At 38.9% G+C, this 230,686-nt stretch carries 203 protein-coding genes, 1 tRNA gene, 1 pseudogene, 2 CRISPR repeat arrays and 4 riboswitches (1 of these 211 cut by a window edge); of the genes and pseudogenes, 57 read left to right on the top strand and 148 right to left on the bottom strand.

Annotation, left to right across the window (positions count from 1 at the left end; all coding sequences use genetic code 11):
• Positions 1-249 precede the first annotated feature (249 nt).
• A complete protein-coding gene (locus tag Q5O24_05505; GenBank protein WKY48774.1) occupies positions 250-1,335 on the top strand; it encodes a diguanylate cyclase in 1,086 nt (361 codons plus the stop codon).
• A 226-nt stretch (positions 1,336-1,561) separates the two neighbouring features.
• Here Q5O24_05505 and Q5O24_05500 read toward each other — a convergent pair whose 3' ends face one another.
• From Q5O24_05500 to Q5O24_05490, 3 genes are all read right to left on the bottom strand, one after another.
• Entirely contained in the window at positions 1,562-2,842 is a 1,281-nt protein-coding gene (locus Q5O24_05500) for an ArsB/NhaD family transporter (protein ID WKY48773.1), read from the bottom strand.
• Between the two features lie 511 nt (positions 2,843-3,353).
• Positions 3,354-4,724, bottom strand: coding sequence for a DUF2252 domain-containing protein (locus Q5O24_05495; GenBank protein WKY48772.1), 1,371 nt, complete (start codon positions 4,722-4,724; stop codon positions 3,354-3,356).
• Positions 4,725-4,779: 55 nt separating this feature from the next.
• On the bottom strand, positions 4,780-5,997 hold the full coding sequence (locus Q5O24_05490) for a GNAT family N-acetyltransferase (protein ID WKY48771.1): 1,218 nt from the start codon (positions 5,995-5,997) through the stop codon (positions 4,780-4,782).
• A 201-nt stretch (positions 5,998-6,198) separates the two neighbouring features.
• Between Q5O24_05490 and Q5O24_05485 the strand changes: the two genes are divergently transcribed.
• Both Q5O24_05485 and Q5O24_05480 read left to right on the top strand, forming a co-directional pair.
• Positions 6,199-6,639 carry an arsenate reductase ArsC gene (locus Q5O24_05485; GenBank protein WKY48770.1) on the top strand — a complete coding sequence of 147 codons (441 nt, stop codon included), beginning with the start codon at positions 6,199-6,201 and terminating at the stop codon, positions 6,637-6,639.
• A 277-nt stretch (positions 6,640-6,916) separates the two neighbouring features.
• On the top strand, positions 6,917-8,830 hold the full coding sequence (locus Q5O24_05480; protein ID WKY48769.1) for an NAD(P)/FAD-dependent oxidoreductase: 1,914 nt from the start codon (positions 6,917-6,919) through the stop codon (positions 8,828-8,830).
• 60 nt (positions 8,831-8,890) lie between these two features.
• Here the strand turns inward: Q5O24_05480 and Q5O24_05475 are convergent, their stop codons facing one another.
• Positions 8,891-10,855, bottom strand: a complete 1,965-nt coding sequence (locus tag Q5O24_05475) for an FAD-dependent oxidoreductase (GenBank protein ID WKY48768.1) — start codon at positions 10,853-10,855, stop codon at positions 8,891-8,893.
• Positions 10,856-11,231: 376 nt separating this feature from the next.
• Entirely contained in the window at positions 11,232-12,593 is a 1,362-nt protein-coding gene (locus Q5O24_05470; protein WKY48767.1) for a cation:proton antiporter, read from the bottom strand.
• Positions 12,594-12,925: 332 nt separating this feature from the next.
• Between Q5O24_05470 and trxA the strand changes: the two genes are divergently transcribed.
• Complete coding sequence (gene trxA / locus Q5O24_05465) at positions 12,926-13,237, top strand: thioredoxin (GenBank protein ID WKY48766.1); 312 nt, start codon at positions 12,926-12,928, stop codon at positions 13,235-13,237.
• A gap of 37 nt (positions 13,238-13,274) precedes the next feature.
• On the opposite strand, the gene Q5O24_05460 is transcribed toward trxA, so the two are convergent.
• The 7 genes from Q5O24_05460 to Q5O24_05430 all read right to left on the bottom strand — a co-directional run bounded on the left by Q5O24_05460 (position 13,275) and on the right by Q5O24_05430 (position 22,298).
• Complete coding sequence (locus Q5O24_05460; protein ID WKY48765.1) at positions 13,275-14,201, bottom strand: GTP-binding protein; 927 nt, start codon at positions 14,199-14,201, stop codon at positions 13,275-13,277.
• Between the two features lie 19 nt (positions 14,202-14,220).
• Positions 14,221-14,712: a prolyl-tRNA synthetase associated domain-containing protein gene (locus Q5O24_05455; GenBank protein WKY48764.1), complete on the bottom strand. Its 492-nt coding sequence runs from the start codon at positions 14,710-14,712 to the stop codon at positions 14,221-14,223.
• 12 nt (positions 14,713-14,724) lie between these two features.
• Entirely contained in the window at positions 14,725-16,542 is a 1,818-nt protein-coding gene (locus Q5O24_05450) for an ASKHA domain-containing protein (protein WKY48763.1), read from the bottom strand.
• Between the two features lie 142 nt (positions 16,543-16,684).
• A complete protein-coding gene (locus Q5O24_05445) occupies positions 16,685-18,034 on the bottom strand; it encodes a uroporphyrinogen decarboxylase family protein (GenBank protein WKY48762.1) in 1,350 nt (449 codons plus the stop codon).
• A 14-nt stretch (positions 18,035-18,048) separates the two neighbouring features.
• Positions 18,049-20,058: a hydantoinase/oxoprolinase family protein gene (locus tag Q5O24_05440; protein ID WKY48761.1), complete on the bottom strand. Its 2,010-nt coding sequence runs from the start codon at positions 20,056-20,058 to the stop codon at positions 18,049-18,051.
• 102 nt (positions 20,059-20,160) lie between these two features.
• Complete coding sequence (locus tag Q5O24_05435; protein WKY48760.1) at positions 20,161-21,630, bottom strand: trimethylamine methyltransferase family protein; 1,470 nt, start codon at positions 21,628-21,630, stop codon at positions 20,161-20,163.
• Positions 21,631-21,659: 29 nt separating this feature from the next.
• Positions 21,660-22,298, bottom strand: coding sequence for a corrinoid protein (locus Q5O24_05430; protein WKY48759.1), 639 nt, complete (start codon positions 22,296-22,298; stop codon positions 21,660-21,662).
• Between the two features lie 454 nt (positions 22,299-22,752).
• On the opposite strand from Q5O24_05430, the gene Q5O24_05425 reads away from it, so the two are divergent.
• Positions 22,753-23,964 (top strand): IS256 family transposase, encoded by a 1,212-nt coding sequence (locus Q5O24_05425; protein ID WKY48758.1) that lies wholly within the window; start codon positions 22,753-22,755, stop codon positions 23,962-23,964.
• Between the two features lie 103 nt (positions 23,965-24,067).
• On the opposite strand, the gene Q5O24_05420 is transcribed toward Q5O24_05425, so the two are convergent.
• From Q5O24_05420 to Q5O24_05405, 4 genes are all read right to left on the bottom strand, one after another.
• The gene (locus Q5O24_05420) at positions 24,068-25,669 is read right to left on the bottom strand and encodes a BCCT family transporter (GenBank protein WKY48757.1); all 1,602 of its coding nucleotides are present in this window, start codon (positions 25,667-25,669) and stop codon (positions 24,068-24,070) included.
• A gap of 44 nt (positions 25,670-25,713) precedes the next feature.
• Positions 25,714-27,180 (bottom strand): trimethylamine methyltransferase family protein, encoded by a 1,467-nt coding sequence (locus Q5O24_05415; GenBank protein ID WKY48756.1) that lies wholly within the window; start codon positions 27,178-27,180, stop codon positions 25,714-25,716.
• Between the two features lie 198 nt (positions 27,181-27,378).
• A complete protein-coding gene (locus tag Q5O24_05410; protein WKY48755.1) occupies positions 27,379-28,848 on the bottom strand; it encodes a trimethylamine methyltransferase family protein in 1,470 nt (489 codons plus the stop codon).
• A gap of 23 nt (positions 28,849-28,871) precedes the next feature.
• A complete protein-coding gene (locus Q5O24_05405) occupies positions 28,872-29,510 on the bottom strand; it encodes a corrinoid protein (GenBank protein ID WKY48754.1) in 639 nt (212 codons plus the stop codon).
• Positions 29,511-30,005: 495 nt separating this feature from the next.
• Between Q5O24_05405 and Q5O24_05400 the strand changes: the two genes are divergently transcribed.
• The 3 genes from Q5O24_05400 (at position 30,006) to Q5O24_05390 (ending at position 32,272) form a co-directional block, all read left to right on the top strand.
• Positions 30,006-30,713, top strand: a complete 708-nt coding sequence (locus Q5O24_05400; protein WKY48753.1) for a helix-turn-helix transcriptional regulator — start codon at positions 30,006-30,008, stop codon at positions 30,711-30,713.
• 87 nt (positions 30,714-30,800) lie between these two features.
• The gene (locus Q5O24_05395; protein WKY48752.1) at positions 30,801-31,499 is read left to right on the top strand and encodes a hypothetical protein; all 699 of its coding nucleotides are present in this window, start codon (positions 30,801-30,803) and stop codon (positions 31,497-31,499) included.
• A 17-nt stretch (positions 31,500-31,516) separates the two neighbouring features.
• Entirely contained in the window at positions 31,517-32,272 is a 756-nt protein-coding gene (locus Q5O24_05390; GenBank protein ID WKY48751.1) for a 4'-phosphopantetheinyl transferase superfamily protein, read from the top strand.
• A 35-nt stretch (positions 32,273-32,307) separates the two neighbouring features.
• Here the strand turns inward: Q5O24_05390 and Q5O24_05385 are convergent, their stop codons facing one another.
• The 21 genes from Q5O24_05385 to Q5O24_05285 all read right to left on the bottom strand — a co-directional run bounded on the left by Q5O24_05385 (position 32,308) and on the right by Q5O24_05285 (position 47,088).
• A complete protein-coding gene (locus tag Q5O24_05385) occupies positions 32,308-33,516 on the bottom strand; it encodes a cation:proton antiporter (GenBank protein WKY48750.1) in 1,209 nt (402 codons plus the stop codon).
• Entirely contained in the window at positions 33,506-33,859 is a 354-nt protein-coding gene (locus Q5O24_05380; protein ID WKY48749.1) for a hypothetical protein, read from the bottom strand. The genes Q5O24_05385 and Q5O24_05380 overlap by 11 nt, the downstream gene beginning before the upstream one ends.
• A 241-nt stretch (positions 33,860-34,100) precedes the next feature.
• Positions 34,101-34,778: a DNA repair protein RadC gene (gene radC / locus Q5O24_05375; protein ID WKY48748.1), complete on the bottom strand. Its 678-nt coding sequence runs from the start codon at positions 34,776-34,778 to the stop codon at positions 34,101-34,103.
• Positions 34,779-34,800: 22 nt separating this feature from the next.
• Positions 34,801-34,944 carry a hypothetical protein gene (locus Q5O24_05370; GenBank protein WKY48747.1) on the bottom strand — a complete coding sequence of 48 codons (144 nt, stop codon included), beginning with the start codon at positions 34,942-34,944 and terminating at the stop codon, positions 34,801-34,803.
• Between the two features lie 15 nt (positions 34,945-34,959).
• Positions 34,960-36,117 carry a uroporphyrinogen decarboxylase family protein gene (locus Q5O24_05365; GenBank protein WKY48746.1) on the bottom strand — a complete coding sequence of 386 codons (1,158 nt, stop codon included), beginning with the start codon at positions 36,115-36,117 and terminating at the stop codon, positions 34,960-34,962.
• A 701-nt stretch (positions 36,118-36,818) separates the two neighbouring features.
• Positions 36,819-38,000 (bottom strand): hypothetical protein, encoded by a 1,182-nt coding sequence (locus Q5O24_05360; protein ID WKY48745.1) that lies wholly within the window; start codon positions 37,998-38,000, stop codon positions 36,819-36,821.
• Between the two features lie 13 nt (positions 38,001-38,013).
• Complete coding sequence (locus Q5O24_05355; protein WKY48744.1) at positions 38,014-38,355, bottom strand: DUF192 domain-containing protein; 342 nt, start codon at positions 38,353-38,355, stop codon at positions 38,014-38,016.
• A gap of 10 nt (positions 38,356-38,365) precedes the next feature.
• Positions 38,366-39,277: a type II secretion system F family protein gene (locus Q5O24_05350; GenBank protein ID WKY48743.1), complete on the bottom strand. Its 912-nt coding sequence runs from the start codon at positions 39,275-39,277 to the stop codon at positions 38,366-38,368.
• 119 nt (positions 39,278-39,396) lie between these two features.
• Positions 39,397-40,323 (bottom strand): type II secretion system F family protein, encoded by a 927-nt coding sequence (locus Q5O24_05345; GenBank protein ID WKY48742.1) that lies wholly within the window; start codon positions 40,321-40,323, stop codon positions 39,397-39,399.
• A gap of 14 nt (positions 40,324-40,337) precedes the next feature.
• On the bottom strand, positions 40,338-41,681 hold the full coding sequence (locus Q5O24_05340; protein ID WKY48741.1) for a CpaF family protein: 1,344 nt from the start codon (positions 41,679-41,681) through the stop codon (positions 40,338-40,340).
• Between the two features lie 74 nt (positions 41,682-41,755).
• Positions 41,756-42,901, bottom strand: coding sequence for an AAA family ATPase (locus Q5O24_05335; protein ID WKY48740.1), 1,146 nt, complete (start codon positions 42,899-42,901; stop codon positions 41,756-41,758).
• 24 nt (positions 42,902-42,925) lie between these two features.
• Positions 42,926-43,591: a Flp pilus assembly protein CpaB gene (gene cpaB / locus Q5O24_05330; GenBank protein ID WKY48739.1), complete on the bottom strand. Its 666-nt coding sequence runs from the start codon at positions 43,589-43,591 to the stop codon at positions 42,926-42,928.
• A 193-nt stretch (positions 43,592-43,784) separates the two neighbouring features.
• The gene (locus Q5O24_05325; GenBank protein ID WKY48738.1) at positions 43,785-44,726 is read right to left on the bottom strand and encodes a pilus assembly protein TadG-related protein; all 942 of its coding nucleotides are present in this window, start codon (positions 44,724-44,726) and stop codon (positions 43,785-43,787) included.
• A 3-nt stretch (positions 44,727-44,729) separates the two neighbouring features.
• Positions 44,730-45,143 (bottom strand): TadE/TadG family type IV pilus assembly protein, encoded by a 414-nt coding sequence (locus Q5O24_05320; protein WKY48737.1) that lies wholly within the window; start codon positions 45,141-45,143, stop codon positions 44,730-44,732.
• Between the two features lie 142 nt (positions 45,144-45,285).
• Positions 45,286-45,453 (bottom strand): Flp family type IVb pilin, encoded by a 168-nt coding sequence (locus tag Q5O24_05315; GenBank protein WKY48736.1) that lies wholly within the window; start codon positions 45,451-45,453, stop codon positions 45,286-45,288.
• Positions 45,454-45,480: 27 nt separating this feature from the next.
• Entirely contained in the window at positions 45,481-45,648 is a 168-nt protein-coding gene (locus tag Q5O24_05310) for a Flp family type IVb pilin (protein WKY48735.1), read from the bottom strand.
• Positions 45,649-45,678: 30 nt separating this feature from the next.
• Entirely contained in the window at positions 45,679-45,846 is a 168-nt protein-coding gene (locus Q5O24_05305; protein WKY48734.1) for a Flp family type IVb pilin, read from the bottom strand.
• A gap of 30 nt (positions 45,847-45,876) precedes the next feature.
• Positions 45,877-46,044 (bottom strand): Flp family type IVb pilin, encoded by a 168-nt coding sequence (locus Q5O24_05300; GenBank protein ID WKY48733.1) that lies wholly within the window; start codon positions 46,042-46,044, stop codon positions 45,877-45,879.
• A gap of 22 nt (positions 46,045-46,066) precedes the next feature.
• Complete coding sequence (locus Q5O24_05295; GenBank protein ID WKY49214.1) at positions 46,067-46,237, bottom strand: Flp family type IVb pilin; 171 nt, start codon at positions 46,235-46,237, stop codon at positions 46,067-46,069.
• Between the two features lie 13 nt (positions 46,238-46,250).
• On the bottom strand, positions 46,251-46,418 hold the full coding sequence (locus Q5O24_05290) for a Flp family type IVb pilin (GenBank protein ID WKY48732.1): 168 nt from the start codon (positions 46,416-46,418) through the stop codon (positions 46,251-46,253).
• Positions 46,419-46,443: 25 nt separating this feature from the next.
• Positions 46,444-47,088, bottom strand: coding sequence for an A24 family peptidase (locus Q5O24_05285; protein WKY48731.1), 645 nt, complete (start codon positions 47,086-47,088; stop codon positions 46,444-46,446).
• 76 nt (positions 47,089-47,164) lie between these two features.
• Positions 47,165-47,246: riboswitch (cyclic di-GMP riboswitch) on the bottom strand.
• 79 nt (positions 47,247-47,325) lie between these two features.
• A riboswitch (cyclic di-GMP riboswitch) is annotated at positions 47,326-47,407 on the bottom strand.
• Positions 47,408-47,772: 365 nt separating this feature from the next.
• Here Q5O24_05285 and Q5O24_05280 point away from each other — a divergent pair.
• The gene (locus Q5O24_05280; protein WKY48730.1) at positions 47,773-48,402 is read left to right on the top strand and encodes a TetR/AcrR family transcriptional regulator; all 630 of its coding nucleotides are present in this window, start codon (positions 47,773-47,775) and stop codon (positions 48,400-48,402) included.
• Complete coding sequence (locus Q5O24_05275; protein WKY48729.1) at positions 48,392-49,321, top strand: alpha/beta hydrolase; 930 nt, start codon at positions 48,392-48,394, stop codon at positions 49,319-49,321. The genes Q5O24_05280 and Q5O24_05275 overlap by 11 nt, the downstream gene beginning before the upstream one ends.
• A 96-nt stretch (positions 49,322-49,417) precedes the next feature.
• On the opposite strand, the gene Q5O24_05270 is transcribed toward Q5O24_05275, so the two are convergent.
• Together Q5O24_05270 and Q5O24_05265 are read right to left on the bottom strand one after the other, a co-directional pair.
• Complete coding sequence (locus Q5O24_05270; protein ID WKY48728.1) at positions 49,418-51,031, bottom strand: hypothetical protein; 1,614 nt, start codon at positions 51,029-51,031, stop codon at positions 49,418-49,420.
• Between the two features lie 35 nt (positions 51,032-51,066).
• Positions 51,067-51,903, bottom strand: coding sequence for a hypothetical protein (locus Q5O24_05265; GenBank protein ID WKY48727.1), 837 nt, complete (start codon positions 51,901-51,903; stop codon positions 51,067-51,069).
• 89 nt (positions 51,904-51,992) lie between these two features.
• Between Q5O24_05265 and Q5O24_05260 the strand changes: the two genes are divergently transcribed.
• From Q5O24_05260 to Q5O24_05230, 7 genes are all read left to right on the top strand, one after another.
• Positions 51,993-52,748 (top strand): hypothetical protein, encoded by a 756-nt coding sequence (locus Q5O24_05260; protein WKY48726.1) that lies wholly within the window; start codon positions 51,993-51,995, stop codon positions 52,746-52,748.
• Positions 52,741-52,929: a hypothetical protein gene (locus Q5O24_05255; GenBank protein WKY48725.1), complete on the top strand. Its 189-nt coding sequence runs from the start codon at positions 52,741-52,743 to the stop codon at positions 52,927-52,929. Before Q5O24_05260 ends, Q5O24_05255 begins: the two co-directional genes overlap by 8 nt.
• 2 nt (positions 52,930-52,931) lie before the next feature.
• A complete protein-coding gene (locus Q5O24_05250; GenBank protein WKY48724.1) occupies positions 52,932-53,543 on the top strand; it encodes an Ig-like domain-containing protein in 612 nt (203 codons plus the stop codon).
• Positions 53,544-54,557 carry an iron ABC transporter permease gene (locus Q5O24_05245; GenBank protein ID WKY48723.1) on the top strand — a complete coding sequence of 338 codons (1,014 nt, stop codon included), beginning with the start codon at positions 53,544-53,546 and terminating at the stop codon, positions 54,555-54,557.
• Complete coding sequence (locus tag Q5O24_05240) at positions 54,557-55,384, top strand: ABC transporter ATP-binding protein (GenBank protein ID WKY48722.1); 828 nt, start codon at positions 54,557-54,559, stop codon at positions 55,382-55,384. The genes Q5O24_05245 and Q5O24_05240 overlap by 1 nt, the downstream gene beginning before the upstream one ends.
• Positions 55,371-56,441 (top strand): ABC transporter substrate-binding protein, encoded by a 1,071-nt coding sequence (locus Q5O24_05235; protein WKY48721.1) that lies wholly within the window; start codon positions 55,371-55,373, stop codon positions 56,439-56,441. The genes Q5O24_05240 and Q5O24_05235 overlap by 14 nt, the downstream gene beginning before the upstream one ends.
• A 131-nt stretch (positions 56,442-56,572) precedes the next feature.
• Complete coding sequence (locus Q5O24_05230) at positions 56,573-57,286, top strand: hypothetical protein (protein WKY48720.1); 714 nt, start codon at positions 56,573-56,575, stop codon at positions 57,284-57,286.
• Between the two features lie 27 nt (positions 57,287-57,313).
• Here Q5O24_05230 and Q5O24_05225 read toward each other — a convergent pair whose 3' ends face one another.
• Complete coding sequence (locus Q5O24_05225; GenBank protein WKY48719.1) at positions 57,314-57,931, bottom strand: NUDIX hydrolase; 618 nt, start codon at positions 57,929-57,931, stop codon at positions 57,314-57,316.
• A 197-nt stretch (positions 57,932-58,128) separates the two neighbouring features.
• Between Q5O24_05225 and Q5O24_05220 the strand changes: the two genes are divergently transcribed.
• Positions 58,129-58,515, top strand: coding sequence for a desulfoferrodoxin family protein (locus Q5O24_05220; GenBank protein WKY48718.1), 387 nt, complete (start codon positions 58,129-58,131; stop codon positions 58,513-58,515).
• Positions 58,516-58,762: 247 nt separating this feature from the next.
• Here Q5O24_05220 and Q5O24_05215 read toward each other — a convergent pair whose 3' ends face one another.
• Positions 58,763-59,497: a GH25 family lysozyme gene (locus Q5O24_05215; GenBank protein WKY48717.1), complete on the bottom strand. Its 735-nt coding sequence runs from the start codon at positions 59,495-59,497 to the stop codon at positions 58,763-58,765.
• Positions 59,498-59,600: 103 nt separating this feature from the next.
• Here Q5O24_05215 and larE point away from each other — a divergent pair, with 103 nt between their 5' ends.
• A complete protein-coding gene (gene larE / locus Q5O24_05210) occupies positions 59,601-60,425 on the top strand; it encodes an ATP-dependent sacrificial sulfur transferase LarE (protein ID WKY48716.1) in 825 nt (274 codons plus the stop codon).
• Here larE and Q5O24_05205 read toward each other — a convergent pair.
• The 3 genes from Q5O24_05205 to Q5O24_05195 form a co-directional block, all read right to left on the bottom strand.
• Positions 60,422-61,540 carry a diaminopropionate ammonia-lyase gene (locus Q5O24_05205; protein WKY48715.1) on the bottom strand — a complete coding sequence of 373 codons (1,119 nt, stop codon included), beginning with the start codon at positions 61,538-61,540 and terminating at the stop codon, positions 60,422-60,424. The genes larE and Q5O24_05205 overlap by 4 nt on opposite strands.
• A gap of 133 nt (positions 61,541-61,673) precedes the next feature.
• On the bottom strand, positions 61,674-62,462 hold the full coding sequence (locus tag Q5O24_05200) for a GIDE domain-containing protein (GenBank protein WKY48714.1): 789 nt from the start codon (positions 62,460-62,462) through the stop codon (positions 61,674-61,676).
• A 6-nt stretch (positions 62,463-62,468) separates the two neighbouring features.
• A complete protein-coding gene (locus Q5O24_05195; GenBank protein WKY48713.1) occupies positions 62,469-63,137 on the bottom strand; it encodes a PspA/IM30 family protein in 669 nt (222 codons plus the stop codon).
• A gap of 227 nt (positions 63,138-63,364) precedes the next feature.
• Here Q5O24_05195 and Q5O24_05190 point away from each other — a divergent pair, with 227 nt between their 5' ends.
• Both Q5O24_05190 and Q5O24_05185 read left to right on the top strand, forming a co-directional pair.
• On the top strand, positions 63,365-63,766 hold the full coding sequence (locus Q5O24_05190; GenBank protein ID WKY48712.1) for a bacteriohemerythrin: 402 nt from the start codon (positions 63,365-63,367) through the stop codon (positions 63,764-63,766).
• Between the two features lie 277 nt (positions 63,767-64,043).
• Complete coding sequence (locus Q5O24_05185; protein WKY48711.1) at positions 64,044-67,202, top strand: ATP-binding protein; 3,159 nt, start codon at positions 64,044-64,046, stop codon at positions 67,200-67,202.
• 49 nt (positions 67,203-67,251) lie between these two features.
• On the opposite strand, the gene Q5O24_05180 is transcribed toward Q5O24_05185, so the two are convergent.
• Both Q5O24_05180 and Q5O24_05175 read right to left on the bottom strand, forming a co-directional pair.
• A complete protein-coding gene (locus Q5O24_05180) occupies positions 67,252-68,184 on the bottom strand; it encodes an SPFH domain-containing protein (GenBank protein WKY48710.1) in 933 nt (310 codons plus the stop codon).
• A 1-nt stretch (position 68,185) separates the two neighbouring features.
• Positions 68,186-68,629 (bottom strand): NfeD family protein, encoded by a 444-nt coding sequence (locus Q5O24_05175; GenBank protein WKY48709.1) that lies wholly within the window; start codon positions 68,627-68,629, stop codon positions 68,186-68,188.
• 180 nt (positions 68,630-68,809) lie between these two features.
• Positions 68,810-68,985, top strand: a riboswitch (cobalamin riboswitch).
• A 294-nt stretch (positions 68,986-69,279) separates the two neighbouring features.
• Here Q5O24_05175 and thiC point away from each other — a divergent pair.
• The 8 genes from thiC to Q5O24_05135 all read left to right on the top strand — a co-directional run bounded on the left by thiC (position 69,280) and on the right by Q5O24_05135 (position 77,771).
• Positions 69,280-70,563: a phosphomethylpyrimidine synthase ThiC gene (gene thiC, locus Q5O24_05170; GenBank protein ID WKY48708.1), complete on the top strand. Its 1,284-nt coding sequence runs from the start codon at positions 69,280-69,282 to the stop codon at positions 70,561-70,563.
• A gap of 1 nt (position 70,564) precedes the next feature.
• Positions 70,565-71,839 (top strand): B12 lower ligand biosynthesis ThiC-like protein BzaB, encoded by a 1,275-nt coding sequence (bzaB, locus tag Q5O24_05165; protein ID WKY48707.1) that lies wholly within the window; start codon positions 70,565-70,567, stop codon positions 71,837-71,839.
• Between the two features lie 11 nt (positions 71,840-71,850).
• Complete coding sequence (gene cobT / locus Q5O24_05160; protein WKY48706.1) at positions 71,851-72,933, top strand: nicotinate-nucleotide--dimethylbenzimidazole phosphoribosyltransferase; 1,083 nt, start codon at positions 71,851-71,853, stop codon at positions 72,931-72,933.
• Complete coding sequence (locus Q5O24_05155) at positions 72,914-73,948, top strand: class I SAM-dependent methyltransferase (GenBank protein WKY48705.1); 1,035 nt, start codon at positions 72,914-72,916, stop codon at positions 73,946-73,948. Before cobT ends, Q5O24_05155 begins: the two co-directional genes overlap by 20 nt.
• Positions 73,949-74,002: 54 nt before the next feature.
• Positions 74,003-75,325, top strand: coding sequence for a B12 lower ligand biosynthesis radical SAM protein BzaD (gene bzaD / locus Q5O24_05150; GenBank protein WKY48704.1), 1,323 nt, complete (start codon positions 74,003-74,005; stop codon positions 75,323-75,325).
• Position 75,326: 1 nt separating this feature from the next.
• Entirely contained in the window at positions 75,327-76,814 is a 1,488-nt protein-coding gene (locus Q5O24_05145) for a radical SAM protein (protein WKY48703.1), read from the top strand.
• A 129-nt stretch (positions 76,815-76,943) separates the two neighbouring features.
• A complete protein-coding gene (gene fsa, locus Q5O24_05140; protein WKY48702.1) occupies positions 76,944-77,591 on the top strand; it encodes a fructose-6-phosphate aldolase in 648 nt (215 codons plus the stop codon).
• A 30-nt stretch (positions 77,592-77,621) separates the two neighbouring features.
• The gene (locus Q5O24_05135; protein ID WKY48701.1) at positions 77,622-77,771 is read left to right on the top strand and encodes a hypothetical protein; all 150 of its coding nucleotides are present in this window, start codon (positions 77,622-77,624) and stop codon (positions 77,769-77,771) included.
• Between the two features lie 81 nt (positions 77,772-77,852).
• Here Q5O24_05135 and Q5O24_05130 read toward each other — a convergent pair whose 3' ends face one another.
• Positions 77,853-78,317, bottom strand: coding sequence for a DUF4825 domain-containing protein (locus tag Q5O24_05130; GenBank protein WKY48700.1), 465 nt, complete (start codon positions 78,315-78,317; stop codon positions 77,853-77,855).
• Between the two features lie 40 nt (positions 78,318-78,357).
• Complete coding sequence (locus Q5O24_05125; GenBank protein ID WKY48699.1) at positions 78,358-78,909, bottom strand: nitroreductase family protein; 552 nt, start codon at positions 78,907-78,909, stop codon at positions 78,358-78,360.
• Positions 78,910-79,128: 219 nt separating this feature from the next.
• On the opposite strand from Q5O24_05125, the gene yaaA reads away from it, so the two are divergent.
• Complete coding sequence (gene yaaA / locus Q5O24_05120; protein ID WKY48698.1) at positions 79,129-79,875, top strand: peroxide stress protein YaaA; 747 nt, start codon at positions 79,129-79,131, stop codon at positions 79,873-79,875.
• 20 nt (positions 79,876-79,895) lie between these two features.
• Here the strand turns inward: yaaA and rffA are convergent, their stop codons facing one another.
• From rffA to Q5O24_05085, 7 genes are all read right to left on the bottom strand, one after another.
• Complete coding sequence (gene rffA, locus Q5O24_05115; GenBank protein WKY48697.1) at positions 79,896-81,035, bottom strand: dTDP-4-amino-4,6-dideoxygalactose transaminase; 1,140 nt, start codon at positions 81,033-81,035, stop codon at positions 79,896-79,898.
• Between the two features lie 19 nt (positions 81,036-81,054).
• Complete coding sequence (locus Q5O24_05110; GenBank protein ID WKY48696.1) at positions 81,055-81,828, bottom strand: ABC transporter ATP-binding protein; 774 nt, start codon at positions 81,826-81,828, stop codon at positions 81,055-81,057.
• An 11-nt stretch (positions 81,829-81,839) separates the two neighbouring features.
• Complete coding sequence (locus tag Q5O24_05105; GenBank protein WKY48695.1) at positions 81,840-82,862, bottom strand: ABC transporter substrate-binding protein; 1,023 nt, start codon at positions 82,860-82,862, stop codon at positions 81,840-81,842.
• Positions 82,863-82,874: 12 nt separating this feature from the next.
• A complete protein-coding gene (locus tag Q5O24_05100; GenBank protein WKY48694.1) occupies positions 82,875-83,654 on the bottom strand; it encodes an ABC transporter permease in 780 nt (259 codons plus the stop codon).
• Positions 83,655-83,717: 63 nt separating this feature from the next.
• A complete protein-coding gene (locus tag Q5O24_05095) occupies positions 83,718-85,415 on the bottom strand; it encodes an FAD-dependent oxidoreductase (GenBank protein WKY48693.1) in 1,698 nt (565 codons plus the stop codon).
• A 90-nt stretch (positions 85,416-85,505) separates the two neighbouring features.
• Complete coding sequence (locus Q5O24_05090; protein WKY48692.1) at positions 85,506-86,759, bottom strand: YeeE/YedE family protein; 1,254 nt, start codon at positions 86,757-86,759, stop codon at positions 85,506-85,508.
• 175 nt (positions 86,760-86,934) lie between these two features.
• On the bottom strand, positions 86,935-87,879 hold the full coding sequence (locus tag Q5O24_05085) for a rhodanese-like domain-containing protein (GenBank protein ID WKY48691.1): 945 nt from the start codon (positions 87,877-87,879) through the stop codon (positions 86,935-86,937).
• Between the two features lie 243 nt (positions 87,880-88,122).
• On the opposite strand from Q5O24_05085, the gene Q5O24_05080 reads away from it, so the two are divergent.
• Entirely contained in the window at positions 88,123-89,712 is a 1,590-nt protein-coding gene (locus Q5O24_05080) for a glycosyltransferase family 39 protein (GenBank protein WKY48690.1), read from the top strand.
• Here Q5O24_05080 and Q5O24_05075 read toward each other — a convergent pair.
• The 5 genes from Q5O24_05075 to Q5O24_05055 are packed head-to-tail and all read right to left on the bottom strand — an operon-like array spanning position 89,690 to position 94,138.
• Positions 89,690-90,406, bottom strand: coding sequence for an ABC transporter ATP-binding protein (locus tag Q5O24_05075; protein WKY48689.1), 717 nt, complete (start codon positions 90,404-90,406; stop codon positions 89,690-89,692). The two genes, Q5O24_05080 and Q5O24_05075, sit on opposite strands and share 23 nt — an antisense overlap.
• Entirely contained in the window at positions 90,403-91,185 is a 783-nt protein-coding gene (locus Q5O24_05070; GenBank protein ID WKY48688.1) for an ABC transporter permease subunit, read from the bottom strand. Before Q5O24_05070 ends, Q5O24_05075 begins: the two co-directional genes overlap by 4 nt.
• On the bottom strand, positions 91,175-92,137 hold the full coding sequence (locus Q5O24_05065; protein WKY48687.1) for an ABC transporter substrate-binding protein: 963 nt from the start codon (positions 92,135-92,137) through the stop codon (positions 91,175-91,177). Before Q5O24_05065 ends, Q5O24_05070 begins: the two co-directional genes overlap by 11 nt.
• A gap of 57 nt (positions 92,138-92,194) precedes the next feature.
• Positions 92,195-93,439, bottom strand: coding sequence for an ATP-grasp domain-containing protein (locus Q5O24_05060; protein ID WKY48686.1), 1,245 nt, complete (start codon positions 93,437-93,439; stop codon positions 92,195-92,197).
• A gap of 24 nt (positions 93,440-93,463) precedes the next feature.
• Positions 93,464-94,138, bottom strand: a complete 675-nt coding sequence (locus Q5O24_05055; protein WKY48685.1) for a glycosyltransferase — start codon at positions 94,136-94,138, stop codon at positions 93,464-93,466.
• Between the two features lie 108 nt (positions 94,139-94,246).
• On the opposite strand from Q5O24_05055, the gene Q5O24_05050 reads away from it, so the two are divergent.
• Positions 94,247-94,459 (top strand): sulfurtransferase TusA family protein, encoded by a 213-nt coding sequence (locus Q5O24_05050; GenBank protein ID WKY48684.1) that lies wholly within the window; start codon positions 94,247-94,249, stop codon positions 94,457-94,459.
• Here the strand turns inward: Q5O24_05050 and Q5O24_05045 are convergent.
• The 5 genes and pseudogenes from Q5O24_05045 to Q5O24_05025 all read right to left on the bottom strand — a co-directional run bounded on the left by Q5O24_05045 (position 94,456) and on the right by Q5O24_05025 (position 102,579).
• The gene (locus Q5O24_05045; protein WKY48683.1) at positions 94,456-95,343 is read right to left on the bottom strand and encodes a LysR family transcriptional regulator; all 888 of its coding nucleotides are present in this window, start codon (positions 95,341-95,343) and stop codon (positions 94,456-94,458) included. The genes Q5O24_05050 and Q5O24_05045 overlap by 4 nt on opposite strands.
• 76 nt (positions 95,344-95,419) lie before the next feature.
• A pseudogene (locus Q5O24_05040) lies at positions 95,420-96,502 on the bottom strand (YeeE/YedE family protein).
• A 247-nt stretch (positions 96,503-96,749) separates the two neighbouring features.
• Complete coding sequence (locus Q5O24_05035) at positions 96,750-99,680, bottom strand: transporter substrate-binding domain-containing protein (protein ID WKY48682.1); 2,931 nt, start codon at positions 99,678-99,680, stop codon at positions 96,750-96,752.
• A gap of 9 nt (positions 99,681-99,689) precedes the next feature.
• Positions 99,690-100,775, bottom strand: coding sequence for a response regulator (locus Q5O24_05030; protein ID WKY48681.1), 1,086 nt, complete (start codon positions 100,773-100,775; stop codon positions 99,690-99,692).
• Between the two features lie 847 nt (positions 100,776-101,622).
• Positions 101,623-102,579 carry an alpha/beta hydrolase gene (locus tag Q5O24_05025; GenBank protein WKY48680.1) on the bottom strand — a complete coding sequence of 319 codons (957 nt, stop codon included), beginning with the start codon at positions 102,577-102,579 and terminating at the stop codon, positions 101,623-101,625.
• A gap of 163 nt (positions 102,580-102,742) precedes the next feature.
• Here Q5O24_05025 and Q5O24_05020 point away from each other — a divergent pair, with 163 nt between their 5' ends.
• Positions 102,743-103,336: an MBL fold metallo-hydrolase gene (locus tag Q5O24_05020; GenBank protein WKY48679.1), complete on the top strand. Its 594-nt coding sequence runs from the start codon at positions 102,743-102,745 to the stop codon at positions 103,334-103,336.
• Between the two features lie 62 nt (positions 103,337-103,398).
• On the opposite strand, the gene Q5O24_05015 is transcribed toward Q5O24_05020, so the two are convergent.
• The 11 genes from Q5O24_05015 to Q5O24_04965 form a co-directional block, all read right to left on the bottom strand.
• A complete protein-coding gene (locus tag Q5O24_05015) occupies positions 103,399-103,761 on the bottom strand; it encodes a VOC family protein (GenBank protein ID WKY48678.1) in 363 nt (120 codons plus the stop codon).
• Positions 103,758-105,029 carry a hemolysin family protein gene (locus Q5O24_05010; GenBank protein WKY48677.1) on the bottom strand — a complete coding sequence of 424 codons (1,272 nt, stop codon included), beginning with the start codon at positions 105,027-105,029 and terminating at the stop codon, positions 103,758-103,760. The genes Q5O24_05015 and Q5O24_05010 overlap by 4 nt, the downstream gene beginning before the upstream one ends.
• Positions 105,030-105,444: 415 nt before the next feature.
• Positions 105,445-106,587 (bottom strand): toxic anion resistance protein, encoded by a 1,143-nt coding sequence (locus Q5O24_05005; protein WKY48676.1) that lies wholly within the window; start codon positions 106,585-106,587, stop codon positions 105,445-105,447.
• A complete protein-coding gene (locus Q5O24_05000; GenBank protein WKY48675.1) occupies positions 106,577-107,827 on the bottom strand; it encodes a 5-bromo-4-chloroindolyl phosphate hydrolysis family protein in 1,251 nt (416 codons plus the stop codon). The genes Q5O24_05005 and Q5O24_05000 overlap by 11 nt, the downstream gene beginning before the upstream one ends.
• Positions 107,828-108,017: 190 nt before the next feature.
• On the bottom strand, positions 108,018-108,749 hold the full coding sequence (locus tag Q5O24_04995) for an ABC transporter ATP-binding protein (protein WKY49213.1): 732 nt from the start codon (positions 108,747-108,749) through the stop codon (positions 108,018-108,020).
• Positions 108,750-109,565 carry a cobalt ECF transporter T component CbiQ gene (cbiQ, locus tag Q5O24_04990; protein WKY48674.1) on the bottom strand — a complete coding sequence of 272 codons (816 nt, stop codon included), beginning with the start codon at positions 109,563-109,565 and terminating at the stop codon, positions 108,750-108,752.
• A 61-nt stretch (positions 109,566-109,626) separates the two neighbouring features.
• Entirely contained in the window at positions 109,627-110,637 is a 1,011-nt protein-coding gene (locus Q5O24_04985) for an energy-coupling factor ABC transporter permease (protein WKY48673.1), read from the bottom strand.
• 164 nt (positions 110,638-110,801) lie between these two features.
• Positions 110,802-112,313 (bottom strand): D-alanyl-D-alanine carboxypeptidase, encoded by a 1,512-nt coding sequence (locus Q5O24_04980; GenBank protein WKY48672.1) that lies wholly within the window; start codon positions 112,311-112,313, stop codon positions 110,802-110,804.
• 22 nt (positions 112,314-112,335) lie between these two features.
• Positions 112,336-115,290: an insulinase family protein gene (locus tag Q5O24_04975; GenBank protein ID WKY48671.1), complete on the bottom strand. Its 2,955-nt coding sequence runs from the start codon at positions 115,288-115,290 to the stop codon at positions 112,336-112,338.
• A 12-nt stretch (positions 115,291-115,302) separates the two neighbouring features.
• Positions 115,303-116,643, bottom strand: a complete 1,341-nt coding sequence (locus Q5O24_04970; GenBank protein WKY48670.1) for a replication-associated recombination protein A — start codon at positions 116,641-116,643, stop codon at positions 115,303-115,305.
• A 6-nt stretch (positions 116,644-116,649) separates the two neighbouring features.
• Entirely contained in the window at positions 116,650-118,671 is a 2,022-nt protein-coding gene (locus Q5O24_04965; GenBank protein ID WKY48669.1) for an N-6 DNA methylase, read from the bottom strand.
• A gap of 302 nt (positions 118,672-118,973) precedes the next feature.
• On the opposite strand from Q5O24_04965, the gene Q5O24_04960 reads away from it, so the two are divergent.
• Positions 118,974-119,279, top strand: a complete 306-nt coding sequence (locus Q5O24_04960; protein WKY48668.1) for a hypothetical protein — start codon at positions 118,974-118,976, stop codon at positions 119,277-119,279.
• Between the two features lie 124 nt (positions 119,280-119,403).
• On the opposite strand, the gene Q5O24_04955 is transcribed toward Q5O24_04960, so the two are convergent.
• Together Q5O24_04955 and Q5O24_04950 are read right to left on the bottom strand one after the other, a co-directional pair.
• Entirely contained in the window at positions 119,404-121,137 is a 1,734-nt protein-coding gene (locus Q5O24_04955) for an Ig domain-containing protein (GenBank protein ID WKY48667.1), read from the bottom strand.
• A 597-nt stretch (positions 121,138-121,734) separates the two neighbouring features.
• Positions 121,735-122,166 carry a C-GCAxxG-C-C family protein gene (locus tag Q5O24_04950; GenBank protein ID WKY48666.1) on the bottom strand — a complete coding sequence of 144 codons (432 nt, stop codon included), beginning with the start codon at positions 122,164-122,166 and terminating at the stop codon, positions 121,735-121,737.
• 212 nt (positions 122,167-122,378) lie between these two features.
• On the opposite strand from Q5O24_04950, the gene Q5O24_04945 reads away from it, so the two are divergent.
• Positions 122,379-123,695 carry an IS1380 family transposase gene (locus Q5O24_04945; protein ID WKY48665.1) on the top strand — a complete coding sequence of 439 codons (1,317 nt, stop codon included), beginning with the start codon at positions 122,379-122,381 and terminating at the stop codon, positions 123,693-123,695.
• Between the two features lie 229 nt (positions 123,696-123,924).
• Here Q5O24_04945 and Q5O24_04940 read toward each other — a convergent pair whose 3' ends face one another.
• Positions 123,925-124,104, bottom strand: a complete 180-nt coding sequence (locus tag Q5O24_04940) for a hypothetical protein (protein ID WKY48664.1) — start codon at positions 124,102-124,104, stop codon at positions 123,925-123,927.
• A gap of 3 nt (positions 124,105-124,107) precedes the next feature.
• Positions 124,108-124,335, bottom strand: coding sequence for a hypothetical protein (locus Q5O24_04935; GenBank protein WKY48663.1), 228 nt, complete (start codon positions 124,333-124,335; stop codon positions 124,108-124,110).
• A 5-nt stretch (positions 124,336-124,340) separates the two neighbouring features.
• Positions 124,341-126,783: direct repeats of the CRISPR family, unit length 31 nt; unit sequence CTTTACATTCCAATATGGTTCGATTATCAAT.
• A gap of 154 nt (positions 126,784-126,937) precedes the next feature.
• Here Q5O24_04935 and Q5O24_04930 point away from each other — a divergent pair.
• The 3 genes from Q5O24_04930 to Q5O24_04920 all read left to right on the top strand — a co-directional run bounded on the left by Q5O24_04930 (position 126,938) and on the right by Q5O24_04920 (position 129,675).
• Positions 126,938-127,474 carry a transposase gene (locus Q5O24_04930; protein ID WKY48662.1) on the top strand — a complete coding sequence of 179 codons (537 nt, stop codon included), beginning with the start codon at positions 126,938-126,940 and terminating at the stop codon, positions 127,472-127,474.
• Between the two features lie 148 nt (positions 127,475-127,622).
• The gene (locus Q5O24_04925) at positions 127,623-128,882 is read left to right on the top strand and encodes a DDE-type integrase/transposase/recombinase (GenBank protein WKY48661.1); all 1,260 of its coding nucleotides are present in this window, start codon (positions 127,623-127,625) and stop codon (positions 128,880-128,882) included.
• Positions 128,875-129,675, top strand: coding sequence for an AAA family ATPase (locus tag Q5O24_04920; GenBank protein ID WKY48660.1), 801 nt, complete (start codon positions 128,875-128,877; stop codon positions 129,673-129,675). The genes Q5O24_04925 and Q5O24_04920 overlap by 8 nt, the downstream gene beginning before the upstream one ends.
• A 174-nt stretch (positions 129,676-129,849) precedes the next feature.
• Positions 129,850-132,777: direct repeats of the CRISPR family, unit length 31 nt; unit sequence CTTTACATTCCAATATGGTTCGATTATCAAT.
• Positions 132,778-132,940: 163 nt separating this feature from the next.
• Here the strand turns inward: Q5O24_04920 and cas2 are convergent.
• From cas2 to Q5O24_04870, 10 genes are all read right to left on the bottom strand, one after another.
• Complete coding sequence (gene cas2 / locus Q5O24_04915) at positions 132,941-133,219, bottom strand: CRISPR-associated endonuclease Cas2 (protein WKY49212.1); 279 nt, start codon at positions 133,217-133,219, stop codon at positions 132,941-132,943.
• Position 133,220: 1 nt separating this feature from the next.
• Positions 133,221-134,213: a type I-B CRISPR-associated endonuclease Cas1b gene (gene cas1b / locus Q5O24_04910; GenBank protein ID WKY48659.1), complete on the bottom strand. Its 993-nt coding sequence runs from the start codon at positions 134,211-134,213 to the stop codon at positions 133,221-133,223.
• Between the two features lie 11 nt (positions 134,214-134,224).
• Entirely contained in the window at positions 134,225-134,710 is a 486-nt protein-coding gene (locus Q5O24_04905) for a CRISPR-associated protein Cas4 (protein ID WKY48658.1), read from the bottom strand.
• Between the two features lie 12 nt (positions 134,711-134,722).
• A complete protein-coding gene (gene cas3, locus Q5O24_04900; GenBank protein ID WKY48657.1) occupies positions 134,723-136,954 on the bottom strand; it encodes a CRISPR-associated helicase Cas3' in 2,232 nt (743 codons plus the stop codon).
• 67 nt (positions 136,955-137,021) lie between these two features.
• Positions 137,022-137,753: a CRISPR-associated protein Cas5 gene (gene cas5, locus Q5O24_04895; protein WKY48656.1), complete on the bottom strand. Its 732-nt coding sequence runs from the start codon at positions 137,751-137,753 to the stop codon at positions 137,022-137,024.
• The gene (cas7i, locus tag Q5O24_04890) at positions 137,722-138,591 is read right to left on the bottom strand and encodes a type I-B CRISPR-associated protein Cas7/Cst2/DevR (GenBank protein WKY48655.1); all 870 of its coding nucleotides are present in this window, start codon (positions 138,589-138,591) and stop codon (positions 137,722-137,724) included. Before cas7i ends, cas5 begins: the two co-directional genes overlap by 32 nt.
• A gap of 5 nt (positions 138,592-138,596) precedes the next feature.
• Positions 138,597-140,294, bottom strand: a complete 1,698-nt coding sequence (cas8a1, locus tag Q5O24_04885) for a type I-B CRISPR-associated protein Cas8b1/Cst1 (GenBank protein ID WKY48654.1) — start codon at positions 140,292-140,294, stop codon at positions 138,597-138,599.
• A 14-nt stretch (positions 140,295-140,308) separates the two neighbouring features.
• Positions 140,309-141,031, bottom strand: a complete 723-nt coding sequence (gene cas6 / locus Q5O24_04880; GenBank protein WKY48653.1) for a CRISPR-associated endoribonuclease Cas6 — start codon at positions 141,029-141,031, stop codon at positions 140,309-140,311.
• Positions 141,032-141,550: 519 nt separating this feature from the next.
• Positions 141,551-142,234 carry an ATP-binding protein gene (locus Q5O24_04875; GenBank protein ID WKY48652.1) on the bottom strand — a complete coding sequence of 228 codons (684 nt, stop codon included), beginning with the start codon at positions 142,232-142,234 and terminating at the stop codon, positions 141,551-141,553.
• Positions 142,235-143,228: 994 nt separating this feature from the next.
• Positions 143,229-144,680: a transposase gene (locus Q5O24_04870; protein WKY49211.1), complete on the bottom strand. Its 1,452-nt coding sequence runs from the start codon at positions 144,678-144,680 to the stop codon at positions 143,229-143,231.
• 166 nt (positions 144,681-144,846) lie between these two features.
• On the opposite strand from Q5O24_04870, the gene Q5O24_04865 reads away from it, so the two are divergent.
• Positions 144,847-145,584 (top strand): hypothetical protein, encoded by a 738-nt coding sequence (locus Q5O24_04865; protein ID WKY48651.1) that lies wholly within the window; start codon positions 144,847-144,849, stop codon positions 145,582-145,584.
• A gap of 198 nt (positions 145,585-145,782) precedes the next feature.
• Here the strand turns inward: Q5O24_04865 and Q5O24_04860 are convergent.
• The 9 genes from Q5O24_04860 to Q5O24_04820 form a co-directional block, all read right to left on the bottom strand.
• Positions 145,783-145,867, bottom strand: a tRNA-Leu gene (locus tag Q5O24_04860).
• Positions 145,868-145,924: 57 nt separating this feature from the next.
• Positions 145,925-146,203: a DUF1294 domain-containing protein gene (locus Q5O24_04855; GenBank protein ID WKY48650.1), complete on the bottom strand. Its 279-nt coding sequence runs from the start codon at positions 146,201-146,203 to the stop codon at positions 145,925-145,927.
• A gap of 114 nt (positions 146,204-146,317) precedes the next feature.
• Positions 146,318-147,562: a serine hydroxymethyltransferase gene (gene glyA, locus Q5O24_04850; protein WKY48649.1), complete on the bottom strand. Its 1,245-nt coding sequence runs from the start codon at positions 147,560-147,562 to the stop codon at positions 146,318-146,320.
• Positions 147,552-147,770 carry a hypothetical protein gene (locus Q5O24_04845; protein WKY48648.1) on the bottom strand — a complete coding sequence of 73 codons (219 nt, stop codon included), beginning with the start codon at positions 147,768-147,770 and terminating at the stop codon, positions 147,552-147,554. Before Q5O24_04845 ends, glyA begins: the two co-directional genes overlap by 11 nt.
• A gap of 158 nt (positions 147,771-147,928) precedes the next feature.
• On the bottom strand, positions 147,929-148,366 hold the full coding sequence (locus tag Q5O24_04840) for an MOSC domain-containing protein (GenBank protein WKY48647.1): 438 nt from the start codon (positions 148,364-148,366) through the stop codon (positions 147,929-147,931).
• Complete coding sequence (gene moaC / locus Q5O24_04835; protein WKY48646.1) at positions 148,363-148,869, bottom strand: cyclic pyranopterin monophosphate synthase MoaC; 507 nt, start codon at positions 148,867-148,869, stop codon at positions 148,363-148,365. Before moaC ends, Q5O24_04840 begins: the two co-directional genes overlap by 4 nt.
• Before the next feature lies 1 nt (position 148,870).
• Positions 148,871-149,830, bottom strand: a complete 960-nt coding sequence (gene moaA / locus Q5O24_04830) for a GTP 3',8-cyclase MoaA (protein ID WKY48645.1) — start codon at positions 149,828-149,830, stop codon at positions 148,871-148,873.
• A gap of 14 nt (positions 149,831-149,844) precedes the next feature.
• Positions 149,845-151,785 carry a molybdopterin biosynthesis protein gene (locus Q5O24_04825; protein WKY48644.1) on the bottom strand — a complete coding sequence of 647 codons (1,941 nt, stop codon included), beginning with the start codon at positions 151,783-151,785 and terminating at the stop codon, positions 149,845-149,847.
• Between the two features lie 13 nt (positions 151,786-151,798).
• Complete coding sequence (locus Q5O24_04820; GenBank protein ID WKY48643.1) at positions 151,799-153,022, bottom strand: molybdopterin molybdotransferase MoeA; 1,224 nt, start codon at positions 153,020-153,022, stop codon at positions 151,799-151,801.
• Between the two features lie 241 nt (positions 153,023-153,263).
• On the opposite strand from Q5O24_04820, the gene Q5O24_04815 reads away from it, so the two are divergent.
• Both Q5O24_04815 and Q5O24_04810 read left to right on the top strand, forming a co-directional pair.
• Positions 153,264-153,938, top strand: coding sequence for a HesA/MoeB/ThiF family protein (locus tag Q5O24_04815; protein ID WKY48642.1), 675 nt, complete (start codon positions 153,264-153,266; stop codon positions 153,936-153,938).
• Positions 153,939-153,947: 9 nt separating this feature from the next.
• Complete coding sequence (locus Q5O24_04810) at positions 153,948-154,454, top strand: MogA/MoaB family molybdenum cofactor biosynthesis protein (GenBank protein ID WKY48641.1); 507 nt, start codon at positions 153,948-153,950, stop codon at positions 154,452-154,454.
• A gap of 58 nt (positions 154,455-154,512) precedes the next feature.
• Here the strand turns inward: Q5O24_04810 and Q5O24_04805 are convergent, their stop codons facing one another.
• Positions 154,513-154,734: a PC4/YdbC family ssDNA-binding protein gene (locus tag Q5O24_04805; protein ID WKY48640.1), complete on the bottom strand. Its 222-nt coding sequence runs from the start codon at positions 154,732-154,734 to the stop codon at positions 154,513-154,515.
• A gap of 9 nt (positions 154,735-154,743) precedes the next feature.
• Entirely contained in the window at positions 154,744-154,998 is a 255-nt protein-coding gene (locus Q5O24_04800; protein WKY48639.1) for a glutaredoxin domain-containing protein, read from the bottom strand.
• 146 nt (positions 154,999-155,144) lie between these two features.
• Between Q5O24_04800 and upp the strand changes: the two genes are divergently transcribed.
• A complete protein-coding gene (upp, locus tag Q5O24_04795) occupies positions 155,145-155,774 on the top strand; it encodes a uracil phosphoribosyltransferase (GenBank protein WKY48638.1) in 630 nt (209 codons plus the stop codon).
• A 246-nt stretch (positions 155,775-156,020) separates the two neighbouring features.
• Here upp and Q5O24_04790 read toward each other — a convergent pair whose 3' ends face one another.
• From Q5O24_04790 to Q5O24_04780, 3 genes are read right to left on the bottom strand one after another with little or no spacing between them, the layout of a single operon-like run.
• A complete protein-coding gene (locus Q5O24_04790) occupies positions 156,021-157,184 on the bottom strand; it encodes a SpoIIE family protein phosphatase (protein ID WKY48637.1) in 1,164 nt (387 codons plus the stop codon).
• Positions 157,184-158,887, bottom strand: a complete 1,704-nt coding sequence (locus Q5O24_04785; protein WKY48636.1) for a [Fe-Fe] hydrogenase large subunit C-terminal domain-containing protein — start codon at positions 158,885-158,887, stop codon at positions 157,184-157,186. The genes Q5O24_04790 and Q5O24_04785 overlap by 1 nt, the downstream gene beginning before the upstream one ends.
• Entirely contained in the window at positions 158,888-159,157 is a 270-nt protein-coding gene (locus Q5O24_04780; GenBank protein ID WKY48635.1) for a (2Fe-2S) ferredoxin domain-containing protein, read from the bottom strand.
• Between the two features lie 185 nt (positions 159,158-159,342).
• Positions 159,343-159,460: riboswitch (molybdenum cofactor riboswitch) on the top strand.
• A 70-nt stretch (positions 159,461-159,530) separates the two neighbouring features.
• On the opposite strand from Q5O24_04780, the gene Q5O24_04775 reads away from it, so the two are divergent.
• From Q5O24_04775 to Q5O24_04760, 4 genes are all read left to right on the top strand, one after another.
• Positions 159,531-160,400: a substrate-binding domain-containing protein gene (locus Q5O24_04775; GenBank protein WKY48634.1), complete on the top strand. Its 870-nt coding sequence runs from the start codon at positions 159,531-159,533 to the stop codon at positions 160,398-160,400.
• A 114-nt stretch (positions 160,401-160,514) separates the two neighbouring features.
• Positions 160,515-161,222 carry an ABC transporter permease gene (locus tag Q5O24_04770; GenBank protein ID WKY48633.1) on the top strand — a complete coding sequence of 236 codons (708 nt, stop codon included), beginning with the start codon at positions 160,515-160,517 and terminating at the stop codon, positions 161,220-161,222.
• On the top strand, positions 161,206-161,910 hold the full coding sequence (locus tag Q5O24_04765) for an ATP-binding cassette domain-containing protein (protein ID WKY48632.1): 705 nt from the start codon (positions 161,206-161,208) through the stop codon (positions 161,908-161,910). The genes Q5O24_04770 and Q5O24_04765 overlap by 17 nt, the downstream gene beginning before the upstream one ends.
• Before the next feature lie 160 nt (positions 161,911-162,070).
• Positions 162,071-163,153, top strand: a complete 1,083-nt coding sequence (locus Q5O24_04760) for an HD-GYP domain-containing protein (protein ID WKY48631.1) — start codon at positions 162,071-162,073, stop codon at positions 163,151-163,153.
• A gap of 34 nt (positions 163,154-163,187) precedes the next feature.
• Here the strand turns inward: Q5O24_04760 and Q5O24_04755 are convergent, their stop codons facing one another.
• From Q5O24_04755 to Q5O24_04710, 10 genes are all read right to left on the bottom strand, one after another.
• Positions 163,188-164,408 carry a chloride channel protein gene (locus Q5O24_04755; GenBank protein ID WKY48630.1) on the bottom strand — a complete coding sequence of 407 codons (1,221 nt, stop codon included), beginning with the start codon at positions 164,406-164,408 and terminating at the stop codon, positions 163,188-163,190.
• A 149-nt stretch (positions 164,409-164,557) separates the two neighbouring features.
• Entirely contained in the window at positions 164,558-166,219 is a 1,662-nt protein-coding gene (gene ilvB, locus Q5O24_04750) for a biosynthetic-type acetolactate synthase large subunit (GenBank protein ID WKY48629.1), read from the bottom strand.
• 84 nt (positions 166,220-166,303) lie between these two features.
• A complete protein-coding gene (gene ilvD / locus Q5O24_04745) occupies positions 166,304-167,968 on the bottom strand; it encodes a dihydroxy-acid dehydratase (protein ID WKY48628.1) in 1,665 nt (554 codons plus the stop codon).
• Positions 167,969-168,006: 38 nt separating this feature from the next.
• Positions 168,007-169,068, bottom strand: coding sequence for a 3-isopropylmalate dehydrogenase (gene leuB, locus Q5O24_04740; protein ID WKY48627.1), 1,062 nt, complete (start codon positions 169,066-169,068; stop codon positions 168,007-168,009).
• 85 nt (positions 169,069-169,153) lie between these two features.
• Complete coding sequence (gene cimA / locus Q5O24_04735) at positions 169,154-170,740, bottom strand: citramalate synthase (protein ID WKY48626.1); 1,587 nt, start codon at positions 170,738-170,740, stop codon at positions 169,154-169,156.
• A 13-nt stretch (positions 170,741-170,753) separates the two neighbouring features.
• The gene (locus Q5O24_04730) at positions 170,754-172,289 is read right to left on the bottom strand and encodes a 2-isopropylmalate synthase (GenBank protein WKY48625.1); all 1,536 of its coding nucleotides are present in this window, start codon (positions 172,287-172,289) and stop codon (positions 170,754-170,756) included.
• Positions 172,290-172,404: 115 nt separating this feature from the next.
• A complete protein-coding gene (gene ilvC, locus Q5O24_04725; protein WKY48624.1) occupies positions 172,405-173,397 on the bottom strand; it encodes a ketol-acid reductoisomerase in 993 nt (330 codons plus the stop codon).
• A gap of 500 nt (positions 173,398-173,897) precedes the next feature.
• Positions 173,898-174,359 carry a tRNA adenosine(34) deaminase TadA gene (tadA, locus tag Q5O24_04720; GenBank protein WKY48623.1) on the bottom strand — a complete coding sequence of 154 codons (462 nt, stop codon included), beginning with the start codon at positions 174,357-174,359 and terminating at the stop codon, positions 173,898-173,900.
• A 23-nt stretch (positions 174,360-174,382) separates the two neighbouring features.
• Positions 174,383-175,594 carry an EAL domain-containing protein gene (locus tag Q5O24_04715; GenBank protein ID WKY48622.1) on the bottom strand — a complete coding sequence of 404 codons (1,212 nt, stop codon included), beginning with the start codon at positions 175,592-175,594 and terminating at the stop codon, positions 174,383-174,385.
• Between the two features lie 201 nt (positions 175,595-175,795).
• Positions 175,796-176,425 (bottom strand): ECF transporter S component, encoded by a 630-nt coding sequence (locus Q5O24_04710; GenBank protein WKY48621.1) that lies wholly within the window; start codon positions 176,423-176,425, stop codon positions 175,796-175,798.
• 147 nt (positions 176,426-176,572) lie between these two features.
• Between Q5O24_04710 and coaBC the strand changes: the two genes are divergently transcribed.
• Genes coaBC through Q5O24_04695 form a run of 3 tightly spaced genes read left to right on the top strand, consistent with a single transcriptional unit; the run spans position 176,573 to position 178,988 of the window.
• Entirely contained in the window at positions 176,573-177,775 is a 1,203-nt protein-coding gene (gene coaBC / locus Q5O24_04705) for a bifunctional phosphopantothenoylcysteine decarboxylase/phosphopantothenate--cysteine ligase CoaBC (GenBank protein WKY48620.1), read from the top strand.
• Positions 177,772-178,539: a threonine/serine exporter family protein gene (locus Q5O24_04700; GenBank protein ID WKY48619.1), complete on the top strand. Its 768-nt coding sequence runs from the start codon at positions 177,772-177,774 to the stop codon at positions 178,537-178,539. Before coaBC ends, Q5O24_04700 begins: the two co-directional genes overlap by 4 nt.
• Positions 178,539-178,988: a threonine/serine exporter family protein gene (locus Q5O24_04695; GenBank protein ID WKY48618.1), complete on the top strand. Its 450-nt coding sequence runs from the start codon at positions 178,539-178,541 to the stop codon at positions 178,986-178,988. Before Q5O24_04700 ends, Q5O24_04695 begins: the two co-directional genes overlap by 1 nt.
• 46 nt (positions 178,989-179,034) lie before the next feature.
• Here the strand turns inward: Q5O24_04695 and Q5O24_04690 are convergent, their stop codons facing one another.
• The 3 genes from Q5O24_04690 to Q5O24_04680 form a co-directional block, all read right to left on the bottom strand.
• On the bottom strand, positions 179,035-179,442 hold the full coding sequence (locus Q5O24_04690; GenBank protein WKY48617.1) for a universal stress protein: 408 nt from the start codon (positions 179,440-179,442) through the stop codon (positions 179,035-179,037).
• Positions 179,443-179,547: 105 nt separating this feature from the next.
• Entirely contained in the window at positions 179,548-180,468 is a 921-nt protein-coding gene (locus Q5O24_04685) for a SufD family Fe-S cluster assembly protein (GenBank protein WKY48616.1), read from the bottom strand.
• Between the two features lie 2 nt (positions 180,469-180,470).
• The gene (locus Q5O24_04680) at positions 180,471-181,199 is read right to left on the bottom strand and encodes an ATP-binding cassette domain-containing protein (GenBank protein WKY48615.1); all 729 of its coding nucleotides are present in this window, start codon (positions 181,197-181,199) and stop codon (positions 180,471-180,473) included.
• Positions 181,200-181,516: 317 nt separating this feature from the next.
• Between Q5O24_04680 and Q5O24_04675 the strand changes: the two genes are divergently transcribed.
• Complete coding sequence (locus tag Q5O24_04675) at positions 181,517-184,243, top strand: methyl-accepting chemotaxis protein (GenBank protein ID WKY48614.1); 2,727 nt, start codon at positions 181,517-181,519, stop codon at positions 184,241-184,243.
• A 96-nt stretch (positions 184,244-184,339) separates the two neighbouring features.
• Here Q5O24_04675 and Q5O24_04670 read toward each other — a convergent pair whose 3' ends face one another.
• A complete protein-coding gene (locus Q5O24_04670) occupies positions 184,340-185,206 on the bottom strand; it encodes a universal stress protein (GenBank protein ID WKY48613.1) in 867 nt (288 codons plus the stop codon).
• Between the two features lie 163 nt (positions 185,207-185,369).
• On the opposite strand from Q5O24_04670, the gene Q5O24_04665 reads away from it, so the two are divergent.
• From Q5O24_04665 to Q5O24_04650, 4 genes are all read left to right on the top strand, one after another.
• The gene (locus Q5O24_04665) at positions 185,370-186,821 is read left to right on the top strand and encodes a transposase (protein ID WKY49210.1); all 1,452 of its coding nucleotides are present in this window, start codon (positions 185,370-185,372) and stop codon (positions 186,819-186,821) included.
• Positions 186,822-187,130: 309 nt separating this feature from the next.
• On the top strand, positions 187,131-188,582 hold the full coding sequence (locus tag Q5O24_04660; GenBank protein WKY49209.1) for a transposase: 1,452 nt from the start codon (positions 187,131-187,133) through the stop codon (positions 188,580-188,582).
• Positions 188,583-188,891: 309 nt separating this feature from the next.
• A complete protein-coding gene (locus Q5O24_04655) occupies positions 188,892-190,343 on the top strand; it encodes a transposase (protein WKY49208.1) in 1,452 nt (483 codons plus the stop codon).
• 366 nt (positions 190,344-190,709) lie between these two features.
• Positions 190,710-192,047: an FAD-dependent oxidoreductase gene (locus tag Q5O24_04650; protein WKY48612.1), complete on the top strand. Its 1,338-nt coding sequence runs from the start codon at positions 190,710-190,712 to the stop codon at positions 192,045-192,047.
• Here Q5O24_04650 and galE read toward each other — a convergent pair.
• Positions 192,044-193,033, bottom strand: a complete 990-nt coding sequence (gene galE / locus Q5O24_04645; protein ID WKY48611.1) for a UDP-glucose 4-epimerase GalE — start codon at positions 193,031-193,033, stop codon at positions 192,044-192,046. The two genes, Q5O24_04650 and galE, sit on opposite strands and share 4 nt — an antisense overlap.
• Before the next feature lie 172 nt (positions 193,034-193,205).
• On the opposite strand from galE, the gene Q5O24_04640 reads away from it, so the two are divergent.
• Positions 193,206-193,892 (top strand): TetR/AcrR family transcriptional regulator, encoded by a 687-nt coding sequence (locus Q5O24_04640; GenBank protein ID WKY48610.1) that lies wholly within the window; start codon positions 193,206-193,208, stop codon positions 193,890-193,892.
• 116 nt (positions 193,893-194,008) lie between these two features.
• On the opposite strand, the gene nifJ is transcribed toward Q5O24_04640, so the two are convergent.
• The 4 genes from nifJ to Q5O24_04620 form a co-directional block, all read right to left on the bottom strand.
• Positions 194,009-197,533 (bottom strand): pyruvate:ferredoxin (flavodoxin) oxidoreductase, encoded by a 3,525-nt coding sequence (gene nifJ / locus Q5O24_04635; protein ID WKY48609.1) that lies wholly within the window; start codon positions 197,531-197,533, stop codon positions 194,009-194,011.
• Positions 197,534-197,707: 174 nt separating this feature from the next.
• Positions 197,708-199,189 (bottom strand): polyphosphate:AMP phosphotransferase, encoded by a 1,482-nt coding sequence (gene pap / locus Q5O24_04630; GenBank protein WKY48608.1) that lies wholly within the window; start codon positions 199,187-199,189, stop codon positions 197,708-197,710.
• A 99-nt stretch (positions 199,190-199,288) separates the two neighbouring features.
• The gene (locus Q5O24_04625; protein ID WKY48607.1) at positions 199,289-200,482 is read right to left on the bottom strand and encodes an isocitrate/isopropylmalate family dehydrogenase; all 1,194 of its coding nucleotides are present in this window, start codon (positions 200,480-200,482) and stop codon (positions 199,289-199,291) included.
• Positions 200,483-200,564: 82 nt separating this feature from the next.
• Complete coding sequence (locus tag Q5O24_04620; protein WKY48606.1) at positions 200,565-201,077, bottom strand: phosphohydrolase; 513 nt, start codon at positions 201,075-201,077, stop codon at positions 200,565-200,567.
• A 259-nt stretch (positions 201,078-201,336) separates the two neighbouring features.
• Between Q5O24_04620 and Q5O24_04615 the strand changes: the two genes are divergently transcribed.
• The gene (locus Q5O24_04615) at positions 201,337-201,798 is read left to right on the top strand and encodes a hypothetical protein (protein WKY48605.1); all 462 of its coding nucleotides are present in this window, start codon (positions 201,337-201,339) and stop codon (positions 201,796-201,798) included.
• Positions 201,799-201,879: 81 nt separating this feature from the next.
• Here the strand turns inward: Q5O24_04615 and putP are convergent, their stop codons facing one another.
• Together putP and Q5O24_04605 are read right to left on the bottom strand one after the other, a co-directional pair.
• Entirely contained in the window at positions 201,880-203,334 is a 1,455-nt protein-coding gene (putP, locus tag Q5O24_04610) for a sodium/proline symporter PutP (GenBank protein WKY48604.1), read from the bottom strand.
• A 124-nt stretch (positions 203,335-203,458) separates the two neighbouring features.
• Complete coding sequence (locus Q5O24_04605; GenBank protein ID WKY48603.1) at positions 203,459-204,799, bottom strand: glucose-6-phosphate isomerase; 1,341 nt, start codon at positions 204,797-204,799, stop codon at positions 203,459-203,461.
• Positions 204,800-205,051: 252 nt separating this feature from the next.
• Here Q5O24_04605 and Q5O24_04600 point away from each other — a divergent pair, with 252 nt between their 5' ends.
• Entirely contained in the window at positions 205,052-206,149 is a 1,098-nt protein-coding gene (locus Q5O24_04600) for a glycerol dehydrogenase (GenBank protein ID WKY48602.1), read from the top strand.
• Positions 206,150-206,187: 38 nt separating this feature from the next.
• On the opposite strand, the gene Q5O24_04595 is transcribed toward Q5O24_04600, so the two are convergent.
• The 23 genes from Q5O24_04595 to fliD form a co-directional block, all read right to left on the bottom strand.
• Complete coding sequence (locus Q5O24_04595; protein ID WKY48601.1) at positions 206,188-207,213, bottom strand: aldo/keto reductase; 1,026 nt, start codon at positions 207,211-207,213, stop codon at positions 206,188-206,190.
• A 301-nt stretch (positions 207,214-207,514) separates the two neighbouring features.
• The gene (gene clpB / locus Q5O24_04590; GenBank protein WKY48600.1) at positions 207,515-210,118 is read right to left on the bottom strand and encodes an ATP-dependent chaperone ClpB; all 2,604 of its coding nucleotides are present in this window, start codon (positions 210,116-210,118) and stop codon (positions 207,515-207,517) included.
• 16 nt (positions 210,119-210,134) lie between these two features.
• The gene (locus Q5O24_04585) at positions 210,135-210,767 is read right to left on the bottom strand and encodes a hypothetical protein (protein ID WKY48599.1); all 633 of its coding nucleotides are present in this window, start codon (positions 210,765-210,767) and stop codon (positions 210,135-210,137) included.
• Positions 210,768-210,978: 211 nt separating this feature from the next.
• Complete coding sequence (locus Q5O24_04580) at positions 210,979-212,949, bottom strand: sodium-translocating pyrophosphatase (GenBank protein ID WKY48598.1); 1,971 nt, start codon at positions 212,947-212,949, stop codon at positions 210,979-210,981.
• A 130-nt stretch (positions 212,950-213,079) separates the two neighbouring features.
• On the bottom strand, positions 213,080-213,316 hold the full coding sequence (gene secG, locus Q5O24_04575; GenBank protein WKY48597.1) for a preprotein translocase subunit SecG: 237 nt from the start codon (positions 213,314-213,316) through the stop codon (positions 213,080-213,082).
• Between the two features lie 112 nt (positions 213,317-213,428).
• On the bottom strand, positions 213,429-214,964 hold the full coding sequence (gene gpmI / locus Q5O24_04570; protein WKY48596.1) for a 2,3-bisphosphoglycerate-independent phosphoglycerate mutase: 1,536 nt from the start codon (positions 214,962-214,964) through the stop codon (positions 213,429-213,431).
• A 27-nt stretch (positions 214,965-214,991) separates the two neighbouring features.
• Positions 214,992-215,729, bottom strand: coding sequence for a triose-phosphate isomerase (tpiA, locus tag Q5O24_04565; protein WKY48595.1), 738 nt, complete (start codon positions 215,727-215,729; stop codon positions 214,992-214,994).
• Positions 215,730-215,738: 9 nt separating this feature from the next.
• Positions 215,739-216,929 carry a phosphoglycerate kinase gene (locus tag Q5O24_04560; protein ID WKY48594.1) on the bottom strand — a complete coding sequence of 397 codons (1,191 nt, stop codon included), beginning with the start codon at positions 216,927-216,929 and terminating at the stop codon, positions 215,739-215,741.
• A 141-nt stretch (positions 216,930-217,070) separates the two neighbouring features.
• The gene (gap, locus tag Q5O24_04555) at positions 217,071-218,075 is read right to left on the bottom strand and encodes a type I glyceraldehyde-3-phosphate dehydrogenase (GenBank protein WKY48593.1); all 1,005 of its coding nucleotides are present in this window, start codon (positions 218,073-218,075) and stop codon (positions 217,071-217,073) included.
• Between the two features lie 23 nt (positions 218,076-218,098).
• Positions 218,099-219,184 carry a sugar-binding domain-containing protein gene (locus Q5O24_04550; GenBank protein WKY48592.1) on the bottom strand — a complete coding sequence of 362 codons (1,086 nt, stop codon included), beginning with the start codon at positions 219,182-219,184 and terminating at the stop codon, positions 218,099-218,101.
• Positions 219,185-219,299: 115 nt separating this feature from the next.
• Positions 219,300-220,700, bottom strand: coding sequence for an RNA polymerase factor sigma-54 (gene rpoN / locus Q5O24_04545; protein WKY48591.1), 1,401 nt, complete (start codon positions 220,698-220,700; stop codon positions 219,300-219,302).
• Positions 220,701-220,956: 256 nt separating this feature from the next.
• Positions 220,957-221,868: a thioredoxin-disulfide reductase gene (gene trxB / locus Q5O24_04540; GenBank protein WKY48590.1), complete on the bottom strand. Its 912-nt coding sequence runs from the start codon at positions 221,866-221,868 to the stop codon at positions 220,957-220,959.
• Positions 221,869-221,986: 118 nt separating this feature from the next.
• Complete coding sequence (locus Q5O24_04535) at positions 221,987-222,436, bottom strand: flagellar export protein FliJ (protein WKY48589.1); 450 nt, start codon at positions 222,434-222,436, stop codon at positions 221,987-221,989.
• A complete protein-coding gene (fliI, locus tag Q5O24_04530; GenBank protein WKY48588.1) occupies positions 222,433-223,737 on the bottom strand; it encodes a flagellar protein export ATPase FliI in 1,305 nt (434 codons plus the stop codon). Before fliI ends, Q5O24_04535 begins: the two co-directional genes overlap by 4 nt.
• Before the next feature lie 11 nt (positions 223,738-223,748).
• On the bottom strand, positions 223,749-224,531 hold the full coding sequence (locus Q5O24_04525; GenBank protein ID WKY48587.1) for a hypothetical protein: 783 nt from the start codon (positions 224,529-224,531) through the stop codon (positions 223,749-223,751).
• Positions 224,524-225,558 (bottom strand): flagellar motor switch protein FliG, encoded by a 1,035-nt coding sequence (fliG, locus tag Q5O24_04520; GenBank protein ID WKY48586.1) that lies wholly within the window; start codon positions 225,556-225,558, stop codon positions 224,524-224,526. The genes Q5O24_04525 and fliG overlap by 8 nt, the downstream gene beginning before the upstream one ends.
• 8 nt (positions 225,559-225,566) lie before the next feature.
• The gene (gene fliF / locus Q5O24_04515) at positions 225,567-227,123 is read right to left on the bottom strand and encodes a flagellar basal-body MS-ring/collar protein FliF (GenBank protein WKY48585.1); all 1,557 of its coding nucleotides are present in this window, start codon (positions 227,121-227,123) and stop codon (positions 225,567-225,569) included.
• An 87-nt stretch (positions 227,124-227,210) separates the two neighbouring features.
• Entirely contained in the window at positions 227,211-227,516 is a 306-nt protein-coding gene (gene fliE / locus Q5O24_04510) for a flagellar hook-basal body complex protein FliE (protein WKY48584.1), read from the bottom strand.
• 14 nt (positions 227,517-227,530) lie between these two features.
• Positions 227,531-227,962, bottom strand: coding sequence for a flagellar basal body rod protein FlgC (flgC, locus tag Q5O24_04505; GenBank protein ID WKY48583.1), 432 nt, complete (start codon positions 227,960-227,962; stop codon positions 227,531-227,533).
• Positions 227,963-227,964: 2 nt separating this feature from the next.
• Positions 227,965-228,366 carry a flagellar basal body rod protein FlgB gene (gene flgB / locus Q5O24_04500; GenBank protein WKY48582.1) on the bottom strand — a complete coding sequence of 134 codons (402 nt, stop codon included), beginning with the start codon at positions 228,364-228,366 and terminating at the stop codon, positions 227,965-227,967.
• A 262-nt stretch (positions 228,367-228,628) separates the two neighbouring features.
• Positions 228,629-229,027 (bottom strand): hypothetical protein, encoded by a 399-nt coding sequence (locus Q5O24_04495; GenBank protein ID WKY48581.1) that lies wholly within the window; start codon positions 229,025-229,027, stop codon positions 228,629-228,631.
• 12 nt (positions 229,028-229,039) lie between these two features.
• Positions 229,040-229,420, bottom strand: a complete 381-nt coding sequence (gene fliS / locus Q5O24_04490) for a flagellar export chaperone FliS (protein WKY48580.1) — start codon at positions 229,418-229,420, stop codon at positions 229,040-229,042.
• A gap of 23 nt (positions 229,421-229,443) precedes the next feature.
• On the bottom strand, positions 229,444-230,686 hold the 3' portion of the coding sequence (fliD, locus tag Q5O24_04485) for a flagellar filament capping protein FliD (protein ID WKY48579.1). The gene runs 608 nt beyond the window's last position; the window shows 1,243 of its 1,851 coding nt (coding positions 609-1,851); its start codon lies off the right edge, out of view — the gene reads right to left on this strand; it ends in the stop codon at positions 229,444-229,446.

Here is a 230,686-nt window from a genome sequence, read left to right as displayed (position 1 = left end):
TCCAGGTGCTGCTGGCTGGATTGAAATACTACTTCCTAATAATCGGACGGACCTGCTTAATGATATTGAAACCCTAATATAAATCTATTTTGGCCTAACAAAAGTGAGCCACGAAGAAATCTGTTTAGAAGCATTCTTCGTGGCCTTTTTCGTTTGAAGTCTAATAGAAATCAGTGTGAGTTTATGTTATGATATATTGTAATAAAATATAAAATCATTCTTTATTTCATGAAAAGAGGAGAATTATGGATGAATGTTTTTTTTAACCTTCCTGAAAATGCCAGAAATGATTTCTATCAGGCAAAATACAATTATTATCGACACTTAAATTTAGGCGTATTAACACTAGCATCATTGTTATATTTCCTGATGGTGTTCTCTGACTGGAAGCTTTCAGGAACGTTTTTATCGCTCAATTTTCTGCTTCGGTTTCTTTTTGTTATCCCTTTATCAGTGGTGTTTGTAACTTATTATAAAACCCGAAATTTTAAAATTATGTCTGTCTTATCTTTTGCGACCATCCATACTCTTATTCTTGGAAATATATTAATTTCATATGTTCAATTTCAACATTCTATTTTAAATGAAGTCTTTCTGATTACCGGATTCGTTTTATTGTTGGCTTCCTTTTCCACTCCGGTATTTTACGCCGTTTTTGCCAACCTCATGTTAGTAGGCGACTTTTTTCTATCAGATTATCTTCTCAACCTTGAAACATCAGCCAGTACACTCTTACTTTTTGTATTGACAATTGTAGTGCTATCTGGACTGACTATTATCTTTGCTCAATTTTATTATCGCCATTATATAACAGAACGAAAATTGGCATTTGCACTCATACATGATCCCTTAACTAAGGTTTTTAATCGTCGAAAACTCGATCAACTAATGGGCAAGTCTCATGATATCTCTTTTATGAGTGATGAAATAGGCGTTTTGGTCATGGATATCGACAATTTTAAAAGTGTTAATGATAATTACGGACATGATAATGGTGATCGAATTCTCCAATTTGTCGCTGACTGCATTCGTAATAGTCTGCGTGGATCAGATTTGGTTATCCGTTGGGGTGGGGAGGAATTTGCAGCCATTCTGTTTGATTGTCCTGCTGACCAGGTTGTTCAGGTTGCTGAACGAATCCGCAATGCTGTTGAGCGTTCAATCAATGGTATCTGCCCTATCACAATTTCAATAGGCACTGCGCTTTATACTGGTGGGGACTGCCTTGATTCACTAAAAAACGCGAATCAAGCGCTTAAAGATGCTAAAGACAACGGCAGAAACCTGGTCGTTCCTTATTCTCCTGAAATAATACAAAATCCTTCCAATCAGTAGCCACAAAATTCTTATCGCCGTATTAATTTGGCTATCAAAATAATTATCAATCAATTCATTACTGCACATGTAAAGTAACTATCAGATAATGTAGCAACAAAATAAGCCCATGAAAAAATACAATAAAACCAGATTGAAATCTAAACTATTTTTCTTCTCACGAATAAAACCGAAAAGAAGTACAAAAAAGCAGCTTCCAAACGCAAAATTAAGAAGCTGCTATTTATCAAATGAGAAAACGCAGTATGATATAAATCATTGCAACAAAGACTGTCATAATCATAAAAGGAAAGGCAACCCGAAAGTAATTTCCAAATGATATTCTATAACCCTGTCCTTCTGCCAGCCCAATCGCAACAACATTTGCACTTGCTCCAATAACTGTTCCATTTCCACCCAAACAAGCTCCAATTGACAATGCCCACCACAGTGGATATACGTCCATTCCCGATAAAATCCCCATATCCGTGATCATCGGTATCATCGTTGCAACAAAAGGAATATTATCAATAAATGCAGATGCGAGAGCAGATACCCATAAAATTGATATTGAAGTACTGAAAATATCACCACCTGTAAGATAAAGAACCTCTTCAGCCAACATTTCAATAACACCCGTCGCTTCTATACCTCCAACTAGAATAAACAGTCCAATAAAAAAGAAGATTGTTTTCCACTCAACTTCAATAAATATTTCTTCCGATGAAATACCAGATAAAAAGATCAAAGCCACAGCTCCAGTCAAGGCAATCGTTGCTGATTCTACATGTATAAATCCGTTAAAAATAAAACCTAATATGACCAGAACAAAAATTACCAGACTCTTTCTCAATAGTACAGGATCATGAATTGCATCCGATTCATCAACTTCCAGGAGTTTTTGCTTAACTGTTTCATCTGCTACTAAAATACGTTTGTATAATAATGAAAACAAAAATGAAGTGACAATCAAAATCGGCAAAGCAATAACAGCGTTGTTAATTAAGAAATCATTAAAAGAAAGATCCATTGCGCTACCAATCATAATATTGGGAGGGTCGCCTATCAAAGTTGCAGTTCCTCCAATATTAGATGAAAAAATCTCAGCAATAATAAAAGGAATCGGATCTAGACGCAGATCTTTAGCGACGCTTAATGTCACTGGTATTATCAGCATGATCGTTGTAACATTGTCTAATAATCCGGATAAAATACCTGTAATCAGCGAAAGCAAAATAATCAGTTTTTGCGGATCAGCCTTGGAAATTTTTAACATTTTGATTGCCAGATACTCAAAAATTCCAGTTCGCCGCATTACCATGACAATCATCATCATTCCAATCAGCAAAGCCAGGGTATCAAAATCAATCGCACCAATCGCATCCTTTTGATTGATAATTTGCAAAAAAATCATCAACATACCGCCTGCCAGCGCGACCAATGTCCGATCCAATTTGTCCATTATAATTAGAACATAAACACCGATAAAAATTGCCAGCGACAGAAAAAAATAAGTTGCTTCTGTCATTTCTACCTCCTAAAAATGAATACTAAATATCTGATCGGCAAACGAGCAATTCCGTCAAAAACTCTATTTGCGTAGTTTTGGCAAAAAAAGGGCGCAAAAACTCCTCGAAGTTTTAGCGCCATTGCTAATTCGAAACCTTTCAAACACCAATAGATGTATTCTATCAAAACCATTAAAGCTTTTCAAGGTAAATAGAATGTAATCGTTTGTAAATTCATAGGAGGAAAAATTTCTGCCTATACTATTATTGAATAAGCAACTCTATGCTAAAAGTTAAAACACTTTATGTTTCTTTTCATTTATTTTTATAACGTTTCATACTTGACAATCTAGCAATCACCCTGTATAATTCAATTATATTTATCTTTTACTTTCTTTTCAATTTCTTTCAGTCCAATCCACTCCTTTAAAATAAAATGAACTGAAAAGAACTTTTTTGTCTCTTGGATCAACATAATAAAAACCCTTTAAAAGCTGCGACACTTTTAAGGGTTTTTATTATTTTAATTGATTATTTTTCCGTTCCAAGTCCTAGAGTATTTACATAAGTCTTATAATCTTCTCGAACTTGATTAGAATAAGCCCGACTCCACTCATAAATTGCATGATCAAACTCGTCACTTTCTCCCATATACCCTTTAATCCAATTTGCATATGGACTTTGGGCATGGGCTCGAGCTAGAACTATTGCGCAGTTTCTGGCATATTCTTTAAATGTGTCCGTATCCAGTTCGTCAAGTTTTACCGTTCCTTTCATATCCCTAAATTGACGTACATAAAAATCAAATCCATCTTTACTGGTAAAATAACCTAAAAATGGATCAGAAACCGCCTGAAGCATCTGTTGATGACTGACCACCCGATATCCATTTCCCAGGCCATGCTCCATCGTTTCAGGAGTCGTGAAATTTTTCTGACAATAGCAGCTAACAGCTGAGTCTGAAGCCTGCTTAATTTGTAATACCAGATGACTTTCGTCTTCACAGGTCAGAACCAGTAAATAGCATCTGGTTCCAATACTCCCAACACCCACAACTCTTCTGGCAATATCGGTTGGAATATGCTGAGATAATAATACCCCAATATCCGGACGCACATTTTTTAAATACTCCTTATAACAACTTTCCACTTTATCCATTAAATCGTTTTTGACCCGTTCAACTATCGGTGGTTTTTCAATGAAAATCCGACGTCCAAACTGGTCTGTTTCAGTCATTTTATTGATTACCTGATCTGAAGTTCTAGTTTTGGCTTTATCGATTATCTTTTCAAAATCTGCTCGCGATGATTTAGAAAAGCTGTCCAAAAACAACACCTCATCACCAATTAAAAAATATCGTTCAAGGGAACTCATTGAAAGCATCAATGACAATCCATTTCGGTAATGCTTGGCCGCTTCGAGACATATTTCCCTGATTCTATTTTCACTCATATCCTGTTCTCGACCAACTAATATAATACTTGTCAGGAAACGTTTTAAATCCCATTCCCATGGACCAGGTGCAGCCTCATCAAAATCATTGAGATCAAAGATCAACCGCCGTTCAGGAGATGCAAAAAAGCCAAAATTCCCAATATGTGCATCACCACAAATAATAGCATGAATGCCTGTCTGAGCCTGTTTTGACAAGTCATGTGCCATCAACAAAGCTGTGCCCCGAAAAAACGAGAAGGGTGATGAAGCCATTTTTTTATGTCGCAAGGGAATGAGTTCCGGAATTCTGATGTTATTCTGGCTCTCAATCATCGCAACCGGATCTCGTTCTACCGCATTGAATACCGACTGGTCCTTAAAACTTATTTTTTCTCTCACCTCCCTGCCACTTTCGATATTCATATTTGATGTTGCAATCTGCTGATTTCTTGTCAATCCATAAATCATAATTCCTCCATAATGCCTTCTAAAATTTTAAAAAATACGTCAATAAAATCTTTTTTTAAATGTAGTCTGAAAAATATACTTTCTCGTTTGGAATAATACGTTCAAGGATAGACACTGTTTTTTTATTGGCCACAATCCTTTCTATCTGAAGGAGATAAGTTGGCCGTTTGTATCCCAATAACATACAAGTTAGAATTCCGATATCAACCTCAACAACATTCTCTGATATCTGATCGAGTATAAGATCCGCTCTCCCCCCGATAAATCTTAATGTGAAGGATCTGTTGTTCCATTGAAGTACTTCATCCTTAATCTGAAAAGTAATGTTTTCATCAATTTCTGGTTCAGTAAATTGATACTCACTGATAAATCCCTGAAAATCAACAATCCTTGCCATTATATATGGCCGAATCGTTTCTTTCATATCGCTGTCTCCAAATAAAAATGAGACGGTATGATTATAGTAATTGCTGCCAACCACTTCCTTTATCATCGATTCATGCGCAGCAATATATCCCCAAAGACCTTTTCTTGCTTCCTGATTTAAATAGACCATTTCTTTAACATGGAACACATCATTCTCGATTAAATAAACCAGATAACCAAGCGCTTGTTCATCTGTACTGTAATAAATCGCCACGGTCACATCTTCAACATCCCAACGCCAGTACTCCTCCCATACCAGTTCATTTCGAACAAGACATCCATGGGTTTGCCTGGCAAATTTATCATGTAAGGCAATCAAGTCTTCGGAGCTTTCGGATACCCTTTTAATACGCCCAGCCACCTCAATATTTTTTGGCAGCTGATGATCCAAAACAGTAAAGGTCATTTTATCGGAGACGACTTCCCACCCTTTATGACGATATAAGGGATGGGAAAAAGGATAAAGAAATGATATATGCTGCTTTCTTTTATACATATTCTCTAGACTCTCCTGCATCAACGCAGACATTAATCCCATACCCATATATTCAGGATAAGTAGCTACTCCAGTAATATATCCCATTTTATATATATTTCCAGTTATATTAACCTCAAGGGGATAAACTGCGATTTGTGCTGCCAGCTTACCTTGTTCAAACCAGCCAAGTACATCTGCTTTCTCAAGAATAGGAAATTTCGAACGTTTAATTTCATTCTGTTTCCATCCAACCTTTTGCAATTGCTCGTCTGTAACCTGAAACGCATATCTTAAAATATCGTTAAACTGCGTCAAATCCATTGCAGATAATTTTCTTAGTTCAAGACTTTCTTTTATTACTTTTTTCATAGCCGTCTCCTGACTTCTGTGAATGGTCTTTTATCTAGAGTAAAAAACAAGATTATTCATTTCATACCCTGTATTTCTAATAAAAATCAATTTTGTTTTATTTCAGCATTCAAAAGATATATTAGATTTAACACAACTTCTCTTTTTTCTAAATACATCTTGTGCTAGTTTTAAAAAAAACGAAAATGCGAGGAACGTTCTATGTTAAAAGTACTATTTGTATGTGTTCATAACTCAGCTAGAAGTCAGATGGCAGAAGCCTTTTTAAAACAAATCGGTGGCAAAGATTTTCTTGCTGAGAGTGCCGGTCTTGAACCTGCTCCCCTAAATCCGATAATGGTAGAAGCAATGTCGGAAATTGGATATGATTTATCAGACAATCAGACTCATTCTGTTTTTGATTATTTCAATGAAGGTCGTCGATACGCGATGGTTGTTAAAGTTTGCGATGAAATAAACGGACAGCGGTGTCCCATCTTTCCACTGACCTTAAAAAATATCAACTGGAATCTGCATGATCCAGAAATCTTTACTGGACCGCACGATGAACGTCTGGAACAAATGAGATCCCTTCGCGACGAAATTAAAGAGTATGTTGAAGCATTTGTATCTGAATATGCTGAACTGGCTGCTTCCATTTAATGGACAGCAGCTCAGAAATAGTTTTTAAACATTCTTTCATTTTTCAATCAAAATGATATGTATTTTCTAAACCTCACAAGACAGAAATCTTTTAGTCCCTCATAACTCATATTTTTCATTGTAATCAGCTAGATTTCACCTGAATTTTTTCAATATAATTTTGTAATATTCAACAAATACTGATACCTTGTTTTTAATATACTGCCATTGTAAACGTTAATAGCCTTTGTTAAACTAAAAAAAAGGCTCATAGCAGCCAGCATAATTGGAGGTATCAATGAACCCAAAATTCGAAAAATTATTTTCACCCATTCAAATTGGTAATATGGTCGTTAAAAATCGTATCGAAACTTCGCCTGCGGCTCCCCGTCTGGCCGATTCAGAAGGCCTGGTCACACCAGAACTAATAGAGTGGTCACGAGAACTAGCCAAAGGCGGAGCCGGCATTGTGACGGTAGGTATTTCCATGGTTACGCCACCTTTTGAACATACTAGTGGTTTTTGTTTAAATATTGGCAGTAACAGCGTGATTCCCGGTCTTGCTGTCCTTGCAGATTCTGTCCACAGATATGGCGCAAAAGCATCAATCGAACTGGCTGGTTTTGCTATGGGTCACGATTTACCTGAAGAAGGAATGTCTCCTATAGATGTAATGACTCATGCTGACATTAAAGGCTGGATTAACCTGTTTACTGATGCTGCAGAACGGGCTTTGAAGGCTGGAATGGATATGATCCTAATCCACGGTGGTCATGGTATATTGGTTAGTAATTTCTTTTCACCACTTTTTAATCATCGAACAGATGAATATGGCGGTAGTCTTGAAAATCGAGCCAGATTTGCCTGTGAATTACTGGATTCAATTAGAGACAGGGTTGGTAATAAGTTAGCAATTGAATTTCGTTTAAGTGCCTCTGAACTGATTCCTGGTGGTGTCGAACTACAAGACACGATTGAATTTATAAAAATCATTCAGGATAAAATTGATCTTGTTCATATCTCTGCCGGTCTTTTGCTGGATGATGAGATGGTCCCCTTTACGACTCAACCTACCTATCTTAAACGCGGTTATAATGCCCATTTTGCCGCAAGTATCAAAGGTGCAGAAGGAATTACCATACCTGTGACTACAGTAGGATCAATTGATATGGATCTGGCTGCTGACATCATAAATAATGATGAAGCCGATATTTGTGCTATGATCCGAACAGTCATTGCCGATCCTGACAGTGTGAATAAAGCCCGATGTGGACTGGAAGAAACGATCCGTCCCTGTATCCGGTGTGTTTTATGCTTAAATCGTACCCACGGCTTTGAACCGCTGCGTATAGCCTGTGCAGTCAACCCCAAAGCCGGTCGGGAGCTGGAACTGAACACAGTTGATACATTTTGTCAGCAAAAAAAAGTTGTAATTGTTGGCGGTGGGCCTGCAGGCCTGGAAGCAGCCCGTAGAGCAGCTGATTCCGGTCATCAGGTGGTAGTATTCGAAAAAAGTGATCAGTTGGGTGGTGTTTTACGACTTGCCACTACTCCCGATTTTAAGGCTGATCTAAAAAAATATCTGGAATGGACAGTTCGGATGACCAGCCGACATCCTAATATTACTCTTAAAATGGCTACTGAAGCAACTCCTGAAAAGGTTCTTGCCGAAAATCCGGATGCTCTGATTGTTGCCGTCGGTGCTGAATCAAATATCCCTCCTATTCCAGGACTCGATGGCTCAAATATTCTCTGGGCTGGAGATGTAGAAAGTGGGTTAGAGGAAACAGGAAATGAAGTAATTGTTGCTGGTGGCGGCTTGACTGGATGCGAAACAGCCCTTTCTCTTCTTCGCAAAGGAAAAAAAGTAACTATCGTGGAAATGGTTAGTGAAACAGAAATGCTTAAATCCTCCCCTATCCCGATGACAGCACTACTGAAATTACTTAAAAAAGAAGGTGCCCTAATTCTATCTAATCATAAACTCATTAAGGCATTGGACCAAAAATTGATCGTTGAATCAAAAGGTTCAGAAAAAACGCTATCTTATGACACACTGGTCCTTTCACTGGGTGTTAAACCAAAACTGCTGGAAGTCTCAAAATTCTCCAATCTAATCGACAATGTCTTTTTAATCGGCGATTGCACATCTTCTAAAGGTACCTTATATACTGCGACAACTGGCGGCTATAATGCTGCTCTCGATTTATAAGCACAAAAGGTGAAAAGCCGACAAATTTTCTTTGTCGGCTTTTCATTTCTTTTTAGTTTACTAAATTCTACCAATATTTCTGACTGTCATAAATGCTTCCGTATTGGCACTGGTAATATCCCTTGGCGCAATACAATCCCCTACCATATAAAATTCAGGAGCTGAAAAATTAAGTGCCAGTGCGTCATCCCGGCGCGGTTTCTGTCCCACCGCATAGATTACAGTATCAGCCGCATATTCTCTGATTTCATCGCCAATTTTAACGGTGACTGCTTCATCACCTATTTCCTCAACACAGGCGTTATAATGAATTCGCAAGTCTCTTTTTTCTATCTCGACTTTTAAACCAAGCATATGAAGAAAATTGCCGCCATCATTAATATGATCCGTTGCTTCTATTATATCGACTTCTTTCCCACTGGCAATCAGATGAAGACCCAGTTCAACACCAACTAATCCAGCGCCAATAATCAATACCTTTTCCCCGATTTCTGAAATGGACTGATAGGCATCCTGAGCACAAAGCACATGGCTTTTTTCAATGCCCTTAATTCCCGGTTTTACTGGTTCAGCGCCTAAAGCCCCTATTGTAACATCAACATCCAAATCATTAATATACTCAGGCGTAACTTTTGTATTGAGTCTTAAATCGATTGGTGACTCCATTACTTTTTTTGCTTGCTGATCCAGATAATAATCCAGATTTTTCTTAAAGCTTACATTCTCTTCGCAACGCAGCACTCCACCCAAACGATTATTCTGCTCGCATAAAATAACTTCATGTCCTTGATTTAAGGCTGTTAGCGCTGCCTGCATTCCGCCAATACCACCACCGACAACTAATACTTTCTTTTTAAGCGGCACAGCCATCCCATATTTCATTTCCAGTTCTCGTCCTGTTTCCGGATTCAACGCACAATAAGGTTCACCGTTTACCATTTCACTGGAAAAGCAGGATAAACAACGCATGCATTTTACGATCTGATCTTCATTCCCGGTACGGGCTTTTAAAGCAAAATCCGGATCACATAAAAGCCCTCTTGCCATTTCGACCACGTCAGCCTTTCCTGAAGCAATGATTTCTTCCATTAAATCAGGATCAGAAAGAGCCCCAACTGTTGCAACAGGTGTTTTAACGTGCTTTTTGATTTCCGCCGCATATTTTACATTACAACCATCTTCGAGAAACATACTTGGGTGGGTAACAGGGAAAACTTCTTCAATTTCATGATTACCGGCTGATACATGAATGAGGTCACAATGTCCGTCAATCTGTTTGGCAATAGCAATACCATCTTCAATTCCAAAACCACCGCTATAACACTCTGATCCACTCATTCTAACTTCAATGGGGAAACCTTTTCCCAGTGCTTGCTTAATCGAGTCACAAATGGTAACCAGTAATCGGGCACGATTCTCAACATCCTTGCCCCCCCACTTATCCTTTCTAGTATTGGTAAGCGGTGATAAAAACTGGTGCAAAAGCCATCCATGACCTGCATGAATGGTTACCATCCCAAAGCCGCTCATTTTAGCCAGCACTGCACCCTCAACATATTTTTTAATTGTTCTCTCTATAATCTCTTCGTCCATTGGCAGAATTTCTCGACCATCTAATTCACAAGCAACCGGACCATAAGCAATACCATTTGAAGATGCTCCAAAAAAAGACAGATCACGATTTGCAAACATACCTGTATGCTGAAGCTCCAGGGAAGCAACGGCACCATGAGTTTTTACTCCATAAGCCAGGCGTGAAAGATTATTGGAAATACCAGGCGTATCCAGACAGATATGACCCCGGCCTCCTCTGCCTAATTCTTTGTCAACAACGCCTTCAAAACTGGTTACACTGGCAACACCGCCTTTTGCTTTTCGCTCATAATATGCCGCGGCCCCATCGTTTAAATAACCGTCACCATTAATATTCTGGTAACCAGTTGGTGAAGCAAATATTCGGTTGCGAAATAAGGTATCACCAAGTACAATCGGGGAAAACAAATTAGGGTATTTACAATTATTCATTTTTCTCTCCTTTTAATCATTTTAATTATGTTCTTGTGATTTGATTTTTAGACTGTTGATTGTTTTTATCTCCATCAAAATAAACGACATTTTTCCTGTTATTCAAAACAATCTTGAAAAATTTTTATTTGCATGAAAATGATTTCATTGTAAATATTATATGCATTTAATTTTATCCTGTCAAATATGTTTTCGTAATTTTAAAATATTTTTTGGTGTTTTTATTGGAAATTTTTTAGTCCATATAATCCTACGTTGACAAGTCTTTTTTCCTGCATGTTAAAAAACCTGCATGGAATTATAAGTTAACTTATTTTCCATGCAGGTTTTAATTTATAAAAGCATTTTAAACTTTTGAGGATATTATGTTTAATCTTTATTTATATGAATGGCCTGCTGCTTCTTTTTTTGAATGCATAAAGACCTTTTCATTATTTCGGTTTAATAATAAATAACCTTTTCCAACGGTCAAACCTTGAACAACAGTTGTAAATAAAACGATAAAATATGCTGCAATTATCGATAAGTTGTAGGTAGATGCAGACATAACATTGCTGGTTCCCATAATCAAAGCCAAGCATAACCCACCTTTTAATCCAGCCCAGGTCATGAAAAGACGAAATTTTGAATTACGCATCCCCTTTCCTGGCGGTGGATTTCTATTGAACATCATTGCAGCATAAACTCCCACATAACGAGCAATAGTATTAAAGACAATTGAACATATACCAACAATCAAAAGCATTCCAATTGACAAAGTATTAATATTTTTAATATTTAACAATAAGACACCAACAAGCAAAAAGAGAATCCCATTAAGTAAGTTATCAACCACTGACCAAAATGAATAAAAGAGCTGGTGCAGTTCTTTGCTCATACAAACATGGTTTTTTCGCTGTAAACCGCCAATTCCAGTTGCATAATAAAGACCACAGATAACCGCTGCAATCGGTCCTGAAAAACCAAAGTATTCACAAAGCAGATAAGCTAGCATTACTGTTAAGATACTGGTAAAAATTCTTACAAAATTATCCGTAGATCGTTTAAAGACTGCAAACATAAGAAAAGAAATAATTAAACCTACAGCGACCGCTCCTGATAGTTCTGTCAGTAAACCTTCCAGAAAACCTAATACAGATACACTGTCAGCGGATAATCGTAAAGCTGTAATCAAGGTTGCAAAAATTGCTACCGCCACCCCATCATTAAATAAAGCTTCACCTTCAATTATCAGTCCGATACGTTTGGGAAGGCCCGCTTTAGCTAAAATGCTCATCGCTGAGATCGGATCAGTTGGTGCCACAATAGCACCCAAAACACAGGCTTCCAGAAGACTGACATGCACATTAATCAAATAAGCCATTCCATAAAATAAAAGACCATAAATTACCGTTGAAACTAAAGTACCAATAATTGCCATACTGCCAACTAAAAATTTATCTTTATTAAAATCGCCAAATTCAATTCTTGACGCCCCACTGAAAAGCATAAAACAAAGAATTCCATTAAATAGAAAATCATTAAAATCAAATTCACGATAAAGATCTAATACTTCCTCTGGAATAATAAACAGGTTAAAATTCCTTGCAATAATATAGACTACAACAAACAAAAACCCGAACACAACCAGTCCAATTTCATATGGCAGCTTAACTGTCTTTTCATTGATAAAACTGAACATTACTACTAGAAACAGCAATGCGCTGAATAAAATAAGTAACTGATCAAAATTATACATTTTTTCCTCACGGCTTTCTAAATAATTTTTTCTATAAAAAATAGCAATAACAGGTTAGGCTCCGTCTGCTATTGCCATTTGATTTTGACATAACGAGTCTAAAAACTCAGCGATATCTTCATTGATATTCGTACTTTAAACATTCCAAAGTATAGCACTATGAAAACCCTATGTCAATGCGGTTTTCGCATATTTTACAAGCTAGATATATGTAAACGTACAGCTGTTTTTTTTATAACAATGTTTCTTTAGAATGTTTAGTCATTTCTTAAAAATATACTAATATTTAATGAAGTTTGTTATAATTAAATAAAAATCAGGAGGTTAAAAATATGAGTGTAATTAAAATAACCAGTCAAAATTTTGAAATGGAAGTCATCCAATCTGACAAACCGGTTCTTCTCGATTTCTGGGCACCTTGGTGCGGTCCCTGTCAAATCTTATCACCAATTATTGAAGAAATTGCTGAAGAAGTATTTATTATAAAAGTTGGTAAAATTAATGTCGATGAAGAACCCGATTTAGCCAAGGAGTTTATGGTTATGAATATCCCAACATTGGCAGTTGTAAAAGGTGGTGTTATCACCAAAAAATCAGTAGGCGCAAAATCTAAAGAAGAAATCCTTGAGCTCCTAAATAGCTAATCTAAAAAGAAACCTTCGAAAAATCGAAGGTTTCTTTTTAGATTATTTTCATCTTAATTGCTTCCATCATCTCTTTCCAACAAGAAGTCACTTTAGATATTATTCCAATCCCAATCGAGGAAATCATCACTATCTCTGTTTTTTCAATTGGCTTTGGCCAGGAAATTAACTCAATTCGCTGATCAACACCACTTACTTCAAAAATCCCTTTATCGGTTTTTGCAAAGCCTTTAATTCGATAGGTGTTGCCAGCAACCAAATCCAGAAAAGTTTTTAGTGCTTCATATTGTATTTCTGAATCTGTCGTCAATACTTTTGTCACCAACCTTGATTCAACTGTATTACCAGATTCTGTCCAGGCTTTTTCAATATGAGCCGCTTCCATTTTGCTGATTTGCTCGTCGATGGGAAATTTACAATAACTTGTCTCAATAATTGTTGCATCCTGATTAATCTCTCGAATTGCTTTTTTAGTCTCTAAAATCAAGTCAGCACTCTGAAGATCAACTTTATTTAGCACCACTACATCAGCATAGTAAATTTGCTTATGTAAAGCTGGTATCAATTCATACTGTTTGGAAAAAAACAGGCTATCCGCAATACAAATTGACCCAAGATACTGATAGGTCGTTTTGGCCAATTTTTCTACAACGTTTAACACTTCTCCCATATTGGAAGGATCCGATACCCCTGATGACTCGACAAAAACCATTTCCAGGTCATACTTTAAAAATTCTGCCAGTCCAAGGATAAAATTCTCTTTCAAGCAAGCACAGAATATTGATCCGTTATTAATCTCCGTTAATTTGAAATCATCATTTTCAATCAGTTTTCCGTCAACTCCGACATCACCAAATTCGTTCATTAATACACCAATTTTCCGGTCTTTGTATTCTTCCAAGAGATTTGTTAAAAGTGTTGTTTTGCCAGACCCTAAAAAACCAGTTAATAAAATAAGTTTCATAAACTTCCCCGTTCTATGATTAAAGTGTAATAAATTTAACCGATTGGCTACATTGATCCAAGTACTTTTTCAAATCAGCTGAAGAAAAAGAGATAGTTTTTGTATTATCATTTGGGTGACAATTAATAGAATCTTCTTTCATAATTGCCTGATCGATAATTACTTCTACCTGATTCTTAGTGTCATTCAATGTGCCAAAAACCGAAACTGCACCTGTTTCAACACCCAGGTGTTTCATTAATCTCTCAGCTGATGCAAAACTTAAATTGCTGACATCGATTTTTTTTCCAAATTCTTTGATATTAATCTGTCGTGATTCGTCAGTAACCAACAAAAAGTGGCGGTTACCTTTTTTGTTTCTAAGAAACAAATTTTTACAGTGAACACCTGATAAATCAGTAATATAGTTCTCCAGTTCTTCACATGTATAAACTGGTGGATGTTCTACTACCGAATACTTGATGTCCAGTTCATCCAACTTATTTAATACTTTTTCTGAATTTTCGCTCATTTTTTATCCTTTCTAAAAACACATGGCATTCATATACTCATCCTGAAATGATGGACTGGCTGATAACTCTATATGTTTTACAAACTTTGAAAGAAACTCTGCTTCTTTTCTGACCTTTTCTGACAATAATGCCATACTAGCTCCAGTCCCGGCAGCATTTCCTACGCTGATCAGTTTCTTTAAACCAATATCTGGAAGAAGTCCGATTGTGACAGCATTTTTCTTATCAATATAGTTACCAAAAGCCCCAGCAATAAGCACTCTATCAATTTGGCTTGTTTCAATGCCTTCTTCTTTTAATAACGTCTGCATTCCAGCCATAATGGCAGCTTTAGCCAATTGTACTTCTCTAACGTCACTTTGCGTAAGAATAATTGTTCGACCATTATTCTGGTATAGTTCGAAAGCCATACCGTCATCTGCCTGAATTAAACGATTTGTTATCATTTCTGGTAAATTTTTTAATTTACATTCTTCCTGAGAAATCATTTTACCATTTTTGCCAATGATTTCAAGTTCAATCAGCACAGAAACAGCATCGATTAATCCAGAACCACATATCCCAACCGGCTCTGCATTTTCGATGGTTTGAACCACAATATCGCCTCTTTGATATGATACTTTTTCAATGGCACCTTTTGCCGCTCGCATCCCATGACGAATACACGCGCCTTCAAAAGCTGGACCAGCTGCAGTGGAACAAGTTGAAATGCTTCCTTCGTTAGCCAGATAAACCTCGCCGTTTGTACCAATATCTACAGCCAGCGTTATACCTGGTAAATTTTTTACATTTGTAGCCAGCATCCCAGCAACAATATCAGCACCAACATGACCGGCAATATTGGGCAAGAAATAAACATTTGCCAGCGGATTTACCTGTAAATCCAGGTCGGCAGCTATATTATTAACGCCTTGACAATAAACTGGAACGAAAGGTGTTTTAGCCAAAGATTCTGGGTCCACTGCCTCAAATAAATGGCTCATAGTCGTATTACCCACTACTGTTACATCATATATACAATTCGGATCAAAATCGTTTTTTAATGCAAACATCTGAATCATTTCGTTAAAGCATTGAATAATTCGCTTCTGTAAAAATGTAAGATTTTCCTCACTTTCGCGGGTAAACTGAATACGCGAAATTACATCAGCACCAAAATTGCTTTGTGGATTTGTCCGGGATTCTACATCAACCATTTCTCCTGAATGGAGGTTATAAAGCATTCCAACAACTGTAGTTGTTCCAATATCCAAAGCCAGGCCGAAATGTTTTTCTTCTGTATTACCATCTTCAACCGCGATTAAGCGGTGGTCTTTGACAACCGCAGTAATTTCAGCCTTTTTAGGTTTCAATGACTTAGACACAGTTGATAAAAGCTTCGGCTCTACAATTAATTCAGAAATATTTAGAGCTTCTGCTAGACGTTTTACATCACTTTTCTGATTTTTCATCGAAGCCTTTTTTATCTTGACATATTGTTTGCTAATCTTAATATCCTGTTTAAAATGCTCTGGCAGTTTTGTCAGTTCTTTCTTGCGATTTCCCTCTCCGGCCAGATTAGGAACTAAAACCGTTAAATCACTGCTGACCATTAGTTTGCAGGCTAACCTGAAACCTGCCTCTACTTCTTCGACAGTCAATGCTTTTTTTTCTGACTGGCTGAGTTCTGGGAGATTTCCATCTATGATTTGAACTTTGCACTTACCGCAAGTACCAGCTCCATGACAAGCGGCATTAATTAATACTCCCGCTTGTGATGCAGCCTCGAGTAAATTGATGGAGTCGGAAAATGTTACAGATTTTTCATCGGGTTTAAATACTATCTTCATTTTTTCTCCTCTGACATCCCCTTAAATTTACGCAAACTCAATTTCTTCAAAAAATGCAAAAAACCTGCATAACAGTTATATTTTTTCAGCAGCGAAAGACTTTGCTTTCGCTGCTGATCTATAAATTTAAAGGGGGTATAAATTAAGCTAATTCTTTAATAGCCGCAATCAATTCTTCACGAGCTGGAATAATTGACGACCATCGGCATTTACCGTTGATATAAATTGAAGGAAGATGCTCAACTCCCATTTTTTGAGTTCTGGCTATATCTTCTTTGATACAGTATTTGTACTCAGCTACATCAAAAAGGTCACTCATATCAGCATGAACTTCCATAACAGCATTAACCATATAAGTACAAGCCGCGCATGTCTCTGCATCCAGCGTGAAAAGTTCAACAAATGGTTTAGTCAGATTATCGTAATCTGGCAACTCAATATCCATTAAAGCACCTGCAGATTCATGATTCTTAACCATTTCTCGTGATTCATCAGTATGTTTAATGGCCTGAACACAAGCGATAGTGTTATCAACTGGAATTTTGAATGGCATATCACAGCCTGGGCTGATAATCAGATTATGATGATCGATGTTATCCATCATATCTACAACATATTTCATGTTGTCTAACTGGCTACCAAACAACATTACTGTTGTAAGTGGAATATTACCACAAATAGTAACATTATATTTATCTGTAATTTCTTTAGCCTTTTTAATATCAACATTTTCATCGATAGAAATACCATCAGCATGACAACGAGCCATTACATCCATCTGATTTGTAGCATCTCCACATACAAACATACAGCTAAGTGCATCCTGATTTCTGATGTAATCAAAAATTGCCTGGAATGGCTCAAGGAAATGAGCTTCAATTGCTTTTGGCGATACCTGGCTGATTAGCGGATCAACGACAGCGATAACGTCCATGCCAGCATCAATATAATACTGAGCCATTGCCATATTTACTTCAGCACAGAAGTTAACCAGCTCTTTAACGTATTCAGGATCTGAGATGATATCCATGAAAAAGTCAGTTCCACGTAAATGTGAAGCCAGTGTTACTGGTCCACAGATCAGACCGTATAAAGCAGTGTCATCACCAATTGCTTCTTTAACGCGTTTAGCAGTTTCAATAACCATTGGAATACGGCCATCTGTTGCCTTTGGAATTTTGCACTTACATGGCACTTCCTTTGTTTTTCTTAGCGGATGTTTAACTACTGATGGTGGGTTTTCATCAGCCCAGAATAATTTACATCCTAAAATTTCTGCTTCAATCTGTAAATCGAATACGATTGGCATACCATCTGGTGAATAAAGTTTATGTACGTTCATTAAAGCATCAAAAAGTTTATCGCCATCAGTCAAAATATCAGTTGCGGTGTAACCTTTCATGAATGCTGCATGTACACCAGTAAACGGTACCCAAGCTACCTCGTCAGTTTTTTCATGTCTTAATGTTTTTAATACAGTTTCTTTTCCCATAGTATCCTCCACATTTATTGTGATAATTTTAAACTGCCGCTGGCAACAGCCAACAGCTTATACCCCATAAAGAGCGGCCCAAACTCCGTCTCTACAATAATCTCTTCATCTTTTAAATCAATTTTTAGCGCTTCTTCATCTGCACCTCGACTTACGGCTTCTATTCGAGCTTTTTCAGCTCCAAGTTCCCGAGCATACGCTTTAGCATCCTCTATATCATTGATTGCTTTACGCTCACCACCACCATATACAATGTAATTGTCATTTTCCTGATTATATTGAATTTCAATAGTAATCGTTGCCGAAACCTTACCAATAATAGCTCCAAGTGCATTTGCAACTTTGGAATATTCAGATGCATAAGATTTAGTTCCCAGCATCTCTGCCACATCTTTTAAGAAAATGTGTGTAGGTGCCCCAACTCCGATTAATACTGCTGGAGTTGATAACTGGCAACCAAAGAATTGATTACTTGACTCTCCGTTTTTAGCTCGTTCGTAATTATCATTAATCATCCTCTCCAATTGAGATCCTAACCCTTCTTCTCTAATTTCGGGGAAAGCATCCTCAATCATAATCCGAACAAGATTAAAGTAAAGTTTCCGCTTCACTTCATCATAGATCATATCTCCCAGAGTATTCATGTCTGTTCCTAATGATCGAGCCATAATTTTAAGTCCGTATTCTGAAGCCTCTGTATCATAATGGCTGAAATCGCCTTTTATATGCATGACATCTGTTGGGGTTACTCCAACTCGAATCAAAATACCTTCTCTGACCATACGTTCAATACTAGATCTTAGAACCAGAGTTTCAAGTTTTTTGCCAAGATTTTCAAGACTTAATGGATTTTGATATAGAGCATTTGCAATTTCAATTTCTTTTGCAGAATAGGCAGGGTTATCAGAAATGTTCTTTACTCCTAAAAAAATATACTTTTGTTCATTTTGGTGAATAACGCCGCTTTCTTCTTCTTTTTTTAGGGACTTAATCATTTCTGGATATTTATGTGCTGCAATACACAATGGCATAACTTTTTCATTCTCTAACTGGAGTTTATCTTCTACAACGATGACACCGCTGTCTCCACCCAGGGCAAATGTATCAACAAACAGCCCTTTTACAAAAGTATCCCATTTGCCAATTCGCACTCCAGATTCCACCCTTTTAGGATTTCCTTCTTTTACAAAGGCAATATCAGTGGTGGTTCCTCCCATATCGACAACCATAGCATTTTCTTCATTTGCCAGCTCGATGGCTCCCATAACACTGGCAACAGGCCCACATAACAGTGTTTCAACCGGTCTGGTAGCTGTGAATTTTTCAGTCATCAAACTTCCATCACTACGAACAATGACAAAAGGTGCTTTAATTTCTCTTTTTTCAAGTGCTTTTTCCACTGATTTCAGAAAATCTTCTATAACCGGAATCAATCGAGCATTTAGTAAGGCACTGGCACCTCTTTTTACAATATTATTCTCAGAGAAAAGTTCATATCCACAAACTGAAGGAATATTTAACTTATCGCCTATCATTTTTTGTGCGGTTTTTTCGAAATTAGCGCCGGTTTTCTTTGCATACATTTCTACAATTCCAACCGCATCGCAGGATCCAAATCTATCCAGTAAATTATCATCGAAATGTTCCCAATCTGGTGCTTCAACAATTTTTCCGGTTGGTTTAGTTTTACTGTTTAAAAAACAGAGACTGTCATCCATATTAAGACCATACTGACTACCAACTTTTGATACGGTATTAGGATCAATTCCAAATAATGCAAGTTTTGCCCGACCACCTTTATTTTCAACACAGGCATTCGTAGCCAGGGTGGTTGAAAGGGCAATTACTTCTGCCTGATCGACATAATCTCTCGGCAATTTGTCAAGGGCTTTTCCAATCCCAATGGATAAATCTTCTTTTGTCGTTAACGTTTTTCCATATGCTATAATTTCCTGGTTTTCTACATGGTAAACGACGGCATCCGTACAAGTTCCTCCAGTATCAATTCCTATTCCAATTTTCATACTTTGTTCCTCTATTTCTGTACTGAATGCTAAAAAAGCCGATAAAGGTCGTGACAAGATATAAGGCACGTCCTTGTACCGGCTTCTAGTTAGTATTTTTTATTATTTTTTAGATTGTTCTGCTGCTTTTTTATCAGCTGCATCAAGAATAGCCTGGATTGCATCGTCCTGTTCTTTAGTTAATGGTTTTGGTACATAGTTTTCAATGATATCTTTTGTTCTTGCTTTTACTCGTTCTTCATAAGTAGTAGAACCAGCATTCTGCCAACCCACGAAATCAGCTCGATCAGTCAGGTCTGGTTTCCACATTTCTTTGTTGTATTTTAAGGTGTGTGGTTCACTTAAATAGTGTCCTTTAGGACCTACAGCTTTAATAACATCCATAGCCATATGTTCTTTGTCCATAACAACACCATCAAAGATTCGTCGCATCTGGCTGATTGTTTCATTAGCTGATACTAATAGTTCAAAGGAGAAGGTTAAACCATAGTTTAAGTATCCAACATCATGGTTCAGGTTAACGCCTGCATAACCGATTGAGAAGATAAATTCAGATGCTTCCATAGTAGCCTGAGCATCAAATACTTTAGATCCAGAACAGCCAGTGAATCCCCACGTTGGCAGTTCATATAAGTCACGAGCAATCTGAGCTAATGTAATATTGTTAACCATAGCTTCTGGTGAACAGTAAGTAGGCTGCATACATTTTAAGTCCATGTTGTACATTCCGCCACCAAATACAATTGGTGAACCTGGGTGAGCTAACTGATGGATAACTAACCCAGCAAGACACTCAGCATTACCCTGAATAAGAGCACCAGCGTTGGTAATTGGACCTGTAGCACCTGGCATCATACAAGGAGAATAGTTAGTAGGAATCTGATTTTCTGAACAGTAAATCAGTTTATCAACTGCTTCAAAAGTATGGATCAGCGGAGAGTTTGGTTCGTTGTACATCAGGAATAACGGTTTTCTAGCCAGTTCTTCTAAGCTTCCTCGAATAGCAACGGCCATATCAGTAATGTTACTGATTGACTCACGATCTGCTGCTGTAACTACCTGAGGTTTAGTAGAGTTTCTAACCATGATTGAATATTCATGCTCATATGAAGTTACAGGGTAATCATACATCAAACCACAGCACATCAGGAAGTCCATTTGTGGCAGAGCATCAATGATTTTAGCACCGTGAATCATATCTTCAGTTGTAAAGTTTCGGTGTTCGCCTGTGTATACATCTAATAATGTAGGACAGTCAGAACCTGTTCCAAAGTAAGCTTTACGTCCGCCCAGATCCATTGCAATATCACCATCTCGGTCATAAACATGAATATGAGATGGAGCCTGTTTAACAGCCCATTCAACTAAACCATGAGGGAAAAATACTTTTTTTCCTTTAACAGTACATCCTGCTTTTTTAAGCATTTCTCGAGCACCTTCATGCTGGATGATGCTTCCTACTTCTTGAAGAATTTCAAGTGTAGATGTATGGATTTCTTTCATTTCATCTACTGTTAAAAATTTAAGTGGTGAACCACATTTCAATTCATTATTATAATTAGTACGATCCATTCTATTCTCCTTTAATTAATATTGATATATTAAGCTTGTACAAGTTTTTTACACATTTCAACTGCAGATGGTGCATTTGTAGTATAACCGTCAGCACCAATCTGATCAGCAAAGATCTGATTAACTGGAGCACCACCGATTAATACTTTAACACGATCTCGAAGACCAGCTTCTTCTAAGGCTTCAATTGTTTCCTGCATTGCATACATTGTTGTTGTAAGCATTGCTGACATTCCTACGATTGTTACATCATCATTTTCCTGAACTGCTTCAACAATTTCATCAGGTTCGATATCCATACCCAAGTCAATTACTTCAAATCCAGCACTTTCTAACAGCAGTACAACAAGATTCTTTCCGATATCGTGCATATCTCCTTCAACTGTACAAAAGATTGCTTTTCCTAATACTTTAACATCGCCCGATGCCAATAATGGTTTGATTTTCTCAACACCCATTTTCATTGCTTTTGAAGCAATTAACAATTCTGGAACATATACTTCACCCAGTCTGAATTTTTCACCTAATGCATTGATAGGATCAATCAATCCAGCGTTTAAGATATCCATTGGTGCGTTGCCTTCTTCGACTGCTGCATCTACTGCTGCCAGCACATCATCAATTCTTCCTTCTTCTACAATAACTGCTAATTCCTTAATTTTCGACATCTCTTTTTCTCCTTTTATTTAAGCTAATGATCAAAATATAAAAAGAAGCCCAAATCACAGTGTGTGAATTAGACTTCTTTGTCTTTTCCAATTGACTTGGAACAACTCTTTAGGTTGAGCTTATTTTACATGGTTTTCCCCATCCATGCAAATTGATAATATTTCATTTTGCGAAACTATGTTAATTCGTTGTTTCTCCACAGTGTTCTATATGGGCTTTTTATCTTTTATTTTTAATTCTTGTCTGAGTTATTAAAAAACTTTCAAATTTTTGTATATTTTAAAGAAACTTTTAGTTTTGTATTTAAATTGCATATGTTAAATTATAATACGTTTATCACCGTAAAAAAGTCCGATAAAGTCCGTATAATGGTGTAAAAAGAAAATGAGCCAAGAGCTCAAACCTCGGTTAAAATAAAAGTACCACCCAATACCTAATCGAGGAGATGAACAAATGGCTCAATTAAATATTACACTGGACACAGAACTTTTGCACGGACTTTTTACAAAAGATTCCCGGGATGAGGCTTTTTCAAAGCTTCTGGAAACAATTCTTAACCAGGTGCTTGTAGCGCAATCGGCTGAGCAACTTGGTGCTGAACGCTATGAGCGATGCGAGGATCGGACAGCTTACCGTAACGGTTTTAGGGATCGTGAATTAACAACGCGAATCGGTGGTATCACCCTGCGGATCCCTCGTCATCGTAACGGCGAATTCAGCACGACGATGTTTCAGCGCTACCAGCGGAGCGAGCAGGCTCTGATGCTGGCAATGATCGAAATGGTCATTAATGGGGTTTCAACCCGCAAAATCGAAAACATTACAGAAGAACTTTGTGGCCAGAGCTTTTCAAAATCAACAGTTTCAAAGCTGTGTGAAAATCTGGATCCGGTAGTAAACGGTTTTCGTAACCGAACGCTTGAAAAGCATTATCCATTTATAATTGTGGATGCTTTATATCTCAAAGTTCGCGAAGACAGCAGAGTCCGGTCAAAAGGTCTATTGGTAGCAACCGCAGTCAACGAAAATGGCAATCGTGAAGTAATTGGTTTTCAGCTGAATGATACCGAAACAGAATCAAGCTGGGGAGATTTTTTTCAAAATCTCAAAGAGCGTGGTCTGACAGCCGTTGATCTGATAGTATCCGATAATCACAAAGGACTTGTAAATGCGATTAAAAAACATTTTCAGGGATCCACCTGGCAGAGATGCCAGACACATTTCTCAAGAAATGTACTGGATAAAACGCCCAAAAATCAGCAGTCCGAATTGAAATCCTATCTGAAACGCATCTACAATGCAGTAAATATTGAAGATGCCCGCAACCTGCTGAAAGACACACTGAGACATTTTGAATCCAAAGCACCAAAAGCGATTGAAATACTCGAAGAAGGTTTTGATGATGTGATGGCTGTAATGAGTCTTCCTGAGAAATACCGGAAAAGACTGCGCACAACCAACAGTATCGAACGACTCAACGAGGAAATCAGGCGTCGTGATCGCGTGATCCGCATTTATCCCAACGAAAAATCGGTTATCCGTTTACTGGGTGCGCTGCTTATGGAACAGGATGAAAAATGGTCTTCCGGCAGAAAATATCTGGATATGCAGGATTACTATGAATTTTTAAAAGAACAGACGGCTGCTGTTTCATCAGCAGCCTAGTTAAACCCACCGAGGTTTTTACACACTATTTTGGACTTGACTAAAAAGTCCAGCTTAGCTGGACTTAAATAAATCAAGAGTGTTTTATAAAGACAATTAAAAATTAATTCTCTTCCATTACCATTGATGCTTCAAAATCAGAAAGTTCTTCAGTTTTTTCTTTTTTAGAACCACCGCTTCCAAAGTCACTTACAATTTCAACACCAGGTTCATAGCCTGAGTCAGTTGTAACCAGTTTGAAAAGTCCAACCATTGCACCCAGCATTACAAATGCAAACGGGAAAGCTCCAACAATTGAAATACTTTGTAACATCGATAATCCATTTTCTGTTCCTACCAGCAGTACAAGTGCCAGAGCTGATTCCAGAAGACCCCAGATAACTTTAATTCGATTGCTGGGATTCAGGTTTCCATCAGAACTGAATACGCCGAGTACAAAAGTTGCTGAATCGGCTGAAGTAATAAAGAATGTACATACTAATACTAATGTAATCAGCGAAAGCAGTGTTCCTAATGGATAATGACTGAATACTACAAAACAAGCTGTAGACGTGGTTTGAATCGCTTCGGCTGCAACATCCGATCCTAAATTCATTCCTAATGCTCCAAAAATACCAAACCAGACAAAAGTAAGCAGTGCTGGTACTAATAAAACACCACCAACGAATTCACGAATGGTTCTACCTTTAGAAATTCGGGCAATAAACGAACCGACAAATGGAGCCCAGGCAATCCACCATGCCCAATAGAAAACTGTCCAGCCTCCATACCATGATGCATTTTCTCCAAAAGCACCAATAGCAAATGTTTCACCGACTATTGACTGGAAATAATTACCAATTCCTTCTGTCATATAACCTAAGATCATTACTTTTGGTCCAACGATAAATGCGATTGCAACAATTGCTGCTGCCAGAATCATATTGGTGTTTGAAAGAATTTTAATTCCTTTACCAATACCAGATACTGCCGAAAGAATAAAGAGACATGTAACAATAAGAATAATTGCAACCTGAACACCTTTAGACTCTGGGATCCCAAACAGATAATTTAGACCACTGTTAATCTGCATAGTTCCTAAACCAAGCGAAGTTGCTACACCGGCTACAGTAGCAAAAATTGCCAGAATATCAATCAGTTTACCAAACCAGCCATCTACCAATTTTTGGCCTACTACAGGAATGAAAATACTTGAAATCTGTCCTTTTTTGTTTTTTCTAAACTGCATAAATGCCAGTGCTAAAGCCATGATAGCAAAACAGGCCCATGGGTGAAGTCCCCAATGCAGGAATGATTTTTCGATGGCAAACTCAGCAGCTGCACTTGTTCCAGGTTCTGCACCTAATGGGGCCATAAAATGATTCAGAGGTTCTGCTACCCCCCAGAAAATCAGACCAATTCCCATACCAGCTGAAAACAGCATGGCAAACCATGATGTTGTGCTATATTCTGGTTTTGAGTCATCAGCACCAAGTTTGATGTTTCCGTATTTAGATAACCCTATCCAAATACTGAAAACTAAAAAGCCTCCGACCGAAGCGGTATAAAACCATCCAAAATCACCAGTTAGTACAGCAAATAAATAATTTCCAATTTCTTCAAAACTACCCGGTGAAATAACACCCCATGCAACAATAGCCAATGTGATAAGCAGCCCAAAGATCAGCACGGGATTCCAACTTTTTGTTTCTCCTTGTGAATTCATTATAACCCTCCTAAATTATTGTTCCTCACTCTTGATATATAAACCTAATTTTTTTTCTGTCTCTTCATTCTAGCTAGTGATTCTTTATAAATGTCATCTAATTTATTAATTGTTTCTGGCGCCAGTTTTTCCGGTTGATGCGATTCCAGTATTTCTGAAACTCTGACTTTAATACGTTCAGACATTTTTGTGAATTTAACTTCCGGATCAAAAATGGCATGATCAAACAATGTTGATTCCCATACTTCTTTAAAATGTTTTAAAGTATGCAATTCAGTTATATAAGTCCCACCAGCACCAACCTGGTCAATCAGATCCAGGGCAAGTGTTTCCTCATTAATTTCCATTCCAGCTCGTACTCTTCGAGCATAAGAGATAATTTCATTGCTCATAACAATCTGTTCCAGAGCAGCTGACATAGCACCTTCTATAAAACCAGCATCATGAATCAGGTTTGCTCCATTTAAACAGGATGTAAGACTTGTCATAGAACCTTCAATGGCTGCTTGTTCATCCACAAATTTTGAATCTGTAATGTTAGCAGTTCCCCAAATTGGTAAATTCAAATAGTGCAACACATCATAGCAAGCGCCATTACCTAAACAAAATTCCGGACTACCATAGCAGACATTAACTGGTTTCATATCAACACTCAAGTTGATAACACCACCTACATAAACGCAACCTTCATTAACCAACTGACTAATAACCAGTCCAGTTAAAATTTCTGCCAATCCAAGTACAACAGAACCAGCCAGGGTTACAGGTGATAATGTTCCCAGTTGCGAATCTGATAAATAGATTGCCGGAATATTATTTTTGCAACAATATAAAAGTTTTTCCAGTGAATCTTTGGGGTGCTGCAACGGTGTAACTGGATCACCAACGTAAATAGCCACAAAAGGTTTTTCCTTATATGCTTCAACACTACCGGCAACAGCACCGCACATTTCAACTATTTCTTCAATACCTTCAGGTGAATTTCCCCAGCCAACAATTGGTTTTGTGGTATTTTCAAGCATCATTTTCATTTCCAGGACTTCAGCATTATTAGCTGGTCCATCATTCGAACCTGAAAGCGACATGACAAAGTCAATGTTTGAAAGATAATCTGCAACGATCATGCAATTCTTTGTATCGTCAGAAACAGATGTTCGTCTTTCCTGGGTTTCGAAATCACAAAAATATGGATTAGTTGGTCCAAGACCATAATAACTGTTATTTCCGCCAACTTCTAAAGCTGGTTCTCCATTACGATTATAAAAAGTAAAGGAACTTGGTGCCGTTTCAATAGCTTTTTTAACCAATTCTCTAGGAATTGTTACTTTTTTCCCGTCAACCGGACATCCAGCTTGTTTTAGAATCTCCAATGTTTCTGGATCTCCAATAATCTGTGCTGTTCTTTCCATCACATCAAGTGTTGCTGAAATAATCGTTTCACATTCACTTTCTGTAATAGTTGTATAACGGGCTTTATTTTCTTCATAGTATGATTTTATGCCTTCAATCAATAGTCTTTCTCCTCTCAACAAACGGTAAACAAAACATTCTCTTACACTTATTTTACTAAAGAACAGCTCTCAGTTTTCTGTGTTTGCTGTCGGCTGTTCTCTAGTATTTGAATTATTAACTTTTATCTATCTCAAATTGCTTGTCATTAAGCTATCTATTAATATACAAATCAATTAGACCAGCAATTTGTAAATTATCTAGACTAAGCCTAACTCTTTTTCTTTATTATCAGCAGCATCTAAGATCGCAACAATCTGATCATCAAGTTCTTTAGGCAGTGTATTCAGCTCGCCATTTTCGATGATATCTCTAACCATTTCATTGGCACGCTGTCCCATGGTTTTTGATCCCAGATCATGCCATCTATCATATTCATTTCGATCTTCGATTGGTGATTCCCACATTTCAGAATTGAATTTTCGAGTCGAAAGTTGTCCTAAATAGTGTCCTTTTGGACCTACTTCTTTCATATCATCCATGCAAAGATATTCTTTAGTTAAATTAATTCCGTCAAATAAACGTCTAACGCGACCGATAGAATCATTCATCATAACTGCTAAGTCTAAAGAATATGCCAATCCAAAGGCAGTATATCCAACATCGTGAATAACATTAGCACCTGACATCCCTGCCATAGTGATGTACTGAGTTCCTTCAAGTACAGCCTGTTCATCAGCCAGTTTAGAACTGGTACAACCAGCGGTTCCCCAAGTTGGAAGTCTGTAGAAATCACAACCCATTTCTGACATAGCCAGTGATTCCATCATTGTGTCTGGTGATGCATAGGTTGGCTGTAAACTTTTCATATCCATATTGGTGATAATTGCCCCATATAAGAAAGGTGCACCTGGTCTTGTTACCTGTGCGATAACTAGTCCAGCTAAACATTCTGCATTGGCCTGGATTAAAGCGCCCGCTGGAGTGATTGGTCCTGTTGCTCCATTCATTGGAATAGGTGCATATAAAACAGGAAGATTATTTTCTGCCATATACATTACCTTTTCAACCGAATCTTTAGTACAAACCATTGGAGAAGTTGGTTCACAGTAAAGTATAAACATCGGTTTTTTAATCAGTTCTTCTTTAGAGCCTCTGACAACTGACGCCATTTCCACTACGTTCTGTGTAGACTCAAGATCAGCAGTAATAACGACCTGAGGTTTTGAACTGTAACGGATCATTGCAGCATATTCATGTTCGAAAGAAGTTTTAGGATGTCCATACACCTGGCACATTGACATCATGTAATCAATATAAGGAAGCGCATCTGCAACTTTTACACAATTTTTGTTATCTTCTTCATTCGTTAATCGAACTTCCCCAGTAAAACTGTCTACAATATTGGGACAAGCTGAACCAACGCCGTAATAAGAATTTTTTCCACTGACGTCCATCGCGAAATCTCCATTTCGATCATATAAGAGAATTCGTGAAGGAGCCTGATTAATCGCCCATTCTACGACTGAAGGCGGCATAGAAACGCGTTTTTTCTTAACAATACATCCAGCTTCTTTTAATTTTTCTATAGCACCTTTATGCTGAACTTCCACACCTACATCCTGAAGTAATTCCAAAGTTAAGCTATGAATTTTTTCCATTTCATCGCGAGTCAAAAAGTTAATACCTTTGGCTCCCATAAATCTCTCGGTCGTATGTTTTTTTATCATTGATGGTCCTCCTACAACTCTAACTATGCAACAACAAGTTTTTTACACATTTCAACTGCAGATGGTGCATTTGTAGTATAACCGTCAGCACCAATCTGATCTGCGAAGATCTGATTAACTGGAGCACCACCGATTAATACTTTAACACGATCTCGAAGACCAGCTTCTTCTAAAGCTTCAATTGTTTCCTGCATTGCATACATTGTTGTTGTAAGCATTGCTGACATTCCTACGATTGTTACATCGTCATTTTCCTGAACTGCTTCTACTATTTCGTCAGGTTCAATATCCATGCCTAAATCAATTACTTCGAATCCAGCACTTTCTAAAAGCAATACAACAAGGTTCTTTCCAATATCGTGCATATCTCCTTCAACTGTACAAAAGATTGCTTTTCCTAATACTTTAACATCGCCCGATGCCAATAGTGGTTTGATTTTCTCAACACCCATTTTCATTGCTTTTGAGGCAATTAACAGTTCTGGAACATATACCTCACCCAGTCTGAATTTTTCACCCAATGCATTGATAGGATCAATCAATCCAGCATTTAAGATATCCATTGGTGCGTTGCCTTCTTCAACTGCTGCATCTACTGCTGCCAGCACATCATCAATTCTTCCTTCTTCTACAATAACTGCTAATTCTTTGATTTTTGACATGTTCTTTTCTCCTTAAAACTGATTTCATTTTGATCATCGCTTATTCATATTTGTACTAAATCGCAATTTTACTTATTGATAAATAAAAAGTCCATGACTGATTATTTATCAATCATAGACCTCATTGTCCACATAATTGCTATTTAAATACTTATCAAACGATAAAAGACGCCACTAAATTACTTAGTGACGTCTTTGTCGTTAATTTAACAAAATTTTATAACAAATATTAAAAAGTGTCAATTTGTGCGAGTTTCTTATTGTGAACTTTGTTTCCTTTATAGTTTCATATCAATATTTTTATTGTAATTTATGCTAATTATTTTCAAATGTTTTACTATACCATTAAGGTATTTCAGTGAATTGTCGATTTTAACGAATCTTTTGAAGTTTTTTTCATCTTGTTCAACATTTTAAGTTCTTGACATCTCATCGTATTGTGTATACAATGTTCATAAATTAACAGTTTAAGATGTTAGCAGGAGGCGTATTTCAATGGAGTCAATTTCATTATATGTAGGGAAAAAAATAAAATTTTATCGAAAGCAACTGCACTTGTCCATTGCACAGTTATCAGAACGTATCAGTAAAAGCAAATCTACCGTATCAAAATATGAGAATGGTCAAATTGCTATGGACCTGGAGACACTTTATGATATTGCTCAGGCTTTGAATGTAAATATTCAACAACTGATCGATATTCAGTCAAGTGTTCCAGCTCCCGTCTTAGCTTCAAATTTACCGTTTGGTGGGAACAGACAAATGCACCTTTATTTTTATGATGGTCGTAAGCGTAGGATTGTTAAGTCCTTTTTGACTATATTACCCGATCCGGTTAATGACACTTTGGTTTGTCATTTTTATATGGATATTCCGTCGTTTGACAACTATGAGAAATGTTCATTTTATTATCTCGGCCAGGTTGAAAACTACGATCTGGTAACTTATGTCCACTTAATTAATCAAGCTAATCCTATAGAACAGATGCGTTTTTGTATCGTAAATTCTCTTCACTATCATTCAAGTTACTGGGGCTTGATGTTTGGTATTTCATATCGCCCAATCGCACCATTTACGCTTAAATTCCTGATGTCATCAACACCTTTAGAACCTGAGGAACTTACTAAAGAAATGCTTTTAATGACCGCCGATGAGATAAAAACAATCAAATCCCTTAATATGTTTATTCTTGATACCATGTAATGAAATTGTTTCTTTATAATACAATTTTTATTATACATTATCTAAAGAAAACAGCCAAATCTAACTATTTTTTTGAAAGGAAGCTCTATGTTAACTCAACCTCGTCAACAACTGAATATACCCTTTGATGAATTGACTGAAGTCAATTCATTTTTTAAACGCCATACCAATATTGATATCTCTAATATTCCCCCTAAATACGGAAACGACATCCTGGAAACACGCAATCTGATGATGGAATCTTTAACAATTGAATCACTTTACCAGTTCTTTGAAATTTCCGATATCATTGACGATACTGTTCATATTTCTTCAAATATCATGCTTTCAGGAAAAATGCCACCTAAAATTCTTAGAGGAGCCAGTCATTGTTTATGCTTTGTTGCAACAATTAATGGATTCGATGAGCAACTTAAATCAATAGATGGCTCAATGAAACAATATTTTTTTGATATTTGGGGAACTTCTTTTATTGAAAATGCAAGTTTATGGTTAAAAGAGCGTCTTGGACTAGAACTTCAGAAAAATAGTCTTTTTCACTCTCCAGTCTGGAATCCTGGACAGCATCAGTTTGAACTCATTAATCAGCGACCTATTTTTAAACTTCTTTCACCATCTGATATTGGTCTTGAACTAACCTCTCACCTAAAAATGGTTCCTGTTAAAAGTGTTTCAGGAATTATGGGAATTTATGATCATGCTGATTTCGAAGTCCTCATTCCTTGCGATTTCTGTAAACTTGGTAAAACCTGTCCGGCAAGTAAAACTGGATGTTCAAATGCTTAGTCTTTTAAATCGTTGCTATGAATGATAAGTTTATTACTGCTACTTTGTTAAATCCGAAATTAAGAAGCTTTGATATCAGTGAGTCAAAAAAAAACAATGGTCAGGAAGTAAGTTACAATCCTGACCATTGTCATGTAATAATCTTGAACAGTGCTGTTTTTCATCAAGATATAATTTTCAATCGTTATTATAAACATCTTCCTTTTAGCAGACAGAAAAAAATTGAGCACTTCCGTTTTCGAAAAGACAAAAACACATCTTTAGCAGCAGGTATTCTCCTTCATCATATTTTATCCATTGAAAATTACAGTGAGTCCGATCTTTCTTATACTCAATACGGTAAGCCTTATTTAATATCCCCTTCTGGACTTCATTTCAATCTTTCACATACTCACAACCTGGCAGTAATTGCTTTTTATACTTCTACAATTGGTGTTGACGTCGAAGCCGTTCAGCATGCTGATTTTGAGATTGCCAAAACTTATTTTTCTGAAGAAGAAAAAGAATGCATTCGTGAGGCTAAAGACTCAAATGAACAATTTTATAATTATTGGGTATTAAAAGAAAGTTATCTAAAAGCTCGTGGAACAGGTTTAAATGCGCCGCTAAACTCATTTAGTATCAGAAAAAGTGAATCGCTAATAGAAGTTTTAGAAAATAACCTAATAGAACCCTATTTCTTTGAGTTAAAACAATTTGAAAATTTTCGGCTGGCAGTCTGTATTAAAGAACAGTTACCACCTATTTCTTATCATGAATTATCAGTCATTTAAAAGTCTAAATCAGAGAATCTGATTAAGACTTTTTTTTATGAATGTGCCTGCCTTGGTACCCCTTTATTTTCCAATTGAATTTCACCAGCTTTTATAAGTGATTGTTTTGCCACGACTGGTCCTATTAAGGAGTAAATAAATGTTGAGCACAAAACAATAACTTGAATCTGATTTGCATAATCCGGAACCACCTGTGATGCCGCTACAATAAGCCCTAGGGCCACGCCAGCTTGCGGCATTAAAGTCGGACCAAGATATCGGCAGGTATTCTGATCCTGGCCTGTTAACCGACCACCAATATATGCTCCAGTAATTTTACCAATCACTCTTGCTACTACATAAAGAATACCAATTAAGCCAATACTTGAAAGTGCCGACACCTGAAAACCAGCTCCTGAAACCACAAAAAACAGCATAAACACTGGAGGTGTGAACTCTTCCGTAATTTTAACCAACTGATCAATCTGGGCACGATAAATGTTTGCCATCGTTGCACCTAGAGCCATACAAGAAAGCAGTGAAGATCCATACAGCGAATCAGATACCCAGTAAGCCAGCAAAATTGAAGCGATTGAAATACTTAGTTGGTTTGAAGGCTTCTTAAACCATCTGAAAATCAGCTTCATCAGAAACCCTACCAATATTCCAACAACCAAAGAAATTAACAGTTCATAAACTGGGGTCAAAATCGAAATAAACAAATTTCCAGATTGTGTCGAAGACATCATATTAACAAGGGTTGAGGCAAACCCAAATGCAATTAGAGCAACTGCATCGTCTACTGCCACCACACTCATCAACATTGATGTCAATGGCCCTTTTGCCCGATACTGTTTAATGACCATAATCGTCTGTGCCGGCGCTGTCGCAGCCGCAATCGCACCCAGCATAATTGCAAGTTTTATGTCAAATCCAAAAACAGTGACAGCAATAATCACAAAAACGACTGCCGTTATGGCTTCAAAAATAGCAATAATAATCGGGGCAGGTCCAACTTTTTTAAAGTAATTAAAATCGAACTGACTCCCCACAGAAAACGCAATAAAGCCTAGAGCAATATCTGAAATAACACCAAACCCTTCCACCATATAGGACGGAATAAAGTTTAAAAAAGACGGCCCTAAAATTAGTCCTGCAACCAAATACCCCGTTACATTGGGCATTTTAAAAAACTTTACTATTCTTCCAAAGATAATCCCAGCAAAAAGCATCAAAAAAACTTCAAAAATAATATTACTCTGCAAAACAAGATACTCCTTTCACGAAATCCAATGGGACAGTAAAAACAATACCTGAATCGGGAGTATCCAAAGGGGCAATCGTTTCTTCAATAACGTCTATGACCTGTTTAACCTGTTCATTCTGAACAACCATGAATACTACATTGCTTTTAACCCGATCTAAACTAAAAAAGTCTCTGAGGGAACTAAGAAACTGGATTTCTTCATCATCATGCCGACTATTCAAATAACGGGCCATACCCGTCGCTTCGATAACCGTCGCACCACAAAGTTTACGGTTTCCAAGTTCTGTCAGCAGTACATCCAGTTTATCGGTCCGACTAAGAACATAAAAAAGTAATTTCATATTTATCCTCCTTATTGAATAATTATATTTGGCATTCATTTTGTTAAACATAGTTACAGATACTACTTTTTTTCAAGTCTTCATCAAACAGTGAATAGACTACGATTTAAGTTTTTCAATAAGCTTGTTTGTAAAAAACGCCAATAATTATTCTATCACAAAAAATAATAAAAAAAAGTAACTACTGAAATTTTTCAGCAAAATTACTTTTTTCACTTATTTACATTCTTTTTTTTATCTTTTAAAGTACTCCGTTTTCAGCAAAACTATAGAATCTATCTTCTGCCACTATGATATGATCAATAACTTTTATAGAGATATGTTCTAATGCCTGTTTGATCCGCTGAGTCACATTTATGTCCTCATGAGATGGCTTCAAGCTTCCACCAGGATGATTATGTGCCAGAATAACACTCACAGCCTGATGTCGAAGGGCACTTTCTACGATGTTTCGGGGATAGACTGGCGCTTCATTGATTGTTCCTTCATGCAACAACAAGGCATAATTAACCCTATTCTGACTATCCAGGCATAATAGGTAAAAAACTTCGTATAATTTCCCGGTAAAAAGATTCATGACATAGTCTCCAGCCGATTTACTACTTGAGATTATAGGTTTATCCTTAATTTTGCTTATTTGGTAACGTTTAGTTAAGTCCGGTAGCATTGTGAGCAGCAGTGCGGAATTTTTAGTGAGTCCATCTACCTGGCAAAGATCATTGATACTGGCCTCAAAAACATTTGCAAGGGTTCCAAAACGCTCGATGAGTTTATGCGCAATTTCGTTTGTATCCTTTCTTGGTATACTATAAAAAAGCAAAAACTCTAAAATCTGATATTCTTCAAATCCACTCAGGCCGTCATTTAAAACTCTGTTCTTAACACGTTGCCGATGACCGGCATGAAGATTTTCTTCCATTATTCCTCCTTAAAGCATTTCATTAAATTAATAATGATAACACAAATCCAAACAAATCATCTTCATCTTCACTTTGAAATATTTTCAACAACAATTCATCTTCTAAATTAGTGCTGTTATTTATTTTCAACAACTTTTCAAAAATTTCATATGTATTTGTTTCCATTTGAGTCTCTCCTGGCTAATATTTGCTATTTTCAATAACATATCGATGAACTGCTTTTAATTTTTCCAGATCAATTCCTTTTTTTCGAAGAACCACCTTACCTGTACTGAAAATATATCCCCCTCCAGGTGCCGCTACATCAAGCATTGCCTTGGCGATATCAATGCAATTCTCAAGCGGTTCCGAATTTAAAACGCTAATAGGATAATTTCCCGCAATACATATAGATTTGCCAAGCTTATTTTTAATTATTTTCAAGTCACCCGTCTCAAAAAAACCAATTACCCGCCGATCAAAAGACTGCAAAAAGTCATAAAAGTTTGTCCAATCTCCTTCTAAAAATAACGAAACAGTATGGCCTGAGCCAGTAAATTCATCAACCATCCGTTTAAAAGTTGGCCAGAAAAAACGCTCAAACTGACTGGGGTTTAAAAATGGAGGCATGTGCAAGGGGATAAACAGACCAGGAAATTCCGCTCCTGTTTCTTTAAACCCTGACATTCCCCATTTAATTAATAATGGCAATAAAGCTTCACAAGCAGTCTCAACCTGTTCGGGTCGCCGATGCATATCAGTTACAATTCCTGTTAATCCCCTTAACTGGTCAGCAAGAAAATCAAACGGAGCTTCCACCATATGATTTGTGATGACAGGAATTCCGGAAACTTCAACACAATGCTGGTCAATTTCACGCAACTGTCTAGAATTTTCTATATATTCAGTAAAGCCCCTGCCAATATTTAAGGAAGAAGCCGGATCATTCATAGAAAATGCTGTATATATCCGCGGTAAAATCTTTTTAACAATCGTTTCCATTGGCATAGTAATCAATTCTTCATAGTCTGTTTCCAGCATACCCTGAACTTCCGAATATTGCATAAAGCCATCTTTATTGAGATTAAAATTTTTAGCACCTAAATGGGTGTACAATCTGGAATTCCTCAAAAAAGCAGTTGCAACTCCATCTATTAATAAATCTTCATAATATTGTGGTATGGTCTTTCGAAGTTTTATAAAATCAAGATGAACTGTTTTTAAATCTTCACCCGCATATTCCACTGTTACTTCAGGGCTATTTAAAGAAAAAATGGGAACACGATCCGGAACCTCTAAACGAATCGCCTTCTGAAACCTTTTTAAACGTTCATTATATTTTTTATTAACACTATTCATTGTAAAACCCTCTAAATATTTATCTTAAATGAAATTATCATTTTCTATCTCAAAAGTCAATATTATTCTATGCCAGATTTATATATCACCGAGTTAAAGATGTTCTCATCATTTTAAATTTAAACCCTGCCTTGTCTTGATTATATAAAATCGGAACAATTTTCGCCCTATAAGCATTAAAATACCAGTACAAATTAAGTTTGATTCGTACTGGCATTAAAATTACATCAATAATTTATTACAAAAAGACTAGCTCCGATTTTACTTTCTTTGCAATAAAATCGGTCTAGTCCCAAATCTGTTCGGTCATCCGTTTGGATACCTCCTATTGATTTTCCTCAAACAGTTTATCTTAATAATCCAAGTAATATCTCCAGCCTGTACTTTTGCAAACTGACCGTTTAAACTTTTTGGTAATCATTTACTCATCCTATTTTTCTGAAATTTCTTCTTCAAAATAACTTTTCATTTAATTCCATAAAAGGGTTGTCACATTATTAATTTTCAGACAATCTGTTTTCGTTCCCAGATCTTTCTGTTCAAACCAGATTCCTTAAATAACTTTATCAGCTATTATGATCTGTTTGATATGATATTAACCTTTTTATCTTGAATACTGTTTGACTTGTACTTATTATATCACATTTCTGCTTTTTGTAAAGCTATTTTTGCAAACGTTTTATTTTATCTTTCTTGAATATTTACTGTTCAAATATGCTTGTACTATCCATCTCTGGATTTATTGTGGCAAATGACTCAAAAATATCTGCATCATTTTCATTCTCATCCTGTTCAAGACCGACATACTTTTGATCATTTTTTAGTTTCTCCAGAGCCAACTCAAGATGAGCCACCATTTCCACATTCTTTTTGTTGTGAGATTCCTGATATTTTTCAAATTTTTGTCGCAACGCCCTGACCTGATTACGGGAGTTCTTATCGTTTTCTTCCTGTTGCATTTTTAATAATTCATTTTCTGCGTTTAACTGTTCAATATTTCTTTTGAGCTCATTTAAAACATTTTGATCTTTTTCTTCGGCTTCAGCACATTTAACTTTCAGACTACGATTTTCATCTTTCAATCGCTCATACGCAACAACCAAATCACCTTTTTCTTCTAAAGCTTCTTCATACTTGACTTTTAACAGCCGTATTTCTTCTTTAAGTTGTTCGAAGGCAGCCGGAGCTTCTTCGTTATTTTTGACTTTCTCTAACTTTTCTTTTAGCAACTGGTTTTCTTCCTTCAGACGTTCAAAGGCTATTGTCAAATCACCTTTTTCCTCTAAAATATCATTTTTCTGAGAAATCAGTTCCTGCTTTTCTTTTTGCAGTTGAAGTAGCTGTTCCTTAACAAATCCATCATCACCTTGCTGAACCTGAGTATAATCGCTGACTTCTTCATTCAGTTCATTGACTAGATTCTTCAGTTGTCCCAGCTGAGTCTTTAAATCGCCATATTCTTCTTCATAGGACTGATAAGCTTTAAGTTTTCGTTTTAAATTTTCTACTTCTTCATCATCGTCCGAAGTTTTTCTGTTTTTTACTTCCGACACGGAATAAGCCAACTGTCGATTTTCATTTTCAAGAATTTCGAGCCGCTTTTCCAGTTCTGCCTTTTCATTTTTACTGATATTAAACATTTCTCCGTACTGATCACGCTCCTGTTTAAGCATTTCAGTCATAGCCGCATATTCTTCGAGTCTGCTATTAAAAGAGGCCTCCGCATTTTCAAGTTCTTCATTTAAAGACCTTGCATATTCATTAACCTGTTTTTTATTATATCCGCCAAAAATGCTGTTACCAAAACGACTGGTTCGCTCTTTTTTCTGATCTGTCTGATCTCTTAATTCATTAAGTGTAATTGTTTCCACATTTTTCGCCATAATATCCCCTCATTCATACTTTTAACTTCAGTTTTTGTGATGAGCTTTTAAAATATTTTTTGAAACTACCCGACTGTACTTCCAATACCCATTTTGCCTCTTTTACATGAGCACTGACTTTACCCGGTTTTAATGCCTCTTCATAACGAAGAACAACCCCATCCTTACCGATAAAAATCACATCAATTGGATATTTCATTCCAAACATATGTACCTGTTTGCAATTTTCTAAAAGTAAGCCCTGGTTTTCATTAAGGCTTTTAGTCCGAAGTAAACCGATAAACCGCTTTAAAAATGTATCGGCTACTTTTATATCATTAAAAAGGCATCTATCCTGATCATATATCTCTGCCATTATATCACCCTCATCCAAACTGTTCAACCAGATGCAGAATAGTTGGTCCCAGGAGTACGATAAAAAGAACGGGTAATACAAACAAGACCAGAGGGATCATCATCTTGACTGGTGCCTTCATGGCTTTTTCTTCGGCTCTTTGCTTTCGTTTAATTCTCAATTCTTCAGACTGGGCTTTTAAAACCTGATTAACTGGTATTCCCAACTGGTCAGCCTGAATCACCGAACCGGCAAAAGTTTTTAGTTCTTCTACAGAATTACGGTCGGCCAGACTTTTCAAGGCATCTCTTCTTGGTTTGCCAAAATTAATCTCAGTATGAACAATATTCAGTTCATTCACAAGAACTCCAGATAAGCGGTCACTGATCTTAATCAGTGCTGCATCAAATCCCAACCCTGCTTCCATGGTAACACAAAGTAGATCCATTACATCTGGCAACTCATTGGAAATAGCTGTTTGTCTTTTATTAATTCGATACCGCAAAAATAATAGGGGTGCAGCCAAGGGAATTAAGCTTGACATGATCATAATTAAAAGCTTAAGAACCGGGTTTGCATGGGATAAAATTGTGAACAAAATGGCACTTAAGAATAGAACTCCAAATATCACAATACGAATTGCGTTATATTCGGCTACTGTCAGATAAAGCCCCGCCAGACGCAGCTGATATTCCATTTTTACATTATTATTAGAATCTTTCCGGGATAAAAACCCGGAAATCGTTTTTATCACTGAAGTATACACTGGGACAATAACGCGCTGAATAAAAGGTTTTTGAAATTCTTCGTCCCAGTTTCCATCTCCAGTTTTAATTGCATTCAGACGCCGGCCTTTTGTATCCGCTTCCTGAGCTTTTCTATAGAAGAGAATAATTATCGCGATAAATAAAAGTAAACCGATATTAATGGATAACCACAGCATTTTTAAACCCTTTCTTTCTTAATTTAACCACAATATTTAATGTATCTTCCAAACAATAATAAACCGCTGCTCTTTATAATTGGAAAAACAAAACCGACTACATAGTATTTTCCTTTTCATTAGAATTGAATATTAACAATTTTTCTGATAAATAAATATCCAATAATTTCCATCACAATACCAGTTATTATCATCCCAATTCCCAAAGTTGACTCAAAAAATATAGTCACATATTCCTTATTAAAGACAAGGAATATCAAAATAACTGCCACCGGCATCAAGCCTACGACTAATCCTGATGTTCTGGCTGTTGCTGTTAGTACTTTTATTTCATTTTTAATTTTAAACCGCTCTTTTATCGTTCCAGAAATATTCAGAAGAATTTCTGAAAGATTTCCACCCGTCTGCCGCTGGATTAAAATCGCAGATACCATCATCATAAAGTTCTGACTGCCAATTTTATCTGATAAACGGGTTAAGGATGTTTCGATGGTAGAACCCAGCTTGAGTTCTCTGACAACCTTGCTGAATTCGCTGGAAATAGGATCCGGCATTTCAGTTGATATACTGACTAGTGCCTGTTGAAAGGTAAGCCCCGATTTCAGACAGGAGCTCATGATACCGATGGCTTCAACAAGCTGCTGTTCAAACAGCTCGACTCGTTTTTCCCGCTGTTTTTTTACATAAAGCGGCGGCAAGAGTAATCCTATTCCCAAAGAAATGGCTGCGAAAATCAGATTGCTGCTGACCAAAAAAATCAGTACTGTTGGAATCAGAGCCACTCCCAGCCAAACGAGCAAAAATTCAGCCGGACGTATCATCATCCCTGACATCGATAAATCGTTGGCAATCCGCTTTAGAAGTTTTACTTTAGATCGTTTCTGACGACTTCTTTTAATAATTTCCAGTTCTTTATTCTGACTTTCTATCAGCGTTGACATTCTTTTTTCTATTTGCTGACGTCCAGCAAACATCAGCTTAAGAATTAAATAAACCACTACAAAAACAAGAACCGCAACCGGGATCGAAACAAAAACTGCCTGCATAATTTCACTTCCTTTCAGCGGTCAATAAACCAGTCATCACTGACCATCACTCCGTTATGCCTGATTTTTTCAAGACATCGGGGTTTGATTCCCATACTCTTGAAACGTCCACGGAATTTTCCTTCTGCATCCATTTGTCCGGACATTTCGTATTTAAAAATATCCTGCATAACCACAACATCACCTTCCATCCCGTTTACTTCAGTAATATTAACTATTTTTCTGGTTCCGTCACGTAGTCTGGATTGCTGAATGATCAAATCAATAGCTGAAGTCATCTGGTCACGAATGGCTCTCATTGGCAGTTCCATCCCCGACATTAAAACCATTGTTTCGATACGCGACAGTGAATCTCTTGGGGTATTGGCATGAATTGTGGTCAGAGAACCATCATGACCGGTATTCATGGCCTGAAGCATATCAATCGTTTCGGCGGATCGTACCTCTCCGACAATAATTCGATCCGGCCTCATACGCAGGGAATTGACGACCAAATCTCGTATTGATACCTTTCCCCGACCTTCCAGGTTAGACGGACGACTTTCCAGTGTAATAACATGTTCTTGTCTCAGTTGCAGCTCAGCAGCGTCTTCAATGGTAATAATACGTTCTTGATCTGGAATAAAACTGGACAATACGTTAAGCATAGTTGTTTTACCACTCCCAGTTCCACCGGAAACGATTATATTAAGTTTTCCCCGTACGCATGCCTCAAGGAAAGCGACCATTTGATGAGACAGAGAGCCAAACGAAAGTAACTGGTCAACTGTAATCGGCGTTTTTGAAAACTTACGTATGGTAATAACCGGCCCAACCAGGGATAGCGGAGGAATCACCACATTAACACGAGAACCATCCTGAAGCCTGGCATCCACCATTGGACTGGCCTCATCGATATGTCTGCCAATTGAAGAAACAATTCGGTCGATAACGTTTAAGACATGCTGATTATCCTTAAACACAACCGGCGATAGCTGTATCTTTCCATTTTTTTCAATATAGATACGATTATAACCATTAACCATAATTTCAGTAACATCCGGATCGTTCAACAATGTTTCAAGAGGTCCGTAACCAATAATCTCATTTAAAAGTTCTTCGGTAATTCGCTCTCGATCCATTCGATTAACATTCTCAGCCTCAATCGACATTACCGCTTCAAGAATTCTCAAAATTTCTGCTGAATTCTCTTTTGAGATCTCTTCTACTTTGCTACTGTTGATTTCATTGATCACTTCCTGATGGACACGGTTTTTTAGACTCTGATAAATATCGACCCGCGGTGTTTCTCTTTTACCTTCATCGTTTCCTTCTTTCGGACCCGTTCGTTTCTGTTCCATTTTTTCAAGAAGTCCCATATTTTTTCCTTTCTTTCAGATTGGCATCTAAAAACTAATATTAACCGTACTAATACTTATTTGTTTTAGACGAATTATCGCTGAGCTAACATCTTTAAAGCAAAGTCAACAATTTTAGTAAGTTCTCTGCCAAGTCCTGTTTTAGCTGCTCCCAGAAGTATTGGAACTCCTTTATTATGGGCATTTAAGGCCGTTTTCCAATCTGCATGAATGGTGTTTTTTAGCGGTACCCCCAATACTCTTTGCATATCTTTAATGGTAATAAGACTCTTTTCAAAACGATTGACAATAATCTGCGCTTTTTCCCGTTGCTGCAGCGTATCCAAAACATTTAAGGCAATTTTAGTATTGCGAAGCGTTGAAATATCTGGCGCGGCAACACATAAAAGCAGGTTGGCATTTTCTATCGCAACCATCGAAATATCATTAAAGACTGGCGCAGTGTCTACTATCACATAGTCATAAAACGGCCGCATTGTATCAATTATCATATCCAACATCTCAGGCGTAATATACTCCGCATATTCCGGGCTTTTGGGAGCACAGATAATATTTACTCCAGAAAAATGTAATCCCATTACCCGTCTAATTGCATCCATGTCGCTGGAATCTTTACCCTGAGTAAGATCGGCAATGGTTTCTTTGGGATCCATATCAAAAAATACATTGACATCGCCAAATTGCAGATCGGCGTCGATAATCGCGACTTTCTTTCCTTTTTTTGATAGCGCAACCGCCAGATTAACTGCCACTGTTGTTCGACCAATTCCTCCTTTGGTTCCGAAAACTGTTATAACCTGAGACTGAACACTGTTGCCGACTCCCGATTCAACATTTTCCATTCGGGATTTTTCGAGAAAGTAAGCAGTTTCAATATTTTCAGTCAGAGTTGTGGTATCAATGGGAAACTGCAGAACTTTTCTAATTCCAGCCTGCATGACTTTTTCAGTATAAGCCGTATCAAAGTTATCACAAATCAGAAAAACCGAACAACCCGGCATCCGAATATAAATCTTCTCAGCCAGATTGATGGATTCATAATATTCATCTTCACATTGAAGGATTACCACATTAGGTTGCAAATTCACAGATTTTGTCAAAGCGCCTTCTTCATTGCGGGTATATCCAACAAAAATTGTGCGATCCGCCTTTAAAAGACTTTTTATTTCATAAATCCGATTCTCATTATTACCAATTATCATTACTTTTATTTTATCCATTGATACGCCTCATTCGCTTTCAGATCAATCTGTCGGAACATAAGATGGCAGATTATCTGCCTCCTGATCCACTGCCGATCTGAGAACAATCCGGTACTCTCCTTCAGTCAGCGCATAGTTCAGTTTTGGGACCTGATCTTTAGGGACTGCGACAGTTACCGATATGTATTCTTCTTCCGAATCATTTCTCAGTTTTGCACCTACTTCCAGAACCTCAAGATTTTCTGAAATATATTCAGAGATGAATGATGTGCCGGTGACTAACGTTGCCACCACATCAACCCTATCTCCACTCTGAAGATAGCCGCCCACTCCAGTAAACTCATCCGTCTCTAGGGTTACCGCCCGAAAACCAGAGGGGACAGTATAAGCTAAACCGTCATTTTCTTCACTGCCAACACTGAGTCGACTCGTTAAAATTTGTTCACCGGCTGCAATGTTTTCTTTGGCCACTCGACCAACCACCTCTTCAAGACTGTTATAAGAAGAAGGATGTGCATAGCTGATGGGCAAATCCTGCAACTCAACCATTTCAGATTTAATGACTGTTGCTGCCTCAATATTTGTTACCGCTACTACAACCGGTCTGGTTTCCTCGTCAGTTCTTGTCGTTAAAGACAGCGCAAACTGGAAAACGGCAATCCCCGCAACCACTGACAATGCCAGGGCAATCAGTACTAGTTTCTTCATTTATACTCTCCATTTGCACAATCAGAATCATTAAGTCTGATTATAAATTTTAGTCATCAGATAATTTTTATTTACCCATTTTATTTCAGAATATTGACCTCATATCCCGACAAAATCAGATAAACCAAGATTACCCCTAATTATTATTTCAAATAATTAGTATTATCGTGTTTTCATCATTACTATCCTTTATTTACTCGACTAAACTGGACGACCCACCCTCCGGATTAACATAATCAGATGGCAGTTCCCCGTTGTAAATATCGTAGTCTTCAATATAAGTTAAATATAAATTCTTTCCTTTATAATCGTAATCGTGAAAGATGCATTTAAGCAATACAATCTGGCTGGGGTCGATCATATCTTCATTTTTCAGGTTTTCTAAACTTCTGTAAGTTCCATCTGTTAAGAGTACTGAACCACTGTTGATAACATCCGGCTTTAGGCTGAGTACATAGACAAAACCACCCAGATGCTGTTCATAGACATAGCCGATTTCCTGTTTGATGACTGCAACGGTTCCTTCTTTTAGGACTACACCATTCTGATAATCCACTTTAAAGTAACATGTTTCCGGATCATCTCCATTAACTAACTGATACATTCCGTAATCTTCGCCTTCCAAAATGCTTTCTTTATCACCTGGCGAGACATCTTCCCAGGCGACAATTTCAGGATCGGCAGTATAGTCGTCATCAAGGTTTATAAAGGGTAGTGCATCCCCTTCCCAATGATAGGTAATCTTAGCAACAGCCCGGCCAGAAACATCAATATTGTCAAAGCCAAAAATCTTGGCAAAAGAGTACTCAACATTTTTTGTACAAACAACTTCAATCATCTGCGAATCCCCATAGTAGGGCGTAGTTACAGTCGTATTGATTTCTTCTGTACCATTTAGCTCAGCATAGTTTTTTGCTGTCGTAATGGCTGTACTGGAGTTCGGCAGATCATGCGCTGCAGCCAGGGCGGCAGCATCAGCTGCTGTCTGCTGTTGCCCGGCAATCAGATAAACTAGCCCCAAATCAATAACCAAAGCGAGAAAACCCATAATAAAAACCATTGAGGCAGCGATAATAATTAAGGTATCTCCACTTTCATCAGTAAGAATTTTTTTTAAAACCTTTAGGCCCCTCATCTTCTACTCCTCGACTTTCATCGTACAGGCAGCATCCAGATTGATGGTGTCACCTGGAAGAAAAAGCCCAACTATCGGAGTAAGCACTGCCACATCACTGTTAATTGTCACAATTACATCCCCCTCTGTGGGATCTGCGGGGTCGGTAAAAGTAACATCTATTTCCATTGAGTCACTCATGTCATCCGGCGCAATGGACAACACGTAGTTTTTTATGGCAATGGTAGAATCCGAATGGACAACAGCATAACGCGCTCCATCTCTGGAACAATAGTCGATAATATTCTGGTGCATGAAAAGCCAGCCAAAATCCACAATTGCACTGAGTATCATAATCAGAACCGGCAAGGTAATTGCAAGTTCAATAACAGATTGGCCCTTTTCGTTTTTTAAAGCTTTGATTATTTTTGCAATCATTTGTTCCTCCTGTTCATGCCATTTCTCAATCAATCTGAAAAAGAATATGAAAAATGGCATATTGATCATCAAACATAATACTTAGTCTGATGCACTCAATATGCCACTATTTTTATGGTAGACATTCTGGCAATACAGCACATTATGCTGATAATTGTGTTGTGATTTGGGTAAATAAATCGCTGATCTGTGGTCCCAGTAACCAGATCGCTGCCATTGCTGCTAATGCGACTCCGGCAATAATTAAACCATATTCCACCATTCCCTGGCCTTCTTCTTCTCTTAAAATCATCGGCAATAATTCTTTCATCTTCTTTCTTCCTCTTTAATCCAAAGTTTAGGCTGCTAACTGCGTAGTCAGTTCGGTGAACAGTGCACTAACCTGTGGTCCCAATAACCAGATTGCTGCCATTGCTGCCAAAGCCACTCCAGCGATAATTAATCCATATTCTACCATCCCCTGGCCTTCTTCTTCTCTGATAATCATTGGTAATAATTCTTTCATTTTATTTCTCCTTTAATTTATTTTTTTGTTCTATGCTGCTAACTGTGTTGTCAGCTCGGTGAATAATGCACTTACCTGTGGTCCCAGCAACCAGATTGCTGCCATTGCTGCCAAAGCCACTCCAGCAATAATTAAACCGTACTCTACCATCCCCTGGCCTTCTTCTTCTCTGATAATCATTGGTAATAATTCTTTCATTTTATTTCTCCTTTAATTTAATTTTTTGTTCTATGCTGCTAACTGTGTTGTCAGCTCGGTGAATAATGCACTTACCTGTGGTCCCAGCAACCAGATTGCTGCCATTGCTGCCAAAGCCACTCCGGCAATAATTAAACCGTACTCTACCATCCCCTGGCCTTCTTCTTCTCTGATTATCTCTGGCAGGAAATTTTTCATCACCTTTCTCCGTTTAATTTTTTTAACCTGCTAATCCAGCGGCTAACGCTGCTGCAAACTCTGTGAAAAAACCACTCAAGGCCGGCCCTAGCAATATAACAAATAGTACTATTGCAGTTGCAATAATTAAACCGTACTCTACCATTCCCTGGCCTTCTTCTTCTCTGATTATCTCTGGCAGGAAATTTTTCATCACCTTTCTCCGTTTAAGCTGACAGCTGAGTTGTTAATTCAGTAAACAGGGCGCTGACTTGAGGTCCCAATAACCAGATTGCTGCCATTGCTGCTAATGCGACTCCAGCGATAATTAATCCATACTCTACCATTCCCTGACCTTCTTCTTCTCTGATAATCTGTGGTAATAAATTTTTCATTTTTTACTCCTTATTTTTTATTCTTTTATGCTGCTAAATTAAAAACCAAAACAATTGTGAATCCCAATGTGATAAATGGACCTAATGCTATTTTTTTCTTTAAATCCTCCTTCTTTCTTACAAGAAACACCGTTGCATAAAGCAAAACCGCTATCGACATCATTAAAATTGCAAAAATCAATCCATGTATTCCTAAACAAAAACCGACGACCGCTGCGTATTTTACATCGCCCCATCCAGCGCCACGCCCAAGAAAAGCGGGAAGGACAAAAATGACAAATCCAATTATAAAACCTGCGATATTTATTACCAAATGGCCGCCCGGCCACCCGGAAATTATTAATGTCGTACCAATTACCAGTACCAGAAGAAGCAATTCATTTGGAATCTTCTGAATCTTTAAATCTACCAGGGCTATCATTAACGCTACTGATATTAACAGCATATTTGCAATCGACTGTATATTTAAGCCATCTTGTCCTGCAATCAAAGCCCAAATAATCCCGGTTGCCAAAGCAAAGAATACTATTTCCTGCTTATGAGTAGCTACATCATCAATTGTCAGCTGCTTCATTCTCCTAGTAATCAAAATATCTGATATACTTTTTATTAACAAACCAAAACCCATACCAGACATAAAAACAAATATTATCCACAACGCCTGATTCATTGAACCACCTCCTGGAGAATAAAAAAAACAACGTTGTGACACGTTGCGTTTTTAGGGTGCACTTAATACACCTATTATTTGCAACTGGCTGTCATGTAATCTACTTAGACCCTATAGCTTTGCGTCCCTACCTTTCGATAGGTTTGCCAAATATGAAATTTTACCAAACCATAACATTTTGTAAAATAAAAAGCAACGCATATGCACGTTGCTTTTATTTCTAAAGTTCTTGAAATTTTTTGCAACTGGCTGCCATATGATACACTTAGGCCCTAAAGCTTTGCGTCCTTACCTTTCAGTAAGTTTGCTGATTTATTTTGTTGGGTTTATAATATAACATGAAATATATAATGTCAATAAGTTTATTAAGCCTTTTTATTTCTTTAATTTCATCTTATAGTGTTTTAATTTGTTTTTTCCATAAATATATTGTTGATATTTTATTCTTTAAATTCGTTTAACTTTCATTATTTTCATCACATTTTTTTCTGTATTATAGCATTTAATGCTACTTTAATTAAAATCATTTTATATTTTTATGTTATTTATACAACATAACACATCGCATAACCACAGCATATCTAAGATTGATGTGTTATTAAAAACTAAAAATAAATTGACAAAGGAAACACCTCGCTTTATAATGAATGAGTGTTCATTCATTATAAAGCGAGGTGTTTCCTGATGGCCAGAACATCGAAAAAAAACGAACAGATGCGGGAAATCAGTAAAGAAAATATCCGCAGTGCTGCACTGAAACAGTTTTCTGAAAAAGGACTGTTTGCTACCCGTATTCATGATATTGCCAAAGAAGCCCAGGTTTCCCAGGGCCTTTTATATCGTTATTATCATTCAAAAGATGAGATTTACACAGACCTCATTGATGATGCTCTGAATCTATTAATACAGGCAACTCAAGCGATTGATGCTCTTGAGGTGCCAGCCGAAGAAAAATTCTTAAAGTCCCTTCAAGGACTATTTAAAACAATAGAGAACAGCCCGCGCTTTTTACAAACCAACCGTCTGATTAGCTCTGCCATTTATTCAGATGCCATACCTGAGGCCGCCAAGCAGAAGATAAATGAAAAAAGAGAAATCCCCTATCAGATATTTGCAAATATTATCAGCCAGGGACAAATAGAAAATTCGATCGTGGCAGGCGACCCTAAAGAGTTATCAATTCTTTTCTGGTCGATTATTAATGGGCTTTCAACCTATATATCTACACGCGAAGTCAGCCTGAACCTTCCAGATCAAAGTCATATTACCAAAATGTTTTTAAAAAATCCAAAGGAGTATAACCATGAGCTTTAAAGGTTCTATCTTTCATTTTATTTTAAGAAATCGGCATCTTTTAAAAGGCCAGCTTAAGCCTGAGATTATCTCAAAAGAAACCTCCATCGAAAAACTGCGAGCTGATACAGATGCGGCTGCAAAACGCCTTGTTAAGGCCCACTCTGATATCCTTTTTGAATCATCAGACTTCCCAAATTTTTATAGCGAATGGGTAATTCCCCAAAGCGCTCCAAAGGATAAGTTAATTCTCTATTTTCACGGAGGCGGTTTTGTAATGGGCAATGCCTGTTCCCATCGAAATCTGGTTTCGACTTTTGTTCGTACCTTAGGATTAAAGGCCCTGGTTTTTGATTATAGCCTGGCTCCCGAACATCCTTCACCAGCAGCAGTCAATGACAGTTATTCTATCTACAAATGGCTGCTTGATGAAGGTTATCTTCCTGAAAATATAGGATTTGCCGGCGATTCTGCTGGTGGTGGCATTCTTTTCTCCACCCTTTTGAAATGCAAGAACGAAAAAACCCCCTTGCCGGCCGCCTGCCTCGCTTTTTCACCCTGTACTGATATGACCATGTCAGGAGAATCTCATATAAGCCGAAAAAAATATGATCCCTGCACCCCAGAAGGCGCCAATGAAACCTACTTATCTTACTATGTCGGTGATGGTGACCCCAGACACCCGTATACTTCCCCATTATTTGGAGACTTATCAGATCTCCCACCTATTCATATCGAGGTTGGTAATGATGAGACTCTTCGAGATGATTCTGTGCTGTTTAGTCAAAAAGCGATTGTAGCTGGCAGCCCTGTCTCTATTAATGTCTGGAAAGGGATGTTTCACTGTTTCTCATTGATGGCACCAATGTTTCCTGAAGCAACAAAATCACTTAATCAGTCCTGTGACTTTATGCGAAATCATATGAAGGTAAACATATGAAAAAAGGCAATATTTGAGGATGAAATCCCAAATATTGCCTTTAATTTAAAATTATTCAGTACCTCGAAGTCGCTTTTCATACCGATTTTTGAAACATTAATTTCTATTTTCATCGAAACAGCTAAATCGCTCAATGATCTTTTCAGCTGTTTTTATCCCATCGACGGCTGAAGACATAATTCCACCTGCATAACCTGCCCCTTCACCCATGGGAAATAAGCCTTTTAGATTACTCTCATATTTCTCATCGCGCAGGATTCTAAGAGGAGCAGACGATCTCGTTTCAACCCCAGTCAAGATAGCATCCGACATAGAGAATCCTTTTATTTTTTTATCAAACTCCAAAATAGCTACCTTCATAGTCTCAACAACATAGTCAGGTAAACATTTTTTCAAATCAGTCATCACTATACCTGGCTTATATGTTGAATTGACCGTCCCCAAAGTTTTACTTTCCCGATCTTCAAGAAAATCACCTAATAATTGGGCAGGCGCAAAATAATTTTCGCCACCAGTAAAAAAAGCTGCTCTCTCCCACTTCCTTTGGAATTCCACGCCAGCTAAAGGATGTTCGCTTCCAAAGTCCTCAGGATTAACACCAACTAAAAGAGCTGCATTGGCATTAACACCGTTTCTAGCATGCTCACTCATCCCATTGGTCACAACACCATCTTTCTCAGATGACGAGGCTACCACAGCTCCTCCCGGACACATACAAAAAGTATAGGCAGAACGCTCATTCTTCCCATGATAAGCCAGTTTATAATCAGCGGCTCCCAAAGCCGGGTGCCCTGCCCATTTTCCGTATTGACTGGTGTTGATTAGTTCCTGCGGATGCTCAATTCTAACACCTATTGAAAAGGATTTTGCACACATCGAAACACCTGAATCATATAATTTCTGATAAGTATCTCTTGAACTATGACCGATACCAATTAAAACAAGTTCAGTTTCAATGACGTCAGTATTATTAATAACAAGGCCTTTAATTTCACTGTTTACTACTTGTAAACCTGTCATTTCAGACTGAAAACGAACTTCTCCGCCATTCTTGATAATTTGCTTACGAATATTTTTAACTGTTTCTCTAAGTAAGTCTGTTCCAATATGGGGTTTACTCTGATACAGTATCTCAGCTGGCGCACCAGCCTCAATAAGTTTATTAAGAACCATACGACAACGACTGTCATTAATCTGGGTCGTCAATTTTCCATCAGAAAAAGTTCCTGCTCCACCTTCACCAAACTGAACATTGCATTTTTCATTTAGTTCTCCTGTTTCCCAAAAATGTTCAATCATTTGGGCACGAGTATCAACGTCTGCGCCCTTTTCTAGAAGAATCGGGCAATATCCATTTTCGGAAAGGATTAATCCTGCAAAAAGTCCTGAAGGTCCGGTTCCCACAATGACTGGCGGTTTTTTAAGTTTTTGAGAACCTTTTACCAAAGACATCGATTTAAAATCTGGAGTTATACTGACGGCTTTGTTCTTCTGCAGTAATCTTTTTTCATCTTCAATCCTGAAATCCAGGGTATAAATGAAATAAATCATATCCTTTTTTCTCGCATCGATTGATTTTTTAAAAATGTGAAACTCTTTTATCTTTGTTCCTTTTACTATATTTCTGAGTTTTTTCTCGAGTGCCATTCTTTCCTTTTCAGTATTTTCAGCCTCAAGAATTGATAATTTTATATTGCTTATACGAAGCATGGTTCCTCCCTAAAAAAGTTACCTGGACAGGTAACTTATTCGTTATGATTTTTTTCTTCGTCTGTTTTCATTCGCGGTATAAATCGTCTCGCAAATTTCCCGCTATCATCGCCGTCTGTGCGGTTAACAATGTAAAAATAACCGATTATTGAAAAAGTGACTGCCCCGATAAAATTGACAAACAAATCATGCATGGTGTCGTAAAGCCCAATATCAATGTATCCGCCATAATTCCAGGTCACTCCATTTACAATCATTTCATGAATTTGAATTGTAACGGCAACATTTTTACCGTCAGGATTAAAAATAACTGAACTGATAGCTGGCAGAATTGTATCTTTTTGCATATCGGTCAGAAAGAAATAGTCCATCCCAAATTCATAGAATTCCCATAAAACTCCGATCGTCATGGAAAAACAGAAGGCGACTATCGCCACAAAAACTGGCGACAAATACATTTTCACATTTTCATTGCGGTTTAAAATATCAATCATTGAAAATCCAATCGCTGCACACAAAAAACCATTCATAGTGTGAAGCATATCATCCCAGCGATCATACATTAAATAATATTCGTTAATTTCTCCGAGAATTTCTGCACTGAAGATAAAAAGTAAAATAATAATTTCTAGCGTATCCGGCAGTACAATATTAAGTTTTTCATCAATTAAACCAGGTATTAAAAACAGAACCAATGTTAGAATGCATAAAAAAGCATTATTATAGTTCTGGTTTACTATTGATGAAATTAATACCAAAACTACTAAAACCCGCAAAGCTATATAGACAAAAGTTTTAGTTTTGCTTTTTTTCGCTTCTTCCAAAAACTCCTGCCAACGCTCATGAAACGTTTTTCTCTTCCGCTTTCCCATACTTGCCCCCTTGAGTTTTAATTAAATTTATTATATCATAATTCTTGGAATCTATCGCTAAGATTTTAATCTATTAACCAGGAGTATATATGTTATATTATATTTGCATTGATGATACCGATAACATTGATTCGATCGGCACAGGTACTATTGCCGATCAACTACGTCAACTTTTAAAAGAAACAGCTCTTTCCAATCCGTCACTAGTGACGAGACACCAGCTTTTTATTCATCCTGATATTCCATATACTTCCCACAACAGCTCAATGTGTTTTACTATCGAAGCTGACAAAAATGCCTTTCATCAAATTATTGAACTGTGTTCAAAGCATTTGCTGGAAACAGCTGCTGATGGATCGGATCCTGGTTTATGTGTTTTACCGTTCAAAGAAAACGAAAATTATTCAGATCTTATCGAATTTGGAAAATCAGCTAAAGCAAGTATCCTTAACAAAGATATGGCCTATGCCTGCGCCTTAAAATATGATGCCCATTTATCAGAACACGGCGGCACTGGAGATGGGATTATTGGCGCTCTGGCCGGTGTTGGTCTTCGACTAAATGGCACTGACGGCGAAGTCAAAGCCTCTCTTAAGAATTTCACCATCGGAAGTACCTGTTCTATTGAATCTTTGAAAGAACTTCCTGAAATAAATGTGGTGAGGGATTTTAATAGCAAAGAAATATTGCCTGATGATACTGTAATCAAAATTAATCAGCGCACTAAAACTGTTTTTTATAAAAATCAGTTCGTATTATTTGTTGTTAAAATCGATGGTTCCGCTGAATATGAGGTCCTCGATAAAGCCAACATCAGAAAGCTGGGGGATAGCTTTTATGAGTGATAATCTATTTCTAAAGACAGATGAATGGGCTACTGGTGCTTCAACAGCACTTGTATGCAAACAATTCAAGGAGGATGTTGAAGAAGAGTGGGTTGCTGAGGAATTGGTCTCATGCTATAATTGCCGATATCGACGATTTGTAAAAGACGGTATCGTCTGTACACAAAAAGAAAGGGTTTAAGAATGAAAATTAAAAAAATTATTTCTATTTTTTTAGCTTGTATTATAACACTGGTAATGATAAATGTCAGCGTTTTTGCAGCTGGAGGAGATGGTACTGGGGGTGGTTCCGGTAGCGGCGATGGTACTGGCGGTGGTAGTGGTCAACCACTTACGATTGTAGCTTCAACGCCAGCTGATGGTGCCACCGATGTCGCAATTGATGATGTTATCACGCTTGAATTCAGCAAAAACGTAGCTTATCTAACTGTACGTGATGATAACCTTACCGCTGTCAGCATATATAATGGTGAAACTCTCGTTCCGGCTGAGGTTACTATGGCCGATGACCAGTTAGAGCCTGACCTGCGAAACTTTATGACCATTACTCCCAGCGAACCGCTGGAAGAAGCAACAACTTACACAATTAAAGTTGAACCAATTGTAACTTCCAAAAGTGGTGATGTCCTTGAGTCCGCAGTCGAAATCAATTTTACCACAGCAGGTGGAGTAGAAGATGTTGTAACCACTATGGCTGATAACACTACATCCAGTAATTCAATACTTATTTTTGCTATTATTGGATTATTGGTAATTGTTATAGCTGTAGTTTTGGTTAAACGTAAAAAAGCATAAATGTCGAAGCGTCGTAGCTTTTTAACGGCAGTCTTTCTAATCGTGCTTCCAATCATCATTTTTATCGGAACAATTTGTATCGGACGTTATACAGTATCTCCCCTAGATGTTTTTAAAAGCCTGATTTACGGACTCACAGGTAATGACAGCGGTCTTCCAACAGAGACGACTGCTGTCGTCCTTCAGATACGATTACCACGGGCATTTCTGGCTGTAATGGTAGGCGCCTCGCTGGCTGCCAGCGGCGCGGCATTTCAAGGACTGTTTCGAAATCCCCTGGTATCCAGCGGAATTCTTGGCGTTTCATCGGGTGCTGGTTTTGGGGCCGCGCTGGCAATTGTTTTTTTTAACAATATTTTTCTGACTCCAATCTTTGCCTTTTTTTTTGGTATTCTAGCCGTTATTTTAAGTTTTTTTGCCGGACGAATTGAAAATACATCCACCACCATTACTCTAGTCTTAGGAGGAACGATCATTCAGTCAATTTTTTCAGCACTCATTTCTTTGCTGAAATATATGGCTGATGCTGTCACACAACTACCAGCCATAACTTTTTGGCTAATGGGCAGTTTAGCTTCCACGAAAACCAGTGATATGCTTCTTTCTCTAATCCCTATGTCCCTAGGGATGCTTGGACTTCTGCTGATTCGCTACCGGATTAATGTTTTGTCAATGGGCGATCGCGAAGCCAAAACTCTTGGAATTGATGTCAACCTAAATAAAGCTTTTGTTATTGCCTGCGCCACCCTTGCAACAGCTGGGGCTGTTTGTGTCAGTGGCATTGTTGGCTGGATAGGCTTGATTATTCCCCATGTCGGACGGATAATCGTCGGGAATGATAACCGCTTTCTGGTTCCAGCCAGTATGTCTTTAGGTGCCTGTTTCGTCTTGATCTGTGACACTATCTGTCGCTCTCTAACTGGTGGTGAGATTCCACTTGGGATTATCACCGCTCTTGTTGGCGGACCATTTTTTATTTATCTGTTGAAAAAAACAAAAGGAAGGAACTGGTAATGTGGCCTTTAGAAGTTGATGAACTCAGTTTTTCTTACAATGAACGAAACCCTATCTTTAAATCCATCAAATTTCATGTTGAACCGGGAGAAGTTTTTTGTATAATCGGCCCTAACGGTTGTGGAAAAACAACCCTGATCGATTCTATACTGGGACTAAACGCTCCACAAAGCGGAATGATTAAGGCCTTTGGAAAAAATCTTTCCAAAATGAAAGCTGCTGAATTTGCAGCCCATATTGCCTATGTGCCGCAAAACCATGTAAAAACTTTTCCCTACTCTGTACTGGATATTGTTCTGATGGGACGAACTGCTCAATCGGGGCTTTTTTCTTCCCCATCAGCTTCCGAAAAAGATAAAGCCTGTCAAGCACTAAACATGGTCGGAATGAGCGATTTCAAAAACTGTCCCTACACCCAACTCAGCGGCGGTGAATTACAACTGGTTTTAATTGCCAGAGCTATCGCTCAGGAATCAAAAATCCTGATTCTTGATGAACCCACCGCCCATCTTGATTTTCGTCATGAACTAATGGTGCTGGAGTTGATTGATAAAATTTCCAAACAACAAAGACTTTCTATTATTATGACGACTCATTTTCTTAATCAGCCTTTTTTTCTTGGAAACGCCAATACAAAAACACGAGTTGCCTTAATGCATCAGGGAACTTTCAAATCCGTTGGCCATCCAAACGCTGTTATCACTAAAGAAAATCTTGAAAAGTATTTTAATATTCAGGCTTCAATCGGTGAAACATATGAAAGTGGACAATTGCGGCAATTTATTGTCCCGCTAAAAACGTCAGGAGCAAACCATGAAATCAAATAGAATCCTATCCTTACTGTTAATTCTTTTAATCGGTCTTGCAACTGGGTGTCAATCCACAGCAGTTGAAAACTCAACTGATACAAAAACTATCACAGATTGTCTGGGAAGAGAAGTTGTCATCCCGGCTGATCCCCAAAGGGTTGCCTGCCTGTATGCTTCAACAGCCCACATTATGGCCATGCTTGATCAGGAAGATAAAATTGTCGGAATACCCAATGGAATTAAACGTGACGTTTTAATGTCCTATAAACGACCAGATATCGTGGACGTTTCTGTCCCATATTCAGATGGATCGATTAATGTTGAAGAACTCCTGGCGACCAACACTGATCTGGCCCTGATTCGCCAAAGTACTGCTTTAAACGAAGGCGAAACTCAAAAACTTGATAAAGCCGGTATTCCATGGGTTGTTATTGATTATGCCAGTATTGACGAGTTAAAAACTGCCATTACAGTCTGCGGTTTAATTTTTAGTCAAGAAGTCAAGGCTGATGCCTATATAAATGACATGGAAAGTGTTTTGGCTCTAGTGGCAGAACGAGTTTCGATAATTACCGAATCAGAAAGAACAAAGATTTATCACGCTGTTAATGAAGACGCTCGGACTGACCTGACTGGGGATATCTGTTCTGAAATTACCCAGATCGCTGGTACAATCAATGTTTCCACTGAAGGTGGAAATTTATTTACTGAATCGGAGAAAACGATGACCACGCTGGAGCAAATCTATTTATGGAATCCAGATGCAATTATTGCCAACGACATCAATACAACTAACTATATCCTGAATGATTCCAAATGGACCGGTTTATCAGCCGTTGCAAATAAACAGGTATATACCTTACCAGTAGGCGTTACCCGTTGGGGACATCCAGGTTCCATCGAACCCCATATGGCTGCGCTGTTTATAGCTAAACTCTTTTATCCTGACTTATTTACTGATATCGATTTAATGGAGAAAACCCGTTCATATTATCAGGAAATGTTTGGATTAAGTCTATCGGACGATGATATTAACTCAATTTTATCCGGAAGTGGGATGCGAATCTCCAAGTAAACAATATCAATAAGGATATATCCCAAAAACGTCATGAAAGTTGAATCTTTGATATAATTGTGACGAAAGTGTGATTGAAGTCCGCAATCATTTGCGATATCATATTATTAGCTTTGATTGAGGAGAAACAAATGTTAAAAAAGACCCGAACAATATACATCAGCATTATTTTAATTCTGTGTTTTTTTACTGGATGTACAACTTCAGCAGAGAGTTATCAGGAGTCATATCTAACTCTGATTTCTGTTCCCATTGATGCAAGTATTCCGGCAGTACTATCTCTTGATTGCATTTTGACTGTTACAAATCCCGACCCCGCTAATCCCGAGGTCAACCTTGCACCAGCTACATTTGCTGTTTTTGGATATACTAATTCTAGTGGTGAAATCGAATACTATTCTTATGCCAAAAAAGAAGCTGTCGTTAACGATGCTTGGGTCCAGGTTGAAGAAGGTTTTTATCGAGTTGAGATGCATCGCGATAGTAATAATATTTCAGTCACTTTAACGACACCAGCAGTTCGATTTAACAATGCTGATCCAGGAAGTGGGACAGTTACAGCATATGAAGATGTTTTGCCTTTAGATTTTTATACCCCAACCGAAATACCTGGTTTGTATAGTTTTATCGATGCTAATGGCAATAATAATTTTCGCGTCTATGCAACTTTTGAAACAAACTCTAATTTTTATCCTGCTAACGAGGATGGTACAATGGTTTCAGGTGCCTTGCCGGTTGTACCGGAATATGATGCCCTTCTGCAAAGCGGAGGAATAAATGCAGCAGCTCTTTTTTTAGCCACTCCAATCGCTTGTACAAATGTCCAGGTTAATTATAAAGTCTAAAAAAAGCCGGTTTTTAACCGGCTTTTTTTAGTCGTAAATCGGATTAAAACTCGGGTTGTGGTGAGCCTCAAAGAACATTTCAAGCTGTTCTTTAGTAATTCTTCCCTGTGATAAAGGTGGAAGTTCATCTAAGCCAAAAAATCCGCTTTCCAGTGTTTCTGTATTTTGTTTAAACTCTCCTTCTATCAGATCACAAAGCATATGAATTTTATAGATTGTGTAAGGACACGGATCGTTGCTCCATTTACTGCGATCCAAAATAGCAACAAGTTTATTAGGCTTCACCCTAACTCCGGCTTCTTCAAATGCTTCTTTTATAACATTTTCCTGCGGCGTACGATTCACATCAGCCCAGCCGCCCGATAATGCCCATTTTCCATCCAGTTTTTCCCGAACCAGAAGAATTCGATTCCCCACGATGACACCGCCTCGTACATCAACCTTAGGGGTCAAATAACCGACTTCCTGCCGATAAAAACTCTCAATCACCTCGTGAGGTATTTCAGTATGTTTTTCAATAATCTCCTTGGATAATCTCTCGATTTCTCGATACCTATCCAAATCATAGTCATTTTTACAATATGTCAGCCCAGCCTGAGAAATAGACTGCAATTCTCTGGCCCATTTTAACCATTGTTTTTCCATTTTTTATCGCCAAAGCGCTCCTTTCAGATAAGTTATTAAGAATTATATAGAATAAACATTCATTTCTTAATAATAATGTATTTTTATTTATTACAACTTGTGCTATAATAATCAGGAATTAATCTAATTCAATGTTTAAAAAGCCATTCATTGGGAATATACTTTTTAAAGATTTTATGACTCAGGAGGTCAAATTTATGTGTAATGAACCAAAATTTTTCGTCTGTAAACATTGTGGTAATTTTGTCGGCATGATTAACTATTCAGGTGCACAAATGATTTGTTGTGGTGACCCCATGACTGAAGTTGTCGCTAATACAACTGATGCCGCTCAGGAAAAACACGTTCCGGTCATTACTATAACAGGCGATGCTGTAAAAGTTGAAGTCGGTAGTGTTGCCCACCCAATGACTCCAGAACACCATATCAGCTGGATTTTCCTGCAAACAGAACAGGGTATGCAACGTAAATGCTTACCTGTTGATGGTTCACCTAGTGCTGAATTTGCAATGGCTGCTGGTGATAAAGTAATCGCTGCTTACGAATATTGTAACCTGCATGGTTTATGGAAAGCAACTGTTTAATTTAAAATAAAGCTATGCAAAACAAAAATCGCATAACATACATTTCCAGAAAAGTCTGGTTGTATGTTGTGCGATTTTTATGGAAAATTCTATAACAAGCTGACATATATATATTTAATTTTGCTATTGATCTTTTATACGAGATATATAAATATTAAATCAGCATTATCATAACAGGATTAAAATAAAGAATTATAAAGACTCTTTCTCATAGATTTATTCATAACTTACGTCTGGAAGCTACTCATCAAAAAAATTCATCCGTAAAATCCTGATAAGATCCATTATAAAGGTTCATATCAATAAAAGTCTCGTCTCCTTCATAACCATCCATCATCCCTCTATGCGTAAATTGCCAAAATGTAAATTCCTCCCCATTCGGAAGCGTATCGGGCCAGCTGTTATCAAGATCGACAATCCAGAACTTATAGTCTGTATAATCTTCACCGATATACATATTAAATACCCTTTGAGATGTATATATAATAGGCTTAACTCCATAATGCTCTTCTAGCGTGCTGAGGGCTTCATCTAAGATAATTTGCACTTCTTCCTTTGTAAGTGGACTGTCATTATAATCACCATAAAGTTCAAGATCAATCACCGGCGGCAGGTTATCTTTATCCATCTCGACTGTATTAATAAAATGTTCAGCCTGAGACTGACCTGTCACATCATAATTTAAAAAAAGATAAGCCCCTACTATTAAATCCGTTTTTTGGCTTTCTTCCCAGTTTTTATCAAACTGACTATCTGTGTAATCAGCCCCTTCAGTTGCCTTCATAACTGCAAAGTCAATATTTTGCCTTGCCAGAACTTCCCAATCCACTTGACCCTGATAGGCAGACAAGTCAACCCCTTTTACCTGACCATCTGATCTGGTTTGATCTGCGAATAACCAGTATAATAAAAAAGCAGTCAATAAAATTAGTCCTGTAAGGGTAACTCCTACAATTAATGTAATCATTTGTTTTCGATTCATACAGTCCTCCACTATGAAATTTTTTGAATAATAAAGATTTTTCTGGTCGAAAACATGCTTTAAGCGTATAATAAGCGAAAGAAACTAAATTATTGAGGTAAACATGAATAACCAGACTAAACAAACAATCAATCTAAATGAAAAACTTAAAAACTTAAAAGATATCATCGCCCGCGAAAAAAAAGTCTGTATTGCCTTTTCCGGCGGAGTTGACAGCACTTTGCTTCTAAAAGTGGCTTCAGATACACCTGATGTTCAGGTTCTTCCAATTCTTGTTGATGGCGCCATGATGCCCCGTTCAGAATTTCAGGAAGCAATAAAACTCTCAAAATCAATGGGCATTGAACCTTTGGTCATTGAAACCAATATTTTCTCCATTCCACAATTTGCCAAGAATGGTGAAGACCGATGCTACCATTGCAAAAAGTTTTTATTTGAACAGATTAAACAAGCCGCAATTGATGCCGGTTACAGTGTCATCATGGACGGATCTAATCTGGATGATGACAAAGATTATCGACCAGGTATAAAAGCCCTCGGCGAATTAGGTATTTTGAGCCCTCTTAAGATGGCACAATTAACTAAAAAAGATATCCGTCATCTATCGGCTCATTATCGCCTTAAAACTGCAAAAAAACCGGCAATGGCCTGTCTTGCTACCCGAGTTCCCACTAATTCCCCAATAACCCCAAAAGCCCTATTGATGGTTGAAAATGGTGAAGAAATTTTAAAATCACTTAACCTAAAACAATATCGTTTACGTTTTATTGATGGTTTGGCTAAAATTGAATGTCTTCCCGATGATTTTGATGTTATCCTAAACCAGCGAACACTTCTAACAACTAGACTTAAAAAAATTGGTTTCCACTCTGTCGCTCTGGATTTATCAGGATACCAACAGGGTAAAATGAACAGCAATCAAAATTAGTTCAATCCCGCTAAAATATTTCGACAATTTTCTTCATCTGTAAAACCTTCAGTATTAAAAAGTAAAATTACTGATTCAGAATTTAGACCCAACTTTTCTTTCATACTATGGTATTTATTTAAACGCATCAGTATCATAAGCAGTCCCAGTCCGATAGCTCCGGATTCTCCTGATTCAATTATTGGATCATCACCTTCCGGGGCAGCCATTTTACGAATTCCTATTTTTGTAACCCAATCCGGACAGGAAAAAAATGCCCGTGCATTATTCTTAATTATCGGATATGCCAAAGGGTTAGGTTCACCACAATTCATACCAGCCATAATGGTGTTACCATCATTATCTGCAATTGAGCATTTCCCGTTTTTAACGGACTGAAAAAAACAGGCAGTTGGCATTGCTTCCATAATAGAAATAAACGGTAAATCCCCATTAACCCGTAGAGTTCCAATTACTCCACTCGCCATTGAGCCCCCTCCTGCCTGTATAAAAATATGAGATGGCCTAACTCCATCCATTTGATTATAAGCTTCTGAAACCATTGTTGAATACCCATAAGCAATATTTTGAGGAACCTGTTCATAGCCTTCAAGGCCCGTATCCTGAACTAGATAATACCCGTTTTCACGGGCATAGGCCTGAGCAAAACGTACAGTATCATCATAATTTCTATTGGTCACTTCCACGCGAGCGTTGAGGAAATTTTTAATTGCCCTAACCCGGCATTCTTTCGAATCTGCCGGCATAAAAATATGTGCTTCACACCCAATTCGCTGAGCAGCCCAGGCCACTCCTTTTCCGTGATTACCATCTGTTGCTGTGACAAACACTGGCTTTTCATCTCCCTGATGACCTGCAATAATTTTATGAATTGCAAATGACGCACCTAAGGCTTTAAATGAATTTAATCCAAAACGTTTAGATTCATCTTTGATAAAAATATTTTTTATGCCTAAATTCTCAGCTAATCCTTTTAAAGAAATAAGTGGTGTGGTTTCGTACTCAGCAAGACTTTTATGATACTTTTCAACTTCTCGAATTTTTCTTTGCGAGTATTCAGCAGTCAAACGTGAAGCCTTTATTTCATTCTCAATCATTTTTATTTCTGGATCCATCACTACACCTTCCGCTTCTAATCTTATGACATTATAGAATAGAATACTAAAAATTTCAATGCATTCAACCAGTCTAAAATTTTCAAAAAAATTGAACCCTAAGACCAGGGTTCGATTTTTATAATTCCAGGTGTTATATTATAACCATCACAATAGCACCAACAATCACTCCAACTACACCAATCACTATAGCCATGGTACGTGATTTTTTGATATCATCAAGGAGTTCATCTTCTGATTTATAGGTTACATGCGAAGATTTCTTTGATTTAACTGCCCGTCCAACATAAAGTCTATTTCCACGCTTATGAAGTTCGCCTAGAATATACATAGGTTGATCTTCTGGCAGGATCTCTTCATAAAATCGATAGCCCAGGAACCTGGAGCCACCTGTATTAGCAAAATTAAAATTTAAATTAAACTGCCGGGCCCATGTAGAATTATTGGCTTCAAATCGATCGCAACCTGACATTAGATCTACATTTCCACTAAAACTTTCCATATCAATATAGACCTTTTCATCGCTACTGCTATCAGATAAGTACACTTCAACTGGACTCTTCTCATTACTCAAAGTATGCTCAACTTTTTCTGTATAGGTTCTGGTATTGCCATCTTCATCCCGTTCTGTTCGTTTTTCCTCATTTACCGAGTAAACTGTGTTTTCATAATAAGCCACGTTTCTTTCCGAATAAGGAGCTCTAACATCACCAGAAACACTATGAAGATGACCTTTTACTTCGGCATAATGCCGATAATTTTCATCAAGCGCCGATAGATCTCCAATTATATCCAGAACATCTTTTATACAGGTGGTCTGCTGAAACTGAATTTCTTCCGCCTTTTGGGTATTTTTCCGAAAAGTAACAACAGCATAGGCAATAGCCCCCACCATAATCAATATGCCAATTATATACCCCATATCCGATTATTCCATTCCCAGTTCAGCTTTTAGTTTTGCCAGTTCATCATCAACGGCAGCATCTTTTTCGAGTGCTTCAAATTCATTTTCAAGACTATTGTTTTCGCCAGCCATTTCACTGAACGCTTCCGCTTCGGCTTCTTTAGCATTGACTTTTTCTTCCATTTTATCAAGTTTGGAAAAAGCACTAGAGCTGTCAGTACTGCTTAAAGACTGACTGACACCTTTTTGAGCATCTGCCATTTTCGAACGGGCAATCAGCATATTTTGTTTCATACGTGCTTCTTCAAGTTTTGATTTCAGTTCTCTGACCTGATCTTTTAACTGAGCTGTCTGCATACTCATTGAATCATAGGACGCCTGGAAAGTAACTATATTACTGTCAACCGATGCCTTTTGAGCTAAAGCTTTTTTAGCAAGCTCTTCGTTACCTGACTGTAGAGCCAATTTCGCCTTATTGTTCCAGTCCTGTGAAGAAGCTTTAGCAGATTCCAACTGTTTTAACGCCTGCTTCTCACTTCCCATCGCTGCACCTAAAGCCTGGGTGGCACTATTAACCTGAGCCTCCATGTCAATAATAATCTGTTTCACCATTTTTTCCGGGTCTTCAGCCTTATCAAGCATATCATTAATGTTTGCTTTTAAAAGATCCCCTAAACGTTCAAAAATTGCCATAATTATCCTCCTGATGTTTTTCACTCTGGATGGAACGCTTTTCAACAAGGACCTCAGAATAACAATTAATAACCGCTCCATACCTAAATTTAAGATTATATTATCAAATCCCCTTTCCCTTGTCTACGGATTTTTTTGCTAATTCAATTGTGTTTTTTTTAAAAACATCTTGAATTATAAATTAGAAAGGATATAATTTAATTAATAAAACTTAGGAGGAACACTACATGGCAATAAAATGGACCCCTGATTTATCCGTAGGCGTAGAAAACATTGATTCTCAGCACAAAATCTGGTTTGAAAAAGCCGACAAATTATTTGAAGCTGGAAAAACCGGTAAATCAAAAGACTATATTGTTCAGATGCTCGATTTTCTTGATGATTATACCAAACAGCATTTTAGTGATGAAGAAGCATATATGACCAAAATCAACTATCCTGAACTGGCTGCCCAAAAAACAGCTCATAAGAATTTTATCGCAGAGCTTGCTAAAATAAAAAAAGAATTTGAAACATCAGGTGGCAACATAACATTAATCATTAATGCCAATCAGATGATTGTTAATTGGCTGACTCAGCATATTTCAAATATGGATAAAAAAATTGGGGCATTTGCAAAAACACTTTAAATTATAAACTCCTATATTGGGAGAGTATTATTTAAATAACACCACTTAATAAAAGAGCCTACATGAAATTAACAGACTGCTCTGTTTTTCATGCAGGCTTTTTATGTTCTGAACTCATAGAAGAACATTATTTAGTATAATTTTCTCGCCACAACAAAGCTGTTACCTTATATTTTAACTACTTCCACTGCGCTTTTTGAGAGTTTTTAAAATACCTTGAATAACTTAATAAAAATGGGTTAAACATATAATGGGTTTAAAATATGGAGGAACAGATATGGACATTAATATTTTTCAAAATATTCTGGAAAAATCACCTTGTGGTTTTGTCAGTTTAAAAGTTAACTGCAATCGACAAAATCAGCCAATTAATTATGAATTTCTAGATACCAATCCGGCTTTTCTCGCTCACATTGGATATGAACGTTCGCAAGTCATCGGAAAAACCTTTCTGGAAATAATACCTGAACAAGACCATAAAAAATTTTCCTGGCTAAATGACCTGGCTCAGATTGCCATAAATTTTCAAAAACCCGAAACACATGATCTGGAACAGTATCTCGATTATTATAAACGCTGGTATCGGGTAAGAGCTTATACACCTAGTTCTATGCACCTAGTCATATTTTTTATTGACATTACTAATGAAAAGAAACAATCTGACGAACTCAAGCAATTTTTTGATGTCAGCAACGGTCTTCTTTGTATTTTTAATGTTGATGGCACCCTTACCAAAATGAATCGTTCCTTTGAATCAATATTGGGGTACAGTGACAAGGAGTTGCTTCTTAAAGATTTTACAAATTTTATTTTAACTGAAGATCAGTCTAAAAGCCGTCTGTTTTTAGACAGTCTTACAGAGGATAACTCCGTTAAGACACTGATCAACCGCTGTCTTAAAAAGAATGGAAACTTCGCTTATATTGAATGGCGATGCTTGAAAAAAGATAAACAGATTTACTCAGTCGCCCGCGATATTACCCACCAGATACAAAATGAAAAAGCCTTGGAGTATAGTAATGATTATCTAAAATCAATTTTCGAAGCTATTCCTGATTCGTTATTTATTGTTAACAATAAAGGATTTTTCCTAGCGGAGAATACTGACAATAACTTGATTTTTCCCGAAAACGCATTGACAGGAAAACATATCTCAGAAATTTTTAGTCCTGAATTAACCCTCAAAATAATGTCTGCTATAGATTCTGTTTATTATAAAAGGAACCTGTTTACTTTTGAATATGAGATAGCACTTGATGGTTCACTAGAGCATTTCGAATGTCGGATGTTGCCGAATAGCAATCAAAACATCCTGATCATCATCAGAAATATCACTGAACGCTTTGAATTTGAAGAACGACTCCGCTGTCAGGAAGCAGTTCTCAGCGCTGTTGCCCTATCTATCAAAGAGCTTCTGGATAACCGTAATATCGATGAAGCAATCTCCATTGGCTGCCAACTAATCGGTGAAGCAGCCAAAGTTGACCGGGTTTATTTCTGGGAAAATTACTATGATTCTGATGGAAATGGATTTACCAGCCAACGATTTGAATGGTCATCAAATGCTGTTGTCTCATTAAATGAGTCGCCGGATCTTCAGAATCTTCCCTTTACAGAATTTGAGGCTTTTATGGAGCCGCTAATTCATAATAACGCCTTCTATGGAATTGTATCAGAAATATCCGATAGGAAACTTCGAATTTTTCTCGAACAACAGGGCATACTATCCATTGTAGTTGCCCCAGTTATTGTTAATTCTGAGTTTTATGGCTTTATGGGTTTTGATGACTGTACGCATAGAAGATATTGGTCACCCTCTGAATTCTCCACGCTATTTGCTTATGTCAACTCTCTTGGTAAAGCTATTGAACGAAGACAAATCGAAGAAGAATTGAAACAGGCAAAACTGCAGGCTGAAAATGCCAATCAGATGAAAAGCAGATTTTTAGCGAATATGTCCCACGAAATTAGAACCCCAATGAATGGGATGTTAGGCTATCTGGAACTGCTGCAGATGAGCCCCTTATCACCTGAACAGCATGAATATGTTCAAGAATCGAAAGCCGCAAGTGAAATTTTATTGTATCTGCTCAACGACATACTTGATCTTTCAAAAATTGAAGGCGGACAGCTATCTCTAGAATCCATTCCTTTTATGCTAAATAAAACAGTTGAGGAATCAATTTCTACTTTCCTGCCAAAAGCACTGGCTAAAAATCTGACAATTGAGAAACATTTTTCAAAAAATCTACCAGAGCAGATTATTGGCGATCCTTCAAGACTTAGACAAATATTTAATAACCTGATCAGTAATGCCATTAAATTTACCGAATCCGGAAAAATTACCATCTCTCTAACCACTACAGCTACTACACCCAATCTTTCAAAGATCCTTTTTGAAATAAGTGATACTGGAGCTGGAATTTCAGAACTGCAACTTGAAAAGCTTTTTAAGCCCTTTGTCCAGGCTGATCCTTCAACAACGAGAAAATATGGAGGTTCCGGTCTGGGACTGGCAATTTCAAAAGAGCTGGTTCATTTAATGGGAGGCGAATTGAAAGTTATCAGTACACCAGGAAAAGGCTCAACATTTGCATTTAATCTAACTTTTAAAACTGCATCCACTTCTAATATTGAAAATGAAAGTAATTCATATAATTATTTCGACCTACCTACCGAAGAAATCCAACTCAATACAATTGAACTTAATTTATCCAGTTTTAATATTCTACTCGTTGAGGATAATTTAATGAATCAGAAGATCATCTCTAAAATGCTTTTACGTCACAATAATCACTGTGATTTGGCTACAAACGGAATTGAAGCTATCAAAGCTGTACAAAATAAGCATTATCATCTTATTTTCATGGATTGTCAAATGCCATTGATGGATGGGTACGAAGGTACTCGTGCGATAAGAGAAATAGAGACTAATCATGTTCCTATTATCGCTATGACAGCAAATGCAATGGAAGGTGACCGGCAAAAATGTTTAGATGCCGGTATGGATGATTACCTGAGTAAGCCTATCGATTATCAGAAAATGATCGCCATGTTAAAAAAATATATCACCATAAGATCAAACGACACAGAGAACGACCTTGAAAACTGTATGAATCATTTTATTGCCGATACTGGCTTATCTATTGATGATGCCAGTGAAATTTACTCAGACTATTTTCTATATTTACCTGACCTACTTGTTTTACTTAAAAATACTTTAGACCAATCAGATTTTAGTGAACTGAAAGTCCTAACGCATCAACTCAAGGGTTCCACCAGCAATCTACGGCTAAAAAATATTCTTGAAGTTTTATACCAATTGGACGAATCTTCTAAAAACCAGGATCTTGAGCGTTGTAGAATTATAGTCACGCAGCTGACCTCAAAATTAAATTACTACAGTCAGATATGGCAAAATTTAAACAGACCATAGAATCAAATGCATATATATACAAAAAAATACTGGCATAAGCCAGTATTTTTTAATTAGCTGATGAATCGTTAATCGTTTCTTTAAGTGATGCAGCAAGGCTTGCCAATCCTTGAATCTCTGAAGGAATAATAATTTTTGTAGCCTGCCCGTCTGCCATTTTTTCCAGTGATGTAAGACTTTTTAGAGCAATTACAGCCTGTTCAGGTCCAGCTGCATTTAACATTTTAACCCCTTCAGCGGTGGCATTTTGTACTTTAAGAATTGCTTCTGCTTCCCCTTCAGCTCTTCTGATTTGAGCTTCTTTATCCGCTTCCGCTTTTAGAATCGCTGCTTCTTTCTGCCCTTCCGCCTGAAGGATAACTGATTTCTTTTCCCCTTCTGCTACCAGGATGGCACTCTGACGTTCACCTTCTGCCTGAAGAATCATTTCTCGACGCTCACGCTCTGCTTTCATCTGCCGTTCCATGGCATTTTGAATCTCCTGTGGCGGCATGATATTTTTTAGTTCAACACGATTAATTTTAATCCCCCATGGGTCAGTTGCTTCATCCAAAATCACTCGCATCTGTGTATTGATCACATCTCTAGAGGTAAGGGTCGCATCCAGTTCCATATCCCCAATGATATTCCTTAATGTGGTTGCTGTTAAATTTTCAATGGCTTTCATCGGGTTATCAACACCATACATAAAAAACTTCGGATCAGTAACCTGCATATAAATAACCGTATCAATCTGCATAGTTACATTGTCTTTAGTAATTACAGGCTGTGGTGGAAAATCCGCAACACTTTCTTTTAAACTGATTCGTTTTGAGACTCTGTCAATAATTGGAATTGCGATATGAAAACCGGTTTCCCACGTCGAATGGTATGCGCCCAATCGTTCAACAACATAAGCATTTGCCTGCGGTACAATTTTTGTATTGATGACCACTAAAACTATAAAGATAATAAAAAGAAAAATTATAAAAATAAAGCCCATCTTATTCCTCCTGTTTATTCAATTCTTTCACCAGGACTTTTACACCCTGAATCTCAATAATCTCCACCTCAACATCAACAGAAATGATCTTATCACCGTCAATATTTTTTGCTGTCCAATGCTTACCGTCAACGTAAACAGCACCTTTTCCCAGAAGATTGTTTATCTCTTCGGTAACGATACCATGCTCATTGATAATACGATCTGCATTGGTTTTCGATAAGACTGGTCTGACATATTTTTTAATAAAAGGTTTAGTCAAAAATAATAAAGCCAGAGAAACTACAAAAAAGACCAGAAACTGAACAACTACGTTTGCACCAAGGTAATCGGCCAGCATTGCCGCTAAAGCTCCGACAAAAAACCAGATAGAAACCATTGCTCCAGCTGTCGCAACTTCAATGACCAGAAATATAATGGTTAGTACAATCCACATTCCATCCATCTGTTCACCTCCTTTATATTTTTTATTATACACCAACTAATGAAATTTTAAACCTTAACTACAAAATAAATTTCTAGTTAAAAATAGACTTTTTATTCTTTATTTATGTTTTATTATACTTTCTTAAATATTTCTTAATCTTGTTTGCAAGTCGAATCTTTCTGTGTATAATGAGTTCAGATAAATTGATGAGCGCATGGTGCCACTTTGTTGGAGAATAGGGAATCAGGTGAAAGACCTGAGCGAACCCATCACTGTAAGGGAAGAATCGATTGTTGATCCACTGCTTTAGCGGGAAGGGGCAATCCGGTATTGACACCCAAGCCAGGAGACCTGCCTGCAATCACAAATGAATTATGAATGAAGGTAAAGTTCATAGCAATTATGCTATGAGCTTTTTTATTTGCGCAAAAACTGAAGCCGTGTGAGAACTCTCAATCTGACTGACACCTACAGTTAAATTGACAACCGGCATTCAGAAAAGCCCGCGACGCATTATTAACTTCGTTTGTAACGCGTTCACGGCTTTCTGCTTCACCTCTGTAATATAAATACAAAAGAAGCCCAATATGCAGATTTAAAACAGGCAAAACTTTATCATTGCATTCTTTGCGAATGATTTCATGCCGCTCAATTTTAGGAGGAAAATCATGACAATTCTTGAACAAGCTCAATCCGGTCAAATCACTGAAGTGATAAAAACTGTGGCGCGAAACGAAGGGGTCACCCCTGAATGTATCCGTCAGGCTATCGCTGATGGCAATACTGTAATTTTAAACAGTCGTCAACCCATCGCCATCGGAAAAAATCTGTCGACAAAAGTATCTGCAAGTGTCGGTCTTTATGAACCAACAGACACCATTCAAGGCGAGCTGATAAAAGTCAATGCTGCTCTCAAAGCTAAAACTGATACCATTATGGATTTGAGTGTTAATGGACCTATTGATGAGATGCGGGCTTCCGTACTTAAGTCGATCAACTGTCCGGTCGGCACATTACCGCTTTATCAGGCCCTGCATGTCGCTGAAGAAAAATATGGTTCAGCACTTAAGATGACTGCTGATGACTTTTTCGAAGTCATGGAAAAGCAGGCTGCTGAAGGTGTCAGCTTTATGGCTCTACACTGCGGTACGACCATGGAAGTGATCAAACAGGCCAAAGAAGATAAACGAATTGACCCACTCGTCAGCTATGGCGGCTCACATTTAATCGGCTGGATGATTCATAACCAATGTGAAAATTTTCTGTTTACTCAGTTTGATCGGGTACTTTCAATCTGCCACCGTTATGATATCGTTCTAAGCTTTGCCGACGGAATGCGTCCGGGATGCATTGCTGACTCATTAGACCGACCTCAGATACAGGAACTGCTGATTCTGGGTAACCTGGTTAAACGTGCCAGAGAGGCCGGCGTTCAGGTTATGGTAAAAGGCCCTGGACATGTCCCACTGGACGAGATCGAAACTACGGTTAAGCTGCAGAAAAAACTGTGTCATGATGCTCCATATTTTGTTTTCGGCTGTCTGCCAACAGATTCTGCTGTTTCCATGGATCATATCAGTAGTGCTATCGGCGGTGCAATCGCATCTTTTTACGGAGCTGACTTTCTTTGCATCGTTACACCGGCTGAACATATCGGAATGCCCGATGCTGATGATGTCTTCATGGGGGTTATTGCCAGCCGCATTGCTGCTCATGCCGGTGATGTGGCTAAAGGCCATCCGGCTGCTATGGCCTGGGATCTGGAAATGTCTATTGCCCGTCGACAACTGGACTGGAATCGCCAGATCGAATTGTCAATCGATCCTGAAACTACTGAAAGAATGTGGCGAGAACGCAGCAGTAACTTCTCCTCAGAATGCAGCATGTGTGGTGATTATTGTGCCCTGAAGATTGTATCAAAATATTTACATGATGAAAGAGAGGTTATCTAATATGACTCAAATACTTAAAGCCCGTAGCGGAAAAATTACTGAAGAAATGGAAATCGTAGCCCTGTCAGAAGGGGTTAGTCCCGAATTTGTCAGATCCGGAGTTGCTGACGGTCGAATCGTTATTCCCAAAAATAAATACCGAAACCGCAGCAAAATCTGTGGTATTGGTGGCGGCCTTGATGTTAAAGTCAATGGCCTGATGGGAACTTCCAGCGACCGCAATGATATGGAAATGGAAGCAAAAAAACTTAGTATCCTGGAAGAAGAAGGCGCCCATGCTTTTATGGATTTAAGTACCGGCAATAACATTGATGCCATGCGTAAACAAAGTCTTGCAAACTCAAACATTGCTGCCGGCTGTGTGCCGGTTTATCAGGCCTGCGTAGAAGCGGCTGAAAAGCGCGGATTGATGGTAAACATGACATCTGATGATCTTTTTTCCGTGATTGAAAAGCAATGTGCCGAGGGGATTGATTTCATGGCGGTACACAGTGCTCTTAATATGGATGTACTAAAAATTCTGAAAAAGACTGGTCGAGTTACTGACGTAGTCAGTCGTGGCGGTTCTTTTCTGACCGGCTGGATGTTTCATAATCAGAAAGAAAATCCTTTGTATGAAGAATTTGACCGTCTTCTGGAAATCCTCAAAGCAACGGATACAGTTCTAAGTATTGGCGACGCCATCCGTCCCGGTTCAAACTCCGATTCACTCGATCAGGCACAATTGCGTGGACTGATGGTTGCTGGAGAACTGACTAAACGGGCACTTGAAGCAGGCGTGCAAGTTATGATTGAAGGACCAGGACATGTGCCACTAAATCATATTGCATCTACCATGCAGCTGCAAAAACGACTTTGCTATAATGTCCCCTACTATATTCTTGGTTTTCTGGCTACCGATATTGCACCAGGATTTGATAATATTACCGGTGCAATTGGCGGCGCATTTGCCGGCCTCCATGGAGCCGATTTTCTGTGTTATCTAACACCTGCTGAGCATTTAGGTCTCCCTAACGAAGAAGATGTCCGCATTGGTGTACGGTCAACCAAAATAGCCGCTGCCTCTGTTAACGTTCTGAAAAGAGGACAGAATGCCTGGAATCGGGATCTGCAAATGGCTCAGGCTAGAGTAAATCTAGACACCGAAAAGCAAGTCGAAATGGCTATTAATAAAAGTCCATTTAAGGCTGCGCTTGCACAAAAGCCCAGCCACCTCAATGCCAGCAAAATTGTTACCCCTGCTGATATTGCGGCTGAATATTTCGGAATAGCCTGAGGAGAAAAATTATGGATAAAATATTATTAAAGAAAGTTATCGAACAGATCGAACCATCTGATCCAGCATACAAAGAAGCGGCTCGCAACCATATCGAAAAAATGGCGATTCCTCCCTGGAGTCTGGGGCAGCTTCTAATTCTCGGTGAACAGCTATCTGGTATTCAAAGAACAATTCATCCAAATGTTGACAAAAAAATGGTCATTACTATGGCTGGTGACCATGGCGTAGTTGATGAAGGTATCTCTGCTTTTCCTCAGGAAGTTACTCCGCAAATGGTCAACAATTTTATTAAAGGCGGTGCCGGTGTCAATGTTTTGGCCAGAGCTTCCGGCGCCAAAGTGATAATCGTTGACATGGGGGTTGCGGCCGACCTGACCGATTTAGTTGAACAGGGACAGGTCATAGACTGTAAAATCGCCAAGGGGACAAATAATTTTCATAAGGAACCTGCTATGACCCGGGAACAGGCCATTGCCGCAATTGAAGCCGGAATCAATCTGGCTATCCAGAAAATTGATGATGAAGGTATTAATCTGTTGGCAACCGGTGATATGGGAATTGGCAACACCACTCCAAGTGCAGCTATCTTGGCAGTTATGGCCGAATATCCAGTATCTTCAGTTACCGGTCGCGGCACCGGGATCGATAATCAGACTCTTTTAAACAAAATTAATGTAATCCGTGAAGCGATTAACCTGCATTCACCAGACCGAAACGATCCTATCGATGTTCTATCAAAGGTCGGCGGTTTTGAAATTGCCGGAATTGCAGGGGTAATCCTTGGTGCAGCTTACAAAAAAGTGCCGGTCCTCGTCGACGGTTTTATTTCCACTGCCGGGGCCTTAATCGCTAAAGGGCTTTGTCCGTCAAGTCTTGACTATATGATTCCCTCCCACCAATCCCAGGAACCCGGCCATCAGATGATGTGGACAGCCCTGGGCCTCAGACCACTTTTAAATCTTGATTTTCGTCTGGGCGAAGGTACCGGTGCAGCTGTTGCCATGCATTTAGTTGAGTCCTCCGCCCGAATTATGAATGAACTACTTACTTTTGAAGATGCTGGAGTTACCAATGGCCACGAACTTCAGTAATAAAAACGGTGGACAGTTTCTGGAGGATCTGTCCACTTCCTATTGGCTTTCAGAAGCTCTTTTTGCAGCATTGGAGCTAAATTTGTTTGAGACAATCGAAAACTCTGGAGACGGCTTAACCATCTTAAAGCTTGCCAATAGACTTGACTGCTCCAGTGAAGCACTTTCTCGCTATCTGAACTTACTGATTGAATTAGGACTTGTTGATAAATCCGATGATTTTATTTCTAACAGCAAACTTTCGCGCACCTTCCTGCTGAAATCATCACCACTTTATCAAGGCGATATAATTCGTTGGAGAAAAAATATGGTTCCCGACTGGCAGTCTTTATTAGCTGTTCTTAAATGTGGAAAAAGGGTTAATTTTCTGGAAGTCGACGAAAGTGAAATGGAGATCCGTCGTTCCCAATATGTTCAGGCAATGGATAATGTCGCTAAACTTAAAGCCAATGAATGTGCAAGTTTTATTAAAAATTTCAGTGGACGTATTTTAGATGTCGGCAGTGGTTCGGGCGCAATGGCTTTAGCCTTTCTTGAAAAATTTCCCGATAGCACTGCTACCCTAATTGACATCGAACAAATTTTGCCACAGACGAATAAATTTGTTTCAAGGCATTCATTAAATACGCGCGTTAACCTACACGCTGCTAATATTCTTGATAAAGACTGGGATCTTGATCGATCATTCGACCTGATCATCTTGTCTAATATTCTTCATGCTTATTCTGAAAATGAAGTCATTCATATCCTTAGAACAACCACTCATTTGCTGAGTCAGAATGGACAACTTCTGATTCACGACTTTTTTATGGAACACAATCCGATAAAGGCGCGGCTTTCTGATATCAACATGCTCTTAAACACTTACAATGGCAAAGTATTTTCAGCCGCATGGGTGATTGAACAGTTGCAGTCACTTTCTATGATAACATCTCCAATCATCCCACTGGAAACTGATACGGCCGTAATTTTAGCTGGTAAAGAACACTGTGAATTCCAGATCTCTACCACTTGAATAGTATCAATTGCAGTATTTGCCAATTACATTATTATACTTAAAAGGAGTTCTATGAATATACAATTTATCCAGGCCCTATCAATGGAGGGGATCGATATTGAACGCGTTTATCCCATTGGACTGGTTACCCTGGCCTCAATAATAAAAAGAGAAAGCGATCATCATCTGAATCTTTTCGACATGAATATTTCTGATGATCCCTATGGTCAACTTAAAGAACAACTGACCAATTTTTCAGCTGATCTTATCTGTATTTCACTGCGTAATATCGATCCTCTTGGCAACAAAACGTCATCATTAATCCCTTCTTTTGCCGTAACTTTAGCCTTTATCAAAAAAATATGTCCTGATGTCAAAATCATGGCCGGCGGTACAGGCTTTACCCTATTTGCCAAGCAACTGCTAAGAGAATATCCGGAAATTGATTTTGGTATTGTTGGTGAAGCTGAAAATAACATCATCCCGCTGCTTCAAAACCTTAATAGTCCACCGGATCTGCCTGGAATCTGTTATCGAAATGAAGGTCAAATTATCATTAATCCACCTGTCGGTGACTTTGATATGCAAAACTATAAGGTACCGGATCGCGATTTACTGGATCCCCATGCATATCTTGAACGCAATCATTATGTTGAATGCATGGGGGTTGAAACCAAACGCGGCTGCAATTTCACCTGCGGTTACTGTGCCTATCCCACTCTGTCAGGAGCCAAACTGCGCTGTCGTAATCCCATCGATGTGGTCGATGAAATTGAATACTTGAAAAAACATTATGGCATCTTCCAGATTCATTTTACCGATTCGGTGGTCAATACGCCGGTCGATCATTTTAATGCAGTTTGTCAGGAACTTTTAAACCGTAATTTAGATATTCACTGGAGCGGTTTTTTTCGCGAAAATCTGTTAACTGAAGAAAATGTTCGCCTTTATGCAGATTCAGGCTGCCAATGTTTCTCCCTATCGCCGGATGGCCTGACTCAGGATTGCCTCAATCAGCTTAACAAGCATATGCAGGTTGAAGATATTCTTAAAGCTGCCCGTATCCTGGCTAAATGCGGAGTTGTGACAGTTTACCACTTTTTAGTCAATACTCCTGGCGCTACTTTCGAAACAGTTGCAGAAGCCAAAGAACTGATTGACCAGCTCAGTACCATCCACAAATCTTCAAAAACACTGGGCACTATAGTATTAAACAATATTCGCATCCTGCCGGGCACTGCTATTGAACAACAAGCCCTGGAACAAAAGGTCATTGACACCAACACCGATCTTTTATACCCGACCTATTTCAATCCCCGTCCTTTTGATAAACTCCGCTATGAGCTGGAAATCTATCATCAGAAAAAAAATATATTCACCTGGCAGGAGGTCTAAAATGAAAGTTTTATTGATGGAACATCCCCGTTCCTTTTCTCAGGAGCGGGATAATGATATCGCCAATGCGCCACTGTCAGCCTGTCTCAATACTGGCTACATTGGCGGTATACTCAAAAGCAATGGAATCTCGGTAGCGATTATAGACGGTTATCTGGAAGGCCTGGATTTTACTCAAATAGAAAATAAAATTGCTCAGGACAGTCCGACCATTCTGGGCGTTCATCTGGTTTATCATTGGAAAGACAATCAGAAACTTTATGCATTTCTTTCAAATGTCAAAGAAAAATATCGAATTTCATACCTCTGTGTTTACGGATACTATCCAACCTTTGCCTACACAGAAATTTTAAACGCCTGCCCTGCCATTGACGCTTGTCTTCTGGGCGAGGGTGAGCTGACTTTTTTAAATCTAGCAAAATATTTTCCAGATTTTTCGCCAGAAGGCTTGGCCTATCGAGTTGGCAATGAAATTAAAACTCATCCAGGACAAGTTATTAAAGACCTTGATGCCCTGCCTTTTCCACTACGGCACCCAGCCTCTTATTCTTTTGGTGAAATCAATTTGTCCGGCAGTCGAGGCTGTTATGGCAACTGCACCTTTTGTTATATTAATGCCTTTTATGGCAACAACAGTCCGAAATGGCGAGGACGCAGTCCTGAAAATATTATTGCTGAAATCGACAGCCTGATGAATCAAACGGATATTCGATATTTTTATTTTACTGATCCAAATTTCATCGGCCCCGGACAGGCTGGAAGAAAAAGAGTGTTGAAACTGGCTAGTCTTTTGCATGAGCGCCATATTCAATTTGGAATTGAAGCACGGGTTAACGATCTGGATGATGAAATTGTTAAAGCTCTAGTTGATGCCGGCTTAAAAGATATCTTAATTGGCCTGGAAAGCGGACGCAATGAATCTTTAAAGCGACTGCAAAAATATACCAGTGTAAGAGAAAATGAAGCGGCAATCGACCTGCTTAGAAAATATGGTATCGAACCCAGTGTTGGCTTTATCATGTTTGAACCGGATTCATCCCTGTCTGATTTAAAGGAAAACTTCAACTTTCTGAAAAGAAATCACCTCCTGGATCATCTGGAGACTTCAGTTAATGTATTATACCACCATATGATCATTCTTCAGGGAAGCCAATCCTATCATTTACTTAACGCAGAAGGACGACTGCACATTTCAGATCATTCAACCTATGAAGCCCATACCGATTACCTTAATCCTGAAGTTGCCGAATTTGCTGCCATCATGAGAGAACTTACTAATTATATTTTCACTTTTCTTAAAGAAACCTGGATGCTCCATTCCAAAGGAGATCCCGATATGAAACAAAAATATCAGGCTATTAATGATGTTTTGACCAGCAGTTTTGAAATACTGTTGACAATCTTTTCAACCCAAACAAGTCAGGAGGCCAAACAGATTTATCAACAGGCAAAAACCGCAATAGAAGGTATCGTCAAAGTGGCAAATTGACATTCATCAAGACATAATTCTTACTAATAGAAATTTTATCAGCATCAGACAGATATTTCAGGATTAATCCAAATTGTTTTGGGTATATAACATTTTGAAAATGATTATTTTACTATACAGGAGGAGCAAATGAAATATTTTCTTGATACTGCCAATGTCGCTGAAATAAAAGATGCTGCGCAATTAGGTATTATCGATGGCGTGACGACAAATCCGTCATTAATTGCCAGGGAAGGCCGAAACTTTGAAGAAGTAATAAAAGAAATTACAGCTATTGTTGATGGTCCCATTTCCGCTGAAGTCATCAGTAGTAAAGCCGAAGAAATGGTTGAAGAAGCCCGTCCGCTGGCTAAACTTCATCCCAACATTGTGATTAAAATTCCAATGACCGCCGAAGGCATCCGAGCCACTTCGATACTCAGCAAAGAGGGCATTTCAGTCAATGTCACCCTTGTTTTTTCGGCTACCCAGGCTTTGGCCGCTGCTAAAGCCGGAGCCGCTTATGTTTCCCCCTTTATCGGTCGCATTGATGATATGGGCGCCGATGGTATGGAAGTCGTTCGGGAAATTATGACTATATTCAGGCAATACGCTTATAATACTGAGGTCATCGCAGCCAGTATCAGAAATCGCAACCACATTAAAATGGCCGCACTGGCACAAGCTGATATCGCAACCATTCCCTATAAGGTACTAATGGACTCTCTTAAACATCCTCTTACAGATCAGGGGATTGAGAAATTTCTCGCCGACTGGGAAAAAGTTTCGACTAAATAAGCTGAACAAAATTGCGATAAAGGAGAATAAATGTCAGAAGAAAAAAAGCTGTCCTGTATTGATTGCGCAATTGTAAATTGTATAAGAATGGAATCTAAATTTCCAGATTTCTGTCCCAGCACCCAAACGTTTACTTATCAAGATATTAATGCTATAAAAAACTTTTTTCCTGAAGATTAAGCTTTGCCGCTACCACTTTGCTAATTATTTTTCTCAGAAATTTTAAGTTTCTGCAAATCAAATGATTTGCAGAAACTTATTTTAATTACCCGTTAATTTATTGAGAACCGATTCAAGCTTATCCGCAGATTCACTTAAATTTTTAACATTTTCATTAATTAAAGACGTCGCTTCTTCTGTCGTCATTTCAAACTGCTGATCACCATTATTGACTTGTACATAGTCAAGGTTTTTAATTAACCCCAGAAGTTGAATAGCCGTTATAGAAAAATCCTCCTCTGTTAATGAATCATCTTTCTGTGCAACGTTAATAATAAGTCCGTAAGGTTCCTGACTGGTTTGCAGTTCAAGGGTATAATTTTTGATATTTCCGAGCCCAATTTCATCAACCAGCTGTTTTACAGCTGAATTATCCCCAATTGATTCCACTTTCGCGGAATACAGTTCGCTAATTTTTGATTTAGCTTCATCAGTTAACTGGCTGCAGCCCGAACCGACCATCAAAATACAAGCAATACATAAAATCAATGCTATTTTTCGTTTCACTTTTTCACTCCTTTATTTTTCTTTATTATGTTAACCCTGTTTAATTCTGTTCTGTCCTTTTATACTTATCCTCATAACTGTTATAGCGCACTTTATTCCATTGCAGCGACGCTTCATCATGAGGACTTTTCTCTTCATCAGCATAACCCACTGCCAGGATACATTCTACAGCAAATTCCTTTGGTATACCAAGTGTTTCTCTGATAAAATCCTGCGTTTCGACTGTTTCTGAATAGTAACGGTTGCGAACTTGAATCCAGCATGAACCTAATCCCAAATCATGAGCAGCTAATTGAATATACGTTGCCGCTATCGATGTATCTTCCACCCAGACATCGGTTTTTTCAATGTCAGCAATAACAGCTACAGCTAGTGGCGCGTTTTCTAAAAACGATGCTCCGTGCTCGCGACATGTTGACAATTTTGATAATACGTCTTGATCGTCAATTACAATAAATTCCCAAGGACAACGTGATCTTGATGATGGTGCCATCAAGGCTGCATTAAGAAGCTCCTGAATCTTACCACTCTCAACACTTTGTTTTTTAAATTTCCGAATACTTCTTCTAGACTTCGCTAATTCATTAAACATTCCCTACCTCCTTATTAAAATAAGCTACTTTGTCAGTAAATTTTAAAGTTTTCAATTCATTACCAAATAAAATCCATCAATTTTTTGATATTCCAAATATGCTAATTAATTTTAACACAAATCATCTCATCTGTAGAAATTATTTAATACTGATTTACTTTCACTTTACCCTTTTCTCATGAAATGTTATAATTTCTAAAAATTAACTTGGGAGCAATTATGCGCATTATTATTTCACCAGCGAAAAAAATGAAAATTGATCTTGATAGTATGGCGGTCAGGCAAAGACCTGACTTTTACGAAGATTCAGAAGTCCTTCTTAAAAAACTTAAAAATATGTCTTATGCTGACTTAAAGGCTCTTTGGCAATGCAGTGATGCTATTGCCGAAGAAAATTTTAAAAGACTCAAAAACTTTCCTGCAAATGGAGAATTAACCTCAGCAATATTTTCTTACCAGGGAATTCAATATCAGATGATTGCACCCCATGTATTTTCTGATTCCGAATTTGAATACCTTGAAAAATATCTTCGTATCCTTTCCGGCTTCTACGGAATCGTCCGGCCATTTGATGGGGTTTCACCTTATCGCTTGGAAATGCAGGCAAAACTCTCTATAGTTCAGGCTAAAAACCTGTACGACTTTTGGGGTAGTAAACTGGCTGAAAAATTAATGCAAGAAACTGACTTTATTTTGAACCTTGCCTCGAAGGAATACAGTAAAGTCATAACAAAACATCTTCCGGCTAATTTCAATTTAATTAACTGTACTTTTGGTGAAGATATAAACGGAAAAGTTAAAGAAAAAGGGACCATGGTAAAAATGGCTCGGGGAGAAATGGTTAGATTTTTGGCAGAAAATAATTTTACTGAAGCAGAAGATATTAAAGCCTTTAATATCTCCGGTTTTAAATTTCAAGCTTCACTTTCAAATTCTAACCACTATGTGTTTACAAAATCCATATAAAAAAGGGATATCTTGTACCCCTATTTCCGACATTTGAAAAACGCTTCAATCTGTTCACAAACTTTTACCAGATCTGTCTCTGAAAGATCGTAATAAAGGGGCAGACGAAGCAGCCTCTGACTTTCCCTGGTCGTATAGATATCATTGCCTGAAAATTCACCAAACTTTTTTCCTGCAGGAGTTGTGTGCAAGGGAACATAATGAAAAACTGCTATAATATTATTTTTTTTCAACCAGTCAATCAAGTCCTCCCGCACAGTCACATTTTCCACTTTTATATAAAAGAGATGTCCATTATGAGTTACTTCTCTGGGGACTGTGGGCAAATTGATGTAGCCTGCATCTTCAAGCGGTTTCAAATACTGATAATACTTATTCCATAAAGCTAGTCGTTGTTTTTGGATCATCTCAGCTACTTCAAGCTGAGCATAGAGATAAGCCGCATTCAATTCGCTCGGCAGGTATGAAGACCCCAGATCCACCCAGGAATAAAAATCAACTTCCTGATTTAAAAAATCCTGACGGTTGGTTCCTTTATCTCTGACGATACCAGCCTTTTTCATAAAACAGTCTTCACTGATTAAAAGGCCTCCGCCCTCACCCATTGTGAAATTTTTTGTTTCATGAAAACTATAACAGCCAAAATCGCCAATACTGCCAAGCTCCTTATTTTTATATGTTGCCATTATTCCTTGCGCTGCATCTTCTACCACTAGAAGTCTATTATTTTTAGCAACTTCCATGATACTTTCCATTTCACAGGCAATTCCCCCATAATGCATAGGAACAATCACTCTAGTATTTTTGGTGATTGCTGCTTCTATCAAATTTTCATCAATATTCATTGTATCTGGGCGAATATCAGTGAAAATGATTTTAGCTCCTCTGAGGGCAAAGGCATTTGCCGTTGAAACAAATGTAAATGCCGACATGATTACTTCATCCCCAGGTTTTATATTACACAGCAGTGCTGCCATTTCCAGTGCATGGGTTCCAGAACTCGTCAAAAAAGCCCCGCAGGCACCAGTTTTCTTTTGTAACCAGTCTGTACAGGCCTTTGTAAAAGGACCATCACCGGCAATTTTATGATTAACGGTAGCAGCTCTTTTCATATATTCAATTTCATTTCCTAAAAATAGTGGCTTATTAAATGGTATCATCTGTCTTTCCTTAACTGAATCAAATATCAATGAGATTGAGGATCTCTTCTCTTAGTGTCAGGTATTTCTCATCAACGTGCATTCTACCGGTTTTTTCATCAATCGCATAAGAAAAATCAGATTTAAATTCACGGATAATAGTACCGGGACTTTTTGACATGACCAAAAGTCTGGTTCCCAGTGAAAGGGCCTCATCTACATCATGGGTAATCATAAAAATAGTATTCTTATTTTCTTTCCAAATCGTCCGTACCAGCTGCTGCATATGAATCCTGGTTAAAGCATCCAGGGCTCCAAAGGGTTCATCCAAAAGGAGAATATCTGGCTCATTAGCCAAAGCTCTGGCTAAAGCAACTCGCTGCCGCATCCCGCCTGAAAGCTGAAAAGGCGGAAGATTTTCAACTTCCAGCAGATGTATCTGTTTTAGAAAATGCGTTGCTATCTTTGAAATTTCATCCTTTGACAACCCCTTGATCCGAGGGCCAAATTCCACATTCTTCCTGACGCTCATCCAGGGATAAAGTGAGGCCGACTGAAAGACCACCCCACGATTCCAATCCGGTCCAACTACCGGCTCTCCCTGCATCAGGATAGCTCCCTCACTAGGGGCAATAAAACCGGCAATTACATTAAGTAAGGTACTTTTTCCGCAACCAGACGGTCCGAGAATACAGATAAAATCATTGTCATAGATAGATAGACTGATTTCAGATATAGCCCTTAAAACAGTGTCTTCTGTCTGATAGTTCACAGCCAACTTGTCAATTTCAATGATTTTCTCTGCTTTGTTCATGTTCAATCTCCTTATTCCAGTGACATTTCGATGTATAAAGGATTTAAATATCCATCAAAGTCTTCCTGTGAAGGCGCTGCGTCAATAGATTTTTGTTCTGCCAGGAAATCCGCCGTGTCTTTCATGATTGTCGCAAAATGTCCAGGATTGCCTGTCGTTCCCATGTAATCCTCAGACAATTCTTCCTCTGGGGTCAGCCAGATAGAACCCGACATTTGAGTTAAAGCCTCCTCAGGAGTAATTTCCAATTCTGCTGATACTGTTTCAGCTGCATCCTGCGAATCAGCCCGATAAATATCTCCACCTTCACCTAAGCACTTGACAAATCCCGCGACTAGATCAGGATAGCTGCTGGAAAACTCTTTCTGAACAACTAAGACATTAGCAGTGATATAGCCTTCTTCTGCCATATCAGCACTGTCAACCAGAATTGACCCATTTTGTGTCAGTTGTCCCAAAGTCGGCTGCCAGGTATAAGCGGCATTAATGTCACCGCGTTCCCAGGCCGCTACAATATCAGCAGTTGGCATATCCAAAAGCTCAACCTGTTCATCTATACCATTCTCTTTTAAATAGTTTAACAGCACATAGTGCGAGGTAGAAGCAAAAGGTGTGGCAATTTTTTGACCAACCAGATCCTGAGCTGTTGTGATCCCGGAACCGTCTTTAACCGCTAGCCCTTCAATCTCGCCCAAAACTTCATGTATCCAAATCATTTCCACATCAATTCCTCGAGCTAACGCAATAATAGCATTGGTATTACCCATGCTGGCAAAATCTATACTACCTGAAGCTAAGGCCTGATTGGCTTCTGCCCCGGAATCAAAAATAATAAATTCATAAGGCACCCCAATCTCAGTAAAATAGTCATCAAAAATTTCTTTCGTTTTACTGACCATTTCATCATTGGGTACCCGCAAATATCCAATCTTTACCTCTTTTGGCACATCACTACTGGCGGTCTGACTACCGCATCCTGATAAAGCAATAATACAAAAGAGTAAAGCTGCAAACAGTAATATTCCCTTTTTCATCCTTTATTCCTCCTATTGGTATCCTTTCCAGAAAATAATTTTATGCTCGATCCTCTTTAAGCCCCAGTCAATTAAGACACCGGTAATTCCCATTACAATGATTCCCACAAAAATAACACTGCTTTTTAAATATCGTGAAGCATCCAACACCATCCAGCCAACACCAGAGGTTGCCGCTATCATTTCGGCTGAAACAAGTGTTGTATAGGCCACACCCACAGCCGTTCTGATACTGGTAAAAATTTCTGGTAAACAAGCTGGCACCACAATCCGATAAAATAAATCTTTTCCCTTTGCTCCAAGTGACTGGGCACTCAAAAGGTATTCCATTTGTATATTGTTGACCGCTGACACACAGGCTATATAAATCGGTGCAAATGCAGCCAGAAAAAGCAGAGTAACTTTTGAAGATTCTCCAATTCCCAACCATAAAATCAGAACAATATAATAGGCCAGGGGTGGCAGTGGTCGATAGAACTGCACGATCGAATCGACGACAGCGCCCACTTTTTTAAAATAGCCGCTGAGAAGTCCCAGCGGCACGGCAGTTATAATGGCCAAACCGGAAGCCAGAAACAATCTTAACAGACTTATTCCCAAATGCTTCCAGAAAGGAATCCCATTATAACCATTTTTCACTATATCAATAAATGTATTATACACTTCAATCGGGGAAGGAATAATTAAGTGTGAAACCAGACCTAATTCAGTAATCAGATACCAGACAAGAAAAATCACCAACCAGGTCACTACTGTTAATCGCCTGTGATCTTTACTTTTTTTTCCTTGCATAATCCCTCCATTTTCGACTGTAAGAATTTCCTGTCAATAAATAATTAATTATATATATTTATTTTAACGGAAATTATAATCAGTTACAATAGGTTTTCTGCCCTTTGTCTGGTCATTATAATATTCATACATACAAATACCCAGGAAAGATCCTGAAATATTAATGATATTATCAAAACCTAACTGGCCCAATGCTCTGGCCATGTTATAACTTCTCTGAGCACTTCGGCAGTGAACATAAACCGGCTGATCTTTGGGAATTTCATCAAGTCTTTCACGGAACTGGCTCAGTGGAATATTTTTAGCAGTAATTAGATGGCTGGCTTCATATTCACCCGGTTCACGAGCATCAATGATAAAGGCATCCGTTTCAACCAGTTCCCGTACTTTGGTTACTGGAACCTGTTTAAATTCACCATTTAAAATATTTAACGCTACCATTGCGGCAAAGTTTACCGGATCTTTAGCAGTGGAAAATGCTGGCGCATAACAAAGTTCTAACTCTTTCAGGTCTTCCAGGGTTGCTCCCATTGTGATCATTGCAGCAATGACATCAACACGTTTGGTTGCATTTCCTCGACTAATAGCCTGGGCGCCAAGTATCTTACCGGTCGGTACTTCATAAACCAGTTTAAAGAAGAACTGGCTGTTTCCCGGCATCAGACCGACGATATCTCCAGGAATGATATAAACCATGTCATAAGATATTCCATTTCTTATACAACATGCCTCTGTCAGACCTGTTGATGCTACATTCATTTCAAAGATTTTAATACAGGAAGAACCTATCACACCATTATTTCTGGTTGGTCTGCCATATAAATGATCAGCTGCCGATCTGGCCTGTTTTTGTGCAGGTCCAGCCAGTGCCAATTTAGTCTTTTTATGAGTGAGCTGGTTATATACTTCAATCGCATCGCCAACAGCATAAATATTAGGATCACTGGTTTGATAATGCTGGTTGACAAGAATTGCACCTGTTTCTCCAATTTCCAGATCATTTTCCTTTGCTAGCTTTGTATCAGGTGTTACACCGATTGCCATAATCACTGCCTGGGCTTTCAACATTTTTCCAGATTCCAATTCTACAGAATCATCGAAAATTTTAGCAATCGCATCTTCCAAAATCAGGTTAACATCGTTATCCATTAATTCCTTGTGAAGAATTTGGGCCATATCATAATCCATTGTAGCCATAATCTGTGGCGCTTTTTCAACTAGTGTCACATTATAGCCTTGAGTAGACAGTTTTAAATTTTCTGCCACTTCTACTCCAATAAATCCGCCGCCAACAACGATAACATCTTTTACACCATTTATTAAATATTTATTGATTGTATCAATATCTACTACATTTTTAACACTAAAAACATGGGGTTTATCATAGCCAGATATAGGCGGCACAATTGGGTTTGCACCTGGAGCTAAAAATAGGGCATCATATGATTCTTCATAAACTTTTCCCGTTTCAACTTCTTTAACTGTTACTTTCTTATTTTGACGGTCAATACTAATCACTTCATTATTGACACGCGCTTCAATATTGTATTGTTTTTTAAAATTGTTAGGACACATCAAAACCAGGTCTTCACTATTTTCAATCATACCGCTCAAATGATTAGGCAGACAGCAATTAGAAAAAGAAACATTTGGTCCTTTTTCAAACATAATGACTTGAGCCGATTCATCCAGTCTTCTTACTCGAGCAGCAACTGAAGCCCCACCGGCTACACCACCGACAATTAAAACTTTTTTTCCCATTTTGTTCTCCTCATATTATAAATTTAAACACCTAGTGATTAGTTTGCTAATTAACTAAATATACTCATAAACAGTCAGTAATTACTAATTTTATTTTTTATGACGGTTTGGTGGTAAAACATCTACTTTTCCGGCAAAAACTTTGAGGGCAAACAAACTGCCAAGCCAGAGGGTAAAGAAGAATCCCCAACCGGATAATGAAAAGTTACCAATTCCAGATAAAAGCGCCCCAATATTACAGCCGCCGGCAAGTCTGGCACCAAAACCCATCAAAAATCCGCCTAATAAATAATAGAGACTGTCTTTGAATTTAAATCCTGTATTAAAGGTCCAACGGCCGGCAAACAAAAATGCAATAGCTGCACCGATAACAATTCCGATATTTCTCAAAGAACCTGGATCATTAAGAATACCATTATTCGCTGCCATGACGTTGGGTTCAAAATAAGACGCCGTGAACTGCACTCCAAACATCTGTAAAATGGCTATCCCCCAGGTCGTCAGTGGACCGGTAACGTACCAGCTGTGACGGGCAGTAATTAAAATAAATCCAAACATAATAGCCAGCAGGATACCACCTGTCATAAAAGACCAGCGCTGAACAAAAAGTTTATGAAAGGTTTTATATGAAAAAAGTTTAAAAGGAACTTCATCAGGTATTGGCAGTTCTTCATCCTCATAAACGGTTGCCGTATAGGTCCCCTCATTTTTTCTATAATCTTCATACTTACGCACAATAATATACAGAATAAAAAGGGCCAGAACTGAAACCACTAAAGCACCTACATAACCCAAAACATCCGGTAAATACAATTGAATGCCGATCTGGCCGATAGCGGTACTATTCAGGGTATTTTGTGCCATTAAGCCAGGAATCGAACCAAAAACAAAGGTTATCAGGGCAATCCATGATCGTGCTTCTCCTTCACCCAAATCGCTTAGGGTTCCTGATGCACAACCGCCAGCTAAAATCATTCCAATTCCAAAGAAAAAACCACCCAATAAAGTTGAGATATTTAAAAACTTTAAAGAACTCAAACCCGGCTGATCAATTCCCATCTGCAGTGCTGACCACTGAAGTCCCGCTGCCAGAAACATGGAAATTGCAAACATCACCAGCAGAGACTTGCTCAAGCTCCCCTCACCGGTCACATAAATTCGTTTAAATCCACCAGCAAACCCATATCGAGATCTGGTTAAAATATAGCCTAGAACTACTCCTGTCATTAAATAAAGGGGTAGGAACTGGTTGTTGAATCCTTTAACCACCCCTAAAATTATCGTAACAATTAATAATGCCAAACCTATAAAAGGCTGAATCTTCTTTCTCTGTGTTAACTCCATCTTGTTTCCTCCTCTTTCTGCCTGTTAACAGGCCTTTGCGAAATGCCAAAAGTTATAATAGCTTTACTTATTTTTCAAAAATAAAAACCTGTCCGGTTTAATCCCTTTCTTCATTTCGCAACAACCTGTAAACAGGACATGAAATGGCAAAGCCATTTCATGTCACTTAATATATTTATTCAGTTACCAGTGGATAACCTTTATTTGTCCATCCAGCTGTGCCTGTAGCATCTGTTCCATTTCCAGCGTTCAGAGATACTGCATCATAACCTAATAAACGAAGTCCAGCCACTGTCTGTCCTGCTGTCTGTCCGGTATAGCAGTAAACAATAATGGTTTTATCCATTGGCAGAGTAGAGAATTCTTCTTCCATTCCTGCGCCAAAAGGAATATTGATTGCTCCTTCGATATGTCCGGCAGCATAATCATCAGCTTTTCGAACACTCAGGAATTGAACTGTATCATCTCCCAGCATCGCATAGGCATCATCTTCTGAGATTTTGTAGTTTGCAAATTCAGTATCTTTAACATCTGCAAGACCTGCATAGTAGCTGTTAATTGCTTCCAGAATTTCCGGATCAATTTCAGTTTGAATAGTAGTATCGAATTCATTAGGAGTTGTTTCAATGACTTCTTCAACACCTTCTACTGCAGAAATCCCCAGTTTGTAACCTAGATTAACTGATTTTGCATCAAAGCCTGCCAGGTTAAACAGCATAACTGTCTGACCAGCAGTCTGACCGGTTACGCAGTAAATCATAACTGGTTTATCGTTTGGAATATTTTCGATATTCGCAGCCAGTTCCGTACCCCAAGGCATACTAAGTGCTCCTTTAACATGACCTTCAGCATACGCATCAGCGCTTCTGATATCGATGATTGTCATATCTTCACCAGCTTTTACCATATCTACAAAATCGGTCTGACTGATTTTGTGGATATCCTCAGGCATATTTGCAAAATATTCATTTACTCCTGTTTCCACCATACTTACCTCCGTAGTCTCTTCTGACGAGCTGCTGTCAGAACTGCTGTCTGATGTTCCCGTACTGCATCCACTCACAAATAATAAAGCAAACATCATTGTTACCAATACGAGCAATCGACTTTTTTTCACCATTTTTCTTTTCCTCCATTCGTTAAATAATTATTTAACAACATTGTAACCGATAATCACTATTTTTAGTTCCCAGTCTTTGTAATGCACTATTATAAATTTTAATAGCCCATGAAACACTCTGTTTTTAAACTTTACGAGTAATCAAAATATGGTATACTAAAAACGGCCTAGTTTACAAGTTGTCGTAAGTATACTACCCAATATTTTTGTAAAAAAACAATTATTACTGGACAGAGGATAATTATGAAGATTAAACCAGCAAAAAATAACGCTTGTTATAAAAAAATTCTGACCCTTGATTTAGATAAGTATTTCATTTTTATTTTTTTATTTGCTTACTTTATCTTTAATCTATTCTTTTTAACCAGCTTTCCCTATGTGCATTCAGATGAATCCTGGCTTAGCGGTCTTTCCCGTCATATTCTTGAAACTGGTTCAATTAATGTAACTGAGCCTTTTTTTGATGCTTACATCCGCTATCCTCATGCTATTCGGATTGTATTTCATTTGCTTCAGGCCCTTTTTATCCCAGTTTTTGGCTATCAGATTTTTACCTTTCGATTGCTTTCATTGTTATTATCTATTGCTTCTTTATTTTTCTTCTACAATTTGAGTCAAGTTATTTTCAAATCTAATCGATTATCAATGCTCAGTGTCGTTTTATTGTCTATCGATATCCAATATATTTATGCTTCTCATTTTGCACGTCAGGAAATTGCAATTCTATTTTTTTCGATACTGACACTTTTTATTCTACTTAAAAGACTCCCTCAACATCGTTTTGGTGATGACCTAATTCTTGGGACTATCACCGGGCTGAGCATTGGCTTCCATCCCAACAGTTTTATTATTGCCGTAACATTAGGGATTCTCTATTTGTACTTTATTTTTCAAGGGAAACTGAGAGTTAAAAACCTGGTACTCCTGGTTCTTTGCATCGCGGCTTTTGCACTATTCTTTGTGGGGTTAAGTATTTATATGGATCCTGACTATCTAAGCCATTATACTCAACACGGAAAAAACTTTGGTGTCGGTGATTCATTATTTAACAAGCTGGCAGAATTTTTTTACTTTTATAAACGCTTATTCAATCAGATAAGTGTTGAGTATTATATGCCTGATATTCGCTTTCAGCTGATTCTTTTTACAACTGTTTTATTCAGTTCATTAATCATGATGTTCAAAAAATCTTTTTGCGATACTACCCTTAATTTTTTAGTGGTTATCGTCTTAGCTATTAATCTTGGACTTTTAATTATCGGTCGTTATAATGTTACCAGTGTGATTTTCAGCTTTCCCTATATGTATCTACTAACCATTTATTTTATTGAGGCCTTTTTGCCCAGGCAAAAAAAATGGTTATCAGGAATTTTGTTCCTGATAACCATCCTATCAACAATATTACAAATAAAACCCTATCTCCAAAGCTATGAAGCCTATCTTGACCAAATTTCAAGTAACACAGCTGCTTCTGAAAAAGTGCTGGGAAACCTTAACAGTGAATACGCTTTTTCCGATGGACAGCTGCTTGATTACAGAAATCTTCAATATCTGGCTGACCAGGGAATTTCCTTTTCAGACTATATCGAAAAAAATCACATCGATACTATACTTTATTATGATGAACTGTCTTTTATAGTTGAAAACCATCCACATTATAACATTATGTATGGAGATCTCACTAATATTTTTAATGAAATGATGGATTATCTAAACGATAACTGCGAGGAGACCGCACAATTCACCAGCCCCACCTACGGTACTGAACTATGGCCGCAGATTGATCAAAAAAATTGGCAAATCCACGTCTTTAAAGTGAGAGCAGATCAGTGATTCGATTTTCCAATTCCTGGCTGACATTTTTGGGTGAGTTATTAATGATCTCCATAATCTTGCCGGAATTTAGAACGACAATCCGATCAGCCAATATCATGGCCTCCCGGATATCATGGGTCACAAAAAGAACTGTCGTTTTTGTAGCTTCTTTAATTTCCAGCAAATTATCCTGAAGTTCTCGTTTTGTCTGTGCATCAAGACTGCCGAATGGCTCATCCATCAGTAATACTTTGGGCGTTAGTGCCAAAGCTCTGGCTAAGGCGGTGCGCTGTTTCATCCCACCTGATAACTGCGATGGATAATAAGTATCATAGTCCGATAGTTTGACCAGTTTAAGGTAATGGCTGACCGATTCCCTAATCTCTTCTTTTGTATACCTGGTTTTTATTTTCTCAAGCGGAAATTCCACATTTTTACGGACTGTTTTCCAAGGAAATAGCTGGTCGAATTCCTGAAAAACCATTATACACTGGCGGCTGGGCTTCTCAATTTTATATCCATCTAAGAGGATTTCCCCATGCTCTGCTTTTATAAAGCCGCCAACAAGGTTTAGGAGTGTCGTTTTACCACAGCCGGACGAACCTACAATACAAATAAGTTCCCCTGGCATAATTTTCATATCAATATCTTTTAAAACCACCTTGTTATTATAGGCCTTGGAAAGCCCTTTTATGCTGATTACGGCTTTCATGATACACCCCATTTTTTAATTGTATTCTTTTCAATTTTACCGAAGATAAAATCTTCTACTAAAATACCAATCGCTATAATCACCAGAATTCCAGCATAAACTCCTGCGGTATCCATAAAAACCCGCCGGTTAAAAATGTACCAGCCAATTCCACCAATACTGCCCGAAGCCCCAAAGATCATTTCAGCACTAATAACCGCCCGCCATCCTCTAGCCCAGGAAATTTTAAGGCCGGCAAGCAAATATGTCAGTGATGCAGGAATAAAAATTCTTGTCATACTCTGCAATCTGGTGAATTCATAATTATCACCGATTTTTTTATAAACTTCAGGAATCGATTTAAAGCCAGCATTCATATTGAGAATCATCGGCCATAATACCGAATGAACTATCACAAATAAAATAGCCGATGTTCCCGTGCCAATCCAGAGAATAATCAGCGGCAGTAAAGCAATTCCCGGCAGAGGATGAAAAATCGAGACACAAGTATCTGTGAAGCTTTCAAACACCTTACTGATTACCGATAAAAAAGACATTATAAAAGCAATCACAATGCCAATTAAAAGGCCTTCCAGAATTAAAAAAAGAGAAAAAAACAGTTGATAAAGAAGGTCTCCATTTTTTATAGAGTTTAATAATGCCTTGAATATTTGTTCCAAAGTAGGAAATGCCAAGGCACTTACTGGTGAAAAAACCGCAATTAATTCCCAGGCGATTAGCATTAACAAAATCCAGATTAATTTTGAATAGGGTTTTAAAAATAATTCCCTAATTTTCATAGGTAACATTCTCCCATATTACTGAGTCTGCACTGTCTATGCCGGTATTTAAATATCCCGTCTTTTTCATGAAATCAGCAAAAGTCTGAATTCCTTTTACCGTTTCAGAATAACTGGCACTTTCTGCCGTAATATAAGATAAAACTTCCTCTTCGCTGAGTTCATAAACGTCTGCCAGTATTTCTGCCGACGCTTCGGGATTGTCATTGATAAAATCGATGGCTTCCTGTATGGATTTTACGAAAGCCTCATAGAGCTGGGGATTCTCATCATGCAATTTATTAGTGGTTACGCCAATAATAAAACTGAAGTCCCCGCCAAATGCTTCTTCACCAGAAATAATTTCGTGGAAACCTGCTGTCTCAATTTCTTTCTGAAAATAAGGTGTTGATGTAAAATGTGCTGTAATGTCTCCGCCAGAAAGCAAAGCACTCATCCCATCCGGATGAGACAAGGTCACTAGATTATTGTCAAGCTTAGTTGGATCGGAGAATTCCCGGTCGCATGCCATTGCCAATAAAATATGCTGTACACTGCCCGGTTGGGGAACAGCAATTCGGTCAGTTTCAGAAAAATCACTTAAGCTCTGAATCTGATCAGTCGCCACCAGACCGGTCGGTACTGATGATAAACCAGTTGCAATCTTCCACTCCATCCCGTTCTCGGTTCCGATCAAAAATGGTGGGATAGCCATGAAACCAACATCCAATCTGTCGGCTACCATGGCCTCACGAATTGCTGCTGTATTGCCAAGCTGTTCCCATGAAATTTCAATTCCCGGATAATTTTTCTCCAAAAATCCTTTTTCCTTCATTATTTGAACCGGTGCATAAGCAATCCCATACTGTTCTGCAATGCGAATCGTTTTTTCTTCACCACCCGTTTGTGTCGGACTGCAAGCAGTCGCTAAAAGCATTAGCACTGCCAAGATAACAAAAACAATTTTTTTCATACCTTCTCCTTTTCATGAAATACCCAATTTTTATTTTTCGCTTAAATTCTCACTTTTCTATTCCCCATATTCAACAGGCCTGATCACCAGATTTTCTCCTGTTTCACTATTAATGATAAGATGATCAAACACATTACAAACCGCACTGTCAAGAGCGTCTTCAGACTCTTCTGAGACAATGAAATAACCAGCTCTAGCGGTCGCATTGTCGATTTGAGCAAGTGTCTGTCCCACCTTTACATTATAACCGGCAGAAATTACTCCCGGTAATTTTAATAGGTCTTCAATCGGTGTAATTTTTTTAATTTTGCCAGGACGGGTAAAAAACAATTGCACCGATAAATGTTTTGAAGAATGATAAATACCTTTTGCTTCTGATAATTGAGAAATCCCCAAAGAAAAATCAATCACCTGATCTAGAATATCAAACCCTGTCAAATAAGGAATAAATACTTCTTCGTAAGCCCCTCCTATCCGACAGGCAATTTCATTCACAACTATACCGGCATTCCCAATCAGCAGCTGCACATAGAGCGGTCCTGAGAAAATCTCAAAGCCCTTAACAATCTGATCGATTATCCCTGTAATTTCTGCAATTCTTTGCTGATGTATTGATGGATATTGGTGAGCATAACAAATCCCAATGTTTTTTCCACTCTCAAAAGTTTTTCGGTCCGTTACCGTCAGAATACCAGCTTCTCCCTGGTTTACCCAGACACTGACAGTTATTTCATCACTTTCATAATAGCCTTCAATCAATGCTATTTTTTCTCTCGAAAAGCTCAGTGTCTGGGGTAAACTGTTAAAAACCTCTTCAATTGAATGGAGCTTGTAAACCCCTCTTTGTCCCTGGCTGTCAAGTGGCTTTAATACCAATGGAAAATCTAATTCTTTTAGCTTGCTCGTCAACTCTTGCAAACTGATTTTCTCGTGGCAAAAAATATATGGTACCGTAGGAATTCCCTTTTTTGCCAACTTTTTTTTCATAACTTCTTTATTTGTCACTGCCTTGGCTGTGTCACTGTCTAAAAAAGCAGGTAGATTCAGGGCTTTGCTAATCATCGAAACGGTAAAAACCGGCTGATCGGTTCCGGTCGTCATCACCCCATCTATCTGATATTTTTTTGCCACTTCAATATTCTTTTCGACATCAAAGGTCGAGATCGCTTTATGTACATCAGCAAACTCACGACCCGGTGGATTGTCATAATAATCAACCAGAATTACCTCATGACCTTTTTCTTTTGCTCTTCGAATCCCGTTTATCTGATTATTTCCACCACCTAAAATCTGCAATTTCATCTCTTACCAGCCTTTAATTTTTGTTCAGTTGATGCCATAGTAATAAACTAACCTAACATATAATTTTAATAATTTTTTCACGTCATAATTTGATTGTCCATAGGGGCGTTTCTGATAACTGACTTGAACATTAGCAATATTTTGACTATTTTTAAGAATAATCGCACTCAGATATACAAAATCAGTCGTATCTTCTGCAATAGTTTCAGCGACTGATCGATTCATAATTCTAAAACTGCTGACTCTCAAATGTCTTGGTTTTTTTAAAAACAAGGTAAAAAAAAGATCAACCAGATTAGAACCCAGTTGCCTGTGAAAAGCATATCCTTCCCTCATTGCTACACCATAAACAACATCAAACCCCTTTTGGATTTCATTAATCAGCAGAAAAATATCCTCCGGTTGCTGTTCAAGGTCATCATCAATAGTGATAATATAATTTCCTCTCGTTTGCATGATTCCATATTTAAGTGTTTCCTGCTGTCCATGATTTGCTTCCAAAAAATAAGTCTGCAAACGTTCATCTCTGTCTGAAAGCATCGTTAAAATTTCTCTTGAGTTATCTCTGGAGCAATCATCGACAAGAATAATCTCAAATTCCTGATTTTTACTTTCAAAACACTGGATTAGCCGATAAACCACTTGTTCAATCGAAGCTGCGCTATTATATACGGGTATCACTACACTGATTTTTTCCATACTTTCCCCTGAATAATTCTTTCCTGTTCTATACAAAAACGCATTTTTTTCTTAACCTGATAAAAAAAATATGATATAATACTCCAAAAAAAACAAGGCGGTTCTTATATGTTAACCATTGATTGTCTCGGCGATATGTGCCCCATCCCTGTTCTTAAAACCAAAAAACTTTTTAAGTCTTTAAAATCTGGTGAAACCATTAAAATTGTCAGTGATCACTCATGCGTTCTGGAATCTATGCAAACGACTTTTAAGAACCATCAGGTCTCATCTGATGAAGTGCTCTCTGGTGTCTGGGAAATCTTTTTAACAAAGTCCTAACACAAGCTTTTTCTGGCAATATCTTTAAAATACCTGATAAAATCAATCACACTCTGATTATTTTCTGATTCATCGTAGATAAGATACATTTCATATTCAATGACCAGATCGGAGATTTCTATCGCTTTCAGCTGTTTGCGGTACAGCTCTTTTTTGATTGCAATGTAGGGTAAAAATCCCACCCCAAACTCATTTAAGACCGACGCCTTAACTGATTCAATGGAATCACTTTTAAATAAAATATTCAGCGTGCTGCATCCAACCTGCTTTAATTTTTCTCTAATCAGTTCGGTTAAATCCATACTGTCATTCAGCAGTACCAGCGGGTACTGACAAAGCTCACTTAAGGATATTACATCATTTATTTCATAACCTTCTGGTGCGACCAGAACTAACTTATCAACGCCAATTTTGAATGATGACAGGCGGTCACTTTTAGCCTGACCATAAATTACCCCGAGATCACAGATATTATTCAAAATATTTTCTTCGATAGTCGAAGCTTTATTTGAGCGAACTTCAAAATTATTCTGGGGAAACCTCTTTTTCACTTTATACATCACACAGGGCAATGAATAATTGGCAATCGTCCAGAAAGCCTCAATTTTTATATCTTTTAAAGCATGATCACTTTCTTCCAGCTTTTCTCTCATCATTTCCAGCGTTCTAACGATGTTTCCGGCATATTTATAAACAATAGCGCCTTTTTCTGTTAGTTCAACACCTTTATTACTGCGAACCAGTAAGGTGCTGTCAAAATCTTTTTCCAGTTTGGACATCTGCTGACTTAAGGCAGATTGAGAAAGATGCGTTTCCAGGGCAACTTTAGAAATACTTTTAGCCTTAGCCACCTTATAAAAGTTTTCCAGATATTCAATATGCAAATTTTTTCACTTCCTCTTTTTTCTTCCTTTTTATTTTAACACAGCTATACCATTGAAACTATTTTTTCTGGATAATTTATATAAAAAAGCGTAAAATTATTTTTCCTCCGATAACTGCTCCCAAAAATAAAAAAAGCCCAAAAATCCAGCCTGATAGCGACAGCGAAGCCACTCCGCTAAAAAAAGCTCCAATGTTACAACCATAAGCAATACTTGCGCCATATCCCATTAAAAAGCCACCTATTATTGCTAAAACAACCTGTTTTTGCGACTTTATTTTTTTTAATCTAAATTGTTCTGCTAAAAGCACTGACAGAAGCGCTCCAAGAATAATTCCCACATTCCGAAGGCTGACTGACTCAACTAAAATTTTAAGTGAACCCAATGATTCTAAAACCGGATCATCTATCCCTGAAATTTTGATTCCCAACCAGTTTGCCCCTTGGTTTGCCCAGTAAGAAAAGGCGCTGGTAATTCCAAAGGGAGCTTTTGTAACAATCAGGGTTATTGCCTGGATGACTGACAGAAGAATAGCTCCGGTTATATAAGTCCATGAGGGTTTAAACCATTTTTTGAAATTTTCTTTCATTTCATTCCTGCTTTCATGCTAATTCTCTGCTTATAACTCATGTTTTCTTTCCCATCTCAAAGCAAAAATATAAAGTAGAATGATCATTAGCAGTTGTATAAACAAACCCAAAAACCAACCAAATTGATCCGGTAAAAAAACACCTTCTTCTAACAGTATAAAGTGCGTATGCCACCATTTTACATGGCTGTTACCAACCATCATTCCTAAAAAAAAGAAAAGCACCGTTATCAGGTGAATTTGAAAACCTTCACCAATTCGCATCAGCATTCCCGATGCACATCCACCGGCAATTACCATGCCGATACCAAAAAGTAATCCTCCAGTAAGGGTGTTCAGGCCAATTGGCTGGATATAACTTTGACCAGGTATGACACCATCAGTTACAAAATAATAATATTTAATCATGGTAAAAAATATACTGGATAATCCCAGCGTTATCAGAACGCCCCGTGCCAAAGCCGTACTCCCGGTTAAAGACGGATCTCTAAATGCCGAAACAAAGCAAAACCGGGATCGCTGCAGAACATATCCAAAGAAAATTCCGCTAAACCAGTAAAAAGCAATCATCGGCTCGGATAAAAATAGAACAAATCCAATAAACACCAGAATGGCAAACAAAACTAAACCAGTCATAAACTGGTTTGAATGTTTTTTGTTCTTGGATAGGTCGGAATTGTTCAATAAATTGCTCCTTTAGACAACATCTTTGTTGTCAGTATTGCATTACTATCTTACAATGAATAAGCATTTTTTGCAATATTTAATAAAGCCTGCCAGCAAATTGTTAGAAAGGCAACACTTCTTTTAATTAACCTTAATCTTTTTTCATCAAATAGCTTTCTATCATTTCCATTAATAATTCAATCTGCTTTTCAAAATAAACGTAGAACTCTTGAATTTCTTCTGAATCTTTGGCTTCAAGAGCCTTCTGAAATTTAGAAGCGAGTTTCACTAAGTTTTTAGCTCCAATACTGCCCGAACTGCTTTTAATTTTATGGACAGTCAATGCGGCCTCTTTATAATCATGGGAATCGATCATTGGGCTTATCACATTCAAAATATCTTTATTCTCCTTGAAAAAAGCTTCAACGACATTTCTGTACAAGGTTTCATTCCCACCCATATATTTTATCCCAGCTTCGGAGTTTAAAATCTCATCTTCTTCTGAATGCTCCGGATTTATCCCTTTTGATTTTTCTTTATCCGAAACATTTTGCCCCTGGGATTCTATCAGCTCTATGACCAATTGGATCATCTTGCTCGGATCAAAAGGCTTACTGATGTAATTTTCCATCCCATACTCCCGACATTTCTCAATCACGCCGTCGATTACATCTGCAGTCATCGCGACAATGGGAACCGTATCAGCAATCGAATGAATCTTTTCTGCCGCCTGGTAGCCGTTGAGAACTGGCATATGCAAATCCATTAGTATCAGATTAATTTCATCCTGATGGATTTTAAACTGTTCAACGCCATCTTCCCCGTTATCAGCCATAAATACTTTGAAACCTTCAGATTCAAGCAAAGATTTTGCAATCAATTGATTGGTTTTGTTATCTTCAACAATCAAAACACCATAGTCATATTCCTGGACTTGAAGGGTTTCCGATTCCGACTTATACGCTTCATTGGCGACAATTGCCTTAGTTCTAAAAATCTCCATAATGCCATTGAATAAAACAGATGGAATGACCGGCTTTAGAACGCCAACATCAATCCCGCTTCCTTCAAGCAGCTCAAACAAATCATCCCTCATCATTGGAATCAGCATCAATATTTTGGGCTTATGGATAATCTTACTGTTTTCAAGCAGTTGCTCAATATACTTTAAAGCGTCTCCGGGTGGCGTCTCATAATCTACAATCAATAAATCAAAAGGCTTGGAAAACTTACCAGCTCCGGTCTCCAGAATATTAACAACCGCCTTTGCGGAAGTCGTGAATTCACACTTGATCCCAAAAGCACTGAGATAGTTATCCAGCATATTAATATTGCTTCCGCTTTTATCTAAAACCAGAGTTTTGATTTCCTTAAAATAGAGGGAGGAAACATAGTCTTTATATGTTGCTTCTGCTTCTTCATCAATTGTCAGTTCAAGCTCAATGATAAAGGTAGACCCTTCTCCCTGCTCGCTAAATACCTTTATAGAGCCCGCCATCATTTCCACCAGGTTTTTGACGATTGATAAGCCCAGGCCCGTTCCACCAAATCTTCGGTTGATACTTGCATCCGCCTGGGTAAAAGGCTCAAATAATTTTTTTGTCTGTTCTTCAGACATTCCAATCCCTGTATCTGATACCGTAAAAGCCAGCTGTATCCGGTTTGAAGTCTTGGCAATCATTCTTATATCCAGCCCAATTTCACCTTCATTGGTAAACTTAGCTGAATTATTGATTAAATTCAGTAATATCTGTTCGATCCTTTTGGGAGCGCCAAAATAGCAATTGGGCATTCGGGGATCTTTGGTCAGATTAAATCCAATTCTTTGCTCTTCGATCTTGTGCGAAACAATGTTGATCACATCCTGAATAACCTGATCCATATTAAAAGGAACATTTTCCACTTCAATTTTCCCGGCTTCAATTTTTGAAAAGTCAAGAATGTCGTTAATAATACTCAACATCGTATTAGCTGATTGGGTTATACGATCCAGATACATTTTTTGAGTCAGATTTAGTGGTGTTTTTTTCACAAGATAGGACATTCCCATAATGGCATTGAGCGGCGTTCTTATTTCGTGTGACATCCTGGCCATAAAACTCGATTTAATCTGATTCGCCTTCTCAGCTTCTTCTGTGGCAATTTCCAGATCAGCCTGCACGCGCTTTCTGGTCTCGATTTCACGCCTTAACCTGATTATCCAGTAAACTGACACCAGCCAGATTAAGATAATCAAACCTGCTACAATAAAAATCACTCTAAAAATTTCACTATAATCAGTTTCAATGTCCACGCCAACCCAACGGTTATTGATGGCGATTTTTTCTTCAGCAGAAATTGAATCAATACTCTTGTTAAGAATCTCCACCAGTTCCGGCATATCTTTTTGTACCGCAAAGTAAATGCCCTGTCCATCGTCTGCATCAAAGGCGATATATTTCAGATCGGTCAGTCCACTTGATCGGATTAAATAATTAGTCGTCGCCAGATTTCCAACAAAGGCTGTTTCAGTTCCATTGGCAACCGCTGTCAGCGCCTCTTCTACCGTATCATACAAACTTAAATTAATATCATCATATTCTGATAGAAAACTATGGTGTGAACTGTTTTTTTGTACTGCTACAGTCTGTCCGTAAAGATCATCGATGCCACTAATCCCATCTGTTGAATCTCGAATGACTATGACTCGCTTGAAATTATAATAAGGCTCAGAAAATAAAAAGCTTTCCTCACGAAGGCTAGTCTTGGAGATAGCTGGTAAAAGATCAATTTCTCCCGAAAGTGCCTGGTCGTATGCTTGGGTCCAGGTTAGTCCCTCTTGAATCTCCATTGTCAGTCCGGTCTTCTGACTGATAATTTCCAGATAATCTGAGGCTATCCCCTGGTAGTCCCCAGTATCATCAAAAAATTCAAAAGGGACAAATTGCGGATCAACCCCAACTGTAATGACCGGATGGGCTTCCATAAAAGCAACTTCTTCTGGCGTCCAGTCTATACTCTCATCTCTAGCCAAAACAGTTACCGGACATATTATCATAAACAAAGTCAGGAAACTAGCAAGAAAGCGGATTGCACCTTTCATCTTCGCACCTCACAGCTTATCATTTTGCTTAAACAACAATGAAATTTCTCTGATTTCTTCTTTAATTTCCAGAAATCCTTTTAGAATATCGGGGTCAAAGTGTTTTTCACTCTCACTTTCCAGATATTCAATTGTATATTCAAAATCATAGGCTGGCTTGTAAACCCGCTCATTTGTCAAAGCATCATAGACATCAATTATTGCCATTAGCCGTCCCGGAAAGGGAATATTATCTTCCTTTAAACCATTTGGATATCCGGAGCCATCAAATTTTTCGTGATGTCCGCCGACCAGCTCCATTGCTAGCCTAATAAAATTGGGGACTTCATCATCACAATAAAGTTCATTTTTTAATGCCAAAACTCCAAATTCGACGTGTTTTTTCATTAATTCAAATTCATCACTGGTAAGTCGTCCTGGTTTTAATAAAATACTATCCGGGATGCCCACTTTTCCAATATCATGCAAAGGGGTTGTGGTCACTAATTCCCGCACTACGGGACCTGTCAGGAGCATCTGATACTGCTTCTTTTGACTAAGATGCCGACACAGAAGCTGCATCATCTTCTGCGTCCGAATGGTATGCTTTGAAGTTTCAATATTTCTAGCCTCTAACAGACTTACCATCGCCTGAATCGTTATATCTCTTGCTGCCGCCAATTCATGGGTTTTCTTAAGAACGATGGCGTCCAGTCTTTTGTTGTCATCTTCAATGCGTTTCTGATTATTCTTCAGCCTGATATGAATGTTGATGCGAATTTTCAGTGATTCCATATTTAATGGTTTCCTGATATAATCTACTGCACCAAGTTCCAGCCCTTTCACTTCATTATCGATCTCATCATAATTTGTCAGAATTATGGTTCTCAGTTGCGGATACCTCGATTCATCACCAAGCCGCTGTAATACTTCAAATCCATTCATTACCGGCATATTCAAATCCAAAATCATCAGGTCAATATCAGGGGTTTTCTCAAGCTGCATTAGAGCTTCCAGACCATTCTCCGCCGTTAAGGTATTATATTCCGCGAGCATTGTTTCTATCATGATGCGATCTGTTAATGAATCATCTACAATCAAAATTTTTGTGTCCATTTGTTTCCGAACCTTCCCGTATCTTTTTTAGAAATCTCGATTTTTTATACATACCCAAAAACTCCAGACTTCAAACGGAAAGATTCATATTAACCATTTACTGCCACAGAACACTGAAAGTTCTTTTACTGAAAAGTCAACTTAAAACCACATTATCACTATAAATTTTTCACCCAAAAAAGACTGATACCGGTTCATCATTTTCATCTGATAAACCGGCTCAGCCCAAAATCTCTGTTGTCATCCGTTGGGATTCCTCCTATTGATTTTTTATCAAAAACCTTCCATCTTTTTCTTGTAATGCTCGTCAATCTTTACTTTTAAGAATCTTTTGTTTTATACTCACCAGAGGATTATTTACTAGATGTTTACTTGCTTTTTCTGATAGAGAACGGCTTTCTTTTTCCTTCTTTACGGAATTGATTTTTATAAATCGTTAAAACTTTTCTGTTTCATTTTGCTTTCATTCATCGTTCATTTAATTCTTGTGAGTGTTCCCGAATTTCTTAATTTCTTGTGAATCTCTTTCGAATCTCTTCCCTGACCGATTTTGTTATTTTCAGTTTAACTGTATCTAACACTACCAATTTATAGGAAGATTGACGGCTTTTTACTTTTCAATGATCGAATCATTTTAAAAAATCTGGTTGATCTTTGATTTGATTTCATTATAGCACTTTAAAATAAAATTGCAAGTGTTTTTTGTAAACGTTTTATATGTGTCGAAATAATTTTTTTCCTATTATTTAACTATTAGTAAACAGGAAACAAAACTCCTTTTCTGCGTATATAATCTTCAATACTAAAGCCCTTGAACATTACAGCAAAAATGTGATTGTCCTTCCCTCTATCGAACTGGAAAATCCGTCCTTTTGAAGGAATTATAAAAAAAATGCTTCAATAACCTTACACGTCTATCAATACTTTTTTTTACAATATCGCTGTCTTCGGCAATTTCAAATCCGTGTATTGTCCCCCTTGTCTGGTTTAATTCTACACATGCCCCCTGCTCTTGAAGTGCACGGGCATAATGAATGCCTTCATCTCGCAAGCAATCAAAGTCAGCGACTTCAACATAAGCAGGTGGTAAATTTTCTAAAGACTCTGCTTCCATTGGTGAAACATTTAATGTTGGATGACCTGTTTTTTTACCCAAGTATAATTTCCACATTTTTTTATTTTGTCTCGCATTCCATAAGGGAGTATCAACAAAGTTTTTCATAGAATCCGTTATAAGTCGAGAATCTATCACCGGATAAATAAGCATCTGAAATAGAATTTGTGGACCTTTTCGATCACGGGCCAGTTGACAAACACCTGCTGCCAAAGCTCCACCTGCACTGTCTCCTCCGACCGCAATCCTATTTATATCGATGCCATACTTCATCCCGTTTTCAATTGTCCACTCCAATGCTTTATAACAATCCTCCAGGGCAACCGGGAAAACATGTCGGGGTGCCAGGCGATAATCTACAAAGATTACCTTACAAGGGGTTGTCTTTACGTATTCACAGATAAGCTGCTTGTGAAAAGCAGCAGATTTAAGTACAAAAGCACCTCCATGCATATAAATCAGACATGGTAAATCTTCCTTAATATCCTCAGGTTGATAGATTCTGATTTCAATCTTTTCATTTAAATATCCGTCAATTCTGACAATTTCTTCTTTGACACCTTCAGCTGTCTTTCTATTATTGTAACTGCTTTCTAAAATCATATTCATAAATGGAAGAAGAAGTCGATTAATCGGTGTTTTTAGTTTTTCGTATTTCTCAAAATCCGCTAGGATAGGATATTTTTTCAAGTTGACCTCCAGCTCAGTAAGCAATAGTACAGATTCGTTTCTCCAGAACTTAACTTCTTTATTTTACAACAGGCAAAGCTAACGATTTTTCTTTAAAAATTTGTTTGACATATTTATTTATTTGTTCTAAATTTAAACTATATTAAAAAAATAGGGGGAAAAAATGGCAACTTTATTTTATCAGGGACATGGAAGTTATCGGATTGTAAGTGATAATCAAATAGTGGTATACATCGATCCTTTTGCCGGTGATGGCTACGATCTGCCAGCTGATTTGGTTCTGATCAGCCATGAACATCATGACCATAACGACCTCTCAAAAATCAACCCAAAACCAGACTGTGTAATCATAAGACCTGAGTCGATTTTAAATAATGGCATTTATGGCACTCAGAATATTTCCGGCATTAACATTCAGGCAGTCCCTGCCTATAATCAAAATCATCATATAAATGATTGTGTTGGATTCCTGATTACTGTTGATGGTCTGACCATTTATGCCTCGGGTGATACGTCCACCACCGACTACATGAAAACAGATTTAGCCAATCAGTCTATTGATTATGCACTCTTTCCTATCGATGGTGTCTATAATATGGATGCCAAGGAAGCTTCCGAATGTGCCCGAATCGTCGGTGCCAGACACAGTATTCCTATTCATATGAAAGCCGGAGCATTATTCGATCCTACTATGGCTGAGCAGTTTAATGCTGAGGGGCGAATTATTCTTAAACCAGGCGATTCCTTGAATCTCTAAATCATAAGTCTAAAAAACTAAAAGCCGAAGAGCACTTTTTTTGAAGCGTTCTTCGGCTTTTTTTAGATATTTTCAAAGAATTGAATTTTAAAACCGTTGGGATCCAATACATAAATGAATTGAATATGCGGGTTAGGTTTCAAAGGACCACCAAGAATCTCAATTCCCTGTTCTTTAAGTGAAGCCATTTTCGCTTCAAGTGAGTTTACTTCAAAACCAAGTGATATCGCATTGCCGGGATTTATTTCCGGATTATTCTGATTGCAGATCAACTCAACCTGGGATTCTCCATCACATAAAAAAGCCAGTTCAACGCCGGGACCAGCCTGTATCCTTCTGGTTATTGCCAAGCCGACAACGTCCATAAAGAAAGCAAGTGACTCATCCAAATTCTTAACCATTAAAGTAACCCATCCTAATTTCATATCTTGATCCTCTCGGTTTTACTTGATTCTTCTTCGTGTCTAATTTCCTTAACAATCTTCATTTCAATAACATGGCGATCATCCGCATCGGTGATAGTAATCGTCAAGTCCTTATACTGGTAGCTTTCCCCAATTTCAGGAACCCTTTCCATTTCTTCGACAATCCAGCCGCCAACAGTATTGACATCAAATTCATCTTCCATTTCAAAGGCATCAAAGAGCTTGTAAAGACTTGCTTTACCCAGAACTTTATATTCAGATTCGGAGATTTTAATCATTTCATCAATGACTTCATCATGTTCATCCCAAATCTCTCCGACCAACTCTTCTATCACATCTTCAAGAGTTACAATCCCCGCTGTTCCGCCATATTCATCAAAGACAACTGCAATATGGCATTTCTTTTGCTGTAAAAGTGTCAGCAGTTTTGAGATTTTCATGGAAGCGGTAATCATTTCCACCGGTTTGATAATTTCTGACAGGGGTAAACCACCATTATCCACATAATGTGAGAAATCTTTATGATTGATAAAACCAATAATATGATCGATCGTATCTCTGTATACTGGAAGTCTTGAATAACCTGTTTCAAAGAAGCGTTGTCTGATTTCTTCTTGGGTACTATTTTCATCGATAGCTACTACATCAACCCTGGGAGTGAGGATATCAACCACATCAAGATCATTAAACTCGATTGCACTGCGAATCAATTCACCATCCTGCAGATCAATTCCACCTTCATTTTCAGCTTCTTCAACAATTGTCAGTAATTCCTCTTCGGTGATACTTAAATCATTTTTCGTTTTAAACAAAACAGAAATAAGCTTTTGCCATTGCATAAAGATAAAATTCAGTGGGATTAAAACGATCATAAATATTCGCAACAGCGGATATGCCATCATCGCAAATTTCTCAGGTGATTTCTTGGCTAAACTTTTGGGTGTAATCTCACCAAAAATCAGAACCACTACAGTCATTACAATTGTGGATATTGTCACACCCGAGCTTCCATAAATGCCAACAAACAAAACGGTTGCCATTGAAGCTGAAACAATATTAACGATATTATTTCCGATCAGAATTGTTGACAATACACGATCATATGATTCCGATAACTCAAGCACTTTTTCTGCTCGTTTATTTCCATTTTTTACCAGATTTTTGACCCGAATCCGATTGAGTGATGAGAAAGCAGTTTCAGTTGCTGAAAAAAACGAGGAGAGTAAAATTAAAACTATCAGAACAGCAATTGTGATATAGTTGTCCATATTATTGCACAGCCTCCATAATTTTCACTACAAAAGCCATCCGATATTCATCTTCAGAATCAGGTATTAAAGGGTCCTCCAAGTAATGTCCTCTTTCCTGCAGTAACTGCAAATTATTTAAAATATCTTACCATAAATTTACAACTTTTTAAAGTATTCTTAAAATTTTTTAACCTGTTTTAAACCAGAGGAAAGAAATCTAATTCAGTGCGTATACAAACCCCGCACCGACCAATTGAATTTCGTAGGCTGCTGCGGATTCATACAGTTGCCCAATTAGAAAGCTCTAATTTAAAGCGTTTTCTAGCAACTGTTCGCCCCGATGCAGCGGGTCTGCCCCCTTGGGTACAACTGAAAAGCAAATTGTCGGTGCTCTTGTAGTATATTTACTTTGTCTTCAATCTGAAATAGAATTCTATTTACGTCTAATTTCCAACATTTTCTGTTTAAGATCATTTTCAATCCGCTGTAATTCCACTTCTGCTTCTTTTCGTTTTTGCCGACCTTCAGCCTGGATTTTAAGAACTTCATCAAAGGTAGTGATCAGCGACTCATTGGAATGTTTTAAAGTCTCGATATCCACAATTCCCCGTTCGGACTCTTTAGCTGTCGCAATGGTTTCCATTTTTAGGGTATCTGCATTTTTTCTTAGGAGGTCATTGGTCATATTCGTTACTTCTCGCTGTGCTCTCGCCGCCTGTGCCGAGTGTGCCACTCCCAATGCCAAAACCATCTGACTTTTCCAGAGTGGGATGGTGTTTACAATTGATGATTGGATTTTTTCAGCCATTAGCGTGTCATTATTCTGCACTAATCTGATTTGCGGAGCCATCTGAATAGAGATCATCCGGGTTAATTCCAGGTCGTGAATCTTCTTTTCGAAACGATTCAGCATGGCCGAAAGATCATTGACTGCCTGAGCATCTTCCGGCAGGCCAGACCTCTGAGATTTTTCTATCAGGGCCGGCAAATCTCTGTTTTCAATCTCTTTTAATTTCTTCTTACCAGCCAAAATATACATGGATAACTCTTTAAAATAGGATTTATTAACCTCATAGAGCTTATCGAGCATGGCCACATCCTTAAGCAGCTGGATCTGATGTTTCTCCAATTCTTCGATAATCCGATTAACATTTGTCTCGGCTGAAGCGTATTTCGACTGCATTGAGGCCAACTTATTGGAGCTTTTTTTAAAGAAACCAAAGAGGCCCTTCTCATCTTCTTCAATATCAAAACTTTTCAGTTCATTGACCATGTCAGTGAGCATTTTTCCAACTTCGCCAAGATCTTTTGACCGAACATTGTTGAGAGCGCTTTCTGAGAATTCTGCAATTTTTTTCTGGGCACCCACGCCATACTGCATGATCAGGGCCGAATTGGAAATATCAATTTTTTGCGCAAAATCATCTACCATTTTACGTTCTTCCGGTGAAAGCTGACTTTCGTCAAAAACCGGTGCTTCCGCTTCCTGACTTTTAATTTCATTGGTATTCAAATCATCCGCAAAAGGTTCAAAGGTCAGGGTTGGGGTTTCTGCATCATAGGTTTTATTGTCCATTCTGATCTCCTTGTTTAAAATCTTTTTTTGTTAATCCTTCCTGTGCCAGGATGGTATTAAGAACCGAAATATCACTGGCTATATCCATGGCGGTATCCTGATAGAAACCGTCAAGCAGATTTTCAAATGCGTGGTTAATAGTGTCCAGGGTTTCTTCGATTTCTTTTTTTGTTGACCGAATATTGGCTCCCTGAATGGCTTCCCGATCAAGATCGCGATATACTCTTACCAGCTTAAGGGTTGTCGGCAAATAATATCCCATAAATTTTCTGATCTCTAAAACCTCCTGAGGATTTTTTTCAACATACTCGAATATTTTTGAAATCACTTTTTCCAGTCGCTCAAGCTTTACAGAAATTTCTTTTTCTTCAATTTCAGCATTGGCTTCACGAATTTCCAATATAATTGCCGCTCCTTCCGAAATAACCTCATTAACAGCCTTTTCTTCAGGATTAATGACTTCTTTTTTCTGTTCTTTTTTAAAATCTTCGGCTTCTTTTAAGCGTTTCCCTTCTTCCAACTGCATGTGGGCCTGATAGGATTCATCATCCAAAAACAGGTAGGTTTCCGTTTTATCGATCCGACCACGGGGAAACATTAAAGCGTTTATCATTTTTCGCAAATCTTTAACCACATATTTATTACTTCGCTGAACCGGCTCTGCCAGCTCACTGATTTTACAAAACGACCGCCCATTTAAGCGCTCTACGTATTGTCGGAAGCGTTTAAATCGATTCCGCAGGCCGGTCCCACGAATAATAAGCGCGGTGAAAACTGCTGCCAGAGGAATCAAAAAAATCGAACCGGCCATGATTTCTGACATAAAGTAGGCTCCCAGAAGCATCATCATGGTCATCACCAGACCCAGATTTCCAAATATCTGCATTAATATACCCGACACACGACCGGCCGGAGACCTGGCAATCAGGTTTTTTTTGCGATTTTTTCTCGTATCTCGTCTTTGCTGTCGATCATAGTAAGAGGATTTTGCTGCTTCGTCAATTTCCACCGTCTCATAATCAGTGTAGGCCATTTGATCCAGGTCTGCCTTCTTTTTATTGCTGACTCTGGTTTTCCCCTGTTTTTGCCATTGATCACTGCTTTTTCTGGCTTCTTCAAGGGCGCGATTAACGGTTTCAGTTATATTTTTATTTAATTGCTTAAAATCGGTGGATTCCAGTGCATCCTGAACAATATTTTTGATATCATCACCGATATTTGAGTAGCTTTTCTTTCCCATTCTTAATCCTCCAGCTCTTTATCATTATAGCTTATCAAAACTTAAAATACAACGAACAGAAAAAGAATTAACCTTTAGTTTAGATGCTAAAAAAGAAAAAAGTATGCGAGATGCATACTTGGATATCTGGGCAAGCCGCTTGCCGACCAATTTAAAAAACAATCGACGGTGTTTTGTGCTTAACTTACTTTTACTGATTGATCTTTTGCAGTCCCAGCGGTAACTCCAGGCTTGCTTCAAGCAGAAGTTTTTCATTGTATAAAATTTCTTTTACCGCTCCGTCTGCAAAAATTTTTCCTTTATTAAGTATTACCACCCGATCACAAACTTCCAGTGCCATATCCAGATCATGGGTAGCAATAAGCTTTGTCATCGGTAATTTTTTTAATGTATTGATCACCTTACGTCTGGCTTTAGGATCTAAAAAAGATGAGGGTTCATCGAACAGTATCAATTCCGGCTCCATCGATAAAACTGTAGCAATCGCAATCATTCTTTTCTCACCGCCTGATAACCGATGGGGCATTCGCTCCTTTAAATGAAGGATATCGAGCTGTTCCAATGCTGCCATTACCTTCTGGTCGACTTCTGCCTCTGATAAGAGCTGGTTGCGGGGGCCAAAAGCAACATCGTCATAAACCTTAGTCATAAACAGCTGATCGTCGGGATTTTGAAAAACCATTCCGATTCTTTCCCGCAAAATTTTATGATTCTTTTTTTCGACAAGCAGTTCATCCATTTTTATCGTTCCGGCGCTGGCTTCAGCAATTCCAATAATGAGCTTGAAAAAACTGGATTTTCCTGCTCCATTAGCACCAACCAGGGCCACGGATTCACCCTCAGTAAGCTTTAAACTGATATTTTCGATAGCTTGATGGCCATCCGGGTAAGAATAGCATAAATCAGATATTTCTAACACGATTCACCTCACAAAGTTTCCTATAAACAATCCCAAGTCAAAAAAACGCATCAACAGCAACAGACCGCTGGTCAAAAGTAAAATGACCCAGTCTGATTTCAAAAAAGGTTCCGGCTTGGCATACAAAAATTTCCCGTCATAGCCTCGACACTTCATCGCCAAATAAATGCTTTCTGCCCGATCGAAGCTTCTTAAAAGGAGCTGCCCGACAAAAACGCCCATATCCTGCATCTTAATCCCCTTTGCTCCAGGTGAGCGTAAAATATAAGCAGTATACATACATGATACTTCTTCCAAGAGTACAGAAATATAACGATAAGTCAGCATAATCTGTTCCACAATCATCTGTGGAATTTTAAAGGATAAGAGCTGATAGGCAATTTTCGGCATTGAAGTTGTTGCGATTAAGATTAGTACAGCCATAACTGTAAAAACCGTTTTTAACATAATCGAAAAGAATGAAATCAGACCAAAACTAATGGCCAGATTGCCAATATAAAATGCCGCTTCGCGATTAAAAAATATATTAGATACTCCGGCAAAAAATGAAAAGGGCAGCGCAATCAACAATCGTTTTAGTAATGGCTTAACCGGAATTTCTCCCAGAACCATTAAGATCACCGGATAAAATGCGTAAAATGTCAGACCCGTCACATCATAAGGTTTATATGAAATAACCAGAACAATATAAAGTAATGTCATCAGTAACTTAACCCGGGGATGAATCTGATGAATTACGGTTTGTTTGTCCGCCAGTTCTTCCAGCGACTGGATCGTGGACATGGATTCGGAAATACCAGCCATACAACTTCCTTTCATAAAACATAATAAAAAAGACCAATGCTATTATTTTAGCATGGTCTCTTAAAAAAACAACTGATTATGCTGTTTTTTCTTTTCTTTTTTTAACGAAATAGATCAGATATCCCGTTCCTGCTGCCAGAAAAAGGGTAATTGCGCCCCCAACAACACCTGATAAACTGGTTCCGACCGCTGAACCATCCTCGTCAGACTTTAAGCTGTAATCCGGTAAAAAAGCAGTGGATGACTGGACTGATTCAGCCGTTTCGTAAATATTCCCACTTGATTCAAGCTCTGCAGTTCCAGCTACATTTTCCATTGCCCACTCCAGCCCGTCAGGATTAGCAGAGGCAAATAGTGACACACCGGCACCAACGACTACCGCCGAAACCAGCAGAATGCCCATGACTTTTTTAAGCGATACACTATCACTCAGCTTCTGATTTGCAACCGAAGCCTCAATCAGTTCCGGACGCATATTATAGACAAACATTAGGATTCCTGCCGTTACCAGACCTTCCACCAGACCAATAGCCAGATGAATCGGCTGCATCATTACTACAAATGTGGAAAAAGGCAGTTCGGTCACACCTGATGCCAGGGTTTGAATAACAACTGAGAATGCACCTAATTGCAGTGCCAGGATTACTGATAAAACTGAGGCCAGGGTTAGTCGGCTTCTGGTAATGCCCTTTTTAACTAATGGTCTAAAGACCAGGGGATAAATTAAAAGGCAGGCGTAAAAGCCCATATTCCAAATATTAGCTCCCAAAGCCAGGAGTCCACCGTCCGCAAAAAACAGGGCTTGTATCAAAAGAACCGCTGACAGGGTTAAAAATGCCGGATAAGGTCCTAATAGCGCTGCGAGTAGAATTCCGCCTCCGATATGTCCACTGGAACCTGTTCCGGGAATCGTGAAGTTAATCATTTGACCGGCAAAAATAACGGCCCCCATTACTCCCATTAAAGGGATTTTCTTTTCGTCCAGATCATCTTTACATTTATAAGATGAATAAGCAATTGCACCGGCGCTGGCAGCTAACATAATCCCGCCGACCGCTGGTGAAACAAGAGCATCAGCCATGTGCATAACATTTCCTCCTTCAATAAAAAAAGCCAAGAAAATAAGAACATTGCTTCGGCAACGTTGATACCTTCATGGCATTTTTAGTCTTTATTAATATTACTTCTTAAGTATAACGATGAAAACGGTTTTCGTCAAGTGCATTTGTCTATTTTTTAACGTTTATATACTTATCTATTTTGGTTATTTCTATTTCTGCTATTTCCACTACTTGGCCTTTTCCTGACGGTCTGGTTTTTGCCACTTTGGGAAGAAGATCTTTGTCCCGAAGAATTCCTGCTGCTTGTCTTTCGCTGGGGCTTTTTATCTGTTGAACCCTTAATTTTAATCTTTTTATAGCGAATATTATTGGTCCGCATAAAATGAACATAAGCAATACGTAACAGCGCTGCGGCTAAAAGTATCAGGACAATAGTTACATACCAGTAGATTAAGGGATAATCGATGAAACTTCGCATGGCCACTTGGTTATTGGCATAAAGCGGTGCCGATTCAACGAGAGTATCACCATTATATACCTGCAGTTCACCAACCTGCTCATCCGCACCAATGTCTTCACTGATTGCTATTAATTCCTCACTTCCGGTTACCTTTGAATCATCCCAAACGATTTCTGTTGTATAGTTATCTGCTTCATCGGTTCTGACCAAAGTAATTAAAGGCTCACTGGTTTTAAGCGTCAAGGTTGAGCCATCAAAAATATGGTAATTTTCAACCTTTACTTCCGAATAAAAGTTTTTAATTTCTGTTTCCTGAGTCCAGGTGATAAAGTCGTAGTCCTTAATCACTGCATCAATCGTCTGATTTGCCTCACCATATAATAAATCAGCATCAGAATAAAGAATGACTCCGATCATTTTTTTCCCATTACCTTCAGCCTGAAAAACCAGACAATTACCGGCTTCTTCAGTCGTCCCGGTTTTTCCGCTGTTGGCGTAACCATTAAAATCAGGGTTATCACCAGAAATACCATATAAAGTCTGATAGTCCTCCGGAAACTCATCAAAGCTGGCATATAAAAGCATATTGGTATTATACCAGGTATGGGTGCTTTTGTTGGTTGTCACCTCATGCATCTTGGTTCTGGTAATCGAGGCAATGGTCTGATCATTAAATGCTGCCCGGGCAAGTTTTAACATATCCTCCGGTGTTGTATAATGATCGGAATCCTGCAGGCCATGGGGATTGGTAAAATGTGAGTTATTCATCCCCAAACTGGCTGCTTTCTGATTCATTGCTTCAATAAATGCATCATAAGACTCTGAATCAGTAGCTTCAGCGTTACCTGAAATCTTTCTGCCAACATTTATTGCAATAACATTGGAAGCATCATTGCCGGAAGGGAGTAAGAGTCCGTACATCAGATCACGCAAACTCATTACTTCTTCCGACGCCAGACCTGCAACGCTGCTGTCAGAGTCAATATCATATACCTCTTCACCAATGGTAATATTTTCATTCATATCACCATTTTCAACCGCTACTAAAGCCGTTAATAGTTTAGTGGTACTGGCCGGGTACATTTGTTTCCCCTCATTTTGCATAAAAACCATATCACCACTATTTAATTCGAATAAAACAACCCCTTCATCTGAACCATAAGCTGGTAAAGTCTGTGAAAAAACTGTTCCTGTCATCATCAGCATACTGAAAATAATCAGTATTGCTATCTTCTGCTTCATTTCCCCTCCTCGCGCCTACAGATTATTTAATCGAACGAACTTCCATAAATAAATCTGTTTCCTGTTTAATTACCTCTTCGCTGCCCAGCACACAAATGATATGCTTCTCTAAAATCTCTTCAATCATTGAAATAAATGCTTTCAGATCATCTAAACTGGTCCCCAGAATTTCATCCCGTTCCTTTTGCTGATCTTCCCAGCTTACATTTGAAAAGTAGAAATTATCTGCCACTTCGCCCTTAACGTATACGCTAATTGGAACATCCTTGTTACTGATGCTGCCAATAATATATTTTTCCAGTTCCCGCTGAGACAAATTAAGGTCCTTCAGGTAGCCGACGATTCCCTGATATGCGTCAAGGGTTTTGGAAAGCTTGGGATCACGATAAGACCCAAAATAGACTTCTCCGGTGCGTCCGACATTCATGAAAGCCCCATAAGCCCCACCCTGGACACGAACCTTGTTCCAGAGATAATCCATGGAGATAATCGATTTAAGCACCAGCATACTGCCGGAATAATCATAACCCAGCTTTTTAAAATTATATCCCTGGGTGACATATTGAATTTTGGCCGCCGTCATAAAGCCTTCATTGCGGATTTCTTGTTCCAGTTGGTAGTTGTTTTCACCAAATTTCTCTACCTTTAATTGTGTCATATAAGACTCAAGGGAGCTAAGCACCTGATCTTTTAAGGCTTGGGAACCGGTAATACTTATAATTGGTTTTTTATTTAAGAAAATCTTTTTCGAAACAGCGTTAAGTGTTTCACACAGTTTATCAAATTTTTCTGAGAAATTCAAATCCAAATCGGCAATAAAGCGGTAAAATTCAATTCCTCCGAATTCTTCAAACAATCGTGCGGTTTTAGAATAATAAGACTGCAGCCTCTGTACCCCTACCACATGACCCGCGGTTAAGAACTGTGTCTCTTTCTGACTTTTAATTTCTCGAACCAGGTCGCGAATAAGATTTTTTTCACTAAACAAAGTTCCGGTTAAAATCTCCTGAATCAGGTCTGCCATCTCTTTAATTTTATCTTTGACAGCCTTTCCTTTGACATAAACAAAACTCTGGTACTGGCCAGGCTCCTGATAATTATCGAAAGACTCAATCCCAAAGGATAACCCGCCGGTATTAATTTCAATTTCCTGATTTAACAGTCGATAATCTTTTTCTCTAGTACTTAGACTGCCTAAAAATTTACACATCAGGGAGAGCATCTTAAGTTCGTCCTGGTCAAGGTCGCTGTAATCAAAATACAGTTTTAAATAAGCGATGTCTCCTGTAAAGCCTTCGTGAAATAACAGTTTTGTATCAAGCGCTTCTAACACCGCAAGGGGGTAGGTTTTGGCCTCTTTACGAATCTCCGACAGAGAAAGCTTGGGAATTTTTTCCAGATCTTCCGGCGCATCCTCTTCGTTTTGTTTTTCGATTAGGGTATGGGTTTCAGCAACCAGATCTGTCAATGCTTGCGGACTTAAGCTATTTTTGAACTCGCTTAGATTTTCGGCAATAGACTGATCCACCTTTTCCTGATAATTTTTTTCGGGGGTGATACACACAAAAGACTGATGAGTATTTTCAAGCAGCATTTCTGTAATCATCTTTTCAAAATAGCCATTTTTCATTTCCGCTTTAATGGTTTCAAAAACAGGTTTATATTTTAAATAGTCCGTTGCTTCTTTTCCATAAAGCCATGTTTCCATCATATCAATGATAAAGACCAGCCCTTTAGGATAGGTTCCATATTCACCTTCAATATGAGAAAACTCGTGAATGTTAACCCCGGCTTCAACCGCCAGCGGATCTAAACCTTCAGTGACCAGTTTTTTAAGGACTGAATCAACGGTATCCAAAAAAACTGCCTGTTTCTCAGCATCTGTGTTCTTTAACACAATTGAAAAATAGGGTTGCTTAAGGGAATTGCTGTAATGATAGGAAATATCTTCGGCAATATCAAGTTCCAGCAGGGCTTCTTTAAGCGGTGAGCTGTTATTGTTTAAAAGGATATGAGCCAGGATTAAAAAGCCCAAGCCCTTTTCAAAACTCATGGTCTCACCCAAAACATAATTGAGTGCCATATAGGCTTTCTTTTCAGTTGATTCATCGCTGGCAATCCCATAAGATGCCGAAAGATTAGCGCGCTCGGTAAAAGCTTTTTGCGTTTCTATTGATGAATCAATTTCCTTTTTCTCAAAGTTGGACAGATAGGAATCATTCAGATAGGCTAAATGCTCACGCACATCCCCATCGCCATAGAGGTAAATATAACTGTTTGAAGGATGATAATATCGCCGATGAAAATCAATAAAGCCCTCGTAGGTCAGTTCTGGAATCACATCCGGATCGCCGCCTGACTCAAAACGGTAAGGGCTATCGGGATAGAGGGATTCAAAAATCTTATTCTGCAGAATCTCTTCCGGATTCGAAAAAGCCCCCTTCATTTCATTATAGACAACACCATTATAGTGAATGGCATCCTCTTCATTTTCAATATGATAATGCCAGCCTTCCTGGTAGAAGGTATATGGATTATCATAAATATTGGGATAAAAAACCGCATCCAGGTAAACATCCATCAGATTCATAAAGTCCGTCGCGTTGGTCGAGGCAACAGGATACATGGTTTTATCCGGATAGGTCATGGCGTTTAAGAAGGTATTCATGGAACCTTTAGCCAGTTCCACAAAAGGCTCTTTGACAGGATATTTTCTGGACCCGCAAAGCACTGAATGTTCAAGAATATGGGCAACTCCAGTGCTGTCAATGGAAGGGGTTTTAAAGGCAATGGAAAAGACCTTGTTGTCGTCTTCTGTTGATAAATACAGCAGTCTGGCTCCGGTTTTTTTATGCTCAAAGGTTCTGGCAAAACCGTCTGCCTCTTCGATCATTTCCTGCTTTGTGAGGACAAATCCAGCTACTTCTTCACCAATTTCAAAAAGTTTTGCCTGTTTATTTTTGTAATCTTCTTTCATGTTATGCTCCTTTCAATCCTGGTTCTTTTTTATTTCATCAATTCTTTCTAGATAAGCTTTCATCTTCTTTTCATGCCCCAGTTCACCTGGTGTATAAAATTTTGTATTTTTTAAATCATCAGGCAGATACTGCTGGGGGATATAGTGTCCCGGAAAACTGTGGGGATACAAATAATTAAGTCCCCGCCCCAAATCTTTGCTGCCTTTATAATGACTATCCTGCAAATGGGCCGGAACCCGGCTGTTGGAAGCTTGTCTCACCGCTTCCAAAGCATCATCGATCGCCATATAGGAAGCGTTGCTTTTGGGCGAACAGGCCAGAAAAACCACAGCCTGGGCCAGATTAATTCGCGCTTCCGGCATGCCAATAAAATCAACCGCCTGGGCTGCGGCCATGGCAACAGTCAGGGCCAGGGGTTCAGCATTTCCAATATCTTCAGAGGCGGAAATAACAATCCGCCGGGCGATGAATTTCGGATCTTCACCAGCTGCCAGCATTTTTGCCATCCAATAAAGGGCGGCATCGGGATCCGAGCCTCTGATACTTTTGATAAAAGCAGAAATGGTATCGTAATGATTATCGCCATCCTTATCATATTGAACGGCTTTTTTCTGAATACATTCCTGAGCGATTTCCAGGTCAAAATGGATTTCGCCATTTTCATTTTTATCGATGGTTAAAACGCCTAACTCCAAGGCATTTAAGGCCCGTCTGACATCCCCATTTGAGACCTCAGCCAGATAGGTGAGGGCCTCGGGATCGAGGCTTATTTTCATCATACCGTAACCCCGGTCGCGATCGGCAATAGAAGTTTTTATCACATCGATTAGATTGTCACTGGTCAGACCTTTAAATTCAAAAATCGTCGACCGGGACAAAAGCGGTGAGTTAATTTCAAAGTAAGGGTTTTCTGTGGTTGCGCCGATTAAGGTCACCAGGCCCTTTTCTACACTGGGCAGAAGGGCATCCTGCTGGGCCTTATTAAAACGGTGGATCTCGTCAATAAAGAGAATCGACTTCTGATTATAAACCCCTAAATTGGTTTTTGCCATTTCAAGTACTTCTGTGATTTCTTTTTTTCCCGAAGTTACCGCATTGAGTTCATAAAACTTTGAATGGGTATGGTTGGCAATAATCTTTGCGAGTGAGGTTTTTCCCGTTCCTGGCGGACCGTAAAATACAACCGAGGTCAGGCGGTCGGCCATAATTAACCGATACAAAAGTTTTCCTTTTCCGATGATATGGTCCTGACCCACGAATTCATCAAGGGTTCGAGGCCGCATCCGAACAGCAAGAGGCGCCTGATCAGATATTTTTTCGTCATAGTTCAAGTCAAAAAAGCTTTTCTGCAAAATACCTTACCTCCTTATGATTTCGCCAATTTCCTGTTCGGATAAATCGAAATACTGATACAGCCATTCATCCAGAACACTGTTTTTACTTGTGTCCAAATGCTCAGAGTGATATCTTTTCATCATAGCATTTTTTTCTTTAATTTGAATTATTTCTTCCCGGTTAAAATCAGGTAATTGCAGCATTAAGACCGTATTCGGATAATATTCATAAAGGTCATGACCAAGCTTCTTGGCAAATGATTTAAAATAATAATTATAGACTCTGCTATTTAAAACAGCCGTTAAAGTATCTTCCGTGAAATGTCTTTGCAATAATGGTCTCAATTGCATGCCATAGATGTCAGCACTGAAATAGGCGCCGTTCTCATCCACCACAAAGCGGTTTTCACTCGCTTTATAGGGAAAAATAATCTTTCGACTCTCGAAGTTTTCCGGTTCACGCCCCCACTGCAGACCATACCAGGGTCGTCTTCCCAGCCGACATTCCCGGCGGTTTGAAAGTTTTTCCTTGAAATCGCTCAAATAATCAGTCAGTTGGGGTTCGGTTTCAAGATTTTCTAACTGTTTCGTATAAATCAGCACCTTTTGAGCCGCTTCTATCTGCCCGGCCTTAAGGTTTTTACTTTTTAACCAGGGCTTTTTAAGCTTTTCATCTCTCAGTTTAAAGGGAATATTATCTTTTTCAAAAACGAAGGCCTTGTCACAGCCGGTAATAATTCCCTGAAAACACTCTGCTATATCATTCAGGACCAGATCAGACCGGTTTTCAATTTTTTTAATGATGGCCTCTCTAATCGGCTGATACAATCGCCAGCAATGGTCGGACAGATTGTTCTGGCTGACCGAAAAAGTTTCAACCATCGATGAATCTTTATTAATGAGCTCCCCCACCAGTCCATAAATATGTCTGCTGTCTTTGGGGACTGTAAAGCGTTTAACCGCAATTGAATGGTCAGCCGCTATCAGGCTTTTTTTCTTTAGCACCAGAATTGCCGGATCAACTCCCACTCCCTTAATGACACGGTTTCCATTAAAATCAATCAGTTCTAAAATTTCAAAATGCCTGGCAATAAAGTTTCGGATATTTTTGCCATTGAGAGCTTCCATAAAATATCGTGAAGTGATATAAACAATCAGACCATTTTCTTTAAGCAACTCCCAACTGCGATATACAAAACAATATGAAAGATCGCTTTTATCCGAATAAACCTGGGCATACTGTTTCTTAAGCTGCTTCATATAGTCACTGCTAATCTGCTTATGGCCCACATAAGGCGGGTTGGCAATGATCAGATCAAAGGAAAGCTCATAAGGGCCCTGATCGATCAAAAAATCTTTACATACGATGCCCGCAGGTTCAATAAAAGACTCCCCTTTTAAAATGAGGATCAGTTTTGTCACCAGACAGGCCACTGGGTCCTGATCACTGCCGTAAAGAACCTCCATCAGCAGGGTTCGGTGAATCTGTGCCCGATCCATCTGGGTCTCTCGTAAAAGCTTAGCAGATAAATAATCGTATAGGGCACTTAAAAGCGCTCCACTGCCGCAGGCCGGATCCAGAACTTTTATTTTTTCGCGTTTGATGATATCTTGATAAGAAGCCATAAACTCGGCAATATCCCGGGGTGTATAAAAAACACCATGCTGCTTTCGATATCGCTTCATTAATACTTTTTCATGGATATAACCAATTATATCGGGATTTATCCCCCTAAACAAGGGTAATTCTTCAATAAATGAGGCAATCCACCGCCAAAGCGGTTCATCAATTTCTATTGGCGTTTCCGGAAAAAATTCTCGTTCACTTGTATTGTTGTCCCAAATTTCCAGAAAACCATCAAAAGTGAAATCCTTTCTGATTGCCAACTGATGTTTTGGAAAATCAATCAAATCATTATTGACCAGATATTTTAGAACTAAACATTTCAACAGAAAAAAAAGCGACTTCTGATCATCTTCTTCCAGCTGCAGTTTATCAAAAATTTTAAATTTTACTTCGATTTCTCGAATTACTTTTTTTTCCATATAAATATTCCTACTGTCTTTTATCGCTATTGCCCACTTTTTCTTTTAGACATAAAAAAAAGGCCTGCAAGCTATTTTAATAACTTTCTTCCTTCTCCCACCAATTGATCAAAACCGATTTATAATAATCAGCTGCGTGTTTTGTTTGTTAAGGCAAATTATACCACATCGTTTCTTAAATTAAAAGAAATTGCTGGTCGTTATCAACGGAATTTTGACCCTTTTAGCTTGCAAGCTGACCGCTCTTCCCCTATAATTTAATTATAAGCAACGCTTAAATTCTCAAAAGAAGGAGCATTACTATGGCCGATAACAAATACAATAGCGAAGAAATCCCTGAAGATAAAATTATTCCAATTGAAAATCTTCTGACCGATGAATTTCTGAAAGAAAAAACATCTTTCGCCGATTATGACAGCTTCATCGAGGAAACCGGCTTAACCTTTGAGTCACAGGAAGCTTTTGATGCCATTGACCAGAATAAGCTCAACAAGATCATCGCCTCAAAATCCGAATTCCACAGCCTGCAGGATATGCTTGACGCTGCCTGGGAAGTTTACATCAGCTGGGAAATGAATGAACGATTAGGAAGTATGATGGGTCATTAAGGCACTAAGGACTTTAAAATAAGCATAATCAATGAAAAAGACGGCTGTGAAAGCCGTCTTTTTTGATACTAACTATTTGAGTCCAGTTACTTATAGCCTTTGGTGACTAATTCAATTTTAAATGCTATTCAGTGGCCGAATCCATGGCAATGGTATACTCTGCTGTCGAACCATCCAGAGCAGTCACTTGAATTACCATCTCGGCTGTCACATCTGTATTTTCCTGGTCTGCGACAACCGCCCCACCTGCTCCTTTTAGAATCTCAGCATTTGCATACAAAGATACTGTTAATCCGGCTTTTAAGTCACTGACCTTTGTCCCTTCCGGAACACCAACCAGATTGCCGTTATATAATGAGCCGACACTTGTATCCGAGATGACTTTTACATTACTCGGAACAAAATAATCTGTAACGGTTAACGCTAAAAGCTCACTCTGGTAGTCACCAAGTCCATCAATCCAGCCGATGTAGTATGTACCTGAAGGTATATTTTCTTCATGGGATAAGGTCAATATTCCATTGTTAAAACTGGCACTGATCCCTGAAGCCACTCGTCCTCCTCTACTATCTGAATAGACATACCAAAGTCCGCCAGTATGGGAAGATATAATATTAAAATCCACACTCGATTGTCTTATAGCTGTTTTTGCGATACTGATGGCACCGGCAACTGGCGTTGTTGAAATACCATGGGTATCGCTGAGCTGAACAGTAAGCGGTTCCGCATCAACACCACTGGCCAAAACACCACCGTTTAATTGGATTGTTATTGTACCCGCAGAATATTCATTTCCACTATGCGGTGAAAAGCCAAAATACAATGTTCCATGGTCCCATCCACTACTACTATTATACATACCGGTTGTCCCGGTATCGATTACCCAATCTCTGACTTCAAGGGATTCTGATAAAAAGCTATCCCCGGTTAATCTCACAATCACATTCGGAAAATAAGTCTTAGAAGTTATCAGTATAGCCGAGGTGCCAGCTTTAACCGTCACCGCTACCGTCGCTGTCCTGCCGCTGTTAGAAGCCGCAGTTGCAGTAATCGTAGCTGTTCCAGCCTCTACTGGTGTGACAGTCCCGTTATTGACGGTAACAATATCGCTATTGCTGGTTGTCCATATAATATCTTTGTTGCTTGCATCTGAGGGCGATACCGTTGCCGTGATAGTATCAGTTTCTCCACCGGCAATCAGCGTCACGGACTCTTTATCAAGGGTTATCCCCGTAACCGCGACTGGTGTCGATGTCTCATCTTCACCCTCATCACCGTTTTCCGAATCTTCTGCTTTGACAATTCTTATCTGGAGTTCTTCAAGTCTTAAGCCCGAACCGGTTGTTCCCAGTTCCTGGCCGTTTTTAACCCAGCCCCATGTTCCATCGTCTTCCGTCGGCATATTGCCTTCATTTTGAACGTGGCCGCGATAATATACATCATATCCGTCTAAGTCTTCCAGCCAGATCTTAATCGACTCTACCCGCAGTCCTTTACCGCTAGTTCCGGCAAAATCACCATCACTCACTGCTTTCATCCAGCCTTGATCCTGGACATGCACCTGATAGTTAATGCTTGCGCTTTCAGGAACATCGCCAGTCAGCTCGATCCAAACGCCTTCAATTCGAAGTCCCTGACCACTGCTACCAAGGGTTTCCGGTCCAGAAACTGAGGCTATATCACCATAGTTTTCAATATGGCCGCCGTAGCTAACACCAATTTCTGATTCAGTACCGATATTAATCGAAGAGTCCTCGCTTTCCTTGGCAAAAGCACCCAACGGGAATATCAGCGGTATTAGCACTAAAATGGCTAATGCCACCACCGATCTACTAGTCGAAATCTTCTTTCTTCTCATCCCTAAATCCTTTCTGTTCCCGAATTTCAAATCCTCTGAGCGCAGCAATTTCCAACTCAAACATCTTGCCTGATTGTATTAAATTCCAGCAACAATTTTAACTCTGCCGTTTTTCAACTTTTGAATCCCACATTCTTTCAGTTTTATACACTAAAGCTGGACTCAACTGCCTCTTTTTAATCGTCAAAAATACCAGACCGGCTTTTTCACAGCTATTTTGCAAACGGACAACAGCTACAACTCATTAACTGTAGAAATATAGTATACGCTTTCATGAATAATATTTCAATGTAATATCGACAACAAAATAATTATCACTAATAAAGGAAAACCTCGTCAGTCTGATTGCAATGGCCTTCAGAGAATGCTTGACGCTGCCTGGTAAAATTGCATCAGCTGGGAAATGAATGAATGATTAGACCTTATGTTGGTCATTAAAAGACGCAACTGACTTTATTAATTTGCCTAGAAAGAGATAAAGACGTCTTTAAAAGCCGTTTTATTTGTTAGCAGAAGACGAACTCCCAAACAGATAGAAAAGGCCTTATTCCCAATTTATTGTCTGTGACAGTCCATAACCGTTAAAATGTTAATCGCTTAGATCATTTCTTCCAGAATAACCACCGCATCAGCAATGACTTTTGGACAGATTTTTTTAAAGAGTCCTTTTTCTCGGGCCTCTTTTCGGGCATTTGTCTGGCTCAAATCAGTATCTAGCAGTCCATTGCAGATGATAGAACCATTGATTGCCTTAAACTTCCGGCAAAAGTCATTAACTACATCATAAGTATTTTCCTTGGCCTCATTATCTTCTTTTTCACTTTGCCCATATTTTAGACCCAGTACCATGACAGCACTGCTTACAGCTCCACACAACTCCCCCTGGCACAAACCACCACCAAAGCCACTTGTCATTTTTAATGCCGCTTCCCTTTTTAAGTCAAATTCATCACAAAAGACCGATAAAATCGCCTGCGCGCAATTAAACCCCTGACTAAAAAGCTCTAAAGCCTGCTCAGATTTATTCATTATATTCCTCCTCTAAAAAAGATATTAGCATTTATAACCCTGAATTATTCATCCAGATACAATTAACGGCACATTGTGCCGCATAGATACAGTGTTTTTGATTATTTTTGCTTTTCACTAAATAAGTGAAGCTAAGACAATAGAAAAAGAGCTCCAACTTTGTTAAAATTTAAGTGACCAAACCAAAACCAAACAAAGGAGAAACTCTTCATATGTCTAGTTTAGATGCACTTCAGTTAGAAAGCAATAAAAAAATCAAAATAAATTTCGATGGCGGTGATTTATCCTCTGATTCCGGACTGATTCTGATCAAAGAATTTGCTCATAAATTCAGTTTCCATAAACATGTCAGCAACTTCAAAACTGATGAGAAGACCAGTCGTCAGCATAAGGATGATCAAAACCTGTGCCAAATGGTATATCAGATCATTGCTGGTTACTTTGAAGATGACGATGCTGATGAATTGACAAATGAACCTGTCTTTACAAACATTCTGGGTAAAAAAGCACTGGCTTCTCAACCGACTCTGTCAAGATTCTGGAACCGGATGGATGATAAAACGCTGCCAAAATTTGATGCCATCATTAAAGCAATGCGGACATCTGCTTATAAAATAAAACGTCCAAAACAGGTATTGCTGGATTTGGACTCCACCCTATTGAATACCTATGGAAAACAGGAAGGTGAAGGTTTCAACTATCATTACAGGGTACATGGTTATCATCCATTACTTTGTTACGACGGATTAACCGGTGATCTGCTGAAAGCAGATCTCCGTGATGGAACGGACTACAGTTCCACTGGGGTTGTTGATTTTATGCAACCTCTACTTGATGAATATTTCACGGAGTATCCCGACATAGAGCTGTATTTACGTGGTGACAGCGGGTTTGCAACGCCTGATTTGTACAAGCAATGCGAAACCAATGGTGTGTCTTATGCGATCCGTTTAAAAGCGAACAGTGTTTTAAATGACAAAGCGAAACATCTTGATCATGAAATATTTGAAGCGATGAAAGAAGATATGTCCCAGTATATTGTCCGCTATGATGAGTTTTATTACAAAGCAGGCAAGTGGGAGTACCCGCGCAGGGTAGTTGTTAAAGTGGAGAAACCTTGCAATCAGTTCACCATTCAGCATTCCTTCATTGTAACCAATATGGACTTGAAACCTGAAGAAATCCTAAGATACTATCGTAACCGAGGCACTATGGAGAATTTCATCAAAGAAAGCAAGTCCGGATTTGGCTTCGCTTCTACCGGAAGTAAATCCAAAGTAGTCAATGCCAACCGACTGCAACTGCATGTGTTGGCTTATAATCTGTTTAATTGTTTCAGACGATTGGTTCTGCCGAAGAGCATGAAAAAGATGCAGATCGATACCATTCGTTTAAAGCTGCTAAAAATTGCTTCGAAAATCGTAAAAGCAGCAAGCTATATTTATTTCAAGCTATGTAGCAGTTGTCCCTACAAAGATGAATTTTATAAAACTTTAGAAAATATCAGACAACTTCCGCAGCTGGAATAACAGTAACTGATGATCTTTGGCAACTTAAAATCTTGAAAATAACATCTACGGGATTCGTCTACCCTTTTTGGGTTGAAATTCAACCGTCTGTGTATTTAATCCTTGAAAAAGATGTTGTTTCTCGATTTTAAGATTGCTCATTGCTGGATGAATAATTCAGGATAACTTATATTATTTAAATTATTGTATGTATATTATATTTTAATTTCCTTACAAATCAAGACTTTTCCTAGGACCCCAGCACCTTCTTAACATGCTCAAAATTTTGAGACCGCTTGTCATCCCGCAAATTCTCCCCATCAAAGACCAGCGGCGTACACTTTTCCAAAATCCTTTCATACAGGCGGCTCAGTGCCAGCGATGAAGGATTTTCCAGTTGTTCCAGTGTCAGATTGGTGATAATAATCATTGGTTATTTACTTTTGTAGCGCTCATCTATGACATTAAACATATTCTCCAGCATATAGTCGCTTTTTCGCTCTACGCCCAGATCATCAATGTTCAAAAGATCGTATCGATTCAGGGCTGCAAGAAAGGTGTTTTTATCCTGCTCTGAATATAATTGCTGGCTGAGCCTGGTGAAGCTTGTCATCAGAACTGGAATCCCTTTATCAATCAGAGCATTGGCAATACAGGCCAAGAATGATTTGCATTCAAATATGGCATGACTTCAATAAGGTGGATGGCTGATATGGGGAGAGGTAGATTAACATTTACATTCCAATATGGTTCGATTATCAATTCCACCCTGGCTATTGATCGCCGGTTTAAGAATAAGGACTTTACATTCCAATATGGTTCGATTATCAATCAAGCATATATTTATCTCCTGACTTTAAAACAATATACTTTACATTCCAATATGGTTCGATTATCAATGAAGATATAAGAAATCAGGCAGATGAAACATTGGGACTTTACATTCCAATATGGTTCGATTATCAATTAGCTTGTTTTTCTGATTATAGTTATGGCTCTACATACTTTACATTCCAATATGGTTCGATTATCAATAACAATTGATGAATCACGGCGAATTGAGGCCCTTAAACTTTACATTCCAATATGGTTCAATTATCAATACTGTTAAACCCCTAATTAAAAAGCCTACCTATCAAACTTTACATTCCAATATGGTTCGATTATCAATTCATATCCCCGTTTGCCAGTACCTGGCATTGTGTTGACTTTACATTCCAATATGGTTCGATTATCAATCTCATTATGAATATACTGATGATTCTTTTCTGTTAACTTTACATTCCAATATGGTTCGATTATCAATTACGTGAACACTTTAATACACCTATGGTTATAACGTGCTTTACATTCCAATATGGTTCGATTATCAATCCTGAACGCCATCCAATTGCAATGATCTTACAGCGTCTTTACATTCCAATATGGTTCGATTATCAATTTATCTTATCATGTAATCCAGTAGGGCGTGAGAATCTTTACATTCCAATATGGTTCGATTATCAATCTGAATGATTCAGCTGTTTTTGGATCAGTAACAAGTCTTTACATTCCAATATGGTTCGATTATCAATTACTTCCTGTGGCGGTCACATAAACCAGATCTTCAATCTTTACATTCCAATATGGTTCGATTATCAATATCGTTCGTTTCGATCCATACATCATCTTCCTACAACTTTACATTCCAATATGGTTCGATTATCAATATATTAAAGAGAGGGGAAATAATATGACTTATTCTACTTTACATTCCAATATGGTTCGATTATCAATCAGTATTTACGGATGCATCAGAATATGTATCTGTTATCTTTACATTCCAATATGGTTCGATTATCAATATTATTAGTTTTAGACTTATACCATTCTATAAAAAACTTTACATTCCAATATGGTTCGATTATCAATGAAAGTTTGAACGTAAGCACTCCATTCTTTATCGAACTTTACATTCCAATATGGTTCGATTATCAATTGCGGTTAGATATTTCTGCTTCACAGTAATGAGAGGCTTTACATTCCAATATGGTTCGATTATCAATGCTTGAAACCTATGCAAACATGGGTTTTTCGCACAACTTTACATTCCAATATGGTTCGATTATCAATTGAAAGCCGAGGAATGCGATGAAAGGTTATGATTTACTTTACATTCCAATATGGTTCGATTATCAATTATGATGGCCTAGGAAATACTGTCGATGTTAATACCTTTACATTCCAATATGGTTCGATTATCAATGGATGATCTACCCAACCTAGCACCACCACTGATAGACTTTACATTCCAATATGGTTCGATTATCAATCAATGATTTAATTCTTCACGATTATTAACTACTTCCTTTACATTCCAATATGGTTCGATTATCAATGGCAATAATCATGGCCACTGCTCCATCAATTTTCCTTTACATTCCAATATGGTTCGATTATCAATGCAACCATCTGGAATCAGCTGGCCAACATGCTGGACTTTACATTCCAATATGGTTCGATTATCAATTCGCTTGGTGCTGCTGATATTGATACCGAATCAAACTTTACATTCCAATATGGTTCGATTATCAATAAGAAGTCGTTCTATTTGTTCAAGTACCGGATCAGGCTTTACATTCCAATATGGTTCGATTATCAATCGTATTAGATAAATCAAGGCCGCCAACTCCGTAGCGCTTTACATTCCAATATGGTTCGATTATCAATTTAACTCCCAGTATTCAGAGATTGGATCGTAATCATCTTTACATTCCAATATGGTTCGATTATCAATAATTCCGAGTGGTTTCCCAGTTCCATATAATCGTTCTTTACATTCCAATATGGTTCGATTATCAATTGGCCTGGTCCATGTTTATACCTCTTTAATAAATATCTTTACATTCCAATATGGTTCGATTATCAATTCAAGTTTTGGGTCAATAATAGATGAGCTTGTTGGCTTTACATTCCAATATGGTTCGATTATCAATGATAGAAGAATCCATTTTTCTATTCATGAAGATAAACTTTACATTCCAATATGGTTCGATTATCAATGGATTCCACCGTTTCCTTGAAGGGCTTCCTTTTTCCCTTTACATTCCAATATGGTTCGATTATCAATGGCAGACGACCGACAGAACACATACCGGATAGTTGTTAATTAGCAAATTATAAATGTCAAAAGAGCCCTGAACTAATCAAATTATTCCGGCAAACCTGGCTTTTCAATTATGGTATAATGATTAATCATTAGTCACTTTAAGGAAGCACAAACCATGGTTCATCTGGAACACTTTTCTGACCACCCGCTGGATTATATCACCGAATTCTACACCACTGAAAGAGTTCGTATTGACAGCTGTCCACATTGTTACACCCGCCATCGACTTCATCTTCATGGTATCTATCACCGGCATGTGATCTGGTATGAGGATGTCTTCTCCATTCCGGTCCAACGTCATTACTGTATTCATTGCGGTAAGACAGTCAGTGTCCTGCCTTCTTTCTGTCATCCAGGATTTCAGCTGGCGCTTCCATTTCTGCTGGAACTGCTTTGGGCCTTCTTTAACGGGGCTCATTATGCCAATACTTTAGCGCATCAGCATCGTCGCTTTATCACCCGGCGTTTTTTACTTTGTCTGAACCGGCTGATTGAATTTTTTCGCATCTGCCATGATCCTTTAATCGACTTTCCTGATTTTTGGCATAAAAAAGCCATAAAGCTTCTTGAAATGGTCTACTCGGTGGGCAAGCCCCCCATCTTCGGCAAAAGATATCACGATCATTTTAAGAAAGGATTTATGGCACATTAATTGTACCATCCTTCCGCATTTTTTTGAAGAACTATTTAGCCCACAGAGCTTTTGCTTTGCCTTTTATCCATTGATCCGTTATGCTCTATTTACTGAGTTTTATGGATCCTTAAAACCTCAATTCTTTAAAAACGGAGGTTTTTTTACAATGACTGAAAAAGACAAAGAACTGATTGCTTTATTTCGCTATGGCCTGATTGCGCCATTGCTTACGGATACCGTCTCGTCCCACGCCGCTTATCTGGATGAGATCAGTGCCAAAACCCATGATGTTCCGCATTATGGCACGCGCACCTACAACCGCAAAACCCTGCTGGAATGGCTCCGTCTGTACCGGCGTCATGGTTTTGATGCGCTCAAGCCCAAGGTTCGGACAGACAAGGGTTCTTCCCGGGCTTTATCAGCGGAATCGACTAAACTGCTCCTTACGTTACGAACGGAAAACATCCATTTATCGGTGAAGTTGTTCCATGAGTGGCTCATTCATGAAGGGCACTTCACCAGCTCTGACTGTTCCTATTCCACAGTGTATCGGCTGCTGAAAAAACATCAGCTGTTAAAGCCATCCCAGACGGATACGGCTGACCGCCGCCGTTTTGCCCATGTTGATATCAACACCCTGTGGCAGACCGATGTTTCCCACGGCCCATATCTGACTCTTAACGGTAAAAAGCGCAAAACCTATCTGATCGCTTTTATCGATGATGCTTCCCGGCGAATTACCGGGGCTCAGTTCATGCTGGCTGAAAAGAATGAAGATCTCCTTCATGTCCTTAAATCTGCTTTACTTACCTGTGGCAAGCCCACCATGCTTTATGCTGATAATGGCAAGATTTTCCGTTCTCACCAACTGAATACTTCCTGTGCCACTCTGGGCATTGCACTGGTCAATACCAGACCTTACGATCCCAAAAGCAAAGGCAAAATCGAGCGCTTTTTCAAAACCGTCCGCAGTCGTTTTTATCCGCTTTTGACGGATTCCGACCTGATGGATCTGGATGTCCTCAACCAGCGCTTTGAGGCCTGGCTGGCCCGGGATTATCATCATAAGCTTCATTCAAGTCTCAATGAAGCACCGATGGTCTTTTATATGCGGGGGAGCGACCGAATCAAACATTTCTCTGATCCCCGGATCATTGATGAAGCCTTTCTGATCCGGGCAACCAGAAAGGTCAAGTCGGATGCCACCATTTCGCTGCACAACGCCCTTTTCGAAGCTTCGCCAATGTTTATCGGCAAGAGCGTGGATATCCGCTATCCCAATGAATGCCCTGATGAGATCTATCTTTATGAAAACAGTGTCCGGATTCTTACCTGCAAAAAAGTCATCATGGCGGACAATGCCATTGCCAAACGCAATAACAATGTTATCAGCTACAGCACGTTAGGCGGTGTTCCTCATGTATAAATCATTTTTCGGGTTCCGGCAGGCACCCTTTGACAAAAGCATTGATTCATCGATGCTCTTTCAGTCCGAAGCTTACAGGGAAGTTCTGGCCCGACTGGATTATCTCAAAACCACCAAAGGTTTTGGTCTGATTACCGGTGACCCCGGGGTTGGTAAAACATCGACCCTGCGGGTCTTTGCCGACAATTTGAATCCGTCCTTATATAAGGTCATGTATTTCCCGATGTCTTCCGGAACAACTATGGACTTTTACCGGGGTCTGGCCTTTTCGCTCGGGGAACAGCCGAAATTCCGCAAAGTGGAGCTGTTCTTTCAGATTCAGAACGCGATTATCGATCTTTATGATAAGCGCCGCATCACGCCTGTCTTTATCCTCGATGAGATGCAGTCGGCTTCAGCTCAGTTTCTTCACGATCTGAGCATCATTTTTAACTTTGACATGGACAAACGCAATCCTTTTATTCTGATACTCACCGGTTTACCAACGCTGGCCAACCGCCTGGCTTTAAACCAGAACCGTTCGCTGGATCAGCGGCTGGTGACCCGTTTTCATTTTTCACCACTGACACCGGATGAGGTCAGAGACTATATCAAACACCGCTTTAAACATGCCGGTGTTTCACGAAATCTGATCAACGAGAATGCTTATGCAGCTATTTCGTCTTCGACTGGCGGTTATCCTCGATTAGTCGGCAATCTCGTTACCCAATGTCTGATTCTCGCCTTTCAAAAGCAAACTGATCTCATCGATGAAGAGATTGTTTTTGCCGCTTCGGCAGAAGCCGGGATTTAACGCCTGACAGCGTTATCTCCCTTTTTTTCTGGAAAAATGGAACGTGATTATGTGATTAAAAACGAGATTTATATTCTTAATAAGCCATTATTTTCGCATTATTTCTTCCTTTTTCATCCGATTTATTGTGACTAATTCAGTCCGAAATAATGTGAAAATTTACAGATAGTGAAACTTTACATTCCAATATGGTTCGATTATCAATGGATATACTCGTTTTTATCAATTTTTGGTTCTTTCTTTACATTCCAATATGGTTCGATTATCAATTATTCCAATATCGAAGAATGGGTTTTGTGGTGGCGCTTTACATTCCAATATGGTTCGATTATCAATAATTGTGAATCGATGTCGGCTACTCCTAATTTATTACTTTACATTCCAATATGGTTCGATTATCAATGAGAAGTATGGGAAATTAAGCTCGAATTTGAGGACTTTACATTCCAATATGGTTCGATTATCAATCTCTTGAAGGGGCAGCTTTACTGTACGAGACAATCATCTTTACATTCCAATATGGTTCGATTATCAATAGCCTTTGACATTATTGCAATCACTTGGGTGACTAAGCTTTACATTCCAATATGGTTCGATTATCAATCGAAGCTTTTGGAAACAGACCTGCAGATGATTAAGCCTTTACATTCCAATATGGTTCGATTATCAATGAATACGGTTTGAATCATTATATCAACCTGGTATTCCTTTACATTCCAATATGGTTCGATTATCAATCAGCAATAGGGAGATTTTGGAGTGCTTCAACGTACAGTGCTTTACATTCCAATATGGTTCGATTATCAATGAACAAGATGCATTTTATCAATATAATCAATCATACACTTTACATTCCAATATGGTTCGATTATCAATGAAAATCTTCAATGAGTGCCTTGTTAATCATTGACATCTTTACATTCCAATATGGTTCGATTATCAATCAACCTAGCATTCTGATAATCAGGGGACATTTTGGACTTTACATTCCAATATGGTTCGATTATCAATGTTATTAACTTGTGTTTCTAAATCGTCTTTTTGACTCTTTACATTCCAATATGGTTCGATTATCAATCAATCTCTCCATATCTGGACCCATTACCTAATTCTCCTTTACATTCCAATATGGTTCGATTATCAATTGATTATTGATAATGCGGAGAGTGTCACGAAGCTTTCTTTACATTCCAATATGGTTCGATTATCAATGAGTATTCCAGAGAAGTTGAGAAGTTTGCCAGATCACTTTACATTCCAATATGGTTCGATTATCAATGCGGATTGAATACGATGATTATGGGTACTTGAATTAACTTTACATTCCAATATGGTTCGATTATCAATGATAAGCTAACCAATCCTCGCCATAATGGTAATCTTGCTTTACATTCCAATATGGTTCGATTATCAATAGCATAGTTCACAATCACTTACGCAAGTCCCAGCTATCTTTACATTCCAATATGGTTCGATTATCAATTTAACGATTTTCAGCTCTAAACGCTCATCGTATTTTCTTTACATTCCAATATGGTTCGATTATCAATTAATACCGATTGACATTGATACATATTGAAAGTTTAACTTTACATTCCAATATGGTTCGATTATCAATACAGTAATCTTTAAACAGCTGCCACCTGTCCATATCACTTTACATTCCAATATGGTTCGATTATCAATAGAAGCTAATAATCCCATAAGGTATATTAAATCTGCCTTTACATTCCAATATGGTTCGATTATCAATATTGTTTTTAATCCTGTTTTCTCTGATGAATTATACTTTACATTCCAATATGGTTCGATTATCAATTATATCATCGACACCTGCTATTGCTTCAACTTTTTTCTTTACATTCCAATATGGTTCGATTATCAATGGCGAAAACAATGTATAAACGAAAAACTGTTGATATTCTTTACATTCCAATATGGTTCGATTATCAATATACCGAAATCCGAATACCCATTAAAAAACAGATTTTACTTTACATTCCAATATGGTTCGATTATCAATAAAAACAGATTTTATGGCAAAATACGGTCTTAAGAACTTTACATTCCAATATGGTTCGATTATCAATAGCAAGACAAGAAAATGACGGCTATGTGTCGATGGACTTTACATTCCAATATGGTTCGATTATCAATGTCGTTGACTTCATAAGCATCTCCGTCTAATCGAAGCTTTACATTCCAATATGGTTCGATTATCAATATGAAGATTATAAAAAGTCCTATGATTTTGAATCGCTTTACATTCCAATATGGTTCGATTATCAATGTTTTAATTCGAGTCAAGCAAATATCTGTTTTATAGCTTTACATTCCAATATGGTTCGATTATCAATCCAATGATTTAATTCTTCACGATTATTAACTACTTCCTTTACATTCCAATATGGTTCGATTATCAATATATTCTACAGGGTCAGTATCTTCCGTTGGTATATCATCCTTTACATTCCAATATGGTTCGATTATCAATGCTAGTGTAAAAGGAAGTAAGCACGTTGCGATCCCAACTTTACATTCCAATATGGTTCGATTATCAATAATTACTATGGGCACTTTAAGAAAAGACGTAAAAATGTCTTTACATTCCAATATGGTTCGATTATCAATTTGACACATTGGCACATCAAACTAATTCTTTATATACCTTTACATTCCAATATGGTTCGATTATCAATTGGCTTTGTGATGCGTCAAATCTCGATTTTGTTATACTTTACATTCCAATATGGTTCGATTATCAATGGAAGAACTTAAAGCTCATACATCTTTAAAGGTCACTTTACATTCCAATATGGTTCGATTATCAATCTGTCATCGAATTCCCTTACCGATTGCTTTATAACACCTTTACATTCCAATATGGTTCGATTATCAATCAATAATAAAGCTTTGCATTGCGTTCAGAAACAGAACTTTACATTCCAATATGGTTCGATTATCAATGAAGAACTTAAAGCTCATACATCTTTAAAGGTTCTCTTTACATTCCAATATGGTTCGATTATCAATATCTAGTTGATTAAAATTTTTACCTGTCTTGAGCAGGACTTTACATTCCAATATGGTTCGATTATCAATCCGTCATTTAGTTTATTTTCTGAATAATATTTCTTACTTATATAAATCTTATAACAATTGCCCTCACATATCAAGTTTATCATTAGACAATAACATTAGTTTTCTCATAAAAATCTGTCGGTCTCCAATATTTTTTACATTATCAAGCATCGACAGTTGCATTTTAGAGAAATTGTGTATTCTTATCCACCTCATTTGTAAGGTACTCTTTATTCATCCAAATATTGTTTCTAGCTCTAAAAATAATACAAGAATCCTCATCCTCTCTTAAATATTGTTTCAGTTCCAGCTTGAGCGCTAAAAGCTGATCACGGGATACTTCTCCCTCAAAAACTGAATTCTGCAAATGTACCAGATACTTCTTACAGCTTTTAAAAACATTTCTCAGTACCCTACTCCCCCCTTCATTTAACTTGATATCATAAACCAGCACAATGTACATACTACCACCACATTTTAAACCCTTCATAAGACTTTTCATTTATTAAATGCTTTATTAGTTTATACAATTCCAAGCGAATAAGGTGATTATAAGAAACGGTACGATTAAGTTTTTTATGTTTAATTGTTCTCTTTAATTCATTCTCAAATTCCTGCACAATTTTCTGAACCGTATGTTCCTTCATTCGGAGAAAATTTTCTTCTTTCGAAAAATCAGAATCTGAAATGATACCTTTATTGATTAGCGAAAAAATCAATCGATCCACAAGTAGTGGTTTAAATACTTCTGCCACATCCAATGCTAATGAAAAACGTTTCTCCCCTGGTTCATGCAGATAGCTGATTGTTGGATTTAATTGGGTCTGATATATTTCTGAAAGCACCTTAGTATACATCATGGTATTTAGAAATGATATCAGTGTATTAACCATGTTATCCGGTGGCTGCTTCACTCTTTTTTCAAATTCAACATCTTTCGAAAAAATATCCGTCCAGGTTTCATAATAAACTTTCCTTATGTTTCCTTCAATCCCCATCAACATATGAATATCTGTTGCATCATTAATTTCATTTCTTAAATCAGAAACTTTTTCCAATGCCTCACCACTACATTTTTCACGAGTATGATAATAGCGCATGTTTCTAAAAATATTATAACTACCTGCTTCAATAAAATTTTTTGCCAATTTCAAACGCTTTTCTTCATCTGTATAAAAACTGACCTGTTGCACCAAGAGCTTTCCCGAATTTCGCTGTTCCCTCGGATAAAAACTGCCGGTATAAAAATCATAATAATTAAATAAGTGTACACATACCCCTTTCGTAGCTAGAAAATTAAAAAGTTTTGTGTTATAGGTCATTTCTCCAAAAATATAAAGGTCATAGACACGCTCAATCGGAATGTCGGTTTTTGAACCATCCGATTTTAGAAAAGCCAATGAATTATCTTTCCTTTTCAATTCACCCGCGGAAAAAATATAATAACTCTGATTCATCCATTCACCTCTCAAATAAAACACAATTCAAAATATGCACAACTTTTACAGGCAGGAATTCTTTTTCTTTCAGGAATAACCGAATTGTCAATAATTTCCCGTATAAACGCCAGCCGCTCTTCGATCACAATTATGTCATTGTTAGTCAGCTCAACGTTTTTCGTCATTTTTTTAGTCGGGACATTGATCACCCCATATTTTACGACCATTCCTCTTTTCTGAAGCGTATACAGATAATATTTTACCTGATTCACCGCCATTTCCAGTTCAGCATCGCTTTTTTTAATTTCATAGATCACATTTTTCTTTATAAAATCGATGTTGATCCCATCTACTGAAAAATGTTTCTTTTCCCTTTCATAGGTATGTTCGTCCAATAGTTTACCAATAGTGACATTTTCATGATTCTCTTCCATATTTAGGTGATTTGAAAAGAGCCACAACTTTCGCAAACACAAATAACTGTATGAAACCATCACTCCTGTAATTTCTTTCATCGCGTCTTGACCTCACAAACACTGTTCATTTACATCCTGTTCATTTATGAAAATACCCCCGCCGGTCATCTTTTTTTCATCAAAATCATACGGGCTAGCACTTCTGTAAATATCAATTAGCGGACTTATTGGAGCTTTATCTATAGATTTCGGCCATTTATGATAGAGATTAATGTTGACCGTAAACTGATTCAAATCATCCTGTGCCCTACTTTTTTTGATCATTTCTTCTGCTGAATAACCGTCCTTGCCTCCGGGTGAACAGATAATTTCTTTTAAAGTTTCTATTTCATCCTGATTGGCCCTGTAAACAGAATCGGGAATGACCGAGACACTATTGATCTTCCGAAAGAGATAATTTACTTTTTCCGATTTCACCTCATTAGGAATGATCTGTTTGACAATCTTAAAAGTCTTTTTGATGGTCTGATAATAGTTTGTTTCCATAATTTTCTTTTCATCATATACAGCTTCAATCATTTTTTGTTTATCTTCCTCATTTATCAGACAGTTTTCCCATTTTTTTAATTCTTCATAAGTCCGATCATATATTTCTTCATCATAAATAATCTTTCTTCCATTATCATTTTTAAAAATAATGATATTTGGCTTTTTCCCGTCATAATTACGACTTCGATAACAGCGTCCGAAACGTTGAAACAAACTGTCAATTGGAGAAAGCTCTGTAAACAGCATGTCAAAATCAATATCCAGACTCGCCTCCACTATTTGGCTGCTGATCCAGATTCCCGGCTCCTGGTTTTCTTGAGACTTCTCTGTAAAACCGATAATTTCCGCTTCCAATGTACTTCGATGTTTTTTGATAAAACCGGAATGCAGTAACTTTACCGGCACAGATGCCTTTTCTTTGATCTCCTGATAGAGTTTTTGAGCACTTTTAATGGTATTACACAGCACCAGAACTTTTTTGCTTACGCCAGCTTTTAGAATCATTTGCGTATCAAACTCACCTTCACGTAATGAAATTCGATGTCGATATGAAAAACGACCCTGTGCAAAAGTCTCAAATTTAAATTGGATGGATTGTTCTCTCATCAACTGGATTATAAAAGGAGGTAAGGTGGCTGTCATAATCAGGAATTTTCCACCCAAATCGTTAATAATTTTCAAACCATACAGAATAAAGGCGATAATTTCCGGCGAATACATCTGTAATTCGTCGATGATCAGTTTCGAATAACGAAGCGTTGCCGGAAAAATTTCTGTCCCTGGACTTTTGAAAACAAACTTAAACAATTGATCGATAGTACACACTGTTAGTAGTGAAGACAGACGCTTCACTTCTGTATAGCGGATAAACAGATCTTCATCCGCACTTTCTCTGTTTTTTAGAAAAAAAGCCAAACCGTCTGAATGCAGTAGTGATACTTTTTTAAAATCATACGTATCTTTAATTCTTTCATAAATAGCATTGGCCGACACTTTCATCGGTAGCGTATAAAATCCTTTCGCATTATTCAGCCAAAACAGAGCCCCTTCCGTTTTTCCAGACCCGGTTGGGGCAATCACAATTAAATTCTGGTCACAATTCTCGGCCATAAAAGCTTGTGCCGGCAAAAGACCTTTTATATCCGGATTCTCATTAAAAAAATCCTGCACGCAAGTCGTAACCGCTTTTTCTGCCTGATCCAGCCTTTGTTCACTCCGATAGTAACCACTGGCTGCATAATCCAGTTTATTAAGAATCCCTTTGATCACCAGGTAGTAGATCCAGCGCTGATAATTCTTTTCATCAAATTGATGAACACTGCCTTCATCCAGATCAAAAATCCGCTTTTTACGATTTATAAAAGACAAATTCATTTCTTTTCCAAAATAATCAAGAATGGTTTCATCCGTCAAAAATTTGTTGGCTGTTTCTTTAAACTGGTGGTTGTCAGTTATTTTTTCAGAGCGAACATGATGATAATAGACCGCTGTGATTAAAGCAAAAAGATAATCTTTCCCATAGCTATTCTCGATCTCTTTTCTATTGAGAAAAAGTACACTTAAAAAGCCATGAGGGATTTCATCCGAATATTTTTTGTCTCCTTTTATTTTACTTTGGAAAGCAAGGTTGATTTTTCCGTAATCATGAATTTCACAGGCCGTTCGAATTAATTCTTTCTCTGTCTTCGTAAACAACTCCCCATAAAGTGACATCAGCAAATCATACTGATTTAACACATTTTGGGTATGTTCCGCTAATGTTTCCTGTGGTTTTGATTTAGCCAGATATTCCATTTGCAATCCTTTCTGGTAATTTCAACTGTTTAAACAGCGTTAAGAGACCCCTCTTAACGCTACTGTATTATACTAGAAAAACAATATCATTTTTTTCATCTACGAAAGCTTCTTCAAAAGTATCATGAGCACAGAAATGATTTACCCAAATAACTTCTTTCCATCGTCGCATCCCCGACTTTTTATCAATTTCAAACCGCTTGTTGATTTTATACTGAGTTGTCCCCTTTGATTCAAATTCTTCACACAGCGGATTTTGAACCGGAATATAGCAATCAAAACGGTTTTCCGCTTCATCAACCTGTTTAAGCGTTTGAATTTCAACTTCATCGATATTTAATAAATCTTCATATCGACCAAGCGACAAATATTTTTCGGGGTTTATAAGCCCTTCTTTAATGATTATCAAATCATTTTCATCCTCTGGCTGGATATGGATAAGCAGTTCAATCTCACCAATCAACTCTGTATTGCCAATACCCTTAAAAATACCATACTCCCCCGATTTAGTCGGAACAGACATTTGATGTCTGGCTTTTTCATATTTTGCATTTCCGAAACTATAACGGGTGTAGAGATCCGAAAGATTACTACTGGATCGTCCCTGAACACTGACCTTCATCGGATGATAACTTGTAAATCCACAGGCATTGTGAACCATCCCGATAATCGTGGAATAAGGGGGTAGCGGATAGGTTTCTTTAATAATAAAACTGGTTGGTTTCCGATAATTTACCATCGCCTGTCTGCATTTGAGTCGGATCACTTTATCCATAGTATTGGTCAACTTCTTTCTCAATTGTTTTAAATAAATCCGCAACCGCTGTTGCATTTTGCAATTTTTTAATATCATCACTGTTATTAAACAACCCCCCCGTAAAACCAACATGGGTATTTGCTTCTAATTCATCACTTCCGGCAATTATTTCTTCAACAGGCTCCAGCACAAGCTGATTATTTCTCACCCTGATCCGATTTTCGAAAAATGGATTTTTGCGACTGTAGATTCCCCCAATCGCAAAGATCGGTGTCAAATTTTCCCGTCGTCCTTTAATATCCCGATACAGATAAAGAATCGTTTCAAGCAACTTCTTAATTCGATCTGCTTTCTCAGCACTCGTGATTTCAATTTCACCATCGATTCCAACCAGATCAAGATCAATCGCAATCGAATACGAATAATAGGAAGCGTGTATTTCACTTTGAGCAATGGTATTAGGTTCATTTCCTCTGGATGCCAATCCCATATTGGTTAGAAAATCCATATCCCCTTTATAGGGTTCTAAAGATACTGCGTTACTTAACCGGACAACTGCGCTTCGGGTCATAGCCCCGCCTTTATCTTTGTCCGTTTTGGAGCTTGTTTTCATATAGCCGAATAGATCAATTTCAGGATAGTCTTTAATGGTAGCATCCGGATGGAACTGAACCACTTTCTTCTGTCGTTCAACAGGTGTCGTATCCCAACCGAGCTGTTGGATCATATTATATCTGAGCGCCTGTCTGGAAATATAACTGTACTGATTTGAATCACCTCGATTCATTTTTTTAAGAACTGAAATATTATTTAAACCATCACTATAGTTGGCACTCTCAGCCATCATTATAAATGTCAGTGTTAAGCCTTTTTTTTCCATAATTATTATCCTTTCATTTCTTGATTCTGTTCATCCATTGTTTCATTTTTGCCTTTTTCATAATAGCCGCCTTTCAGACCGACTAAAAAAGCATAGGCAATATTAAGGAAATCCTCTTCGGATAGAAATGCATCCATAAAAACAGATGGCAATTTCATATTATATGAGGTACTTAGCCTTAGAAGCATATTCATGAAAGCAAACTGATCACCTACCTGCAATGCATTTAATAGCTGATAGACCGTTCCTCTTAATTTATTATCGGATTCATCCTGATTCTCACTACCTGTACCGCTGTAGTTAAGAATTGTCCGGCGTAAATCATTTCCACCTTTACTAGCAAAACTCAATCTGGCTTTATTCATTTCCTTCCCTCCTTCTCTTTTTCTATAATTACATTGGTAAAGCTGAACCATTAATACATTGTAAATTGCAAAAACAATGCTTAGCTGATCAAGATTCAAACGAAACAAACGATTGATCAGCAAATATTGGTTTTGATGATTGATAACGTTTTCAATCGTTTGCTCATAAACATTAATATAGTGATCACCATCCTTAACATGCCACTTCATCAGATTTTCAATTTGTTGGCCAGCGTTTAACAAAATCTCAATCACATCTTTTCCAATAATATTCAAATCATACCGTTCTTCAAACTTCCTGCGTGTGATAACTTGAATATTGCTGGCCTTTAATTTAGTCTTTTTAATAAGATTGGCAATAATCACATTGTATAGAAGACTTATTTTTTTATTGGGCTCTTCTTTCTCCGTTTTCAGTTTATCCGCTCGATTGCTCTGCAAAAGAAATTCAATATTGGAATTGGTATTGACAAAAACCATATTATTGCCGATTGCCACAAAGCCCAGAGGCACCAGCGCATATAAAAAAGCACAACAGGGGCAAATGAAAGCATCAACCTTAAAATTCCAGAAAGCAGATGTTTTTCGAGTAAGATCATCGGCCATATCCTTCATAAAGGCAATGGATATTTTTTCTTTTGACCCGCTGATCGGATTTCCACATGCAATACAATGGTCTTTTCTCTTTTTGTCATTTTGAATATAAGTTTTCAACGGTTCAGAAAAATCTTTAGAAAAAACTTCTTCAAACTGCTTTTTTGAATTTACTGGCAGTAAAAAAGCTTTATTCTCCCAAAACATATTAATCCTTGCATAAATAATTGACTTAAAAGCCAATATGTCCTTTACTAGCGGCTTATTCAGTTCTGCTTCTAACTCATCTAAAAGCTGTAGGATTTTCTCATTATCATTTTCTTTTTTTAATTTTTTAACCACCGCCACGATATGCGTTTCAATATTTTGTCCCTCAAGAATAGCATAACCCGACTGATAGCTTGCAGAAGAAAGTTTATCATGAAGATAGTCAATAATGTCTTTCTGCTTTTCTTTAATATCTTTTTCTTCTTGATTTTCTAGCAGATAACGAAGCTGGCCAATTTTTTTAAGCGCAATCGCATGGTGGGTTTCATCATAATACTTGTCGATTAATACATTCATATATGCTTTCGCTAAATCTAACGACATCAAATAGTCCGTCGCAACATTTAAGATAGATCCATCAATACAATAATCTTGTCCTTCAACAGCCCCCTGATGTTCAAGAAGGCCTATCAAACCGACAATTCCGGCATTCTGGATGAAATCATTCGTCCTGAATAATGTCCAATCTTTTGACATTTAAAACCTTCCTTTCATAATACTTTAAATAATCCAAAGCCTTGAGAACGTCTCACCCCAGCACCTGAATACTGCAAAAAGGTCAATAATTTTGGATCTCCGCTAAGCCTGAAATTCCCAATGCTGACAGCAAAACAGGTATCAAATTCAGAAATTACTGTTTTTTTCGCCTGGACTGGTTCGATCATCAAGCTTTCGCTATCGTAATTCATTTGCATGTCCTTCAACATATTCGACGTTACCGATTTAAATTGTTCGTTAAAATTTGAATCACTAAAAATCACATACTGATCTTTGTTTGTTTCCCGATCATGATTTCGTAGAACCAACGGGGAAAGCATTCTGATATCGACTGAATCTGCAAATATAGGCTGCACATTAATATTATCAATTTTTTTTAGTGTCAATTTGTTTTGCAGCGGAAACAAAAATGGCTTGTTGACTTGTTCCATAAAAGCATTGTACAAAAGAATCAGGTCTGAAAAATCTGCTGTTGAAAGATAGAGTGTCACACTATTACCATTTAAATGAATCCGATCTTTTAGAAAACGTGAACCTGGTGGCAACGAAACCGCAAATGAGTAACTTTTGCGCTTACAAGCAAATTGGTCATATAAATTGTCAAAACGCTTTTGGTCATATTCGCATAATGCTTTTTTTATGAATGACATAATGGCCCTTCGATAACTAACTGGGATTTCAGGATGTTCGAATTCATATAAAAGTTTTAGCCTCATAAAATCACCTCCTTTATTTTTTCTACCCATTTTAATAATTTTATTATAAAATTCTACTTTCATAATACTCCTAAAATATGACTTGTCAAGTTATATTTTAAAATTTTGATTTTTTACAAATTTTATGATAAAATTTGTATCTAATCATTACCAAAATGGATTGTAAATATTTTGATAATTTTATTAAAATAGTTGATAATCATACCAAAATGGATTGTTTTCTTTATTATAACATCTTAATTGTACCAAAAATGGGACCATACTATTGAACTATCATCATTTTTACAATTTACATAATCAAAAATAATTAAGATCATAAACAAACGCACTCATCAACGCCTTCCCTATAAATTTTTGACAGTATTAACCCGTTTATACGTCAATTTCGAAGTTTGATCTATCATAATGCTACCTTTTCGCATATCACAAATTTCGCACTTTCTGAATTACTATTTTAAATTTACAATTATCTATCTTATTGTTTTGTATTTCTTTTAAAAATACGTCAAAACGAGTAAATCAATTTATTCCTCTCCCCCTAAACACCTTTTTAGCCTCTTCAAAATTTTGTACCCGCTTGTCATCCCGCAAATTTTCCCCATCAAAGACCAGCGGCGTACACTTTTCCAGAATCCTTTCATACAGGCGACTCAGTGCCAGCGATGACGGATTTTCCAGTTGTTCCAGGGTCAGATTAGTGGTAATAATCATTGGTTTATTACTTTTGTAGCGCTCATCTATGACATTAAACATATTCTCCAGCATATAGTCGCTTTTTCGCTCTACGCCCAGATCATCAATGTTCAAAAGATCGTATCGATTCAGGGCTGCAAGAAAGGCGTTTTTATCCTGCTCTGAATATAATTGCTGGCTGAGCCTGGTGAAGCTTGTAATCAGAACTGGAATCCCTTTGTCAATCAGAGCATTGGCAATACAGGCCGCGGTATAACTTTTGCCCCTGCCGAAATTACCCCAGAAGATCATGCCACTTCCCTTCTGAAAAAATTCTTTCCTGAACTTGTCGGCATAGATTTGGGCCATCTCCATATTTTTTAAATTGCTGCCATCTGATAAGTCAAAGCGTGCAGACCTGAGTACCTTATCCTGAATTCCCACTGTCGTAAACACTCCCATATTTACTGTCATATCTACTATCGAATTCACTGTATTATTTACAGTGTTTTGGTCTTTAAAACTGATCATTTTATACCAGTTAGGGCTACCCTTTTTCCCTCTCTGATATTCAAACCAACCATTATTAATCAAATCATCTCTGGCTCAGATAAATGTTTTTTCTGACTTACATTGGATCAGGGCCATCAGACGCTAGTTATCTACTGTAACCCACTCAGCCTAACCGCACCGATTGAAAAGTGCCACTAATCTGTACCATAACAATTGGGATGTAGCTGACAAGTGATTTGTTTCGATCCATCGTTCGAAAGCATTGATTTCCAAAATATAATTCATAAATTACCCTACAAATCTTAAACCCGTTCCCTTCTTTTTCTATTTTCTATTCATCTGATGGATGAAATGATTAAGCTGATTTTTGCTTGCATCTTTATCTTGCTTATCGCAGGTTTTCCGAAATAAAAATTGAGTTGCTTTAAATGAACATGTATGATCTTTTTCGTAATGTTTGCATATTATACACTTTAGAAAAGATTTAGGCATAAAATAGACTTACCGTTAAGGATTGATTAAGCAGATTTATTAAATACCTGAATAATTTAAATGAAATTGCTGTAAATGAAAGAAGGTTAAAATAGATAGCTACATTGATAGAAACTGGAGATATTTAAAAAGCGTGAACCTATTTATACTGGCTTCTAAAGAATGTTATCAATACCGTATAGAGCTGAGCTATGGTTTTATATGCTTATGGAAAAAGCATCAAATTTTTCAGCAGTTCCAGAAGTACTCTTCACATCTGAACCGGTTTGAAATGGTAAGACGCTATAAAGTTTGAAAAACCGCCCTGATGATGATCATATTTAATAAATATGGGTAAGATATTAGTAAGAACATGATTATTAGGTAATTGCGAAATGAAAACAAAAATGAAAAAAATGAGAAAGTAGAGCATGAAGAGAGCTGATTAAAAAAGTATGACAAAAAAAGCAGGAAGCGTTGCAAAAAAAAGGCGCAAAAATAAAAGCCTGAGAAAAGCCTGAAAAAAACTTTATTTTAGCAGTTAGGCAATCAGTTTTTTAAGACTGCGGATGTATTGAAGCTGATGAATGTTGTCAGCAAGAATGACAGTAATCAGCTGGGTAATGCCAGCCAGGAGCAGATCCGCGCGAAGCGTCCGAGCATTTCTTGTTTTGCGACCGGCAACACAGAAAGAATCTTTGAAATGATTGAGTGACTGTTCAACAACACCGCGAATTTTATAGATTTGCTGCCACTCGTCAGTACCCCGAAGCGTACCTGGGTAAGCTCTAAGGTTTTTTTCAGGGTAAACATAGAACATCCGGCCACAGGAAGAAGGTGTGCAGGGTTTTTCGCAGAAACACTGACGTTTGGATTTACCGGATTGCTGCCTGACCCATCGGGTTTTGGGACAGGTAAATTTAAAGCGGACGAGACCATTTTTACGCCTGGTTTTACCTTCCGGTTTCATGGGAAGTGAAGGGTTGTCCGGACAACAGGGGATACCATGCTCATTAACCGGGCAATCGGAATAAGAAAGGGAGCCCCGCGAATTGAGGGGAATGAAGGCTTTTTCAAACTTTAAATCAGTCAGCAGCGAGTGATAAATGACTGAGCTGTCAAAAGCGGCATCACCAATAAAAAGTTTGGGAACAATCAGCGGATGCTTTTTAAAAAAGTCGGAAAGAACAGGAATAAGTGCTTTGGTATCATGGAGCGACTTGTCCTCGTCGGGAGAATCAGACTTTTTCTCAACAGCAATATCAGGATGATCAACCAGAAAGTTGGCATCATAAAAAGAGATATCCCGGACAATGCCAAGGCCGTTGGTGATCATGCCGAATTTATAGACATAACAGAAATGACCGTTGATATAAAGCTGTTTAATAGAAGAATTGGCTTTAGCGTGGGTGGGCATGGCGCCATAGGCGGCCTTGTAGGGATCATAGGAATCATTCAGCTGATGGGTTTTCTTGAAAGCTTTGAGCTGTTTGATGATTTTATTGGCAAATTTGGGATTATTTTCAGTAACATAGGCTTCAATTCCCGAAGTATCAAAGATGGTCATCATGGCCTTATGAGCATCGATCTTTTGGCAGATTGGTTCAGTTACATCAACAAGTTGATGAAAAAACGATTGTAAGTCCGGAAGATAATCTTGCTTGAAGCGAGTCAGCTGGGATGCGTGGGGAACTCTGCTGAAACCGCAGAAATCCCTTAATTCGCTGGAAAACTTGAGAAAAGTGATCAGCAGGGTGTCAGTGGGAATGGAAAAAATTCGCTGCAGAATGAATGCCCAAAGAATGGAACAAAGCTCAAAATCACGGTGTCGCCCATTACAAGCATAGTAATGACTGTAAAAAGAATGTGGAACCAGAGCATGAAGGTCAAGTTTTTCTTCCAGCAGTGAAAGAAAGTGATGTTTGTCCTGTTCAAAAAAATGAGTGCAATCAGCATAAATTTCAGCAAACGAAAGCTGTTTTTGTGGTAAAATATCCATATATAACTCCTTTCAGGATGATGGATTGTTGTGGTTGTAACTCAATTTTATCATAATCTGGTGAGGAGTTATATTTTTTTATGTTAAAAATATCCCGCTATTATGCGGGTTATGGCATTTCGCAAATGCCTAAGAACATGATTATAATTAGGAGGTTCTTATGGAATTAGGAAATAAAGTGTCTTTAGAAGATCCCGTTAAATTATATAATAAAACCTATGAAATCAATGAAACATATCCTTTCGAAGCCTTTCTTTCAGACGATCTTTATGAATCTATAAGGCAATTATATAATGAAAATGAGCAGGCTTTATGTCTCAATGAATCCAAGGATGAAGTCAATCAGTACAGCGGCTTATTAGTGCTTCCCAATAGCATAGACCCCAATTTTTATATTCTGTTTTCCAGCACATATTTATCTCAATATGCGCATTTTGAAAACGTTTGTTCGAAAACATTTTTTCACGAATATACCCACCTGATTGATTACTTCGAATTGAAAGAAAAGTATAATATAAAAGATTTGAGAAATAGCAACAATGAAACTCCAATTCCTTTTCAATTCTATTCTGAGATCAGAGCACGTTTTAGAAGTTCATTATTGTTATATGAACTTGAATCATTTACGACAGAAATTTTATTAACTGGCTTTGAATATATTGTAAATGATTACCGCAAAAAATTACCTTCGTTACTTGGTTATCAGCGAAAGTATATGTTGGCCCAATTTTGGGGACAGTATTTAGCGGTTACTTTTAAAATTGAAGAAGAACTACAAGCCCCTAAATATATATCAAAATCAGAAATAAAATTATTGGAAGAGGTTTCTAAGAATATTTTGGATGTTAGTGTATTTGACCACTATGTAGAGATAGAAGCATTATATTTGGAGATGTGATTAATGCGGCACTCGGTGTAGCTCACGCTCCACCTCGTCGCGTCAGTCGCCAGATGGCTCCTGTCTTCGATAAAAAAAGAGAAAAGCTAAAAACCAAGCGAGCTTGATTTTTAGCTTTTCTCTTTTTTTATCGAGCCGCATGGCTCGTTGTTTCACGAAAAAAATCGGCATTCTCATGCCGATTCTAAGATTCCTTATTGGTGCGAGAGACGGGGGTCGAACCCGTACGCCTTTCGGCACACGCCTCTGAAACGTGCTTGTCTGCCAGTTCCAACACTCTCGCTAAAATTAAGGTACTTGAATAGTATACAGCGTTGAAGCATGGTTGTCAAGGCTGATATTAAAAAAAATAAATTTTAATAAATATTATTACAGCTGCCTGGACAATAAAAATCAGCGGTACGCCAATCCAGAAAATGTTTTTACGGGTTTTATGATGGAAATATCGCATTCCGATAGTACCACCAAGACTTCCCCCGGCCAGACAAGAAAGCAGGAGGGCTTTTTCAGAAATTCGCCACTTGTCTTTCTGCGCTTTTCTTTTATCGATGCCAAACATTAAAAATGTTATCAGATTTACCATACAAAAATAAATAGTCAAAATATTGATCAGATCCATTAAAACCTCAATTCCAGATCTGTCAAATTTAAAAATAACAAACCCTGAAAACAATGGTATGATAAATACCCTAATTCAGGCTTAAATTTCCATTGTTTTCAGGTTTTCTTAATCTTACGCTTCCATCAGTCCCGGATACAGCGGATACTTTTCAGTTAAAAACCTGACTTTTTCCAGCGCCAGGTCAGCGTCTTTTTTTATCAGCGCCGCTTCAATGGCATCTGCCACGATTTCCATATCATCTTCTTTTAGGCCTCTGCTTGTGACAGCGGGAGTCCCGATCCGAATACCGGAGGTCACAAAAGGACTTTCCTTATCATAAGGAATGGCATTTTTATTAGCTGTTATATTAATTTTCCCCAGAGTATCGTCCGCCTCTTTACCGGTCAGACCAACCTGACTGACATCGATCAGCATCAGGTGGTTATCGGTTCCCCCTGATACAACTCGAAAACCTCTCTTTTCCAGTGCCTGGCTGAGGACCTTGGCATTTTTGACAACTTGTTTCTGATAGGCTTTAAATTCATCCGACATGGCTTCTTTAAAAGCAACCGCTTTAGCCGCAATAATGTGTTCCAGCGGTCCCCCCTGGGTGCCGGGAAAGACGCCTTTATCGATTTGCTTGGCAAATTCCTTTTTACAAAGAATGACCCCGCCTCGAGGACCTCTCAGGGTTTTATGAGTAGTAGTTGTTACAAATTCAGCATAGGGAACCGGACTCTGATGCTCCCCGGCTGCCACCAATCCGGCAATATGAGCCATATCAACCATCAGGTAGCATCCAGCTGCTTTCGTCATTTTAGAAATTCGCTCAAAATCAATAGCCCGAGGATAGGCACTGGCACCCACAACGACCAGTTTAGGCTGATGGGTTTTGATCAGGTTTTCAATTTCATCATAATCGATAGTTTCCGTTTCCTGGTCAACACCGTAAGAAATAAAATTATAATATTGACCGGATAAATTTGCCGGACTCCCATGGGTTAAATGACCGCCCTGATCAAGACGCATTCCCAATACTGTATCACCTGGCTCGAGCATGGCGATATAAACCGCTGAATTGGCCTGAGCACCAGAGTGCGGCTGAACATTGGCATGCTCGGCACCAAAAATCTTCTTGGCCCGGTCAATGGCAATTCTTTCGATCTCATCCACATGGACGCAACCACCATAGAAACGATGTCCAGGCGTACCTTCCGCATATTTGTTTGTCAGATGACTCCCCATGGTAGACATCACCGCTTCCGAAACGAAATTTTCAGATGCAATTAGCTCCAGGTGATCCTGTTGCCGTTTGAGTTCTTTTTCCATTAGTTGATAAATTTCAGGATCTTCCTGTTTCAATTTTTCAAAATACATCTCTTCCTCCATTATGATCATAATAGTCATTTCGCCGATTTGATAGTTTTTCCAGAGATGCAGCAATACTTTTTAGATAAAGCGTCCATTCATCCATTTTCATCCGAAAATAAAAGACAAACATTATCCCTGACATCAGAAAAAATATACCTAGGATGGGGATAATTGTCCAGGCTGCACCTGCCATGTTATTTAAAAACTGTTCCATTCTGTCCTCCTACAAAAGACACCTGTACGGCTATAACATCTACTATTGTAACACTAAATTCCAATAATACAAGTCGCAGGAGTCAATTTTTTCCTATTTTTTTCCACTATCGATAAACTTTAACGATAAATAAAAAGCTCCTCTAAGGGAGCAAAATTTTATGACAATATTTCAATCGTGTCGCCAGGCTTAATAATACCGCCTTCAAGGACTACTGTAAAAATCCCCTCTCTGGGCATGACGCAGTCCCCAACTTTTTTTGAGATTTCACAACCTGAATGACATTTCTTGCCGATCTGAGTCACTTCCTGCAGTGTCTGACCAATTTTTAGTTTTGTGCCAACTGGTAATTCGTACAGACAAATTCCTTCAGTGGTAATATTCTCGGCGAAATTTCCCGGAACCAGACCGTCTGCACCAAGGGCTATCATTTTATCGATACTCTCTTGGGCCAACAGGCTTACCTGTCGATGCCAGTCACCAGCATGGGCATCGCCCTCAATCCCATGATTAACCACAAAAACCCCTTCATCGATGGGCTTTTTCATTTCGCCTTTTTTCTCACTGATATTAATGGCAATTACTTTTCCTGTCATTTCTTTTCCTGCTTTCTTTCGTGGACAAATCGGCCGGATTTACCGCCGGTTTTCTCTTCCAGATAAATCTCTTCAATGACCATTTCTTTATCTATCGCCTTGCACATATCATAAATAGTCAAGGCCGTTACCGAAACAGCCGTTAAAGCTTCTATTTCAACCCCGGTCTGACCGGTATTTTTTACCGTCGCTATTATATTAATTTTAGAATTCTTTTCGTCCATTTCAAAATTGATATCACTGCCGGATATAAAGATATTATGACACATGGGAATCAGATCAGCCGTTCGCTTAACAGCCATTATCCCTGCCACTTGAGCGACGCCTAAAACATCTCCCTTTTTCATCGTTCCGGCAACAACTTTTTCAAAGGTTTCTTTGTTCATTGAAATGGAACCCCTAGCTGTAGCTACACGGTGACTTTCTTTTTTTTCAGAAACATCAACCATCTTTCCCCTGCCAGCTTCATTAAAATGGGTAAACTCCTGTATTTTTTCGCTCATCTTATCCTCCAATTTCATTCATATTTCGAATCATCTGCTTTTCATTATCTTCAAGTAAATGACGTTCGGGTTTAGCACCAATCGCCTGTTCAAGAATTTCTAAGTAGGTTAAACCCTCTTTTTTCAGTTTTAAAATATCAATTTCATAATCCGAATGCAGACAGGGTTTAATTTTCCCATCTGTGGTCACTCTGATGCGATTGCAATTACTGCAAAAATGTTTGCTGATTGGATTAATCAGGCCTACCCGTCCCTGCGCGCCCGGCAACTGATAATATTCAGCAGGACCAGTTTTATCCGGCTCCAAAACCGCGACCAGTTCAGGCACTTCTTTTAAAACTTCAACGTTTGACAGGTACTGATTTTGCGCATAATCACTGGAATCGCCTAGCGGCATTAATTCAATAAAGCGCACATCAACCGGGTGATCGATAGTGAAGTTAACAAATTTACTGATTTCATCATCATTAAATCCTTTAATCAGAACGGTATTAATTTTGATTGGACTCATACCGGCTTTCATTGCCGCATCAATCCCAGCCATTACTTCATTTAATTGCCCCCGTCGGGTAATTTGATGATATTTTTCTTCATCAAATGTATCCAGACTGATATTCACCCGATTTAAACCGGCTTTTTTAAGATCCTTCGCGTACTTAGGAAGTAAAATCCCGTTAGTCGTCATTGTCAAATCTTTGATTCCTTCAATTTCACCTATGGCCCTAACCAGTTCGACAATCCCTTTTCTAACCAAGGGTTCCCCACCTGTCAGACGGATTTTATCGATTCCCATTTTTGTCCCGGCTTTGATTAATGAAAGAATATCTTCAAAAGACATATTAGTGTGATGAGGATGTTTAACCACCCCTTCTTCCGGCATACAGTAAACACATCTTAGGTTACACAGATCGGTAACCGAAATACGCATATAATTTATTCTTCGTCCATAGTGGTCCTTCATATTGTCCTGCTTTCTTAAACCATGATGATTTGGCCGGGGGTTTCCAGTCGATAGCCCCCTAATTGTTCCAGAGCCTGGGAAAAAGCCTGGGATTTTAAAACTTCAATAAATTGTTCGACTCTCGAATCAGTTAAATTAGCTTTTAACATTGCAAAATCATATTCTTCATCGCCAATCGGAATAAAATCCAGGCCCATCATATTTGCTGCCGATAAAACCCCTATCCCCACATCACTGCTTCCAGATTTAACTGCCGAAGCCACCATCATATGGGTGTTCATTTCACGTGAATAGCCTAATATTTCAGTCGACTCGATCCCTTCCTGTTTGAGCAGATAGTCAAATAAAACCCGGGTTCCAGACCCCCGCTGCCGATTGACAAAAGAAATTCCAGTCCCAGCCAGATCCCCAATCAATTTTATATTTTTCGGGTTTCCTTTAGGTACGATTAATCCTTGGGTTCTTTTAACTCCTTTTATCAGGACCAGTTCCTTCTCACTCAGGTAACGCTTTAAATAAGGTAAGTTGTAAACCCCACTTTCTTCATCTAAAAGATGAATGGGCGCCAGATGGCATTCACCCTTTTTTAACGCCATAATTCCACCAAGACTGCCAACATGGGCAGAAGACAGGCTCACCATGCCCTTTTGTTGATGGATAATATCAGAAATTAAATCCATTAACACATCGTGACTGCCGATGGAAACCAGGGTCCTTGAAATCTCTTCAGCTGAACGCATCAGCACCAGTTCGACTTCTTCACCGGCTTCATACCCTTCGACATTCTTAGGTATTTTCAATACACCATCGGCATTGACCAGCGACATAGTAACACCGGCCCCCCTATCCAAAGGAATTGCAATAATTTTATCGTTAACCCGGCCGCATTTCATTCGGACAAACTCCAGATATTTAAGCGTCGACATAACCCGTTTTGAAAGGACTGCTTTGATCTTTTCCCCCTCTGTAACCAGTTGTCTGGTAAAAGCCATTAAACAGGGCTTGACAAAGTTCTCAAAAACAAAGTAAGCAGAGACCGGATAGCCGGGAATTCCAATCACCGGTTTTCCCTGAATAAAGCCCAGGACAGCCGGCTTGCCAGGTTTGATGGCAACCCCATGAACCAGAACAAGGCCCAGTTCGTCCATCAGTTTGCGGGTGTAGTCTTCAGTTCCAGCCGAAGATCCGGCCGAAATCAGAACCATATCATTTTCTGAAACAGCCTGAATAATTCTTTCTTTAATTAAATCATACTGATCCTTAACCGGTTCGTAACGGTGGGCCACGCCACCATATTCATTGACAAGCCCGGCAAACATATGAGTATTGGAATCAATGATCTTGCCTTCACTCATTTGGGCCCCGGCGTCAACCAGTTCTGTCCCCGTGGGAATAATCCCCACTTTGGGTTTTTTAAGCACTTCTATTTCGGTAATTCCGCCAGCCAAAAGTGCACCCAAGTCGATTGCCCGAATTTTTGAATAGGCTGGGACAATCAGTTCACCGGCCACGATATCTTCACCAATCGGTCTAACGTGCTGCCAGATTGCCACCGGATTGTTAATTGTCACTTCTTCTTCACTGTCAACCCGAACATCCTCGATCATCACTACGGCATTAAAGGGGTCTTTAATCACATCCCCGGTATCCACAAAATTAAAGTCCTGGCCTTTTACCAGCGTTTTGGGATGACGTTCATCTATTCCCTTCATCTCCAGGGCATTAACAGTAATACCGTCCATTGCCGAAGCATTATAATAAGGTGATGAAATCTTGGCAAAAACTGGCTGAGCTGTGACCAGATTCAAAGATTCTGTTACCGCTACTTTCTCAGTGCTGATGTAACATTCGTTTTTTTCAAAGGCATCCATAAAGAGGGCAATTGCCCCTTCTAATGATTCATTTTTAAGATAGAGATTACGTTCATTTTTTTTTGACTGATTTTCTGTATTCATCGTTTCCTCCTAATCAGAACAGATTGACCTGTACCGACTCCCCAGCGTTTAGGCCTTCAGTGTCCTCGGCGATATCAAGATAGCCGTGAGAATCTGAAAGCAGGGTGATCATTCCTGATTTTCCATATGTCGGCCATACCTCGATCTGTCCGTCATTTTTGATGATTTTAACGGTTTGAAATGTCCGTCTGCCCGGTGCTGCATGAATGTTTTCCATTAAGCGTCCAGTCACTTTTTTCAAATCACCTGCTGTCGTCCCGTAAAATAAATCATTTAGATAATCACTGATCATTGTAAAAACCATAATCGCTGCCGCCGGTTGTCCCGGCAGACCAACGACAGGCTTACCTTCAACTTTTCCCAGGATAGTCGGTTTTCCCGGCTTTACTGCCAGGCCATGAAGAAAGACTTCACCCAATTCATCAATAACCTTGACTGTATAATCTTTTTCTCCCATAGAGCTTCCACCTGAAAGAACGACGACATCACAATTATCAATAAATTCCTTTAACTTTTCACTAATTGCTGCAAATGAATCATGAACATAATCAGTTTTTACAACCTCAAAACCGCGGCTGATTGCCAAAGCACTTAATGCCGGCGTATTGATATCAATAATTTCTCCTGGACTGGGCATCTGCCCCGGTCTGATAACCTCATCACCGGTCGAAATAATCCCAATTTTAGGTCTTTTAAATACTTGAATTTGAGTATATCCGATCGCTGATAAGGCCCCGATATCCTGGGGTCTCAGGCGATGACCTTTTTTAAGAACCACCTGGCCTTTTTTTATATCATCTCCAACCAGCATCATATTTTCATTAAGGCCGGCACTGGAGTAAACGGCCAGATCCGAATCTCCCATTTTCTCCGTATATTCAATCATAACCATAGCATCCGTTTTATCTGGAACCATCCCGCCGGTCGGCACATATACTGTCTGGCCCTGATTTAAGCAGAGTTTGGTTTCTTTTCCCATCTGAGCACAACCAATAATTTTTAGAAAGCCGGGAATAGATTCACTTGCTCCCTGAACATCTTCTAATTTAACCGCATAACCGTCTACCACTGAGCGGTTAAAATGGGGGACATTCAGGTCTGCTACCAGATCATTAAACAGATACCGGTTTAGACACTCCTGCAGATTTACCGTTTCTGACTCTGGCTCTATCCCTTCGAATTTTATTTTCATAATTTCTTTCATTTCATCCACTGATTTTACTTTTAATAATTCCATTATTTCTCCCTGACTTCCTATCAAGCTGCTTGCAAAAAATTATTAGCACTTAAAGTCATTCTTCATTTTATTAACCGGCACTTGGATTAAATCACACTTTTTCTCCAGGCCCTGCAAAATTATTTTAGTTTAATTCTTAACCCGACTATTTTAGGTCTTTTAATAATCTTTAAAAATTGATATAATTATTAAACAAGTTTAACTTATAAACGTCATGTTTCCCAACAAGGAGGTGACTGTCATGTCACGCTATGAGCGAAATTTCCCGGCATTTACTGAAAATGATTTTGAAAAAATTCGCCAGACCAAAGTCTGTGTCGTCGGTTGCGGCGGTTTAGGCGGATACATTATCGAAATGCTGACACGTATTGGTATCGGTTCTCTTATTTTAATCGATGGCGATGTTTTTGAAGAATCAAACCTGAACAGGCAACTGAATTCCACCCAGAAAAACCTGGGTACATCCAAAGCCAAGGCCTCAGCGCTGCGGGTTAAACTTATTAATAAAGATGTTAACACTTGTCACTATAAAGAATTCTTAACTGCAGAAAATGGCGCCCAGCTTATTGACGATGCTAATATTGTAATCGATGCACTTGATAATGTCAAAGCCCGGCTCATTTTACAGGATCTCTGTAAAAATAAGGGAATTCCCCTTATTCATGGGGCAATCGGCGGCTGGTTTGCCCAGATAACAACAGTTTTTCCTGAAGATAACACCCTCTCACGGCTCTATTCCGAAGAAAAAGATTACGATTCAAAATCTATGGGAAACCCTTCCTTCACACCGGCCCTGGCTGCTTCCATTCAAGTTTCTGAAGCCTTAAAAGTCATCACCGATAAAGAAGATTTACTCAGGAATCAGCTTTTGTATATTGATCTGTTATCCAATGAAATCTTTAAATTTAATATCTAAGGAGAAATTATGTATCGAACAGGAATTTTGACCCTCAGTGATAAAGGGTCTCAAGGTCAACGTGAAGATAAAAGCGGTCCCCAAATCGCGACTATGCTTGCTGCCACAAATCTTTATGAAATTGTGCAAGCTGAAATTCTACCGGATGATCGGGAAACGATAAAAAGTAAACTGATTGAGTGGGCCGATCAGGAAAAACTGGATCTGATCCTGACAACCGGAGGGACTGGGTTTTCCCCCAGAGATCAAACCCCAGAAGCGACCATTGAGGTTTGTGACCGCCTAACGCCTGGAATCCCCGAAGCAATGCGCTATTACAGCCTGCAGATTACTCCCAAGGCCATGCTCAGCCGCAGTGCCGCCGGAATTCGCAATAAAACCCTGATTATCAATCTCCCTGGCAGTCCAAAAGCCGTTAAAGAAAACCTTGAGGCAATCCTTCCCTCCCTGGATCATGGTTTGGAAATGCTTCTTGGCAGCGGTTCAGCCGACTGTGCTCAGCCCTTAAAAAAATAATTACGACAAATAAAAAATGTTTCTTCAATATGACTATTTATTGAAGAAACATTTTTGTTTACAGGTCCATACCATTTAATATCTCCCGAAGCTGAACCAGTTCGTCAACTGTCAAAGTAATCCCTTTTCGCATTTTATCATGATCTGCATTCCAGTCTCTAAGATCATATTTAGGATCCCTTTCGTTCCAGCTCACCAGATTCAGCTCTTTTTGCCATCCGCTGGGAAGTTCACTTAATACCCCAATCTCCTCTACAATATCAAAAGTAATATTTGCCATAACTCCTCCTTATTTAAGCATCTCGTCGAGCTGCCCGCTTTCATCTAATGCTTTCATTTCCGAATATCCGCCAATAAACTTGTCCCCAATAAATATAAAGGGAACCGTATAGTGACCAGTCTGCTTCTCCAGGTTTTTGCGCATGACATTATCCTGAAAAATATCAATTACATTATAGTCCAGATTTTTCTCATCCAGCAGTTTTTTAGCACCGCGGCAATAAGGACAATGTGTCCAAATATATAAGCGAATTTCTTTTTGCATTATTTTACCTCACTTAAAATTCTTTCCATTATTATTCCACATTAAATCGAACTTGTAAACTGACTTTATGAAAATCTTAAAAAAATCTAGTAATATTCTTAAATATATCGTATCATTAATTCTGAAAAAAGAAAAAGGAGCTAATCATGGAAAATGTAACCATTGTAGACCACCCTCTGGTCACACACAAACTAACCCACCTTCGAAAAAAGGAAACCCCATCCAGAGAATTCAGAGAACTGGTTAAAGAACTGTCAAGTTTAATGGCCTGGGAGGTCACCAAACATTTCCCGTTAAAGGATATCGAAATCGAAACTCCCGTAGCTAAAACAACTAAACAGGTACTGGCTGAAAAAGATGTCGTCATTGTCCCCATTCTCCGTGCTGGCCTGGGTATGGTTGAAGGCTTTACCAATATTATTCCCAAAGCAAAAATTGGTCATATTGGTCTTTACCGGGATCCAGAAACGCTTGAAGCTGTAGAATACTATAAAAAGCTGCCAAGTGATATTTCCGAACGTGAAGCCATAATCGTCGATCCCATGCTTGCTACTGGTGTCTCAGTTATCCATACCATTCACCTTTTAAAAGAAGCTGGTTGTAAAAACATCAAGGTTGTACACATTCTCGCCTGCCCGGAGGGAATTAATGCTTTAACCTCCGCCTATCCCGATATTCCCATTTTCTGTGCTGCAATCGATGAAAAACTCAATGACCATGCTTATATCGTCCCTGGACTTGGCGATGCTGGAGACCGATTGTTTGGAACGAAATAATTGCTATTGATTTTAATTCTTATTTAATTAATCTATATCAATAATAATTAAATATTTCTTAATTTATTTTATTCGTGTTTATCCTTCAGATTCAGGGTATAAAATGAATATAGCTTTTCTCCTCAAAAGTATATTATGAAGAAAAGGAATCACCTCTTGCTGGTGGTTCTTTTTCTTTTTTGTACTTCAACTATCGGTTCTTTTGTTTTAAAAGCAAAACTGAGCTGTTCTTAACTATAAATCTATTTACAGATATATAATGTTGATACCCTTATTAAAAACTTCCAGCAAAGCAATTAGTTTTTGGGTGATTCGCCATTTACAACTTAATTCTTCCGGGAAATCAGCGTTCTGGTGCGCAGGATTGATCGAGTTCCCCATTATAACATCGATGTTTGTACATTCATTAATCAGGTAATTCGCCAAAATCGATGCCGCATTTTTTTCTTTAAAAATTTCACTGCTAACCTGGTTATTTAAATAGCTTTCAATCAATTTTACCGTTTCCTGAATAGTCAGAACACCTTCTGTCACTAAATCAATGCTTTCCATCCTCCCAACCGGAGGCAGTTTTTCCGACATGGTTGAAAGATCGATCTTTATTTCTTCACCAAATTCTCTGGCCATCATATTGCCGGCAGTACCGCCACAGATAATTTTTTTACCTCTTCCATATTCCAGCATTTTTTTTATCTCTGCATCTTTTGACCGGTCAAGGGGCGGACCGGTGAATAAAGTAAGGTACTTGTGTTCCTCTGCTCTAATCACAGCAACCGTCGTATCATCTCCGGGTTTTTCTCCATATAACTGAAAACAGGTATCAATGAGTGCCATGGAAATCTCTTTAGCCCGCTTGTTTTCATAGGTACGGGCCAAAATATAATCTGCAGCTTCCTCCCACTCCCAGCCAAAATTGAGACAATTACCAATCCCGGCATGAATCACCCCATCACTAAAAAAGGCCATTACATCTCCTTTTTCGATAATGATCATTGATTCGTAAATGGACTTTTCCTGAAATTCAATTTTTCGTCTTCTTAAATCCAGGACTTCACCATCACGAATAAAAACCAGAGGCGGATTATCAAATTCAACAATGTAGACCATCTGATTGCGAAAGATCTGAACAATGGTAAAGGTCGAATAGGCCAATCTTCTAACCTGGCATTCCGGCAGGGTCGCTTCAAGTGTTTCTAAAACATCCTGAAGACTCATTTTCTCTTCAAGCATGGTTGCCGCAATGGTCGAAGTCAATGTGGACAGGATATTGGCTTTAACACCACTTCCCAGCCCATCAGACAGCACAACTATGTTACTTTCATCATTTATCCTAATTTCTACATTGTCCCCGCACAACTCTTCATTGACTTTATTAACCGAATCAGTGGCAATATCCATAAATAATGGCATCAGATATCTTCCTCTCTATTTCTGACCACTTTTTGCAGCTTGGTTAAAGTGACCTTGGTTTCTGCTGTGGTTTCTCCCAATAAACCCGCTATTTCATGAGCCACCCGCATTTGTTTATCGATCACCTTCTGAGCCATACTCAGGGTTTCTTCCTGCATTTTAAGAAGCGCTTTTTCCTGCCGTTCCTGTTTTGTCACATCGATAAAAATCCCCATATATAGCTGTTGAGCAGGAATAAAAGTCAGAATTTCCATAAAAACGCGGTTTTCCCGTTCGTAAGTCCCCTTGCCAGTGTAATTGTTGTCATTAGAAAATTTCAGCTTTTTGAAGGGATTGTAATCCAAAATATCCATGAACCTGTAATGGAAGATTTCTTCCCGTTTAATGTTAAATAAGCGTTCTGCTGCATCATTAAATTCGATAACCCTAAACTTTTTATCCAGTACCACAATGGCATTCGGTGTCGTTGTAATGATCAAATTTGATATAGCCTCATTTTTATTTGTAATCAGGGGCAGACACATTTCTACTTCTGCCATATTCCAGTAAACAGCCCGGGCTTTATCCCGACAGGAATCATAACCGCATATCCCGCAATTGAGTTCATCTTTAGGCGAAAATTTGCCCATTTGAATTAAAATCTCTTCCAGATCCTTTTCGGGTATCTTTTCTAGCTGCCTGACCGGATTCTCAGTGAATTCTCTTTTAAAATCAAGACCCGGTATACCGATCTTAATTTTTTTATCAGCGTTTAGATCCAGATAAGTATTAATCATTTCAATTTTTTCATATTTGGTCAGCCTGGTCAGAATATTTCCCGGACCATTCATGCATCCCTCTTCACAAGTCCGCATCTGGATCCAATAATTTTTCTTGAGCTTTCCAATATCCGCAAAAAAAGCCATACAGTTTTCGACTCCTTCGATGCGGATAATTTTTCGATCAGTCGTGAATTTTTTCGTATCATTATCGGTTAATCCAAATGCCATTGGCCAACTTTCATACTGATTGCCGTCAAAAGCATCAAATTCTTCCAACTCGCTTTCTTGCGGGTTAATCCCTTCATCACTTAACCATTGTCTTAAATCATCAAAAGTTAAAACAGCATCGATTATATTCTCAACCTGCGGCTCTGCAATTTCGTTTTTTGCTGCCAGGCAGGGCCCTATCACAACAATTTTATACTCAGGATATCGGCTCTTTAGCATTTTTCCATGGGCTACCATTGGTGAAACAGCCTTGCTGAGGTAACCAATATAATCAGGGTAATACTTTTCAATCAAATTATTAATGGCCGAGCAGGAAGAGTTAATCACAAATTGCCTATCGCTGTTAAATTCAAGCTCAATTTCGCGGGCAAGCTCATCGATAGCCACAGACATCTCTTCGATAACGGTAAAGCCCAATTTTCGTAAAGCCCCCAAATACTGTCGGGGATGAGGCAGGTCAGCCGTAGCCGGAAAAACACCTGCCAGACTAACTGCTATCTGTACATTGCCCAACCACTCTTTGACCAGGTTAAGATCACTTTGAATTTCCTTAGCATTCTGTGGACATATCTTTATACAGTCGCCACAGCCAATACACTTATCAGAAACGATCTGGGCATGCTTATCCATTAGTTTTATGGCTTTTACCGGACAAACCTTGATGCATTTATAGCAATTCCGGCACTTATCCTTAGAAAAATCAATAATTCCCAATTACTTTTCTCCTGTTATCTGAGTGAATATAAACTCTGCCGTGTCCTCTGTTACCGAGTAAAAGTTCCCTTCGCATTCCACTGACACCCCATCCTGACAATGTCCCATACAAAATGAGCCTTCCAGTACAAAATCTTCTTGAAGATTTTTATCTTTAAGTAAACGTTTAAAAATCTGCACCACCTGATAAGATCCTCTGACATGACAGGAGCTGCCGATGCATACTTTTATCATTTTCATGTTTTTCCCCAACTTTACTATTTTCATCATAGTATCACTCACTATGTACACTGTCAACACGTCTGCCTTACTAGCACTGATGATTTTTTGTCATCTCCAGAATCTCCTGATCATAACCCTTTTATTTTTATATTCTCGTAGACTTTAAAATCATTAATAGATTCTTGTTCACTTATGTTTATATTGACTGACATCAGGTTTTTTGTTACACTAGCTAGCAAGAAGCAATCCGAACTTGCAGGCCTAAAGGTTATCTATGGTTTTCAAGTCGATAGAGTGCAACTGGAAACGGTTGCGCTTTCCAGTGTGTAGAGGATGGTTTTTATTCTGCACGACTGATTTCAGTCGTTTTTTATTGCCCTGAAAACAGGGATACCTGTATTATATATTTTAGGAGGAAGAAATGAAAAAGAAAAGATTTTCGGTTAAACTAGGAGTATTGTTATTAAGTATTCTGACTGTTTTAAGTTTTACTGCCTGCAGCAGCACTGACACAGCAAGTGATGAGCCTCTCGAAGCCGGCTCAAATGGTGAAATTATTCTGGCTACAACGACCAGTACCCAGGACAGTGGTTTGCTTGATGTTATCATTCCAGATTTTGAAGCCCAGACTGGCATTGCTGTAAAAGTTGTTGCTGTCGGTACTGGTAAAGCCCTGGAAATGGGACAAAACGGTGAAGCCGATGTGCTGCTTGTTCATGCCAAATCACAGGAAGAACAGTTTGTCGCTGATGGTTACGGCCTTGAACGGTTCGATGTAATGTACAACGACTTTGTCGTACTGGGACCAACAACTGATCCAGCTATGGTTATGACCTCAGCCGCCGATGATGTTGTTGCTGCTTTTACACAGATTTCTACAACTCCAGCTACTTTTGTATCTCGTGATGACAAATCCGGTACTAACTCAAAAGAGTTGGCCATTTGGGAAGCTGCAGGTATTACTCCTGATGGTGACTGGTATGTCAGAACTGGATCAGGCATGGGGGATACCATCACAGTAGCCAATGAAATGCTGGGATATACCCTTTCTGACCGAGCAACTTATATTAACATGAAAGACACAATTGACCTTGATGTAGTATGTGAAGGCGATCCTTTACTCTTTAACCAGTATGGTGTTATTGCTGTTAATCCTGAGATCAATGAACAGATTAATGCAGATGGTGCTCAGTCTTTTATTGACTGGATTCTTTCAGCTGAAACTCAAACATTAATTGGCGAGTATACAATTGCCGGCGATCCTTTATTCACACCTAACGCTGGTGAATAAATAAATGTAGCATCAGATCCCTCGAGAATCTGAAATATACTATTAAAAAGTCAGCTGATTTAGCTGGCTTTTTGATAGTATAAATACCATCTTCCAGATATTGGAGTCATAAAAATGGATTATATACTTGACGGTTTTAAAGAAGCCATACAACTCATTATATCTCTCGATCCGGAAATTTACCAGATCGTCTCTTTGTCATTATTCGTATCTTTTACTTCCACAGCCATCAGCACAGTGATTGGTGTTCCCTCAGGTGTTTTTCTGGGCATCCACCAGTTCAGAGGTAAGAAATGGGTTTCCCGAATGCTTTACACTTTTATGTCTTTTCCGCCAGTTATTATTGGTTTATTCACCGCTCTAATGTTAGCCCGTTCAGGACCATTTGGTCAATATAAACTCATGTATACCGCAACTGCCATGATAATTGCCCAAACCTTTCTGGTTACGCCAATCATAACAGGCGTCATTTTCAACTATGCAACCAGTAACGGGCAGGAGATTGTGGAAACAGGTAAAACTTTGGGTGCTAAAGGCTTGACCCTGCTGCTGCTGATAATCTCTGAACTGCGGACAACCATCATGATCGCACTGGTAACAGGATTTGGCAGAGCAATCTCAGAAGTGGGCGCTGTGATGATTGTGGGTGGTAATATTAAGGGCTATACCCGAGTTATGACTACCTTTATTGCCATGAATAACAACATGGGTGAGTACAGCTTATCCATCGCCATGGGACTCATTTTGATGTCAATTTCATTTATCACCAATTCAATTCTCTATAAATTTGTGATCGGAGATCTGGATGAACTTAAGAATTAATCAGCTCAAGAAAAACTATGGCCCAAAGACGGTTCTGGATATTCAAGAGAAAAACCTGTTTTTTAAGGCCGGTCAAATCAATGGTATAATCGGTCCCAACGGTTCAGGTAAAAGTACCTTAATGCGGATTATTGCCGGTTTGACAGGATCTACAGCAGGCGAAATTTTATACGATGATGCGCCACTTGATGAAAGCCTCAGCCAGTTGCTGACTTATGCCAGCCAACAAGCTTTTCTTCTGTCGAAATCGGTTGAAAAAAATATTGCTTTTCCTTTAAAATTACGCCATTATGGTAAAACTGACCAGGAGCGTATCGTGGCTGAACAGCTATCTGCCTTCAAGCTCGAAGACATCCGTGATCAGAATGCAAAAAAACTCTCTGGTGGAGAAGCTCAAAAAACGGCATTGGCCAGAGCACTTTCCTTTTCTCCCAGATTATTGCTGCTCGACGAACCCACCGCCAGCATCGATCCCCAGAGTATTCAGATAATTGAAGCTGCACTGATAAAAAGAAAGGAACATCCTGACCTTAACACACTAATCATTACCCATAACCTCAGCCAGGCATTTCGTATCTGCGATACGCTGACATTTATCCACCAGGGAAAGATCCTTTTCTCGGGAATGCCTGCTGATTTAACGAATGATTCCAATCCATTAATTAAAGAATTTATTTCATTTAATTAGAATCCTTAATTAAACTCAATTATTGAAAAATAAATGTCCTGATTTTAGCAAAGTTATTGCCAAAAATTCAAATTTCTGATATAAATAATAAGTAAACCTATTTTTAATTTTCTGCATAAACTGCAATGAACTACGAGCATATACACTACTGGAGGATCCTATGAGATATGTACCAACATTTTGCCTCCGTGAAGGCATGGTACTGAGTAACAGCCTTTGGGGAAACAATGGTGAGCTGATATTATCACGTGATGTGACGCTTACTGAAGATTATATAAAACGAATAAAAAAACTTAATTACAATGGTATATATATTGAGGATGATTTATCAAAAGATCTTTATATCAGTAATATCATAGATGACCGCGTACGAGCCCAATCTGTCAAATGTATCAAAGATGTTTTTATCCGTTCCGAACTTGGTGGAGAACTATCACCAGAGCAAATCAGACAGGTTGAAAGTCAGGTCACTTCCATCGTCGACGAAATCCTCAACAACCAGAATATGATGATTAATATGATCGATCTTAAAGTTTTTGACGATTACACCTATTATCATTCGGTCAATGTTGCTGTCTTATCAATCGTCCTGGGCGTTTCTCTGGGACTAAGGAGGCAAGAACTGTGTGACCTCGGAGTTGGCGCTATTCTTCATGATATCGGAAAAATTTTCGTCTCCCAGGATATTCTATGCAAGCCTGGAAGCCTGAATGAGCAGGAGTTTACTGAAATGAAGAAGCACTCTTCATCCGGTTATGATTATATTTCCAAACGCTTTAATATCAGCGATGCTTCAAAAACCGCCATCCTCCACCATCATGAAAAATTTGAAGGTGGCGGCTATCCAAATAATCTCAAAGGTGAAGAAATTTCTCTTTACGGACGAATTATTTCGATCGCCGATGTTTATGATGCCATGACCTCAGACCGCCCCTACCGTAAAGGAATTGTACCCTCAGAGGTGGTGGAATTTCTGATGGGATCAACGCACTCGGCTTTTGACCCGGAGCTGGTCGAGTTGTTTATCACTAAAATTGCCCCCTATCCGATTGGTACCTACGTTCGTCTCAGCAACGATCATATCGGTATGGTTGTTAAAAATTATTCTAATTTCTGTATGCGTCCAATGATTCGTGTTTTTAAACACGGCCGTCAGGATGTCAAGCCATACGAAGTTGATTTAAGTAATAATTCGACTCTTAATATCACCATTGTTGAAGTTCTTACTCCGTCTTTCCAATAAAAAAAGATGCTTATTGCATCTTTTTTTATACCATCTATTCATTCTTCGGCCCAAATAGCTTGGGAAAAGCACCTCCGACAACGGCTCCTAAAGTCACAGGAATAATCCCGTCAATCGGGAAAATGATCAACAGCAAAAGAACAACTGCAATCGGTTTTTTTAAGATAAAACCGGTTAAAGCTGACGTGACAATGGCCACAGAAAAGACCGGATCAACGGGCAGAAAAGGTGCCAGGGCATAACCGATACAGACGCCGGAAAAAATTGTCGGGAAAATCTTTCCGCCCCGCCAGCCTAATTCCTTACAGATTACACCTACCATAAGCTTGAAGATACCAGTCAAAAGTAAGGTAAGCGATCCCATTGTTTGCCAGATTTCCATAATTTCTTTCATTTGGTGTTCTCCTGAGAACATAACGTATGGCAAAAATATTCCAAAGGCCCCCAGCACCACACCACCAATAATTGCTTTAGTAATAATCAGCTGGTCAAAAGGCTTGGACATTTTTTTAATTCCTTTTTCCATTATGTTTTCAAACAGTCCTGCACCTACCCCGATGAGCGCTAACGGAAGGGCAATCAACCAGCTTTTCATGTTGATTTCAGAAATATCCGGAAATTTTCCCCACCCCATTTCTCTGCCAGTTAATGTGTTCAAAAACACCAGAATCCCTAAACCACAAAAAATCGCCACTAAATATAAAAATGTTTTACTGTTTTTAGGCAGAAAGGTTTTTTCATTCTCGGTTTCAATATCATTCATAAAACCAAATAATGGGGATCCAAATATAGCCCCAACAGTCGCCGCGATTCCAATTTCAGGAATCAGCTCCACTTCTTTAATCGTTGCTTTAAAACGGTCTGAAAACCAGAAACAAAGTCCTGCTATCATACCGGTAAGCCCGGCCTCCGGTCCCAGACTGCCGCCAAAAATAAGCGGTAAAAGGGCCGCCATAGCCACAACATGAAGATTATTATAAGGAATTTTCTCCCCTTTTTTAACTTCCTGCAGGACTTCTGCCATCTCATATGGGTAAGGACCAAACTTTTTCGTACACAGCCCGATGAGCAAGCCGCCGAGACCACAAACCATGATGGGATATATTGAAAAGTCCAGCTGGCCGGGTAAATATTTCCAGACAAAATCTATCCCGCTATTCATTACTGTTAATACAAACCAGGTAATCCCTCCAATAACCGCCCCTAGAACTGCAACTGTTATTGTCAGAATCAGGCTTTGTTTTGCATCTTTCACTCAGCACCTCCCCTTTTCACTGATTTTATTATAGCCTTCTAGTACGTTTAAGGTCAACAAAAAGTCCTGGAGTAACATTTTTGCGTCAAAAAAATGAAGCCGCTTGATACAGGGTTTTCCTATACCGAGGACTTCAGATTTTAATTTAATTATTCATAATAGATTTCATCGATGGCGCATCCGGCTGGTACAATAGGATATACGCCTTCTTCATTAGAAATTTTAACCTGAACCAGCACCGGTCCTTCAATTTTTTTAACTTCTTTAAGAACTGATTCAAGTTCCTTCAGATCCGTTACTAAAAAGCCTGGAATCCCGCTGGCTTCCGCTAATTTAATATAATCCGTACACTGAGCAATATCAGTCTGGGCATATCGTTTTTCGCTAAACAGCTTCTGCCACTGTCTGACCATCCCTAAAGTCTCATTATCAAAGACAAATATCTTAAGAGGCAGATTGTATTTTCTGACAGTAATCAGCTCCTGGCAATTCATTCTAAAACTGCCATCACCGGCAATCAGCAGAACATCATCTTCAGGATTAGCCAGCTGAACGCCTATTGCTGCGCCTAAACCAAAGCCCATCGTTCCCAGACCACCAGAAGTAATAAACTGACCCGGACGTTTTACATTCCAAAACTGTCCTGTCCACATCTGATGCTGACCAACCTCTGTTACAACAAAGCTGTCTGGATAGGCCATATTCATCTGATTTAAGATATTTTTCGGGGTATAGATATTTTCCTCAGGCACCGGTAATCGCCAGGTATCAATCTGTGCCATCCATTCAGGATAGGATTTTTTTTCGATTTTTTCGGTTAACATAGGCAGGACATCTTTAATATTTCCCTGTAGCGGCAAATCAGTTTTGACATTTTTAGCAAATTCAGTTGGATCTATATCAATGTGAATAATTTTCTTGTTTTGCACAAAAGCATCGCAATTCCCTGTCACCCGATCACTAAATCGCGCACCAACAGCAATTAAAAGGTCTGATTTGATCACTGCCAGATTTGTTTCCTGGGAACCGTGCATCCCAACCAGGCCCATCGACAATTGATGATCACGGGGAATACCACCCAAACCCATTAACGAATTAGCTGTCGGAATTCCAGATTTTTCAACAAATGCCAGAAGTTCACCGTGAGTATTCGATCTGACCACACCACCACCAGCATAAATAATCGGTCTTTGAGCCTGACTAATCAGTTCGACTGCTTTTTCAATAGAAACTTCTGAAATTTCAGGGTGAGAAAGACCAACACTTTCTATTTCTTGAGGTTTATACTCAGCTTTTGTCAAAAATACATCCTTAGGCACATCGATTACAACAGGTCCAGGTCGGCCTGACTGTGCCAGTTGGAAGGCTTCTCTAATGATATCTGCCAGCTCTTCTACCCTGGTTACCAGATAATTATGTTTGGTAATCTGCATGGTCACACTGGTAATATCAATTTCCTGGAATGAATCCTTTCCCAACAAAGGCGTCGCAACCTGACCGGTAAAAACAACCAGCGGTACTGAATCCAGATATGCATTAGCAATTCCGGTAATGGCATTCGTTGCCCCTGGACCTGATGTGGTAATGGCTACCCCAACCGTATGACTGGTTCTTGCATAACCGTCCGCAGCATGTACGCCATTTTGTTCATGGCAAGGGCCAATTTCTGCAATATCAGGATCAAGCCGGTAAAAAGCATCAAAGAGAGGAATCACCGCACCACCAGGGAATGAAAAAACATGTTTAATTCCCTGTTCTTCCAGACATTTAACAACGATTTCGGATCCCAATAACAAATTTTTATCTTCCATTTTTTCACTTCCCTTCAAATTTATATATCAATAAAGCCAGAATCATCGATGATTTCTGGCTTTATCGAATCGTAATACTTTAGCTTATTTTTCGAAAACTGCTCCAGTTGAAGCTGAGGTTACCAACTTACCGTATCGTGCCAGATAACCGGTCTTGATTTTTGGTTCTAAAGGAACCCAGTTTTCTTTTCGCTGTGCCAGTTCTTCCTCACTGACTTTTAAAGAAATTGACCGTGCCAGAATATCAATGGCAATCAGGTCACCTTCCTCAACCAGAGCAATTGGTCCACCAGCAGCCGCTTCCGGAGAAACATGGCCAATAGATGCTCCACGGGTCGCCCCACTGAAACGTCCGTCAGTGATTAATGCCACGTCTTTATCCAGGCCCATACCGGCGATTGCCGAAGTTGGGAAAAGCATTTCCCGCATTCCCGGTCCGCCTTTGGGACCTTCATAACGAATGACAATCACATCACCCTTATTGATTTTACCACCACGAATCGCTGCTGTTGCTTCTTCTTCGCTGTTGAATACTCTAGCTGGCCCTTCATGGGAAAGCATTTCCGGAGCAACCGCTCCCTGTTTGACCACACATCCGTCTGGAGCCAGGTTGCCAAACAGAATTGCCAGGCCCCCTGTTTTACCATAAGCATTGTCGATTGGGTGGATGACCTCATGATTTTTATTAACCGCTGATTTTATATTTTCAGCAATGGTTTTTCCAGTCACCGTCATCAATGAAGTGTCAATCAGGTCTGCATCGGCTAAAATTTTCATCAGTGCCTGGATACCACCGGCATAGTACAGATCCTCGATATGATGACCGCCTGCTGGAGCCAGCTTACACAAATGTGGTGTTCTAGCAGAGATTGCATTAACTTCCTGTAAATCAATGGTTACGCCAGCTTCACTTGCTATCGCCGGTAAGTGCAGGATACTGTTAGTCGAACAACCCAGTGCCATATCGCAAGCCAAGGCATTGACGAAATTTGCTTCTGTCATAATATCTTTGGGTTTTATATCGCGCTTGAACATTTCCATGACCTGAATCCCAGCTTTCTTAGCTAAACGTACACGTTCAGCAAAAACTGCTGGGATAGTTCCATTGCCAGGCAAACCCAGTCCCAGAACTTCAGTCAGACAGTTCATAGAATTGGCGGTAAACATCCCTGAGCAAGATCCGCAACTCGGACAAACCGAATCTTCATACTCTTTGAGTTGGTCTTCATCAATTTTTCCGGCATTAAAGGCACCCACTGCTTCAAAGGCCGTATTCAAGTCACTGTCTTTCTGCCCAACTGATTTTCCAGCCAACATGGGACCACCACTGACAAATACGGCCGGTATATTTAAGCGTGCTGCTGCCATTAACATACCAGGAACAATTTTATCGCAGTTAGGAACAAACACTAAAGCGTCTAATGAGTGTGCTGTCGCCATAATCTCGATTGAATCCGCAATCAGTTCCCGCGACGCCAATGAATATTTCATGCCGCTATGACCCATGGCGATGCCGTCACAAACCCCAATAGCCGGGAATTCGATCGGTGTACCGCCAGCCATTCTGACACCTTCTTTGACCGCTTTTGTGATAGTGTTTAAGTGAATGTGCCCGGGAATGATTTCATTAAATGCATTAACTACCCCAACCAGCGGTTGTTCAAGCTCTTCATCGATATAACCCATAGCTTTAAATAAAGAACGTTGTGGCGTTGTTTCAACACCTTTTTTGACCTGATCACTTTTCATGGTAATTCCTTTCTGACTTTAAATTGTATACTATAATTCTATAAATTTTCGATGATTTTCTGACCCATCTCAACAGTATTGACCATCGTCATACCTTGAGAATAGATATCACCTGTTCGATAGCCCTGAGCCAGTGTCTTTTTAACAGCTGCTTCAATTGCATCAGCTTCTTCGTTTAAATCCAATGAGTAGCGCAGCATCATGGCAACCGATACGATAGTAGCAATCGGGTTTGCCTTATTCTGGTTAGCAATGTCAGGAGCAGAACCGTGGATTGGTTCGTACATACCAAACTTGCCATCTGACATAGAAGCTGAAGGCAGCATTCCGATTGATCCGGTCAGCATACTTGCCTCATCAGATAAAATATCACCAAACAGATTACCAGTTACGATAACATCAAACTGTTTGGGGTTAATAACCAGCTGCATAGCTGCATTATCAACATATAAATGATTAAGGGTAACTTCCGGGAAGTCTTTAGCAACTTCTTCTACAATAGATCTCCAGAAACGGGAAACTTCCAGAACATTGGCTTTATCAACATTAGTTACCTTTTTGCCACGTTTCATGGCAATGGTAAAAGCGGTTCTGGCAATTCTTTCCACTTCCGGACGAGAATATTTCATAATATCCCAAGCTGCAGTTTCTCCGTCCCGGCCTTTTTCACCAAAATAGATACCACCTGTCAGTTCTCGAACAACCATAACATCTAAACCTTCACCAATAACTTCCGGTTTTAGAGGACAGGCATCTTTTAACTCTTCGTAAAGGATGGCTGGTCGCAGATTGGCAAAAAGACCTAAACTTTTTCTTAGAGCTAAAAGACCAGCTTCCGGGCGTTTATCCCCTGGTAAAGTATCCCATTTTGGTCCACCCAGAGCACCCAATAAAACAGCATCGCTGTTTAGGCAAATATCCACAGTTTCCTGAGGAAGCGGGGTGTCACAAGCATCAAGAGCCGCACCACCAGCCAGCACTTCAGTATAATCAAAGGTATGATCAAATTTGTCTGCCACAGCGTCAAGCACTTTAATACTGGCGGCAACTATTTCCGGTCCGATTCCATCTCCAGGAATCACTGCAATTTTATAATTCATTCACTTTTCTCCTACAATTTTAATATTTCTTTAGTCGAACTTATTGATTATCTGTTCGCACTTTTTTTCTTTCTGACTGCCTGGACTAACCAAGCTTGTTTTGTTCCTCGTCGCTAAGCAGTTTATACTCGATGGAATCAATCAGAGCAATCAGACTGGCCTCAATGACGTCGGTTGAAACACCCACACTGGTCCAGATATCCTGGCCGTCTGAACTTTCAATCAAGACACGCACTTTTGCTGCGGTCGCCGATTTTGAATCAATGACACGGACTTTAAAGTCAGTCAGGCGAACATTTTTAATGCTCGGATAGAATACTTCCAGAGCCTTTCTCAAAGCCTTATCCAGGGCATTAACCGGTCCGTCGCCTTCGGCTGCATTGATTTCTGACTGGCCATCCACATTAATTTTTACCACCGCTGATGAACACAAGCCCTCATTGGAATGCGGCTTTTCACCAATTGTTTTAAAATCTTCAAGAACAAAATAGGGTTTATGCTTACCCAGTTCTTTTCTGATTAATAGTTTGACACTGCTTTCCGCACCTTCAAACTGATAGCCCTGGTATTCCAGTTCCTTGATTCGATCCATCACCTGGGTTGTTTCGTCCGATTTTTTGGTCAGAGTCGGATCCACTTCCTTAATCAGCTGAATAATAGTCGAGCGGCCGGAAACTTCCGACATCAAAATCCGCCGTTCATTACCAACTGATTCCGGTGGCACATGCTCAAATGAGGCAGGATTTTTCATAACCGCATCAATATGCATTCCACCTTTGTGGGCAAAAGCTGATTTTCCTACAAAAGGCATTTGATTACTTAATGTGAAATTAGAAATCTCGGCAATCCGAATCGCTGAGGTCGTCAGTTTTTCCATTTCCTCTTCCGACAAGCAATCATAACCCATTTTGAGCTGCAAGTTAGGAATAATTGAAGAGAGATTTGCATTTCCAGATCGTTCACCATATCCCAGGAATGTTCCCTGCACCTGACGGACTCCGGCTTCTACTGCCATAAGTGAGTTGGCAACTGCCAGTCCGCTGTCATTATGGCAATGGATTCCTAATGGGATCGACAGTTTGCTTTTAACATCTGTTACGATTTCATAAATCTCTGAAGGCAGTGTTCCACCGTTAGTGTCACATAGTGCCAGACAATCGGCGCCGCCTTCCTGGGCGGCAATAAGCGCTTCAATAGCATAATTTTTATCAGCCTTGTAACCATCGAAAAAGTGTTCCGCATCAAAGGTTACATCTTTCCCATGCGCTTTTAAATAAGCCATCGTATCCTGAATCATTTTAAGATTTTCATCTAATGTTGTTTTTATGATATCAGTAATGTGGAAGGTCCAGCTTTTCCCGAAAATTGCCACTGCAGGCGTTTTTGTATCGAGGATTGCAGCAAGATTAGCATCATCTTCCACATGGATTCCGCCACGTCTGGTACTGCCAAAAGCCACCAGCTTAGCATGATTTAACCTGGCATCTTTAATCCGATTAAAAAACTCGATATCCTTGGGATTTGAACCGGGATTCCCTGCTTCTATATAATCAACACCCATGCGATCAAGTGTCTCCATAACTCTAATTTTATCTTCAACCGAGAAAGAAATCCCTTCAGCCTGAGCTCCGTCACGGAGAGTTGAATCAAAAACAAGTATCTTTTCGCTCATCTAACTGCCTCCTTTACACTTTCTCAGAATTTATCTGGGTTTCATTAATATATATCATTTGATTGACTGCATCAATATAAGCTTTTAAACTGGCATCAATAATATCTGTACTTAAACCCCGGCCATGATAAACCTGATTACCATCGGAAATCTTAACCTGGGCTTCACCCTGGGCATCCGTTCCATCCGTAACGGCTTCCACACCGTAATCAATCAGAGTCAATTTAGTACCAACCAGTTCGCTTACTGCTTTAAATCCGGCACTGATCGGACCATCTCCCAGAGAAACCCCTTCAATCAGATCGCCATTTTTACTAAGACGTACGGTTGCTGCCGTAGAAATGGTATTTCCGGTAGAGATCACAAAGCGATCCAGGCTATAAACTTCAGGGATAGCCAGTTGCTTCTGTTCAACCAGGGCTAAGATGTCCTTATCAGAGATATCTTTCTTTTTATCAGCCAGCATTTTAAACTGCTCAAATAAGTCAACAATCTCTTCAGCGGAAAATGAATAACCCAAAGAGGACAGTTTATCAACAAAAGCATGTTTTCCTGAATGTTTTCCCAGAACCATCTTATTCTCTTTCAATCCAATAGATTCTGGGGTCATGATTTCATAGGTCTGCTTGTTAGCCAGAACCCCATGCTGATGAATTCCCGATTCGTGAGCAAAGGCATTTTCTCCAACAATCGCTTTATTGGGTTGAACTTTTACTCCTGTTAACTTCGTTAATAGACGGCTGGAACGATAAATCTGAGTCGTATCGATATTTGTATCTGCCTGATAAATATCATTTCTGGTTTTTAAAGCCATTACGATTTCTTCGAGTGCCGCATTGCCGGCTCGTTCTCCGATCCCGTTAACCGTACATTCAACCTGTCCGGCACCTGCCTGGATAGCTGCCAGTGAATTGGCGACAGCCAGTCCCAGATCATCATGAACATGGGCAGAAATCACCGCTTTATCGATATTGGGAACATTATTTCTGATACCTTCAATAAATTTAAAGTATTCATCCGGTGTCGCATAGCCAACTGTATCGGGAACGTTTACCACTGAAACCCCTTCATTGATAACGGCTTCAAGCACCTGGTATAAAAACTCCGGTCTGGAGCGGGAAGCATCTTCAGCTGAAAACTCTACCTCACCACATAGATTTCTGGCAAACTTGGCCATTGCAATTGCTTTTTCAAGAACTGCTTCCGGCTTCATTTTTAATTTATACTCCATATGTAAATCAGAGGTTGCAATAAAAAAATGAATTCGCGGATTAACAGCATTTTTTATTGCTTCATAAGCCGTGGAAATGTCTTTCTCCGTACTTCTGGCCAGACTGGCCACGGTTGCATTTTTTATCTCTTTAGCCACCAACTGGACTGATTCAAAATCACCAGGAGAGGCAATGGCGAATCCGGCTTCAATAACGTCAATATTGAGTCTTTCGAGCTGTTTGGCCATCTCCAATTTTTCTTTTAAATTCATGCTGCATCCTGGTGACTGTTCACCATCCCGAAGGGTGGTATCAAAAATTTTAACGATTCTGCTCATTTTTATCTCCTCCTGTTATTTTTTGTCTCAATTGAAACTGAATTTAGCTCATCCACTTTATTGTTAGATGGTTATAAAAAAGAGCAGAAGCGATCTGCTCTTAAAACCGGTTAAATTATTTCTTGATCCAGGACATCATAGTACGAAGCTCAGCACCCACTTTTTCAACCTGTGTTTCTTTTTCCATTCGTCTGGTTGCGTTAAAGTAAGGACGGTTTGCCTGATTTTCAAGAATCCAGTTTCTGGCAAATGTGCCATCCTGAATATCAGAAAGTACACCTTTCATAGCTTGTTTAGTTTCATCGGTAATAATTTTGCTGCCAGTGATATAATCACCATACTCTGCAGTATCACTGATAGAGTAACGCATGTAGCTTAGTCCTCCCTGAACAACCAGGTCGATGATCAATTTCATTTCGTGAACACATTCAAAATATGCACTTTCTGGTTGATAGCCTGCTTCTACAAGGGTTTCAAATCCAGCTTTCATTAGAGCTGTTACCCCACCGCATAGTACTGCCTGCTCACCGAATAAATCCGTTTCGGTTTCTTCTTTAAAGGTTGTTTCAAGAATACCGGCACGTCCTCCACCAATTCCAGAAGCATAAGCCAGACCCATATCATGGGTATTTCCTGAAGGATCCTGATAAACTGCGATCAGACAAGGAACACCTTTACCTTCCTGATATTGACTTCTTACTGTATGACCAGGTCCTTTTGGAGCAATCATGAAGACATTGACATCAGCTGGTGGTTGAATCTGTCCGTAGTGGATATTAAATCCGTGTGCAAATACCAGGTAATTGCCTGCTGACAGATTAGGTAAAATGCTTTCTTGATAAATTTTAGACTGAACTTCATCTGGTAAAAGAATCATAATGACATCAGCCGCTTTTGATGCATCTGCTGCCGTCATAACTTTTAAGCCGGCTTCTTCAGCTTTTGCCCAGGATTTGCTGCCTTCATATAGACCAACAATTACATTCACACCTGAATCTTTTAAATTCTGAGCATGTGCATGCCCCTGGCTGCCGTAACCGATGATTGCTACTGTTTTTCCTTCCAGTAAGCTTTGATTACAATCTGCATCATAAAATAATTTTCCCATTCGTTAATTTCCTCCTTGAAATCTAAACCTTAATTTATATAAAATTATCGCCGGATAAACCAGGATCCTTTTTATATGCTAAATAAACATCTTATAAGAAATATTGAAAACAAAAAAATCCACCTCTATAAAAAAACAGAGGCGGATAATATCCACGGTACCACTCTAATGCAAAATAACCTCACAGTTATTCTCTCTTCAGGTCAAACAGAAGACTGCCTTAACCATAGTCGTTTAACGTTGACACCTAAAAGGTACGGCTTTCCCTAATCACATCTGACAGATCCTTTCAGGTCAGCAGCTCGCAAGTGAGTATTACATACCATTGTTTATTGGATTCACACCATCTTCCAACTCTCTGAAAATCAATTACCGGTATCTTTCTCTTGGTCATCGCTGTTAATTTTTTTATTTGAGTCATTATATCGATTAATAAGCCCTTTGTCAATGCCTTATTTTTTGATATCGGTTTCCAAAAATCCTCTTTTTAACCCTTGTTTTTATTGTGAATCTAATCGCCGATTTTTGAAGAATGTCTGCATTAATGCTTTGCAGTCTTCATCAAGAATTCCACCATATATTTGCATCCCTTTGTTGAAATTCGGATGCCTGGAAATTTTAAAAGTTGATTCAACACCACCGGTTTTCCACTCATTAATGCCAAACACCAGAACCGGAATTCTAGCCTGTATGATAGCCCCAGTGCACATATAGCAGGGTTCTGCGGTTACAAAGAGCTTGCCTCTCTTGAGACGCCAGGTTCCCAATTTTTTAGCTGCTTCACGAATAACAATCATCTCGGCATGAGCAGTAGGATCATTTAGGCTTTCTGTTAAATTGTGCGCTTTTGCAATTACTTTCCCGTCCCAGACAAAAACCGCTCCAATAGGTACTTCGCCTTGTTCAAAACCTTTTTTTGCCATTTCTATAGCCAGCTTCATGTAATCCTGTAGTTTAACCATTTTCAATCTATCCAATCACATCTTCAGCTAATCATTAAAAGTACATCACTGGCCCAGTGGATCGCCGACTGATAAGCCTGATTCAGGTATTCTTCGTCGATAGATAATAACTCCACCATTCTTTCCACTTCCAGCCAGTCTCCTTTTTCATAATATAACATTAAGTTATAAACTCCAAATAGCGCTCCCCGCTTCATAATTAAAGCGTCTTTAATAACCTCCGGGATTACCATATCAGAAAGCGCCTCTTCTAATGACTGATCAAGAATCCCATCCAGGCTGCTGAACAGCCCCATTAAAGAGGCGTGATGCTGGCAAGAAGAAGGCATTTCCAGAAGCCTTGATAAATCCTGAGCAAATCGGCTTCTAACTATTGACAATCTGATTAATTCATGAGGTTTGTCCGTTGCCAGATCCTGAAGCATCATCGTACTGAGCCAGCGTTCAATTTCATCTAACCCCATAAAAGTTAAGGCATTTTTAATCGATTGTAACTGATTTTTCCCGGTTCGGGCACTTACCATTCTTAAAATTCGGTAACTGAGCAGAACATCAAGCTGAATCTGCTCTGCCAGTTTCTCATAGGATGGATCCTTTTGATGAAGTTCCGATATTAACCGAAAATACTGCAGTTTTGTTGGTGCTTTGTTGCAGGATTGTGCGGCAATCAGCGGTTTACTGAAAAAATACCCCTGAAAGAGCTCAAATCCCATTTTTTTTGCCTCGAGATAAACCTCCTGGGTTTCCACTTTTTCAGCGAGAAGTTTTTTACCGAGCCCCCTGGCTTTTAAAACAGCCTCACAAATTGTCTCTAGAGGTGTTGCCATCAAATCAAATTTTATAATGTCAGCAAAAGGCATTAGCGGATAGGTTTCCAGGTCCTCATCAAAATCATCCAGCGCGATTTGGTAGCCTTTTTCTTTTACCCTTTTAAGCCGCTCCAACAACAGTTCATCAACTTCAACGTCCTCCAGCATTTCGACGACCATACGGTCTGAACTGATCAGTTCCAGTGCTTCTGAATGGATAAACTGCTCGTCAAAATTAATAAAAGCCAGTTTATTTTCAACGATTTGATCCAGTCCAATCTCATATAATCCCAATAACACTGATGCGCTGGCTCCTTGCGAAGTGACACCGTCAAAACCTGCTGATTGATCGCCCTGTCTGAATAAAAGCTCGTAACCAAAAACATTTAATTTCGCATCAAAAATTGGCTGTCTGGCGATAAACATAAACCCCTCCACATTGCCTTATGTAATTCCTAAAAAGAATAAATTAATCTTACCATCAGTCTTATTATTATACAAGAATAATTCACTATAAATTATCGCCTGCTTTTCTCATCCTTACGTTAAAAAAGAGAAATGAAAAACTCCAGCTTATAAAAAACTGGAGTTTTTTTACTCTTAATTAATTCTCTATTTTTATATCAGCTATAACAATGCCGGCTTCTGAGTGATCTTCAACAAAGCTTTACAAACTGCAACAGTTAGAATCCCAGCAACGATCGCTTCTGGAACCCCATTAATCGCAATAACCGATAGAATAACCGCATATAGGCCTGAAAAATCAGTTTCCCGGACTGAAGCGTAGCTTTCACCAAAAAACAGATAAATCATGTTCATTACCAGCAGCGTGTTGGTTAATGAACCCGCTACACCTGCTACACCAAGGGCAAGAATATCATTATCCTTAATCTTTTTTATTCCTTTATATACATAATGAGGAACAATACCGACTAAAATTCGGGGAACAAAAACTATTACAAGACTCCAGAAATTTCCGGAATAGGTTCCCAATGAATAAAATGGCGTAAAGACAAAAGAAGTAACAGTCGGGTTAAATGTGTTGTTCAAAAAACTGGTCAATCCGAAAACAAAGCCCATGATGGCTCCGTAAACCGGTCCCATCATAATGCTTCCGATAATAACCGGAACATGAATAATTGTTGCTCTGGTGAATCCCAGCGGGATGTAACCCAAAAACGGGGTTACTGCCATCAAGACGATAATCGCCACAAAAAAGGACAGTTTGACCAGATCACTGGTCTTTGAGTTTTTCATTTCTTTACCTCCTGCTATCGTTCCAATCAAGTCGGATACAATGCAGTATTATTATAACATTAATTCCTAAAACTTCAAGGCAAAGATCTATTTACCCACTCACCTCCCTTTGCTATAATAGATTAAAACCGACTAATCGAGGGAAAAATGAAATCACTACTTAAAAATAAAACCGTTGTGCTGGGGATTACCGGCTCTATCGCCGCCTACAAAATGGCAAACGTGGCAAGTCAGCTTGTTAAAATGGGATGCAATGTCCAGGTTATCATGACCCAAAATGCCCAGGAATTTATATCACCCCTGGTATTTGAAACTTTAACCTCCCAAAAATGCATTGTCGACACATTCGATCGAAACGTAAGATATGACGTTGCTCATGTAGCCCTGGCTAAACGAGCAGATCTTTTTATGGTTGCCCCGGCATCAGCCAATGTCATTGGTAAAATAGCCGGTGGAATTGCCGATGATATGCTAACGACCACAATCATGGCCTGCCGCTGTCCAAAACTGATAGCACCGGCAATGAATACCGCAATGTATGATAATCCTTTTGTCCAGGAAAATCTGGAGAAGCTGGCTGCTCATAAGTATAAAATAATCAATCCGGCAACCGGAATACTCGCCTGCAAAGATGTAGGTGCCGGTAAACTACCTGATGAAAGTCTTTTGATAGAACATATTATCAGGGAAATTGCATATCCCAAAGACCTGGCTGGTCAGAACATATTAGTTACCGCCGGACCAACCTGTGAGGCCATCGATCCGGTTCGATACATTACTAATCATTCCAGTGGTAAAATGGGTTATGCTATCGCCCGGGCTGCCATGTTAAGAGGCGCTAATGTCACTCTGGTCAGTGGCAAAACGGCATTGACGCCTCCAGACTTTGTTCACTTCATTCCAGTTTTTTCAGCCAGTGAAATGCTTTCGGCTGTTATGGAACATTTTGAAGAAACCGATATTACCATCAAAGCAGCCGCAGTTGCAGACTTTAAACCTGCTGATGTTTCTGAGCATAAGATTAAAAAAAATCAGGCCAAAACAGATATTTCCCTGGTTCCCACCATCGATATATTAAAAACCTTAGGCCAGAAAAAGCGCAGTGATCAGTTTCTGTGCGGCTTTTCCATGGAAACCCAGAATATGGTTGAAAACACCGTATTGAAACTGGAGAATAAAAACGTTAATATGATGGTTGCCAATAATCTGAAAGAAAGCGGAGCTGGTTTTAATACCTCCACAAATCGCGTGACCCTTATTACAGCAAACGAGACAACAGAACTGCCATTGATGTCCAAGCATGATGTTGCTCATAAAATACTTGACGCAATTCTTTCAGCAAAACGATGACACTCTCAGAAATCAGCCACATAGCGATTGAAATGGGCACATTGCTATTATCCAGTGGTGCTGAAACCTACCGGGTTGAAGAATCGATCTCCCGTGTCTGTTTATCTCTAGGAGCTAAAGAAGCCGAAATTTTTGTAATCCCCACCACCATCATCATCTATATCCGTAAGGATGGTGGCAGAACAATTACCAGAACCCGACGTATACATAAACGCAGTATCGATCTGACCATTGTTGATGAGATTAACGATTTATCCCGACGACTGTCCCGGGAAACTCTCGACTACGGGGAAATCATCGCTGAAATCGAGGCTATTCGGTTAATCCCTGAATATCCTTTTTGTCTCCAGGTTATATCCACTGGTTTTGCGGCTTTAATGTTCGCTCTTTTCTTTGGCGGCAGCATTAAAAACAGTCTGATTGCCTTTTGCATCGGTGTCCTTATTAACCTGCAAACCCACTATATGGCAAAGTTTGAAACCAATCGTTTTTTTATCACGATTATTGCCGGGATGATGATTTCAACGCTTTCTGTTACCGTAACGCTGCTGGGTATTGCCGAGAGCTTTAATACGATCATCATTGGTTCGATCATGCCGCTGGTTCCGGGTCTTGCAATCACACAATCATTGCGGGATGTCATTGCCGGTGATTATTTGGCCGGCATCACCAAAGGGATTGAAGCCCTTCTAATCGGTGCTGCCATCGCTACCGGTGTGGCTTTGCCGCTAAGCCTTTTTCAATCTGTACTGGGGGTTATTTAATGAATCTTCTAACTTGTCTTTATGCATTCGGGGGCTCTCTGGCTTTTGCGATAATCATGAATATCCGTCGGAATAAATTATTCTATGCAGCATTTGGCGGTTTTATCGCCCAATTCAGTTTTCAGCTGGGTCAACTTTTTTTTGATGGTGACGTTTTTAATTGTTTCCTCGCAACCCTATCGATTGCTCTTTATTCCGAAATTATGGCCCGCCTGACAGCTTCTCCCACTACTATTTATCTTGTCGTTTCGCTAATCCCCCTGGTCCCAGGCGGTAGTGTCTATTATACAATGCTCAATTTCTTAAATGGTGACATCGCAGCAGGTGTTGAAACCGGACTTTATACCATTGCCGTATCCGCAGCTCTATCGATGGGAATTATCATCGTTTCTTCTACCGCTAAACTGATTCACCAGATTCGTCAAAACCGCAAAAGCAACATAATTTAAAAAGAGCTGCCGCAAACTGATAAACCAGTTTGTGGCAGCTCTTATTTTATATTTCCGGTACAATTACAACGATACATTTAGCATATTTCACCACATAAGTAGAGACCGAACCGATCATTCTGAGCCAGCCATGACGGGTTGACTTGGTCATAAAAATAATATCAGTATAATGTTCTTCCGCATAATTAAGGATTTCTTCGCCGGCTTTTCCAGTCAACAATTCACAGTTCACATCATATCCTTTAAGCTCATCAGCAGCTTTTAGAAGAATCGGCATGGCCTCTTCCTCTGCCGCTTCAAACTTTTCTTCAGATATAATTTCATCCATATCTTCGCTGACCATAATCAGATCAATCTTGACTGTTCCCGGCTGGTAAAGGGTTTTTACCAGCTCTATAGATTTAAGGCTTCTCTCACTACCGTCGATGGGCAGTAATAATTGTTTGATTTTCATTAAATTACCATCTCCTTCTGCGACTTAATTCCTTTAAAAGAAAGAACTAATTTCAGGTGAACACGATATGACACTATTTAAAGGGATTAATACCCTTTTTAACCATCAATTTAAAAATCCGTCGATAATTTTTGCTTCAGCCTCAGACTCTGTAAGGCCTAAAGTCATCAATTTAATCATCTGATCACCAGCTATTTTACCAATTGCCGCCTCATGAATCAATGTAGCATCCAAATGATTGGCGGTTATCTCAGGAATAGCACTGACAACTCCTTGGTCCATAATAATCGCATCGCATTCAGAATGTCCCATACATTTGGTATTCCCGTTTATTTTTGAGATAAAGGTTTGTCGCGATTTTTCTCTGGCTACTGATCGGGAAATCAAATTTACACTGGAGTCTACGCCATCCATATCCACCTCAAAACTGGACTCGGCAAACTGATCACCATGGGTCATGAGTTTTTCTTTAATCACAAGTTTCGCATTATCTTTAAGTTTCGCTCTAGTCACACGTCTGGTAGAATCGATTCCCTTTATCTGTGTAGTCTCCATTTCCATATACGAACCTTCTTCCTGAAGAATTTCAGAGACTGGGTCAATTACCCGTTTTCCGGTTCCTTCTCCTTCACCGATGTGTTTTTCCACATAACGCACTTTTGAATTTTTCGCCAGAAAAAATCGGTGAATGCCGTTATGCTCAGAACCATCACAGGAATCACCTGTTCCTACTCCGCAACCAGCGATAATTGTCACATCCGCATTTTCACCAATATAAAAGTCATTATAAACAAGATCACTGACACCACCACAGGTAACCAGCGCAGGGATAAAGACATTTTCCGATTTCGTATTGGGTTTGACGATAATGTCAATTCCTGAATTATCTTTTTTACTGACAATATCTATATTTTCGCTGGACTGCTTAGCCAGACTTTTGCTGTTTTCTCTTATACTGTAAGCCCCTTTAGGCATTTCTTCCAGACCAGTTACTTCTTTTAATAATTTTTTTGCAAGTTCATTCATGTCTATGCCTCCAGAATATCCTGACAATTCAGGCAGTTTTGGGGATCTTCACAGTGCAGCAGCTCAGGTAATACCGCCTCTTTAGCTCCCCGACGCACAATCGCTCCGTCAACCATGGCAATAATCTCATCTGCAACATCAAGAATTCGCTCCTGGTGTGAGATAATCACAATCGACTTGTCCTGCTCCTGATGCATCTTCATAAATATATCAATTAAATGATTAAAGCTCCACAAATCTATGCCCGCTTCCGGTTCATCAAAAATAGAAAAGCTGGTATTTCGGGCGATAATAGTGGCAATTTCAATACGCTTGATTTCACCTCCAGATAAGCCGTCGTTTAATTCTCTAAAAATATAGTCCTTGGCACAAAGACCTACATCCGACAGAAAATGACTGGCTTCGTGAGCATCAAGTTCGCGATCTGCAGCAATTTTAAGTAAATCGAATACTGTGATACCTTTAAAACGAACCGGCTGTTGAAAACCAAAACTGATCCCTTTATTAGCTCGCGCAGTTATATCCAGATCTGTAATATCCTCGCCATTAAATGTAATCGTCCCTTTTGTGGGTTTTAAAACGCCGGAAATAATTCTGGCTAAAGTCGATTTTCCGCCGCCATTGGGGCCGGTAATCGCAATAAATTTGCCCTTTTCAATAGTCAGGTTGACATTCTTAAGTATCTCTTTTTCATTATCTACTTCAAAAGAAATATTCTCCAATTTAAGCATTTTTTCGTCCTCACTTTTTGTGTATTCTTCATAAATTATATCAAAATAACCTAAACCCAATTCCCTATAATTTATAACTATTAATTCTCTTAAAAATATATTTTACCATGAAATGATTTATTTAAAAGACTTTTTGAGATATAAATTTTAGCAACTTAATTTATTACATATTTTAATAAATTATATTTGTTTTTTTTGAATAAATATGTTATATTGTCCGTTTTGAATTTTATTAATATTTGACTTTTTAAAAGCTCACAATTATAATGGCTTTAAAGGTGAATTAATCCTAATTAAAGGCATCGCAAGGAGGCATTATGTCCAGATGGATCTCTGATTTGAAGATAAGAACCAAACTCTTGTTAAGTTTTCTGATAGTTGCTCTAGTGGCAGCGATTGTCGGTTTTTTTGGGGTTGTGAGTTCCATGAACCTTTCCCATGCAAGTGAATCCATGTATAACAACACCACCATTCAAATCGCCAGTATTGGTCAAATCTCAACAGCCTTTGAAAAGGTTCAGTTTACAACCGCTCAGATGCTCCTTGAAGATGATCCCGATATTATCGATTCACTCTATAATACCATCGCAGATGAAAGTCTAAAAATCAACTCTCTTCAGGAAGATTTTTTAAACACCGATCTTTCTCCAGCCATGCAAGACTTATATGAGCAATTCCTGGCGGCACGTGAACTTCACAAAGCAGAAATGAATAAAATTCTGCCTCTGATCACTGAAAATAACGATGCTCAGGCTATTCCCATGATCGAGGAAAACGGCTCTCTGAACATCAGTATGAAAAATCAGGAAGACGCAATCAACCAGCTTATGGACCAGGCGCTTCTTGAAGGTTCAGCGCAAGCTTCTCAAAATGTCACAAACGGTCAACAGACCTTTATTTTACTCAATATTATTACTGTCGCCGGAATTATTATCGCTTTGGTATTTGCCTTTATTCTTCGCAATCTAATTTGCAGGCCGCTGCAAAAAACCAGTGAAATGATCAAAACTATGAGACGGGGTTCGTTATCCAGAAGACTTCGATTTGACCGCAAGGACGAAATCGGTGATATGGCCAAAGCTATGGACGAATTCGCTGATGATCTGCAGAATACCGTTATCGCAACGCTGAAAAAAATATCAGATGGAGATGTCAGCACAGATATTGAAGTTATATATGATGAAGATGAAATCCTGCCGGCTCTAAAAGAAACGACTTTATCCATTCGCGGCCTGATTAATGAAGTCAACAGTTTATCGCAATCTGCCGTTATCGGGGAACTTTCTCTGCGCTCAGATACCAGCCAGTTTAATGGTGCTTACCAGGAAGTTCTGACTGGATTTAATAACACTCTCGACTCAGTAATTGATCCGCTTTTTACTGCCATAGACTATACAAGTCGAATAGGCAAAGGCGAAATTCCGCCAAAAATTACTGCTGATTACCCAGGTGATTTTAATGCTTTTAAAGAAAGCATCAATGCCTGCATCGATGGATTATCCGCACTTGAAGAAGGAAATCGGGTCCTGGGCCTGATGAGTCAGAACGATCTGTCTCAAACCGTCAATTCCAGCTGTTGCGGCATATATGCGGAAATTGCCAGCTCAATCAATATTGTCCATCAGCAGCTGAAAAGCATCGTCGATTTATCAACCAATCTGGCAGATGGTGACCTTCGTGACCTGGAGCAACTCAAAGAAATTGGTCGCCGCAGCGAAAATGATGAAATGATTCCGGCAATGATCAGGATGCTTGAAAATGTACAGATTCTTATCGATGAGACCCGTAGAATGACTAAACTTGCCATTGACGGAAATCTGACTAATCGCGGCAATTCAGAAAATTTAAACGGCGAATACAAGCTGATCATCGAAGGTTTTAATCAAACCCTCGATGCGACCCTGGCTCCGATTCTAGAAGCTTCCACCGTTCTTGCTCACCTTTCACTGGGAGATTTATCCGTATCTATAACAGGCCAGTACTTAGGTGATCATAATCAGATTAAGAATGATCTTAACCATACCATCGCCTTCCTGAAAACCTATGTGGAGGAGATCACCAGCCAGCTGACAGCCATCGGCAATGGTAATTTTAACGTAGATATCAGTAATGATTACCTGGGGGACTTTGCCTATATAAAAACAGCTTTAAGCAAAATCACCGATGATCTCACTAAGACAATGACAGAAATTGAAAAATCAGCTTCACAGGTGGAGTCAGGTGCCCATCAAATCTCAGATGGCAGCCAGCAGCTGTCTCAGGGAGCCAGTGAACAATCTGCCTCAATTCAGGAACTGAGTGCCTCTATTGAAGAAATTTTATCAGAAAGCAGACGCAATGCCGACAATGCTTCCGAAGCCAACAAACGTGCAACAGAGGTTCAAAAGAATGCTCAAACCGGAAATCGTCAAATGGAAGGTATGGTTACAGCTATGTCTGATATCGATGATTCTTCCCAAAACATTTCAAAGATCATTAAAGTAATCGATGATATTGCCTTCCAAACAAATATCCTGGCCTTAAACGCCGCCGTTGAAGCCGCCCGGGCCGGCAGCCATGGTAAAGGTTTTGCCGTTGTTGCCGAAGAAGTCAGAGCCCTTGCTGCCCGCAGTGCTGAAGCTGCTAAACAAACAAGCTCGCTAATTGAAGGTTCTATTGAAAAAGTCTCTGTGGGTACAAAGATTGCTGATGAGACTGCAGAAAGCTTAAGTGTTATTCTAGCCCAAATCGAAAAAGTCACCGAACTGGTGGGAAACATTGCGGCTGACTCCAATCATCAGGCCGACGAAATTATGCGGATTACACAGGGGATAGAGCAGGTTTCAAGAGTGGTTCAATCTAACTCTGAAACCGCAGAGGAAAGTGCGGTTGCCAGTGAGGAACTTTCCAATCAGGCTGATATCCTTAAATCAATGGTCGATGTTTTTGAACTAAAAAACATTTCCTGCAAAAATACCAAATCCATTAATCAGTCCAGTCTGGCCAAATCATTTTCGGATAAACTAAATATTTCTCGCACAGACTCAGATAATGATAAATACTAAATCTCATCAAAAAGCGATCCCTATATACCTTGTATGATTTATGGGATCGCCTTTTTAATATCCAACTCTCTTACAAATGTAATTTTCCTTTTTTCTCTAAAAAATGTTTCTTGCAGCCGGAATCAATAGTACTGAAGCATTTGCGTGTCTGGCAATATTGTGACTCACGCTGCCAAGAAAAACCTGTTCCAGAAAGCCTCTTCCCTGACTTCCCATAACAGCCAGCGAAATATCTTTTTCATCAATTAGCCTTAACAGCTCACCAGTCGGCGAACCTAATGGCAGCTCCACAGAAATATCAACCTCACCCAAAGTCTCAAGTTCTTCTTTAATCTCCATCAACCGTTCCTGGTCAATTTTTTTAAAATTTTCTGCCTGATCCAAAAGATATGGATTAATCACATCCTTATCCAGCACATGGACCAGAGTAATTTTTTTAATCCCACTCCTGACCATTTCTTTTATATAAGCATAGGCCGTGCGTGCATTTTCAGAAAAGTCAGTCGCATAAAGAACATGGTCGAATAGTTTCGGATTGACTTTTTCGCTGTCCCCACTCGTACGCACGAGCAACAGAGGCCTGATGGCATGATACATCAGTTCATAGGCCACGCCCCCAAATAAAGACTCCCCGATAATCGTATGCTTGGCTGCACCGGCTACAATCAGATTTATTTTTTCATCAACAGAAAGCCGATTAATTTCTTTTTTCGGGCTTCCGGTAAGTATTTGTGTTTCAACCTGATAACCCTGATCGATAAGAATCTCTTTTTGTTTCTCGGTATTTTCTTCCGTGATCTTTTGCATATAAGACGCAACTTGAATATTGGTTTCCGAAGCATTGACACATTGAAGAAGGATACAATCTTCCGTACCCAGCATTTTCAGATCATTAACCCGATCAAATATTTCAAAAGAATCCACAGACATTTCTGAAGCAATCATCATTCGTTTAAACATCATCCTACCTCCATGTTTTAAAATTAAATAGGCATTTGCGAAATGCCATAACCCGCATAATAGCGGGATATTTTTAACATAAAAAAATATAACTCCTCACCAGATTATGATAAAATTGAGTTACAACCACAACAATCCATCATCCTGAAAGGAGTTATATATGGATATTTTACCACAAAAACAGCTTTCGTTTGCTGAAATTTATGCTGATTGCACTCATTTTTTTGAACAGGACAAACATCACTTTCTTTCACTGCTGGAAGAAAAACTTGACCTTCATGCTCTGGTTCCACATTCTTTTTACAGTCATTACTATGCTTGTAATGGGCGACACCGTGATTTTGAGCTTTGTTCCATTCTTTGGGCATTCATTCTGCAGCGAATTTTTTCCATTCCCACTGACACCCTGCTGATCACTTTTCTCAAGTTTTCCAGCGAATTAAGGGATTTCTGCGGTTTCAGCAGAGTTCCCCACGCATCCCAGCTGACTCGCTTCAAGCAAGATTATCTTCCGGACTTACAATCGTTTTTTCATCAACTTGTTGATGTAACTGAACCAATCTGCCAAAAGATCGATGCTCATAAGGCCATGATGACCATCTTTGATACTTCGGGAATTGAAGCCTATGTTACTGAAAATAATCCCAAATTTGCCAATAAAATCATCAAACAGCTCAAAGCTTTCAAGAAAACCCATCAGCTGAATGATTCCTATGATCCCTACAAGGCCGCCTATGGCGCCATGCCCACCCACGCTAAAGCCAATTCTTCTATTAAACAGCTTTATATCAACGGTCATTTCTGTTATGTCTATAAATTCGGCATGATCACCAACGGCCTTGGCATTGTCCGGGATATCTCTTTTTATGATGCCAACTTTCTGGTTGATCATCCTGATATTGCTGTTGAGAAAAAGTCTGATTCTCCCGACGAGGACAAGTCGCTCCATGATACCAAAGCACTTATTCCTGTTCTTTCCGACTTTTTTAAAAAGCATCCGCTGATTGTTCCCAAACTTTTTATTGGTGATGCCGCTTTTGACAGCTCAGTCATTTATCACTCGCTGCTGACTGATTTAAAGTTTGAAAAAGCCTTCATTCCCCTCAATTCGCGGGGCTCCCTTTCTTATTCCGATTGCCCGGTTAATGAGCATGGTATCCCCTGTTGTCCGGACAACCCTTCACTTCCCATGAAACCGGAAGGTAAAACCAGGCGTAAAAATGGTCTCGTCCGCTTTAAATTTACCTGTCCCAAAACCCGATGGGTCAGGCAGCAATCCGGTAAATCCAAACGTCAGTGTTTCTGCGAAAAACCCTGCACACCTTCTTCCTGTGGCCGGATGTTCTATGTTTACCCTGAAAAAAACCTTAGAGCTTACCCAGGTACGCTTCGGGGTACTGACGAGTGGCAGCAAATCTATAAAATTCGCGGTGTTGTTGAACAGTCACTCAATCATTTCAAAGATTCTTTCTGTGTTGCCGGTCGCAAAACAAGAAATGCTCGGACGCTTCGCGCGGATCTGCTCCTGGCTGGCATTACCCAGCTGATTACTGTCATTCTTGCTGACAACATTCATCAGCTTCAATACATCCGCAGTCTTAAAAAACTGATTGCCTAACTGCTAAAATAAAGTTTTTTTCAGGCTTTTCTCAGGCTTTTATTTTTGCGCCTTTTTTTTGCAACGCTTCCTGCTTTTTTTGTCATACTTTTTTAATCAGCTCTCTTCATGCTCTACTTTCTCATTTTTTTCATTTTTGTTTTCATTTCGCAATTACCTATTAAAATTAAATAGGCATTTGCGAAATGCCATAACCCGCATAATAGCGGGATATTTTTAACATAAAAAAATATAACTCCTCACCAGATTATGATAAAATTGAGTTACAACCACAACAATCCATCATCCTGAAAGGAGTTATATATGGATATTTTACCACAAAAACAGCTTTCGTTTGCTGAAATTTATGCTGATTGCACTCATTTTTTTGAACAGGACAAACATCACTTTCTTTCACTGCTGGAAGAAAAACTTGACCTTCATGCTCTGGTTCCACATTCTTTTTACAGTCATTACTATGCTTGTAATGGGCGACACCGTGATTTTGAGCTTTGTTCCATTCTTTGGGCATTCATTCTGCAGCGAATTTTTTCCATTCCCACTGACACCCTGCTGATCACTTTTCTCAAGTTTTCCAGCGAATTAAGGGATTTCTGCGGTTTCAGCAGAGTTCCCCACGCATCCCAGCTGACTCGCTTCAAGCAAGATTATCTTCCGGACTTACAATCGTTTTTTCATCAACTTGTTGATGTAACTGAACCAATCTGCCAAAAGATCGATGCTCATAAGGCCATGATGACCATCTTTGATACTTCGGGAATTGAAGCCTATGTTACTGAAAATAATCCCAAATTTGCCAATAAAATCATCAAACAGCTCAAAGCTTTCAAGAAAACCCATCAGCTGAATGATTCCTATGATCCCTACAAGGCCGCCTATGGCGCCATGCCCACCCACGCTAAAGCCAATTCTTCTATTAAACAGCTTTATATCAACGGTCATTTCTGTTATGTCTATAAATTCGGCATGATCACCAACGGCCTTGGCATTGTCCGGGATATCTCTTTTTATGATGCCAACTTTCTGGTTGATCATCCTGATATTGCTGTTGAGAAAAAGTCTGATTCTCCCGACGAGGACAAGTCGCTCCATGATACCAAAGCACTTATTCCTGTTCTTTCCGACTTTTTTAAAAAGCATCCGCTGATTGTTCCCAAACTTTTTATTGGTGATGCCGCTTTTGACAGCTCAGTCATTTATCACTCGCTGCTGACTGATTTAAAGTTTGAAAAAGCCTTCATTCCCCTCAATTCGCGGGGCTCCCTTTCTTATTCCGATTGCCCGGTTAATGAGCATGGTATCCCCTGTTGTCCGGACAACCCTTCACTTCCCATGAAACCGGAAGGTAAAACCAGGCGTAAAAATGGTCTCGTCCGCTTTAAATTTACCTGTCCCAAAACCCGATGGGTCAGGCAGCAATCCGGTAAATCCAAACGTCAGTGTTTCTGCGAAAAACCCTGCACACCTTCTTCCTGTGGCCGGATGTTCTATGTTTACCCTGAAAAAAACCTTAGAGCTTACCCAGGTACGCTTCGGGGTACTGACGAGTGGCAGCAAATCTATAAAATTCGCGGTGTTGTTGAACAGTCACTCAATCATTTCAAAGATTCTTTCTGTGTTGCCGGTCGCAAAACAAGAAATGCTCGGACGCTTCGCGCGGATCTGCTCCTGGCTGGCATTACCCAGCTGATTACTGTCATTCTTGCTGACAACATTCATCAGCTTCAATACATCCGCAGTCTTAAAAAACTGATTGCCTAACTGCTAAAATAAAGTTTTTTTCAGGCTTTTCTCAGGCTTTTATTTTTGCGCCTTTTTTTTGCAACGCTTCCTGCTTTTTTTGTCATACTTTTTTAATCAGCTCTCTTCATGCTCTACTTTCTCATTTTTTTCATTTTTGTTTTCATTTCGCAATTACCTATTAAAATTAAATAGGCATTTGCGAAATGCCATAACCCGCATAATAGCGGGATATTTTTAACATAAAAAAATATAACTCCTCACCAGATTATGATAAAATTGAGTTACAACCACAACAATCCATCATCCTGAAAGGAGTTATATATGGATATTTTACCACAAAAACAGCTTTCGTTTGCTGAAATTTATGCTGATTGCACTCATTTTTTTGAACAGGACAAACATCACTTTCTTTCACTGCTGGAAGAAAAACTTGACCTTCATGCTCTGGTTCCACATTCTTTTTACAGTCATTACTATGCTTGTAATGGGCGACACCGTGATTTTGAGCTTTGTTCCATTCTTTGGGCATTCATTCTGCAGCGAATTTTTTCCATTCCCACTGACACCCTGCTGATCACTTTTCTCAAGTTTTCCAGCGAATTAAGGGATTTCTGCGGTTTCAGCAGAGTTCCCCACGCATCCCAGCTGACTCGCTTCAAGCAAGATTATCTTCCGGACTTACAATCGTTTTTTCATCAACTTGTTGATGTAACTGAACCAATCTGCCAAAAGATCGATGCTCATAAGGCCATGATGACCATCTTTGATACTTCGGGAATTGAAGCCTATGTTACTGAAAATAATCCCAAATTTGCCAATAAAATCATCAAACAGCTCAAAGCTTTCAAGAAAACCCATCAGCTGGATGATTCCTATGATCCCTACAAGGCCGCCTATGGCGCCATGCCCACCCACGCTAAAGCCAATTCTTCTATTAAACAGCTTTATATCAACGGTCATTTCTGTTATGTCTATAAATTCGGCATGATCACCAACGGCCTTGGCATTGTCCGGGATATCTCTTTTTATGATGCCAACTTTCTGGTTGATCATCCTGATATTGCTGTTGAGAAAAAGTCTGATTCTCCCGACGAGGACAAGTCGCTCCATGATACCAAAGCACTTATTCCTGTTCTTTCCGACTTTTTTAAAAAGCATCCGCTGATTGTTCCCAAACTTTTTATTGGTGATGCCGCTTTTGACAGCTCAGTCATTTATCACTCGCTGCTGACTGATTTAAAGTTTGAAAAAGCCTTCATTCCCCTCAATTCGCGGGGCTCCCTTTCTTATTCCGATTGCCCGGTTAATGAGCATGGTATCCCCTGTTGTCCGGACAACCCTTCACTTCCCATGAAACCGGAAGGTAAAACCAGGCGTAAAAATGGTCTCGTCCGCTTTAAATTTACCTGTCCCAAAACCCGATGGGTCAGGCAGCAATCCGGTAAATCCAAACGTCAGTGTTTCTGCGAAAAACCCTGCACACCTTCTTCCTGTGGCCGGATGTTCTATGTTTACCCTGAAAAAAACCTTAGAGCTTACCCAGGTACGCTTCGGGGTACTGACGAGTGGCAGCAAATCTATAAAATTCGCGGTGTTGTTGAACAGTCACTCAATCATTTCAAAGATTCTTTCTGTGTTGCCGGTCGCAAAACAAGAAATGCTCGGACGCTTCGCGCGGATCTGCTCCTGGCTGGCATTACCCAGCTGATTACTGTCATTCTTGCTGACAACATTCATCAGCTTCAATACATCCGCAGTCTTAAAAAACTGATTGCCTAACTGCTAAAATAAAGTTTTTTTCAGGCTTTTCTCAGGCTTTTATTTTTGCGCCTTTTTTTTGCAACGCTTCCTGCTTTTTTTGTCATACTTTTTTAATCAGCTCTCTTCATGCTCTACTTTCTCATTTTTTTCATTTTTGTTTTCATTTCGCAATTACCTATTAAAATTAAATAGCTGCTATAATTAATATACCCTAAAATTTAATTTCTCAACGACTTTTTCAAATCTCCAGATAAATTCAAATTTATTACTCTTTTTGGTAGAAAACACCATTGCCAAGCCTTCATATAATCTCTATAATTAAATTATATTGTAACGTTTAACATATTTTTCTGACTGATGGTATTCCAAAAAGGAGAAAACTTTATGAAACTTATCATTATCGGTGCAGTTGCCGGTGGCACCTCTGCTGCTGCAAAAGCCAGTCGAAACGATCCCGATGCCCAAATTGTTATCTATGAAAAAGACCAGGATATTTCTTATTCTGGCTGTGGGCTCCCCTATTTCATCGGTGGCCGTGTTAAATCACTAATGGATATAGCCCCTAGAAAACCAGATTTTTTCAAATCAAAATATGGTGTGGATATAAAAATTCGCCATGAAGTTTTAAATATAAATCTTTCTGAAAAATCTGTTTTGGTTAAAAACCTGGAGACAGGTGCATCCTTTACTGATTATTATGATAAACTGATAATTGCAACCGGAGCTAAACCATTTAGCCCTCCCATTAAAGGACTTAATCAGGATCACGTTTTTACCCTTAGAAATGTACAGGATTCCATTCGCATTAAGGATTTTGTCGATCAGAAAAAACCGCAGACTGCAGTAGTTATCGGTTCCGGCTTTGTCGGCCTTGAAGTCCTGGAAAACTTGAATGATCGCGGTGTCCAGACAACCTTAGTAGAACGTGCCGGTAAACTTACGCCCAATCTGGATCCGGATATGTCTGAATACCTTGAGAAAAAACTGGATCAACGTGATTTTTGTTACCTGAAAAATGCCAATGTTGTTGAAATTTTAAAAGACGGTGTATTACTTGAAAGCGGACAAAAAATAGCCGGTGAGATGGTACTAGTCGCAACCGGTGTTAAACCGGAAGTTGAGCTGGCAAAAAAAGCTGGTATTTTCCTGGGAACAACCGGTGCTATTAAAGTTGATGAACGTATGATGACCATTGATACCGATGTTTACGCCTGTGGCGACTGTATTGAGACCTGGTCAATCCTTACAAAAAAACCGCATTATCGTCCTTTAGGCTCAACGGCCAATAAAACAGGACGAATCTGCGGAGAAAACATTACCGGTGGTGATATTGCCTACCCTGGTAATCTGGGAACTGGTATCTTTAAATTTATGGATCTGACAATTGGCAGTACTGGACTTTCCGAGAGTGAAGCCAAAAATTTGGGATATGATATCGTAGTGGTAAAAGATATTAAGCCTGACCGACCAGCTTCCTACGGCGGTAACGAAATGATGATTAAAGCTATTGCTGACCGTAAAACACAAACCTTACTGGGCGTGCAGATTGTCGGGCATGAAGGTGTAGACAAACGACTTGATGTCTTTGTCACCTTGATTACCTGTCAAGCTAAAGTCTGTGATATTTTTCATCTTGATCTTGCTTATTCCCCACCCTACTCGACGCCTAAAGACCCCGTTCATCTGATCGGGATGATACTTGAAAAACAACTAAATAATTAGTCCAGATAGCCCTGGGGGTGGTTTTTGTGCCATTCCCAGGCTGTTTTTATGATTGTTTCAACATCCGAGTAAACAGGCTGCCAGCCTAATTCCTGCTTGGCTTTTTGTGATTCAGCAATAAGGACTGCAGGATCTCCTGGTCTTCGCGCAGCTTCTTCAACAAGAAATTCTGTTTCTGTCAGTTCCTTACTCTTCTCAATAATTTCTCTAACTGAAAAACCTTTCCCCTGTCCCAGATTAAATATATCACTTTGTCCACCTGCAAATAATTTTTCCATCCCTAAAATATGAGCTGAAGCAATATCCATGACATGAATATAGTCCCTGATACAGGTTCGATCATCTGTTTCATAATCCGTTCCAAAAATGGAAATTTTTTCTCTCTGGCCAAGAGCCGTTTTTAATATTAATGGTATCAGGTGTGTTTCCGGTGTATGGTCCTCGCCAATTTCTCCATTTTCGCTGGCCCCTGCCGCGTTAAAATAACGAAAAACCATATACTTAAGGTCATACGCTTTTTCTAGCCAGGGTAACATTTTTTCTACCGCCAGTTTTGTTTCACCATAAGTATTGGTTGGATTTTTTTTCGTTTCTTCAGTAATTGGTAAAATTTCCGGTTCACCATAAACGGCAGCCGTTGACGAGAAGATAAATTTAAGCACGCCATTTCTAACCATAGCTTTCAATAGATTTAAGGTCCCTGATACATTATTCTCATAATATAAAATTGGCTTCTCCATCGATTCACCTACCAGTGAATTAGCACAAAAATGCATTACTCCATCTATCTGGTGTTTTAAAAAAACCTTATTTAAAAAATCAGAGTCTCTAATATCGCCTTCTTCAAAACACACAGAAACTGGCAACGATTTTAAATGACCGGTCGAAAGATTATCCACTACCACGACTTCAAACTGCTTTTCCAGTAATGTTTTCACAACATGGGAACCTATATAGCCAGCTCCTCCACATACAAGAATTTTCATACACACTCCTTTTTCATACTATAAACTTAATGATATCCATCATAATATTCATTTCCTACATTATATAATATATTTTTCTAATATAGTATAATTTTAAATATGATTAGTTGAAGAAATCTTGCTAAATCATATTATTTATGGTTAAATATAAAAAAAGAAGTCGGGGGATAGTATGAATAACGCAGATCTTAACTTGAAACAGAAAATTTACGAAACAGCTAAGCGCCTTTTTTTTGAGGAAGGATACGAAACAGGTTTTCGCTACATCGCTGAAGCTGCAGGTGTCTCACAAGATGTAATCATTCAGTATTTTAAAAGTAAAAAAAACATTGCCATTGAAATTTATAAAGAAGACCACCAGATTCTTTCAACCTATTTGAAATACGTTATAGATCCGGACCAGGATATTTTTCTATATATTATCTCATTCGAAAATCTTGCCATGCGCATTCGTAAATGCAATCCGTTAAAAGAACAGTTTTTACTGGATACCAAAAATGACGAGATCGATCTGGAAGCCAGCTTTGAAACAACTTTGTCTGACCGCTATGCCCAACTTCTTAAATTAATGAAGCCCAATGACCTGAGTTTCGAAAAAAACTTTCGGCTTTTTATGACCCTAATTTTTTCGGCCTATCACAGTTTCCTTACTGAGCTAGACGATGAATTCACCGATAACCATTTGCTTTGGTACAGTACCAAATTACGGTCCTGCTTTTTAAATCTGGGCTACTCGGATGAAGAGATCACAGCTCTTGTAAATCTCTCAAACCAAAAGATTGATGAATTAATCGAACTATATCCATATCTAATGGATGTCAATGAATATTTGATAAATAAACCCAGTGAATCTGTATAATAAGTCTACAAGATGATTTTAACCAATCATCTTTTTCTTTGCAAAAAATTAAACTGGGTTTGATGCTTAAGTCATCAAACCCAGTTTTAGTGAAACTATTATAAATACTCTTCTATTTACATTTCAGCCATTCTTTTATAACCAAGGTAACGATCCCAGGCTTCTTCTTTAGCAGTTTCATATAGACTTTTGGAAATTTCAGGGAAGGTCAGTTTTAATGATGTATATCGAACTTCAGTATCCAGGAAGTCAGTGAATTTATCAATTTCTGGCTCTTTAGAATCCAGAATGAATGGATTTTTTCCTTCCGCTTTTAATGTCGGATTAAATCGATACAGATGCCAGTAACCAGCCTCAACTGCAAGTTTTTCATGGGTCTGAGTACGGCTCATACCACCTTTAATACCATGATTAATACATGGTGCATAAGCAATAATCAGGGATGGTCCATCATAGTTCTCAGCTTCCTGAAGAACTTTCATATATTGATTCTTATCTGCACCCATAGCGACCTGAGCGACATAAACATAGCCGTAGGTTGCCGCCATCATACCCAAATCTTTTTTCTTGATTCGTTCACCAGCTGAAGCAAATTGAGCAACTGCCGCAGTCGGAGTCGATTTTGATGCCTGTCCACCAGTATTAGAGTAGATTTCTGTATCCATTACCAGGACATTGATATTTTTACGGGATGCCAGAACATGGTCCAATCCGCCGTATCCAATATCATAAGCCCAACCGTCTCCACCAAATACCCAAACAGATTTTTTAATCAGGTAAGCGGCATTATCTACTACAAATTTAACCTTGGCAGCAATTTCACCATCGGCCTGATAAGCAGAAAGTGCTTCTACCAGTTTCGGTGATGTGATTTTACTTAATTCACCATCGTTTTTACTGTCAATCCAAGCTTGGGCTGCTTCTTTAACGGCTTCCGGTGCGTCTGATTCAATGATTGCTCCCAAATAGCTGGCAATCGTTTCTCTAACTTTTTCTGTTGCTTCAAGCATCCCGAATCCAAATTCAGCATTATCTTCGAACAGTGAGTTAGCCCAGGCAGGCCCCTTACCTTCATCATTTGTACAGTAAGGAGTAGAAGGCGAAGAAGCTCCCCAGATTGAAGAACAGCCTGTTGCATTGGCAACAATCATGCGATCTCCGTATAACTGTGTAATAGCTTTAGCATAAGGTGTTTCACCACAACCAGCACAGGCACCTGAGAATTCAAGTAGCGGCTTGCAGAACTGGCTGCCTTTTACGGTATTTTTAGCCATTAAATTATCTTTAACTTTTACAGTTGTTGAATAGTTCCATAATGGAATCTGTTCTGATTGGGTTTCAATTGGTTCCATAACCAGTGCTTTAGTTTTAGCAGGGCAGGCATCCTGGCAGTTTCCACAACCGGTACAGTCCATTATGCTGACCTGGATACGGTAATCAAGGCCTTCTAGTTGCTTTCCTTTAGCTTCAACTGTTTCAAACCCTTCCGGAGCTGCTGCTTTCTCATCTTTGTCGACAAGTACAGGACGAATTACAGCATGCGGACAGACAAATGAACACTGATTACACTGAATACAGTTTTCCGGTAACCATTTTGGCACATTCACTGCAATACCACGCTTTTCGTAAGCTGATGATCCCGCCATAAAGGTTCCGTCTTCAACACCGGTAAATGCGGATACGGGAATATCATCTCCTTCCAGACGATTAACCGGTCGAAGGATTTTTTCAATGAATTCTGGCACGTCTTCTTTTGCCATTTCAGCATCAGCCGCAGTTTTCCAGCTTTCAGGAACATCAATCTTAACCAGTGCATTAATTCCCTGATCAACTGCTTCGTTGTTCATATCAACGATTTTCTGCCCCTTGTTCCCATATGATTTCTGAATTCCAGCTTTGGAATAAGCAATGGCGTCTTCAATCGGAATAATATCTGCCAGCTTAAAGAAAGCAGACTGCATAATCATATTGGTTCGTCGACCTAAGCCAATTTCTTCAGCAATTTTCGTTGCATTTATAATATAGAAGTTAATATCATTGTCAGCAATATATTTTTTCATGGAAGCAGGTATTTTCTCTTCCAGTTCTTCTGGTGTCCAAACCGTATTTAAAAGGAAGGTTCCACCTTTTTTAAGACCTTTTAACAGATCATACTGATAAACGTAAGCTTGTGTTGAACAAGAAACGAAATCAGAGTTTACAATCAAATAAGTCGATTTAATTGGTTTTTTTCCAAATCGTAAATGCGATACCGTTACACCACCTGACTTTTTACTGTCATAGGAGAAGTATCCCTGAGCGTAAAGATCAGTGTGGTCTCCGATAATTTTAATCGCTGATTTATTGGCACCAACGGTTCCATCAGAACCCAATCCCCAGAATTTACAACCTTTTGTGCCTTCTGGAATCGTGTAGATGTTTTCACCCAATTCAAGATTAGTGTGTGTAACATCATCAACGATACCAACTGTAAACTTGTCTTTTGGTTCATCCAGTTTCAGGTTATCAAAAACGGCTTTTATATGAGTTGGAGTTGTATCTTTGGAACTCAAACCATATCGGCCACCAACAATAAGCGGCTGTCTTTCTTTACCATAGAAAATGGTGCAGATATCCTGGTATAAAGGTTCTCCCAGAGATCCTGGCTCTTTAGTACGGTCAAGGACAGCAATTTTTTTAACTGTATCCGGCAGCACCTTGAGGAAATATTCAGGAGCAAATGGTCTAAACAAACGAACCTTGATCAAACCGATTTTTTCCCCTTGACCTACCAGACAATCGATTGTTTCTTCAATCGTATCGGTAACAGATCCCATCGCAACGATGATATTTTCAGCATCCTCTGCGCCATAATAATCAAACAAATGGTAGCTGCGTCCAGTCAGTTCAGAGATTTTTTCCATATAATCAGCAACAATCCCTGGTAATTCATTATAAAATGGATTACATGCTTCTCGGGCCTGGAAGAAAATATCAGGATTCTGAGCTGTACCGCGTGTTACTGGATGTTCCGGACTCAGAGCATTGTCTCTAAAAGCCTGAATGGCATCAAAATCAGCCAGGTTTTTAAGATCTTCATATTCCAGAACTTCAACTTTCTGGATTTCATGAGAGGTTCTGAACCCGTCAAAGAAATGAACAAATGGTACGCGTGACTTAATTGCTGACAAATGAGCAATCCCAGCCAGATCCATTACTTCTTGAACGCCACCTGAAGCCAGCAGTGCAAATCCGGTTTGACGGCAAGCCATTACATCACTGTGATCACCAAAAATTGATAAAGCCTGAGTTGCCAGCGTACGGGCAGACACATGAAATACTCCTGGAAGTAATTCACCGGCAATCTTATACATATTAGGGATCATTAATAGTAAACCTTGTGAAGCTGTGAAAGTGGTGGTTAAAGCACCTGCTGCAAGAGATCCGTGTACTGCTCCGGCAGCACCTCCCTCAGATTGCATTTCTGATACTTTTACAACTTCGCCAAAGATATTTTTTCGTCCTTGTGAAGCCCATACATCCGCACTTTCAGCCATTGGGGATGATGGTGTTATTGGAAATATTGCTGCAACTTCAGTAAATGCATAAGCCACGTGGGCAGCAGCTGTATTTCCATCCATAGTCATCATTTTTTTTGGCATGATTCTCCTCCTTGTTGTAAACAGTCGTTTTCAATAAAAATGGCAAAAATTTATCTATAAAATTATAACATATTAGTTTTTGAGTGTATACACTTTATTAAAGGTAATTTTTTGCAGTAAATTCCGGTGTTTTTTTGCTCCCACATGATTTTTATTTTTTAATGTTATACTTATTCAATTTTTTAACCGATCTTCGATAGCTTTAATTGTTTCTTTTAAGACTTTAACCCGAGCATAATATTTACTTTGTGCTTCAACAATAATCCATGGCGCATATTCAGTTGATGTTTTAAGCAGCATGGAGTTGACGGCAGTCTCATAAATATTCCATTTCTCACGGTTACGCCAGTCTTCATCAGTAATCTTCCATTCTTTATCAGGATTTTCCTCTCGACCACTAAATCGCTTATACTGTTCATCCTGATCTATATGAAGCCAGAATTTTAGCACAATCGCCCCCCAGTCTGCCAGTTGCTTTTCAAATTCATTTATTTCCCGATAACTGCGGTCAAACTCTTCCTGGGTGCAAAATCCTTCGATAGGCTCAACCATCACTCGACCATACCAGGTACGATCCCAGACAGCAATGTGACCATTTTTCGGTATATCCCGCCAAAAACGCCATAGATATTGGTGCTTTCTCTCTGTATCATTGGGGGAAGCAGTTGGATACACGGTGTAACCACGGGGATCCAGGTTTCTGGTAAGACGTTTGATACAGCCGCCTTTGCCGGCTGCGTCCCAGCCTTCAAAACCGAGTACAGCAGGAATTCTTCTTCTATATAATTCATACTGAAGTATTCTGATTTTTTGCTGACATTCCTTGAGTTCTTGCTGGTATTCATCTTCATCAAGAGACTTACTCAAATCTATACCATCAAGAATCCGTGACTGATAAGGCAGATCTCCCTCTTTTATCAGTGGAATCTGTTCCGGTTTTATCTGGTCTTTTTTTATTTCAACCGCTTTTTCAAGACCGGTTACAATTCTTGTTAATATTTTAATCAGAGCATATTTTCGATTTTCACCCTCAATAATATTCCAGGGGGCAAAATGATTATCTGTAATTTCCAGCCCTCTGTTGACACGCTCAAAAAGTTTTTCATAGTGTTTATTCTCCTTTTTATCCCTTGGTGTGACACGCCAGGAAGTGGAAGCATGACTCATGAGTTTCCTAAATCTTTTTTTCTGCTCGCTTTTACTGATATGAATGAAAAATTTGAAGATGACCATCCCGTCTTCAGATAAACTCTCCTCAAATTCATTGGCCTCCTGCATCCATTTACTGAGTTTTGTATTTTGATCTCTTTTTTTGTAAATCAAGTCACTGTAGTAACTGCGGTTAAATATTGCAATCTGACCTTTCTCAGGAGTTTTTGTCCAGTATCGCCATAAAAACGGACGAAAGCGTTCATCCTCTGTTTCTTCTTTTTTAAAGTTATAAACCCTAAATGATCTGGGATCCATAGGCATCAGGAGTGAATTAATCAAAGTCCCCTTGCCAGCGGCATCCCAGCCTTCAAAAATAATCATTACAGGAATATCAAGATCCTTCACCTGTCTTTGTAATTCACCAAGTCTAAGCGATAAGCGATCTTTTTCCGACTTATAAAGCTCTTTATCAATGTTTACGTTTAAATCAATTTTTTCAAGCATATGAACCTCCCTACATAGTAATATTACGATTCTATTATTATACCCAAAATATTTATTCAATCTCGTTTTTTCCATAAAAAAAAGTGTCCGAAGACACTTTTACTGATACTGTTCAAAAATATTTGATAATTCTGGATTTGATAAAGTTTCCATTACATAATCCGCATATTCTGCGCCAGTTGCACCAGTATCACGACCAGTAAGAACCAGTTTCTTTTCATAAAGACCGCAGATATCCAGGGCTTTTTTTAGCATGTCGGCTTTTTCCTGGTAACCAATATGCTCCATAAGCATTCCTGCCGCCCGAATAATACTACAAGGATCGGCATACTGACCACGCCCTTCTGTTACCATACGAGGAGCTGAGCCATGAATCGCTTCAAACATCGCATATTTTTTACCAATATTAGCAGAACCGGCAGTTCCTACACCACCCTGAAATTCAGCCGCTTCATCAGTTAAAATATCACCGTAAAGATTTGGCAGAACCATCACTTTAAATTGGGTACGTCTTTTTTCATCGACCAGTTTAGCAGTCATAATATCGATGTACCAGTCATCCATTTCAACTGTTGGATATTCTTTGGAAATAGCCTTAGCTGTATCCAAAAATTTACCATCCGTTGTTTTTACAACATTAGCCTTAGTGACTACCGTAAGCTTGTTTTTGCCTGATTTTTCTGCATATTCAAAGGCTGCTCGAATAATTCGATCAGACCCTTCCTGAGTAGCAACAGTAAAATCAATTGCCAGATCATCATTAACATGAATCCCTTTGCTACCTAAAGTATAGGCACCTTCAGTGTTTTCACGATAAAATGTCCAGTCAATATTTTTTTCCGGCACACTAACCGGTCGTACATTTGCAAATAAATCCAGTTCCCGTCGCATAGCTACATTGGCACTTTCAATATTTGGCCATGGATCGCCTTCTCTTGGTGTGGTGGTAGGTCCTTTTAAAATTACATCACAGGCCTTAAGTTCTTCAAGTACGTCATCAGGAATCGCCTTTCCACAAGCTGCCCGGTTTTCAATGGTTAACCCATCAATAATTTTAAAAGAAATTCGCCCTTTTTCCACGTCATCTTTCAATAAAAATTCCAGCACGCGCTGGGCTTCCGCAGTAATAAAAGGACCAATCCCGTCACCGCCAACAACACCAATTACAATTGTATCTTTGCTGTTATAATCCGTAAATTCACTTTGCACCTTCATTCGTTCAATCCGCTCGAGTTGCTCTCTGATTACATCTCCAAAATGTGCCTGTGCCCGTTCAATCTCTTTCTCGTACAAGTCCAGTCCTCCGTCAATTATTATAGTTGTTTGGTATCTCTACCTATCAATACGACAAGTAGAGATCCATAAACTTGTTTGTTTAAGCCTCAGCCCGGACAAACAAGTTTTTTATTCTCCTGATCGGCTGTGTTCTAGCCACTGCCAATTCCTGAGTTGCAACAATTTTATCTACTATGGTAACTACCCAACTTCCCATATTAGCTGGTGGAATAGGTGTTAAAGGAAACATATGTTTAACAATCATATCTTCCTGCTTTTCATTTAATTCGAAGTATTTCTTTGCATTAACAAGTGCTGCCTTGGGATGTGAGAACCCGTGCATATCTTTAATACGCTGAATCCCTTTAGAATCCTTTTTAGTTTCCTGCCAGGCTTCCAGATAAAAATCATGGAGAATTGCTCCTCTGGTAACGGAAACATAATCCATACCCAGTGCCTTAGCCACACGAAATGAATAGTAACCAACTGCAACTGCATGCGTAAATAATCCATTACCATGATGTGTGATATTCTTCAACTTCTGAAATTCATGATGTTCTGTAATATCTGCTACAATTGCTCTGAACTCTTCACTATACTTTTTATTTTCCATTGTAACCTTTCTTTGTGCTTTAATAATCATCAAGACAAAGCTCAGCCAGCCTGTCTATTATAACATAAATTGATAATTTGTGTTTAGTTTTTCCTTCATAAATCATAAAACCACTTCAACAAAATTAACGCTTTCGACTTTTAAATCATTAATTCATTTAAAAAATGTAAATCTGATAAAATTATAGCACGTAACCTTTAATTTTCTTTTTATTTTAGCTTGAAAAATGGTAAACTAATAAAAAAAGAGGAGGTCTGTCATGAAAATCAGAAATCTTATTATCGGCGGTATTGCCCTTAGCTGTTTGAGCTTAACTGCAGCACATTGTGCCATTATATTTAAAAAGAGTAAAGAATTTGAACAGAAAATGGATTTGAGTGAAGATTCTTTAGATGAAATGGTCCTTTTTGGGGCCAAGGTCAAGAATTTAAGTGAGCAGAGAATGAAAGATCTTAAGGTCGGCGTTTTCTGTGGTGGCATGGAGTTGGATTTAAGTCAGGTTGCTGCCGATGAACAAGACTATCGTATGGATATCGAAATCAGAAACGGTGGATTAAATGTTATTATCCCCAGAAATTTCAAGTTAAATCTAGTTGATCGGGCAAAATTCGGTGGTGTAAATGATGAAACCGTCTGTGAAGATCCCTCGCATGCAAAATCTCTCTCGGTGCGGGCCGACCTGTGTTTCGGGGGGCTTAATTTCGAAAATCCCAAATTTTAAAGCCTATTAAAAATAATAAAACCCGATTACAAAGCTTATACTCTGTAATCGGGTTTTCTTGTTACTTAAAAGTACATTTTGTTATTTTAATGATGCTTCTTCTGCCACTGCATCAAATTCCCCTGCTATCTGCGGGTCAGGTTTGGTTAGACGATTTACTATCAGCATTACAAGCATATTAAAAATAAAACCTGGTACAATTTCATACATCACCGATCCCAGTCCGACATTTTTCCAGACAATAACGGTCAAAGTACCAACAACCATTCCAGATAGTGCAGCCTGCCAGGAAGTATTCTTTGAATACAATGCAAAAATTACCAGTGGTCCAAAAGCAGCTCCAAAGCCAGCCCAGGAGTAAGAAACCAGTCCCATAACTGTATTATCAGGCGACAGTGCCAATACAAGTGCAATCAGAGCAATTCCAACAACAGCTAAACGACCAAATAATACCACCTGTTTTTCAGTAGGTGCTTTCTTGAAAAATACTGTGTAAATATCTTCTGTCAAGGCTGATGAGCAAACAAGCAGCTGTGAATCGATTGTTGACATAATTGCTGCCATTATCGCAGCCAGGAAAATCCCTCCGATCCATGGTGGGAAAAATTCTCTGATCATCAGCATGAAAACTGTTTCCTGCGTGCCATCAGCAAGTCCTGGAAATAAAGGAATAGCAAGTATTCCTACCATAATCGCTCCAAACAAAGCTATAATCACCCAGATAATTGCAATTACACGTGCCTTAGGGATTTCTTTAATACTTTTAATTCCCATAAACCTGGCTAATATATGCGGTTGGCCAAAATAGCCAAGTCCCCAGGCCATCGTTGAAACGATGCCTAGAATAGTCACCCCTTCAGTAAAAAGACTTGTTGACAGCCCTTGCTCTGCCATAGTCTGAGTTACAAGTTCCATTGATCCCATCGATGAATAAGCGAGGATCGGCACAACAACAATTGCAACAATCATCAGCATCCCCTGAATCAGATCCGTATAGGAAACTGCCAGAAAACCTCCCAATAATGTGTAAACCATAATAACAACCGCACCCACGATCACCGCAATTGTATAATCCCATTCAAACATCAGCTGAAACAATTTCCCTGATGCCACCAGACCTGATGATGCATAAGTTGTGAAAAAGACCAGAATAATAATCGCTGAGATTACCCGTAATGCTTTAGTCGGATCCTTAAATCGATGCTCGAAAAATGTTGATAAGGTCAGTGCATCTACTTTTTCGGTATAAACGCGTAAACGGGCTGAAGTCAGGAACCAGTTAACAATTGTTCCAATTAATAAACCAATTCCAATCCATATTTCCGGTGCCCCGCCAACGTAAATAGCTCCTGGTAAACCCATCAGCAGCCATCCGCTCATATCACTGGCCTGAGCAGAAATTGCCGTTACCCAGCTTCCAAGCCCTCGTCCACCCAGTAAAAAACCTTCAATACTGGAGGTTTTCCGGTAAAAATACAAACCAATTCCAATCAGCACTGCCAAATAAATAATAAAAATAATAATTTCCGTATTCAATGTGCCCTCCCTGTTTCTTTAGAATAAAAACTAACGTATATATTATAACGAAACTTAAAAAAAGTAAAGAAAAAAACGCCCCAATCATTTTTTTGCAAATGACTGAAACGTTTCTCAAACTAAACTATTTTAGTCGCTGTTCCAATTCTTTTGTCAGTTCTTCGTAACCCGGTTTATGTAAAAGGGCAAACATATTCTTTTTATAGGCTTCAACACCTGGCTGATCAAAGGGATTAACACCCAACAAATAGCCATTTAAGCCACAGGCCTTCTCAAAAAAATAAACCAGTTTACCTAACGTAAAAGCGTCAAGACGCTCCAAATAAATAACTCCGTTTGGAACTCCACCATCCACATGGGCTAAAAGCGTCCCATTCATAGCCTTTTCATTAATTTTATCAATATTTGTTCCAGCCAGATAATTCAAACCGTCCAGATCATCTCCGCTTCCAGGAACGCTAAGATCTGACTGTTTTTCTTCAATCGCAATGATCGTTTCAAAATGATTTTCTGGCCCCTCCTGGATCATCTGTCCTAAAGAATGTAAATCTGTGGAGAAATGAACAGCGGCAGGAAATAGACCTTTACCATCTTTCCCATCACTTTCACCATACAGTTGTTTCCACCACTCGCCAAGATATTCAAAAGAAGGATCATAATCGACCAAAATTTCGATTTTCTTTCCTTTTGTATATAGGATATTGCGATATAAAGCATACCGAAAACAAGGGTTATTTTCCAGGCTAATGCTTTGATATTCATTAAACCCTGCCAGGCCTCCATTCATAAAGGCATTAATATCGATTCCTGCAGCCGCTATTGGCAAAAGTCCGACAGCGGTATACACAGAGTAACGGCCGCCAATATCATCAGGGATTACAAAAGTTTCATAGCCTTCCTCTTCCGCCAGATATTTTAAGGCTCCTTTCTTAGCATCCGTGGTCACAAATATCCGATCTTTAGCCATATCTTTTCCATACTTTTCTTCCATAAAAGCTTTAATTAAACGAAAAGCAATGGCCGGTTCTGTTGTTGTCCCTGATTTGGAGATCACACTCACACAAACAGATTCATTTTCCAATAGTTTCAGCAAATCTTCAAGATACTTTCCGCTGATATTCTGACCGGCAAAATAAATTTTTGGTGCTTTACGAATTTCTCTTGGCAGTTCATTATAAAATGGACTAGTTAAAGCAGAGATCATTGCCTTTGCCCCCAAATAAGAGCCACCAATCCCTACTACAATCAGAGCATCACAGGTAGTCTTTATCTTCTCTGCTGCCACTTTAATACGATCAAACTCTTTTTGATCGTATGATACAGGATAATCGATCCAACCCAGAAAATCATTCCCCTGCCCACTTTTTTCCATTAGAGCAGCATCGGCCAATTTTAATTGATCATAATGAAATAAAAATTCATTTTCTTTAATTCCTGCATAAGAACAGTCAAAACGAATACTCATGGTTTCCATCCTTCTTTAACTTAATTAATTTATAACATTATACCACAATCTTACTAATACCCAAGAACCACAGTGTAAGAAAAAAGTTAAATTTATTCCTTGTTCATGCAAGATTTTACCTGTTTTAATCGTTTTTTTGTAAATTATTTAATTACCTTGCTTTTCAAATCTTTTTTTTCTCTTTGATTGACCATTCTTTCAAGACATAATTTGTTATAATAATGACGAAATGAAGATTTCGGAGGTAGAAAGATGCAAAAAATTATTATGTCCCCAAGTCGTTATGTTCAGGGTGCTGGTGAAGTTGAAAAACTGCCAGAGCACGTTTCAAAACTTGGTTCTTCTGCTCTGGTTCTCATGAGCGGAACCATGATGCGCACTAAATCAGAAGAATTAAAAGCTGCTTTTGAAGCAGCAGGCATTAAATTTACTGCAGAAAAATTCGGCGGTGAATGTTCAAAAGTTGAAGTTGGCAGACTCCAGGAAATCGTTAAAACTAACGGATGTGATGTAATCGTTGGTGTTGGCGGTGGTAAAACACTTGATACTGCCAAAGCAACTGCTCATTACGAAAAACTGCCAGTCGTTATCGTACCATCAATTGCTTCAACGGATGCTCCATGTTCAGCACTTTCGGTTTTATACACCGAAGATGGGATCTTTGATGAATATCTGGTACTTCCAAAAAATCCTGAAATCGTCATCATGGATACTGATATTATCAAGGAAGCGCCCGCCCGACTTTTTGTTGCCGGTATGGGAGATGCCCTGGCTACATATTTTGAAGCTTTGGCAACAGTAGCTTCAAACGGAACGACTATGTCAGGCGCTCATCCAACAAAATCTGCTCTGGCACTGGCTAAACTTTGCTATGATATTTTAATTGAAGATGGCTTAAAAGCAAAACTGGCTGTTGAAGCAAAAGCCTGTACTCCTGCAGTAGAAAATGTTATTGAAGCTAATACCTACTTAAGCGGCGTTGGTTTTGAAAGCGGTGGTCTGGCTGCCTGCCACGCGATTCATAATGGTTTAACTGTTCTTTCTGAATGCCATCATATGTATCATGGTGAAAAAGTTGCTTTTGGTACCCTGGTACAACTGGTAATGGAAAACCGTTCAATCGAAGAAATCGAAGAAGTGATTGATTTCTGTCTATCTGTTGGGCTGCCTATTACCCTGGCCGAATTGGGCTGTACTGAACCAACACCGGAAAAAATTATGGAAGTAGCTAAAGCTGCTGCTGATCCTGGTGAAACCATTCACAATATGCCGTTTGATGTGGATGCAGATGTAGTTTATGCTGCCATTATGGCTGCTGACGCTCTGGGACAACTCTATCTGGAAATTTAACATAAAAAAACTGGCACAGCTACTGCTGTGCCAGTTTTTTATTTATCCATCAAGGGATCAAAAAGGCTGCGGGTTTTTTTGAGCATTTCCCGAATGGGCAGATGATAAGGGCAACGCGGTTCGCACTCTCCGCACTCAATGCAATCCGATGCATTGGCTGTAAAACTCTGATATCGATCCAATGCCCATTCTTCAAGATTATATCGTCTGTAGTAACCTTCAACAATGAATTGCATGGGAATATCAATCCCCTGTGGACAAGGCGCACAATAACCGCATCGGCGGCAAAAGCCTTCCCCTAAATCATTCGCATCCTTTTCAAAAATCTTTCTTTCTTCCTCAGTCAATGGTCTAAATGCTTTTCCTACTCTGGCATTTTTTATCACCTGCTTTACGGAATCCATCCCAGGAATCATCAGGCTGATATCAGGATTTTCCCCAACCCACCGCAGCGAAAAAGAAGCATTGATAAAAGCACCGCCTGCCAGTGGTTTCATAACAATTACACCGACATTTAATTCTTTGGCCGTTTTAAAAAGCCTGGCTCCTTTGTTTTCAACATAATTATAAGGAAATTGGATGGTTGCAAAATGACCTTCAGACAGAGCCCGGTCAAGTACTTCGTAACTGTGAGAGGTGATCCCGATATGACCAATAAGACCATCAGACTGACACTGCTTTAGCGCATCATATCCTCCACCGGGTTCCATAATTTTTTCATAGGCTTCCATTGTTTTAGCATTATGAAACTGATACAAATCAATAAAATCGGTCTGCAAACAGGAAAGACTTTCTTTGACATCTGCTATCACACCGTCATAGTCAAGCTTTGGCGTTTTTGTTGCCAGGTAAAAATGCTCACGCCCCCATTTTTTGAGCGATTCGCCAAGCATTTCCTCGCTGGTTGTATAAGCTCTGGCTGTATCAATAAAATTAATCTCTTCTTCAATTAGTGCTTCGACAATATCGTCAACTTCCCATTGACTGCATCGCTGAATAGGAATACCGCCAAAACCAACCAGTGAAACTTCCAATCCGGTCTTACCCAATAAACGTTTTTCCATCTCACACCTCGCCAATTTTCTTTTAAGAGAATTCTATCATAAAAGAATTCGCTTGTCATCTTTAGGCAAAACAAAAAGAGGCTAATGCCTCTTTCAGTGCGTAGACAAACCCCGCACCGCCCAATTGAATTTCGTAGGCTGCTGCGGATTCATAAAGTTGCCCAATTTGGAAACGCTAATTAAAGGCGTTTTCGAGCAACTGTTCGCCCCGATGCAGCCTACTGAAAAGCCAATTGTCGGTGCTCAGGTGCGTATATTTACTTTGTCTCCTGACAGAAAAGAGGCTTGCGCCTCTTTTCTATCAGGAGATGTAAAAGTCTCCATTATCATTTAAACCAATGGTCAGATTCTGCCCTTCGTGAATGTTTCCTTTGATAATTTCCTTACCAATCATTGTTTCGATATGTTTTTGCAGGTAACGTTTTAATGGTCTGGCTCCATAAGCCGGATCGAATCCCAAATTAATAATCTGATCTTTAGCGGCTTGACTAAGGGTAAAAGTAATGCGTTTATCTTTCAGACGCTTTAAGATATCATCAAGCATTAAATCAACAATTTTTCCAATAGACGCTTTACTAAGGGGTTTATAGAGTACAATCTCATCAATTCGGTTTAAAAACTCCGGTCTGAAATAGCTTTTTAAAAGATCCATAACAGCTGCTTCTGCTTCAGGTTTGATTTCTCCATCCTGATTGATTCCTTCAAGCAGATATTCTGAACCAATGTTGGAAGTCATAATAATGATGGTATTCTTAAAATCTACCGTTCTGCCTTGCGAATCAGTGATTCGTCCGTCATCAAGAATCTGCAGCAGAATATTAAAGACATCCTTATGGGCTTTTTCAATTTCATCCAGGAGAATAACACTATATGGTTTTCTTCTAACTGCTTCAGTCAGCTGGCCGCCTTCTTCATAACCCACATATCCCGGAGGGGCTCCAATTAATCGAGAAACAGAAAATTTCTCCATATATTCACTCATATCGATTCTGATCATATTGTCTTCGGAATCAAACAATGTAGCAGCGACGGCCTTAGCCAGTTCCGTTTTCCCTACACCGGTCGGACCCAAGAACAGGAATGAACCAATAGGACTGTTGGGGTTTTTAATACCGGCTCGAGAACGAATAATCGCATCCACTACTTTAATAATCGGCTCTTCCTGACCAATTACCCGATCTTTTAATGTATCTTCCAGTGATAAAAGTTTTTCCCGTTCACCTGAAACCAGTTTACTTAAGGGAATATTGGTCCAGTCAGAAATAATTTCAGCAATTTCTTCTTCTGTCACTTTTTCGCGTTTTAAACTTGCCTCATCGTTTTTATCTTCAGCAGCCTGCTTTAATTCTTCTAATTTTGCGGTCTTTTGCGGTATTAGACCATATTCCAGCTCAGATGCTTTTTGATAATCGCCTTCTCTGACCGCTTTTTCCCGCTGATAGTTTAGGTCATTAAGTTCTTCCTGAATCTGTTTTAAATTTTCTGCTGAAAATTTCTCATTTTCCCACTGAATACTCATTTCATTAAATCGATCTTTATATTCTGCCAGCTCCTTTTGAAGCCTTTCCAGACGTTCTTTGCTTAAATTGTCTTTTTCTTTTTTTAGTGCCACTTCTTCTATTTCCAGCTGCATCATTTTTCGTCTGACTTCATCCATTTCTTCTGGCATGGAATCAAGTTCAGTTCGAATTTTGGAACAAGCTTCATCGATCAAATCGATGGCTTTATCCGGCAAAAATCGATCTGAAACATAGCGGTCTGACAGTGTTGCAGCAGCAACTAAAGCAGTATCAAGAATCTGTACGCCGTGGAAGCGTTCATAGGTATCCTTTAATCCACGCAATATTGATATGGTATCCTCGACGCTTGGTTCATCAACCAGAACTGGCTGGAAGCGGCGTTCGAGGGCAGGGTCCTTTTCTATATACTGTCGATATTCATCAAGAGTTGTTGCTCCAATACAATGGAGTTCCCCACGGGCAAGCATCGGTTTTAACATATTACCGGCATCCATCGCACCTTCAGTTTTACCGGCTCCGACAATGGTATGCAGCTCATCAATAAAGAGAATGATTTCGCCATTGCTGTCAACCACTTCTTTAAGAACCGCTTTTAAACGCTCTTCAAATTCGCCTCGATATTTAGCTCCAGCCACCATCGCCCCTAAATCCAAAGCAATAATACGTTTGTCTTTTAAGCCTTCCGGTACATCGCCGGCTACTATTCGAGCCGCCAGACCTTCAACGATTGCTGTTTTACCTACACCCGGCTCACCAATTAAGACCGGATTATTTTTCGTTTTACGGCTTAAAATTCTAATCGCGTGTCTTATTTCAGCATCCCTGCCAATTACAGGATCAAGTTTGTTATCTTTAGCATCCTGAACCAGGTCATGTCCATATTGACTTAAGGCTTCATATGTGTTTTCCGGATGATCACTGGTGACCCGCTGACCACCTCGCACCTCATTAATGATCGATTCAACCTCATCCTTTTTTACACCATAACGATCCAGAATCTCTACAGCCTTGGATTTTTTACTGAGACTAAAAATCCCTAATAAAATACATTCAACTGAGATATACTGGTCATCCAATTTTTTTGCTTCTTTATACGAAGCATTTAATACTTTTTCAGTATCCCCACTGATATAAACTTTTCCCTGTTCTCGTCCAGGTCCTGAGACGCTTGGCCTTCTGGATAATTCGTGCTTGATGTCTTCTACAATTGACAAGGAATTTTTCCCTAAACGATCAAAAATCCGTCCTACTACACCATTTTCCTGAGTAATTAATGCCATTAACAAGTGTTCCGGCTCAATCTCCATATGGTTGTATTCACCCGCTAAAAGTTCAGCAGTCTTAATTGCTTCCAGTGATTTCTGAGTAAATAAATTCATATCCATATATTATTCACCTCGATTATTTCATAAATTTCTGATAGATCTGATTCATCTGATTTGACAAATCTTCACCTGAATCAATTTCGGAAAAATAGACATTCATGGCTTCATCAATCATTTTCAAATAGGCAGTCAAATTGCCGGCGACACTTTCCACATCCTTAGACAATCCGCCTTCCTCCTGAAATTCCCTGATAAATTTGTGGCTGGTTGTATTTTCTTCCCAGTGATCACGTTCGTCCTCTTTTTCCTTCTCAATGTCAGATATCAAATTAAAAAAGGATTCAAAATGCTCATTTAATATTTCCGATTTTGTACGGCAACTAATTTTTAAAACCGCATATTTGCCCTCCTGATTGCTTAAAAACTCATAAGAGTACCGAATTTTTGGCCGATATTTAAATTTCAGGCTTTTGCCAAATTGAATACTGGAGTTTTTATTGATCTGGCTGACTGACAAAGTCTTATTGAAATTCTCATCCAACTGTTCCAGAATTTTCTGAATTTTCTGTTCAGGTGTAACCATGCCAATTCTTTCTGCCAAAAGGTCATTAATCAATTGGGAGCGGTTGGTGTTGTTCTCATATGCCATCTGATCGATTTTTTCGACAATTTCATCAAACAGCATTAAACTGTAGACACTTTTTTTCATTTCATCACCCCTATGTATAATTTTAATGCACTGACTTTATTTTGTCAATCGATTTATATTTATAGAACGACAATTTATTGTTGGATTAAGTTTTTTCTAAGCTGATATTAACTTACTCATTTATATTAAAAAAAATCCTGCTGACGGAAACCCGTCAACAGGATTTTAAAATAATTTAAGTCAGTCAACTACATTACCGACCAATAAACTTTTATAGCATAAATAATGGTGCAAATACCAATGAAACAATAGTCATAAGTTTAATTAGGATATTAATAGAAGGACCAGATGTATCTTTGAATGGATCCCCTACTGTATCTCCAACAACTGCAGCTTTGTGTGCTTCACTACCTTTTCCGCCATGTTCTCCACTTTCGATGAACTTCTTGGCATTATCCCAGGCACCACCGGCATTAGCCATGAAGATTGCCATCAGAACTCCTGTTACCAGAGCACCAGCTAAAAGACCACCTAAAGCATCAGCGCCAAGAATCATCCCCATTGCCAGCGGTGCAATAACAGCTAACAGACCAGGAACAATCATTCGTTTCAGAGCAGCAGCAGTTGAGATATCAACACATCGTGCATGGTCTGGTTTTTCTGTTCCTTCCATGATACCTGGACGTTCTCTGAACTGTCGACGAACTTCTTCGATCATTTCATTAGCAGCAGAACCAACAGCTTCCATTGTTAAAGCTGAGAATAAGAATGGCAACATACCACCAACCAGCATACCAATGATAACATTAGGATTCAGGATATCAATAACGGTTAACTCTACAGCCTGGGCATAAGAAGCAAACAGTGCTAATGCAGTTAAGGCAGCAGAACCGATTGCAAAACCTTTTCCAATAGCAGCAGTAGTGTTACCAACAGCGTCTAATTTATCTGTGATCTCACGAACTGAACCAGGAAGTTCAGCCATTTCTGCAATACCACCGGCATTATCAGCAATCGGACCATAAGCATCAACTGCAATGGTCATACCAGCAGTTGAAAGCATTCCAACAGCAGCTAGAGCAATTCCAAACAGGCCAAATGCTGTGTAAGCAATATAGATAGCAATCGCCATACCCAAAATTGGGAAAGCTGTTGACTGCATACCAACTGCCAGACCACTAATAATTGTAGTAGCTGGACCAGTTTGTGATTGATGAGCAATATGCTTTACTGGTTTAAAGTGTTCTGAAGTGTAGTATTCAGTTAATTTACCAATAATAATACCGATTGCCAGACCAGATACAATGGCTACAAAAGCTGATAATCCACCTGTGAAATATTGAGACAAAAAGTATGCAGCAATAATAACAATAACACCACTGACATAGGTCCCCATATCCAGAGCTCTTTGAGGATTTGCTCCTTCTTTACCGCGAACAAAGAAAGTTCCGATAATAGAAGCAAGGATTCCAACACCAGCCAGCATTAATGGGAATACAATCCCTTCAATACCACCTAATGCAAGAACACCCAAAGTCATTGCTGAGATAAGTGAACCAACATAAGATTCAAACAAGTCGGCTCCCATACCTGCAACATCGCCAACATTATCGCCAACATTGTCAGCAATAACAGCGGGATTACGTGGATCATCTTCAGGAATACCGGCTTCTACCTTACCTACCAGGTCAGCTCCTACGTCAGCAGCTTTTGTATAGATACCACCACCAACTCGACCAAAAAGAGCGATTGATGAAGCACCCAGACCAAATCCGGTAATAATAGTAACATCACCAAATACCAGATAAAGAACACTGACTCCCAGTAGTCCTAAACCTACTACGCACATACCCATTACAGCACCACCAGAAAAGGCTGTTGCCAGGGCTTTGTTCATGCCACTCTCTTTTGCTGCATTAGCGGTTCGCACATTGGCTTTTGTCGCAACCTGCATTCCGAAGAATCCAGCAAGGATTGAGAAAAAGGCACCAACTAAAAAGCAGATGGCTGTCATTAACCCAAGACCTGGTGTGACCGTTAATACTACAAATAATACCGCAATGAAAATCCCAAGCATTTTGTATTCTCGGGTTAAAAACGCCATTGCTCCTTCATGAATGTAAGAAGCCAGTTCTTTCATTCGGTCTGTTCCGGCGTCAACTGCTGTTACACGCTTACTAAAAATCAGCGCAACAATTAACGCTACAACTCCAATGACTGGAGCTATAAACAATAATTCCATTCTAAATTCCCCCTATGAAAAGTACTGCATCTTTAGATGCAAAATTTAATAGTCGAGTACAGTCAAAACACCGTTTACAGTATTCTAACCGTACTCGCAAAGACGGAAAAGCCTCTTGGCTTTTCCGTTATTAAACTATTGATAAAATAAATGCTGTCAACATAAAAACCACGCCTGAAATTTTAGTAGCTCGTTCAAGAACGGCCTCAAAACCCCGCGCCTTTTTCTTTCCGAATAAAGATTCGGCACCTCCTGCGATAGATCCTGACATACCTGCAGCTTTACCCGGTGAAAGTAAAATGGCAGTAATCAGAACAATGCAGGATGCAATTAAGACAACCAGTAATGCTGTTTCTATTGTTCTCACCTCCGTAAATTCTCATGCACGTTATCATATCATATGCACCTCAATTTTTCAATCATAAAAAAAGTCTCTAACGAGACTTTTTTATCTGAAATCGCTAACAAGAGTCAATTAATCAGCTTTTATCAATTAAACTGGTCCCGGTCATTTCTGATGGAACTGGTAATTCCATCAACTCCAGCAATGTGGGAGCAATATCAGCCAGTTTCCCATCGTCTCTCAAAGTCACATTTCCCTGTCCCAACAAAATACATTTTACAGGATTGGAGGTATGGGCAGTGAATGGCATTCCACTTTCATAGTCAATCATTTTTTCTGCATTACCATGATCAGCAGTGACAATTATCGAACCGCCTTTTGCAAGAATTGCTTCTATCACTTTTTTTGCACATTCATTAACTGCCTCTACTGCTTTTTCAGCAGCTTCTAAAATCCCACTATGCCCAACCATATCCGCATTGGCAAAATTCAAAACCATCAGTTGATATTTTTCACTTTCAACAGCAGCAACTGCTTTTTCGGCCACCTCATAAGCGCTCATCTCCGGTTGCAGATCATATGTCGCCACATGTGGAGAAGGAACAAGAATTCGATCTTCAAGAGGATACTGTTTTTCCAGTCCGCCATTAAAAAAGTAGGTTACATGGGCATATTTCTCAGTTTCTGCTATTCGCAGCTGGGAAACACCAAGACCACTTAGATATTCGCCCAGGGTATTTTTGATAACTTCTGGTTTGTATGCAATTTGAATATTCTCAAAACTTTTATCATACTGAGTCATAGTAACATATTTTACGTTCAGGTATCCTGATTGACGCTCAAACTGGTCAAAGTCTTTTTCAATAAAACAGCGGGTAATTTCTCTGGCTCTGTCTGGTCGGAAATTGAAGAAAATAATCGCATCCTTTTCTTTAATCATACCTTTTTTGTCATCACCAATTACGGTAGGGAGAATAAATTCGTCAGTGATTTTACCGGCATAGGATTTTTCCATCGCTGCACCTGCTGATGCTTCCTGTATTCCCTGCCCCATGGTCATGGCGTTATATGCTTTTTCAACACGATCCCATCGATTATCACGATCCATCGCATAATAACGACCCGTTATCGTCGCAATTTTACCCACGCCCAACTCCTGCATTTTTTCTTCCAGCGCTTTAATATGTGACAAACCGCTGTTAGGTGCAGTATCCCGGCCATCCATCAGACAATGGACAAAAACCTCGGTCAAATTATTTCGTCTTGCCAGTTCCAACAATCCATACAAATGTTTCTCGTGGCTGTGAACCCCACCGTCTGACAAGAGGCCGATTAAATGCAGTGCTTTATTATTCTCTTTGGCCCAGGTGACTGCAGAAAGAAGTGCTTCATTTTCAAAAAAATCACCATCATCGATCGATTTAGTAATTCTGGTCAGCTCCTGATAAATAATTCGTCCAGCACCCAGATTCAAATGGCCCACTTCTGAATTTCCCATTTGACCTTCCGGTAATCCTACCCCAAGACCACTTGCAGTGATCAGGGTATGAGGATATTTTTGTGTCAGGCAATCCAGATAAGGTGTATCCGCCAGCTCTACGGCATTTCCTTTTTCACATTGTGTATAACCGTAACCATCCAGAATGATCAGGGCAGTTAATTCTTTTTTCATGATGCACCCCTTCTTAACTCAATCTACTCAGTAATTAACAACTTCGGCAAAACTGGCTTTTAAAGAAGCCCCGCCAACCAAAGCGCCATCAATATTAGGCATGGCCATCAACTCTTTAATATTTTCCGCTTTCACGCTTCCGCCATACTGAATCCGAACTTTTTCTGCTGCTTCCTGTCCGTACATAGAAGAAATTGTTTCTCTAACCCAGCCACAAGCTTCATCTGCTTCTTCTTTAGTTGCCGTTTTACCGGTTCCTATTGCCCAGATCGGCTCATAGGCCACAACAACTTTCTCAATTGCTGCAATATCTTTAAGTCCAGCTTTTATCTGTCCCACAACCTTATCTTTTGCCTTGCCCCCCTCTCTTTCTTCCAGGGTTTCTCCACAGCAGACAATTGGCGTTATTCCAAGTTCAAGTGCTTTAACAGCTTTCTTATTGACCGCTTCATCTGATTCATTAAAGTATTCGCGTCTTTCAGAATGGCCCAGCACAACATATGTGACACCAATAGTTTTCAACATTTCTCCAGACACTTCACCAGTAAATGCTCCGCTTTTTTCGTAGTGCATATTCTGAGCACCTATTCCAATAACTGTGCCATCAGCCATTTCAACCGCTTTTTGCAGGCTTAAGTAAGGAGGACAGAATACTACTTCTACTGAAGCTTTCCCAACCAGGGGAACTAGGGTATTCATTAATTCTACGGTTTCATTCAGATCCATATTCATTTTCCAGTTTCCGGCAATAATTGGTTTTCTCATTTTTTTCTCCTATTTATCCAGCAGAATTTCAATACCAGGCAGTTTCTTACCTTCAAGGAATTCCAGGGAAGCCCCTCCGCCAGTGGAAATATGGCTCATTCCTTCTTCATATCCCAATATTTTTACAGCTGCAGCTGAATCCCCGCCACCGATAATTGTAATCGCGTCTGTTTCTGACATGGCTTTAGCCACTTCTTCCGTTCCTACTGCAAAAGCCGGCATTTCAAACACGCCCATTGGACCATTCCAGATGACAGTCTTTGCTTCGTGAATAGCTTTTGAAAAGGTCTGACAGGTCACTGGTCCAATATCCAATCCCATTTTATCGGCTGGAATAGCATTGATATCCACCGTGACATAAGGTGAATCAGCTGCGAAAGTATCTGCTGCGACCACATCTACCGGCAGAAGCATACTGACCCCTTTAGAAATAGCTTTAGCCATCAGTTCCTTAGCCAGTTCAACCTTATCCTCTTCCAGTAAAGATTTGCCTATCTCATGACCTTGAGCCTTTAAGAAGGTATAGGCCATTCCACCGCCAATAATCAAAGTATCCACTTTATCCAGAAGATTATTGATCACGCCAATTTTGTCTGAAACTTTTGCGCCACCTAAAATTGCTACAAAAGGTCGGGCAGGATCATCAAGCGCTTTTCCCATAAAATCAAGCTCTTTCTGAATCAAAAGACCAGAAACACCTGGTATTACCTCCGCAACACCGACTGTTGAAGCATGGGCCCGATGGGCAGTCCCAAATGCATCATTAACAAACACGTCCCCTAGTGAGGCCAACTCTTTCGAAAAAGCCGGATCATTTTTCTTTTCTTCCGGTCTAAATCGAGTGTTTTCTAAAAGCATGACTTCCCCAGCCTTTAAATTACTTGCCGCTTCTTTTGTTATGTCTCCAACAACCTGGCCATCTTCATTGAAGATTACTTCTTTTTTGAGCACTTCAGACAGTTTTTTTGCAACCGGGGCAAGGGAAAACTTCGGGTCTGGCGCGTCTTTAGGTCTTCCCAGGTGAGACATCAGAATCAGTGCCCCACCGTTATTTAAAATAGTCTCCATCGTCGGTAAAGCTGCCAGAATTCTGGTTTCATCTGTGATTTTTCCATTTTCATCAATTGGCACATTAAAATCTGCCCGCATTAATACTTTTTTACCCTTTAAATCGATATCGGATACCGTTTTTTTACTCATTATCTTTTCCTTTCACACTGAATTCAAATTTAATGAAAAATGTCCCGCCTAAACAGAATCAAATGAATCATTTCAGATCCGTTGATCCTCAGTAGTACGGGACACTGTTACAGATCGAAAGCTTATTTTTTCCCGACCATTTTATAGTTTTGTCGAAACGTATTCCACCAAACGTACCAGCTGGGCAGTATAGGACATTTCATTATCATACCATGAAATAACCTTAACCTGCTGTTTTCCGTTTTCAACGTCCATTACTTTGGTGAGTGTGGCATCAAACAGCGACCCATAGCTCATGCCGATAATGTCGGTAGAAACGATCATTTCCTCGTTATAACCCAGAGTCTCATTGGCCGCTTCTTTCATAGCAGCATTGATTTCTTCTTTTGTCACATCTTTTTCAAGTGCACAAGTTAAGTCAACCAGAGAGCCAGTTAAAACAGGAACGCGAAGCGCAAATCCATCCAGTTTTCCGTTTAGAGCCGGTAATACTTTTCCGACTGCTGCTGCCGCTCCAGTTGAAGTAGGGACGATATTCTGTGCTGCTGCACGACCACGTCGAAGATCTTTATGTGGTCTGTCCAGTGTCGCCTGGTCATTTGTATAAGCATGAACCGTTGTCATAATTCCACTGATTAAGCCAAATTTATCATTTAGCACTTTAGCGACTGGTGCCAGACAGTTGGTTGTACAGGAAGCACCAGAGATAACTGTTTCAGATCCATCAAGAATATTTTCATTAACATTGAAGACAATAGTTTTAACATCACCTTTGGCAGGAGCAGAAATAATAACTCTTTTAGCTCCAGCTTTGACATGTTTTTCAGCGCCAGCCTTATCTGTAAAGAATCCAGTAGATTCAACAACGACATCAATTCCTAAATCGCCCCAAGGCAGATTTTCCGGATCTCTTTCAGCAAATATTTTAATGGCTTTTCCGTCAACAACCATTGAATCTTCTTTAACTTCAATCGCGTTTTCTTTGAATTTTCCCTGAGCACTATCGTACTTTAATAAATATGCCAGTGTTTTGGCATCTGTTAAATCGTTTAATGCCACTATTTCAAATGCAGGATTATCCGCCATCAATCTGAATGCTAAACGACCAATTCTTCCAAAACCATTAATTGCAACTTTTACAGACATCTTAATCTGCCTCCTTAAAACTTTTATACTTCATCATCAAGACCCGACGTATTCGACTCTTCAGATGCTTTTAACTTTTTCAGTATTTCTCGAGCTGCACTCTCGTCAGTAACCAGGACAATATTGTCCCTGATTCGAGAAATCGCAATAATCGACTCTGCCTTGCCGGTTCCTCCTGCTATAGCGATGGCGTGCGGAATTCTTTTGAAATTATCAATACTGATACCAATTGTACTTGAAGGAGAAACGACTTCACCATTAATATTGAAATAATGTCCGAAGGCTTCGCCAACTGCTCCCATCGAAAGGACATTCTTTTTTTCCTGCGATGACATATTACGCCAATCTGCTAAAACATCTGCCCGACCCAGACCAAAAATGAAAATATCAATCTCATCCATTCTGGTAAATACCCTTTTTATCTCAGGATAATCTTTCAATGCTTCCAGCAAACGCTGATCAATATTATCAGGCAAATGCAACAACTCATAATTTGAATGTAGTTTAAGCCCCATTTCCGCTACCACGTTATTAGCCTGAGTAGAATGGCTTTTTCCGATCCCACCACGCGCAGGAATCACATAAACGTCGGGATAAAAAGCTTCGCGCATTTCATCAGCCACAGCTGCAGTACAATTTCCACCAGTTAAAGCCAGTGTATCTTTATATTTCATCACTGATAAAACATACTTGGCTCCTGAACGGCCCATAAAACGCAACACCTCATAATTCATATCCATATCACCAGGACAAATGAATACTTTTTTTAGATGCAGCTGCTCTGTTAATTCCTTTTCCAGCTGTTCCAGTCCATTATAGGTGTATAAGAGACTCTTTAACTTCACTAGCGCGTTTTTTCCTGCTTCAGTAATCACAACACCTTGTCGTTCTACGGACACCAATTTTTGAGATTGAAAAAAATCGATCTCATTACGGACAGCCCGCTCACTCATATCCAGAACAAAAGCCAGATTTCGACGACCAATCGGTTGTTCACTACTGATGGTTGATAAAATATTGTAACGCATTTCAATTATTTGACCAATCTCCGGAGCAACCAATTGCTGGAGTTCAATGACATCCTGACTGATTTTAATTTGCTTTGACACGATATCCCTTCCTTTGGCATTAGTCACTTTTTGTCCCGCCGGGACGAAAAGATTATACCCCATTTTATTTTAAAAAACAAGTAAAAGATCGTAAACATCCAGATTGAAAACTCGCTTAATGACAAATCTCTTTCCGTTTGGTTGAGGACTCGATATTCATCGCCTCCCGATACTTTGAGACTGTACGCCTGGCCACATCGATATTTTTAAATTTTAACATTTCCACAATTTTCTGATCACTCAATGGCTTTTTCTTATCTTCTTTGTCAATCAGCTCTTTAATCCAATTTTTAACAACTTCTGATGACCGGTCTTCTTCTCCATCACTAAAACCACGTTTAAAGAAAAACTTCAAGGGCAAAGTACCGTTTGGTGTTTCTATATATTTTCCTCGAATTGCCCGGCTCACTGTCGATTCGTGCATCTCAATCATTTGGGCAATATCTTTCAAAGTCAGAGCCTTCAATCCGGTTTTAGGATTAAAGAAAAAATCTTCCTGGTAGCTGGCAATGGCCTCAATGACATTTTTTATCGTTTGTCGACGCTGTTCAATACTTTTGATGAGAAAAATGGCACCATTCATTTTTTTTGACAGATACTCTCCCGCTTTGGAGTCCTGGGTCTCCGTCATTAACATCTTTTGATAAGTTGGACTGATATGAAGTTTAGGTGCTGAAATCTCATTAATCGTTACCACTAGCTTATCTCCGCTAATTTCAATTTTCCCGTCAGGGATTACATAAGAGACAGACTCACAACCTGAAAATTCACGTCCGGGTTTTGGTTCCAGACACTTTAATTCTTTTTTAAATTCAGCTATCTCTTCTAAACTCAACCCAGTTTCCTTTTCGATTTTTTTATAATGATGGTCGGCGAGATCTTTTAAGTGGTTTTTAACCATTTTTAAGTATGCTGAATCTTTCTCATAGCCTCTGGCTTCCAACTGGATGCTCAGACACTCTTCAATATTTCTGGCACCAACGCCTTCCGGATCTAATGTCTGGATTAAGCTGACAGTCGCTTCATATTCATCCGAGCTAATTGAAAGTGCCTCTATAATATAATTTTCATCGACCAGCAAATAACCATTATCATCAATGCAATCGATCAGATAATCACCAATTAATCCCTTTCGGGAGGATAATTCATTTTTTAAGAGACTAAATTGAAAATGAAGATAATCGTGTAAAGTATTCTCTCGATAAGAAAATTTCTCAAAGCCGAATTCATTTTCATCTTTACCAACGGACGACTGCCCAATCACAGGATACGATTGCATATATGCTATATATTCGTCCCATTTCACATCCGTTTCACCTGACTCTTTCTGGGCAGGGGCGCTTAGTTCACCCTTAATGGGGCCTTCCGGAAATTCAAGCACCGGGTTTTCCATTGTCTCCTTTTCAATCAGGTTATTCAGCTCGTTAGATGTCATCTGGAGAATTTCAATTGCCTGGCGCATCTCCTGGGTTATGATCAGTTTTTGTGTTTGGGTAATATTTAAATCAAGTTTCATTTTCCACCTGGCATTAATTTATGTACACTTAAATTAGCGCACATTTATAAAGTTTTTTTATTTTTGTAACTATTTTAGAAGATTAAGCAACATCCAAATTTTTCTTTTTATTATAGTCCTCAATTGTTCAATATATGGACAATTGAAGTTTAAAAATTAATCTCTCTAAATGAAAAAGACCGGATCACTCCAGCCCCAATCGCAATTTTATTTTTTGACTGGTCTGATAATCCCAGTAAATTGCTTTTATTAACACTTAACCTTCGATAAACTTAATGGCATTTGATGCCGCGATAGCACCATCCCCAGTTGCAGTAACTACCTGTCTCAAGGACTTTTGTCTGATATCACCTGCTGCAAATACCCCTTCAATATCAGTTCTCATTTCATCATCCGTTAAAAGATAGCCATGATCATTCTGTTTTAAAAGCCCTTCAAAACCCTCTGTATTGGGTTTCTGACCAACAAAAACAAAGACACCGTCCATCGGAATGGTTTCTACCTCATCAGTTATAAGATTTTTTACCTTAATCGCTTCCACATAGGCATTGCCAATAATTTCTTCGACCACCGAATCAAGTAAAAAGTCAATTTTTTCGTGGTCTCTGACACGATTCTGAAGAATTTTGGCCCCACGCAATTCATTACGACGATGAATGACGGTGACCGACGATGCATATTTTGTCAAAAAAAGAGCTTCTTCTAGGGCGGTATTACCGCCACCAATTACAGCAACCTTCATATTTTTGAAGAAGTTGGCATCGCAGGTTGCACAATAGGATACACCCATCCCGCGGAGTTCGACTTCACCCTTACAGCCGATCATACTTGGTTCAGATCCGGTAGCCAGAATCAAGGTTTTTGTGAGCAAATCACCATTTTCAGTTTTTACCCTAATATGATCACTCTGTTTTTCAAATCCATTAAAAATCCCTGTTTTAAATTCAACCCCAAATTCAACACATTGTTCTCGCATTCGTTCTGTCAGAGCCGGTCCAGTACTCTCTGGGGGTGCTCCAGGATAGTTTTCAATCTCCCAGCTGGTGGCAATCTGTCCGCCAATCCCGCCACGTTCAAGAATCAGGGTTTTTAACATTCCCCGTCCAGCATAAACGCCAGCAGTCAGTCCCGCCGGACCTGCACCTATAATAATCGTATCATAACTCATCTAATCACCTCACGTATTTTTAATTAAAAATAAATTACGAAGCATATCTTTACATCTCAAAACTGATTTAAGCTGTCGAATCTTAAAGTTTAAACCGGCCAGACCACTATCTTATCTGTCAAGAATGTTTGCTCATCTCTTTAGCAGTTGAGACAAAGTCTTCCAGCTCCTTTTCCGTTTCTTTATTGATTTCCTGCATATACTCATCATAACGCTTTTCTTTCATAATTTCAAGAGAACGGGTCTCAAGTTTAAGATTTTTAACAACTTCTATCTGTTTCTCAACTTTTTTGCGAGCCTGTTCTAAAACTTTTTCCAGGCGCTTTATTTCTTCTTTGACGGCATCAATATAATGCAAATGCACTTGACAGGCCATAGGTGAAATCGATCCTGACAGTGCATCCTCATATTCTTTCTTTTTCTGAATCAGTTTATTCTGCTGGTCAATCAGATTCTTCTCACACTGATCCAGTTCTTTATTTAATTCCCCCAAAACCATCATTTCATTTTCCAGGTTCTGGTCTTTATAGGTTAAAAGTTTTCCTAATTTAAAATTAAATTTTTTCATAGAATGGCCTTATCCATCATTTCAATACTCTGATCGAAGGGTGACTTTTCATCGATTCCCTGCTGGAGGAAGCGGTTGATGCCGTCAATTTTTTTTAATGCCACGTCAAGTGCCGGGTTACTCCCGCTTTTATATGCTCCAATACTTACCAGATCATAATTTGAATCATAAACAGACATTAAATTCCGAAGCTTCGAAGCCGCATCTCGATGTTCCTTTGAAACGATATTGGACATAATTCGACTGACACTGTTTAAAACATCTATCGCAGGATAGTGGTTTCTGGCCGCAATTTTTCTTGATAAAACAATATGACCATCAATGATCCCTCGAACGGTATCAGCCACTGGCTCATTCATATCGTCCCCTTCAACCAGAACGGTATAAATACCTGTGATGGAACCGGTTTCAAAATTACCTGTCCGTTCCAAAAGCTTTGGCATCATCGCATAGATTGAAGGCGTATAGCCCCTTGCTACCGGCGGTTCACCGGTTGCCAGACCAATCTCTCGTTGAGCCATGGCGAAACGTGTCAGTGAATCCATCATTAAAAGAACATCTTTTCCCTGATCCTTAAAATACTCGGCAATGGTTGTTGCTGTCATCGCGCATTTCATTCGCTGCATAGGAGGCTGGTCTGAAGTAGCCACTACAATAACTGAACGAGCCAAGCCTTCGGGGCCCAGGTCATTCTCCAGAAACTGACGCACTTCACGACCTCTCTCGCCTACTAAAGCAATCACGTTGACATGGGCCTTTACATTTCTGGCAATCATCCCCATCAGGGTGGATTTCCCTACCCCCGAACCGGCGAAGATTCCCATACGCTGTCCCTTACCAATGGTTAAAAGACCATCAATGGCTCTAATCCCGAATTCTAGAATATCTTCAATAATCGGTCGCGACAAAGGATTGGCACCGCTGCTTTGAATATCGTAATAATCATCAGCTTCGATGGGAAGATCAACATCGATGGGTTCACCCATAGCATTAACAACTCGACCAATCATTTTCTCAGATACTGCTACCTTTAGTGATGACCCTGTGGGTTCCACAATGTTTCCAAAACTGATCCCTTCCGGTTCTTCATAGGGCATTAAAAGCACCCTGTTTCCACGAAATCCGACCACTTCCGCCATAATATAATTCTCAGCGTCTTGATCAAAAATCCGACAAAGATCTCCAGTCCGGCACTCCGGGCCTACTGATTCGATCATCATCCCCACTACTTTTTCAATTTTACCGAAATATCGAAAAGTTTCAGCGCGCTGAATCTCTTTTATCATTTTTTGAGTATCCATATTTGCTCCACTCAATTTTCTTCGATGGCATTTTGAATCTGCTGTAGTTGTACAGGAACACTCACATCTATTACAGAATCATCTGTTTCAACAACAATCCTATCCTCCTCTTTCAAAATGACAACTTTCGATTTTTGGGATAGGGCTTTAATCCGATCAATCACAGCTTTATTGATATGAAGATCAACTGACTTTTGATATTCCGACAGATACACTTTGACACCGGTATCATCTTCGTGAATCACCTCGTGAAAAATTTTAGCAAATGCGGTTTCATCCTGCCTGATTTCATAACGCATAATTTTTTTTGCAATCTCCAGCGCCACTTTTAGAAAATCCTCTTCTAACTGCATAGATAAGCTGTTTCGCTCTTCCTGCAAAAGATTAGCAAGTTCCCTGACTTCAAGCAAAGCGTCTTCGATTCTCTGGTCAGCCTGCAGCAAACCTTCTTCAATCCCTTTTTGACTGCCAACTTCGAAGCCCAGGTCATAGCCCTCTTCATAACCTTTATTAAAGCCTTCTTCCTGGGATTTTTCCTTTATTTCCTGACTGGCTTTCAGGGTATTTTTCATAAACTCGTTAGCTGTCTTGATTGCTTCCAGCTGATGATCAACTTCCTCGATTTCCTCGACTTTCTCATCTTCATCCAGAGTTTCATCAAAATCTTCAACAATTTCTGACTTCTCATCATCTTGATGAACTGCTACATCTCCAGATAAGGTCTTTTTTTCAAGATCAACATCGAATACTTTATTGCTCTGTGTAACCCATTTTGCTTTAACAATTCTAGACAATTATCTCGTCCTTTCCACCTTTAGATGTTACAATTTCCCCTTCTTCTTCCAAACGTCTGATTACAGAAACAACTTTCTGCTGGGCTTCTTCTACATCACGTACTCGGACATTATGTAAAAATTCCATCTCACTCTTAACTGTATCGCCCATACGTTGGGACATATTTTCAAAGATAATATCACTAACCCCTTTGTTTGCCCCTTTAAGCGCAATTGACATATCTTTGGTTTCCACTTCCTGAAGGAAGCGCTGAATCGACATAGAATCCAGAATAACGATATCCTCGAATACAAACATTCTTTTTCTAATCTCTTCGGATAGCTTGGCATCAGTTTTATTAAGTTCGTCAAAGATATATTTTTCTGTACCGCGATCAATATTATTCATTACTTCAGCAATATAGTTAATACCACCAATTTCCAGTAAGTCAAAAGATACCACAGATTCAAATTTACGTTCAAGTGTGGTTTCAATTTGCTTAATAATTTCCGGCGATGTTCGATCCATCCGGGCAATTCGCTCAACCACTTCAACACGAATCGATTTAGGAAGCTCAGCAATGACTGCCGAAGCCTGATCAGACCGGGCATAGGAAAGTATCAGGGCAATTGTCTGTGGGTGCTCATTAACGATCATATTCATCAGGTTTTTATAATCAGCTTTTCGGATAAACTCGAAAGCTTTTGTTCGCAAAGTTTTGGTAACTCTCTCAAGAAGGGCATTCCCCTGTTGAGAACCAAATGCTTTTTCCAGAACATTCTTGGCATAGGAAATCCCGCCTTCAATATAAACCTTTTGGGCTACACAAAGGCCATAAAACTCATTAATAACTCTATCCGTCACATCTGGCGGCACTGATTCCATTCGAGTAATCTCGTAGGTAAGCTGCTCAATCTCATCTTCTTCCAGATGTTTATAAATAGAAGAAGCAACATCAGCGCCAAGTGCCACTACCATTTGAGCCGCCTTTTGTCGTGGGGTTAACCCAATATTGTCAGTTTCTGTTACAGGCATTGTTTCAGGCATTTTTTCACCTACTCATTCTCATTCTTAAGCCAGGATTTGACCAATTGCGCCACAATTTCCGGATTAGCAGTAGCAAACTCCTTAACTTTTTCTCTTTTATCATCAACAACCGGTTTAATATCCCTAACGGGGATACTCGGTACGGTTTCTTCGAAGATTCCTTCATCTTCAAGCGAAGGAATAACATGGTCCAGAGCTTCCTGGGCCTTTTTCTTTCTTCGTCTGCCCAACAGTACAATCAGTAAAATAACTACTACTAACAGCAATGCTCCGGCAATTCCGGCTATAATCAGAATCTGACCCAGATCTGCACCCGTCGACTGGTCATCGGTAGTTGCTGTATCGTCCTCGGCAGAATAGAAATCGAAGTTTCTAATGGTTACATTCTCAGGATTCACTCCAGCTGCAAAAGCGATCAGCTGCGTCAGATTTTCCCGTTCTACAGCATTCATATCGGCGGCATCTATTGCAACCGCAATGGAAACGGCATCAACAGTGGGATCAGTTCTCTCAGTTTGGGTAACTTCAGAGCTGACTGAATAATAATTATCATTAGTAAAACCAGAAACCAGTCCACCCTCACCTAAAATTTCTTCAGCATAGGTCGTTGTATCGGTATTCCCGGTTGTCCCGGCAACACCGCCATCAACAAGGGTTCCACCATCAATTGTAAAACTTGATGATTCCTGATTAAGAACGCCGGAATTATCCCCATCTTCTGAGGGTGTATAAACGACTGACTCCTGTTTTACCGAATCTGTATTAAGATTGGCTGTTACAGAAACCTTATATTGCGACGGATCATACGGTCCGTTTAAGACATTATTAACTTTGGCTGTCAGATTCTGCTCAATTTCACGGGTCAAGGCAATTTTCGAGCTGGCACCAGAATTTGATTCTGCGGTTGCCACCAGGTCATTACCATTTCCATCAGTTAAGGCAATATCTTCTTTCTCCAGGCCGGAGACTGATTTGGCAATCAGATTCTGAATCCCCAGAATCTGGTCTTCAGACAGTGTAACCCCCTGTTCAAGATGAATAATCACCGAAGCAGTGGTGGGTTCAGTTTCCTGCAGATAAAAAACATTTTCATCTGGTATCGACAAAGTAACCACAGCATCACTCACTCCAGTTATGGTCCTGATACTGGCAGCGATTCTTTCCTGCAGCTGTAAATTTTTATACTGCTGTCTTTCATAGTCAGTTGAAAGAAGGCTGGAATTTTCCTGGATTAAATAATAACTCAAGCCACTTTTAGGGTAACCTTCCTGGGCCAGTTGCATACGAACTGTTGCTTCCTGGTCAGAAAGCACCATAATCTGACCATCTTCAAGTTTGACCTCTACTCCAAGATCCTGAAGCGCTGCCATTATTTCAGTTGTTTCAGTATCGGTGAGGTCAGAAAACAATGGTACATACTCGCTCTGGTTAAGTACTAAAGTTAAAACCAGTGATCCAATCAGGACAGTCGCAGCGACAGCGATAATTACTATTTTCATTTTTTTGGAGAACTTACCCCAAAACTCTTTTAAATTGTCGAGAACTTTTTTTATCTGTTCAGGCATTGATTTCCTCTGCTATGCACATAATATTTTGTTATTTCTGATATGAAAATAAACTGCTAAATGATAAACAATAATACAGGTTTGATACTATAAGCTCGTGCTCATAACTTCCTGATAAGCACTTAAAGCTTTATTTCGGAGCTGAACCATCGTTTGAAGCGCAATATCCGCTTTAGCCATGTTAATCATCATGGTATGCATATCATCCATATTTCCAATTGACAGATTATAGGCATCCACTTTTGTTTGGGCATCCGTTTCTTCGGCGTTGGCAATCACATCATTGAGTACCTGAGAAAAACCCTGAGCCGCCTCACCCTGTGCTCCATTTGAAGCAGAAACCTGCTCAGACAGAGATTCTGTTATTATACTTGCTAAAGGACTAATAGCCATCTTTTATCTCCTTATTATCCAATTTCAAGAGCTTTCATGGCGATGGACTTTGTCGCATTAAAAGCTGTAACATTTGCTTCGTAGGCCCGGCTGGCACCTAATGCATCGATCATTTCCTGAGCCGTATTGACATTTGGATACATAACATACCCGTCTTCATTGGCATCCGGATGAGTAGGATCATATACCGGCACTAATGGTGATTCGTCTTCAACAACAGCAGCTACTTCAACGCCCTGCTTCTGTACACCAATCTCATTGTTTAGAACCTCCTGAAACGATTGAACGTCAGAACTTTGAAGAATTACCATTTTTCGACGATAAGCCTCCCCGTTTTCTGTTCGGGTTGCCTGGGCATTGGCAATATTTTGTGAGACAATATCTAAACGATATTTTTGCGCAGTCATGCCCGATCCGGATATATCAAAGCTACTTAAAATACTCATTTTTATTTCCCTTCGCTTAGTGCATACTTAATTCGTGAAAATGACGAATTTACACCTGAAACCAGATAATAATACTGGGTAACAGTCTTTGTCATATCAATATTTTCCGAATCCAGGTCCACGTTATTCTCATCCAGCTGATTTGATGTCAAATCATAAGATTCAGTCACAATATCAGAACTAAGTACATTTTTAATACTTTCCTGCCGATTAACATTCTGTCCATTTGTATTAGAACTGATTCTATTCAACTCATTATTAAGAGCGGTCTCGAAATCCACCTCGAGTGCTTTGTATCTAGGTGTTTCCGAGTTTGCTATATTATTGCTGATAGCCTGTTGCCGCGCCCAAGTACCATCCAATGCTTTTTGAAAAATTGCAGTGGTTATAGAATTTCCAATCATAAGCGCCTCCTGTTATTGTTTTGGGATTTACCCCATAATATTCCATAATTTATATAATTGTATCATATTTACTTGGATACAACAACGACATAAAGACACCCCTCTGTAAAATTGTTGCATCAATATTTAAAACTTGAAAAATATAAGCAATTAACACTTTTCCCAAGAAAAAAACAGCCATTCGGGCTGTTTTTTTCTTTTATATTAATTTTTTTTATTACTTTTCATCTTTTATATGACAAATTTTCTTAAATCATTTAAGCTATTTTCTAACATCGATCAGTTTACCCTGGGTATCGCGTCCCACAGTTTCGTATTTTAAAGCACGCTGTTTCTGTTTGTTAGCTTTTAAATCATCTATTGTTTTCTGCTGTTCTTCCTTGATTAGTTCCATTGCATTCTGATCTATATCTAAAATCAGTTTGACTAAACGGTCAATTTCTTTTTCCTGGGCTTTAGTTGAAGGGTGTACAAACATTGATTCTTCAACATTATTCTCCACCTGTTCCAATTTCTTGATCAGATAATCCCGCTGAGCTAAAATACCCTCAAGTGCTTCCCAGGAAGTTGTACTGCTTAAGATTTCCTCGCCCGTTGATACATATTCTTTTAATAAGCGAATTTTTTCTTCACATAATTCATAGGAGTTTACTTTACCCATTAAAATCCCGTCCTATCTAGTTCCGCGAGTAACTTTTTCAGCTTCTTTAAACGCATCCTTTAACTCTTGAACCAGCTTCCATAAATCCTCAAGTAAAGCTACATCCTTATTTACGTTGGCTTCACCCAGCTTTTCATATAAAAAATCATACATATCTCTGAGTTCAATTGATATTGGATAATTCATATCAAGTGACTGGCTCAAAGAACTGACTACTTTTTGAGCTTTCGCAATGGCATTATAAGCTTTTACAATATCTTGACGTTCAATTAATAGAATACCCAGCTTTATCTGCTTGGATGCTTCCTCAAAAAGTTTTACAACAATTTCACCTTTCGACATTGACTCCAAAGCTATTCTTTTCGATTCTTTATATGGATTTTGAGTTACCATTTCCATTCCCCCTTAGTTTAACTCTATGAGTTAGAACCAAATCCGCTGATCATTGAACTTTGGGCGTTGAGCTGCGACAAAGCAGTTTCAAGCGCTGTAAACTTGGACCAGTAACGGCTCTCTTCAGATTCTAGTTGATCCTGAAGTTTCGTTATATATTCATTGACGGTCTGTATATTATCATAAATACTATTTTGCGTACTGGATGTAGTAGATTCATATCCGGCTTTTTCGATAAGTGTTCCTCTTGAACCTCTTGCCCCTGAAGTTTTTGCAGCATCATCAATTATTGAATCCAACGCATTTGCTATACCAGTTGTTTCAGTAGTGAAGAGTTCCTTTACACCCTCGATATTACTCGAAAGCACTTCTACTAACTTATCTTCATCAATTTCCAGCTTTCCATTTTCAGTATAACCGGCTGATTCAATCCCCATATCATAAAGGGTAAGACCACCTTTAACAGCTGAGCTATACATTAGTGTCTGCATTTTCGAGGTAATACCTCTCAAGATGCTATCACCTCGAAGAATGCCCGATTTTGCCTTTGCTTCCCATTTTTCAATTTCAGACTCAGACATTTCCTCTTTCTGTGCATCAGTTAATGGTTCATAATCTGATTCTTTATCTTCTTTGACTAAACCATTTATTAAATCAATCATTGTATTATAATCTTCAACAAAGCTTGTAATTTTGTCTTTTAGGTCAGTTGTATCTGTTGTTAGATTAATAGTTGAAGAAACAGCTGTTTCTTCCAATAAAGTTACTTTTACACCATTAACATCAACTTCATTGGAACTCCTTGTAATTGTCTTCCCGTTGACAGAAAGTATTGCATTTTGCCCCTCAGTATCTATCGTATTCCCAACTACATTGTTGTTTAATCCAAAAGCAGTTAATAAGTCAGAATCTGATACGCTAATATTACTTCCTGCACCACTATCATCAGCCGTTAGTTTAAAAGTGTCCGTGATAGATGAATAAGACATAGTAACGCCTGCATCACTGCTATTAACACGTTTCATTACAGTTGCCAAGGTATCAGTACTGTTAAAGGAAAACTCAACATCATTAATTGAAAAGCTATATGACGTCTGGTCAAGGGTCCCCCAAGATAAATTTAAATCAGCTAAAGTTGAAGAAGTACTTAAAGTATTACTTTGCCCTGAAGTCATCCCAAGATCATCAACAACAGAACTTCCACTTAAATTTGCTACTTTCAAGCTAGATCCTGAAGCTAGAAATTCAACTTTACCTGCGGTTGAA

Source organism: Eubacteriaceae bacterium ES3 (assembly GCA_030586155.1).
Taxonomy (GTDB): domain Bacteria; phylum Bacillota; class Clostridia; order Eubacteriales; family Eubacteriaceae; genus Acetobacterium.
Note: the sequence above shows the minus strand (reverse complement) of the source record. Positions and strands in the feature narration are given on the sequence as shown.

Coding starts and splice junctions, on each gene's coding strand:
- Q5O24_05505 (WKY48774.1), top strand. CDS start 250: ATGAATGTTTTTTTTAACCTTCCTGAAAATGCCAGAAATGATTTCTAT.
- Q5O24_05500 (WKY48773.1), bottom strand. CDS start 2,842: ATGACAGAAGCAACTTATTTTTTTCTGTCGCTGGCAATTTTTATCGGT.
- Q5O24_05495 (WKY48772.1), bottom strand. CDS start 4,724: ATGATTTATGGATTGACAAGAAATCAGCAGATTGCAACATCAAATATG.
- Q5O24_05490 (WKY48771.1), bottom strand. CDS start 5,997: ATGAAAAAAGTAATAAAAGAAAGTCTTGAACTAAGAAAATTATCTGCA.
- Q5O24_05485 (WKY48770.1), top strand. CDS start 6,199: ATGTTAAAAGTACTATTTGTATGTGTTCATAACTCAGCTAGAAGTCAG.
- Q5O24_05480 (WKY48769.1), top strand. CDS start 6,917: ATGAACCCAAAATTCGAAAAATTATTTTCACCCATTCAAATTGGTAAT.
- Q5O24_05475 (WKY48768.1), bottom strand. CDS start 10,855: ATGAATAATTGTAAATACCCTAATTTGTTTTCCCCGATTGTACTTGGT.
- Q5O24_05470 (WKY48767.1), bottom strand. CDS start 12,593: ATGTATAATTTTGATCAGTTACTTATTTTATTCAGCGCATTGCTGTTT.
- trxA (WKY48766.1), top strand. CDS start 12,926: ATGAGTGTAATTAAAATAACCAGTCAAAATTTTGAAATGGAAGTCATC.
- Q5O24_05460 (WKY48765.1), bottom strand. CDS start 14,201: ATGAAACTTATTTTATTAACTGGTTTTTTAGGGTCTGGCAAAACAACA.
- Q5O24_05455 (WKY48764.1), bottom strand. CDS start 14,712: ATGAGCGAAAATTCAGAAAAAGTATTAAATAAGTTGGATGAACTGGAC.
- Q5O24_05450 (WKY48763.1), bottom strand. CDS start 16,542: ATGAAGATAGTATTTAAACCCGATGAAAAATCTGTAACATTTTCCGAC.
- Q5O24_05445 (WKY48762.1), bottom strand. CDS start 18,034: ATGGGAAAAGAAACTGTATTAAAAACATTAAGACATGAAAAAACTGAC.
- Q5O24_05440 (WKY48761.1), bottom strand. CDS start 20,058: ATGAAAATTGGAATAGGAATTGATACTGGAGGAACTTGTACGGATGCC.
- Q5O24_05435 (WKY48760.1), bottom strand. CDS start 21,630: ATGGATCGTACTAATTATAATAATGAATTGAAATGTGGTTCACCACTT.
- Q5O24_05430 (WKY48759.1), bottom strand. CDS start 22,298: ATGTCGAAAATTAAGGAATTAGCAGTTATTGTAGAAGAAGGAAGAATT.
- Q5O24_05425 (WKY48758.1), top strand. CDS start 22,753: ATGGCTCAATTAAATATTACACTGGACACAGAACTTTTGCACGGACTT.
- Q5O24_05420 (WKY48757.1), bottom strand. CDS start 25,669: ATGAATTCACAAGGAGAAACAAAAAGTTGGAATCCCGTGCTGATCTTT.
- Q5O24_05410 (WKY48755.1), bottom strand. CDS start 28,848: ATGATAAAAAAACATACGACCGAGAGATTTATGGGAGCCAAAGGTATT.
- Q5O24_05405 (WKY48754.1), bottom strand. CDS start 29,510: ATGTCAAAAATCAAAGAATTAGCAGTTATTGTAGAAGAAGGAAGAATT.
- Q5O24_05400 (WKY48753.1), top strand. CDS start 30,006: ATGGAGTCAATTTCATTATATGTAGGGAAAAAAATAAAATTTTATCGA.
- Q5O24_05395 (WKY48752.1), top strand. CDS start 30,801: ATGTTAACTCAACCTCGTCAACAACTGAATATACCCTTTGATGAATTG.
- Q5O24_05390 (WKY48751.1), top strand. CDS start 31,517: ATGAATGATAAGTTTATTACTGCTACTTTGTTAAATCCGAAATTAAGA.
- Q5O24_05380 (WKY48749.1), bottom strand. CDS start 33,859: ATGAAATTACTTTTTTATGTTCTTAGTCGGACCGATAAACTGGATGTA.
- radC (WKY48748.1), bottom strand. CDS start 34,778: ATGGAAGAAAATCTTCATGCCGGTCATCGGCAACGTGTTAAGAACAGA.
- Q5O24_05370 (WKY48747.1), bottom strand. CDS start 34,944: ATGGAAACAAATACATATGAAATTTTTGAAAAGTTGTTGAAAATAAAT.
- Q5O24_05365 (WKY48746.1), bottom strand. CDS start 36,117: ATGAATAGTGTTAATAAAAAATATAATGAACGTTTAAAAAGGTTTCAG.
- Q5O24_05360 (WKY48745.1), bottom strand. CDS start 38,000: ATGGCGAAAAATGTGGAAACAATTACACTTAATGAATTAAGAGATCAG.
- Q5O24_05355 (WKY48744.1), bottom strand. CDS start 38,355: ATGGCAGAGATATATGATCAGGATAGATGCCTTTTTAATGATATAAAA.
- Q5O24_05350 (WKY48743.1), bottom strand. CDS start 39,277: ATGCTGTGGTTATCCATTAATATCGGTTTACTTTTATTTATCGCGATA.
- Q5O24_05345 (WKY48742.1), bottom strand. CDS start 40,323: ATGCAGGCAGTTTTTGTTTCGATCCCGGTTGCGGTTCTTGTTTTTGTA.
- Q5O24_05340 (WKY48741.1), bottom strand. CDS start 41,681: ATGGGACTTCTTGAAAAAATGGAACAGAAACGAACGGGTCCGAAAGAA.
- Q5O24_05335 (WKY48740.1), bottom strand. CDS start 42,901: ATGGATAAAATAAAAGTAATGATAATTGGTAATAATGAGAATCGGATT.
- cpaB (WKY48739.1), bottom strand. CDS start 43,591: ATGAAGAAACTAGTACTGATTGCCCTGGCATTGTCAGTGGTTGCGGGG.
- Q5O24_05325 (WKY48738.1), bottom strand. CDS start 44,726: ATGAGGGGCCTAAAGGTTTTAAAAAAAATTCTTACTGATGAAAGTGGA.
- Q5O24_05320 (WKY48737.1), bottom strand. CDS start 45,143: ATGATTGCAAAAATAATCAAAGCTTTAAAAAACGAAAAGGGCCAATCT.
- Q5O24_05315 (WKY48736.1), bottom strand. CDS start 45,453: ATGAAAGAATTATTGCCGATGATTTTAAGAGAAGAAGAAGGCCAGGGA.
- Q5O24_05310 (WKY48735.1), bottom strand. CDS start 45,648: ATGAAAGAATTATTACCAATGATTATCAGAGAAGAAGAAGGCCAGGGG.
- Q5O24_05305 (WKY48734.1), bottom strand. CDS start 45,846: ATGAAAGAATTATTACCAATGATTATCAGAGAAGAAGAAGGCCAGGGG.
- Q5O24_05300 (WKY48733.1), bottom strand. CDS start 46,044: ATGAAAAATTTCCTGCCAGAGATAATCAGAGAAGAAGAAGGCCAGGGG.
- Q5O24_05295 (WKY49214.1), bottom strand. CDS start 46,237: ATGAAAAATTTCCTGCCAGAGATAATCAGAGAAGAAGAAGGCCAGGGA.
- Q5O24_05290 (WKY48732.1), bottom strand. CDS start 46,418: ATGAAAAATTTATTACCACAGATTATCAGAGAAGAAGAAGGTCAGGGA.
- Q5O24_05285 (WKY48731.1), bottom strand. CDS start 47,088: ATGAATCAGGCGTTGTGGATAATATTTGTTTTTATGTCTGGTATGGGT.
- Q5O24_05280 (WKY48730.1), top strand. CDS start 47,773: ATGGCCAGAACATCGAAAAAAAACGAACAGATGCGGGAAATCAGTAAA.
- Q5O24_05275 (WKY48729.1), top strand. CDS start 48,392: ATGAGCTTTAAAGGTTCTATCTTTCATTTTATTTTAAGAAATCGGCAT.
- Q5O24_05270 (WKY48728.1), bottom strand. CDS start 51,031: ATGCTTCGTATAAGCAATATAAAATTATCAATTCTTGAGGCTGAAAAT.
- Q5O24_05265 (WKY48727.1), bottom strand. CDS start 51,903: ATGGGAAAGCGGAAGAGAAAAACGTTTCATGAGCGTTGGCAGGAGTTT.
- Q5O24_05260 (WKY48726.1), top strand. CDS start 51,993: ATGTTATATTATATTTGCATTGATGATACCGATAACATTGATTCGATC.
- Q5O24_05255 (WKY48725.1), top strand. CDS start 52,741: ATGAGTGATAATCTATTTCTAAAGACAGATGAATGGGCTACTGGTGCT.
- Q5O24_05250 (WKY48724.1), top strand. CDS start 52,932: ATGAAAATTAAAAAAATTATTTCTATTTTTTTAGCTTGTATTATAACA.
- Q5O24_05245 (WKY48723.1), top strand. CDS start 53,544: ATGTCGAAGCGTCGTAGCTTTTTAACGGCAGTCTTTCTAATCGTGCTT.
- Q5O24_05240 (WKY48722.1), top strand. CDS start 54,557: ATGTGGCCTTTAGAAGTTGATGAACTCAGTTTTTCTTACAATGAACGA.
- Q5O24_05235 (WKY48721.1), top strand. CDS start 55,371: ATGAAATCAAATAGAATCCTATCCTTACTGTTAATTCTTTTAATCGGT.
- Q5O24_05230 (WKY48720.1), top strand. CDS start 56,573: ATGTTAAAAAAGACCCGAACAATATACATCAGCATTATTTTAATTCTG.
- Q5O24_05225 (WKY48719.1), bottom strand. CDS start 57,931: ATGGAAAAACAATGGTTAAAATGGGCCAGAGAATTGCAGTCTATTTCT.
- Q5O24_05220 (WKY48718.1), top strand. CDS start 58,129: ATGTGTAATGAACCAAAATTTTTCGTCTGTAAACATTGTGGTAATTTT.
- Q5O24_05215 (WKY48717.1), bottom strand. CDS start 59,497: ATGAATCGAAAACAAATGATTACATTAATTGTAGGAGTTACCCTTACA.
- larE (WKY48716.1), top strand. CDS start 59,601: ATGAATAACCAGACTAAACAAACAATCAATCTAAATGAAAAACTTAAA.
- Q5O24_05205 (WKY48715.1), bottom strand. CDS start 61,540: ATGGATCCAGAAATAAAAATGATTGAGAATGAAATAAAGGCTTCACGT.
- Q5O24_05200 (WKY48714.1), bottom strand. CDS start 62,462: ATGGGGTATATAATTGGCATATTGATTATGGTGGGGGCTATTGCCTAT.
- Q5O24_05195 (WKY48713.1), bottom strand. CDS start 63,137: ATGGCAATTTTTGAACGTTTAGGGGATCTTTTAAAAGCAAACATTAAT.
- Q5O24_05190 (WKY48712.1), top strand. CDS start 63,365: ATGGCAATAAAATGGACCCCTGATTTATCCGTAGGCGTAGAAAACATT.
- Q5O24_05185 (WKY48711.1), top strand. CDS start 64,044: ATGGACATTAATATTTTTCAAAATATTCTGGAAAAATCACCTTGTGGT.
- Q5O24_05180 (WKY48710.1), bottom strand. CDS start 68,184: ATGGGCTTTATTTTTATAATTTTTCTTTTTATTATCTTTATAGTTTTA.
- Q5O24_05175 (WKY48709.1), bottom strand. CDS start 68,629: ATGGATGGAATGTGGATTGTACTAACCATTATATTTCTGGTCATTGAA.
- thiC (WKY48708.1), top strand. CDS start 69,280: ATGACAATTCTTGAACAAGCTCAATCCGGTCAAATCACTGAAGTGATA.
- bzaB (WKY48707.1), top strand. CDS start 70,565: ATGACTCAAATACTTAAAGCCCGTAGCGGAAAAATTACTGAAGAAATG.
- cobT (WKY48706.1), top strand. CDS start 71,851: ATGGATAAAATATTATTAAAGAAAGTTATCGAACAGATCGAACCATCT.
- Q5O24_05155 (WKY48705.1), top strand. CDS start 72,914: ATGGCCACGAACTTCAGTAATAAAAACGGTGGACAGTTTCTGGAGGAT.
- bzaD (WKY48704.1), top strand. CDS start 74,003: ATGAATATACAATTTATCCAGGCCCTATCAATGGAGGGGATCGATATT.
- Q5O24_05145 (WKY48703.1), top strand. CDS start 75,327: ATGAAAGTTTTATTGATGGAACATCCCCGTTCCTTTTCTCAGGAGCGG.
- fsa (WKY48702.1), top strand. CDS start 76,944: ATGAAATATTTTCTTGATACTGCCAATGTCGCTGAAATAAAAGATGCT.
- Q5O24_05135 (WKY48701.1), top strand. CDS start 77,622: ATGTCAGAAGAAAAAAAGCTGTCCTGTATTGATTGCGCAATTGTAAAT.
- Q5O24_05125 (WKY48699.1), bottom strand. CDS start 78,909: ATGTTTAATGAATTAGCGAAGTCTAGAAGAAGTATTCGGAAATTTAAA.
- yaaA (WKY48698.1), top strand. CDS start 79,129: ATGCGCATTATTATTTCACCAGCGAAAAAAATGAAAATTGATCTTGAT.
- rffA (WKY48697.1), bottom strand. CDS start 81,035: ATGATACCATTTAATAAGCCACTATTTTTAGGAAATGAAATTGAATAT.
- Q5O24_05110 (WKY48696.1), bottom strand. CDS start 81,828: ATGAACAAAGCAGAGAAAATCATTGAAATTGACAAGTTGGCTGTGAAC.
- Q5O24_05105 (WKY48695.1), bottom strand. CDS start 82,862: ATGAAAAAGGGAATATTACTGTTTGCAGCTTTACTCTTTTGTATTATT.
- Q5O24_05100 (WKY48694.1), bottom strand. CDS start 83,654: ATGCAAGGAAAAAAAAGTAAAGATCACAGGCGATTAACAGTAGTGACC.
- Q5O24_05095 (WKY48693.1), bottom strand. CDS start 85,415: ATGGGAAAAAAAGTTTTAATTGTCGGTGGTGTAGCCGGTGGGGCTTCA.
- Q5O24_05090 (WKY48692.1), bottom strand. CDS start 86,759: ATGGAGTTAACACAGAGAAAGAAGATTCAGCCTTTTATAGGTTTGGCA.
- Q5O24_05085 (WKY48691.1), bottom strand. CDS start 87,879: ATGGTGAAAAAAAGTCGATTGCTCGTATTGGTAACAATGATGTTTGCT.
- Q5O24_05080 (WKY48690.1), top strand. CDS start 88,123: ATGAAGATTAAACCAGCAAAAAATAACGCTTGTTATAAAAAAATTCTG.
- Q5O24_05075 (WKY48689.1), bottom strand. CDS start 90,406: ATGAAAGCCGTAATCAGCATAAAAGGGCTTTCCAAGGCCTATAATAAC.
- Q5O24_05070 (WKY48688.1), bottom strand. CDS start 91,185: ATGAAAATTAGGGAATTATTTTTAAAACCCTATTCAAAATTAATCTGG.
- Q5O24_05065 (WKY48687.1), bottom strand. CDS start 92,137: ATGAAAAAAATTGTTTTTGTTATCTTGGCAGTGCTAATGCTTTTAGCG.
- Q5O24_05060 (WKY48686.1), bottom strand. CDS start 93,439: ATGAAATTGCAGATTTTAGGTGGTGGAAATAATCAGATAAACGGGATT.
- Q5O24_05055 (WKY48685.1), bottom strand. CDS start 94,138: ATGGAAAAAATCAGTGTAGTGATACCCGTATATAATAGCGCAGCTTCG.
- Q5O24_05050 (WKY48684.1), top strand. CDS start 94,247: ATGTTAACCATTGATTGTCTCGGCGATATGTGCCCCATCCCTGTTCTT.
- Q5O24_05035 (WKY48682.1), bottom strand. CDS start 99,680: ATGAAAGGTGCAATCCGCTTTCTTGCTAGTTTCCTGACTTTGTTTATG.
- Q5O24_05030 (WKY48681.1), bottom strand. CDS start 100,775: ATGGACACAAAAATTTTGATTGTAGATGATTCATTAACAGATCGCATC.
- Q5O24_05020 (WKY48679.1), top strand. CDS start 102,743: ATGGCAACTTTATTTTATCAGGGACATGGAAGTTATCGGATTGTAAGT.
- Q5O24_05015 (WKY48678.1), bottom strand. CDS start 103,761: ATGAAATTAGGATGGGTTACTTTAATGGTTAAGAATTTGGATGAGTCA.
- Q5O24_05010 (WKY48677.1), bottom strand. CDS start 105,029: ATGGACAACTATATCACAATTGCTGTTCTGATAGTTTTAATTTTACTC.
- Q5O24_05005 (WKY48676.1), bottom strand. CDS start 106,587: ATGGACAATAAAACCTATGATGCAGAAACCCCAACCCTGACCTTTGAA.
- Q5O24_05000 (WKY48675.1), bottom strand. CDS start 107,827: ATGGGAAAGAAAAGCTACTCAAATATCGGTGATGATATCAAAAATATT.
- cbiQ (WKY48674.1), bottom strand. CDS start 109,565: ATGAAAGGAAGTTGTATGGCTGGTATTTCCGAATCCATGTCCACGATC.
- Q5O24_04985 (WKY48673.1), bottom strand. CDS start 110,637: ATGCACATGGCTGATGCTCTTGTTTCACCAGCGGTCGGCGGGATTATG.
- Q5O24_04980 (WKY48672.1), bottom strand. CDS start 112,313: ATGAAGCAGAAGATAGCAATACTGATTATTTTCAGTATGCTGATGATG.
- Q5O24_04975 (WKY48671.1), bottom strand. CDS start 115,290: ATGAAAGAAGATTACAAAAATAAACAGGCAAAACTTTTTGAAATTGGT.
- Q5O24_04965 (WKY48669.1), bottom strand. CDS start 118,671: ATGGAAAAAAAAGTAATTCGAGAAATCGAAGTAAAATTTAAAATTTTT.
- Q5O24_04960 (WKY48668.1), top strand. CDS start 118,974: ATGGCCGATAACAAATACAATAGCGAAGAAATCCCTGAAGATAAAATT.
- Q5O24_04955 (WKY48667.1), bottom strand. CDS start 121,137: ATGAGAAGAAAGAAGATTTCGACTAGTAGATCGGTGGTGGCATTAGCC.
- Q5O24_04950 (WKY48666.1), bottom strand. CDS start 122,166: ATGAATAAATCTGAGCAGGCTTTAGAGCTTTTTAGTCAGGGGTTTAAT.
- Q5O24_04945 (WKY48665.1), top strand. CDS start 122,379: ATGTCTAGTTTAGATGCACTTCAGTTAGAAAGCAATAAAAAAATCAAA.
- Q5O24_04940 (WKY48664.1), bottom strand. CDS start 124,104: ATGATTATTATCACCAATCTGACACTGGAACAACTGGAAAATCCTTCA.
- Q5O24_04930 (WKY48662.1), top strand. CDS start 126,938: ATGGTTCATCTGGAACACTTTTCTGACCACCCGCTGGATTATATCACC.
- Q5O24_04925 (WKY48661.1), top strand. CDS start 127,623: ATGACTGAAAAAGACAAAGAACTGATTGCTTTATTTCGCTATGGCCTG.
- Q5O24_04920 (WKY48660.1), top strand. CDS start 128,875: ATGTATAAATCATTTTTCGGGTTCCGGCAGGCACCCTTTGACAAAAGC.
- cas2 (WKY49212.1), bottom strand. CDS start 133,219: ATGTACATTGTGCTGGTTTATGATATCAAGTTAAATGAAGGGGGGAGT.
- cas1b (WKY48659.1), bottom strand. CDS start 134,213: ATGAATCAGAGTTATTATATTTTTTCCGCGGGTGAATTGAAAAGGAAA.
- Q5O24_04905 (WKY48658.1), bottom strand. CDS start 134,710: ATGAAAGAAATTACAGGAGTGATGGTTTCATACAGTTATTTGTGTTTG.
- cas3 (WKY48657.1), bottom strand. CDS start 136,954: ATGGAATATCTGGCTAAATCAAAACCACAGGAAACATTAGCGGAACAT.
- cas7i (WKY48655.1), bottom strand. CDS start 138,591: ATGGAAAAAAAAGGCTTAACACTGACATTTATAATGATGGCTGAGAGT.
- cas8a1 (WKY48654.1), bottom strand. CDS start 140,294: ATGTCAAAAGATTGGACATTATTCAGGACGAATGATTTCATCCAGAAT.
- cas6 (WKY48653.1), bottom strand. CDS start 141,031: ATGAGGCTAAAACTTTTATATGAATTCGAACATCCTGAAATCCCAGTT.
- Q5O24_04875 (WKY48652.1), bottom strand. CDS start 142,234: ATGATCAGTTTTAAAGACCAAAACACTGTAAATAATACAGTGAATTCG.
- Q5O24_04865 (WKY48651.1), top strand. CDS start 144,847: ATGGAATTAGGAAATAAAGTGTCTTTAGAAGATCCCGTTAAATTATAT.
- Q5O24_04855 (WKY48650.1), bottom strand. CDS start 146,203: ATGGATCTGATCAATATTTTGACTATTTATTTTTGTATGGTAAATCTG.
- glyA (WKY48649.1), bottom strand. CDS start 147,562: ATGTATTTTGAAAAATTGAAACAGGAAGATCCTGAAATTTATCAACTA.
- Q5O24_04845 (WKY48648.1), bottom strand. CDS start 147,770: ATGGAACAGTTTTTAAATAACATGGCAGGTGCAGCCTGGACAATTATC.
- Q5O24_04840 (WKY48647.1), bottom strand. CDS start 148,366: ATGACAGGAAAAGTAATTGCCATTAATATCAGTGAGAAAAAAGGCGAA.
- moaC (WKY48646.1), bottom strand. CDS start 148,869: ATGAGCGAAAAAATACAGGAGTTTACCCATTTTAATGAAGCTGGCAGG.
- moaA (WKY48645.1), bottom strand. CDS start 149,830: ATGAAGGACCACTATGGACGAAGAATAAATTATATGCGTATTTCGGTT.
- Q5O24_04825 (WKY48644.1), bottom strand. CDS start 151,785: ATGAATACAGAAAATCAGTCAAAAAAAAATGAACGTAATCTCTATCTT.
- Q5O24_04820 (WKY48643.1), bottom strand. CDS start 153,022: ATGGAATTATTAAAAGTAAAATCAGTGGATGAAATGAAAGAAATTATG.
- Q5O24_04815 (WKY48642.1), top strand. CDS start 153,264: ATGTCACGCTATGAGCGAAATTTCCCGGCATTTACTGAAAATGATTTT.
- Q5O24_04810 (WKY48641.1), top strand. CDS start 153,948: ATGTATCGAACAGGAATTTTGACCCTCAGTGATAAAGGGTCTCAAGGT.
- Q5O24_04805 (WKY48640.1), bottom strand. CDS start 154,734: ATGGCAAATATTACTTTTGATATTGTAGAGGAGATTGGGGTATTAAGT.
- Q5O24_04800 (WKY48639.1), bottom strand. CDS start 154,998: ATGCAAAAAGAAATTCGCTTATATATTTGGACACATTGTCCTTATTGC.
- upp (WKY48638.1), top strand. CDS start 155,145: ATGGAAAATGTAACCATTGTAGACCACCCTCTGGTCACACACAAACTA.
- Q5O24_04790 (WKY48637.1), bottom strand. CDS start 157,184: ATGCCATTATTTATGGATATTGCCACTGATTCGGTTAATAAAGTCAAT.
- Q5O24_04780 (WKY48635.1), bottom strand. CDS start 159,157: ATGATGAAAATAGTAAAGTTGGGGAAAAACATGAAAATGATAAAAGTA.
- Q5O24_04775 (WKY48634.1), top strand. CDS start 159,531: ATGAAAAAGAAAAGATTTTCGGTTAAACTAGGAGTATTGTTATTAAGT.
- Q5O24_04770 (WKY48633.1), top strand. CDS start 160,515: ATGGATTATATACTTGACGGTTTTAAAGAAGCCATACAACTCATTATA.
- Q5O24_04765 (WKY48632.1), top strand. CDS start 161,206: ATGAACTTAAGAATTAATCAGCTCAAGAAAAACTATGGCCCAAAGACG.
- Q5O24_04760 (WKY48631.1), top strand. CDS start 162,071: ATGAGATATGTACCAACATTTTGCCTCCGTGAAGGCATGGTACTGAGT.
- ilvB (WKY48629.1), bottom strand. CDS start 166,219: ATGGAAGATAAAAATTTGTTATTGGGATCCGAAATCGTTGTTAAATGT.
- ilvD (WKY48628.1), bottom strand. CDS start 167,968: ATGAAAAGTGATCAGGTCAAAAAAGGTGTTGAAACAACGCCACAACGT.
- leuB (WKY48627.1), bottom strand. CDS start 169,068: ATGAATTATAAAATTGCAGTGATTCCTGGAGATGGAATCGGACCGGAA.
- cimA (WKY48626.1), bottom strand. CDS start 170,740: ATGAGCGAAAAGATACTTGTTTTTGATTCAACTCTCCGTGACGGAGCT.
- Q5O24_04730 (WKY48625.1), bottom strand. CDS start 172,289: ATGAGCAGAATCGTTAAAATTTTTGATACCACCCTTCGGGATGGTGAA.
- ilvC (WKY48624.1), bottom strand. CDS start 173,397: ATGGGAAAATTATTTTATGATGCAGATTGTAATCAAAGCTTACTGGAA.
- tadA (WKY48623.1), bottom strand. CDS start 174,359: ATGGTTAAACTACAGGATTACATGAAGCTGGCTATAGAAATGGCAAAA.
- Q5O24_04715 (WKY48622.1), bottom strand. CDS start 175,594: ATGTTTATCGCCAGACAGCCAATTTTTGATGCGAAATTAAATGTTTTT.
- Q5O24_04710 (WKY48621.1), bottom strand. CDS start 176,425: ATGAAAAACTCAAAGACCAGTGATCTGGTCAAACTGTCCTTTTTTGTG.
- coaBC (WKY48620.1), top strand. CDS start 176,573: ATGAAATCACTACTTAAAAATAAAACCGTTGTGCTGGGGATTACCGGC.
- Q5O24_04700 (WKY48619.1), top strand. CDS start 177,772: ATGACACTCTCAGAAATCAGCCACATAGCGATTGAAATGGGCACATTG.
- Q5O24_04695 (WKY48618.1), top strand. CDS start 178,539: ATGAATCTTCTAACTTGTCTTTATGCATTCGGGGGCTCTCTGGCTTTT.
- Q5O24_04690 (WKY48617.1), bottom strand. CDS start 179,442: ATGAAAATCAAACAATTATTACTGCCCATCGACGGTAGTGAGAGAAGC.
- Q5O24_04685 (WKY48616.1), bottom strand. CDS start 180,468: ATGAATGAACTTGCAAAAAAATTATTAAAAGAAGTAACTGGTCTGGAA.
- Q5O24_04680 (WKY48615.1), bottom strand. CDS start 181,199: ATGCTTAAATTGGAGAATATTTCTTTTGAAGTAGATAATGAAAAAGAG.
- Q5O24_04675 (WKY48614.1), top strand. CDS start 181,517: ATGTCCAGATGGATCTCTGATTTGAAGATAAGAACCAAACTCTTGTTA.
- Q5O24_04670 (WKY48613.1), bottom strand. CDS start 185,206: ATGATGTTTAAACGAATGATGATTGCTTCAGAAATGTCTGTGGATTCT.
- Q5O24_04650 (WKY48612.1), top strand. CDS start 190,710: ATGAAACTTATCATTATCGGTGCAGTTGCCGGTGGCACCTCTGCTGCT.
- galE (WKY48611.1), bottom strand. CDS start 193,033: ATGAAAATTCTTGTATGTGGAGGAGCTGGCTATATAGGTTCCCATGTT.
- Q5O24_04640 (WKY48610.1), top strand. CDS start 193,206: ATGAATAACGCAGATCTTAACTTGAAACAGAAAATTTACGAAACAGCT.
- nifJ (WKY48609.1), bottom strand. CDS start 197,533: ATGCCAAAAAAAATGATGACTATGGATGGAAATACAGCTGCTGCCCAC.
- pap (WKY48608.1), bottom strand. CDS start 199,189: ATGCTTGAAAAAATTGATTTAAACGTAAACATTGATAAAGAGCTTTAT.
- Q5O24_04620 (WKY48606.1), bottom strand. CDS start 201,077: ATGGAAAATAAAAAGTATAGTGAAGAGTTCAGAGCAATTGTAGCAGAT.
- Q5O24_04615 (WKY48605.1), top strand. CDS start 201,337: ATGAAAATCAGAAATCTTATTATCGGCGGTATTGCCCTTAGCTGTTTG.
- Q5O24_04605 (WKY48603.1), bottom strand. CDS start 204,799: ATGAGTATTCGTTTTGACTGTTCTTATGCAGGAATTAAAGAAAATGAA.
- Q5O24_04600 (WKY48602.1), top strand. CDS start 205,052: ATGCAAAAAATTATTATGTCCCCAAGTCGTTATGTTCAGGGTGCTGGT.
- Q5O24_04595 (WKY48601.1), bottom strand. CDS start 207,213: ATGGAAAAACGTTTATTGGGTAAGACCGGATTGGAAGTTTCACTGGTT.
- clpB (WKY48600.1), bottom strand. CDS start 210,118: ATGGATATGAATTTATTTACTCAGAAATCACTGGAAGCAATTAAGACT.
- Q5O24_04585 (WKY48599.1), bottom strand. CDS start 210,767: ATGAAAAAAAGTGTCTACAGTTTAATGCTGTTTGATGAAATTGTCGAA.
- Q5O24_04580 (WKY48598.1), bottom strand. CDS start 212,949: ATGGAATTATTGTTTATAGCTCCAGTCATTGGAGTTGTAGCGTTAATT.
- gpmI (WKY48596.1), bottom strand. CDS start 214,964: ATGAAAAAAGAATTAACTGCCCTGATCATTCTGGATGGTTACGGTTAT.
- tpiA (WKY48595.1), bottom strand. CDS start 215,729: ATGAGAAAACCAATTATTGCCGGAAACTGGAAAATGAATATGGATCTG.
- Q5O24_04560 (WKY48594.1), bottom strand. CDS start 216,929: ATGAGTAAAAAAACGGTATCCGATATCGATTTAAAGGGTAAAAAAGTA.
- gap (WKY48593.1), bottom strand. CDS start 218,075: ATGTCTGTAAAAGTTGCAATTAATGGTTTTGGAAGAATTGGTCGTTTA.
- rpoN (WKY48591.1), bottom strand. CDS start 220,700: ATGAAACTTGATTTAAATATTACCCAAACACAAAAACTGATCATAACC.
- trxB (WKY48590.1), bottom strand. CDS start 221,868: ATGAGTTATGATACGATTATTATAGGTGCAGGTCCGGCGGGACTGACT.
- Q5O24_04535 (WKY48589.1), bottom strand. CDS start 222,436: ATGAAAAAATTTAATTTTAAATTAGGAAAACTTTTAACCTATAAAGAC.
- fliI (WKY48588.1), bottom strand. CDS start 223,737: ATGGATACTCAAAAAATGATAAAAGAGATTCAGCGCGCTGAAACTTTT.
- fliG (WKY48586.1), bottom strand. CDS start 225,558: ATGCCTGAAACAATGCCTGTAACAGAAACTGACAATATTGGGTTAACC.
- fliF (WKY48585.1), bottom strand. CDS start 227,123: ATGCCTGAACAGATAAAAAAAGTTCTCGACAATTTAAAAGAGTTTTGG.
- fliE (WKY48584.1), bottom strand. CDS start 227,516: ATGGCTATTAGTCCTTTAGCAAGTATAATAACAGAATCTCTGTCTGAG.
- flgC (WKY48583.1), bottom strand. CDS start 227,962: ATGAGTATTTTAAGTAGCTTTGATATATCCGGATCGGGCATGACTGCG.
- flgB (WKY48582.1), bottom strand. CDS start 228,366: ATGATTGGAAATTCTATAACCACTGCAATTTTTCAAAAAGCATTGGAT.
- Q5O24_04495 (WKY48581.1), bottom strand. CDS start 229,027: ATGGGTAAAGTAAACTCCTATGAATTATGTGAAGAAAAAATTCGCTTA.
- fliS (WKY48580.1), bottom strand. CDS start 229,420: ATGGTAACTCAAAATCCATATAAAGAATCGAAAAGAATAGCTTTGGAG.